At 55.0% G+C, this 178,970-nt stretch carries 168 protein-coding genes and 5 pseudogenes (1 of these 173 only partly in view); 91 read left to right on the top strand and 82 right to left on the bottom strand.

The genetic code is table 11. The features are described from left to right. Positions 1–222: 222 nt before the first annotated feature. Both purU and HP564_RS13565 read right to left on the bottom strand, forming a co-directional pair. Positions 223–1,071, bottom strand: a complete 849-nt coding sequence (gene purU / locus HP564_RS13570) for a formyltetrahydrofolate deformylase (RefSeq protein WP_371243838.1) — start codon at positions 1,069–1,071, stop codon at positions 223–225. Between the two features lie 54 nt (positions 1,072–1,125). Further along, positions 1,126–1,581 carry a YchJ family protein gene (locus tag HP564_RS13565; RefSeq protein ID WP_371243837.1) on the bottom strand — a complete coding sequence of 152 codons (456 nt, stop codon included), beginning with the start codon at positions 1,579–1,581 and terminating at the stop codon, positions 1,126–1,128. Between the two features lie 93 nt (positions 1,582–1,674). On the opposite strand from HP564_RS13565, the gene rssA reads away from it, so the two are divergent. From rssA to HP564_RS13540, 5 genes are all read left to right on the top strand, one after another. Beyond that, complete coding sequence (gene rssA / locus HP564_RS13560) at positions 1,675–2,580, top strand: patatin-like phospholipase RssA (protein ID WP_371243835.1); 906 nt, start codon at positions 1,675–1,677, stop codon at positions 2,578–2,580. Between the two features lie 99 nt (positions 2,581–2,679). Continuing rightward, positions 2,680–3,696 (top strand): two-component system response regulator RssB, encoded by a 1,017-nt coding sequence (rssB, locus tag HP564_RS13555; protein ID WP_371243833.1) that lies wholly within the window; start codon positions 2,680–2,682, stop codon positions 3,694–3,696. Between the two features lie 193 nt (positions 3,697–3,889). Next, complete coding sequence (gene galU, locus HP564_RS13550) at positions 3,890–4,798, top strand: UTP--glucose-1-phosphate uridylyltransferase GalU (RefSeq protein WP_033746712.1); 909 nt, start codon at positions 3,890–3,892, stop codon at positions 4,796–4,798. 22 nt (positions 4,799–4,820) lie between these two features. Further along, positions 4,821–6,161: a UDP-glucose/GDP-mannose dehydrogenase family protein gene (locus HP564_RS13545; protein WP_371243831.1), complete on the top strand. Its 1,341-nt coding sequence runs from the start codon at positions 4,821–4,823 to the stop codon at positions 6,159–6,161. A gap of 14 nt (positions 6,162–6,175) precedes the next feature. Then, positions 6,176–7,183 carry an NAD-dependent epimerase gene (locus tag HP564_RS13540; RefSeq protein WP_371243830.1) on the top strand — a complete coding sequence of 336 codons (1,008 nt, stop codon included), beginning with the start codon at positions 6,176–6,178 and terminating at the stop codon, positions 7,181–7,183. 83 nt (positions 7,184–7,266) lie between these two features. On the opposite strand, the gene hns is transcribed toward HP564_RS13540, so the two are convergent. Beyond that, positions 7,267–7,674 carry a histone-like nucleoid-structuring protein H-NS gene (hns, locus tag HP564_RS13535; RefSeq protein ID WP_371243828.1) on the bottom strand — a complete coding sequence of 136 codons (408 nt, stop codon included), beginning with the start codon at positions 7,672–7,674 and terminating at the stop codon, positions 7,267–7,269. 418 nt (positions 7,675–8,092) lie between these two features. Between hns and tdk the strand changes: the two genes are divergently transcribed. Continuing rightward, a complete protein-coding gene (tdk, locus tag HP564_RS13530; protein WP_371243826.1) occupies positions 8,093–8,710 on the top strand; it encodes a thymidine kinase in 618 nt (205 codons plus the stop codon). 61 nt (positions 8,711–8,771) lie between these two features. On the opposite strand, the gene adhE is transcribed toward tdk, so the two are convergent. Next, positions 8,772–11,459: a bifunctional acetaldehyde-CoA/alcohol dehydrogenase gene (gene adhE, locus HP564_RS13525; RefSeq protein ID WP_371243824.1), complete on the bottom strand. Its 2,688-nt coding sequence runs from the start codon at positions 11,457–11,459 to the stop codon at positions 8,772–8,774. A 437-nt stretch (positions 11,460–11,896) separates the two neighbouring features. Here adhE and HP564_RS13520 point away from each other — a divergent pair, with 437 nt between their 5' ends. The 7 genes from HP564_RS13520 to oppF all read left to right on the top strand — a co-directional run bounded on the left by HP564_RS13520 (position 11,897) and on the right by oppF (position 20,479). After that, positions 11,897–12,544 (top strand): YchE family NAAT transporter, encoded by a 648-nt coding sequence (locus tag HP564_RS13520; protein WP_371243822.1) that lies wholly within the window; start codon positions 11,897–11,899, stop codon positions 12,542–12,544. 569 nt (positions 12,545–13,113) lie between these two features. After that, a complete protein-coding gene (locus HP564_RS13515) occupies positions 13,114–14,730 on the top strand; it encodes an ABC transporter substrate-binding protein (protein WP_371243851.1) in 1,617 nt (538 codons plus the stop codon). Between the two features lie 151 nt (positions 14,731–14,881). Next, positions 14,882–16,519: an oligopeptide ABC transporter substrate-binding protein OppA gene (gene oppA / locus HP564_RS13510; protein ID WP_371243821.1), complete on the top strand. Its 1,638-nt coding sequence runs from the start codon at positions 14,882–14,884 to the stop codon at positions 16,517–16,519. A 93-nt stretch (positions 16,520–16,612) separates the two neighbouring features. Further along, positions 16,613–17,533, top strand: coding sequence for an oligopeptide ABC transporter permease OppB (gene oppB, locus HP564_RS13505; RefSeq protein WP_371243820.1), 921 nt, complete (start codon positions 16,613–16,615; stop codon positions 17,531–17,533). Between the two features lie 14 nt (positions 17,534–17,547). After that, complete coding sequence (oppC, locus tag HP564_RS13500; RefSeq protein WP_371243818.1) at positions 17,548–18,456, top strand: oligopeptide ABC transporter permease OppC; 909 nt, start codon at positions 17,548–17,550, stop codon at positions 18,454–18,456. Between the two features lie 11 nt (positions 18,457–18,467). Further along, positions 18,468–19,481: an ABC transporter ATP-binding protein gene (locus HP564_RS13495; protein WP_371243816.1), complete on the top strand. Its 1,014-nt coding sequence runs from the start codon at positions 18,468–18,470 to the stop codon at positions 19,479–19,481. Then, a complete protein-coding gene (oppF, locus tag HP564_RS13490; RefSeq protein ID WP_371243814.1) occupies positions 19,478–20,479 on the top strand; it encodes a murein tripeptide/oligopeptide ABC transporter ATP binding protein OppF in 1,002 nt (333 codons plus the stop codon). The genes HP564_RS13495 and oppF overlap by 4 nt, the downstream gene beginning before the upstream one ends. A gap of 45 nt (positions 20,480–20,524) precedes the next feature. Here oppF and HP564_RS13485 read toward each other — a convergent pair whose 3' ends face one another. Then, entirely contained in the window at positions 20,525–20,848 is a 324-nt protein-coding gene (locus HP564_RS13485; protein ID WP_123800206.1) for an HI1450 family dsDNA-mimic protein, read from the bottom strand. A gap of 45 nt (positions 20,849–20,893) precedes the next feature. Beyond that, positions 20,894–22,354 carry a cardiolipin synthase gene (gene cls / locus HP564_RS13480; RefSeq protein WP_371243811.1) on the bottom strand — a complete coding sequence of 487 codons (1,461 nt, stop codon included), beginning with the start codon at positions 22,352–22,354 and terminating at the stop codon, positions 20,894–20,896. A gap of 160 nt (positions 22,355–22,514) precedes the next feature. Here cls and HP564_RS13475 point away from each other — a divergent pair, with 160 nt between their 5' ends. Further along, positions 22,515–22,688, top strand: a complete 174-nt coding sequence (locus tag HP564_RS13475; RefSeq protein WP_371243809.1) for a YciY family protein — start codon at positions 22,515–22,517, stop codon at positions 22,686–22,688. 247 nt (positions 22,689–22,935) lie between these two features. On the opposite strand, the gene HP564_RS13470 is transcribed toward HP564_RS13475, so the two are convergent. Further along, entirely contained in the window at positions 22,936–23,133 is a 198-nt protein-coding gene (locus tag HP564_RS13470; protein WP_371243807.1) for a hypothetical protein, read from the bottom strand. A gap of 53 nt (positions 23,134–23,186) precedes the next feature. After that, positions 23,187–23,483 (bottom strand): YciI family protein, encoded by a 297-nt coding sequence (locus HP564_RS13465; RefSeq protein WP_371243805.1) that lies wholly within the window; start codon positions 23,481–23,483, stop codon positions 23,187–23,189. Positions 23,484–23,684: 201 nt separating this feature from the next. Between HP564_RS13465 and tonB the strand changes: the two genes are divergently transcribed. Next, entirely contained in the window at positions 23,685–24,461 is a 777-nt protein-coding gene (gene tonB, locus HP564_RS13460) for a TonB system transport protein TonB (protein WP_371243803.1), read from the top strand. Positions 24,462–24,487: 26 nt separating this feature from the next. Here tonB and yciA read toward each other — a convergent pair whose 3' ends face one another. The 4 genes from yciA to HP564_RS13440 form a co-directional block, all read right to left on the bottom strand. After that, on the bottom strand, positions 24,488–24,910 hold the full coding sequence (gene yciA / locus HP564_RS13455) for an acyl-CoA thioester hydrolase YciA (protein WP_371243801.1): 423 nt from the start codon (positions 24,908–24,910) through the stop codon (positions 24,488–24,490). Between the two features lie 67 nt (positions 24,911–24,977). Further along, positions 24,978–25,517 (bottom strand): septation protein A, encoded by a 540-nt coding sequence (locus HP564_RS13450; RefSeq protein ID WP_371243799.1) that lies wholly within the window; start codon positions 25,515–25,517, stop codon positions 24,978–24,980. A 60-nt stretch (positions 25,518–25,577) separates the two neighbouring features. After that, positions 25,578–26,312 carry a YciC family protein gene (locus HP564_RS13445; RefSeq protein WP_371243797.1) on the bottom strand — a complete coding sequence of 245 codons (735 nt, stop codon included), beginning with the start codon at positions 26,310–26,312 and terminating at the stop codon, positions 25,578–25,580. 297 nt (positions 26,313–26,609) lie between these two features. Continuing rightward, positions 26,610–27,014 carry a YkgJ family cysteine cluster protein gene (locus HP564_RS13440; RefSeq protein WP_371243795.1) on the bottom strand — a complete coding sequence of 135 codons (405 nt, stop codon included), beginning with the start codon at positions 27,012–27,014 and terminating at the stop codon, positions 26,610–26,612. Between the two features lie 256 nt (positions 27,015–27,270). Between HP564_RS13440 and ompW the strand changes: the two genes are divergently transcribed. Then, positions 27,271–27,903, top strand: a complete 633-nt coding sequence (gene ompW / locus HP564_RS13435; protein ID WP_371243793.1) for an outer membrane protein OmpW — start codon at positions 27,271–27,273, stop codon at positions 27,901–27,903. Positions 27,904–27,947: 44 nt separating this feature from the next. Here the strand turns inward: ompW and HP564_RS13430 are convergent, their stop codons facing one another. From HP564_RS13430 to HP564_RS13405, 6 genes and pseudogenes are all read right to left on the bottom strand, one after another. Further along, positions 27,948–28,262, bottom strand: a complete 315-nt coding sequence (locus HP564_RS13430) for a BON domain-containing protein (protein ID WP_371243791.1) — start codon at positions 28,260–28,262, stop codon at positions 27,948–27,950. Between the two features lie 143 nt (positions 28,263–28,405). Further along, positions 28,406–29,212, bottom strand: coding sequence for a tryptophan synthase subunit alpha (gene trpA / locus HP564_RS13425; protein ID WP_371243789.1), 807 nt, complete (start codon positions 29,210–29,212; stop codon positions 28,406–28,408). After that, entirely contained in the window at positions 29,212–30,405 is a 1,194-nt protein-coding gene (gene trpB, locus HP564_RS13420; protein WP_371243850.1) for a tryptophan synthase subunit beta, read from the bottom strand. Before trpB ends, trpA begins: the two co-directional genes overlap by 1 nt. 41 nt (positions 30,406–30,446) lie before the next feature. Continuing rightward, positions 30,447–31,808: a bifunctional indole-3-glycerol-phosphate synthase TrpC/phosphoribosylanthranilate isomerase TrpF gene (gene trpCF, locus HP564_RS13415; protein WP_371243787.1), complete on the bottom strand. Its 1,362-nt coding sequence runs from the start codon at positions 31,806–31,808 to the stop codon at positions 30,447–30,449. A gap of 2 nt (positions 31,809–31,810) precedes the next feature. After that, a pseudogene (gene trpD / locus HP564_RS13410) lies at positions 31,811–33,405 on the bottom strand (bifunctional anthranilate synthase glutamate amidotransferase component TrpG/anthranilate phosphoribosyltransferase TrpD). Then, positions 33,405–34,967: an anthranilate synthase component 1 gene (locus HP564_RS13405; protein ID WP_371243786.1), complete on the bottom strand. Its 1,563-nt coding sequence runs from the start codon at positions 34,965–34,967 to the stop codon at positions 33,405–33,407. Before HP564_RS13405 ends, trpD begins: the two are co-directional and overlap by 1 nt. A 281-nt stretch (positions 34,968–35,248) precedes the next feature. Between HP564_RS13405 and HP564_RS13400 the strand changes: the two genes are divergently transcribed. Both HP564_RS13400 and HP564_RS13395 read left to right on the top strand, forming a co-directional pair. Further along, positions 35,249–36,133: a PHP domain-containing protein gene (locus HP564_RS13400; protein WP_371243784.1), complete on the top strand. Its 885-nt coding sequence runs from the start codon at positions 35,249–35,251 to the stop codon at positions 36,131–36,133. Between the two features lie 12 nt (positions 36,134–36,145). After that, a complete protein-coding gene (locus HP564_RS13395; RefSeq protein ID WP_371243783.1) occupies positions 36,146–36,766 on the top strand; it encodes an L-threonylcarbamoyladenylate synthase in 621 nt (206 codons plus the stop codon). An 8-nt stretch (positions 36,767–36,774) separates the two neighbouring features. Here the strand turns inward: HP564_RS13395 and HP564_RS13390 are convergent, their stop codons facing one another. After that, the gene (locus HP564_RS13390; RefSeq protein WP_371243782.1) at positions 36,775–37,422 is read right to left on the bottom strand and encodes a serine protease; all 648 of its coding nucleotides are present in this window, start codon (positions 37,420–37,422) and stop codon (positions 36,775–36,777) included. A gap of 938 nt (positions 37,423–38,360) precedes the next feature. On the opposite strand from HP564_RS13390, the gene rluB reads away from it, so the two are divergent. Continuing rightward, on the top strand, positions 38,361–39,239 hold the full coding sequence (rluB, locus tag HP564_RS13385; RefSeq protein ID WP_371243780.1) for a 23S rRNA pseudouridine(2605) synthase RluB: 879 nt from the start codon (positions 38,361–38,363) through the stop codon (positions 39,237–39,239). Between the two features lie 37 nt (positions 39,240–39,276). On the opposite strand, the gene cobO is transcribed toward rluB, so the two are convergent. Both cobO and HP564_RS13375 read right to left on the bottom strand, forming a co-directional pair. Beyond that, a complete protein-coding gene (gene cobO, locus HP564_RS13380; protein ID WP_371243779.1) occupies positions 39,277–39,867 on the bottom strand; it encodes a cob(I)yrinic acid a,c-diamide adenosyltransferase in 591 nt (196 codons plus the stop codon). Further along, positions 39,867–40,628, bottom strand: a complete 762-nt coding sequence (locus HP564_RS13375; RefSeq protein WP_371243778.1) for a YciK family oxidoreductase — start codon at positions 40,626–40,628, stop codon at positions 39,867–39,869. The genes cobO and HP564_RS13375 overlap by 1 nt, the downstream gene beginning before the upstream one ends. Before the next feature lie 173 nt (positions 40,629–40,801). On the opposite strand from HP564_RS13375, the gene sohB reads away from it, so the two are divergent. Continuing rightward, positions 40,802–41,851 carry a protease SohB gene (sohB, locus tag HP564_RS13370; protein ID WP_371243777.1) on the top strand — a complete coding sequence of 350 codons (1,050 nt, stop codon included), beginning with the start codon at positions 40,802–40,804 and terminating at the stop codon, positions 41,849–41,851. 64 nt (positions 41,852–41,915) lie between these two features. Here sohB and HP564_RS13365 read toward each other — a convergent pair whose 3' ends face one another. After that, positions 41,916–42,164 carry a DUF2498 family protein gene (locus tag HP564_RS13365; protein ID WP_371243775.1) on the bottom strand — a complete coding sequence of 83 codons (249 nt, stop codon included), beginning with the start codon at positions 42,162–42,164 and terminating at the stop codon, positions 41,916–41,918. Between the two features lie 371 nt (positions 42,165–42,535). Between HP564_RS13365 and topA the strand changes: the two genes are divergently transcribed. The 5 genes from topA (at position 42,536) to acnA (ending at position 50,253) form a co-directional block, all read left to right on the top strand. Next, the gene (gene topA / locus HP564_RS13360) at positions 42,536–45,133 is read left to right on the top strand and encodes a type I DNA topoisomerase (protein ID WP_371243774.1); all 2,598 of its coding nucleotides are present in this window, start codon (positions 42,536–42,538) and stop codon (positions 45,131–45,133) included. A 200-nt stretch (positions 45,134–45,333) separates the two neighbouring features. Continuing rightward, on the top strand, positions 45,334–46,308 hold the full coding sequence (gene cysB / locus HP564_RS13355; RefSeq protein ID WP_371243773.1) for an HTH-type transcriptional regulator CysB: 975 nt from the start codon (positions 45,334–45,336) through the stop codon (positions 46,306–46,308). 494 nt (positions 46,309–46,802) lie between these two features. Then, complete coding sequence (locus HP564_RS13350; RefSeq protein WP_371243771.1) at positions 46,803–46,961, top strand: YmiA family putative membrane protein; 159 nt, start codon at positions 46,803–46,805, stop codon at positions 46,959–46,961. Positions 46,962–46,964: 3 nt separating this feature from the next. Continuing rightward, the gene (locus HP564_RS13345; protein WP_371243770.1) at positions 46,965–47,144 is read left to right on the top strand and encodes a hypothetical protein; all 180 of its coding nucleotides are present in this window, start codon (positions 46,965–46,967) and stop codon (positions 47,142–47,144) included. Between the two features lie 427 nt (positions 47,145–47,571). Further along, complete coding sequence (gene acnA, locus HP564_RS13340; protein WP_371243769.1) at positions 47,572–50,253, top strand: aconitate hydratase AcnA; 2,682 nt, start codon at positions 47,572–47,574, stop codon at positions 50,251–50,253. A gap of 55 nt (positions 50,254–50,308) precedes the next feature. Here the strand turns inward: acnA and ribA are convergent, their stop codons facing one another. Beyond that, complete coding sequence (gene ribA / locus HP564_RS13335) at positions 50,309–50,905, bottom strand: GTP cyclohydrolase II (RefSeq protein ID WP_371243767.1); 597 nt, start codon at positions 50,903–50,905, stop codon at positions 50,309–50,311. A gap of 229 nt (positions 50,906–51,134) precedes the next feature. On the opposite strand from ribA, the gene pgpB reads away from it, so the two are divergent. The 5 genes from pgpB to yciH all read left to right on the top strand — a co-directional run bounded on the left by pgpB (position 51,135) and on the right by yciH (position 54,757). Beyond that, positions 51,135–51,899 carry a phosphatidylglycerophosphatase B gene (gene pgpB, locus HP564_RS13330; RefSeq protein ID WP_371243766.1) on the top strand — a complete coding sequence of 255 codons (765 nt, stop codon included), beginning with the start codon at positions 51,135–51,137 and terminating at the stop codon, positions 51,897–51,899. A gap of 128 nt (positions 51,900–52,027) precedes the next feature. Continuing rightward, entirely contained in the window at positions 52,028–52,336 is a 309-nt protein-coding gene (locus HP564_RS13325; protein WP_371243765.1) for a LapA family protein, read from the top strand. A 6-nt stretch (positions 52,337–52,342) separates the two neighbouring features. Beyond that, positions 52,343–53,512 carry a lipopolysaccharide assembly protein LapB gene (gene lapB / locus HP564_RS13320; RefSeq protein ID WP_371243763.1) on the top strand — a complete coding sequence of 390 codons (1,170 nt, stop codon included), beginning with the start codon at positions 52,343–52,345 and terminating at the stop codon, positions 53,510–53,512. A gap of 202 nt (positions 53,513–53,714) precedes the next feature. Next, the gene (gene pyrF, locus HP564_RS13315) at positions 53,715–54,437 is read left to right on the top strand and encodes an orotidine-5'-phosphate decarboxylase (protein ID WP_371243762.1); all 723 of its coding nucleotides are present in this window, start codon (positions 53,715–53,717) and stop codon (positions 54,435–54,437) included. After that, positions 54,434–54,757: a stress response translation initiation inhibitor YciH gene (gene yciH / locus HP564_RS13310; protein WP_371243761.1), complete on the top strand. Its 324-nt coding sequence runs from the start codon at positions 54,434–54,436 to the stop codon at positions 54,755–54,757. The genes pyrF and yciH overlap by 4 nt, the downstream gene beginning before the upstream one ends. Positions 54,758–54,831: 74 nt before the next feature. On the opposite strand, the gene osmB is transcribed toward yciH, so the two are convergent. Next, on the bottom strand, positions 54,832–55,047 hold the full coding sequence (gene osmB / locus HP564_RS13305; protein ID WP_371243760.1) for an osmotically-inducible lipoprotein OsmB: 216 nt from the start codon (positions 55,045–55,047) through the stop codon (positions 54,832–54,834). A gap of 350 nt (positions 55,048–55,397) precedes the next feature. On the opposite strand from osmB, the gene araD reads away from it, so the two are divergent. From araD to HP564_RS13290, 3 genes are all read left to right on the top strand, one after another. After that, positions 55,398–56,099 carry an L-ribulose-5-phosphate 4-epimerase gene (gene araD / locus HP564_RS13300; protein WP_371243758.1) on the top strand — a complete coding sequence of 234 codons (702 nt, stop codon included), beginning with the start codon at positions 55,398–55,400 and terminating at the stop codon, positions 56,097–56,099. Between the two features lie 343 nt (positions 56,100–56,442). Further along, a complete protein-coding gene (gene kdgT / locus HP564_RS13295) occupies positions 56,443–57,426 on the top strand; it encodes a 2-keto-3-deoxygluconate transporter (RefSeq protein WP_371243757.1) in 984 nt (327 codons plus the stop codon). Between the two features lie 141 nt (positions 57,427–57,567). After that, positions 57,568–58,434 carry a crotonase/enoyl-CoA hydratase family protein gene (locus HP564_RS13290; protein WP_371243756.1) on the top strand — a complete coding sequence of 289 codons (867 nt, stop codon included), beginning with the start codon at positions 57,568–57,570 and terminating at the stop codon, positions 58,432–58,434. 12 nt (positions 58,435–58,446) lie between these two features. On the opposite strand, the gene pdeR is transcribed toward HP564_RS13290, so the two are convergent. The 5 genes from pdeR to HP564_RS13265 all read right to left on the bottom strand — a co-directional run bounded on the left by pdeR (position 58,447) and on the right by HP564_RS13265 (position 67,481). Beyond that, positions 58,447–60,432 carry a cyclic di-GMP phosphodiesterase gene (gene pdeR / locus HP564_RS13285; RefSeq protein ID WP_371243754.1) on the bottom strand — a complete coding sequence of 662 codons (1,986 nt, stop codon included), beginning with the start codon at positions 60,430–60,432 and terminating at the stop codon, positions 58,447–58,449. Positions 60,433–60,591: 159 nt separating this feature from the next. Further along, on the bottom strand, positions 60,592–60,879 hold the full coding sequence (locus HP564_RS13280; protein WP_371243753.1) for a YbdD/YjiX family protein: 288 nt from the start codon (positions 60,877–60,879) through the stop codon (positions 60,592–60,594). After that, the gene (locus HP564_RS13275; protein WP_371243751.1) at positions 60,872–62,938 is read right to left on the bottom strand and encodes a carbon starvation CstA family protein; all 2,067 of its coding nucleotides are present in this window, start codon (positions 62,936–62,938) and stop codon (positions 60,872–60,874) included. The genes HP564_RS13280 and HP564_RS13275 overlap by 8 nt, the downstream gene beginning before the upstream one ends. Before the next feature lie 182 nt (positions 62,939–63,120). Further along, entirely contained in the window at positions 63,121–65,055 is a 1,935-nt protein-coding gene (locus HP564_RS13270) for an exoribonuclease II (protein WP_371243750.1), read from the bottom strand. Between the two features lie 122 nt (positions 65,056–65,177). Beyond that, positions 65,178–67,481 (bottom strand): FdhF/YdeP family oxidoreductase, encoded by a 2,304-nt coding sequence (locus HP564_RS13265; RefSeq protein ID WP_371243748.1) that lies wholly within the window; start codon positions 67,479–67,481, stop codon positions 65,178–65,180. Between the two features lie 249 nt (positions 67,482–67,730). Here HP564_RS13265 and HP564_RS13260 point away from each other — a divergent pair, with 249 nt between their 5' ends. Both HP564_RS13260 and HP564_RS13255 read left to right on the top strand, forming a co-directional pair. Then, positions 67,731–69,317 (top strand): PTS transporter subunit EIIC, encoded by a 1,587-nt coding sequence (locus HP564_RS13260; RefSeq protein ID WP_371243747.1) that lies wholly within the window; start codon positions 67,731–67,733, stop codon positions 69,315–69,317. Positions 69,318–69,367: 50 nt separating this feature from the next. Then, the gene (locus tag HP564_RS13255; protein WP_371243746.1) at positions 69,368–69,577 is read left to right on the top strand and encodes a hypothetical protein; all 210 of its coding nucleotides are present in this window, start codon (positions 69,368–69,370) and stop codon (positions 69,575–69,577) included. Between the two features lie 53 nt (positions 69,578–69,630). Here HP564_RS13255 and HP564_RS13250 read toward each other — a convergent pair whose 3' ends face one another. Beyond that, complete coding sequence (locus tag HP564_RS13250) at positions 69,631–69,843, bottom strand: hypothetical protein (RefSeq protein WP_371243744.1); 213 nt, start codon at positions 69,841–69,843, stop codon at positions 69,631–69,633. Positions 69,844–70,449: 606 nt separating this feature from the next. Here HP564_RS13250 and HP564_RS13245 point away from each other — a divergent pair. Continuing rightward, positions 70,450–70,803, top strand: coding sequence for a DUF4156 domain-containing protein (locus tag HP564_RS13245; protein ID WP_371243742.1), 354 nt, complete (start codon positions 70,450–70,452; stop codon positions 70,801–70,803). Positions 70,804–70,935: 132 nt separating this feature from the next. Next, on the top strand, positions 70,936–71,241 hold the full coding sequence (locus HP564_RS13240) for a hypothetical protein (RefSeq protein WP_371243740.1): 306 nt from the start codon (positions 70,936–70,938) through the stop codon (positions 71,239–71,241). A gap of 155 nt (positions 71,242–71,396) precedes the next feature. On the opposite strand, the gene HP564_RS13235 is transcribed toward HP564_RS13240, so the two are convergent. After that, positions 71,397–71,702 (bottom strand): hypothetical protein, encoded by a 306-nt coding sequence (locus tag HP564_RS13235; RefSeq protein WP_371243738.1) that lies wholly within the window; start codon positions 71,700–71,702, stop codon positions 71,397–71,399. Positions 71,703–71,921: 219 nt separating this feature from the next. Here HP564_RS13235 and HP564_RS13230 point away from each other — a divergent pair, with 219 nt between their 5' ends. The 6 genes from HP564_RS13230 (at position 71,922) to HP564_RS13205 (ending at position 75,581) form a co-directional block, all read left to right on the top strand. Next, positions 71,922–72,014 (top strand): hypothetical protein, encoded by a 93-nt coding sequence (locus HP564_RS13230; RefSeq protein WP_371243848.1) that lies wholly within the window; start codon positions 71,922–71,924, stop codon positions 72,012–72,014. Positions 72,015–72,517: 503 nt separating this feature from the next. Continuing rightward, complete coding sequence (locus HP564_RS13225) at positions 72,518–73,420, top strand: GGDEF domain-containing protein (RefSeq protein WP_371243737.1); 903 nt, start codon at positions 72,518–72,520, stop codon at positions 73,418–73,420. A gap of 99 nt (positions 73,421–73,519) precedes the next feature. Continuing rightward, a complete protein-coding gene (locus HP564_RS13220; RefSeq protein ID WP_371243735.1) occupies positions 73,520–73,945 on the top strand; it encodes a hypothetical protein in 426 nt (141 codons plus the stop codon). Positions 73,946–74,020: 75 nt separating this feature from the next. Further along, positions 74,021–74,317, top strand: a complete 297-nt coding sequence (locus HP564_RS13215) for a hypothetical protein (protein ID WP_371243733.1) — start codon at positions 74,021–74,023, stop codon at positions 74,315–74,317. 59 nt (positions 74,318–74,376) lie between these two features. Then, positions 74,377–74,502 (top strand): hypothetical protein, encoded by a 126-nt coding sequence (locus HP564_RS13210; RefSeq protein ID WP_371243731.1) that lies wholly within the window; start codon positions 74,377–74,379, stop codon positions 74,500–74,502. A gap of 161 nt (positions 74,503–74,663) precedes the next feature. Next, a complete protein-coding gene (locus HP564_RS13205) occupies positions 74,664–75,581 on the top strand; it encodes a LysR family transcriptional regulator (RefSeq protein ID WP_371243846.1) in 918 nt (305 codons plus the stop codon). Here HP564_RS13205 and HP564_RS13200 read toward each other — a convergent pair. From HP564_RS13200 to sapC, 5 genes are all read right to left on the bottom strand, one after another. Further along, positions 75,545–76,684: a CMD domain-containing protein gene (locus HP564_RS13200; protein ID WP_371243729.1), complete on the bottom strand. Its 1,140-nt coding sequence runs from the start codon at positions 76,682–76,684 to the stop codon at positions 75,545–75,547. The genes HP564_RS13205 and HP564_RS13200 overlap by 37 nt on opposite strands. 197 nt (positions 76,685–76,881) lie before the next feature. Continuing rightward, the gene (gene fabI, locus HP564_RS13195) at positions 76,882–77,670 is read right to left on the bottom strand and encodes an enoyl-ACP reductase FabI (protein WP_103795930.1); all 789 of its coding nucleotides are present in this window, start codon (positions 77,668–77,670) and stop codon (positions 76,882–76,884) included. Positions 77,671–77,789: 119 nt separating this feature from the next. Then, the gene (gene sapF, locus HP564_RS13190; protein ID WP_371243726.1) at positions 77,790–78,593 is read right to left on the bottom strand and encodes a putrescine export ABC transporter ATP-binding protein SapF; all 804 of its coding nucleotides are present in this window, start codon (positions 78,591–78,593) and stop codon (positions 77,790–77,792) included. Then, a complete protein-coding gene (gene sapD / locus HP564_RS13185) occupies positions 78,593–79,588 on the bottom strand; it encodes a putrescine export ABC transporter ATP-binding protein SapD (protein ID WP_371243725.1) in 996 nt (331 codons plus the stop codon). The genes sapF and sapD overlap by 1 nt, the downstream gene beginning before the upstream one ends. Further along, positions 79,588–80,478 (bottom strand): putrescine export ABC transporter permease SapC, encoded by an 891-nt coding sequence (sapC, locus tag HP564_RS13180; protein ID WP_371243724.1) that lies wholly within the window; start codon positions 80,476–80,478, stop codon positions 79,588–79,590. Before sapC ends, sapD begins: the two co-directional genes overlap by 1 nt. 371 nt (positions 80,479–80,849) lie before the next feature. Here sapC and HP564_RS13175 point away from each other — a divergent pair, with 371 nt between their 5' ends. Next, complete coding sequence (locus tag HP564_RS13175; protein WP_371243722.1) at positions 80,850–81,242, top strand: cupin domain-containing protein; 393 nt, start codon at positions 80,850–80,852, stop codon at positions 81,240–81,242. Between the two features lie 105 nt (positions 81,243–81,347). On the opposite strand, the gene sapB is transcribed toward HP564_RS13175, so the two are convergent. Together sapB and sapA are read right to left on the bottom strand one after the other, a co-directional pair. After that, complete coding sequence (gene sapB / locus HP564_RS13170) at positions 81,348–82,313, bottom strand: putrescine export ABC transporter permease SapB (protein ID WP_371243720.1); 966 nt, start codon at positions 82,311–82,313, stop codon at positions 81,348–81,350. Continuing rightward, on the bottom strand, positions 82,314–83,936 hold the full coding sequence (sapA, locus tag HP564_RS13165; RefSeq protein WP_371243718.1) for an ABC transporter substrate-binding protein SapA: 1,623 nt from the start codon (positions 83,934–83,936) through the stop codon (positions 82,314–82,316). 169 nt (positions 83,937–84,105) lie between these two features. Here sapA and HP564_RS13160 point away from each other — a divergent pair, with 169 nt between their 5' ends. Both HP564_RS13160 and HP564_RS13155 read left to right on the top strand, forming a co-directional pair. Next, positions 84,106–84,258 carry a hypothetical protein gene (locus HP564_RS13160; protein ID WP_371243716.1) on the top strand — a complete coding sequence of 51 codons (153 nt, stop codon included), beginning with the start codon at positions 84,106–84,108 and terminating at the stop codon, positions 84,256–84,258. A gap of 280 nt (positions 84,259–84,538) precedes the next feature. After that, positions 84,539–84,814, top strand: coding sequence for a hypothetical protein (locus HP564_RS13155; protein WP_371243714.1), 276 nt, complete (start codon positions 84,539–84,541; stop codon positions 84,812–84,814). 426 nt (positions 84,815–85,240) lie between these two features. Here HP564_RS13155 and HP564_RS13150 read toward each other — a convergent pair whose 3' ends face one another. Both HP564_RS13150 and HP564_RS13145 read right to left on the bottom strand, forming a co-directional pair. Then, complete coding sequence (locus HP564_RS13150; protein WP_371243712.1) at positions 85,241–85,687, bottom strand: arginine repressor; 447 nt, start codon at positions 85,685–85,687, stop codon at positions 85,241–85,243. Positions 85,688–86,058: 371 nt separating this feature from the next. Then, positions 86,059–86,373 carry a hypothetical protein gene (locus tag HP564_RS13145; protein ID WP_371243710.1) on the bottom strand — a complete coding sequence of 105 codons (315 nt, stop codon included), beginning with the start codon at positions 86,371–86,373 and terminating at the stop codon, positions 86,059–86,061. 817 nt (positions 86,374–87,190) lie between these two features. Between HP564_RS13145 and HP564_RS13140 the strand changes: the two are divergent. Further along, a pseudogene (locus HP564_RS13140) lies at positions 87,191–88,173 on the top strand (site-specific DNA-methyltransferase). Here HP564_RS13140 and HP564_RS13135 read toward each other — a convergent pair. Continuing rightward, positions 88,167–88,325 (bottom strand): annotated as a pseudogene (locus HP564_RS13135) (integrase); the annotation flags it as partial. The pseudogenes HP564_RS13140 and HP564_RS13135 sit on opposite strands and share 7 nt — an antisense overlap. A gap of 1,021 nt (positions 88,326–89,346) precedes the next feature. On the opposite strand from HP564_RS13135, the gene HP564_RS13130 reads away from it, so the two are divergent. Beyond that, on the top strand, positions 89,347–89,688 hold the full coding sequence (locus HP564_RS13130) for a putative holin (RefSeq protein ID WP_371243708.1): 342 nt from the start codon (positions 89,347–89,349) through the stop codon (positions 89,686–89,688). Positions 89,689–89,880: 192 nt separating this feature from the next. Next, the gene (locus HP564_RS13125) at positions 89,881–90,138 is read left to right on the top strand and encodes a hypothetical protein (protein ID WP_371243706.1); all 258 of its coding nucleotides are present in this window, start codon (positions 89,881–89,883) and stop codon (positions 90,136–90,138) included. Positions 90,139–90,280: 142 nt separating this feature from the next. On the opposite strand, the gene pspF is transcribed toward HP564_RS13125, so the two are convergent. Further along, complete coding sequence (gene pspF, locus HP564_RS13120; protein WP_371243704.1) at positions 90,281–91,270, bottom strand: phage shock protein operon transcriptional activator; 990 nt, start codon at positions 91,268–91,270, stop codon at positions 90,281–90,283. Between the two features lie 164 nt (positions 91,271–91,434). On the opposite strand from pspF, the gene pspA reads away from it, so the two are divergent. The 7 genes from pspA (at position 91,435) to tyrR (ending at position 97,171) form a co-directional block, all read left to right on the top strand. Beyond that, entirely contained in the window at positions 91,435–92,100 is a 666-nt protein-coding gene (pspA, locus tag HP564_RS13115; protein ID WP_371243702.1) for a phage shock protein PspA, read from the top strand. A gap of 37 nt (positions 92,101–92,137) precedes the next feature. After that, complete coding sequence (pspB, locus tag HP564_RS13110; protein ID WP_371243701.1) at positions 92,138–92,362, top strand: envelope stress response membrane protein PspB; 225 nt, start codon at positions 92,138–92,140, stop codon at positions 92,360–92,362. Further along, the gene (gene pspC, locus HP564_RS13105; RefSeq protein WP_371243699.1) at positions 92,359–92,703 is read left to right on the top strand and encodes an envelope stress response membrane protein PspC; all 345 of its coding nucleotides are present in this window, start codon (positions 92,359–92,361) and stop codon (positions 92,701–92,703) included. The genes pspB and pspC overlap by 4 nt, the downstream gene beginning before the upstream one ends. Before the next feature lie 56 nt (positions 92,704–92,759). Continuing rightward, positions 92,760–93,005: a phage shock protein PspD gene (gene pspD, locus HP564_RS13100; RefSeq protein ID WP_371243697.1), complete on the top strand. Its 246-nt coding sequence runs from the start codon at positions 92,760–92,762 to the stop codon at positions 93,003–93,005. Continuing rightward, positions 92,989–94,383, top strand: coding sequence for a YcjX family protein (locus HP564_RS13095; protein ID WP_371243695.1), 1,395 nt, complete (start codon positions 92,989–92,991; stop codon positions 94,381–94,383). Before pspD ends, HP564_RS13095 begins: the two co-directional genes overlap by 17 nt. After that, complete coding sequence (locus HP564_RS13090) at positions 94,380–95,447, top strand: TIGR01620 family protein (RefSeq protein ID WP_371243693.1); 1,068 nt, start codon at positions 94,380–94,382, stop codon at positions 95,445–95,447. Before HP564_RS13095 ends, HP564_RS13090 begins: the two co-directional genes overlap by 4 nt. A gap of 143 nt (positions 95,448–95,590) precedes the next feature. Continuing rightward, a complete protein-coding gene (gene tyrR, locus HP564_RS13085; protein ID WP_371243691.1) occupies positions 95,591–97,171 on the top strand; it encodes a transcriptional regulator TyrR in 1,581 nt (526 codons plus the stop codon). 18 nt (positions 97,172–97,189) lie between these two features. Here the strand turns inward: tyrR and tpx are convergent, their stop codons facing one another. After that, complete coding sequence (gene tpx, locus HP564_RS13080; protein WP_371243689.1) at positions 97,190–97,693, bottom strand: thiol peroxidase; 504 nt, start codon at positions 97,691–97,693, stop codon at positions 97,190–97,192. A 151-nt stretch (positions 97,694–97,844) separates the two neighbouring features. Here tpx and ycjG point away from each other — a divergent pair, with 151 nt between their 5' ends. Continuing rightward, positions 97,845–98,828 carry an L-Ala-D/L-Glu epimerase gene (ycjG, locus tag HP564_RS13075; protein ID WP_371243687.1) on the top strand — a complete coding sequence of 328 codons (984 nt, stop codon included), beginning with the start codon at positions 97,845–97,847 and terminating at the stop codon, positions 98,826–98,828. Here ycjG and mpaA read toward each other — a convergent pair. Continuing rightward, positions 98,803–99,510, bottom strand: coding sequence for a murein tripeptide amidase MpaA (gene mpaA, locus HP564_RS13070; RefSeq protein WP_371243685.1), 708 nt, complete (start codon positions 99,508–99,510; stop codon positions 98,803–98,805). The genes ycjG and mpaA overlap by 26 nt on opposite strands. A gap of 155 nt (positions 99,511–99,665) precedes the next feature. Here mpaA and HP564_RS13065 point away from each other — a divergent pair, with 155 nt between their 5' ends. The 3 genes from HP564_RS13065 to HP564_RS13055 all read left to right on the top strand — a co-directional run bounded on the left by HP564_RS13065 (position 99,666) and on the right by HP564_RS13055 (position 102,817). Then, entirely contained in the window at positions 99,666–101,285 is a 1,620-nt protein-coding gene (locus HP564_RS13065; protein WP_371243683.1) for an ABC transporter substrate-binding protein, read from the top strand. 119 nt (positions 101,286–101,404) lie between these two features. Then, complete coding sequence (gene zntB / locus HP564_RS13060) at positions 101,405–102,388, top strand: zinc transporter ZntB (protein WP_371243681.1); 984 nt, start codon at positions 101,405–101,407, stop codon at positions 102,386–102,388. Between the two features lie 282 nt (positions 102,389–102,670). Then, positions 102,671–102,817 carry a hypothetical protein gene (locus HP564_RS13055; RefSeq protein WP_371243679.1) on the top strand — a complete coding sequence of 49 codons (147 nt, stop codon included), beginning with the start codon at positions 102,671–102,673 and terminating at the stop codon, positions 102,815–102,817. 46 nt (positions 102,818–102,863) lie between these two features. Here HP564_RS13055 and ttcA read toward each other — a convergent pair whose 3' ends face one another. From ttcA to HP564_RS13040, 3 genes and pseudogenes are all read right to left on the bottom strand, one after another. Then, positions 102,864–103,796: a tRNA 2-thiocytidine(32) synthetase TtcA gene (gene ttcA / locus HP564_RS13050; protein WP_371243677.1), complete on the bottom strand. Its 933-nt coding sequence runs from the start codon at positions 103,794–103,796 to the stop codon at positions 102,864–102,866. Between the two features lie 49 nt (positions 103,797–103,845). Beyond that, positions 103,846–104,097: pseudogene (locus tag HP564_RS13045) on the bottom strand (tyrosine-type recombinase/integrase); the annotation flags it as partial. 133 nt (positions 104,098–104,230) lie between these two features. Continuing rightward, positions 104,231–105,127: a LysR substrate-binding domain-containing protein gene (locus HP564_RS13040; protein WP_371243675.1), complete on the bottom strand. Its 897-nt coding sequence runs from the start codon at positions 105,125–105,127 to the stop codon at positions 104,231–104,233. A gap of 100 nt (positions 105,128–105,227) precedes the next feature. Here HP564_RS13040 and HP564_RS13035 point away from each other — a divergent pair, with 100 nt between their 5' ends. After that, positions 105,228–106,058 (top strand): SDR family oxidoreductase, encoded by an 831-nt coding sequence (locus HP564_RS13035; protein WP_371243673.1) that lies wholly within the window; start codon positions 105,228–105,230, stop codon positions 106,056–106,058. A 121-nt stretch (positions 106,059–106,179) separates the two neighbouring features. On the opposite strand, the gene HP564_RS13030 is transcribed toward HP564_RS13035, so the two are convergent. The 7 genes from HP564_RS13030 to HP564_RS13000 form a co-directional block, all read right to left on the bottom strand. Further along, a complete protein-coding gene (locus tag HP564_RS13030) occupies positions 106,180–106,707 on the bottom strand; it encodes an anti-virulence regulator CigR family protein (protein ID WP_371243671.1) in 528 nt (175 codons plus the stop codon). A 205-nt stretch (positions 106,708–106,912) separates the two neighbouring features. Further along, positions 106,913–107,521: an SIS domain-containing protein gene (locus tag HP564_RS13025; protein ID WP_371243670.1), complete on the bottom strand. Its 609-nt coding sequence runs from the start codon at positions 107,519–107,521 to the stop codon at positions 106,913–106,915. Further along, a complete protein-coding gene (locus HP564_RS13020; RefSeq protein ID WP_371243669.1) occupies positions 107,518–109,158 on the bottom strand; it encodes an FGGY-family carbohydrate kinase in 1,641 nt (546 codons plus the stop codon). Before HP564_RS13020 ends, HP564_RS13025 begins: the two co-directional genes overlap by 4 nt. A 28-nt stretch (positions 109,159–109,186) precedes the next feature. Then, positions 109,187–110,140: an ABC transporter permease gene (locus tag HP564_RS13015; RefSeq protein WP_371243667.1), complete on the bottom strand. Its 954-nt coding sequence runs from the start codon at positions 110,138–110,140 to the stop codon at positions 109,187–109,189. Between the two features lies 1 nt (position 110,141). Continuing rightward, positions 110,142–111,131 carry an ABC transporter permease gene (locus HP564_RS13010; RefSeq protein WP_371243665.1) on the bottom strand — a complete coding sequence of 330 codons (990 nt, stop codon included), beginning with the start codon at positions 111,129–111,131 and terminating at the stop codon, positions 110,142–110,144. Further along, positions 111,124–112,644: a sugar ABC transporter ATP-binding protein gene (locus tag HP564_RS13005; RefSeq protein WP_371243663.1), complete on the bottom strand. Its 1,521-nt coding sequence runs from the start codon at positions 112,642–112,644 to the stop codon at positions 111,124–111,126. The genes HP564_RS13010 and HP564_RS13005 overlap by 8 nt, the downstream gene beginning before the upstream one ends. A 246-nt stretch (positions 112,645–112,890) precedes the next feature. Continuing rightward, the gene (locus HP564_RS13000; protein WP_371243661.1) at positions 112,891–113,877 is read right to left on the bottom strand and encodes an autoinducer 2 ABC transporter substrate-binding protein; all 987 of its coding nucleotides are present in this window, start codon (positions 113,875–113,877) and stop codon (positions 112,891–112,893) included. Between the two features lie 738 nt (positions 113,878–114,615). Here HP564_RS13000 and HP564_RS12995 point away from each other — a divergent pair. Beyond that, positions 114,616–114,753, top strand: coding sequence for a hypothetical protein (locus tag HP564_RS12995; RefSeq protein WP_371243659.1), 138 nt, complete (start codon positions 114,616–114,618; stop codon positions 114,751–114,753). Positions 114,754–115,777: 1,024 nt separating this feature from the next. Here HP564_RS12995 and gabP read toward each other — a convergent pair. Next, on the bottom strand, positions 115,778–117,193 hold the full coding sequence (gabP, locus tag HP564_RS12990; protein WP_371243657.1) for a GABA permease: 1,416 nt from the start codon (positions 117,191–117,193) through the stop codon (positions 115,778–115,780). Between the two features lie 82 nt (positions 117,194–117,275). Continuing rightward, positions 117,276–118,562, bottom strand: a complete 1,287-nt coding sequence (gabT, locus tag HP564_RS12985) for a 4-aminobutyrate--2-oxoglutarate transaminase (RefSeq protein WP_371243655.1) — start codon at positions 118,560–118,562, stop codon at positions 117,276–117,278. A gap of 111 nt (positions 118,563–118,673) precedes the next feature. Here gabT and HP564_RS12980 point away from each other — a divergent pair, with 111 nt between their 5' ends. Next, positions 118,674–120,161, top strand: a complete 1,488-nt coding sequence (locus HP564_RS12980; RefSeq protein WP_371243653.1) for a PLP-dependent aminotransferase family protein — start codon at positions 118,674–118,676, stop codon at positions 120,159–120,161. A gap of 76 nt (positions 120,162–120,237) precedes the next feature. Here HP564_RS12980 and HP564_RS12975 read toward each other — a convergent pair whose 3' ends face one another. Beyond that, a complete protein-coding gene (locus HP564_RS12975; protein ID WP_371243651.1) occupies positions 120,238–120,831 on the bottom strand; it encodes a TetR/AcrR family transcriptional regulator in 594 nt (197 codons plus the stop codon). Between the two features lie 138 nt (positions 120,832–120,969). Between HP564_RS12975 and HP564_RS12970 the strand changes: the two genes are divergently transcribed. Then, on the top strand, positions 120,970–121,371 hold the full coding sequence (locus tag HP564_RS12970; RefSeq protein WP_371243649.1) for a RidA family protein: 402 nt from the start codon (positions 120,970–120,972) through the stop codon (positions 121,369–121,371). Positions 121,372–121,631: 260 nt separating this feature from the next. Then, a complete protein-coding gene (locus tag HP564_RS12965; RefSeq protein WP_371243647.1) occupies positions 121,632–121,856 on the top strand; it encodes a YgdI/YgdR family lipoprotein in 225 nt (74 codons plus the stop codon). Between the two features lie 72 nt (positions 121,857–121,928). On the opposite strand, the gene HP564_RS12960 is transcribed toward HP564_RS12965, so the two are convergent. Then, positions 121,929–122,819 (bottom strand): oxidoreductase, encoded by an 891-nt coding sequence (locus HP564_RS12960; protein WP_371243646.1) that lies wholly within the window; start codon positions 122,817–122,819, stop codon positions 121,929–121,931. A gap of 86 nt (positions 122,820–122,905) precedes the next feature. Further along, a pseudogene (locus HP564_RS12955) lies at positions 122,906–123,151 on the bottom strand (LysR family transcriptional regulator); the annotation flags it as partial. A 187-nt stretch (positions 123,152–123,338) separates the two neighbouring features. Here HP564_RS12955 and HP564_RS12950 point away from each other — a divergent pair. Continuing rightward, entirely contained in the window at positions 123,339–124,037 is a 699-nt protein-coding gene (locus HP564_RS12950) for an RluA family pseudouridine synthase (protein ID WP_371243644.1), read from the top strand. Positions 124,038–124,041: 4 nt separating this feature from the next. Here HP564_RS12950 and HP564_RS12945 read toward each other — a convergent pair whose 3' ends face one another. After that, complete coding sequence (locus HP564_RS12945) at positions 124,042–124,581, bottom strand: DUF2058 domain-containing protein (RefSeq protein ID WP_371243642.1); 540 nt, start codon at positions 124,579–124,581, stop codon at positions 124,042–124,044. 476 nt (positions 124,582–125,057) lie between these two features. Here HP564_RS12945 and HP564_RS12940 point away from each other — a divergent pair, with 476 nt between their 5' ends. Both HP564_RS12940 and feoB read left to right on the top strand, forming a co-directional pair. Further along, a complete protein-coding gene (locus HP564_RS12940; protein ID WP_371243640.1) occupies positions 125,058–125,297 on the top strand; it encodes a FeoA domain-containing protein in 240 nt (79 codons plus the stop codon). Next, positions 125,294–127,420 (top strand): Fe(2+) transporter permease subunit FeoB, encoded by a 2,127-nt coding sequence (gene feoB, locus HP564_RS12935; RefSeq protein ID WP_371243638.1) that lies wholly within the window; start codon positions 125,294–125,296, stop codon positions 127,418–127,420. Before HP564_RS12940 ends, feoB begins: the two co-directional genes overlap by 4 nt. Positions 127,421–127,612: 192 nt before the next feature. Here the strand turns inward: feoB and HP564_RS12930 are convergent, their stop codons facing one another. Further along, positions 127,613–128,269, bottom strand: coding sequence for an MgtC/SapB family protein (locus HP564_RS12930; protein WP_371243844.1), 657 nt, complete (start codon positions 128,267–128,269; stop codon positions 127,613–127,615). Positions 128,270–128,452: 183 nt separating this feature from the next. On the opposite strand from HP564_RS12930, the gene HP564_RS12925 reads away from it, so the two are divergent. Beyond that, positions 128,453–128,725, top strand: coding sequence for a DUF333 domain-containing protein (locus tag HP564_RS12925; RefSeq protein WP_371243636.1), 273 nt, complete (start codon positions 128,453–128,455; stop codon positions 128,723–128,725). Here HP564_RS12925 and HP564_RS12920 read toward each other — a convergent pair. Continuing rightward, complete coding sequence (locus tag HP564_RS12920) at positions 128,722–129,717, bottom strand: 2-hydroxyacid dehydrogenase (protein ID WP_371243634.1); 996 nt, start codon at positions 129,715–129,717, stop codon at positions 128,722–128,724. The two genes, HP564_RS12925 and HP564_RS12920, sit on opposite strands and share 4 nt — an antisense overlap. 143 nt (positions 129,718–129,860) lie before the next feature. Here HP564_RS12920 and HP564_RS12915 point away from each other — a divergent pair, with 143 nt between their 5' ends. From HP564_RS12915 to HP564_RS12905, 3 genes are read left to right on the top strand one after another with little or no spacing between them, the layout of a single operon-like run. After that, a complete protein-coding gene (locus tag HP564_RS12915) occupies positions 129,861–132,473 on the top strand; it encodes a YdbH family protein (protein WP_371243632.1) in 2,613 nt (870 codons plus the stop codon). Next, positions 132,470–132,658, top strand: coding sequence for a YnbE family lipoprotein (locus HP564_RS12910; protein WP_371243630.1), 189 nt, complete (start codon positions 132,470–132,472; stop codon positions 132,656–132,658). The genes HP564_RS12915 and HP564_RS12910 overlap by 4 nt, the downstream gene beginning before the upstream one ends. An 8-nt stretch (positions 132,659–132,666) precedes the next feature. After that, positions 132,667–132,987 (top strand): YdbL family protein, encoded by a 321-nt coding sequence (locus tag HP564_RS12905; protein ID WP_371243628.1) that lies wholly within the window; start codon positions 132,667–132,669, stop codon positions 132,985–132,987. A gap of 54 nt (positions 132,988–133,041) precedes the next feature. On the opposite strand, the gene HP564_RS12900 is transcribed toward HP564_RS12905, so the two are convergent. Beyond that, positions 133,042–133,641 carry an FMN-dependent NADH-azoreductase gene (locus HP564_RS12900; protein WP_371243626.1) on the bottom strand — a complete coding sequence of 200 codons (600 nt, stop codon included), beginning with the start codon at positions 133,639–133,641 and terminating at the stop codon, positions 133,042–133,044. A 257-nt stretch (positions 133,642–133,898) separates the two neighbouring features. On the opposite strand from HP564_RS12900, the gene hrpA reads away from it, so the two are divergent. Both hrpA and HP564_RS12890 read left to right on the top strand, forming a co-directional pair. Beyond that, positions 133,899–137,801: an ATP-dependent RNA helicase HrpA gene (gene hrpA, locus HP564_RS12895; protein WP_371243624.1), complete on the top strand. Its 3,903-nt coding sequence runs from the start codon at positions 133,899–133,901 to the stop codon at positions 137,799–137,801. Between the two features lie 205 nt (positions 137,802–138,006). Continuing rightward, positions 138,007–138,585 (top strand): Ail/Lom family outer membrane beta-barrel protein, encoded by a 579-nt coding sequence (locus tag HP564_RS12890; protein ID WP_371243622.1) that lies wholly within the window; start codon positions 138,007–138,009, stop codon positions 138,583–138,585. A 66-nt stretch (positions 138,586–138,651) separates the two neighbouring features. On the opposite strand, the gene HP564_RS12885 is transcribed toward HP564_RS12890, so the two are convergent. From HP564_RS12885 to rstA, 5 genes are all read right to left on the bottom strand, one after another. After that, complete coding sequence (locus tag HP564_RS12885) at positions 138,652–139,461, bottom strand: serine protease (RefSeq protein WP_371243620.1); 810 nt, start codon at positions 139,459–139,461, stop codon at positions 138,652–138,654. Positions 139,462–139,745: 284 nt separating this feature from the next. After that, complete coding sequence (gene asr, locus HP564_RS12880; RefSeq protein ID WP_371243618.1) at positions 139,746–140,189, bottom strand: acid resistance repetitive basic protein Asr; 444 nt, start codon at positions 140,187–140,189, stop codon at positions 139,746–139,748. Positions 140,190–140,343: 154 nt separating this feature from the next. Then, positions 140,344–141,831, bottom strand: a complete 1,488-nt coding sequence (locus tag HP564_RS12875; RefSeq protein WP_371243616.1) for a carboxypeptidase M32 — start codon at positions 141,829–141,831, stop codon at positions 140,344–140,346. Between the two features lie 20 nt (positions 141,832–141,851). Further along, positions 141,852–143,153: a two-component system sensor histidine kinase RstB gene (rstB, locus tag HP564_RS12870; protein ID WP_371243614.1), complete on the bottom strand. Its 1,302-nt coding sequence runs from the start codon at positions 143,151–143,153 to the stop codon at positions 141,852–141,854. Beyond that, a complete protein-coding gene (rstA, locus tag HP564_RS12865) occupies positions 143,150–143,878 on the bottom strand; it encodes a two-component system response regulator RstA (protein ID WP_371243612.1) in 729 nt (242 codons plus the stop codon). Before rstA ends, rstB begins: the two co-directional genes overlap by 4 nt. 175 nt (positions 143,879–144,053) lie before the next feature. On the opposite strand from rstA, the gene HP564_RS12860 reads away from it, so the two are divergent. Continuing rightward, positions 144,054–144,470 (top strand): hypothetical protein, encoded by a 417-nt coding sequence (locus HP564_RS12860; RefSeq protein WP_371243610.1) that lies wholly within the window; start codon positions 144,054–144,056, stop codon positions 144,468–144,470. Here HP564_RS12860 and HP564_RS12855 read toward each other — a convergent pair. Together HP564_RS12855 and ydgH are read right to left on the bottom strand one after the other, a co-directional pair. Next, a complete protein-coding gene (locus HP564_RS12855) occupies positions 144,467–145,858 on the bottom strand; it encodes a basic amino acid/polyamine antiporter (RefSeq protein WP_371243608.1) in 1,392 nt (463 codons plus the stop codon). The genes HP564_RS12860 and HP564_RS12855 overlap by 4 nt on opposite strands. A gap of 202 nt (positions 145,859–146,060) precedes the next feature. Further along, positions 146,061–147,014, bottom strand: a complete 954-nt coding sequence (gene ydgH, locus HP564_RS12850) for a DUF1471 family protein YdgH (protein ID WP_371243605.1) — start codon at positions 147,012–147,014, stop codon at positions 146,061–146,063. 535 nt (positions 147,015–147,549) lie between these two features. On the opposite strand from ydgH, the gene pntA reads away from it, so the two are divergent. Together pntA and pntB are read left to right on the top strand one after the other, a co-directional pair. Then, positions 147,550–149,079, top strand: coding sequence for a Re/Si-specific NAD(P)(+) transhydrogenase subunit alpha (gene pntA, locus HP564_RS12845; protein ID WP_371243603.1), 1,530 nt, complete (start codon positions 147,550–147,552; stop codon positions 149,077–149,079). Positions 149,080–149,086: 7 nt separating this feature from the next. Beyond that, the gene (gene pntB, locus HP564_RS12840; protein WP_371243601.1) at positions 149,087–150,475 is read left to right on the top strand and encodes a Re/Si-specific NAD(P)(+) transhydrogenase subunit beta; all 1,389 of its coding nucleotides are present in this window, start codon (positions 149,087–149,089) and stop codon (positions 150,473–150,475) included. 31 nt (positions 150,476–150,506) lie between these two features. On the opposite strand, the gene uspE is transcribed toward pntB, so the two are convergent. Beyond that, positions 150,507–151,466, bottom strand: a complete 960-nt coding sequence (uspE, locus tag HP564_RS12835) for a universal stress protein UspE (RefSeq protein ID WP_371243599.1) — start codon at positions 151,464–151,466, stop codon at positions 150,507–150,509. Between the two features lie 174 nt (positions 151,467–151,640). After that, a complete protein-coding gene (locus tag HP564_RS12830; RefSeq protein WP_371243597.1) occupies positions 151,641–152,393 on the bottom strand; it encodes an FNR family transcription factor in 753 nt (250 codons plus the stop codon). 308 nt (positions 152,394–152,701) lie between these two features. On the opposite strand from HP564_RS12830, the gene smrA reads away from it, so the two are divergent. Continuing rightward, complete coding sequence (gene smrA, locus HP564_RS12825; RefSeq protein ID WP_371243595.1) at positions 152,702–153,268, top strand: DNA endonuclease SmrA; 567 nt, start codon at positions 152,702–152,704, stop codon at positions 153,266–153,268. Here the strand turns inward: smrA and HP564_RS12820 are convergent. Continuing rightward, positions 153,265–154,185 carry a LysR substrate-binding domain-containing protein gene (locus tag HP564_RS12820; protein ID WP_371243593.1) on the bottom strand — a complete coding sequence of 307 codons (921 nt, stop codon included), beginning with the start codon at positions 154,183–154,185 and terminating at the stop codon, positions 153,265–153,267. The two genes, smrA and HP564_RS12820, sit on opposite strands and share 4 nt — an antisense overlap. A 324-nt stretch (positions 154,186–154,509) precedes the next feature. Here HP564_RS12820 and HP564_RS12815 point away from each other — a divergent pair, with 324 nt between their 5' ends. The 4 genes from HP564_RS12815 to HP564_RS12800 all read left to right on the top strand — a co-directional run bounded on the left by HP564_RS12815 (position 154,510) and on the right by HP564_RS12800 (position 160,716). Further along, the gene (locus tag HP564_RS12815) at positions 154,510–155,844 is read left to right on the top strand and encodes an MFS transporter (RefSeq protein WP_371243591.1); all 1,335 of its coding nucleotides are present in this window, start codon (positions 154,510–154,512) and stop codon (positions 155,842–155,844) included. 69 nt (positions 155,845–155,913) lie between these two features. Further along, a complete protein-coding gene (locus HP564_RS12810) occupies positions 155,914–157,257 on the top strand; it encodes a VOC family protein (protein ID WP_371243589.1) in 1,344 nt (447 codons plus the stop codon). A 98-nt stretch (positions 157,258–157,355) separates the two neighbouring features. Beyond that, positions 157,356–158,873, top strand: a complete 1,518-nt coding sequence (locus HP564_RS12805; RefSeq protein WP_371243587.1) for a carboxylesterase/lipase family protein — start codon at positions 157,356–157,358, stop codon at positions 158,871–158,873. 196 nt (positions 158,874–159,069) lie between these two features. Further along, entirely contained in the window at positions 159,070–160,716 is a 1,647-nt protein-coding gene (locus tag HP564_RS12800; protein ID WP_371243585.1) for a methyl-accepting chemotaxis protein, read from the top strand. Here the strand turns inward: HP564_RS12800 and HP564_RS12795 are convergent. After that, positions 160,713–161,552, bottom strand: coding sequence for a LysR substrate-binding domain-containing protein (locus HP564_RS12795; protein WP_371243584.1), 840 nt, complete (start codon positions 161,550–161,552; stop codon positions 160,713–160,715). The genes HP564_RS12800 and HP564_RS12795 overlap by 4 nt on opposite strands. Before the next feature lie 130 nt (positions 161,553–161,682). Between HP564_RS12795 and HP564_RS12790 the strand changes: the two genes are divergently transcribed. Together HP564_RS12790 and HP564_RS12785 are read left to right on the top strand one after the other, a co-directional pair. Next, positions 161,683–162,843, top strand: coding sequence for a methionine aminotransferase (locus HP564_RS12790; protein ID WP_371243582.1), 1,161 nt, complete (start codon positions 161,683–161,685; stop codon positions 162,841–162,843). A gap of 17 nt (positions 162,844–162,860) precedes the next feature. Further along, on the top strand, positions 162,861–163,640 hold the full coding sequence (locus HP564_RS12785; RefSeq protein ID WP_371243580.1) for a transporter substrate-binding domain-containing protein: 780 nt from the start codon (positions 162,861–162,863) through the stop codon (positions 163,638–163,640). 81 nt (positions 163,641–163,721) lie between these two features. Here the strand turns inward: HP564_RS12785 and pepT are convergent, their stop codons facing one another. Further along, positions 163,722–164,948 carry a peptidase T gene (gene pepT / locus HP564_RS12780; RefSeq protein WP_371243578.1) on the bottom strand — a complete coding sequence of 409 codons (1,227 nt, stop codon included), beginning with the start codon at positions 164,946–164,948 and terminating at the stop codon, positions 163,722–163,724. A 120-nt stretch (positions 164,949–165,068) separates the two neighbouring features. On the opposite strand from pepT, the gene HP564_RS12775 reads away from it, so the two are divergent. Continuing rightward, complete coding sequence (locus HP564_RS12775) at positions 165,069–166,658, top strand: ABC transporter substrate-binding protein (RefSeq protein WP_371243842.1); 1,590 nt, start codon at positions 165,069–165,071, stop codon at positions 166,656–166,658. On the opposite strand, the gene HP564_RS12770 is transcribed toward HP564_RS12775, so the two are convergent. Continuing rightward, the gene (locus tag HP564_RS12770; protein WP_371243576.1) at positions 166,659–167,564 is read right to left on the bottom strand and encodes a LysR family transcriptional regulator; all 906 of its coding nucleotides are present in this window, start codon (positions 167,562–167,564) and stop codon (positions 166,659–166,661) included. It abuts the gene before it with no gap. Between the two features lie 154 nt (positions 167,565–167,718). On the opposite strand from HP564_RS12770, the gene HP564_RS12765 reads away from it, so the two are divergent. After that, positions 167,719–169,140 carry a M20 family metallopeptidase gene (locus HP564_RS12765; protein WP_371243575.1) on the top strand — a complete coding sequence of 474 codons (1,422 nt, stop codon included), beginning with the start codon at positions 167,719–167,721 and terminating at the stop codon, positions 169,138–169,140. Beyond that, the gene (locus HP564_RS12760) at positions 169,137–170,411 is read left to right on the top strand and encodes an MFS transporter (RefSeq protein ID WP_371243573.1); all 1,275 of its coding nucleotides are present in this window, start codon (positions 169,137–169,139) and stop codon (positions 170,409–170,411) included. Before HP564_RS12765 ends, HP564_RS12760 begins: the two co-directional genes overlap by 4 nt. Positions 170,412–170,569: 158 nt before the next feature. On the opposite strand, the gene aldA is transcribed toward HP564_RS12760, so the two are convergent. Next, a complete protein-coding gene (gene aldA / locus HP564_RS12755) occupies positions 170,570–172,009 on the bottom strand; it encodes an aldehyde dehydrogenase (RefSeq protein WP_371243571.1) in 1,440 nt (479 codons plus the stop codon). 242 nt (positions 172,010–172,251) lie between these two features. Here aldA and HP564_RS12750 point away from each other — a divergent pair, with 242 nt between their 5' ends. Next, complete coding sequence (locus HP564_RS12750; protein WP_371243569.1) at positions 172,252–172,518, top strand: DksA/TraR family C4-type zinc finger protein; 267 nt, start codon at positions 172,252–172,254, stop codon at positions 172,516–172,518. 1 nt (position 172,519) lies between these two features. Here HP564_RS12750 and HP564_RS12745 read toward each other — a convergent pair whose 3' ends face one another. From HP564_RS12745 to HP564_RS12735, 3 genes are all read right to left on the bottom strand, one after another. Continuing rightward, on the bottom strand, positions 172,520–172,618 hold the full coding sequence (locus HP564_RS12745) for a YoaK family small membrane protein (RefSeq protein ID WP_371243567.1): 99 nt from the start codon (positions 172,616–172,618) through the stop codon (positions 172,520–172,522). A 21-nt stretch (positions 172,619–172,639) separates the two neighbouring features. Then, positions 172,640–172,963 (bottom strand): hypothetical protein, encoded by a 324-nt coding sequence (locus HP564_RS12740; RefSeq protein WP_371243565.1) that lies wholly within the window; start codon positions 172,961–172,963, stop codon positions 172,640–172,642. 71 nt (positions 172,964–173,034) lie between these two features. After that, positions 173,035–173,256, bottom strand: a complete 222-nt coding sequence (locus HP564_RS12735) for a hypothetical protein (protein WP_371243563.1) — start codon at positions 173,254–173,256, stop codon at positions 173,035–173,037. A 64-nt stretch (positions 173,257–173,320) separates the two neighbouring features. On the opposite strand from HP564_RS12735, the gene rhaT reads away from it, so the two are divergent. Then, positions 173,321–174,355, top strand: coding sequence for an L-rhamnose/proton symporter RhaT (rhaT, locus tag HP564_RS12730; RefSeq protein WP_371243561.1), 1,035 nt, complete (start codon positions 173,321–173,323; stop codon positions 174,353–174,355). Between the two features lie 79 nt (positions 174,356–174,434). Here rhaT and rhaR read toward each other — a convergent pair whose 3' ends face one another. Both rhaR and rhaS read right to left on the bottom strand, forming a co-directional pair. After that, positions 174,435–175,307, bottom strand: a complete 873-nt coding sequence (gene rhaR, locus HP564_RS12725; protein WP_371243840.1) for an HTH-type transcriptional activator RhaR — start codon at positions 175,305–175,307, stop codon at positions 174,435–174,437. A gap of 12 nt (positions 175,308–175,319) precedes the next feature. Further along, complete coding sequence (gene rhaS / locus HP564_RS12720) at positions 175,320–176,141, bottom strand: HTH-type transcriptional activator RhaS (RefSeq protein ID WP_371243559.1); 822 nt, start codon at positions 176,139–176,141, stop codon at positions 175,320–175,322. A gap of 290 nt (positions 176,142–176,431) precedes the next feature. Between rhaS and rhaB the strand changes: the two genes are divergently transcribed. Together rhaB and HP564_RS12710 are read left to right on the top strand one after the other, a co-directional pair. Further along, positions 176,432–177,913, top strand: coding sequence for a rhamnulokinase (rhaB, locus tag HP564_RS12715; protein ID WP_371243557.1), 1,482 nt, complete (start codon positions 176,432–176,434; stop codon positions 177,911–177,913). Next, positions 177,897–178,970 carry the 5' portion of an L-rhamnose isomerase gene (locus HP564_RS12710; RefSeq protein WP_371243555.1) on the top strand. Its footprint extends 183 nt past the window's final position, so 1,074 of the gene's 1,257 nt are visible here — the first part of the coding sequence; its start codon is at positions 177,897–177,899; the stop codon falls past the right edge of the window. Before rhaB ends, HP564_RS12710 begins: the two co-directional genes overlap by 17 nt.

The raw sequence follows: 178,970 nt of genomic DNA, 5'->3' as shown, positions 1-178,970 counted from the left end.
GGAGAAGGATTCGAACCTTCGAAGTCTGTGACGGCAGATTTACAGTCTGCTCCCTTTGGCCGCTCGGGAATCCCACCACTGGCCTGAATCATTGTGCCTTGAAGCGGGGCGCATCATACCAAATGCGTTCCAGGTGTAAAGCGCCCAAAAGAAAAATGTGAACCGTTTGCCCACTTTTTGCCCGCGACGCTGAATTCACACGCAATTCAGCGTCACTCCCGCTTAAAGAATAATCGTGCGGTTGCCATAAACAAACACGCGCTGACCCAGCACCTTGTACAGTGCGCGGCTCAACACATTTTTTTCTACGTCGCGTCCGGCACGCATCATCTCTTCAGCGGTATAGCTGTGATCAACGTTAATCACGTCCTGCATGATGATGGGGCCTTCATCCAGATTATCATTTACGTAGTGTGCCGTCGCACCAATGATCTTCACGCCACGCTCGTAGGCCTGGTGATAAGGACGAGCGCCAATAAACGCCGGCAGGAACGAGTGGTGAATATTGATAATCTGGTTTGGATAGCGCTGAACAAAAGCAGGGGTGAGGACGCGCATATATTTTGCCAGCACAACATAGTCAGGCTGATAGCGATCGATCTCATCTGCCATGCGGTTGTCGTGCTCTTCGCGCGACAAACCTTCGTGACTGACCAGTACAAAAGGAATATCAAAACGTTCAACCAGCGAGCGCAGCGTTTCGTGGTTACCAATGACGGCGGCAATTTCCATGTCCAGCCCACCAAACGCGCTTTTCATAAGCAGGTCGCCCAGGCAGTGCGCCTCTTTAGTCACGAGGATAACCACGCGACGGCGGCCCGCGCTGTTCAGTTCACGCGAAGAGCCTGCTGGCAGAGCGCTGTCGAGATCGGCCAGCAGCGTGTTGTCATTAAAAATGCCTTCAAGTTCGGTGCGCATGAAAAAGCGGCCGGTACGATGGTCAACAAATTCATTGTTTTGCACGATGTTCAGCTCGTGCTTGTAGCAAATATTCGTGATTTTAGCGATCAGACCTTTCGCATCAGGGCAAATGGTACGTAAAACTTTTCGTTGCATAGTTTGCGCTTGCATCTCGATCAGAGTCCTGTCAAAGCGAATGGGTAAAACAGTTGAGCTGTATCTCTTTCAGCCACAACACTTCTTGTATTTTTTATCGGAGCCGCACGGGCAGCGATCGTTACGTCCAACCTGTGGTGCGATTCCGTCCACATAGTACCAGCGTTGATCCTCGCGAAGAAAGCGAGAACGCTCGTGAATAGCGTTTATCTGTGAATTCTCGCGGTAACGCGCAAAAAAAGTCACGAAAGCTTCATTCTCATGGCTTCCATGATTACAACAGGTTACATTCAGACTTAGCCAATCGGTGCTGGCGAAACTTTCAGATAATCGCTGCGCCATATCAGGTATACGCTGGCTGGGATGCCAGCTGTCAATCAGCCAGCTGACATTCTGCATCGCATAAGCGGTGTAGCGTGAGCGCATTAACTGCTCGGCTGATTCAGGTAATTGCTCACCCGTCAGAAAGGGACCGCAACATAAGCTATACTGCTTCCCGCTGCAGCAAGGACAGGTTTCAGACACGAAGACTCCTGTGAGCGATAAAAAGGGATAACGCCATATGGTAGCCGAGCTGGCGCAGTGAATCTATCCACAGATGCCAGCAGCAGAGGGTAAATGAGACAGGTTAAAATTGGACTGGCGTTAGGTTCGGGCGCGGCCAAAGGATGGGCACATATTGGTGTTATCAACGCGCTGACACGAGCAGGTATTGAGATAGACGTGGTGGCAGGATGTTCAGTCGGCGCGCTGGTGGGCGCCGCCTATGTTAACAACCGCCTGCCGCAGATGGAAAAATGGGTCAGCGCCTTTCGCTACTGGGATGTGATTCGGCTAATGGACCTCTCCTGGCAGCGCGGCGGCCTGCTTCGCGGTGAGCGCGTATTTAATCATGTTCGCCAGATTATCACTCATGATACCCTGGAGGGCTGCGCCAGACCTTTTGGCGTCATTGCAACGAATTTGAGCACCGGTCGAGAATTATGGTTAACCGAGGGCGATCTGCACCAGGCAGTACGAGCGTCTTGTAGTATGCCAGGCTTATTACCCCCGGTCGGCTACAATGGTTATTGGCTGGTAGATGGAGCCGTTGTTAACCCTGTTCCGGTCTCGCTAACGCGAGCGTTGGGTGCAGATATTGTTATTGCCGTCGATCTACAGCATGACGCGCATTTGATGCAGCAGGACCTGCTCTCCGTCACACCGCAAAACGGCGACGAAGAGGTCTCTGCTGCCGCCCTTAGCTGGGCTAAAAAAATACGACAGCGGCTGGTGGGATTTACCCACCGTCGCGTAACGCAAACGCCGGGTGCGATGGAGATTATGTCGACATCCATCCAGGTGCTGGAAAATCGCCTGAAACGCAATCGTATGGCAGGCGATCCGCCCGATGTGCTGATACAGCCGTTTTGTCCGCAGATTTCAACGCTGGACTTTCACCGGGCTGCAGAAGCTATCGAGGCAGGCAAGGCCGCCGTTGAGAAGAAAATGGATGAACTATTACCGCTGGTGCGTAACAGATAATCAGGTTGTTCATTCACAGGTGTTACTTCGGCTAATTCTGAAAGGCGCAACTGCGTTTTATGAACCACTATTGATTGATCTGGTACGCAGGGGGAAAGAATGGAGAAACCACTAATCGGCAAAAAGATTCTCATTGTCGAAGATGAGGTCGTTTTCCGTTCTATGGTAAACAACTTCTTGCTGGCGCTTGGTGCCAGCACGTATGAAGCCGGTGACGGTATTGATGGAATTGGCCACCTGCAGCAGCATGATGTGGATTTGGTGATATGCGATCTGGAAATGCCGCGTATGAACGGTATTCAGTTTGTTGAGCATATCCGCACGCGCGGCAACAGCGTGCCCATTTTGATTATTTCAGCAACGGAAAATATGGCGGATATCGCACATGTGCTGCGCCTTGGCGTGCAGGACGTATTGCTTAAACCGTTAAAGAATTTTGAACGCCTCCGCGAAGCGGTCTTCGAGTGTCTCTATCCATCAATGTTTACTTCAAAGGTGGAAGAAGACGAACAGCTATTCCAGGACTGGGATGCGCTGGTGCGTGACCCTGCCGCTGCCGCCAAACTACTTAAACAGCTTCAGCCGCCGGTGCAGCAGACCGTTGCCAGCTGCCGCGTCAACTATCGGCAGTTAACCATGGCTGAACAGCCGGGGCTGGTGCTGGATATCGCAGCGTTGTCCGATAAAGATCTTGCTTTTTACTGCCTTGACGTCACCCGTGCTGGCGACAATGGGGTACTGGCTGCGCTGCTCCTTCGCGCCTTGTTCAACGGCTTGTTGCAGGAGCAGCTGTCAGGGCAGAAGCAGCGGCTGCCGGAATTAAATGGCCTGCTGCGTCAGGTAAACCTACTGTTACGTCAGGCCAACCTGAGCGGGCAGTTTCCGCTACTGGTTGGTTACTACAATCGGGTGCAGAGAAATCTCATTCTGGTTTCAGCAGGCTTAAACGCCACGCTTCATGTTCACGCCCATCAAATTCAACTCAGTAATGGTGTTCCTCTTGGCACTATGGGAAGCACCCATCTTAACCAGATCAGCCAGCATGCCGACAGCTGGCAATGCCACGTATGGGGTGCTGGTGGCAGGATCCGCCTGATGTTATCGGCTGAAGTGTAAATGAAAAATTTTAAATTCAGCCGTTGTTGAAGACAGGTCCAGAAGTGAGCTTTACACTTGGGTAATAGTCTTAAATTCTGCGGATTGACTCCTTCCAGGATAAATCCGTTCGATGGTAACTGATATACTCATTCCCGAATTTCAACCGACATATCAAGTATTAACTTGAACGGCCTATAAGAGAGGTATCTTGATGTCTGCCTATAAGTCAAAAGTAAAAAAAGCGGTAATCCCTGTTGCAGGTTTGGGCACCCGTATGCTCCCTGCGACCAAAGCTATTCCAAAAGAAATGTTGCCGCTGGTTGATAAGCCGTTAATTCAGTATGTCGTTAACGAGTGCATCGCAGCAGGAATTAATGAAATTGTGCTGGTTACGCACTCTTCTAAAAACTCCATTGAAAACCATTTCGATACCAGCTTTGAGCTGGAAGCCATGCTGGAAAAACGCGTTAAGCGCCAGCTGCTGGATGAAATCCAGTCTATCTGCCCGCCGCACGTCACCATCATGCAGGTTCGTCAGGGTATCGCGAAAGGCCTTGGTCACGCTGTCATGTGTGCCCATCCGCTGATTGGCGATGAGCCTGTAGCCGTTATTCTGCCAGACGTCATCATCGACGAGTATGAATCCAACCCAACCAAAGACAACCTGGCGGAAATGCTGAGCCGTTTCGACGAGTCTGGCCGCAGCCAGATCATGGTTGAGCCAGTGGCTGACGTGACGGCTTACGGCGTTGTTGACTGCCAGGGTGCAGAACTGCAGCCGGGCGACAGCGCACCCATGGTTGGCGTGGTTGAGAAACCGAAAGCAACCGAAGCACCGTCTAACCTTGCCGTTGTAGGCCGCTATGTTCTGTCTGCGGATATCTGGCCTCTGCTGGCGAAAACGCCTCCGGGAGCAGGTGGCGAAGTACAGCTGACCGACTCCATCGCCATGCTGATGGAGAAAGAGACAGTAGAAGCTTACCACCTGAAAGGTGTGAGCCATGACTGCGGTAACAAGCTGGGTTACATGCAGGCATTCGTTGAGTATGGTGTTCGCCATCCAGTGCTGGGCAAAGACTTTTCTCAGTGGCTTGATAGCGCAGTGGGCAATAAAAAGTAATTCATAAACACAGGATAACTCGATGAAAGTCACTGTATTTGGTATCGGCTATGTCGGTCTGGTTCAGGCTGCGGTGTTGGCCGAAGTCGGACATGACGTTCTCTGCATTGATGTCGACGCACAAAAAGTCGAAAACCTGAAAAAAGGCATCATTCCCATTTTCGAACCCGGCCTGACGCCGCTGGTGATGTCGAACTATGAGGCAGGGCGCCTTAAGTTCAGTACCGATGCGAAAGAGGGCGTTAACCATGGCATTATGCAGTTTATTGCTGTGGGCACGCCGCCCGATGAGGACGGTTCGGCTGACCTTAAATATGTGACCGCCGTTGCTCGTACCATTGCGCAGCACATGCAGGATCATAAGGTTGTGCTTGATAAATCCACGGTTCCCGTTGGAACGGCGGATAAAGTGCGTAGCGTAATGGAAGAGACCCTGCGCGATCGCGGCGTCAACCTCACTTTTGACGTGGTTTCTAACCCGGAATTCCTCAAGGAAGGTGCAGCGGTCAACGACTGCATGCGTCCTGAGCGTATTGTCGTGGGGACAGACAACGATAACGTCGAAGAGCTGCTGCGCGAGCTTTATGAGCCGTTTAACCGCAACCACGATCGCATGATCGTGATGGATATTCGCAGCGCGGAGCTGACCAAGTACGCGGCAAACTGCATGCTGGCGACCAAAATCAGCTTCATGAACGAGATCTCCAACCTTGCAGAGTTACTGGGTGCAGATGTTGAGAAAGTGCGTCAGGGCATTGGTTCTGACTCCCGTATCGGCTATCACTTTATCTATCCCGGCTGCGGCTACGGTGGCTCCTGCTTCCCGAAAGATGTTCAGGCGCTGATCCGCACAGCAGAATCGATTGGCTATAAGCCACGCCTGCTGCAGGCGGTGGAAGATGTTAACGACAGCCAGAAAACCAAGCTTCCCGCTTTTATCAAACGCCACTTTGGTGACGATTTGAGCGGAAAAACCTTTGCGCTCTGGGGCCTGTCGTTTAAGCCTAACACTGACGATATGCGTGAAGCCTCTAGCCGCGTGCTGATGGAAGCACTGTGGGAAGCGGGTGCAAGCGTTCAGGCGTTCGATCCGGAAGCCATGGATGAAGCACAGCGTATCTACGGTCACCGCAGCGATCTGAAGCTGATGGGAACCAAAGAAGCGGCGCTTCAAGGCGCAGATGGCCTGGTCATCTGTACCGAGTGGCAAAATTTCCGCGCCCCGGACTTTGACATTATTAAAAATTCTCTCAAGCAACCCGTGATTTTTGATGGTCGCAACCTGTATGATCCAGAGCGTATCAGCAAGCGCGGTTTCGTTTATTATGCAATCGGCCGCGGCGCGTCTATTCAAATTGCGTAATTAACGAGGGATTTATGAACATTCTGGTGACCGGTGCCGCAGGCTTTATTGGATTTTATGTCACTCAACGCCTGTTGGCGGCCGGTCATCAGATTGTCGGCATCGATAATCTTAACGATTATTATGATGTCGGCCTGAAACAATCCCGACTCGATTTAATTTCTCAACATCCCGGTTTTACTTTTATCAAAATGGATCTGGCGGATCGCACTGCGATGGCCTCCCTTTTTGAAAAATATGCTTTTCAGCGCGTGATTCACCTCGGCGCGCAGGCAGGTGTACGCTATTCAATCGATAACCCTCACGCCTATGCAGATGCAAACCTGACTGGTCATTTAAATATTCTGGAAGGGTGTCGTCATCATAAAATTGAGCATTTGCTGTATGCATCATCCAGTTCTGTTTATGGACTGAACCGCAAAATGCCATTCTCCACTGATGACAGCGTCGATCATCCGGTTTCACTCTATGCTGCGACCAAAAAAGCCAATGAGCTTATGTCGCATACCTATTCACACCTTTATCAGCTGCCAACCACCGGACTGCGTTTTTTTACCGTTTATGGCCCGTGGGGTCGTCCCGATATGGCGCTGTTCAAATTTACGCGTGCCATGATTGCTGGCGAAGCGATTGACGTCTATAACCGCGGCGAAATGAAGCGCGACTTTACCTACATTGATGACATTGCTGAAGCTATTGTGCGCCTGCAGGATGTCATTCCACAAAAAAACGACCAGTGGACAGTGGAAGAGGGCTCGCCTGCCACCAGTTCTGCGCCTTATCGCGTCTATAACATCGGAAACAGTCAGCCACTTAGCCTGATTAAATATATTGAAGCGATTGAAAAGGCGCTGGGCGTCACGGCGAAGAAAAACCTGTTACCAATGCAGCCAGGTGATGTGCTGGAAACAAGCGCAGATACTGAAGCACTTTATCAGGCTATCGGTTTTAGACCTGAAACGGACGTAGAAGAAGGCGTTAAGCGCTTCGTTGACTGGTATCGTGAATTTTATAAGGTGTAAAAAGGAAGCCTGAGCTTCCTTTTCAGAGCCATCAGCGGGCCACATAACGAATGTGGCCTCAATGGCAAAAGCACTAGCCGTTATTAAAGCAAAAAGTCGTCCAGCTGTTTACCTTCTTCATCAATCGCTTTTTTGATCAGCGCGGGTGTGCGGCCCTGACCTGTCCAGGTCCGGGTTTCGCCGTTTTCATCGACATATTGATATTTAGCCGGGCGCGTAGCTCGCTTACTTTTTCCCGATGTTTTACTTTCAGACATGGCGCTTAAAAGTTCATTGGGATCGATTCCATCGGCCAGCAGCATTTCTCTGTATTGTTCAAGTTTACGCGTACGCTCTTCACTTTCGGCTTTTGCATGTGTCTCTTCTTCGCGGCGCTCATTAACCACGACCTCGAGTTTTTCCAGCATTTCTTCCAGCGTTTCCAGTGAACACTCTCGAGCCTGCGCGCGTAATGTACGGATATTATTAAGAATTTTTAGTGCTTCGCTCATTGTCCTGATCTCTGAATATATTAATGAAGAGGTGTTCTGCCAGCTCATAATAGTGGCGGCAAAAAATTACTGCAATAGTAAAATAAGAGAAGCAGTCAATAATAAAATTTAAAATTACCGCTTTGTTTTAATCTGCGGTGGCTTTAAAACGATTGATATTTATGCATTAGCTTTTATGAAAAATCCGAAACGTTTAAGTTGAGATGCGGGTGTCAAACTAAAGCGAAGCGCAAAGCACCGCAGTCGCAGCAGAAGCCTTCTTTAAAATTGCCGCCCTGATGAATAAGTCGCAGGGGAAACGCAGATGAGCAATGGCGAAGTTGTAAGCAGTTTGTTCGAATTAATCACCGCCATAATTTGTGTTTACCTGTGATAGAATTCTGCTCATTCTGTTCGTGACAGTTCGAGATAAAGATTAATGGCGCAACTCTATTTTTATTATTCCGCAATGAACGCAGGGAAATCTACCGCACTTTTACAGTCCTCCTACAATTATCAGGAGCGCGGAATGAGAACGTTAGTTTATACCGCCGAAATTGATGATCGGTTTGGCGCGGGCAAGGTCAGTTCCCGTATTGGCCTCTCATCGCCTGCGGCGCTGTTCAATGCGCAAACGCAACTGGAGGAGGAAATTGCTGCGGAACATGCGAAACAGCCTGTCCACTGCGTGCTGGTCGATGAATGTCAGTTCCTGACCCGCGAGCAGGTTAAGGCACTCTCTGACGTCGTGGATAATCTGGGGATACCGGTGCTTTGCTATGGGCTGCGGACCGATTTTCGCGGCGAACTCTTCGGGGGTAGCCAGTATTTGCTCGCCTGGGCGGACAAGCTGGTGGAGTTAAAAACGGTCTGCCACTGTGGACGTAAAGCGGGTATGGTATTGCGCCTCGATGCTGAGGGGCGGCCCTTCAGCGAAGGCGAACAGGTGGTAATTGGCGGCAACGAGCGTTACATCTCCGTGTGCCGTAAGCACTATAAACAGGCGATAGAGCAGGGGTCGCTGGAGGCCATATATGGCCAGCAAAAACCGGCCTGAGCACAAAGATATCGCAAAGCTAAAAAAACCCGCCGAAGCGGGTTTTTTTTAGCGATAGTCGTCAGACTTTTTTCGCTTTCTTGTCAGCTTTAGTGCCTTTTACTGATTGCGCAGCCGTTGCCTGTGCGGCATCGGCAAAGGGTTCAACGTATTCGCGACCATAGAAAGTATCCAGCATAATCTGCTTCAGTTCGGCGATCAGCGGATAGCGTGGGTTAGCGCCAGTGCACTGGTCGTCAAAGGCGTCATCGGCCAGTTTGTCAACCTTAGCCAGGAAGTCGGCTTCCTGCACACCTGCCTCACGAATCGAGGTTGGAATGCCCAGCTGCGTTTTCATTTCATCCAGCCACGCCAGCAGTTTCTCAATTTTCTGCGCGGTGCGGTCGCCGTGTGCAGTCAGGCCGAGGTGGTCGGCGATCTCTGCATAGCGACGACGTGCCTGCGGGCGATCGTACTGGCTAAACGCGGTCTGTTTTGTCGGGTTATCGTTCGCATTGTAGCGAATCACGTTGCAAATCAGCAGCGCGTTTGCCAGACCATGTGGGATATGAAATTCAGAGCCCAGCTTATGCGCCATAGAGTGACACACGCCAAGGAAGGCGTTGGCGAAGGCAATCCCGGCAATCGTGGCGGCATTATGAACACGCTCGCGTGCAACCGGGTTCTTCGCGCCTTCCTGATAGCTTGCCGGCAGGTTTTCCTTCAGCAGTTTCAGCGCCTGGAGGGCCTGGCCATCAGAGTACTCATTTGCCAGCACAGATACATAGGCTTCCAGCGCATGCGTAACCGCGTCAAGACCACCGAAAGCACAGAGCGAACGCGGCATATCCATCACCAGATTAGCGTCCACGATAGCCATGTCAGGAGTTAAAGCATAATCTGCCAGCGGATATTTCTGACCGGTTGCGTCATCAGTCACCACGGCGAACGGCGTGACTTCTGAACCGGTCCCTGAGGTGGTGGTGATAGCGATCATGCGCGCCTTAACGCCCATTTTCGGGAATTTGTAGATACGTTTACGGATGTCCATAAAGCGTAGCGCCAACTCTTCAAAATGGGTTTCTGGATGTTCGTACATTACCCACATGATTTTTGCTGCATCCATCGGCGAACCGCCGCCGAGGGCAATAATGACGTCCGGCTTAAAGCTGTTCATCTGTTCCGCCCCTTTACGCACAATGCTCAGGGTTGGATCAGCTTCCACTTCAAAAAAGACTTCGGTTTCGATGCCGTGTGACTTCAGTACGCGGGTCACCTGATCCGCATAGCCATTGTTAAACAGGAAGCGGTCAGTCACGATAAATGCGCGTTTAGCACCGTCGGTGGCAACTTCTTCCAGCGCAATCGGCAGCGAACCGCGGCGGAAGTAAATCGATTTGGGAAGTTTATGCCACAACATGTTTTCAGCTCGCTTAGCCACGGTTTTCTTATTGATGAGATGTTTCGGTCCCACGTTTTCAGAGATTGAGTTACCCCCCCACGATCCGCAGCCCAGCGTTAATGACGGTGCCAGTTTAAAGTTGTACAGATCACCGATGCCCCCCTGAGACGCAGGGGTGTTAATCAAAATGCGCGCCGTTTTCATGCGGTCACCAAAATAGTTCACACGCTCTTTTTGATTATCCTGGTCAGTATAGAGACAGGAGGTGTGACCGATACCGCCCATGGCGACCAGCTTCTCGGCTTTAGCCACCGCATTCTGGTAATCTTTTGCACGGTACATGGCCAGTGTCGGCGACAGTTTTTCATGGGCAAAAGGTTCAGATTCATCCACCAGTTTCACTTCACCGATAAGAATCTTTGTGCTGGCTGGTACGCTAAGACCGGCCATTTCGGCAATTTTACAGGCGGGCTGGCCCACGATTGCCGCGTTCAGACCGCCGTTTTTCAGAATCACGCCCTGAACCGCCTTGAGCTCATCACCCTGAAGCAGATAACCACCGTGGCTGGCGAAACGTTCGCGAACCGCATCATAAACAGCGTCCACCACGATGACAGACTGTTCAGATGCGCAAATCACACCGTTATCAAAGGTTTTTGACATCAGGATAGAGGCAACGGCGCGTTTAATATCGGCTGTTTCATCAATAACGACCGGTGTGTTACCCGCACCGACGCCAATGGCGGGTTTGCCTGAGCTGTAAGCCGCTTTCACCATGCCTGGACCCCCTGTTGCCAGGATCAGGTTAATATCCGGGTGATGCATCAGCTGATTTGAAAGCTCAACGGAAGGGGCATCGATCCAGCCAATAATATCTTTAGGTGCACCCGCTGCAATCGCAGCCTGCAAAACGATATCAGCCGCTTTATTGGTGGCTTCTTTGGCACGCGGATGAGGCGAGAAAATAATACCGTTACGCGTTTTCAGGCTAATTAATGCCTTGAAGATAGCGGTGGATGTAGGGTTAGTGGTAGGAACGATACCGCAGATCAGACCGATAGGTTCAGCAATCGTGATGGTGCCGAAGGTATCGTCGGTCTCCAGCACACCGCAGGTCTTCTCATCTTTATAAGCGTTGTAAATATATTCAGAGGCAAAGTGGTTTTTGATCACTTTATCTTCGACGATACCCATTCCGGATTCAGCAACGGCCATTTTGGCCAGAGGAATTCGGGCATCTGCAGCGGCGAGGGCAGCAGCACGAAAAATTGCGTCGACCTGTTCTTGAGTGAAGTTGGCATACTCACGCTGTGCTTGTTTTACACGTTCAACCAGTGCATTGAGTTCAGCGACATTTGTAACGGCCATGGTGCTCTCCTGAAGGAAGTTAAACTCTATTAGTAAACCTGCCCGGAGTCCTGATTATAGTTCCGTCGCTTTTTTATGTCGGACTAAGGCCTGGCCTCAGCATTTTGTTGGTTTACTGAAAGAGTTTCTGCACCCTTTAAACCCAGTTACTGGCGATTTACGATAGAAAAAGATTACCTGGAATGAGGTAGGATAATCTTGATCAGGATCAATTTAACCCTAAGCTGACACCATTCAGCAGCGGTTATTTCCTGAAAGGCTGAAGAGCCGCAGCGGGCCTGATCGACGCCTTGCACCGCATCTTTGCTACACTCTGGCGCAGGCGGCTTTCTCTCTGGATGCTGAAAAAGCAACAGAATTTTGTGCTTCAGTGACTGGTTAAGCCACATCTTTTTCCGTAAATTAAGCGCGTTTTCATCACCTCGACGGAGCGAACCGTGAACCCTGCATTGCTCGATCTTTCCGGCTATATCAAATTTTTTGTGGGTTTGTTCGCACTGGTCAATCCGGTAGGCATTATTCCTGTCTTTATCAGCATGACCCGCTATCAGGCTGCCGCTGAACGTAATAAAACCAACATGACTGCTAACCTGGCGGTGGCCATTATTCTCTGGACCTCCTTGTTTTTGGGAGATGCCATTCTGCATGTGTTTGGCATCTCCATTGATTCGTTTCGAATCGCGGGCGGCATCCTGGTGGTGACAATTGCGATGTCGATGATCAGCGGCAAGCTGGGCGAGGATAAGCAGAATAAGCAGGAAAAAACAGAAACGGCGATCCGGGAGAGTATTGGCGTTGTGCCCCTTGCGCTACCGCTGATGGCGGGGCCCGGTGCTATCAGTTCTACTATCGTCTGGAGCACCCGTTATCACAGCTGGCAAAATTTACTTGGCTTCAGCGTAGCCGTAGCGCTGTTTGCTTTTTGCTGCTGGCTCCTGTTTCGTGCAGCACCGTTAATGGTGCGCGTGCTGGGTCAGACAGGTATTAACGTTGTTACGCGTATTATGGGCTTGCTGTTGATGGCTCTGGGGATTGAGTTTGTGGTTACCGGCATCAAAGCGCTGTTTCCCGGTTTGGTAAACTGACACCCGCTTAATTTTTATCGCGAAATGTTAATCTGCCATTTAATGGTGCAATTGCGCCGGCATTTGCACCATTTTAATGCAATTATCTGTTTCGCTTAATGCCATCCAAATACTATTAGCAAAATTACTAAGCTATCTGACTGCTAAAAAGCAGGGGATATTCTTTGTGATTTTTTTCACATCATAATGTTTCAACTCTCCCGGAAATGACGCCATAAACCCACCTAAAATGGGCATTTAGTTACATTTTATCCCTACAATGAGACGAAAGTCAGAAGGGATGCGCATCACAAAAAAATTTACCTGTGAATGGGCTTGTTTACCCAAATAAATCAGTAAAATCCAGTGTAAACAGGAGGATAAGGGTTATTTCTGTGCAAAAATTAACGCTGTTATCCGCTCAGAGAACGTGATAAAAGAGAATCAGTTAACATTTTTGTTATTTTTACTTTGTTGTCAGGCCTGGCGTTCTGTTAGCTTTCGACGCAATAGTTTTTCATTTGGTCTCAAAGTGAGAACGTTTCTTGCTTATGAGCTAAAGCGCTTATTAACAAGGGTCAACGTTTTTGATGAAATGGAAAATTACGCCGCTCGCTGGATGGCTCCTGATAACAGGCAGCGGCGCGCATGCCGCCATCGTCCCACAAGGCACTGAGCTTGCCGCCACGCAAAATATCGTTATTAACAACGGTACGGAAGTTTCTTCACTGGATCCGCAGAAAGTTGAAGGCGTTCCAGAGTCACGCATTATCTCTAATCTGCTTGAGGGGCTTGTTACTACCGACAATAACGGCAAGATTGTGCCAGGCGTGGCGCAGAGCTGGCAAAACGCCAGTGGTAAAATCTGGACCTTTACTCTGCGCGATAACGCAACGTGGAGCGACGGTACGCCGGTTACCGCACAAGATTTTGTGTATAGCTGGCGACGCCTTGCCGATCCTAAAACCGCTTCGCCCTATGCCAGTTACCTTCAGGCCGCTCACCTTGAGCAGATTGATGAAATTCTGTCTGGAAAAGCCGCACCTGATACCTTAGGGGTCAAGGCGCTGGACGCGCGCCATTTACAGGTTTCGCTGAGCGAACCGATGCCTTATTTTGTCTCCATGCTGGCAAATGCCGCGCTGGCTCCGGTCCATGCGGCAACGGTAGAAAAATGGGGTGATGCCTGGACGCGTCCAGAGCACTACGTGGGTAACGGGGCTTATCTGCTGAGCGACTGGGTGATCAATGAAAAGATTGTGCTGAAACGCAACCCCCGCTACTGGGATAATGCGCATTCGGTGATCGAGCAGGGGACGTTCCTGCCGATTGAATCGGATCATAACGACGTTAATCGCTATCGCAGCGGCAACACTGACATGACTAACAGCGTGGTGCCGCCTGAGCTGTTCCATAAATTGCAGGGCGAACTGGGCGATCAGGTGAAAGTCAGTCCGCTGCTCTGTACCTTCTACTACGAAATCAACAACAAAAAACCGCCGTTTGATGATGCGCGCGTTCGTACCGCCATCAAGCTAACGCTGGATCGCGATATCATTACCCAGAAAATCATGGGGCAGGGTCAGATCCCCGCCTATAGCCTGACACCACCTTCCACCGCAGGCATCAGCTTAACGCCGCCGGCGTGGTTTACCTGGAGCCAGGCAGAACGTAACGCGGCGGCAAAAAAACTGCTGGCCGAGGCAGGTTATAACGCCCAGCATCCGCTGCGCTTTACGCTGCTCTATAACACCTCAGATCAAAATAAAAAGCAGGCCATAGCGGCCGCCTCGATGTGGCAGAAAAATCTTGGTGCGCAGGTGAGCCTGCAAAATCAGGAGTGGAAGACCCTGCTGGAAACGCGCCATCAGGCGCAGTATGACGTGGTTCGCGCGACCTGGTGTGCCGATTACAACGAGCCGTCAACCTTTCTGAATATGCTGATCGGCAACGCCTCGGTTAATACCGCGTTTTATCACAGTGAAAAATATGACCGCTTGATGACCCAGACACTCTCTGCTGGCAGTCAGGCAGAACGTGCCCGCCTGTACCAGCAGGCTGAAGCACAGCTCGACAACGACTCGGCGATTGTGCCAGTTTATTACCGCGTCAGCGTGCGGCTGGTGAAACCCTGGACAGGGGGATTCACCGGAAAAGATCCGCTCGATATGACCGACCTGAAGTACTACTACATCAAAAAGCACTGAGGCTTACCCGGCAATAATAAGTCGGGAAGCCTGCACAGCGCTGAAGCCTTTCGGGGCGAATGACTATCCTCAGCCAAAATGAGGAACCCGCTAACGGGGGACGCTGAAACAGCGTGCTGTTTCGGTGAAGATAAAAAACTGGAGTGTAATAATGAACCACATCACGAAAAAAAGCCTGATTGCTGCAGGCGTTCTGGCAGCAATGGGCGCACTGGCAGGGAATGCGCTGGCAGCCAATGTTCCGGCAGGGGTTGAGCTGGCAGCAAAACAGGAGCTGGTGCGCGGCAACGGCGATGAAGTCCAGTCGCTGGATCCGCATAAAATTGAGGGCGTGCCGGAAGATAACGTCACGCGCGACCTGTACGAAGGCCTGCTGGTCAGCGACGACGACGGCCATCCGGTGCCGGGCGTGGCAGAAAAGTGGGAAAACAAAGATTTTAAAGTCTGGACCTTCCACCTGCGCAACAATGCAAAATGGTCAAACGGTGAGCCTGTTACCGCGCAAGACTTCGTTTACAGCTGGCAGCGCCTGGCCGATCCGAAAACGGCCTCTCCCTATGCCAGCTACCTGCAATATGGCCATATTGAAAACGTTGATGACATTATTGCCGGTAAAAAACCGACTTCTGAGCTGGGCGTGAAAGCGCTGGATGACCATACTCTGCAGGTGACCTTAAGCGAGCCAGTTCCCTATTTTTATAAGCTGCTGATCAACTCCGTGATGTCACCAGTCTATAAACCAGCGATTGAAAAATTTGGCGATCAGTGGACCCAGGCCCAGAACTGGGTAGGTAACGGCGCGTTCAAGCTGGAAGCTCACGTGATCAATGAACGTATCACTCTGGTGCGTAACCCGCAGTACTGGGATAATGAACATACCGTGCTCAACAAGGTGACCTTCCTGCCGATTAATTCAGAAGTCAGCGACGTGAACCGCTACTTCTCAGAAAACGGCAGCGACATGACCTATAACAATATGCCGATCGAGCTGTTCAAAAAATTACAGCGTGAAAACCCGAAAGAGCTGCATGTTGATCCTTATCTCTGCACCTACTACTACGAAATCAATAACCAGAAAGCACCCTTTACCGATCCGCGCGTGCGCGCCGCGCTCAAGCTCGGTCTGGATCGCGACATTATCGTGAACAAAGTGCTGGCACAGGGTCAGCTGCCAGCCTATAGCTATACGCCGCCCGCCACTGACGGTATGGATATTCTGCCGCCAGACTGGTTCAAGTGGTCACAGGATAAACGTAATGCAGAAGCGAAAAAGCTGCTGGCGGAAGCGGGCTATACCGCAGACAAGCCGCTGACCTTTAATCTGCTTTATAACACCTCCGATCTGCATAAAAAGCTGGCAATCGCGGCTTCTTCTATCTGGAAGAAAAACATTGGCGTGAACATTAAGCTGGAAAACCAGGAGTGGAAAACCTTCCTGGACACGCGTCATCAGGGCAACTTCGACGTGGCGCGCGCCGCCTGGTGTGCTGACTACAACGAGCCGACGTCCTTCCTGAATACCATGCTCTCAGACAGCAGTAACAACACGTCGCACTATAAGAGCGCTGAGTATGACAAAGTGATCCACGATGCGATCAAGGCGGCAGACGACAAGGCGCGCGCGGCGGATTATGCCAAAGCTGAGCAGATTATGGATAAGGACAGCACCATTGTGCCGGTTTACTACTATGTGAACGCACGCCTGGTGAAACCTTATGTTGGCGGTTATACCGGCAAAGATCCGCTGGATAAAACCCTTAGCAAGAACTTTTATATTATCAAACACTAATAGCAAACAGGCTATCGGCAAAGGCGGCGCACTGCGCGCCGCCTTTATGTACTTTGTACGCTTTATGAAGCAATAAGCCTGGTAGGTACGGCAATGTTAAAATTTATCCTGCGTCGACTGCTCGAAGCGATCCCAACGCTCTTCGTGCTCATCACCATCTCCTTTTTTATGATGCGCCTCGCACCCGGCAGCCCGTTTACGGGTGAACGTACCCTGGCTCCTGAGGTCATGGCGAATATCGAAGCCAAATACCATTTGAACGATCCCATTGGCAAGCAGTATCTGGACTACCTGATCCAGCTGGCGCACGGTGATTTCGGCCCGTCGTTCAAATATAAAGATTATTCGGTTAACTATCTGGTCGGCCATGCGTTTCCGGTTTCAGCCAAACTCGGTCTGGCGGCCTTTGTGCTGGCATTGATCCTTGGCGTGACGGCGGGCGTCATTGCGGCGCTCAAACAGAACAGCCTGTGGGATTATGCCGTAATGGGCGTGGCCATGACGGGCGTGGTGATCCCCAGCTTCGTGGTGGCACCACTGCTGGTATTACTTTTTGCCATTACCCTGAAATGGTTGCCTGGCGGCGGCTGGAATGGCGGGCAGTTACGCTTTATGCTGCTGCCGATGGTGGCCCTGTCGCTGGCCTACATCGCCAGCATCGCGCGTATTACCCGTGGATCGATGATTGAAGTCATGCACTCCAACTTTATTCGTACCGCGCGGGCGAAAGGGCTGCCGCTTCACCGCATCGTACTGCGCCATGCGCTTAAACCGGCGCTGCTGCCCGTGCTCTCCTATCTCGGTCCGGCCTTTGTCGGCATCATTACCGGCTCTATGGTCATCGAGTCCATTTACGGTCTGCCGGGCATCGGCCAGCTGTTTGTAAACGGCGCGCTGAACCGCGACTATTCGCTGGTGATGAGCCTGACCATTCTGGTTGGCGTACTGACCATTATTTTTAACGCGATTGTTGACGTGCTCTACGCCGTAATCGATCCAAAAATTCGCTACTGATTCTGGAGTTCGCAATGATGTTGAGTAAGAAGAACAGCGAAGCTCTTGATGCCTTCAGCGAAAAGCTGGAAGTAGAAGGGCGCAGCCTGTGGCAGGATGCGCGTCGCCGTTTTATTCATAACCGCGCGGCGCTGATCAGCCTGATGGTGCTGCTGCTGATTACCCTGTTTGTGATCTTTGCCCCGATGCTCGCACAGTTCCGCTATGACGACACCGACTGGGGCATGATGTCTGCTGCGCCAGATACCACGTCCGGCCACTGGTTCGGCACCGACTCGTCGGGACGCGATCTGCTGGTACGCGTTGCGATTGGCGGGCGTATCTCGCTGATGGTAGGGATTGCCTCGGCGTTGATTGCGGTTATCGTGGGCACGCTCTACGGCTCGATTGCGGGCTATCTGGGTGGCAAAACAGACTCGGTGATGATGCGTATTCTGGAAATCCTGAACTCCTTTCCGTTTATGTTCTTTGTGATCCTGCTGGTGACCTTTTTTGGTCGAAATATCCTGCTGATCTTTGCCGCTATTGGCATGGTCTCGTGGCTGGATATGGCGCGTATTGTGCGCGGCCAGACGCTGGGCCTGAAGCGCAAAGAGTTTATTGAAGCGGCGCACGTTGGCGGCGTCTCTACCGCCAGCATCGTGCTGCGCCATATCGTCCCGAACGTACTGGGTGTGGTGGTGGTTTACGCGTCGCTGCTGGTGCCGAGCATGATCCTGTTTGAATCCTTCCTGAGCTTCCTCGGCCTGGGCACTCAGGAGCCTCTCAGCAGCTGGGGCGCGCTACTCAGCGATGGGGCTAACTCGATGGAGGTTTCACCCTGGCTGCTGCTGTTTCCGGCGGGCTTCCTCGTGGTCACGCTGTTCTGTTTCAACTTTATCGGCGATGGCCTGCGTGACGCCCTCGACCCGAAAGATCGTTAAGGAGTTTCCCGATGACCATTCATGAATTTCAGCCAGCAATGGCTGCCCGCACGGGAAGCGACCTGTTACTGGAGGTCAGGGATCTACGCGTGACCTTCCAGACCCATGACGGCGACGTCACGGCGGTGAATGATCTGAACTTCTCGCTGCGCGCAGGGGAAACGCTGGGCATCGTTGGCGAGTCTGGCTCTGGCAAATCACAGACGGCGTTTGCGCTAATGGGGCTGCTGGCAAAAAACGGCCGCATCGGCGGCTCCGCGCGTTTTAACGGTAGTGAAATCCTGAATTTGCCGGAGAAAACCCTTAACAAACTGCGCGCCGAGCAGATTGCGATGATTTTTCAGGATCCGATGACGTCACTGAATCCCTATATGCGCGTTGGCGATCAGCTAATGGAAGTCCTTAAGCTGCATAAAGGCATGAACAGTGCGCAGGCGTTTGAAGAGTCGGTGCGCATGCTTGACGCGGTGAAAATGCCGGAAGCGCGCAAGCGTATGAAGATGTTTCCGCATGAGTTTTCGGGTGGGATGCGTCAGCGCGTGATGATTGCGATGGCGCTGCTCTGTCGGCCTAAGCTGCTGATCGCCGACGAGCCGACTACGGCGCTGGATGTGACCGTCCAGGCGCAGATTATGACGCTGCTCAACGAGCTGAAGCGCGAATTCAACACGGCGATCATCATGATCACCCATGATTTAGGCGTGGTGGCAGGCATTTGTGACAAGGTGCTGGTGATGTATGCCGGACGGACCATGGAGTATGGCCGCGCGCGCGACGTGTTCTATCAGCCCGCCCATCCTTATTCAATTGGTCTGCTCAGCGCTGTCCCGCGTCTTGATGCGGAGGGTGAGAGCCTGACCACCATTCCTGGCAATCCACCGAACCTGCTGCGTCTGCCGCAGGGCTGTCCGTTCCAGCCGCGCTGCCCGCACGCGATGGATATCTGTACCCAGTCGCCGCCGCTGCTGCCGTTTGGCGAAGGGCGTCTGCGCGCCTGCTTTAAGCCGGTGGAGGAGCTAGTATGAGCACCGTTGCTGAGAAAAAAGTCTTGCTGGAAATTGCCGATCTCAAGGTGCATTTCGATATCAAAGAGGGTCGCCAGTGGTTCTGGCAGCCAGCCAAAACGCTGAAGGCCGTAGACGGCGTCAGCCTGCGTCTCTACGAGGGTGAAACCCTGGGCGTCGTGGGCGAGTCCGGCTGCGGCAAATCGACGCTGGCGCGCGCAATTATCGGTCTGGTCAAGGCGACTGACGGTCGCGTCGCCTGGCTGGGACGCGATCTGCTTGGCCAGAGTGAAGAGGAGTGGCGCAAGGCGCGCAGCGACATTCAAATGATTTTCCAGGATCCGCTGGCGTCGCTGAACCCGCGCATGACCATCGGCGATATTATCGCCGAGCCGCTGCGTACCTATCATCCCGGCATGCCGCGCCAGGAAGTAAAAGAGCGCGTCAAAACCATGATGATGAAGGTGGGGCTACTGCCAAACCTGATCAACCGTTATCCGCATGAGTTCTCAGGCGGTCAGTGCCAGCGCATCGGTATCGCGCGCGCGCTGATTCTGGAGCCGAAGCTCATTATCTGTGATGAACCGGTTTCGGCACTCGACGTGTCGATTCAGGCGCAGGTGGTCAATCTGCTGCAACAGCTGCAGCGCGAAATGGGTCTGTCGCTGATCTTTATCGCTCATGACCTGGCGGTTGTGAAACATATTTCCGATCGCGTACTGGTTATGTATCTTGGCCACGCGGTTGAGCTGGGTACATATGATGCGGTTTATGGTAATCCGCAGCATCCGTATACGCGTGCGCTGATGTCAGCGGTGCCGATCCCCGATCCCGATCTGGAGAAGAACAAACAGATTCAGCTACTGGAAGGGGAGCTACCGTCGCCGATCAATCCGCCGTCGGGCTGCGTGTTCCGCACGCGTTGTCCTATTGCCGGACCCGAGTGCGCCAAAACGCGCCCGTTGCTGGAAGGCAGCTTCCGCCATGCGGTCTCTTGTCTCAAGGTCGATCCGCTTTAAATAAAAACGCCGGGCTGTTGCCCGGCGTTTTTTCTCTGCGGTTGCTTATTCTCGCCAGAGAATATGGCACAGTTTGTGATCTTTCTCGCGACACAGCAGTACGCGAGCGAAGACGTCTGTAATCGGCTCGCCGTCTGCCTCGCCCAGGCCTATCACCACTTCAGCGAAAAAGTCCGGGTTCAGATCGAAATCAACATGCTCTTTCCAGTCTTCTGAAGGATCGAACAGCTCCGCGCCGCCGCGCTCTTCAAACTGCAGGTTAAAAAGAATGATATCCGCTGGATCGAGGTTATCGCCTGCCAGTTCCAGAAAAATGTCGTAAGCCTGTTCCAGCGTTTCGTCTTCGGTAAGGCGATTATTTAAATCCATGATCGATCCTGTCGGCCCGTAGGCGCGTTGCAATTTCCGCTCGTTTTACAGTAAAGGGCTAAAGAAGTAAAACAGTCGTTCTACAATACGCTGCCACCACGCACGTTTTGACCAGCGCCTGCCATCCAGCAGGCGCGATCGGGCGATATAGTCATCCTGCACGCAGGCTAAATCACTGCCGAATCCTGCGTCATCCACGACCAGCGTGATTTCAAAGTTGAGCCACAGGCTGCGCATGTCAAGATTAACGGTGCCGACCAGGCTAAGTTGCCCGTCTACCAGCACGCTTTTAGTGTGCAGCAAGCCGTCTTCAAACTGATAAATTTTCACGCCCGCGTCGAGCAGTTCGCTGAAGAAAGCGCGGCTCGCCCAGCCGACCAGCAGCGAATCATTATGGCGCGGTACGATAATGCTGACTTCAACACCGCGCAGCGCCGCGGTGCAGATAGCATGCAGCAAATCGTCGCTTGGCACGAAGTAGGGTGTTGTCATGATCAACTGCTCACGTGCCGAATAGACAGCGGTCAGCAACGCCTGGTGGATCATATCCTCCGGAAAACCTGGTCCGGAAGCGATGACCTGCACCGTATGGCCGCTTTCGCGCTCGAACGGCATGATATTGCCGTCGGGCGGCGGCGGCAGGATACGCTTGCCGGTTTCAATCTCCCAGTCGCAGCTGTAAACGATGCCCATCGTCGTCGCAACAGGTCCTTCCATGCGCGCCATCAGGTCAACCCACTGACCGACGCCTGCGTCCTGTTTGAAATAACGAGGGTCCACTAGGTTCATGCTGCCGGTATAGGCAATATAGTTATCAATCAGCACCACTTTGCGGTGCTGGCGCAAATCCATCCGTCGCAGAAACACGCGCAGCAAACTGACCTGAAGCGCCTCTACAACATCGATGCCGGCATTACGCATCATGCCCACCCACGGGCTGCGGAAAAAAGTCACGCTGCCTGCGGAATCGAGCATCAAACGACAGTGGACACCGCGCCGCGACGCCGCCATCAGCGATTCGGCGACCTCATCCGCCAGCCCGCCAGGGTGCCAGATATAAAACACCATCTCAATATTGTGGCGCGCCAGCTGAATATCGCGGATCAGGGCGTGCATCACATCATCCGAACTGGTGAGCAGCTGAAGCTGGTTACCTTTCACTCCGGCGATGCCCTGACGGTTCTCACACAGCTGAAACAGCGAGCTGGCGACATCGCTGTGTTCGGTAGCAAAGATATGGCTGCGCTGTTTAAGATCGTTGAGCCATTTGGCCGTCGCGGGCCACATGGTGCGCGCGCGCTCCGCGCGCCGTTTTCCCAGATGCAGTTCGCCAAAAGAGAGGTAGGCAATAATGCCCACCAGCGGAATGATGTAAATAATCAACAGCCAGGCCATCGCGGAAGTCACTGTACGACGCTTCATCAGAATGCGTAGCGTGACGCCGGCAATCAGCAACCAGTAACCAAACAGCAGCAACCAGCTGATTAATGTATAAAAGGTGGTCATTAAGTGGACGTCCCGTTCGCGCTTGGTCAGAGAAGTTTACGTGCTGACAGGCATCAGCGAAACCCTAAATCTCAGCCCGGTTCGATAAGAGATCCGAGTTGGCATTGGCGTGAAGATCTTTATAATGCGGCCGCGTGATGGTGAAGCAGGAGAGGAAGTGATGAGAAAAAGCAGAAATGAAGTAGCCCGCTGGAGAATGTTGCGTCAGGTACATCGTCGTCGCGCTCGCTGGCTGGAAGGTCAGTCGCGTCGTTACAGCCGGATCCATGCTATCCGTCACCAGCTGGCGCAGCAGCAGCGCCGCTCAATCCTGTTCATCACGCAAAATGCCTGATGAAAAGCCGCCAGAGGGCGGCTTTTTTATGCCGTTTTTACCGTGCCGGAACGGACCGCAAAAAGGCGGTAGCCCAGTGGCTCAGTGAAACGTAATGACAACGATGCCGCCACCAGCGACAGCGCCTGCATCAGGAAATGATACAGTGAAGAGGTGACAAGGGTAAACGCGCAAAAGCGCGCGCCGCGCTAGCGGAAGAGCCTTTAACTGTGCGGTGACCTTCCTGACGCAAAGGCGCCAGTCAAACTCAGTGTGGTCGGGAGACCAGCACCACATTGACTATCTGCACCGCAGCGGCCATGACTATCAGCATCACGATAAAATGCTTTTTCTGTTTCCAGCCATGGCGTCGCCACAGCAGTAGCGCCCTTGCAACCAGGCTGATAGCCAGCACCAGCAGCACAATAATCAGCCATTGCATCGCCGTGACTCCCTGAATGGCCATAAAAATGGCTTCGGCGCGAACGCAGAAGCCATCGGATATCGTCTGGTGACGGATCAGAAGACGCGTTTAAAGGGTTTTACCGCCACGTTTTTATACACGCCAGCCGCAATATAGGGATCGGCTTCTGCCCATGACTGTGCGGCTTCCAGCGAGCTAAACTCAGCGACGATGGCTGAACCGGTAAAACCTGCAACCCCTGGATCGTTGCTGTCAACGGCAGGCATAGGTCCGGCAATCATTAACCGGCCTTCATCCTGCAACAGTTGCAGGCGCGCCAGATGGGCAGGGCGGACTGAGGTGCGTTTTTCCAGAGAATCAGCGTTGTCTTCCGCGTAGATGATGTACAGCACTTGAAAGCTCCCATTGGCTTATCATAATTTTGCAACACGGTAAGGGATCGTAAATAAGAGTGCAAACGAAAGATAGCGACGAGTCCGGTACGCCGCAGGCTGAGCTAAAATCTCCCTGTTTACAGCCATTTTTCGTCGCTTATTGAAACTGATTGCTATTTGCATTTAAAATCGCAGCTTCATTCTTTTACTGCGACTGCTATGACTACGTTGACAATGCCTTATTCAAAACGAACGTCCGTTTCTGTGCTGCTGTCCGTTGCGTTACACGGCTCAGTGATTGCCGCTATTCTCTATGCTTCGTTTCATCAAAGCGTCAACGCACCTAAAACATCGCAACCCATCAGTATCAGTCTGGTCGCACCGGAAGTTCAGCCTGAACCCGCGCCTGTAGTTGAGCAGCCGCAGCCTGAACCGCAGCCGCAGCCTGAACCGCAGCCGCAGCCTGAACCGGAACCCACACCTGAGCCGCAGCCGGTACCCGAACCACCAAAAGCCGAGCCGGTACCTGTCCCCGTGCCGCCCAGGCCTAAGCCAAAGGCAGAGCCGAAACCCAGGCCGAAGCCCAAAGTCGAGCACAAGCGTGAGGTGAAACCACGCCAGGAGGCAAAACCGCAGGCGAACCCGTTTAAGCAGGATGCGCCTGCAACGCAAACCAAACCGACCACTGCGCCGAAATCGAGCCCAGCACCCGCACAAACCGTTTCTCAGGGGCCAAAAGCGCTGAGCGTGACCAAGCCGGGATATCCGCCGCGTGCTCAGGCGCTGCGTATTGAAGGGCGCGTACGGGTACAGTTTGATGTTGGCAGCGATGGCCGCGTGGAAAATGTCGTTATTCTGTCGGCGCAGCCGCGCAATATGTTTGAGCGTGCGGTGAAAGAGGCGATGAGGCAGTGGCGTTACCAGCCAGGGAATCCGGGTAAAAACCAGACAATGAACATTGTATTTCGCATGAACGGTGGTTCCAGCATCGAGTAAAAAAGCGGCCCGGGGGGCCGCTTTTATCACTCGGCCGTCACGATATTGGCACGGCCTGGCGGCAGCGGGCGGGATTTGCCTTCGTTATCAACGGCAACGTAGATAAATACCGCTTCTGTCGCACAGTAAGTCTGACCAATCGGCTCAGAAGAGACTTTTTTAATCCACACTTCCACATTAATAGTCATCGAACTGTTGCCGGTGCGCATACAGCGTGCGTGACAGCTCACGACATCACCAACCGCAACCGGCTTAAGAAACGACATACCATCGACACGTACCGTCACAACACGCCCTTCGGCGATCTCTTTCGCCAAAATCGCGCCGCCCATATCCATCTGCGACATTAGCCAGCCGCCAAATATATCGCCATTGGCATTAGTGTCTGCGGGCATCGCCAGAGTACGCAACACCATCTCGCCTTGCGGCAACTTATGCTTTTCGTCCATTGCTTCGCTTCTTGTATGCAGGTGAAGGCGCTCTGCGCCCGCAATGCCCGGACTGACCGGGCGTTAGCTATTTTTCTTCTTGTTGCGGCATCTGCCGCCAGATGTAAAGCCCACTCAGCAGGGTAAACAGCAGGGTAAGCGCGGTCAGACCGAACACCTTAAAGTTAACCCAAAAGGATTCGGGCAACCAAAATGCCACATAAATGTTTGCCAGACCGCAGGCGAGGAAAAACAGGGACCATGCCACATTAAGGCGGCGCCAGCTGGTTTCAGGTAGCTGAATCTCTTTACCCAGCAGGCTTTTGATCAGCGGCTGAGCCATGAAAAACTGGCTGTAGAGCAGTGCCAGTGCAAACAGGCTATAGATAACGGTGACTTTCCACTTAATAAATTCATCGTTATGGAAAACCAGCGTCAGGGTGCCGAAAACCGCCACCAGCACGAAGGTGAAAATAGTCATTTTCTCCAGCTTGCGGTAGAGCACCCAGCTCACTACCAGCGCCAGACCGGTTGCAACGATCAGCGCGCCAGAAGCAACGAAAATGTCGTAAAGCTTATAAAAAATAAAGAAGACCACTAAAGGAAGGAAATCGAGTAACTGCTTCATAGTCATTCCACTTCTGAAATAGGTAAAAGCCGCGCGCCCGCGCCCGCGGGCGCGGCGGGCTTAGCGGACCAGCATGTAAAGCCTGTAAAGATAAATGATTAACAGGGCAGAAATCAGGTTGCCTGCCGCCGTGACGGCTACAGCCAGTACATTATCAGGCACGGCCGTAAGCGAGGAGGACATAAACAGCAGCGCCATCTTCGCCAGCAGCCACAGAAGAATGGCCGGGGCAATCAGCCGGACGTTTTTCCATGCCAGACGGCAGCTGGCGCGCATAGAGGCAATAATGCCCGCTTTCTCACTGGTCAGGATCACCGGTGAAAGTGACAGCAAAATTGCCAGAATAATGCCCGGCACCATCAGCACCATAAAGCCCAGCTGTACCACCAGCGTAATCAGAAAGGTTTGCAGCAGCAACTTCGGCAACTGCGGCGCAGCTGCCCCAATCGCACGCAGCGCGCTGACGCGATGGCCAGCAGAGACCAGGGGGATCAGAGAGAGCATGCCGCCCAGCAACAGCGTGTTACCGATTAGCGCAGAGAACGTGCCGGCTGCCGAAAGGCGCAGCAGAATGCGCTGCTGCTCAGGCGACATATTTTGTATTACTTCAAACAGTGACGAGGCGCTGTTATCGCCCTGCTGAAGCTGGGCAAGCTGCTCGCCGCCCGGGGTGAAAGCGTGCACCAGAATAACCGTGATAAAAGCCGTCAGTAACGACATCAGCACAATGGTCAGCAGCTGGTGGCGGAAAAAATTTCCTGTGTCACGGTATAACGAGCTTGCCGTGATAGACATGTACACTCCTTGGTAGAACCGGGTTAGTTAACCCGGCGATTGTACATGGTCTGGCCCGATGCTGGCACCCGCAGTAAGATAACTTTCTGTCATGGAAGGTAAAGATAGCATTGTGACGTGCTATTCCCACCACGAATAGCTTATCAGGCTCTCAAAGCGGGTGACGCATAAACCCAAAACAGACAGGGCCCGATACGCCATATCGCTTAAGTGACAGAGGAATAGCGATAAAGCCGATTAGTAACCCGTGCAGCCCTGAAGGGTACACCTGCCACGACAGGGTTAATGGTCGCCACATCAGGCGGTGCATGGCGTGTCACCCGAGCTGTTATCCCGTGCTCCCTCTGTTATGGCCGGGAGGGCGGGGTGAAAAAGCGGCGGCAGGCCATAGCGCGCCCGGGCACGGTCGCAGGCTTCGTTGTAAACGCCATTTTCGCCAGAAAGCGAAAACTCACGGCAGGGTGACGGCCGCTGCGCATAAATACCGCAGGATACGCAGCTGCCCGGCTCGCCCTGTAGGGCAATGCAGCGCGGTTCACGCGCGTTAGTGCCACGCATATTACGCATCATCAGGCTCAGGGGTTCAGTCAGTTCGACTGGCACTGAACCGCCAGCATCATCCGCCTCGGCCCAGTAAAAGGAAACTCTAAAGTGGGCGCAGCATGCACCGCAGGTCATACAGGGATTGAAATTATCGCTCATTTGATCGCCCGCCACTCCTGAGGCATCGAACCAAAATCAACACGGTGAAAAAGCAAAGTAATCACACCCGTTAATTTCTTCAAGAGAAATTTCACGTCCCCACGCCGCAGCAAAATTGATCTGAATCAATTCATTGTTTTATAAGCGCTTTTCCATAGTTGATTTAGATGATTTTTAGGTTAAATCGCGCTAGAAAGTTGCCACAACATCACGTCACACCCCTTAAAAATTTTTCTTTTTGTGCAAAGGAGCGATCATGAAACTGACAAAATGCGCGTTACTACTGGCAATGGTGTTACCGCAGCTGGCGCTGGCTCATGAAGCGGGCGATCTCTTTATGCGTGCGGGCAGCGCAACGGTGCGTCCTTCTGAAGGGTCCGACAACGTACTGGGCATGGGCAGCTTTGACGTCAGTAACAATACTCAGCTGGGACTGACCTTTACCTATATGGCCACTGACAATATCGGTGTTGAACTGCTGGCCGCCACACCCTTCCGCCACAAAGTAGGGCTGGCGGCAACGGGAACGCTGGCAACGGTGCGTCAACTTCCCCCCACGCTGATGGCGCAGTACTACTTTTTTGACAGCCAAAGCAAGGTTCGTCCATATGTTGGCGTAGGCATTAATTACACAACATTTTACGATGCCGATTTCAATCAGACCGGGCGTGATGCGGGCTTAAGCGACCTCAGCGTGAAAAATTCCTGGGGCGTAGCAGGCCAGGTGGGGCTCGACTACCAGATCAACCGCGACTGGATGCTGAACGCCTCGCTGTGGTACATGGACATCGATACGGAAGTGAAATTCAAGGCGGGTGGCGAGCAGCAAAACATCAATACGCGCATCGACCCGTGGGTTTTCTTCTTTGGCGCAGGCTATCGCTTCTGACAGAAAAAAGGCCGCGAATATGTCGCGGCCTGTTCGTATCAGCGTTATTTAATCTGCATATTGTTTACCACAGACTTCACGCCTTTAACGGTGCGTGTGACTTCTACCGCACGGCTGGCCATCTGCGGCGAGCTGACGAAACCGCTCAGCTGTACACGGCCCTTAAAGGTTTCAACGTTGATCTCACGCGATTTGAGTTCATCATCGTTTAGTAGCTGTGCTTTTACTTTGGTTGTAATCACCGTATCGTCGATATAACCGCCGGTCCCTTCTTCTTTGGAAGTCGGGGCACAGGCACTCAGCGTCAGTGCAACAACAACGGCGACCAGTGCGCCTGCAAGGACTTTAAACAGTTTCATTGCTTCTCTCCCTGTCTCAAACAAGATGCGCCGTTACCATAACGACGCAAAATAAGTGTGGGCGGGAAAAGCGAAAGCGGCAATGTGATGATGTAAAAAAGTATAATAAATCATGCCTTATCAGCAAATAAGGCATGAAAGGATCAACGCGTTGCGGCCTTCAGGCTGCTGACGAAAGCGGTCAGTTTTGCCAGCATCTCTTCGGGCTGGGCATGATGTTGCTCAATGATTTTCACAATGGCTGAGCCTGAGATCGCGCCAGCCGCGCCAGCGCGAATCGCCTCTTTCACCTGCGACGGTTCAGAAATCCCAAATCCCTGTAGCGCGGGCGCCGCGTTATATTCACTCAGCGTAGTGATCAGATGCTGTAGCGGCAGACTGCTGGCACGCTTCTCTGCACCGGTTACGCCCGCGCGCGACAGCAGATAGGTGTAACCGCGGCCATGCGACGCGATCTCGCGCAGGAGATCGTCGCTGGCGTTCGGCGGGCAGATAAAGATGGGTGCGATACCGTGACGCAGCGCGGCCTGGCGGAAGGGGGCCGATTCTTCAACCGGCACATCGGCGACCAGCACCGAGTCAACGCCCACCTCTGCACAGCGTGCGTAAAAAGCATCTACCCCGTTAGCGAACACCAGATTGGCATACATCAGCAGGCCAACAGGCAGCGCCGGGTATTTTTGGCGCACGGTAGCAAGGATCTCAAAGCACTGCGCGGTGGTAGTACCGGCGGCAAAGGCACGCAGCGTGGCATTCTGGATAGTCGGGCCGTCCGCCAGCGGATCGGAAAAGGGAATGCCCAGTTCCAGCGCGTCTGCACCGCCCGCCACCAGTGCATCAATAATCTTCAGCGACAGCTCCGGCGTGGGATCGCCCAGGGTGACAAAAGGAACAAACGCGCCTTCTTTATTCGCCTGCAGACGTTTAAACAGCTGTTGATAACGCTCCATCAGATCTCTCCCTGGGCAGTCAGAATATCGTGAACGGTGAAAATATCTTTGTCGCCGCGGCCTGACAGATTAACCACCAGCAGTTGCTCTTTTTCCGGGTTCTCGCGGATCATCTTCAGCGCATGGGCAAGGGCGTGGGAAGACTCCAGCGCCGGAATAATGCCTTCTGCACGGCAAAGCTCTTTAAATGCTGCCAGCGCTTCGTTATCCGTAATGGAGACATAGTCCGCGCGGCCGGTGCTGTTAAGATGCGCATGCTGGGGACCCACAGACGGGAAATCGAGACCGGCAGAGATCGAGTAAGACTCTTCAATCTGTCCCTCTTCGGTTTGCATCATCGGCGCTTTCATGCCGAAGTAGATGCCAACGCGGCCATGTTTTAGCGGCGCACCGTGCTCGCCCGTTTCAATACCGTGACCGGCAGGTTCAACGCCAATCAGGCGCACGCTTTCATCGTTAATAAAATCGGCAAACATACCAATGGCATTGGAGCCACCTCCGACACAGGCGATAACGGCATCGGGCAGGCGTCCTTCTCTTTCCAGAATCTGCGCTTTGGTCTCTTCGCCGATCATGCGCTGAAACTCACGCACGATGGTCGGGAAGGGATGTGGGCCAGCGGCTGTGCCCAGCATATAGTGAGCGGTTTCGTAGCTGCCAGACCAGTCACGCAGCGCCTCGTTGCAGGCATCCTTGAGCGTAGCGGATCCGCTGTGTACCGGGATCACCTCTGCGCCCATCAGACGCATACGAAATACGTTAGGCGACTGGCGCTCTACGTCTTTTGCACCCATATAGATGCGACACTTCATCCCCAGCAGCGCACAGGCCAGCGCAGACGCAACGCCATGCTGTCCCGCGCCGGTTTCAGCAATGATCTCATTTTTGCCCATGCGTTTTGCCAGCAGCGCCTGGCCCAGCACCTGGTTGGTTTTGTGCGCACCGCCGTGCAGCAGATCTTCACGCTTGAGGTAGAGGCGAGTGTTGCTGCCTTTGGTCAGGTTGCTGCAAAGCGTCAGGGCAGTAGGGCGTCCCGCATAGTTTTTCAGCAGGCTGGTAAATTCAGCCTGAAATGCAGGATCCTTTTGCGCGTCAACAAAAGCGGCTTCCAGCTGGCGAAGCGCAGGCATCAGGATCTGCGGCACATACATACCGCCAAAGTCGCCAAAATAGGGATTCAGTAATGTCATGATTTCATCTTCCTTCTAGGGACCGCCGCAGCGGACCTGCTCAATCAGTAAGCGCGTAGCGTGCGGAAAACCGCCGCAATCTTGCTGGCATCTTTAAGGCCAGGCGCACTTTCCACGCCGGAGTTGAAGTCGAGTCCGGCACAGCCGAGACGCGCGGCTTCCACACAGTTATCTGCACCAAGGCCACCGGCGAGTAGCACGTTGCTCAACTCCTGGTCTTGCAGCAGCGACCAGTCGAAACGCTGGCCACTGCCGCCGTTGCCGTTGTCAAAGACGTAGCGATCGACATGCGGCCAGTCACGCGCAGGTAAAGCATCTTTGATACTGAGTGCTTTCCAGATAGCGATGTCGACGGGCAGGGCAGCGCGTAGCTCAGCCACACAGGCGGGGTCTTCATCACCGTGCAGCTGCACCGCCGCCAGCTTCAGCGCGACCGCTTTAGTGACAATGTCACTTATGGTTGCATTACGGAATACCCCGACGTAATGCAGCGGCGCGCCGGCGATTATCTGATGGGCCTGCGCTTCGCTGACATATCGTGGGGAGCCTTCAGCAAAAATCAGACCGCCATAAAGGGCACCCGCTTCCCACACGGCGCGGGCATCTTCTGCACGCGTTAAACCACATACTTTATTGTCGCCCAGCAGAACACGGCGCACCGCTCCCGCCAGATCCGCTTCTTCCATCAGCGCCGAGCCAATCAAAAAGCCATTGGCAAAGTGGCTAAGTTCGCGCACCTGCGCATAGTTATGGATACCAGATTCGCTAATCACCGTGACGCCGTGCGATAGGCGCGGTGCCAGCTGGCGCGTGCGGTTCAGATCGATTGACATATCACGCAGATCGCGGTTGTTGATACCCACGACTTTCGCCTCAAGCGCAATGGCACGTTCCAGCTCCGCCTCATTGCTGACTTCGGTCAGCACGCCCATTTTCAGGCTGTGCGCAACCGCGGCCAGCTGGCGATATTGCTCATCATCCAGCACCGACAGCATCAGCAGGATCGCATCGGCCTGATAGTGGCGCGCCAGGTAGATCTGGTAGGGATCGATAATAAAGTCTTTGCACAGCACCGGCTGAGTCAGTGCTGCGCTGACGATGGGCAGGAAATCAAAGCTGCCCTGAAAATATTTCTCATCCGTCAGCACCGATACGGCAGACGCGTGGTGGCGGTAGATGCCAGCGATGGCTGCCGGATCGAAATCTTCGCGGATCAGCCCCTTTGACGGCGACGCCTTTTTGCATTCAAGAATAAACACGGTGCGCGCGCCCTGCAGCGCATGATAAAAGCTGCGTCCGGCAGGCTGGACCTGATCCTGAAAGGTAGCCAGCGGCTGCTGCGCTTTACGCGCCTCAACCCACTGCGCTTTATCCTGAACAATTTTGTCTAAAATCGTGCCTTGCATGGTTATCCTCTTGCTGCCAGAGCGACAACGCGCTCGTAGGCTTGTCCGCTGCGGATAGCCTGGAGCGCACGCTGCGCATTTTCACGCAAATCTTCATGGCCAAATACTTTCAGCAGCATCGCCACGTTGACGGCGACGGCCTCCTCGTGAGCCTGCTCGCCATTACCCTGAAGTAAACGCGTAAGAATGTCACGATTTTCTTCCGGCGTGCCGCCCGCCAGCGCATCCTCTGGATGAAAGCCAAAACCAAAGTCTTCTGGCGTCAGCTGATAGCGGGTAATTTCACCATCACGCAGCTCGGCGATATGGGTCTCACTGTGCAGTGCGACCTCATCCATGCCGCCGCCGTGCACAACTGCGGCGCGCTGGTAGCCCAACACCTTCAGCGTCTGGGCGATCGGCAGCACCAGATCGGCACTGTAGACGCCAATTACCGCCAGCGGCGGACGCGCCGGGTTGATCAGCGGGCCAAGCACGTTAAACAGCGTGCGGGTTTTAAGCTGCTGGCGCACCGGCATCGCGTGACGGAAACCGGTGTGATATTGCGGGGCGAACAGGAAACAGACGTTAAGATCGTCCAGCGCCGCGCGTGCCTGTGCGGCAGGCATATCGAGATTGATGCCGAACGCCGCCAGCAGATCGGAAGATCCAGACTTACTGGAGACGCTACGGTTGCCGTGCTTGGCTACTTTCAGCCCGCAGGTGGCAGCCACAAAAGCACTGGCGGTTGAGATATTAATGCTGTTACTGCCGTCGCCGCCGGTGCCAACGATATCGGCAAAGGCGTAATCGGGGCGCGGAAAAGGCTTCGCATCTGCCAGCAGCGCGCTGGCTGCACCGGCAATCTCCTGCGGTGACTCGCCACGCACCTTCATGGCAATCAGTGCGGCGGCGAGCTGCGTCGGTTCCAGCTGGCCGGTAATAATGGCGCTGAATAACTGGTGGCTTTCGCCCTGCGTCAGCGTCTGCGCCTGATAAAGTTTTTCCAGAATGGCGTGCATGATCATTCTCCCTCTGATGTCGCCAGTGCCCAGGCTAGCGTCTGTTCCAGCAGACGTGCGCCCTGAGTGGTCAGGATAGATTCAGGATGGAACTGGAAGCCGCAGACGCGGTCGGCGTCGTGACGTACCGCCATAACCATGCCGTTAAAGCTGGCGTTAATCGTCAGCTCTGCAGGCGTATTGCTACCCACCAGCGAGTGGTAGCGTGCCACCGGCAGCGGATTACTTAATCCGGCAAACATCGCCTCACCATCGTGACTCACGGCGGAGGCTTTGCCGTGCAGAATTTCACCCGCCTGACCCACGTGGCCGCCATAGGCTTCAACAATCGCCTGATGACCAAGGCAGATGCCGATAATGGGCAGCCGCCCGCGCAAAGTACGCAGCAGCTCCGGCATACAGCCAGCGTCTTTTGGCGCGCCTGGCCCCGGCGAGAGCATCAGCACCGGCTTTTCCATGCGCTGGAGCTGTTCGAGCAGCAGCGACGCGGGTACGCTGTTGCGATAAATCACCACGTTGTGGCCAAAGGCACGCAGCTGATCAACGAGGTTGTAGGTAAAGGAGTCAATGTTATCGAGCAGCAGAATGTCGGCCATCAGAAAATCTCCTTGCAGTGATGGGCGGTGGCGATAGCGCGCAGCACAGCGCGTGCTTTGTTACGGCTTTCGTCGGCTTCAGCCTGCGGACTGGAGTCGAGCACAACGCCTGCGCCCGCCTGTACCGTGGCGACACCGTCTTCCACCCAGGCCGAGCGGATAACGATACAGGTATCGAGATCGCCACTGGCGGTAAAATATCCTACTGCGCCGCCGTAGCTGCCGCGACGGGTGCCTTCAGCGGCAGCAATGAGCTGCATCGCGCGTACCTTTGGCGCGCCGCTCAGCGTGCCCATGTTCATACAGGCGCGATAGGCGTGCAGCACATCGAGATCTTCTCGCAGCGTACCGACCACGCGTGATACCAGGTGCATCACAAAGGAGTAGCGGTCAACCTTGGTGAGATCGGCAACGTAGCGGCTGCCCGGCACACAGATACGCGCCAGATCGTTGCGGGCCAGATCGACCAGCATCAGGTGTTCGGCCAGCTCTTTATGATCGGTGCGCATTTCCAGCTCAATGCGGCTGTCGAGATCGCGGTCCAGCGAGCCATCTGCGTGGCGGCCACGTGGCCGCGTACCGGCAATGGGGTAGATCTCGATCTGGCGTGAGGTGGCGTCATATTTCAGTGAGCTTTCCGGCGACGCACCAAACAGGGAAAAGTCCTGATCCTGCATGAAGAACATGTACGGGCTGGGGTTACTGTTCTTCAGGGTGTCATAGGCGGCAAGCGGTGACGGACAGGGCAGCGAGAAACGGCGTGATGGCACGACCTGAAAAATTTCACCGATGCGAATCGCTTCCTGCATCTGGCGTACGGTCTCGCAATAGGCGTCATCGCTCTGGCTGACGCTCAGCGTCATCTGATCGACGGCCTGCACCGGCAGCGCGGGTGCAGGCTGGAGCATCTGGCCGTGCAGTTGTTCAATACGGCTTTGCAGGCGCTGAAACTCACCGGTAGAAGGAGAGAACAGGCTCGCCTGGAGCGTGGCGCTGCGCGCCTGGTGATCCAGCACCAGCAGGGTCTCAGCCAGGTAAAAACAGTAATCGGGACACCGCTGTTCATTCTTCAGTGCGGGCAGGTCTTCAAATCCCGCGACCAGGTCGTAGGCAAACAGACCGCCCATCAGCACCGCTTCGCGCTCATCGGCAGGCGCATTAACCAGCTGCGGGATGAGGCGCAGCGCATCAAATACTGACAGCGCCTGGAGACGAGAATCTTCATCCTGTACCGCATTCACGGCAGGGAAATGCAGCTCGCGACCGTCAGGACGCGCCTCGATTCTCACGCTGGCGGGCAGTGCCGCATCCAGCAGCGGCAGCAGGGCTCGACCATTCTCTGACAACGACTGGATGGTGACGCAGCTGCCCAGTGCACTGACGCGCAGCGCGCTGTCGACAATCAGCAGGCTCTTCAGGTTCTTTTTGCTGTCGATGTCCGCTGACTCAAGCAGCAGGGTAGCCGGACGTGCGCCGCATAACTGATGAAACACTGCGGCCGGATCTTCGCGATAGGGCGCGGTGCCGGTAATCAACTTCACTGTAGGTTTCGCATTTGACATGATGGATTCTCTGAAATTCGCCTAAAAAAAAAGCCCGCATCCAGGCGGGCTCGGGTCTCTGCACAGCGTTACGCAAGAGGTGCTCGACGTTGCCCGTTTGGGGAAACATCACGCCACCAGCCTGCAAAAGAGATCATCATCGTCGCCATGAGAAGTTACCCGTTTAGTTGTGAACTTGTGTACTAGTTAACGGGTTCGGGGCGAAAAAGTCAATACGCTTTTTCACCGACGGGTAAAATCGTTATCATGCTGGCCGCTTCAACATGCAGCAGGAGTGACATTTGAACGAGATCGCCCGTTTTCCACTTTATGATTTACACAGCCATACGCGCGCGTCGGACGGGCTGCTGACGCCTGAAGAGCTGGTCGCGCGCGCCGTCAGCATGCGCGTCGGCGTACTGGCCATTACCGATCACGACAGCGTCGCAGGCGTAGAAGCGGCGCAGCATGCTGTCGCTGAGCAAGCATTACCTTTGAAGGTGCTTGCAGGCGTTGAGGCCTCAACGCTGTGGGAGAACCATGAAATTCATATTGTCGGGCTGAATATTGATATTCATCATCCGGCGATGGTCACCTTCCTGGCAGAGCAACACCGCTGTCGAGAAACGCGAGCCGAACGGATTGCTGAGCGGCTGGATAAAGCGCGCATTCCCGGTGCTCTGGCGGGGGCGGCGCGTCTGGCTGACGGCGGCGTGATTACGCGCGGGCATTTTGCCCGCTTCCTGATTGAGCAGGGCAAGGCCGATACCATCGCGCAGGTTTTCAAAAGCTACCTGGCACGGGGTAAAACCGGCTATGTTCCTCCGCAATGGTGTACAATTAAACAAGCTATTGATGCGATTCACCATTCTGGTGGCTGTGCGGTGCTGGCGCACCCTGGCCGCTATGGTCTGTCGGCAAAGTGGCTTAAGCGGCTAATCGCCCATTTTCGCGAGGCGGGTGGCGATGCGATGGAGGTCGCACAGTGTCAGCAGGCGCCCGGCGAGCGTACTCAACTGGCGCAATATGCTCGCGACGCCCATCTGGCTGCATCACAAGGTTCCGATTTTCATCAACCCTGTCCGTGGATTGAGCTGGGCCGCAAACTCTGGCTGCCGGCTGGCGTTGAACCCGTGTGGGAGCGTTTCCCGGCACTGGCACCGGCAGGTTCTGACACGGAAAGGTGATACGAGGTTTTTATGAGTCAACTGTTTCATATTCATCCAGATAACCCGCAGCCACGCCTGATTTCCCAGGCGGTGGACTATCTCAACAAGGGTGGCGTAATTGTCTATCCGACAGATTCTGGCTACGCGCTGGGCTGTCGACTGGAAGAGAAAAACGCGTTAGAGCGCATCTGCCGTATTCGTCAGCTGGACGGCAACCACAATTTCACGCTGATGTGTCGCGATCTGTCAGAAATTTCTAACTACTCACAGGTCGATAACAGCGCGTTTCGCCTGCTGAAAAATAATACGCCGGGCAGCTATACCTTTATTTTGAAGGCGACCAAAGAAGTGCCACGTCGTCTGATGAATGACAAACGAAAAACCATCGGGCTGCGCGTGCCGTCCAGTCCTATCGCGCTGGCGCTGCTGGAGGCGCTGAATGAGCCGATGATGTCAACGTCGCTGATCTTGCCGGGCAATGATTTCACCGAGTCAGATCCGGACGATATCCAGCACAGCATTGGCAAGCTGGTGGATCTGATTATTGACGGCGGTACGCTGGGACAACAGCCGACCACGGTCGTCGACCTTACCAGCGATGCACCCGTTATTATGCGTGAAGGGTCAGGCGATACCCGACCTTTCCTTTAGCAAAACGGTCAGGCACCGCGCTGCGCTGCCTGACCAATATTCTGTTTCAGCCAGTTCTGAAAGTCAGAATAGGGAATATAGAGCGACACGTCTTTCAGGACGATATTGCCGCGTCGGCTGCTTTTGATTTCATTGCTGAAGCCCACAATCACGCCGCCCAGTGTATTATCCGCATTATAAACTGCACCGCCCGACATTCCTTTCACTACACCAGCATTAGAGGCCATTGCCATACACGGCTTTTTATTCCAGCTGTTGCGAATAGCGGTTCGGGCTAAATTAATGCCGGAAGATTCAACCGGCATGGCAGAAATAAAACTGTAGCCATACATTTTAACAGGATCGCCAATTGCGCTGCTGCGGAATGTTGCCAGCGTCGCGGCATCATTCTTGTGATAAATAATCGCCAGATCGCAATAGGGGTGATAAGCCTTAACGCGCTGTACGGCAAATTTCGCGACGTGTGCGGCAGTCAGACTATATTCAGGCGTAACAGGAATGCTGCTGCCCAGTGTGCCCAGACCGAGTATTGTCGGAATGCCGGTGAAACTCATGTCCACATGCTGCATCGCCGCACGGCTGTACTCAGTATGGCCCACAGAGCAACCGCTCAGCGCCAGCGCAGCAAACGCCGGCCACAAGAACCGATTTCTCATGGTGTTTATCTTCAGGCTGGCATGTCGGAAAAATCCCTGGTGAAGACTTTTTGACATGCAATTTCAGGCTCATCAGTGAGCCGTATTAACGCCGCATTTCCAGCAACGCCGGTTTATTTATAAAGAAATAGCAAACATTTGGTAAATTATTTGTTAATGGAAATCAGGGATATTAATTTAAGATTAATGATGCGAAAGTAACTTTTTGCGTTTCTGGCTCTGATTCTACGCAGAAAATTTTTAATGACAATCGATTAAGATTAATCTTAAGAAGAAAAGCGCTAAATAAGGTTTTAATTCAATCTGTGGATTAAAAAATTAAATGTCCACGGGATGTGCATTGTGGATGAGCTGGATTAACCGCAACGAGCAGTATGTTATGCTACGGCGTTTCTGTTTGATGGATGAAAAAATGCTGCATTGAACCTCATTAATCTTAATGTTTGTTTAATTATTCTTTCTGCCTTATCAATCTCTCCCTTTGCAAATATATAAGCGTTATAAACCAGAACATGCAGGAAAAAAAAGTGCTGAAACGTCATAGGGTTGACTAAATGGTGTCCCGTTAGCGTCACACGCATAAATCTATTATTGCTGCTGCATAATGCTGACAAAAATAAAAAGGATCCTGCCGCATACCCTGTCTTCCACTCAGGGCAGGCTTATCACTCGACATTAACGCTGCCTGCGCCTGCTGCTTGCCCACACGCTGCACAAGTAAAAAGCCTGTCAGAAAAGCAGGGAGCGGCCTCGCACGTTACCTACGTAGTGCTATCTTCATCAAAGCGCCTGCCCCTGCCTTCATTTACCGCATCCTGATAAAGCAGGTTACATTTCAGTAAATTAAGGGTATAATGAGCGGAACATCATAACTTAAGTTATTGATTTTAAAGCACTTTAATCTGCATGACGCCTGGGAAGGCGACAACGAGGCCGCTATGAGCGAAAAGTTACAGAAAGTCCTGGCACGCGCAGGCCACGGTTCACGCCGTGAAATTGAAGCAAAAATCGCCGCCGGACGCGTCAGCGTTGACGGTAAACTCGCCACGCTGGGCGACCGCATTGAAAATGACAAGTCTCTGAAAATCCGCATTGACGGCCACCTGGTTTCTATTGCTGAATCCGCTACTGAAGTGTGCCGCGTCCTTGCCTATTACAAACCCGAAGGCGAGCTCTGCACCCGCAGCGATCCCGAAGGCCGCCCGACGGTTTTTGATCGCCTGCCGCGTATGCGCGGTTCGCGCTGGATTGCGGTCGGACGTCTTGACGTCAATACCTGTGGTTTGCTGCTGTTCACCACCGATGGTGAACTGGCGAACCGCCTTATGCATCCGAGCCGCGAAGTGGAGCGCGAATATGCCGTACGCGTGTTTGGTCAGGTAGATGACGACAAAATTCGTCAGCTAAGCAAAGGCGTTCAGCTGGAAGATGGCCCTGCGGCCTTCAAAACGCTGCGTTTTGCCGGCGGTGAAGGGGTTAACCAGTGGTACAACGTCACGCTGACAGAAGGACGTAACCGCGAGGTGCGTCGCCTGTGGGAAGCGGTTGGCGTGCAGGTAAGCCGTCTGATGCGCGTGCGCTATGGCGACATCACCCTGCCAAAAGGCTTACCGCGCGGTGGCTGGATGGAGATGGATCTGGCTGCGGTTAACTATCTGCGCTCGCTGGTGGGAATGGATGACGAAACGGTCACCAAACTGGCGGTCGAAAAAGATCGCCGCCGCACCAAAGCAAATCAGATCCGTCGTGCTGTTAAGCGTCATACCCAGGTCAGCGGCAACGGCCGACGCAGCAGCAGCGGCGGCAAACGCAGCTAATAAAAAACGCAGCTTTCGGGCTGCGTTTTTTTTTTGCTTACCAGTCTATGCCTTGCTGCGCCTGAATACCGGCGTCGAAAGCGTGCTTGACCGGCCGCATTTCGGTGACGGTATCGGCCATTTCAATCAGCACACGGTGACAGCCGCGCCCGGTGAGAATCACGCTCTGGTGTGCGGGTCGCTCACGCAGTGCCTGTTCCAGCTCGGCCAGCGGCAGATAATTCATGCTCACCATATAGGTGATCTCATCCAGCAGCACCAGGTCCAGCGTGGCATCCGCCAGCATCCGTCTGGCGTGCTGCCATACGGCCAGACAGGCAGCGGTATCGGTCGCGCGATTTTGCGTCTCCCAGGTGAAGCCCGTGGCCATCACCTGAAACTCCACACCATGCTGTGACAGCAGGTTGCGCTCGCCGTTAGGCCATTCACCTTTAATAAACTGAACGACCGCGGCTTTTTTATTGTGCCCGACCGCACGCAGCGCGGTGCCGAAAGCGGCGGTGGTCTTTCCCTTGCCGTTACCGGTGAAGACCATCAGGATACCCCGGGTCTGCGTCGCGGCGGCGATCCGCGCATCGACCTGTTCTTTCAGCCGCTGCTGCCGCTGCTGGTGGCGATCGTCGCGCATTACTCTGCCGCTCCCGGCTTGCGGCCAGGCTGCGCGTCGAAGCTGATACCGGTTTTGCGACGGCTGTCGTCACCCATAACATAAAGGTAGAGCGGCATCAGATCGGCGGGTGTCTTGAGTTTGTTGGCATCTTCCTGCGGAAAGGCTGACGCGCGCATTTTCGTTCGGGTGCCGCCGGGATTAATACAGTTAACGCGTAACGACTGATTTTTGTACTCATCCGCCAGTACCTGCATCATGCCTTCGGTCGCAAATTTCGAGACGGCGTAGGCTCCCCAGCCCGCGCGGCCGGTACGTCCTACGCTGGAGGTGGTAAAGACCAGCGAACCGGCACTGGATTTCAGCAGCAGCGGCAGCAGGGCCTGGGTCAGGAAAAACGTGGCATCCAGGTTAATTTTCATTACCTGCTGCCAGACCTGTGGGTCCAGCTCGGCCAGCGGAGCAATTTCACCGAGGATACCGGCATTATGCAGCACGCCATCCAGACGCGGGAACTGTCGGGTGAGCTGATCGGCCAGCTGCTGACATGATTCAGGCGTCGCCTCAGCCAGGTCAAAGACCAGGCTGTGTGCCGGACGTTGCCCGAGCTGGGCAATCGCCTGCTGAGTCTGCTCTAGCCGCGCCAGATTGCGACCCATCAGAATGACTTCTGCGCCATAGCGCGCATAGGTGATGGCGGCTTCGCGGCCAATGCCGTCAGAAGCGCCGGTAACGAGAATAATGCGATTTTGCAGCAGGTCGCTTTTCGGTTGATAGTGCACGACAATGTCCTTGAGCGCTAAACGGGTTTTTGGTTTTATGCCTCAATTTGCCGGAGGGTGCAATCATCCACAAGGGCTTTCTGTGCCAGCCGCTGGCATTTCAGGCGACGCGCGGCACTAAACCCGGTAAACTCTCAAATCAGTGCTAATTCTCTGTTTAATAAGGCGGCAGAATGGATTTACTCTCCAGTTATGGATTATTTCTGGCTAAAACGATCACGGTAGTCGTGGCCATTGCGGCGATAGTGGCAATTATTCTGAATGCGGCGCTGCGCAAGCGTAGCCAGGCGAGCGGCCAGCTTCGTCTGACGCATCTGGGCGATGACTATCAGCAAATGAAAGAAGATTTGCAGCTGGCTAAAATGAAGCCGCAGGTGCAAAAAGTCTGGCAGAAGCAGCATAAAAAAGAGGAAAAGCAGAAGGTAAAAGCAGAGAAGCGTGCGGCAAAGCAGGGCATAAAAGAGGCCGTCAAACCGACGCTGTATGTTGTCGACTTCAAAGGCAGCATGGACGCCAGTGAAGTCACGGCGCTGCGTGAAGAGATCTCCGCAGTGCTGGCGGTAGCAGAGCAGGGGGATGAAGTTCTACTGCGGCTGGAGAGCCCAGGCGGAGTGGTGCACGGCTACGGTCTGGCTGCTTCACAGCTTCAGCGTCTGCGCGATCGCGGCCTGCGCCTGACGGCGGCCGTGGATAAAGTGGCTGCCAGCGGCGGTTACATGATGGCTTGTGTAGCGGATCGCATTGTCGCCGCACCTTTTGCCATTATTGGTTCAATCGGTGTGGTCGCGCAAATTCCTAACTTTAATCGCCTGCTGAAGCGCAACGACATTGATGTGGAACTGCACACGGCCGGTCAGTACAAACGTACCCTGACATTATTCGGTGAAAACACCGATGAGGGGCGCGAAAAATTTCAGGAAGATCTGAACGAAACACATCTGCTGTTCAAAGACTTTGTGCACCAGATGCGTCCATCGCTGGATATCGATAAAGTGGCGACCGGTGAGCACTGGTATGGCCGTCAGGCACTGGATTTAAACCTGATTGACGCTATCAGCACCAGCGATGAACTGATCATCAGCCAGATGGATCGCTTCACTGTGCTGGGCGTGCATTATGCCCGTCGGCGTAAAATGATCGATCGCGTTACCCACAGCGCAGGTTCCGTTGCGGAGCGCCTGCTGATGAAATGGTGGCAGCGCGGTGAGAAGCCGCTGCTCTAGCAGGCACGCCGGGATTTTACCGACCCCGCCCATACGTCACAAGACCCGGCACTGGCCGGGTTTTTTACGCCAGGTGATAGCGTGACGACAGCGTCAGAGCGAGATGTTTAAATGCGTTAAATACCGCTGTGGTTTTGGGTGTGGGCAGGCCTTCCTCATCAAGAAAAAAGGGCCCGCGAAAAACCAGTACATCACCCTGCTGAATCACGTCGCTGGCTTCCATTCCGGCAAAATAATCATCATGTTCTTTAAGCAGCATATTGGCTTTTTCCAGTAACGCCTGGTGTGAAATGGCCTGCGTTGTTTTCTGCATTGAATATCTCCTTTTTGACATGTACCAAATCCTTTCTATATTACTTGCCAAAACGGCTGTGCGGCAAATCAGCAAAATGGCGTAAAAGCTGGCATAAAATTAAACAGAGTGCTAATTAAGTTGCGTAACGAATTTTATCAGGTAGAGTGTGGGCGATTCAGATTTCAGGGAGATCGCACCGGGATGTGTGATTGTGTCAGATGAAAAAACCGCACTTATTCATAACGTTGCATCATCATATGCAATCTGACCTGAGATTGACCCCGCAGCCTTGAAAAGCAGATAAGGCGTAGCAATATTGAACCCAATGGGTTTAAGGGTATCTAATCCTCTCCCGTTTATCAGGACGTTTTCATTAGGTAAAGGTACATATGGGTAAAGCACTCGTAATCGTTGAGTCCCCGGCAAAGGCCAAAACAATCAATAAATACCTCGGTAGTGACTACGTGGTGAAATCCAGCGTCGGTCATATCCGTGATTTGCCGACCAGTGGTTCAACCGCAAAAAAGAGTGCTGACGGGGCAGGCGATAAAAAAACCAAAAAGGTTAAAAAAGACGAAAAAGCCGCGCTGGTTAGCCGCATGGGTGTTGACCCGTATCATGGCTGGAAAGCGGATTATCAGATCCTGCCGGGTAAAGAGAAAGTTGTCTCTGAGCTTAAAGCGCTGGCAGCCAATGCTGACCATATTTATCTCGCAACCGACCTTGACCGCGAAGGGGAGGCCATTGCCTGGCACCTGCGGGAAGTCATTGGCGGCGACGACAAGCGCTTTAGCCGCGTGGTGTTCAACGAAATCACCAAAAATGCCATTCGTCAGGCGTTTGAGACGCCGGGCGAGCTTAATATCGATCGCGTTAACGCTCAGCAGGCGCGCCGTTTCATGGACCGCGTAGTGGGTTACATGGTATCGCCGCTGCTGTGGAAGAAAATCGCGCGTGGTTTATCCGCCGGCCGCGTTCAGTCTGTTGCCGTGCGCCTGGTGGTCGAACGTGAACGCGAAATTAAGGCCTTTGTACCGGAAGAGTACTGGGAGCTTAATGCCGATCTGCATACGGCAAAAGGCGATCTGCTGGCGATGTCGGTGACACACCAGAATGACGCTCCGTTTCGTCCAATCAATGGTGAGCAGACGCAGGCCGCAGTAGCCCTGCTGGAACAGGCGCGCTACGAAGTTGTCGATCGTGAAGATAAGCCCACCAGCAGTAAACCGGGCGCACCTTTTATTACCTCGACGCTACAGCAGGCGGCCAGCACGCGCCTTGGCTTTGGCGTGAAGAAAACCATGATGATGGCGCAGCGCCTGTATGAAGCGGGTCACATCACCTATATGCGTACCGACTCGACTAACCTGAGTCAGGATGCGTTGACAATGGCGCGCGGCTATATAGAAGAAAGCTTCGGCAAAAAATATCTGCCAGAAACGGCTAACGCCTATGCCAGTAAAGAAAACTCACAGGAAGCGCACGAAGCTATTCGCCCCTCTGACGTTAACGTTGTGGCTGAGAAACTCAAAGATATGGAAGCCGATGCGCAGAAGCTTTATCAGCTGATCTGGCGACAGTTTGTTGCCTGTCAGATGGTGCCTGCGCAGTATGACTCCACAACGCTGACCGTTGCCGCCGCAGGTTTTAAACTGAAGGCAAAAGGCCGTACGCTGCGCTTTGACGGCTGGACGCGCGTTATGCCTGCGCTGAGAAAAAATGATGAAGACCGCACGCTGCCGCCGGTAGAGAAAGGCGAAACGCTGGACCTTCAGCAGCTGATCCCCAGCCAGCACTTTACGAAACCGCCAGCACGCTTTAGCGAAGCCTCGCTGGTGCGTGAACTGGAGAAGCGTGGCATCGGCCGTCCGTCGACCTACGCTGCGATTATTTCGACTATTCAGGATCGCGGCTACGTGCGGGTTGAAAACCGCCGCTTCTATGCAGAAAAAATGGGTGAAATAGTGACCGATCGACTGGAGGAAAACTTCCGCGATCTGATGAACTATGACTTTACCGCCACCATGGAAAACAGCCTCGATCAGGTTGCCAATAATCAGGCGGAGTGGAAAGGCGTGCTGGACAACTTCTTTAGCGACTTTACTCAGCAGCTGGATAAGGCTGAGAAGGATCCTGAAGAGGGGGGTATGCAGCCGAACCAGATGGTGCTTACCTCTATCGATTGCCCGACCTGTGGACGCAAAATGGGGATTCGCACCGCCAGTACCGGTGTGTTCCTGGGCTGTTCAGGCTATGCGCTACCGCCTAAAGAGCGCTGCAAGCAGACCATTAACCTGATCCCTGAAAATGAAGTGCTGAACGTGCTGGAGGGCGATGACGCCGAAACCAATGCGTTGCGCGCGCGTCGGCGCTGCCAGAAGTGTGGCACCGCGATGGACAGTTATCTGATCGATCCTCAGCGTAAGCTGCATGTCTGCGGGAATAACCCGGAGTGCGACGGCTATGAGATTGAGCAGGGAGAGTTCCGCATCAAGGGTTATGACGGCCCGATTGTTGAGTGCGAAAAATGTGGCTCTGAGATGCACCTGAAGATGGGGCGCTTCGGTAAGTACATGGCCTGTACCAATGATGAGTGCAAGAATACGCGCAAAATCCTGCGGAATGGTGAGGTCGCGCCGCCAAAAGAAGATCCGGTACCGTTGCCGGAGCTTCCGTGTGAGAAATCAGACGCTTATTTTGTCCTGCGCGACGGTGCAGCAGGCGTTTTCCTCGCGGCCAACACCTTCCCGAAATCGCGTGAAACCCGTGCCCCCCTGGTGGAGGAGCTTCAGCGTTTCAAAGATCGTCTGCCGGAAAAACTGCGTTATCTGGCTGAGGCGCCGGCAAGCGATCCCGAGGGTAACAAAACGATGGTTCGCTTCAGCCGTAAGACAAAGCAGCAATATGTTGCTTCTGAGAAAGAGGGCAAAGCAACCGGCTGGTCGGCCTTCTTTATTGACGGCAAATGGCAGGAAGCAAAAAAATAGTTTTCACCCCCTCTCTGTAAGGCCAGCACTGCTGGCCTTTTTCTTAGCCTTATATCAAATCGTTCTACATTCCTTCTCACGATGATATAGTGGTTATAGCATTTCCGACATGTTCCGATACTTCACTTTACTTTTCACCGATCCGGCTAACAAAGGTCAATCGGGGATGCCGCTCTGTAGCTTACTGGGATGGAACAGATATGAAATTGCAGCAATTGCGCTATATCGTCGAAGTGGTTAACCATAATCTCAATGTCTCTTCGACAGCAGAAGGACTCTATACTTCTCAGCCAGGCATCAGCAAGCAGGTGCGTATGCTGGAGGATGAACTGGGCGTGCAGATCTTTGCGCGCAGCGGCAAACATTTAACACAGGTCACGCCTGCGGGCGAAGAGATTATCCGGATCGCTCGCGAGGTCTTGTCTAAAGTTGATGCGATTAAATCCGTGGCGGGTGAACATACCTGGCCGGATAAAGGTTCACTTTATGTCGCAACTACGCACACCCAGGCGCGTTACGCTTTACCTGGCGTCATTAAAGGCTTCATTGAACGCTATCCGCGCGTCTCGCTGCATATGCATCAAGGCTCGCCCACGCAAATTGCTGAGGCCGTCTCTAAAGGTAACGCGGATTTTGCTATTGCGACTGAAGCGTTACATCTTTATGACGACCTGATTATGCTGCCGTGCTATCACTGGAACCGTGCGATTGTTGTCACTCCTGACCACCCGCTGGCAGGAAAAGGCCGGGTTTCCATTGAAGAGCTGGCAGAATATCCTCTGGTGACCTACACCTTCGGCTTTACTGGACGCTCAGAGCTGGATACGGCCTTCAATCGTGCAGGCCTGACGCCGCGCATTGTTTTTACAGCCACCGACGCTGACGTAATCAAAACTTATGTCAGGCTGGGGCTGGGAGTAGGGGTTATCGCCAGCATGGCGGTTGATCCTGTCGCCGATCCTGACCTGGTACGCATTGAAGCCGCAGAGATTTTCACCAACAGTACCACCAAAATCGGCTTTAGGCGCAGTACGTTCCTGCGAAGCTATATGTATGATTTTATTCAGCGTTTTGCGCCTCATCTTACTCGTGACGTGGTCGACGCAGCGGTGGCGCTGCGCTCAAATGAAGATATCGAGGCCATGTTCAAAGATATCAAGCTGCCGTTTAAGTAACGGCGCTGACGCGTAAGCATTGTTAAAGGCTGCCTGGGCAGCCTTTTTTGTGCGTAGCGGTTAGCGCCACCTCATTGTTGAAAAAATTAATTATTTTTTTGTAAATAAAACATTGATCACATGTTTTTCTCTTCAGCTTCCTTAAATGCGAAACAGTACACAAATTTAACTCTGCCGCTTTGCGTGCTGCCAGGATTATTCCCATACTCCAGTTAAGGCAGCGCGGTAAGCCTGTTTAAATAAGGCTTCTCTTACAGGGCTTTAATTTAATTTGGCACTAATATCAATTTAACTCAAATTTGCAATGCAATAATTTAATTAAGAAAATGGGCGGGTGTTCATTATTACTTAAGTGATTTACGTGTTTTGATAAATAGCATTAATCGTTGTGCTCAATAAAAATAACTGGATTTTCGGCCTTAATGAGTTTAGGATTCGTCCTAAATCTTAATCGATGTTATCAATCGTTTTATTGAGAGTGATTATCTAAAACTATGGCTACGAGACTGACTGTACAACCCGACTTTCGGGCAAAGAGCACCAAGGTTGCGCGTTCTGGTAACATCCGTCGCAAAGCCTGGTTAACCGTGATAGCGGCTTCTGCGCTGTTCTGGGTAGTTGTCGTATTGATGATCTGGCGTATATGGGGATAAACCATGTGGGCAAACACCCTCAGCCGTAAACAACTGTTATCCGCTCCGCAGATCAAAGCTCCTGCCTGTAAGGGTAAAGAGAGCAGCGTGACGGAACAAAAAGTGTCAATCCCGGACAGCTGGGAATTGAGCGACAATCAGCGTCGCTTCATCGAGTCTTTCATGGACCCGAAAGCAAAATAAGGTATCGCCGCGCAACGGCGGAATCCTTGCTACTCTTCTTTCCGGTTTTCCGGCGGGCAAATTAAAAGCCCACTCTTAACACTCAGCAGTATTAAAAGGGTGTCATCACACTGATGGCAGCAGGACTTTTTACGCCCGTTTTAGGGAGGAGTGAATGATGAATACCATTAAGATGTCCTGGTTCAGCGCCTGTGCCTTCTCTCTTGCATTCTGGGCTGCTGCAGTATGGATCGCCGTTTAACCTGACTCTGTTTCCCTGTTCTTATCGCTAACGCCCCGTCCTCTCCACGGGGCGTTTTTGTTTGGCCATCGCCAGGGTGTGGCAATTCGTGTTGTAATCAAAACGTTAAGGAAAATGTAGTCTATCTTTAACATAAACCTTGTTCTCTCTGAGGTTAACGCGATCACGATAAGAAAAGGAGGAGCTATGTCGGACACCCTACGCCAACAGAGTCAGGACCGGCTACAGGTCGACGATCGGCAATATCATATTTTCAGTCTTCCCCGCGCTGCCCAACACCTTGGCAATATCGATCGTCTTCCCAAATCACTCAAAGTTCTCCTGGAGAACCTCCTGCGCTGGCAGGATGGCGATTCTGTTACGGAAGAGGATATCCGGGCGCTGGTGGCCTGGCAGAAGGACGCTCACGCCGATCGAGAAATCGCCTACCGACCCGCACGCGTTCTTATGCAGGACTTTACCGGCGTTCCCGCCGTGGTGGATCTGGCAGCAATGCGTGAGGCTGTGAAACGACTGGGGGGCGATGTCGCCAGGGTGAACCCACTGTCACCGGTTGACCTGGTCATTGACCATTCGGTCACCGTCGACCGCTTCGGCGATGACAGCGCATTTGAAGAAAACGTCCAGCTGGAGATGGAGCGCAACCATGAACGCTACGTTTTTTTGCGCTGGGGTCAGAAGGCCTTTAACAAGTTCCGTGTGGTGCCGCCGGGCACCGGTATCTGTCATCAGGTCAACCTGGAGTATTTAGGTAAGTCCGTCTGGCATGAACAGATTGATGGCAAGCAGTTTGCCTGGCCAGATACGCTGGTCGGTACCGATTCCCACACTACCATGATCAATGCGCTTGGCGTACTGGGCTGGGGGGTCGGCGGTATTGAAGCTGAAGCCGCGATGCTGGGGCAGCCCGTCTCTATGCTGATCCCCGATGTGGTCGGGTTCAAGCTGACCGGCAAACTTCGTCCTGGCATTACCGCAACCGATCTGGTACTGACCGTCACCCAGATGCTGCGCAAACATGGTGTGGTGGGCAAGTTTGTCGAGTTTTATGGCGACGGGCTGGCCGATCTGCCGCTTGCAGATCGTGCGACCATCGCGAATATGGCACCCGAATATGGGGCAACCTGCGGATTCTTCCCGGTTGACGATGTGACTCTGGGCTATCTCACGCTGACCGGCCGCGATGCCGGGCAGGTCGCCCTGGTAGAGGCCTATGCGAAAACCCAGGGCCTGTGGCGCAATCCTGGCGATGAACCTGTTTTCACCAGCTCGCTGGCACTGGATATGAATGATGTGGAATCCAGCATAGCCGGACCAAAACGTCCGCAGGATCGCGTTTCGCTGGGCGACGTGCCTGCGGCATTTAACGCCAGTAACGAGCTGGATGTGAATCATACCCAGCTGCCGCATAAAACGGTCTCTTACACTGACAGCAACACCGGCCTGAGTCACACGCTGGAAGACGGCGCTGTAGTGATCGGCGCCATCACCTCCTGTACCAACACGTCTAACCCAAGCGTGCTGATGGCGGCGGGGCTGCTGGCAAAAAAAGCGGTTGAGCGTGGCCTGAAACGCCAGCCCTGGGTGAAAGCCTCACTGGCTCCAGGCTCTAAAGTCGTATCTGACTATCTGGCGGCGGCACAGCTGACGCCTTACCTCGATAAGCTCGGTTTCAATCTGGTGGGATATGGTTGTACCACCTGTATTGGCAACTCCGGGCCGCTACCCGATGAGATCGAGACTGCGATTAAAGCTGGCGACATCACTGTGGGTGCCGTTCTGTCCGGTAACCGGAACTTTGAAGGGCGCATTCATCCGCTGGTTAAAACGAACTGGCTGGCCTCGCCGCCGCTGGTGGTTGCCTATGCACTGGCAGGCAACATGAAGATTAATCTGCAAACCGAGCCGCTGGGGCAGGATCGGCAGGGTAAAGATGTTTACCTGAAAGACATCTGGCCATCGCCAGAAGAGATCGCCACGGCGGTTCAGCAGGTTACCAGCGACATGTTCCATAAGGAGTATGCGGAGGTCTTTTATGGCACCCGGGAGTGGCAGCAGATCAAAGTGAGCGAAGCTGCGACCTATGCCTGGGATGAGGGATCAACCTATATTCGTCTGTCGCCCTTCTTTGATGATATGGAACGCGAGCCGAAGCCCGTGCAGGATATCAGAGGCGCGCGCGTGCTGGCGATGCTGGGTGACTCCGTGACGACCGACCATATTTCTCCGGCAGGCAGTATTAAAGCGGACAGCCCGGCCGGGCGTTACCTTCAGTCACACGGTGTCGATCGCGCTGATTTTAACTCCTATGGCTCCCGACGCGGTAATCACGAAGTGATGATGCGCGGTACCTTTGCCAACATTCGTATTCGCAACGAGATGGTGCCAGGCGTAGAAGGCGGTTATACCCGCCATATTCCCAGCGGTGAACAGCTGGCAATCTACGATGCGGCGATGAAGTATCAGGAGGAGGGAACGCCGCTGGCGGTGATCGCGGGTAAAGAGTATGGCTCTGGCTCCAGCCGCGACTGGGCAGCGAAAGGGCCACGGTTACAGGGCGTGCGCGTAGTGATTGCCGAATCCTTTGAGCGCATCCACCGATCTAACCTGATCGGTATGGGGATTCTGCCGCTGGAGTTTGCGCCAGGCGTGACGCGCAAAACCTTGCAGCTCACGGGCGAAGAGCGGTTCGATATTGAAAACCTCTCACGACTGCAGCCAGGCTGCACCGTCAGCGTGACAATGACGCGGCCGGACGGCACGCAGGAGACGCTGGAGACGCGTTGTCGTATCGATACAGGCAATGAGCTGACCTACTACCGCAACGACGGCATTCTGCACTATGTGATACGCAATATGCTGAACTAAAAAAACGCCGGGGAAACCCGGCGTTTTTTCGTCCAGCACTGACTGGACGTTGAGGCTATTCAGATTTGGGCAGCAAATGGCCCATCTTTTCCGCCTTGGTGTCGAGGTAATGCGCATTTTTAGGGTTGCGGCCCACGATGAGCGGCACGCGCTCAACAATATTGATGCCCGCCTCGCTCAGAATCTCCACCTTACGCGGGTTATTAGTCAGCAGACGTACTTCGTTGACGCCAAGCAATTTGAACATATCGGCACAGAGTGTGAAATCGCGCTCGTCAGCGGCAAAACCGAGCTGATGGTTGGCTTCAACGGTATCATAGCCTTTATCCTGCAGCGCATAGGCGCGGATCTTGTTCAGCAAGCCAATATTACGACCTTCCTGACGATGATAGAGCAGCACGCCACGGCCTTCTTCGGCAATAGCGTTTAGCGCCGCTTCCAGCTGAAAACCACAATCGCAGCGTAAACTGAACAACGCGTCACCGGTCAGGCATTCCGAATGAACGCGCGCCAGTACGGGCGTATTATCGCTGATGTCGCCGTAAACAAGCGCGACGTGATCGTGACCGGTTGCCAGTTCTTCAAAACCAACCATGAGGAAATCGCCCCAGGGCGTGGGCAGTTTGGCTTCTGCCACCCGTTTAAGCTGCATGTGACTCTCCAGAACCTTCAGAGGATGCGCTATTCTAAAACAGCGCACAGGCCAGTATGGCCTGAAAAAATTGACAATATTGTGCCACAACGTGAAGTTGGGCTGGTAATTTGTCAGAGCGATTGTAGTGATAAAGCACAATTGTCCAATGCGCAACAGGTTATGTTATTATTTTTTAACATAAAGTTACTGGCCAGCGGCGCATATGTGTCGGAACGAGGAAGAAAGGATGCTGGAAATTTTACGTCGCACGACGGCAGGGATGTTTCTGCTGATGATCATCCCGGTTGCGGTCTGGCTTTCCGGCTGGCAATGGCAACCTGATGAAAGCAATACGCTGCTGCGATTTCTGTTCTGGATGACGGAAACCGTCACGCGTCCCTGGGGAATTATCACCAGCACTCTGTTAAGCCTCTGGGTACTCTGGTGCCTGCGATTTCGCCTGAAGCCGGCATTGTTGCTATTGCTGATTATGAATGCCACCGTTCTGACTGGTCAGTATACGAAATCTTATATCAAGGATCAGGTGCAGGAGCCGCGGCCCTATGTCGTCTGGCTCGAGCATAACCACGGCCTGGACGAGCGTGAGTTTTATAGCATGACGCGTAAAGAGCGCAGCCAGCGTGTCGATCAACTTCTTGCCAGCGATCGGCTTTTGCCTGGCTGGTTAAAACGGCACTGGGCGTTTGAAACGGGATTTGCCTTTCCGTCTGGTCATACGCTGTTTGCGGCCAGCTGGGCACTGCTGGCCATTGGGCTGCTCTGGCCACGCCGACGCTACGTTACCATTGCGGTAATCGGCGTCTGGGCGGGTGGGGTGATGGCCAGCCGCCTGCTGCTCGGTATGCACTGGCCGGGCGATCTGGCAATGGCGGTGATCCTCTCCTGGCTATTGGTTTCGCTGGCAACCTGGCTGGCGCAGCGTTTCTGCGGGCCGCTGACGTTACCGCCAGAAGAGCGAAAAGAAGTGGCACAGCGGGAAAGCGGATTGTAATTCGGCTGTTTATCCCCATATTATTGATTGCGCTTGTGTAAAAGCCATTCGCTTGGCGCTGCATGGAGCAGCATTGTTGCCGCTTTTTTGGCATACTTCTCCCGAATAACCTCACAACAGGATGCACTGTGAAATATTTGCTGATTTTCTTAGTGGTATTGGTCATTTTCATTATTTCCGTCACATTAGGCGCGCACAACGACCAGGTCATCACCTTTAACTATCTGCTGGCGCAGGGCGAATTCCGCATTTCTACGCTGCTTGCCGCGCTGTTCGGTGCAGGCTTTGTGCTGGGCTGGGCGATCTGTGGCCTTTTCTGGCTTCGCGTGCGCGTTTCTCTGGCACATGCCCAGCGCAAAATCAAACGTATGCAGACCCAGCTGGATAAAAGCACTCAGCCTGTCACGACCTCAACTGCCGTATCGAGTCAGGAATAATATTCCATGCTCGAATTGCTGTTTCTGTTACTGCCTGTGGCGGCGGCTTATGGCTGGTACATGGGGCGACGTAGCGCGCAGCAGGATAAGCAACAGGAAGCAAGTCGCCTGTCGCGGGACTACGTTGCGGGCGTTAACTTCCTGCTGTCAAACCAGCAGGACAAAGCGGTCGATCTCTTCCTTGATATGCTGAAAGAGGACAGCGGTACGGTTGAGGCGCACCTGACGCTAGGCAATCTGTTTCGCTCGCGCGGCGAAGTCGATCGCGCCATACGTATCCACCAGTCGCTGATGGAGAGTGCGTCGCTAACCTACGATCAACGCCTGCTGGCTGTTCAGCAGCTGGGCCGCGACTACATGGCCGCCGGACTTTACGATCGCGCTGAAGATATGTTCAAACAGCTGACCGACGAAACTGATTTTCGCATCAGCGCACTGCAACAGCTGCTGTTGATCCATCAGGCAACCAGCGACTGGCAACAGGCGATAGAGGTGGCGGAGCGACTGGTGAAACTGGGTAAAGATAAGCAGAAGAGCGAAATTGCCCATTTCTATTGCGAGCTGGCGCTGCAGGCAATGAGCAGCGACGATCTTGATCGTGCAATGAGCCTGTTGAAAAAAGGCGAAGCCGCCGATCGTCAGAGCGCGCGCATTTCCATCATGATGGGGCGTATTCTGATAGAGAAGGGCGATTATACCCGTGCTATTGAGCATCTTCAGCGCGTGCTGGATCAGGATAAAGAGCTGGTGAGTGAAACCCTGCCGATGCTGGAGACCTGCTACCAGCGGCTCGGCCAGCACGAGGCCTGGGCGGCTTTTCTTCAGCGTTGCGTCGAAGAGAACACCGGCGCGGCGGCAGAGCTTTATATGTCCGATATTCTGGAGCATCAGGAAGGACCTGAAGCTGCCCAGCTCTATATTAATCGTCAGCTGCAACGTCATCCCACCATGCGGGTTTTTCATCGCCTGATGGATTTTCACCTGCATGATGCAGAAGATGGACGCGCCAAAGAGAGCCTGATGGTGCTGCGCGACATGGTAGGTGAGCAGATACGTACCAAGCCGCGCTATCGCTGTCAGAAATGTGGTTTCACCGCCCATGCGCTGTACTGGCATTGCCCCTCCTGCCGGACCTGGTCCTCAGTAAAACCCATCCGCGGACTCGACGGCCAGTAGCTGGCCGTTGTGCGCGGCTCGCTTTCTGTCTTTATAGTTACAACATACCATTAGTTGCCTGCAATCATATTTTCCGGCAACGTGCAACGAATGGTCAGGCAGAGAACAAAGGTGCCGCAAACGTTGTCGCTGCTCTGGCGTATGCGTAGAATGCTTGCCGTTTGTCTTACCTGCCAGATGCCGTCAACCAGGAGGAAATTTCATGCCTTTATTGCCAGCCGTAACCCCTTCACCCATTCTCGTGGCGCTGGATTACCACGATCTCAACAGCGCGATGCGCTTTGTCGACCAGATTGATCCGCAGAGCTGCCGACTGAAAGTGGGCAAAGAGATGTTTACGCTGTTTGGCCCATCGCTGGTGAAGGATTTGCAGCAGCGCGGTTTTGAGGTGTTCCTCGACCTTAAGTTTCACGATATTCCGAACACCACTGCCCATGCGGTAGCGGCGGCGGCCGATCTTGGCGTCTGGATGGTCAACGTGCACGCCAGCGGTGGGGCGCGCATGATGAATGCCGCGCGTGAAGCACTGGTTTCTTACGGTAAAGATGCGCCACTGCTGATTGCCGTAACGGTATTGACCAGCATGGACGCCGACGATCTGCGCGGTCTGGGCATCAGTTTATCGCCCGCTGAGCAGGCGGAACGTCTGGCAAAACTGACTCATGAGTGCGGTCTGGATGGGGTGGTTTGTTCAGCACATGAAGCGACGCGTTTCAAAACGGTTATTGGCAACGATTTTAAACTTGTTACGCCTGGCATCCGTCCGGCAGGCAGCGACGCCGGTGACCAGCGTCGCATTATGACGCCGCAGCAGGCAAAACAGGCGGGCGTAGACTATATGGTGATTGGGCGTCCTGTTACCCAGTCCGCCGATCCCGCCGCCGCGCTTTCCGCTATTATTACCAGCCTTGAGGAGTCCTTATGAGCCGCGATAATCCGCTGGTCTACTCCACCGACTCTGGCCGCATTGAGCAGCCGAAAGAAAAAGTCGAACGCCCTAAAGGCGACGGCATCGTCCGCATTCATCGGCAGACCAGCGGTCGAAAGGGCAAAGGGGTTTGCCTGATCACGGGACTGGACCTGGACGATGACGCGCTGAACAAACTGGGTGCAGAACTGAAAAAAAAATGCGGCTGTGGCGGGTCAGTGAAAGAGGGGGTGATTGAAATTCAGGGCGACAAGCGCGACCTTCTCAAACAACTACTGGAAGCAAAAGGCCTGAAGGTCAAGCTGGCCGGTGGGTAAAAAAATCGGGCTACAGATGTAGCCCGATGTCTTAGTAGATGCGCTGCGTAGCCTTATTATAAAATCTGCTGCTGTTAATCGACCTGGTGGCCGATAACACCGCCGACCGCCGCGCCGCCCAGCGTACCCAGTGCGCTGCCGTGCGTTAACACTGAGCCACCAATTGCGCCTGCACCTGCGCCGATAGCGGTGTTGCGATCGCGTTTTGACCAGTTTGAGCAGCCGCTCAGGGCGACAACTAAAGTGGCAGCCAAAACCGTTGCGGTAATACGTTTCATATTTTTTGTCATAACTTCTCCTTGGTTGTGCTCACAGAGGCAACATCCTAAGTATAGGTGGTTTTTCCTCTGGTTTATTATCTACCCGCATTACGCCATCGCTTCTTCCGTGAAGATGCCGCTATGCCTTTCGCTATGGACAATGTTGTCTCGGGCAGATAAACGCGGGCTGGAAACAGATCCGCCCATTGCGTGAGGGAATTCTAAGCCTTATGCAAATTTTCCGAAGAGGGAAGATTCCTAATTCGTGCCACATTTTTCACTTCTCAGCCGTTTCTGCCTGCTTTTCCAGCTATTCACTCCATAACGTTTTTATCGCAGCCCTGCACAATTCCAGCAATGAATCAGAGCAGGAGAAGGCAATGCTGGAACAACTTAAACAGCAGGTTCTGGAAGCGAACCTGGATTTACCGCGTTATCACCTGGTGACCTTCACCTGGGGCAACGTGAGCGCTATCGATCGTGAGCAGGGCTTGCTGGTCATCAAGCCTTCCGGCGTGAGCTATGACCGCATGAAGCTTGACGATATGGTGGTCGTCGATCTTGCCAGCGGTGAGGTTATTGAGGGGGCCAGGCGTCCCTCGTCAGATACGGCAACGCACCGCGCGCTCTATCTGGCCTGGCCGGAGGTAGGCGGTATCGTGCATACCCACTCGCGCCATGCCACTATCTGGGCGCAGGCTGGCCGGGCGATCCCGGCATGGGGAACAACCCACGCAGATGATTTTTATGGTGAAATCCCCTGCACCCGCGCAATGCGCGAGGCTGAAATTCAGCATGACTACGAATGGAACACTGGCAGCGTGATTATTGAAACCTTTGCCCAGCGTGAGCTTTCACCTGGCACCATTCCAGCGGTGCTGGTGAATTCACACGGGCCTTTTGCCTGGGGACGCGACGCGCACGCCGCCGTGCATAGCGCCGTGGTATTAGAGGAGGTCGCTTACATGGGACTTTTCAGCCAGCAGCTGCGCGCCGATCTGCCGCCGATTAATCAGACGCTGCTTGACCTGCATTACCTGCGCAAGCATGGCCAGAATGCCTGGTATGGACAAAAAGAGTAAATGTGCCGTCGTCTCCTGTCAGGCGTAACAGCCTGACTTCCCGCGCCTGTCTGCCTTCTGAAATCCCCATGCTATCGCGGTGAACTCGCCTGATATCGTACAGCCACCGTCTGACAATCAAGCCACTGGTGCCGCATTGCGGCCCGTCTCAACGTACTGCCAGTCACAGCGAAAATGCTGGTATGGCGACAGCGATCAATGTTCTGAAACAAAACGCCAACAAAAAATAAAACAGCGTTTCATTTTAATGGTGCGATCACTGTTTTGCTTCCTGGCTCACCGTATGTTGCTGCCAGCGCCTTCCGGCCTGACACTCCTTCTGGACAGCAAAGGTGATCTTCTTATGCATATCAAACGTGCTATCGACAAAATTCCGGGCGGGATGATGCTTGTTCCGCTTTTTTTGGGTGCCCTTTGTCATACGTTGTCGCCCGGTGCCGGGAAATATCTGGGTTCATTCTCTAATGGTCTGATGTCCGGTACGGTGCCGATCCTCGCCGTATGGTTCTTTTGCATGGGGGCGTCAATCAGGCTCAGCGCGACCGGCACCGTGCTGCGCAAGTCGGGTACGCTGGTGATCACCAAAATCGCCGTTGCCTGGGTCGTCGCTGCTATTGCATCGCGTGTGGTGCCGGAGAATGGCATTGAGGCAGGGATGTTTGCCGGGCTGTCCACGCTGGCGCTGGTGGCGGCGATGGATATGACCAATGGCGGGCTCTATGCCTCTGTGATGCAGCAGTATGGCAGCAAAGAAGAGGCGGGCGCATTTGTGCTGATGTCGCTGGAGTCAGGTCCCCTGATGACCATGGTGATCCTCGGCACGGCCGGTATCGCCTCATTTGAGCCGCACGTTTTTATCGGTGCCGTTCTGCCGTTCCTGGTCGGTTTTGCGCTGGGCAATCTGGACCCCGAACTGCGAGATTTTTTTGGTAAAGCCGTGCATACCCTGATTCCTTTCTTCGCTTTCGCGCTGGGTAACACCATCGATCTCAGGGTTATCGCTCAGACCGGGCTGCTGGGCATTATGCTGGGCGTCGCGGTGATTATCGTTACGGGCATTCCGCTGATTATTGCCGATCGCCTGACAGGGGGGGGTGACGGTACCGCAGGTATCGCCGCCTCCAGCACTGCAGGCGCAGCGGTGGCGACGCCCGTGCTGATTGCCGAAATGCTTCCACAGTTTAAGCCGGTCGCACCAGCGGCAACTGCGCTGGTTGCAACCTCGGTCATTGTTACGTCAGTTTTGGTGCCAGTCATTACTGCTGTTTATTCAAAGCGCGTTAAGCGTTCCCGCGTTGCCGTGGGCCAGTGTGCGGCGATCAAGTAACCCTGCTTAAGCTTCCCCGACCTCGCTGTCGGGGAAATCTCTGGATTTTACTTTACAAATCAATATCTCATTTGGTCTGGCCTCTGTCTGCATTACGCTGGTATGGCGTTTAACGCATCAAAATAAACAGAGGATGAGACAATGACAGTAATTAACCAACCAACTTGCAGACTGTTCACCGAAGTGGGCCAGACCACTCAGCTTGCCGCCTATTACGAAGAAGGGCGACGCACCATGTGGATGATGTTGCGCTCGCAACCGCGTCCCAGTTTCAACCACGAGTTAATTGAGGAGATTATGAATCTGAGCTATGCCGCTCAGCGCTCAGGTCTGCCAATCGACTTCTGGGTCACGGGCTCGCTGGTACCTCAGATGTTCAACGCCGGCGGCGATTTACGCTTCTTCGTAGAGTGCATTCGCAACAATCGCCGCGAGGCGCTGCGTGCCTATGCGCGTGCCTGCGTTGACTGCATCCACTCTGCCGCACGCGGTTTCGATACCGGTGCGGTGACGCTGGCCATGATTGAAGGCAGTGCGCTGGGGGGCGGTTTTGAGGCCGCACTGGCTCACCACTTTATCCTGGCGCAGAACAATGCGCGTCTGGGCTTTCCGGAAATTGCCTTCAACCTGTTCCCCGGCATGGGCGGCTACTCGCTGGTGGCACGCCGCGCCGGAATGAAGCTGGCGGAAGAGCTGATCTGTGAAGGGGAGTCGCACAGCGCCGAGTGGTATGAGACGCGCGGTCTGGTGGATAAGGTTTTCCAGCCGGGCGACAGCTACCGCTGCACACGTACATTTATTGATACGCTGCGGCCAAAGCTGAATGGCGTGCGCGCCATGCTGAAGGCGCGCCAGCGCGTACTGCAGCTGTCGCGCGCTGAGCTGATGGATATCACTGAGGACTGGGTTGACTTTGCTTTCACGCTGGAACCGAAGGACATTGCCTATATGGAACGTCTGGTGCAGTTACAAAACCGTCACAGCGCATCACTGCGTAAAGCCGGATAGTAAACCAGAACGTTAAATGCGGGCAGGATGCTTAGCCAGCCAATGCCCGAACTGTTCTGCGGGCATTGGTTTTGCATAATAATAACCCTGACGCCCATCCACGCCGTTGTGGAGGACAAACTCTTCTTCCGCTTTGGTCTCGATGCCCTCGGCGATAACCTGCAACGCCAGCGCTTTGGCAACGGCGACGATGGCACGCACCAGTGATTGAGAAACCGGCTGCTCGTTGATGTCGCGTATAAAACTTTGATCGAGCTTGATGGCATTGATAGGCACGCGCGCCAGCTGTGACAGCGAGGAGTAGCCCGTGCCGAAATCATCCAGGTGCACCTGCGCGCCCAGCTCCTGAAACTGCTTCATCAGGGTCAGCGCCTGCGCTTCGTTTTCAATCAGGCAGCTTTCCGTTAGTTCGATATCAATAGGGCATTCCGTCAACCCGCTGTCGATAAGCGCCAGTTTCAGATCGCTGTAAATACTCTGGTCGATCAGCTGGCGTGCAGAAACGTTCACGGCCACGCGCAGATTGATGCCCTGTTCACGCCAGACCAGGATTTGCCTCAGTACCGTCAGCATCACCCAGCGGCCAAGGGGCACAATCAGGCCCGACTCCTCGGCATAGGGGATGAAATCTGCCGGTGAGACCATGCCGCGCTCGGGTGAGTTCCAGCGTACCAGTGCTTCCGCGCTGCGCACCTGACCGTCGCTGTCGATTTTAGGCTGGTAGAACACCGTCAGGTGATCCTGCTCCAGCGCCTTGCGCAGGTTGGTATCGAGCCAGAGATATTCAAAGACACGCTGATTCATTTCCGCTGCGAAAACGCAGAATTTCCCGCGCCCGTTCTCTTTAGCGTGGTACATCGCGGTATCAGCATTGCGAATCAGACTTTCACGATCGTCACCGTGCAGCGGCGAGAGTGCAATACCGACGGAGCAGCCGCTGTAAACTTCAATCAGGCCGATACGGAAGGGCTGACGAAGACGCTCCAGAATGCGCGACGCCATCGCCTCCAGCTCAGCCTGACTGGTATGCTCGGCCAGTACCAGGAATTCGTCGCCGCCGAGGCGGGCCAGCGTCTGGTCCTTGCTCAGACAGCTGAGGATAGCCAGCGATACGGCCTGAAGCAGCTGATCGCCAAACATATGGCCGTAGGCATCGTTAACTTTTTTGAAATTATCGAGATCGAGGTAGACCACCCCGGTTTCATCGCCTTTTGCCAGCTCCAGCGCCAGGCTAATTTGCTGATGAATTGAGTTACGATTAGGCAAACCGGTCACGGTATCGGTGTTTGCCATCACCCGCAGGCGCTCCTGCGCACGTCGCTCCTCGGTTATGTCCGTTCCTGAACAGATGAGGAAAATTTCATTTTTCCCGCTGCCACTGTGAACGAACTTATTACGAAACAGAAAGAGTCGCTGGCCCTTACGCGTTTTTACCCAGCGTTCAACCTCGTAAGAATTACCGTCGCGAAAAAAACCCGCAATGTTACGTCGCGACGCCGCCGCTTCCTGTTTCGTCATAAAGAGCTGGAAAACGTTGCGGCCGATCACTTCATGTTCGTTCAGCCCGGTATACTCCTCGCTCAACCGGTTGAACCGCTGGATATTGCCGCGCTGGTCAAGAATAACGATGACAGAGTTGGCTTCAGATACGACCTGCTCGGCGAAAGAGAGGCCCTGTGTCAGATCGCGCGCCACTGCGGAGGTATCCCCCCACGCGGAGGCGGTTCCCGCCCAGCTGAGCTGATTGACCTTGCGGCCGACAAAGTGCATCGGCACTGGCGTGCCGTGCAGTGACAGCGTCAGATTAACGCTGGAGGTAATAACTGGCATGGCGCGCAGCATACTGGCCTGCGCGGGCGTAAGCGCAACGGCAATATTGGTATGCGCGTTTTCATCTTCGGCAAAATGCAAAGCATCGCTATCCGTAGTCAGCCGCCAATGAGGGCTGGTAGTGCCAAACAAGGTATACAGCAACGTTTGCCCTTGTTCATCGGTCATGGAAGGGTCCTCCGGGAAATGCTTTGCGTTAGTTATCTCATTATTTTATCAACAGTATTCGGCATCTGACCTCAGTACAAGATGCCAGCCAAATATATTTTTCGGTCAGGCTAAGAATGGCACAAAAAAAGCCCCGCATTACGGGGCTGATTTACAGCGTTAACAAGGACATTTACCCAGTTTACCCGCCTGGCTGGGGAACCGGGCATCAAGACAATAACGGTGGAATTCCCGCTCGCTCATTGGTGCTAAATCGGGGTGATGATGCCGCATATGCTGAAGATAATTTTGATAATCCTGGACCCCGACCATCAGGCGGAAACTCTGCTGCAGACCGCGCCACAGCCGTCGCCAGCTAAATCCGGTGGCGGGAGCAGCAAGCTGCTGACAGCAGATAATCTTGCCCAGTGACGCCGGGCGCGACACACGTCGAATCGCATCAGACATTTTGAGGCTCCTTACGCAGAGAGGGCTCAGCTTCGTGCGTGGTCGGCACGCTGCTCTGCAACGCCCGGCGAATCACAAAGACGGCGGCAATCAGCATTGTGACGGCGACCAGCATAAAAAAGCCGCACAGGATGGCGTTAATCTGATTGCTGAATACGATGGTCTGCATATCGGCCACCGATTTTGCCGGGGCGATAATGACGCCTTCGTCGATACCCTTACGGAAACGGTTAGCCTGCGCAAGAAACCCGATTGCGGGTTTCTCATGGAAGATCTTCTGCCAGCCTGCCGTCATAGAGGTAATGAACAGCCAGACCGTTGGCAGAATCGTTACCCATGCATAGCGCTGTTTCTTCATCTTGAACAGCACAACGGTACCAAGGATAAGCGCCATTGATGCAAGCATCTGGTTGCCAATACCAAACAGCGGCCACAGCGTATTAATGCCGCCCAGCGGATCGACCACACCCTGATAAACAAAAAAGCCCCAGCCCGCGACGGCAACCGCTGTGCCTGCCATATTCCCCATCCAGGAGCGGTTATTTGCCAGCGATGGAATCACGGTGCCAGCCAGATCCTGCACCATAAACCGGCAGGCGCGCGTACCGGCGTCCACGGCGGTCAAAATAAACAGCGCCTCAAACAGAATGGCGAAGTGATACCAGAAGGCCATCATTGCGCGGCTGTTAAACACGTCGGTGATAATGTGCGCCATCCCGACGGCAAAAGTTGGAGCACCACCTGCGCGGGAGAGTACGGACGCTTCGCCTACGTCACGCGCGATGCCGCTCAGCATCTCTGGCGTGACCACAAAGCCCCAGCCGTTGATCACCTGCGAAGCATTTTCCACCGTCGTGCCAATCAGCGCGGCGGGGGAATTCATGGCGAAGTAAACACCAGGATCGATAACTGAAGCGCAGATCAGCGCCATGATGGCGACAAAGGACTCCATCAGCATGGCGCCATAACCGATAAAGCGGATATGACTTTCGCGCTCCACCAGCTTCGGCGTGGTGCCGCTGGAGACCAACGCATGGAAGCCGGAGATCGCGCCGCAGGCAATGGTAATAAACAGGAACGGAAAGAGCTGGCCGGAAAAGACCGGGCCGCTGCCGTCAATAAAGCGCGTGACCGCAGGCATCTTCATCTCCGGCATCGCGAACACAATACCGACTGCCAGCCCGACAATGACGCCGATTTTCAGAAAGGTTGAGAGATAGTCACGCGGAGCCAGCAGTAGCCATACCGGCAGCACGGAGGCGACGAAGCCGTAGATCACCAGTACCCAGGTAAGCGAGGTGCCTTTCAGGGTAAAGAAGGGCCCCCAGTAGGGATCCTGCGCCACATTACCGCCGTAAATTATCGCGGCCATCATCAGCACAAAGCCAATCAGCGATACTTCCGCGATTTTACCGGGCCGGATATAGCGCATATAGACGCCCATCAGCAGCGCAATCGGAATCGTGGCGGCGATAGTAAACAGCCCCCATGGCGAATCCGCCAGCGCTTTCACCACGACCAGCGCCAGCGCCGACAGAATAATGATCATCACGCCCAGCGCACCAAGCATGGTAATCACGCCAGCAAAGGCACCCAGCTCCTGACGCGCCATTTCACCCAGCGATCGCCCGTCACGCCGGGTAGAGATAAACAGCACAAGGAAATCCTGCACCGCGCCCGCCAGCATCACGCCAACGAGGATCCAGATCGTCCCAGGCAGAAAGCCCATCTGCGCCGCCAGAATCGGGCCGACCAGCGGACCTGCGCCAGCAATGGCAGCAAAATGGTGGCCAAACAGCACCCATTTATTGGTGGGGACATAATCCAGCCCGTCGTTGTAGCGTTCAGCCGGCGTGCGACGCCGATCGTCAAGCTCAAAAATATTGCGTGCGATAAACAGGCTGTAGAAGCGGTAGGCGATGCTGTAGCAGGCAACGGCGGCCACTACCAGCCAGACGGCATTAACCTGTTCACCGCGATTCAACGCCAGCATGGCGAATGCGCCCGCGCCGATTAACGCCACCGCTAACCAGATAATACTGGTCTTGACGTTTTTCATGACCTCACTCCTTGTTATGAACCGAAAGGGACGTTCAAAGACAACGAGTTAAAGGTAATGTAATAGAATGTAAGTGGAAGTTAATCCGTTGAGAAGTGTGAAGCGGGGAACAAATTTAACAATTGAGTAAAGTACGGAACAAAAGTGCGGGATAACAGAGGTTATCCCGCCGTTTTTCATGCTCAGGCTGCCGGACGTGCGACAACGCTACGCGTTTCCATGCGCACTTCGGCGATGGTGACGTCGATCACGTCAGTCACGCGATAGGCGACTTCCCCCTTGATTTGCACGGTGCCATTCTCCTGGCTGCACACCAGTTCATCACGCACGGCGTGAATAAATGGCGCAGGAATAAAGGCCACCGCGCCGTTTTCGAGCAGGCGCACGCGCATTCCACCCCGCGACACGTCGATAATCTCTGCGCTGAACTTGCGATCGGTGCCAGCGTGCGGGCTCAGCCAGCGCGCATAGAGCCAGTCACCCACGTCGCGTTCCGCCATACGGTTCAGACGACGGCGCTCACCCATGATGGTCGTCAGCGCCTCGTCAGGACGTGAAGCCTGCTCGCCGCGAATGATGGCCTTCAGCAGACGATGGTTAATCATGTCGCCTGACTTGCGGATGGGAGAGGTCCAGGTCGCGTAAGCCTCCAGACCCAGGCCAAAGTGCGGGCCCGGTTCGGTGCTGATCTCAGCGAAAGACTGGAAACGACGAATGCGGCTGTCGAGGAACTGTGTCGGCTGGGCGTCCAGCTCGCGGCGCAGCTGACGGAAGCCTTCCAGCGTGGTAATGGCGTTAGCGTCTACGGTCACGCCGTGGTTCGCCAGCACAGCAGCGGCCTGCTCAGCGTTGGTCGCATCGAAACCGGTATGGACATTATAAACGCCAAAGCCCAGCTTCTCGCGCAGCACTTTACCGGCGCAGACGTTGGCGAGGATCATCGCCTCTTCGACCATGCGGTTGGCGATGCGGCGTGGTTCAGCGATGATGTCCAGCACTTCTCCCTTTTCACCCAGCACGAAGCGGTAATCCGGACGATCCTTAAACACCAGCGCATGGTTGTGACGCCATTCACTGCGTGCCTGGCAGATACGGTGCAGCAGGCGAATTTGTTGCGCAATGGCTTCGCTCTGCGGTTGCCATTCACCGGTGTTTTCCAGCCAGTCAGAGACCTCGTCGTACACCAGTTTGGCTTTCGACTCGATCCAGGCGGCGGAGAACTGCACTTCATCACTCAGCGAGCCTTCTGCCGAGACGTCAACCCGGCAGATCAGCGCAGGACGACGCACATTCGGACGCAGCGAACAGACGTCATCTGACAGCTCGCGCGGCAGCATAGGGATGTTAAAGCCCGGCAGATAGTTGGTAAACGCGCGCTGCGCTGCCAGCTTATCCAGCTCGCTGCCTTCTGGCACGTAGGCGGTGGGATCGGCGATGGCGATGATGAGGCGCAGCGTACCGTCAGCGTTCTCTTCAACATACAGCGCATCATCCATATCTTCAGTGCTGGCGCTGTCGATGGTGACGAAATTGAGCGCGGTCAAATCTTCACGCGTCAGCTGTTCGTCCTGCATCTCACCAAAGCTGACGTCCGGGGCTTCGCGCTCCAGGTTGTGGCGCGACAGTGTGACCCACCAGGGCGCCAGATGATCATCAGCTTTAACAATAAATTCGGTCAGTTCGGCATAGAAGCCGCGATCGCCTTTCAGCGGATGGCGACGCATTTCAGCCACGGCCCAGTCACCCGCCTGAAAATCATGGCTCAGGCCACGCACAGGACGGCAGGGGATGGCGTCTTTTAACAGCGGATGGTCCGGAACAATAGAAAGGCGGTCATCTTTCTTCTGTACGCGGCCGACAAAACGGCTGAGGAAGGGCTCGATCAGCGTTTCCGGCTCGGCGCTTTCGCGATCCTTGTCGCTGTGAATGATGGCGGAGACGCGATCGCCGTGCATCACTTTCTTCATCTGCGGCGGCGGAATGAAATAGCTTTTCTGCGCGTCGACTTCTAAAAAGCCGAAACCTTTTTCGGTGCCTTTAACAACACCTTCTGCGCGAGGCGTCTGCGCGTGGAGCTTCTCTTTAAGCTGCGCGAGCAGCGGATTATCCTGGAACATAGTTTGTTTAGTTTCGTGGCCTAAGAGCGGCTGCTAGTTTTACGCGAATCAGGGGCGCGCGGCAAGGCAAAAAGGGGGAAAAAAGCCGGGTTAACCGGCTTTCAGAGCGGTCACATCAGGCCCTATGCAATACGCTGGGTAGGCTGAGAAACGGACAGTTCCAGCTTAACCGGAACGGATTTCGAGGTTGGCGTGCCGCTGCCGTCGCCGAAGCTGTTGAGCGGAACCAGCGGATTGGTTTCCGGATAATAAGCCGCAAGGTTGCCACGCGGAATATTATAGGGAACCAGCTTGAAACCGCTGACGCGGCGCGTAATGCCGTCGTTCCAGAGGGTTTCAATATCCACCTGCTGTCCTTCTGTGAAGCCAAGCGCCTGCATGTCGTCCGGGTTAATGAAGACGACTTCGCGCTGGCCGTATACGCCGCGATAGCGGTCATCCAGCCCGTAAATGGTCGTATTGTATTGATCATGCGAACGCAGGCTCTGCAGCGTAAAGGGAGCATCAGCCACCTCCTGCGGGAAGAGCGATACCGGCAGCGCCGCGCTGCTGAACTCCGCTTTCTGCGTCGGGGTGTTGAAGCGCAGCTCTGCGGCTGCGTTACCCAGATAGAAACCGCCTGGCTCGTCGCATTTACGGTTGAAGTCAGCAAAGCCCGGAATCGTTGCGGCGATATGGTTACGGATCAGATTGTAGTCGCCCGCCAGATCCAGCCACTGCACTTTCTCGTCGCCCAGAACCGCATGGGCAATGCCCGCCACAATAGCCGTCTCAGAGCGCTGGGTATCCGCCAGCGGAACACCGATGCCTTCTGAGGCGTGCACCATGCTGAACGAATCTTCCACCGTAATGAACTGGTTGCCGGTCGCCTGGATGTCGCGCTCGGTACGGCCAAGCGTCGGCAGGATCAGACTCTCTGCACCCGGCACCAGATGGCTGCGGTTCAGCTTGGTGCTGATGTGAACCGTCAGGCCGCAGCGCTGAAGCGCTTCTTCGGTGCGAGGGGAATCCGGTGCCGCCGCCGCCAGGTTACCTCCCAGCGCAATCAGTACCTTAATCTCGTCGCGCAGCATCGCGTTCAGCGCTTCCACGGTGTTGTGGCCATGCGCACGCGGCGGCTCGAAGCTAAAGTGGCTGCCCAGCGCGTCCAGAAACGCCTTGCCTGGTTTCTCGTCGATACCCATAGTGCGGTTGCCCTGCACGTTGCTGTGGCCGCGCACCGGGCAGAGGCCGGCACCTTTTTTGCCAAGCTGACCAAACAGTAGCTGCAGGTTAACAATTTCCCGAACGGTATCAACAGAGTGCTTGTGCTGAGTGATCCCCATCGCCCAGGTAATGATGACGCGATCGGCACTCTGATAGATTGCGGCAGCCTCACGGATCTGGGCTTCGCTCAGACCAGACTGCTGCACGATCTGCATCCAGTCAGTGTGATCAACCGCCTCCAGATAGGATTCAACGCCGTGCGTGGTGGCATTAATAAAGGCTTCATCAAACAGGCCTCTCTCACCGGCAGCCAGGCGTGCGCGATGGTTTTCCAGCAGCGCTTTGACCATGCCGCGCACGGCCGCCATATCACCGCCGAGATTCGGCTGATAATAGGCGGAGCTGATAGTGCCAGCCATAGAGGTCACTACTTCCAGCGGTTTCTGTGGATCGGCGAAACGCTCCAGTCCACGCTCGCGCAGCGTATTGAACGAGACGATTTTCGCCCCGTGATCGGCCGCGTGGCGCAGACTGTGCAGCATACGCGGGTGGTTAGTGCCCGGGTTCTGGCCGAAAACAAAGATCGCGTCAGCGTGATCGAAATCGTCGAGGCGAATGGTGCCCTTACCAACACCGATGCTGCGCTTCAGCCCAGTGCCGCTCGCTTCGTGACACATGTTGGAGCAGTCAGGAAAGTTATTGGTGCCCACCAGGCGTCCAAACAGCTGGTAAAGCCAGGAGGCTTCATTGCTGGCACGGCCTGACGTGTAAAGCTCCATCTGATTCGGGTTATCCATTGCCTTAATATGCTGAGCGATCAGCGAAAAGGCGTCATCCCAGCTAATGGGCTCATAATGGTCGGTTTCGGCGTTATAGCGCAGCGGATGGGTCAGGCGACCCTGGTATTCAAGAAAATAGTCACTTTGCGCGTAGAGTCTGGCTACGCTGTGCTGAGCGAAGAAGTCAGTGTCAACGATGCGTCGCGTCGCTTCCCAGGTCACCGCTTTGGCGCCGTTTTCACAGAAACTGAAGGTGCTTTTATTATCGTCACCCCAGGCGCAGCCGGGGCAGTCAAAGCCGCGAGCTTTGTTCATACGCATCAGATTGCGCATGTTTTTCAGGGCTGCTTTGCTGTCAAGAACGAAACGCGTGGTGGCTTCCAGCGACCCCCATCCGCCCGCAGCGGCGCGGTAGGGCTTAATTTTACGTTTGAATTTCATGGTGAGTGCAGGCTTATGTTTTTGTAGTAAGTTTGTTATCAGGTTATATCCTGACGGTGATAGAAGTGTGCGACTGCAATCATAAGTTGTCTAATTGATTGACTTAATGGTGCGATAGCCCCCGTTTATCGTGACGATAGCAAAACTGTGATGCTGTTCAAATTTTACTCGCTATTAACCCGATGATAACGGGAGTAACGGGCGTATCGGGTCAATACTTGCTCATTCTTCCTGGAAAGGGCGCACACCATGAAACAGCTTACCAGTCAGATCCATGCATTCGGCAAAGCCCTGATGATGCCGATATCGGTCATTGCCGCGGCAGGCATTTTCCTTGGTCTGGCCGCCGCCATGCAGAATCCGGCGATTACCGGTGAGGCCTTTGCTCAGATGCAGGTGCCGCAGCTGATTATCGGCTTTATCCGCAAAGTAGCGGGCGCGCTGTTCGCGAACCTGCCGGTGTTTTTTGCCGTTGCCAGCGCGATTGGTCTGGCAAAAGCGGAGAAGCCCACCGCGGCCTTTGCAGCTGTGATTGGTTATATCGGCATGAATGTTGGGATCAGCGCGACGCTGGCGGCTAAAGGACTGACGGCCGCTACCACGACGCCAGAGGCACTACAGCAGGCGGGAATGGATCAGACCACCGCAATGATGACCTCAGCGGAATATATCGAGATGCTGGGCATCTTCACCTATAACATGAGCGTGCTGGGCGGCGTGATTGCCGGGTTACTGACGGTGCTGCTGCATAACCGCTTCTATACGCAACAGCTGCCAACAGCCATCAGTTTTTTTGGTGGTCGCCGCTTTGTGCCTATTGTCACCATTGTCTTTTTGCCGCTGGTGGGCGTGCTGCTGGCGCTGCTCTGGCCGACGCTCGGTGCGGGTATCGCCTGGGTAGGGCAGATGATTGGTAAAAGCGGACAGTATGGCGCTTTTCTGCTCGGTACTGCGGAGCGTATCCTTATCCCGACCGGGCTGCACCATATCCTCAATGAAACGGTCCGCTTTACGCCGATCGGTGGGATTGCCACGGTTGATGGACAGACGCTGGTGGGCGCGCTCAATATCTTCAACGCTTCACTGACCCATCCCGGTTCAGTGCCTGACAGTGTGCTGCGCAACGCCACCCAGTTTCTGGCGCAGGGCAAAATTCCAGTAATGATGTTCGGCCTGCCTGCCGCCGCGCTGGCGATCTATCACACCGCGCGACCAGAGCATAAACAGCGCGTCAAGGCGCTGATGATGGCGGGTGCGCTGACCTCGTTTACCACCGGCATCACCGAACCGCTGGAGTTCTGCTTTATCTTTGTCTCACCGGTGCTCTACCTGCTGCATGCGCTGCTGACCGGACTCTCTTTTATGCTGATGTCGATGCTACACCTGATGATTGGCAACGTGCAGGGGGGCGTCATCGACCTGGTGGTATTTGGCGTGCTGGGCGGCAGCAAAACACACTGGTGGTGGACGCTGGCGCTGGGAGCCGTGTATGCGCCGCTCTACTACTACGCGTTTCGCTTTATTATTACGCGCATGAGTGTAGAGACGCCGGGACGCGAATCGGAAGAGGAAAAACCGCAGCAGGTGGCGGCCGATGAGCGCACAAAGGTCATTATCAGCGGGCTGGGCGGACAGGCCAATATTGAGGATGTTGACTGCTGCTTTACCCGTTTGCGCGTGCGGGTGAAAGATATGAAAGAGGTTGTCGATCAGACGCTGCTAACAACCGGGGCTAACGGCGTTAACCGCGTGAGCGATCATGATATCCAGGTAATCTACGGCCCACAGGTGGAAAAAATTGCCAACGAGGTGAAAACCGCGCTCGGCGTAGCCTGAGAAATTTACGTCTACACTTAACAGGACCGGAAGCGAACAAGGAGACGGAAATGTTTAAGCATAAAACGAACGAAGAACGCAAGCAGGAAGGCGATGTATGTAAAAGTGCGCCGGAGAGCACCCCTCACGTCCACAATGCCTATGAAGAAGACGATCATCCGGCTGCCGATGCGCCCGCTGAACACGGTGAGATCCCTCGCACCCGGGATGACCATAACGATGACAAAAACGATCCTTATGAGGATCGTGAAAAGAAATAAGTTGCTCTGATCCCCACCTTGCAAACCCGGTGAGGTGGGCATCCCGCGCTCAATCACGACTGAAGTAAAAACTGGCAAGAGCCAATCCCCTTACGTTCCAGCACCATAATTCTCTCCTGGCCATCAATAACGACGAAATACTGCTCTTTTAACTTGAGTCGTCTGGGGAAATTTTCATTCCCTTCATAGCGAACCGTTATCTTATTGCCAAAAATTTCTACGTCGGCACTGATATCAAACTGTGGAAGATACATTTTATTTTTCACGTGATTCTCCTTCTCAATATCCGGTTCCTGCTGTTTACCGGGGCAGCTCACCGTATAAAGTGTAACAGTAAACCGGAATCGCTGGGGGAGATACGCCGTGTCAGATCTCGCCTGATGAGTTAATGACTTTCTCCCTGAAGCCTGTTGTTTCACCCCACTGAATGAATGCCCGTTTCGTTTCGCAACCCTGGCATTTTGCTCTTGCCCTTCTGCAGAAGCGTGAGGGTCCCGTTATTCATTGCAATTGCGGTGACCCCCAGTGAGTTACTCCTGATAATTATTCGCCTCAGATAGCGTAATTAGGCACTCTGATTTTCAGTGATGCCTTTCTTTAAACAGCAGCAAGATCCTGTAAATGCGCATTTCTGCTGGCAAAGCGAGTATCTGTAAAAGAGGGCACGGTGAAATTACGCATATCATAAAAACGCGCAGGTGTTGAACTGTCATTTACAGAATGGGCGTTATAAAGCTACCGCAGATGTCACATCTCCTTACTCAGAAGAGATTAAGCCGACGAAACAGAAAGGTTCCAGCGAGCGAATACACAACAGGGTTTTCAGGGCCCGCGGAACTTTATTGTTGTTGATTGAGTTTAAGAGGCAGCCCATGAAAAAGTTAATTTTTATTAGCGCATTAGCGCTTACCGCATGCAGTGCCAACCATCTTGATGCCGGCGCACAACGTGTCAGAGTGACCACCGCCGATCCTCAGGGTAACTGTACCTTTCTGGGCACGGTAACCGGTGAGCAGGGCAATTTTTTCACGGGTGGATGGACCTCTAATGCCAATCTGGAAACGGGCGCACTCAATTCCCTGCGAAATCAAACGGCAAAACTTGGCGGAAATACGGTGTCTCTTATTACTAACCGGGCAGGCAATACCGGAGCCTGGGATGGTACAGGCGGAGGATCGCAAGAAACTAACGTCGTTATTACCGGCAGCGCCTGGCGTTGTGAATAGTTGCAGATGCTTAACGCCTGTTTCTTCACACCGTATCTGACTATGGCTGTTTAGCCTGAAGCCTGTGCGTCGAATGCCTGTTGTCAGTTACCGGTTCAAACTTCACTTTAAATTTCTGACTCGAGAGTGATGATGGAAAGGAAGATTCTGATTGTACTGATGATGCTTAGCCTCACCGGCTGCGTTGAATATAAATGGGTAAAAGACGGGGCCGATCCGCATCAGGAAGAAATAGCTGAAACGCAGTGTCGGGCACAGGCGCTGAAAGATCTACCGCCCGATAATGAGATAACGGATAAGTACACCTCTAAAGACAAGAAGACCCGGACGGTGGATACCAGCTACTCGACAAGCGATGCTAACGAAAGTAACCGGGAAATCCTGGTGAAAGATTGTATGTTCCAGAAAGGGTGGTCGCAGATTGAGGTGCAGAACTAATTAACCGGCGGGTATAAATCCCCACGGATAAGCCAGCCTTTTTCGCGCCGTTAATAAAAAAGCCCTGCGGTTAACACCCTGGGCCTTTTTATTGCGGTCAATCACAGAAATTCAAAAATCAACGTATTGTGTTTCACGGTATCTATCGTGAAAAGTTATTTTTTGGCTGTGAATTTTTTAGTAATCACTGTGGTTCCTATTGTCAGAGCAATGCCTCCAATAGTTTTAGCCAGCGACCCGGCGTTTTCGGCTAAGGATTTTGTGCACCCCGGACACAGTTCTTCATCGTATGTTTTACTGCCCTTAGCATAATCATCACAACCTGGCGTTCTGCAGGCATAAAGGATCCCATTGCAGGCAGGGCACTGACATTTATCTCGACGAACACTATTTTCTTCGATAATTACAGGGTTAATGACTGTGCGGCAGTGACCGCAAATTCCTTCGTGTTTGGTGGCCATAGCTATTCCTCGCTGGGGTTGTATAGCGCAGTTATCGGCACGAAACGCATGTTGTTTAATCAAAATTATTTATGGTTTCGCTCTGGCGAGTTTTCTCTCTTTTCGTCCCTGCCAGTCACTGCATATCTCGGTTAAACGACCTGTGGCAGAGGTCGTTTTTTTCCATAAAAATCCGCACAGGGTCAATTCTTTAACCTCAGGCAGGCAAATGACACCCTTATCAGGCTTCAGACACGCCAGCTTGATGTTGCTGCGCTCGAGGCGAAATACACCAGGGGACTGACCGATGCTGAGGCAGCTGTCGATCGGTAACATGATAACGTTGCCTCTGATAAGCGCCGACAAGAGCTCAATACGACCTGTCCGAAGCAATCCTCTATCCGTGCCAGCAATGTGGTCTGATGTATGCAACCCATAACTCACAGCAGGTGTTAAGCAGAATTACTGGCGTATCAGAAATGGGATTTCGAACGTCACCGGGCTGGAAAGCTGTTTGCAAGACGGTATTAACCCAATGTGTCTGAAGCAGGAAATGCATTAATGGGTCGGGATAAACTGGAGAGGCTATAACGGCATGAAGCATCAGCCACTGGCATGGTTATTTAGTGTACCTCCTTATGATTTCAGGTATCCGATCAGACGAACGACCCTGCAAACCGCTATTGCAGCGGTTCTGAGACATTGCGCGTATTGGTCATTAAACGTCGTGCCTGTAAATGCAGCTGGTGAATAAATACACTGCAGCGCCTCACTCTTTAGTGCCATCTTTTATTGATAATATGTTAAAGTTGCCCCATCACCTGAGAGGCAACATAATGAAATTTGACAAACAAGATTCTCTGATAAGATTTAAAGGAAAACCCAACGCTGTATTAAATATTTCCTTCATTGCTTATGCGCTGATGATACTCTGCGGGGCTGTTCTGCTTGCTATTGCCGGTCAAAACCATGCGCGGGAGAAAGTGTATTTCTATGTGGATTTCTGCACCGCGGTAATGCTTGCGTATTTTTTAGTAAAATCGTTTCGCACTCAACCTATTGAAAAACATGTTACTGTTTTTCGGGCAGGTATTTTTCTCCTTTTTAATGCAGTATCAATGGTTTTATTGTTTGCATTAGAAATACTGTCTTTTGATTGTGCCATTCTGCTTTCTTCCTTGCTTTTCGTTCTGGGCATGACATCAATAATACTTTCCTTTAATCATTTCATCAAATATATCAACACCAGCTATAAGTCAGCCATAGATTTGGCTTTGAGCGATGAATTGACAGGCCTTCCAAACAGGAGGCATCTGAATCTCATAGTTAGAGAGTTTGATAAAAGACCTGGCCATGTTTGTATCATGGATATAGACCATTTTAAGCGTATAAACGATACGTTTGGTCATGAGCTGGGCGATAAGGTTTTAACATCAGTGGGTATTATCCTGAATGAATTCATTGATGAAAACGTGTTTATAGCACGTTCTGGTGGAGAAGAGTTTTGTATCGTTATGTCGGATTCTGTTGACAGAAAAAGAGTTGTTGAAGAAATCAAGCATGCCATCTCTTTCCGTTATAACAACGATGTCAGGATTACGGTAAGTGCCGGTGTGGCTACCAAACGCAGAAATGAAAACTTTACATCAGCGATGATTGATGCAGATGAGGCTCTGTATCAGGCCAAATCTTCAGGGCGTGATTGTGTCATTTTTGTCAGCGACAAGGAACGTTTCTGAGCAAAGTAATTAATTCAGGTTTGGGTGAATGAAAACTGAATCGCCACGGGTTTAACAGACACCTCAGAGTCATGTCAGATGGCCTGAAGAGAGGTGCCCATGAGTGGCAAGCGTTATCCCGAAGAATCCAAAATCGAAGCAGTCAAACAGGTTAAGGAAGTAATCGTGAGAAAAGTGAAAGTTGTTGCAAGCCATGTTGCGAATTCTTCTGAAGAGATGTGGTTCATCGTCGATTTTGATGACAACAATCATATCTTGACTGGAACCGATGAATTCGGCTTGGGCAGTGTCTGGTGGCAGCGGTGGGAAAATTTTAAATTAGATGAGTACTCAGATTCACAAGCGATGATGGTTTGGCATAAACCTGAGTATGCCAGGGACCGCGGCACACTGGATATTCTGAACAGACGACTGGCAACGGGTGAACTTATCCGATATGTGGATGGTGGTGAGCATTATATGTATCGAATAATCAGCATTGAACCCTTAAATACCGAAGTTGAATATACGAGTGAGATCGCTTGACTGCGGGTTTCTTGCTGCCTGTTGCGCTCCATCCCGGCCAGGATTTATCCCACTGTGACTTATGAGGACAGGGATATGAAAAAACTGATTTTGGGCGCAGTGGCTGCGGTATTGCCTGACGGCTGCGTTTATACCAGCACTAACTTTAGTGAGTCAAAACTGGCTAATGTGCAGAAGGGCGTTGCAGCCAAACAGAAGGTGATTTCCTGTTCTGGAAAGCCCTCGACGACAACCTTTGATTCTGATGGCAACGAGATGCTGATGTGGACCTGTAATACTGGCGGGGCTTTTGGTGTGGATGCCAGGGGGCTGACAGTTAACACACATGACGGAAAGGTTGAATCTTACGCCGTCAGCAAATCGAAAATTTAAATGCTCTACTGAGCGTACAACCTCGCTCAGGCGAGGTTTATTTATGCCAGGAGAAGTAGATGGCTGAGAAAGCAGGCGAGATTAATTACAATGTCAATCTCGACACCGCACAGAGGATTGCTGCACATCAGAAAGCCCGGCAGGAACTTGATAATCTTGGCAATCAACGCCTGAGTAAATACTGAAGAGGATCAGGGGTTATCATTTTTGTCTTCACGTTGACAAGATTATGGCGCTACCTGAAGATCACTACAGTAAGCAGCCATTTTTTATTTAGTACACTGGTTAGTACGTTTTTTTATTTTACACACAAAGAGTCACTTTAAGTTATTGACAGGTAAACAAAATAGACATCAAACAGCTCATCTACCTTTGCAATCTTGAACGCGAGCGTCACTTTGGCCGCGCGGCGGAAGCCAGTTTTGTCAGCCAGCCCACATTATCGATGCGCCTGAAAAATCTTGAGCGTGAACTCGGCCTGTCCCTGATCAACCGCAGCAATAACTTTGTCGGCTTTACGCCGGAAGGCGACCGCGTGCTGGCATGGGCGCGTGAGATCGTATCGGTATATCAGGGGTTAAAGCTGGAGGTCGAGTCGCTAAAGCACGGCGTCAACGGCACGCTGCGCATTGGCGTGATGCCACAGTGCAGCGTTGCGCTGCCACAGCTGTTAAAAAGGGTGCAAAGCCGCTATCCGCAACTTAATTACCGTATCGCTGCACTCAGTGCCGATCAGTTGCTGGAGGCCCTGAACAGCCACACGGTAGACGTCGGGATTGGATTTTTTGAGCTGGCGACGCTGCGTGAACTGCATTTTCAGACCGCGTTTCTGCCTGAGCGCGGCGTAGAGGCAATATTCGATCCTCTGCAGTTTCCTGAGCTGGTGAGTGATGAACCTTTTACGCTGCAACAGCTCGCCGCGCTTCCGCTCTGTTTGTCGGAGCCCACACGCTACTTCCGCCGCTATCTGGATATGGCCTTTCGCGAAGCAGCGCTGTCACCGCAGGTGATGGTAGAGAGTGCGGCCATTCTGGAGCTGGTGCAGAGCGCGCAGGCAGGACTGGGCGTACTGGTATCGCCCGTCGGCCACCTTGTACCTTCCATGCTGAAGGGGATGGCACAGCGGCGAATTGAGATTACCCCTATGGCGCGACAGGCGGCGCTGGTCATTGCCGAACCCGGCCGCGCCACGCCGCTGTCGCAGCACTTCTTTGACGAGGCGCGCAGTCACCTTGAAGGTGATGCCGCTTCCCCCAGGGCATAAAAGAGTCGGCTATTCCAGTTACCGATTGCTACAGCCTGAACCAACGCAAATACGGCTCCCGGCGTCCAGCCTTCAGTCACCAGCGGCTGCAAATGGGCGGCGCTGAAGCGCTCCGGTGAACGGGTCAGTTGTGCCGCCAGTGCGACGACCCGTGCTTCGACAGAGGCCTCAGCCGCAGCGTCATCTACCGATTGCAGCAGCCTGTCGCGCACCTCAGCCGGAAAAAAGTGAAATGCCCAGCGGCTTCCCAGTACGCGCGCGCAGGTCGCCTCGGCCAGCGGCAGTAAGGGCGCAGGGGTAATGCGCTGACGTAATGTTTGCCAGCCGTAAAGCGCAGAGGCATCGTGCGCCAGCAGCCATACTGCATCGGTCAGGTCAGGGCGCGGCTGACAAAAAGTAATGGCCGCCAGCTGCTCGGCGCTGGCGTAGCGCAGCTCCAGTGGACTGACGCCTGGCGTCCAGGCTGGCTTTCCCACAAAACCGTCGCAGCTGGCATCGGGCGGCGGAGTGATGCCCGGCAGCCAGCGTACCGGCAATGCCATCAGCGCCTGTAAGCCAGCCACAATGCGCGCCTGATAACTGACAAAGCCAACAATCTGGTTTAGCGTCACGATATCCGGCTCGGTAAGGCCGACCACATCGAGAGCCTTAAGTGCCGCGGCGTTGATCAGCTCCGGCTGCATCGCCAGCTGACGAGCATACTGCGTCAGCTGGGTCAGACGATTATTACTCTCACGCGACGAATCGGGGCCGGGCAGGGGATTGAGACGTGCCGAATAGTGATTGCACAGCCGCTGCACGCCAGCCACCTGGGCAACGGTAAGCGCGGTGCTGAGACGGTCATACAGCGTCAGCGTGTGGGTCAGCGTCGCCGTCACGCGATCGGGGAACAGCAGCTGACAGAGATCTCGCGATGCCAGCAGCAGCGGCTGGCTGGCCTGCAACAGCGGCTGTAGCGAAACAGCCTCCTGCTGAAGACCAAGCAGAAAACGGTCGTTGATAAGCGCAGCTTCGGGAACCAGCGGTTCAGCCTGTGTAGTATGCGGGCTGGTCTGGCTCTCGTAAAACCAGTGGTTATGGCCGGGATAGCGGCGTTGTTCCATGGTTATTCCTTTTGCAAATAACTGGCACGTCGCGCATGGCCTAAATCCGAAACCAGGACGCGCGCCCGGGGGCTGGCTTATCGTCGCCTGACTGCCGTGAAGAGCAAAAGACTGATCGGTGATAATTAATAGCGAGAAGCTATAAGGCGGGGAAAGTGAGCAGAAAAGGAAAGGGCGAGCCAGGCTCGCCCCTGTACTTATTTCAGTTCCAGTTCGTTCATGGCAGCGATGCTGAAGCCGCCGTCAACGTGAACGATCTCACCGGTGATACCACCTGCGAGGTCAGAACAGAGGAACGCGGCTGAGTTACCAACGTCTTCGATGGTAACGGTACGACGAATCGGGGTAACCGCTTCACAGTGCGCCAGCATCTTACGGAAATCTTTGATGCCTGACGCGGCCAGGGTACGGATCGGACCCGCTGAGACGGCGTTAACGCGTACGCCTTCCGGCCCCATTGCATTCGCCATGTAACGCACGTTTGCTTCCAGCGACGCTTTCGCCAGACCCATAACGTTGTAGTTCGGGATCGCGCGCTCTGCACCCAGATAGGAGAGCGTCAGCAGGGCAGAGTTCGGGTTCAGCATCTCGCGGCACTCTTTCGCCATCGCCACAAAGCTGTAGGCGCTGATGTCGTGCGCAATTTTGAAGCCTTCACGGGTAACGGCGTTCACATAGTCGCCATCCAGCTGGTCGCCCGGGGCAAAGCCGATGGAGTGAACAAAACCGTCAAATTTTGGCCAGGTTTTTGCCAGCTCAGTAAACAGCGATTTGATGCTCTCGTCTTCGGCCACATCACACGGCAGAACAATGTCTGAACCCAGTTCTTTAGCAAACTCTTCCACACGACCTTTCAGTTTGTCGTTCTGGTAGGTGAAAGCCAGTTCTGCGCCCTGCTTGTGCATCGCCTGCGCAATTCCGTAGGCAATAGAGAGTTTACTGGCAACGCCAGTAATCAGAATGCGCTTACCGGAAAGAAAACCCATAGCTGTAATCCTTATGGTCATTGTTGTTGGCGGTCGCGCTGGTTAAAAAAGAAGCGACCGACGTTAATCGACGTGCGGATTCTAGCACGTCTCAGGCAAATGAGGTAAACCAACCTGTTTTAGCGAGTACGCCGCCAGGCTTCAGCGGTCAGCGCCTCACCAAAATGGCTGGAAATCAGTCGCTTAGTCAGTTCATGCAGCGGTGAAGCGAGTACGTCCGCCGTACCGCCGCGCTCAACCACTTCACCCTGATGCATGACCAGCACCTGGTCGCTGATATGCTTCATCATGCCGAGATGCTGCGTCACGTAAATATAGGTGATGCCGTGCTGTTCCTGCAGTTCGAGCATCAGGTTGACCAGCTGAGAGCGCATGGTCATATCGAGCGAGGCAAGCGCTTCATCGGCAATAATCACTTTCGGTTGCAGGATCAGCGCGCGCGCCAGGCCCAGGCGCTGTTTCTGTCCCGGTGCCAGCATATGCGGATAGTAACCGGCGTGATCGCGCAGTAGCCCAACCTGGCGCAGGGTGGCAATAATTCGCTTTTCGCGCGCCTCGGCATCGAGATCGCTGTTCAGTCGCAGCGGCAGATCAAGAATCTGGCTAACGCGCTGACGTGGATTCAGGGAGGTCGACGGATCCTGAAAAATCATGCGGATACGCTGGCTGCGATAGCCATAGTCACCAAATTCCAGCGGATGATCGTTGATCAGAATCTCTCCTTCGCTCGGTGCCACCATGCCGCTCAGCATCTTGGCCAGCGTCGATTTGCCGGAGCCGTTTTCACCGATAATGGCCAGCGTCTGCTTTTCGCGCAGGGTAAAGCTCACTGACTTGACCGCCTCAACGTGCTGGCGGCGGAACAACCCGGTGCGATAGCGGAAGGTTTTGCTCAGATTGCGCACTTCAAGCAGCGTTTCCATTACTGCTCCTCCATATTAAGTGGAAAGTGGCAGGCGAAGAGGTGCGTTTTGCTGCCAGTAAGGCGCGGCGTTTCAACACATTTACGCTGTGCGTAGGGGCAACGAGGACCAAGCCGACAGCCGATGGGCAAACTCTCCAGCGACGGAATCGCGCCAGAGAGGGTGTTCAGACGGCTTTTATGCGGCAGTGAGCGGCCAAAATCGGGCATTGCGCGGATCAGCGCCTGGGTGTAGGGGTGGTGGGGCGTGGTCATCAGATCGTCGCTGCCCGCTGTTTCTACTGTCTGACCGCAGTACATCACGTTAATGCGATCGGCCCACTGGCTCATGGTGCGTAAATCGTGACTGATCAGCAAAATGGTGGTGTTGTTATTCTGGTTGAGGCGGCTCAGCAGGCGGAAAATCTGCGCCTGCGTAGTCGGCTCCATGGCATTGGTTGGCTCGTCGGCGATCAGCAGGCGCGGCTGATTCGCCAGCGCGATCGCGATCATCACTTTCTGGCATTCGCCTTCGGTCAGCTCATAGGGAAAGCTGCGCATAATATCTTTATGATCTTTGATGCCGACGCGGTGCAGCAGCTCAATAGCACGGGTCTTGCGCCAGAACCAGAAGCGGCCCATCCATGTGCCTTTATAGGTCCAGCGCGGAATTGCCTGCATGAGCTGGCGGCCGATGCGCTCTGACGGATCGAGACAGGATTGCGGCTCCTGAAAAATCATCGAAACGTTGCGTCCGATAATGCGGCGGCGCTCGCGTGGCGACAGGCGTAACAGGTCGATATCGTCGAACACCATACGATCGGCGGTGACGCGCCAGTTATCTTTGGTCACGCCGCAAATTGCTTTTGCCACCAGACTCTTGCCGGAACCGGATTCGCCAACCAGGCCACGCACCTCACCTTCCATCAGCGTCAGGTTTACGCGGTCAACCGCTTTGACCGGGCCATCGGCGGTCATAAATTCAATGGTCAGATTACGAATATCGAGTAAGGGCATTATTCCACTCCCGCTTCCACGGCACGGCGAATGCCGTCACCCAGCAGGTTAACAATGAGGACGCTGATCATCAGCGCTACGCCAGGCAGCATGACGGTCCAGGGCGCGACATAAACCAGCTCCAGAGAGTCGCCGAGCATCGCGCCCCATTCCGGCGAGGGAAGCTGCGCGCCAAGATCGAGAAAACCCAGTGCCGCAATGTCCAGAATCGCCATCGACAGCGAGCGGGTCACTTCGCTAATCAGCATCGGCAGCACATTGGGCAGAATAGCATGCCGCAAAATATCGACATTGCTGGCACCGTCAAGGCGTGCGGCCACCACGTACTCTTTTTCCAGTTCGTCGTGCACCGCACTGTAAATGGCGCGCACCAGGCGCGGTAACAGCGCCAGCCAGACCGCCAGTAACGCATGCTCCAGACGCGGGCCAAGAAACGCCACCACGATAATCGCCAGCAGCAGCGAGGGAATGGAGAGCAGCGTATCCAGAATATGGTTCATGATGGCTGACCGCAGGCCACGCGTAATACCCGCCAGCACGCCGAGCACCAGCCCACACAGGGTAGCAAACAGCGTGACCAGAATAGCGGATCCAACCGTAGGGGCCACGCCGCTCAGCAGGCGACTGAGCAGGTCGCGACCAAGATCGTCTGTCCCCAGGAAAAAAGAGACGTCGCCGTAGCGTGACCAGGAGGGCGGCAGTAGCTGGTAGCCCAGGAACTGTTGATCGATGCCGTAGGGAGCCAGTAATCCGCCAAACAGGCAGAGAAACAGCAGAGCGGCGAAACCATAAAGCCCAATCATGGCGGTGGTGTTGCGATAAAAATGGTGCCAGCTGCGGCGAAATGCACCGGGCAGCCGCTTTTCGGCATAGACATTATCGTAGGGCATGGGCAATCGCCTGGTAGTGGCTTAAGGGATAAATTAACGTACTGAAAAGTATAACCATAAACATGCATTGCCCTGAATTATGCTTTATCACGCTGGACGTGATAAGGGTGAATGGCATCAACCGCGCCAGACCCGGCGCCCAAAGCAGCGGCACAGCGTCAGGCCAGAGGTCAACTGCCGCAGGGGATTATCCGCCGATACGCCTGCTACAGGCAAGGGAACGGCCGCGCCAATTTCGCCGATCGTGAACAGAAGGTCAGGATTTATCCTGTCAACGCGTTTCCTGAGAATGAACACTGGACTGATGCTCGGCGTGCGGTCTGTATTTCGTCAGCTACACTCGAAGCAGACTCTAAACCCCAGGAGACGTGATGACGGAGCCAAAACAATCCCCTGAACAGACGGAACACAGTCTGGTGCTGCAAAGTGGAGCGGCCTGGAACGGTCAGCCCTATGAGCATTACCCCGCCGGGAAGCCGCTGATTTCCGTGATGCGTATGTCGCTGCCCGCGCACAGCGAGTTGCCCTGGCATACCCATCCGATGCCCAACACCGCCTATGTCCTCTCGGGACAGCTGACGATTGAGGACAAAGAGAGTGGCGAAAAGCATCAGGTCAGCGCCGGAGAAGCGCTTAATGAAACTCTCAACAGCGCACACCGCGGCTATACCACTGATGAGGCGACAGAGCTGGTGATCTTTTATGCGGGCGTGGAAGGCCAGCAACTCTCCGTCTCGTTGCCCGGCGAGGCGTCGGAATTCTGACGTATCCCTCTGCTAATTCGCCTGGCGAACCGGGCAGATGGCCGTCTGATCGGGCCTGCGCGGTGCAGGCCCGTCATAGCGTTCAGACAAGCGAGAGGCGGAATGTTAGCGTAATGCATACCACTCTTTATGCTTCAGCGGATTCATGGCCGCGCCGATAAGATCGGAAATCACGTTCACCAGAATGACCAGCCCGCCAACCACCATGACACCTGCAGAAATCGCCGCATAATCCTGCTGGCGGATCGCGTTAATAACCCAGCGGCCCAGTCCCGGCCAGTTAAACACCACTTCGGTGATCATCGCCAGCGTCAGCATGGTAGAAAACTGCAAACCGAGGCGCGGGATCACCGGCGGCAGCGCATTGTGCAGCACATGACGGCGGATAACGGTAAAGCGCGACAGACCGCGCGTGGCCGCAGCTTTCACATAGTTTTTATCCATTACCTCGCTGGTGCTGGCGCGCAGCAGGCGGATCACTTCAGTCGCTGGAGCGACAGCCAGCACGATCACCGGCAGGATCATATGCGTCAGCACGCTTACCAGCATTTCATGACGCCACGGCGACGGGCTGAGCCAGGCATCGACCAGCGCCACTCCCGTGATATTTTGTACCGGGTAGAGCAGATCAAAGCGTCCAGAGACCGGTAGCCAGCCGAGGGTCAGTGAGAAAAACAGGGTAAACAGCAGCGCCAGCCAGAACACCGGCATTGAGAATCCCAGCAGCGCCAGCGCGCTGATTAGCTTGTCCTGCCACTTGTGACGCATCACCCCTGCGCAGATGCCGAGTGGAATTCCGGTCAGCAATGCCAGCGTAAACGCCAGTACGCACAGCTCCAGCGTTGCAGGAAAGACCTCGCGCAGCTGCAAACCAATCTCCTGTCCATTGGTGCTGGAGACGCCAAAATCAAACTGCAGCATCCCGCTAAACCAGAACCACCAGGCGTCAAAAAGCGACGCGCCTTCCAGCGGGGCGTTAGGGGTAAAATAGCTCAGGCTAAAACCCACCAGCGAGAGCAGAAACAGCGTAATGATCAGCAACAGCAGACGGCGCAACATATAAATAATCACTCAGGGCTCCTCGCCTTCATCACGGTATACCCCGGCAAAAGAGGCATTGCCAAACGGACTTAATACCAGGCCTTTAATATCATGGCGGTAAGCCTGAAGCCGCAGTGATGACGCCAGCGGCAGCACGGGCAGATCGCGTGCCAGCATCTGCTGCGCCAGATGATAGTTCTCAATACGGCCCGCCAGCTGCTGCGACAGCAGCGCTTTTTGCAGGGCTTCGTCAAAACCGGGTGAACACCAGTGCGCATAGTTGGTCTGTGAGCGGATGGCGGCGCAGCTCAGCAGGGGACGAAAAAAACTGTCCGGATCGTTGCTGTCGGTCGCCCAGCCGGTCAGAGTTAAATCATGATTCATCGCCATAAGCTGCGCCTCCTGAAAGCGGCCTTCAACCGGTGCAATGCTTACCTGAACGCCAATCTGTGCCAGATCGGCCTGCAGCAGCTCGGCCATTTTCAGCGGGCTGGGATTCCAGGACTGGGACGCGGCAGGCACCACGAGGCGCAGGTGTAGATCGGTAATGCCCAGCGACGCCAGCAGCTCATGCGCTTTTTTCGGATCATACTCTGTCACGCGCGCTTCATTATCGTAGGCCCAGGAGGCGCGCGGCAGCACGGAGGCGGCAGTTTCAGCCGTGCCGTAATAGATAGACTCCATCAACCGCTCATTGTTGATCGCCAGTGCCAGTGCGTGACGCACTTCGGGTCGGTCGAGCGGCGGCTTACGGGTATTGAATGCCAGGTAGGCGATGTTCATGCCCGGGCGCAGCGTCATGCGTAAGCGAGGATCGTCGCGCAAAATGGAGATCTGGCTGGCAGCGGGATAGGCCAGCACGTCGCACTCGCCGGTCAGCAACTTGGAGAGGCGTCCTGTCCCGCCCGCGCCCAGGTCGATCACCGCCTGTTGCAGGCGCGGCACTCCTTTCCAGTAATTCGGGTTACGCGCCAGACGAATATATTGCCCGGCACGATACTCACTCAGCTGGAAGGGGCCAGTGCCAACCGGCTGACGGTCCATCTCTTCCTGATGACCGAGACGCGTTAGCTGTGCGGCATATTCGGCGGAGAGCACCGGGGCGTAATGGGTCGCCAGATGCCAGAGAAAGGAGGCGTCTGGACTGTTGAGACGAATTTCAACCGTGTTGTTGTCGAGTTTTTTTACGCTCTGCACCGAATCGGCGAACTGCAGGCTGTCGAAGTAGGGGTAGCTGCCGCCGTTTACGTTGTGCCACGGATGGTGACGGTCAAACATTCGGGCAAAGCTGAACACGACGTCATCCGCGTTCAGCTTGCGGGTAGGTTTGAACCAACCGGTGTGCTGGAATGAAACGTTATTGCGCAGATGAAAGCGATAAGTCGCACCGTTATCACGCACTTCCCAGCCCGAGGCAAGGTCGGGCACCAGACGATAGGTATAAGGATCGACATCCAGCAGGCGATCGTAAAGCTGCGCCGCCAGAGTATCGACGGCCAGGCCGCTACTCGCCATTTGAGGATTGAAGGTGTTCAGCGTGCCGTTAACGCAATAGACAAAGCCACTCTGACGAATATCACGCTCGTCGGCGGACCAGGCGAAGGCACTTAATGCACTGAGAGCAAGCAACAGCGACGAAATTAATTTTGACATAGAACTCAACGCGATTCGGGCAATAGGCTGAGTGTATCGCAAAGGCGGCAATGTCCCAAAATATGACGAGCAGGCTGCCTGATATTCATTCGCTGATGAAAATGAAGGCCTGACTTTAGTAGGGAAATGAGAAAAATTCTCAGTTATCGCTTTACAAGTGAGAACAAGAATGATTATTATTCCACTGCACTTCGACGGTGGCTCTACCGAAGAAGAGCACGACATTGCTCACATTGCTTCCAGTATTGTTGCCCGCACGCTGTGCGGGCTTTTTTTTTGCTCCGCGGCGGTCAGGCAGACAGCACCCGGCCCGGGGGGGTAACCAGGGCGTTTTCCATCAGGCCGACAGGAGATTTGACGGCGACGGGTCGGGCCCGTTTCGATAACAGACGGGACAGGGGAATATCCAGCCACATTCACGCTTTTAGCTGGGGGTGTGCAAAATCAGATTTGCCAGAAACCTGGCGATGAGTGACTGTCTGGCGGGTTTTATTGATTAACATCAAAAGAGCGTCAGGCTGTGGGCCATCGTGCTCCATGGTTGATATGAGATCTAGGTCCGTGAATTTAGTATTCGGGTGTACGTTCAACGGAGCTATAAAATGCAAATTAAACAGTTTTTTTCAGGTGTCATGCTGTGTGCTGCCGTGATCTCCCTCTCCGGATGTATCGTAGATGAGGAGGGGCAATCTCATCATCACCACCACCATCATCACCACGATGGATCGCCCACGACACCCGATAATGCCTCTCAGCACATCGGGCCGCCGCCGGCCTCGCAGCACGCTGGTCCGCCGCCGGCCTCGCAGCACGCCGGTCCGCCGCCTGCCTCTCAGCATTTTGGTCCGTCTTCGGATGAGGATATTCATCGCTGGTAACAACAGGGTTCGCTTCGGCGAACCTTTTTCAACGCTGTTCTGCTAATGCAAAAGCGACTGGATCGGGCACGGAGAAGTTCGTTGCGCCCTAATCAATGCCCGGAGGAATAAGGGCGGGTCACGACGCCAGAACGACCGGACCAGAATCTGACCGGGCTGAACCAGCGGCAGGTAACTGACACCACGGTAATGTTACTGATGGGCATTCAGGGGATCGACCAGGCCTTTCTTAATGACTCGCAACCGCCAGGACATCGGGTTTATGCGCCGCGCTTTTGTGTGGGTAAAAAGGGTCATGCGAGCAGGGTGCACATGCTGGGGGACAACTAGCGCCTGCACGCGTCAGTGAGTGCAGGCACAAACAGATGGGCCATCTCCCGTGACGCATGAGCAACATTTCTGAACAGGTTTTCTGTCCAGTGCGATTTATAAATATTCTTCCCTGAGTTTTTGCGATAGCCGTCGAATATCCGTTTCCCGGGTGGGGGTAACGAAAACGGTATCATCACCGGCAATGGTTCCCAGGATCCCGGCATGTTTTCCGTACGAATCGAGACTTCTGGCGACCAGATGAGCCGCGCCAGGTGCAGTATGAACCACAATAATATGTGCATTACACTCTATTGAAAGGATTTGGCTTTTAAGAGGGCTTGTGGCGGCAAGTGCGGAGAAGGTTGTCGGCAGGCAATACATCAGTTCACCGCTTGCGTTGCGGGTTTTTACCGCGCCAGTCTTTACAATCATCCGTGATATTTTGGACTGGTTGATATTGGGAAAGCCTCTTTTATGGAGTTCTTCTGCGATCTCAGTTTGAGATGAGCATTTTTTTTCCCGAATGATCTCTAAAAAAGTTGTCGTGAACGTTATATCCATACAATGTCCTTGTATTAATCAAAGTTGAACGCCTCGGTGCCACCTTATAAAGAAAAGCAGATTATGGGTTCAAACCTTTTTGCGATGTTTAAGGCGCTGCCTGAATAGCGTGCTGCATTTTGCCTTTCCGTTTTTCAACGGGGACTTAACCAGGGGCAAAACCAGACCGGAAGGTCATCTCGCGTAGCAAAAGGAATAAACAGGTCAGTCAGGGCCGATATAATTTAACAAAACAGCAATAACAGCGACATGGCAGGCACGTGCCAGTTTCAGGTAAACCCTACTCGCCCCTGCTCAGGGCAAAAGGGCGATAAATCCGCTGTAAAACAGAGCCCCGTGTGGCAGTTCAGGACGGGGCTACGACATATATCCTATGAGGTTGTGCGCTGCGTGGCGGCTTTCTCTAATTTACTGGTATCGCTTTTCGCTTTATTCCAGCCGTTGCTGATTTTGTGTTTGGTGTGCTTCCACTCTTTATGCGCGGTCTTTCTGGTCTGCTTTATATCTTTCTGCACATCCTGTTTCACTTTTTGCGTAACAGGGAGGGACGAGGCTGACGTACAGTGCCCGCCGAGATGGTGAGAGCCCACGCCGCCAGTGAGGTGGGTACCTTGCGGGCAGGCAACGGAAGAAAAAGCCATCAGGCCAGTTGATGCCAGAATGCAGACTGCTAAAATTTTTTTCATCGCTTATCTCAGGATTATTTCAGGTTAATCAGAACTTCTTTAATGAGCCATTATTTTAAACAGGCATTTATAAACACAATGACAACTCGTTACAGGCTGAGTCTCAGCAATAATCCTTGTTGCATGGAAGATACAAATTTTTAACGTTTTAATTTGCGCCAGAGCCAGCTTGCGATAAAAGGGGGGGCACTTTCAGGCGTGAAATAATGCATGTAAAAAGTGAAAACCCTGGCTTTCAGGCCATGCTTTGGACGCATTGCCAGCTTCGAACTATGAATAGTTGTGTTTTAAGAGCGATGGACACCCGATCGATAACCTTTATCACAAGGATAGTTACGCGGAACAACTTACAGACTTCTTTTCAAAAGTCGTAAGAGCTAAATTTTCCGTTGTCTTCAGTTTCTCCATGGCGTAGATATCCAGTATTAAATATCTTTTTTTAAAATTCGTTCGGTCTATATTAAATGCATGCTGAGCAATGTATTGAAAATCACCCATGTTAATAGCATTGATATCGCTGGGCTTCATTATAAATTTGCCTTTGTCGACCAGTTCTATTCCTGAAAAGAAATGTGGTGAGAGTGTGCTTTTCACCACAATTCTGTCAGGCGTTTAAACGAAATTTGACCACGTGTTTTTGTAGTGGTACAAAAAACGCAGCGCTGCTAACTCGATGGCATAAAGATTTCAGGAGATTTAATATGGAACTACTGATCAAAGCGCAGTGGGAAAGCGTTACAGGTGCTAATGGGGGGGTAACTATGAGTCTTTCAACAGCCCTAAAAATTAGAGTGATAGTTTGCAATATGTAAAAGAAATGCCCGATGATTCAGTAGATTTAATCGTTACCGGTCCGCCTTATTTCAAAGTCAAGCCGCTCGGCTGGGATAATCAGTGGAAAGGGGAGGAAGACTATTTGCGATGGCTGGATAACTGCTTAGCTGAATTCTGGTGGGTATTAAAACTTAATGGCAGCATATATTTGTTTGGCGGCCATAGGCTCGCGTCTGACATCGAAATCATGATGCGAAATCGGTTTAAAATTTTAAACCACATCGTCTGGGCTAAACCCGATGGTCGCTGGAAAGGGTGCAACAAAGAAAGCCTGCGCGCCTGTTTCCTATCCACTAAGCGCATTCTGTTTGCTGAGCACTATCAAGCCTATACAGACCTAAAAACGACAGTTACGCGCAGAAATGCCACGAGCTGAAGTGCGACGTGCTGTCGCCGCTGATTTCGTATTTCCGTGACGCACGCGCTGCGCTGTGAGTTAGCGCTAAGCAAATAACAGAGGCAACAGGTAAAGGGATGGCGTCGCACTGGTTCAGCGCCAGCCAGTGGCAACTGCCGAACGAAGCGGACTATCAGAAGCTGCAGGCGCTGTTTACTCACATCGCAATCGAGCGACACCAGGCTAACGAACTGACTAAACCTCATCACCAGCTTGTCGCAACCTGGCATTTGCTGAATCGTAAATATGGTGACCTGCTCGAAGAGTACAGAAGCCTCCGCCGTTCGTTCGACGTTACCGCTGCCGTGCCATATACCAACGTCTGGACGCATAAGCCTGTTCAGTATTACCCCGGCAAACACCCATGTGAAAAACCAGCTGGTATGCTGGAGCAGATAATCAATGCCAGTAGCAGGCCGGGTGATGTAGTTGCAGATTTTTTTATGGGGTCAGGTTCAACGATCAAAGCCGCACTGAGGCTGGGGCGGCGGGTAATCGGAGTAGAGCTGGAGGAGGATCGATTTAACAAGACAGCGGGCGAAATTCAGCGTCAAATCGGCAATCAGTAGGGCCTGACATACACCCACTCCCGCCCGTGGTTATCGTGATAGTGATCTGTCATTCTCTGAGATTTGTGGCCCAGCAATGTCAGTGTATCCACGCCCTGCGCCCGATATAGCCGCTCGGCTAAAGAACGCTGTTCGCGAAACGGCGGCGCAGTTCAGCCGGGCGGAATTGAAAGATCGCAGCACTCGCGACAAATTCTGAACCAGTGAGAAAGCGACCAGATGGGCATCCTTCGCATTGTTTAATACTGATGTTGGTGATGCATTTAATTAACTGTGAAAAATTAGCTATTTTTTTATATTCATTATTATTTATTTGAAATAATGTGATATGAATCTCGATTTTTTGGAGTTATTTGACTTTATTATTGCCCATTAAGCTTAATCAAAATTTATTAAGAACTACATCATGAAAATAACATTATATATCAATGTCATAATTAACGGTAACTGACGCATAATGTCTATTTGACCAATTAGTTTAATATTGGTACAAAAAACACGCAGCGCTGCTTACTTTTGGGATGAATGCTTCTTTGGAGATTTTGAATATGGATATATTGAAGAAAGAACAGTTAAAAAATGTTGCTGGTGCCAATGCTAACAGCGGTTATAGCCCCGACAACGCAGGTGGATCATCTAGGAGCAGTCATAGTAATGGCAATAGCAGCAATGGAGGCGGTAATTACAGCCAGTATGCGGGGACGGATGACTGTGTAAGAGCTATTGGGCTAGGGGCTTTGAGCGGTTTTTTTGGCGGCCCAGGGGCGGCACTGCTTGGCGTTGTATCAGGTGGATATAATGCATGTATAGGTAGCTCGAATAATGGCTCCGGTCGAGCCTCCAGCGGAGGTAGTGATTGCTCTAGTGGAATAGGAGGAGTATGCAGTTAGAGCGAAATAAATATTTCAGCAAAGCATTGCAACTCTTGGTTATAGGTTTAGGCCTTGTGCTTAATATATCTTTTCTCCATGGTGTAGGCTTGCTGAAATCTACTTATTTTGAAATCTCTAGAGAGATATCTGGGTTTGCGATTTATTTTACCAGCATTATTGGCACCTTAGTAATATGCAAATACCTGGTTAATCTTTTTCTTAGATTTTCTTCAAAAACCTAATTAAAAGCCCGCTTTAGCGGGCTTTTTTATACTCATATAAAATACCTGAGGGTTGTCTAATGGCTGAGCCATTGAGCACCAGCGCTACCGTGGGAACGGTGGCTGGCTGGGGCATTGTCACGTCTGCACTGGTGGGTTTTGTCACCTCCGTGGATTATTCAATCGCGTTTGGGGCGTTCGCCGGTTCTATATGTTTCGTTGTTACAGCCAAGGGGCTGACGGGGAAACAGATATTCGGCTACTTCATTTTTGGCTATGCCGCAGGGGTGTTTGGCGCGGGATTTGTTGCGGATAAAGCGGCTGCGTACCAGAGTGGGCCTTTAGAAACGCCATCAAGCGCGATGCTTACGGTCGTCGAATCGTCACTACTCTGGATTTTATTGATGAACTGGCACGCCTGAATTGGCAGTTGACAGCGAAAGAGGCTAACCGCTGGATTGAGAACTACACAATAACATTCAGGGACATATCCACAACAGAGGGTGAGGAGCGCACATTCCATCTTTTCAATCCTAACAGGGGGCTGTGAGATATGATTTCAATCGCCAGCGCAGGATTACATTCAGCGACGTCTCACAGTAAATGATATCGTCGTGCAGAACCCAGCCAATACGTTAATCACCGAGCGTGATCAGGGGCTGCTGATAGTCGACAGAGCTGCGCTAATTAAAAGCGGCGATAAAGTCGCACTCTTTCATGATGAGATGTCTGTAATAGCTCGGACTGACCATCGCTGCGTTATCACTGATGATGGACAAAAAATTACAGGTGAAGAGCTGGAGGGGGTAGTTGTGCTCGGCAAGATTACTTATGAAATTGTTAGTGTCTGGCATGATAGCCAGCCAATTTAACATCAGGAAATACCTTGCCAGGAGGCAAAAACTTTCCCCAAAACTATCTTAAAAAAGGAGTAAAAACAGGCCGTTAAATAATTAATAATTAAGTTCCAAAAGACACATTGATTTAAGTGTAAATTATTGATTTTATTATAAATTATTCTTTTTCTATTCCATGCTTTTTCAGCATGGCGCGAAGCTGATGATAAGTGACGCCCAGCAGATCGGCCGCGCGTCGCTGATTGTATCTGGCCTGTAGCAGACTCGCCTCTACCAGCGAGCGCTCCTGTTGGTGCTGCCACTGGCGCAGATCCAGCGGCAGGGCAGGCAGGGTACGGCTGCCCTCATCAGGCTCAGCGGTGACCGGCGACACGCGCGGCGCAAACGGATTGATGATAACGTTGCCCAGCGGTTCTTCACTGCTGTGGTGACGGTAAACCGATCGTTCTACAACATTCTTCAGTTCACGCACGTTGCCCGGCCACGGGTAGGCCAGCAGTGTGGCCTGCGCTTCAGGGGTAAAACCGGGAAAGAGCGGCAGGCCCAGCTCACGGCACATCTGAATGGCAAAATGCTCGGCCATAACCAGAATATCGCTGCGGCGCTCGCGCAGCGGCGGCAGCTGCACCACGTCAAAGGCGAGGCGGTCAAGCAGGTCGGCGCGGAACTTGCCTGCCGCCGCCAGCGCAGGTAAATCTTCATTGGTGGCGCATACCAGCCGCACGTTGACCTGCAACGCATGGTTGCCGCCGACGCGCTCCAGCTGGCCATATTCAATGACGCGCAACAGCTTCTCCTGAACCAGCATCGGGGCGGTTGCCAGCTCATCCAGAAACAGCGTGCCGCCGTCGGCACGCTCAAAGCGGCCCAGATGACGCTTCTGCGCGCCGGTAAACGCGCCCGCTTCATGTCCAAACAGCTCTGAGTCGAGCAGGTTCTCATTCAGCGCAGCGCAGTTAAGGGAAATGAACGGACCCTGCCAGCGGTCTGACAGATAGTGCAGGCGACTGGCGATTAGCTCTTTTCCGGTGCCGCGCTCGCCGACCACCAGTACCGGTTTCTCCAGCGGAGCCAGCATCGACACCTGCTCCAGCACCTCAAGAAAGTTGTTGGACTCTCCCAACAGATTATCGTTGCTGACTGACATGATGAAATTCGCCACCTGTTAATTAATTTCACTACCTTACGCGACCCTGTGGACGCTGTAAAATTTAAAAATCATTAAAAATCAGATATATAAAAACTGGCACGCTATTTGAATAACCCTCAACAGCGCCTGGCGCATCAACATAAACAAAGAGGAACATCATTATGGGTATTTTTTCTCGTTTCGCCGACATCGTTAACGCCAACATCAATTCGCTGCTGGAGCGTGCGGAAGATCCGCAGAAACTGGTACGCCTGATGATTCAGGAAATGGAAGATACGCTGATTGAAGTCCGTTCCACCTCTGCCCGTGCGCTGGCTGAGAAAAAACAGCTTAGTCGCCGCATTGAGCAGGCGGAAATTCAGCAGGCTGAATGGCAGGAGAAAGCGGAGCTGGCGCTGCGTAAAGAAAAAGACGATCTGGCACGTGCGGCGCTGATCGAAAAACAGAAGCTGACCGACCTGATTGCCTCTCTGCAGCAGGAAGTGGTGCATATCGACGAGACGCTGGCGCGCATGAAGGGCGAAATCGGCGAGCTGGAGAAGAAGCTGAGCGAAACCCGTGCCCGTCAGCAGGCGCTGACCTTGCGTCATCAGGCTGCCTCGACCTCGCGCGATGCCCGTCGCCAACTCGACAGCGGCAAGCTGGATGAGGCTATGGCGCGCTTTGAATCCTTTGAGCGCCGTATTGACCATATGGAAGCTGAAGCAGAAAGCCATCGTTTCGGTAAATCAACATCGCTCGACGCGCAGTTTGCCGATTTGCAGGCTGATGACGAAATCAGCCAGCAGCTGGAAGCGCTGAAAGCCAAAATGAACCGTGGTGAATAAGACCCAACCGAACTGCGAGACTGATTAAGGAGAGTCAATGAGCGCACTTTTTCTCGCTATACCGCTGACCATTTTCGTGCTGTTTGTGGCCCCTATCTGGTTGTGGCTGCATTACAGCAACCGCCGCAGCGGTAACTCGCTGTCAGCGGGCGATCTTCAGCGCCTGCAACAGCTGACGCAGGATGCCGAACGCATGCGCGATCGCATCCATGCGCTGGAGTCGATTCTTGATGCCGAGCATCCAAACTGGAGACAGCCATGATTCAACGTAAACTGTGGCGTAAACCGGATGAAGGGAAGCTGATGGGCGTCTGTGCGGGCGTGGCGGAGTACCTGGATATCCCGGTGCGCCTGCTGCGCGTGATTGTGGTGCTGTCAATGTTCTTTGGCCTGTTCGCCATCACCCTCTGCGCCTACTTTATCCTGGGCTTTGTGCTGGACGTTAAGCCGGCCGATGCCGAAAGCGTCGCCAGGCCTGACGCGGGCGAACTTCTGGATCGGCTGGAAAACGCGCTGCGACGCGATGAGCATAGCGTGCGTGACATCGAGCGCTATGTGACCTCTGAAACCTTTAGCGTGCGCAGCCGCTTTCGTCAGCTCTGACCTTTCCTGAGCGGAGCCATTCCGGCTCCGTTGCCCTGATCAACCGGAGGTATACTTTGTCATACACTCGTACGTCATCTTTTCGCCGTCGCGCGACCCCCGCGTTGAAGTCGGTCGGGAAATTTATCATTATCAATGCTGTGAGCTACGGGCCAGCCGGACTGACCGGCTGGGCGGTAAAATCTGTTGCGCGTCGTCCGCTGCGTATTCTGCTTTCCCTGGCGCTGGAGCCGTTGCTAAAGCGTCTGATGAAGCGGGCGTCGGCGCGCTTCATCAGGGAAAACGATGATAAACACCTCTGAACTACTTGCAGTGCTGAACCGCGGCGCAGATCGTCATCTGCGCCTGGCCGTAACCGGTCTGAGCCGCAGCGGCAAAACCGCCTTTATTACCTCTTTAGTCAATCAACTGCTTAACGTGCACAGCGGGGCGCGGCTACCCCTCTTTTCCGTGGTGCGTGATGAGCGGCTGCTCGGCGTAAAGCGCATTCCCCAGCGCGATATGGGCACCGCGCGCTTTACCTATGACGAAGGGCTGGCGCAGCTCTATGGCTCGCCACCTGCCTGGCCGACACCCACGCGGGGCGTAAGCGAAATGCGGCTGGCGCTGCGCTATCGCTCCCAGGATTCGCTGCTGCGCCACTTCAAAGAGAGCGCCACGCTCTATCTGGAGATTGTGGATTATCCCGGTGAATGGCTGCTCGATCTGCCGATGCTGGCACAGGATTATCTTGACTGGTCACGTCAGATGATCGGCCTGCTACAGGGCGATCGCGCGCAGTGGGCGCAGCCATGGCGCGCTCTTTGTGCCTCGCTCGATCCCCTGGCGCCCGCTGATGAGAACCGCCTGGCAGAGATTGCGGCCGCCTGGACCGATTATCTGCACCGTTGTAAAGCCGAAGGCCTGCATTTTATACAGCCCGGCCGCTTTGTCTTGCCCGGTGACATGTCAGGTGCACCGGCGCTGCAGTTTTTCCCCTGGCCTGTAGAGAACGAGGCGGCACGCAGTAAACTGGTGCAGGCGGATAAAGGCAGTAACTTTGCCATGTTGCAACAGCGTTACCGCTATTATTGCCAGCATGTGGTGAAAGATTTTTACCGCAATCACTTCCTGCGCTTTGACCGCCAGATTGTACTGGTGGACTGCCTCCAGCCGCTGAACAGCGGGCCTCAGGCGTTTAATGATATGCGCCTTGCGCTGACCCAGCTGATGCAAAGTTTTCACTATGGCCAGCGCACTCTGTTTCGCCGCCTGTTTGCACCGGTCATCGACAAGCTGCTGTTTGCTGCCACCAAAGCCGATCACATCACAGCCGATCAGCACGCCAGTATGGTGTCCCTGCTCCAGCAGCTGGTGCAGGATGCATGGCAGAATGCGGCTTTTGAAGGCATTAGCATGGAGTGCATCGGGCTGGCCTCGGTCCAGGCGACCCAGAGCGGTCTGGTGGATCATCGGGGGGAAAAGATCCCGGCGCTGCGCGGCAACCGGCTGTCGGATGGGGAAGCGCTGACTTTCTATCCCGGCGAAGTTCCGCCGCGTCTGCCCGGCCATGCGTTCTGGCAGCAGCAGGGCTTCCAGTTTGAACAATTCCGACCACAGCCGCTCGATATCGATCGTCCGCTGCCGCACATCCGCATGGATGCTGCCCTGGAGTTTTTATTAGGAGATAAGCTGCGATGAGCGAAGACAAACTGAAACCGCGCATTGATTTTGCGCGACCGCTGGAAGCGGCGCGCGAGCAAAGCCTGCGCCCGGCACAGGCCTTCGACGCTGAAGCCCATCAGGCATTTCATACCCTGGACGATGAGGCGCTGGATGTGGTGGAAGAGGGGGCCGGCGAGCGTGCGGTAGAGCAGGCGCTGCGGCCAAAGCGAAGTCTCTGGCGCAAGCTGGTGGGCGCAGGCGCTGCGCTCTTTGGCGTCAGCGTGGCGGCCCAGAGCGTGCAGTGGGCCTGGGACGCCTGGCTGACGCGCGACTGGTTTGCGCTCGGCAGCGGCGCAGCGGGCGGACTGATCGTGATTGCCGGCCTCGGCGCGCTCACCAGTGAATGGCGTCGCCTGTATAAATTGCGGGAGCGCGCCGAGGCGCGCGATACGGGGCGTGAACTGCTTCACAGCCACAGCGTAGGCAAAGGGCGCGCCTTTTGCGAAAAACTGGCGCAGCAGGCCGGTATTGATCAGGCTCACCCTGCACTGCAGCGCTGGCACGCCGCGCTGCATGAAAGCCAGAACGATCGTGAAATCGTCACCCTTTATGCGCAGCTGGTGCAGCCGGTGCTCGACCGTCAGGCGCGGCGGGAAATTGGTCGCCACGCGGCGGAATCCACGCTAATGATTGCCGTCAGCCCGCTGGCGCTGGTGGATATGGCGTTTATTGCCTGGCGCAACCTGCGGCTGGTTAACCGCATTGCGGCCATCTACGGTATCGAGCTGGGCTACTTTAGCCGCATCCGGCTGTTTCGTCTGGTGCTGCTGAACATGGCTTTTGCCGGCGCGTCCGAGCTGGTTCGTGAAGTGGGCATGGACTGGATGTCTCAGGATATTGCTGCCCGCCTGTCCGCCCGCGCGGCACAGGGCATCGGCGCAGGTTTACTGACCGCACGTCTTGGTATCAAGGCAATGGAGCTGTGCCGGCCGCTGCCGTGGCTGGAAAATGACAAGCCCCGGCTGGGCGACTTTCGCCGCGAGCTGGTTGTGCAGCTAAAAGAGACGCTGCAAAAGAGCAACGCCCGCGAAGAAAAGTAACGCCCGTCACGCTGGTGCGCTTCGTGCAAACGATGCGCACCGTTATCTGAACAGCCGTGTCAACTTTAGCTTCCACACCTCTTCAGACCCGCCGCAAGTTAGCGTATTATCAACCGATTCTTCACCTGACTAAGGCCATCGCAATGCGTCTGGAAGTCTTTTGCCAGGACCGTATCGGACTGGCGCGCGAGCTGCTCGATCTGTTAGTTGCCCGCAATATCGATTTACGCGGTATTGAAATTGCGGCTCTGGGCCGTATTTACCTTAACTTCGCTGCACTTGAGTTTGACCAGTTCAGTAGCCTGATGGCGGAAATTCGCCGCACGCCGGGTGTGACCGACGTGCGCACCGTGGCCTATATGCCCTCAGAGCGAGAGCACCGCGCCCTGAGCGCGCTGCTGGTTGCCATGCCGGAGCCGGTCTTTTCTGTCGATCTGAAAAGCAAAGTTGAGCTGGCTAACCCGGCGGCGCAGAATTTGTTTAACCTTGATGAGCAAAAAATTCGTAACTTCAGTGCGGGCAGCCTGATTACGGGATTTAACTTTCAGCGCTGGCTGGAGAGTGAACGCGTGGAGGCGCAGGCGCAGCACGTGGTGATTGATGGCCGTGATTTTTTGATGGAGGCTCGTCCAATCTATCTCACGGCAGACGAAGGTGCAGGCGATCAGCCGGTGGGTGCCATGGTGATGTTGAAGTCGACCGCCCGCATGGGACGCCAGCTGCAAAATCTGGTCGTCACCGATGAATCTGAGTTTGACCATATTATTGCGGTCACGCCGAAGATGCGTCAGGTGATCGATCAGGCCCGCAAACTGGCGATGCACGATGCCCCATTGCTCATTGTTGGCGATACCGGCACCGGCAAAGATATGCTGGCCCGCGCCTGCCATTTGCGTAGCGCCCGCGGCAAAAAACCTTTTCTCGCGCTCAACTGTGCGTCGCTGCCGGATGACGTCGCGGAAAGTGAACTTTTTGGTCACGCGGCGGGCGCTTATCCTAACGCGCTGGAAGGCAAAAAAGGCTTTTTCGAGCAGGCAAACGGCGGTTCAGTGCTGCTGGATGAGATTGGAGAAATGTCGCCGCGCATGCAGACCAAGCTGCTGCGTTTCCTGAACGACGGGACCTTTCGCCGTGTTGGCGAAGAGCATGAGGTTCATGTCGACGTACGCGTGATCTGCGCTACGCAGAAGAACCTGATTGAGCTGGTACAGCGCGGTGAATTCCGTGAAGATCTCTTTTATCGTCTTAATGTGCTGACGCTGCATCTTCCGCCGCTGCGCGAGCGCCCGCAGGACATTCTGCCGCTTACCGAAGTGTTCGTGGCGCGCTTTGCTGACGAGCAGGGGATTCCGCGTCCGCGCCTGTCCTCGCAGCTCAACAGCTTTTTGACCCGCTACAGCTGGCCAGGCAATGTGCGTCAGCTGAAAAATGCGCTCTATCGGGCGTTAACGCAGCTGGAAGGCAATGAGCTGCGGCCTCAGGATATTGTGCTGCCAGAACAGGCGCTTGATGCCACGCTGGGCGAAGACGCGATGGAGGGCACCCTCGATGACATTACCAGTCGTTTTGAGCGATCGGTATTGACGCGTCTTTATCTCTCCTATCCCAGCACACGCAAGCTGGCGAAGCGTCTCGGCGTCTCGCATACCGCTATCGCCAATAAGCTCCGTGAGTATGGGTTAGGCCATAAGCGCGGTGAACAGGAAGAGAAAAACGGCGGCTAAGGGCCGCCGTGAGTCTGATTACTTCAGTGCAGCCAGTGCCGCATCGTAATCTGGCTCGGTGGTGATCTCATCCACCAGCTGGCTGTACAGCACCTTGTCATTCTCATCAAGCACGACCACAGCACGCGCTGTCAGACCTGCCAGCGCGCCCGCAGCAATCTCAACGCCATAGGCCTTTTTGAACTCTGCACCGCGCAGCGTTGACAGCGTGATGACATTACTCAGGTTGTCTGCGCCGCAAAAGCGTGACTGGGCAAAAGGGAGATCGGCTGAGATGCAAAGCACGACAGCATTGTTCAGCTCGCTCGCGAGCTGATTGAAACGGCGTACAGACGCGGCACACACGCCGGTGTCGATGCTGGGAAAAATATTCAGAACCTTGCGTTTTCCTGCATACTCAGAGAGCGAGACGTCGGTGAGGTTTTTTGCCACCAGGGTAAAAGGTTGAGCCTGCTCGCCCGCCTGTGGGAAGTGACCTGCAACCTCTACCGGGTTGCCCTGAAAGTGAACAGTGTGAGACATAGCGATTCCTTAAATGTCTGAACAGATCTGACTGGTTACAGTTTTGTATCGTTTGAAAAACGATTTATGACATATCTATAAAAGACTTACGAGAAAAAAACGCAGTTATTCCGGAATAACCCACAGTAAACCGACATGACAGGGAGCAAATATGAGAACGGTAAAAAGCTATCCGGAATCCTGGCCGCTGCATACCCCTTTTGTGATTGCGCGGGGTAGCCGCACCGAGGCAAAAATCGTGGTGGTTGAAATTGAACAGGATGGCGTTAAAGGCACGGGTGAAGCAACACCCTACGCTCGTTACGGCGAAACAGAAGCGTCGGTGCTGGCGCAAATTGCCGATCTGTTGCCTGCACTACAGCAGGGAATGACGCGTGAGGCGCTGCAGCATGCGCTGCCGGCTGGCGCCGCGCGCAACGCTATCGACAGTGCCCTGTGGGATCTGGAGAGTCGTCAGCAGCGACAGGATCTCTGGATGCTGAGTCACACCCGGCCGCCCGATGCCGTCGTCACGGCGCAAACCGTCAGCATTGATACGCCCGCAGCCATGGCGAGCAGTGCCAGGGCGCTGTGGCAGCACGGGGCAACGCTGCTGAAAATCAAACTGGACGATACATTTATTACCGAACGCCTGATGGCGATTCGCACGGCGGTGCCGGAGGCAACGCTGATTGTTGATGCCAATGAATCCTGGCAGGCCGAGGGACTGGCGGCGCGCTGTCAGCTACTGGCCGACCTTGACGTGGCGATGCTGGAGCAGCCCCTGCCTGCCGGTCAGGATGCGGTGCTGGCAAACTTTATCCATCCGCTACCCATCTGCGCCGATGAAAGCTGCCACACGCGCGACAGCTTACCGCAGCTACAGGGGCGTTATGAGATGATCAATATCAAGCTGGATAAGGCGGGTGGACTGACAGAGGCGCTGGCGCTGGCCGCAGCAGCAAAATCACTGGGATTTGACCTTATGGTCGGCTGTATGATCTGCACCTCGCGCGCCATCCATGCTGCACTGCCGCTGGCGGGTGAGGCGCGTTTTGCCGATCTGGATGGCCCTACCTGGCTGGCGGTTGATGTGGAACCGGCTATCCAGATCCGTGCAGGCAAGGTCCTTATTGCTGCCAGCGCAGCAGGTTGATCATCGCCTGCAAATACTGCTCAGTGGCTTCATCAACCGATACAGCAGGCATCTCAGCGGTAATGCAGGGCAAACCCAGATCGTTGCACCAGCTGCCAAATGAGCCTGGCGTGTCATAACCGACGCTGCTGACCAGCGGCAGCCCGGTCTGCTGCGCCAGCCAGTGACCCAGCGTGCTGCTGTGGGGGTCATCGATACAGGCCAGCGGCTCATGCCACGAGACAACCCAGCGCGGCTTTAGCTGATGAACCAGCTCGCACAGTGCCAGCGTTTCCGGTTCGGATGCCGGTCGATCGCCGGTGGAAAGCAGCACGTCGCGCGCCTCAGCGGCGCTGTTCCAGCGATACACCGTTTCACCGCTTTGCCAGTTGGCTGCCGGAAAATTGCGGTTGAGATCGACGCCATTCGCATTGGCGCGCAGGCCAAGCTGGCAGCCGTCCGGGTTAACCGCCAGCACCACATGATGCCGCCGCAGTCTGTCCGGTAGTGTACGCATCGCGCCAGAGAGCGTGGCGACCGCCGCATTCTCATCGCCGTGCGTACCGGCCAGAATCAGCCCGCTGTCACCATCGGCGGCCGGTGCAGGAAACCACAGCAGCGGTGCGCCCAGCACGCTATCGCCATAGCGCTGAAACGGAATCTCAAGTTTTCCGCGCCGGGGGCGCGGGTGTAACGACGACATAGGCTCTCTCCTTATGCAGACTTCCTGACAAAGTAGCGGAAAAGCCGCGCGCGGAAAATCGCTATTTCTCCCTCAGCTATTTGCGCTACAGTGCCGGGGTCATGCTGCGTCCTGAACTGCGTTGCGCAGCGCTTCATCAGGCTAAGGGAGTAAAAATGAAAAGCACATTTTGCAAGACGCTGATAGCGCTCGGCTTCGCAGGTATCGCGTCGCCCGCGCTGGCGGCACAGCCGCCAGCGGGTGCACAGCTTGCCAGCCAGCAGGAGATTGTCCGCCATATTAAAGATGAGCCCGCCTCGCTCGACCCGCTGAAGGCAGTAGGGCTGCCGGAGATCCAGGTGATTCGCGATCTGTTCGAGGGCCTCACTAACCAGGATGCAAAGGGCAACATCGTGCCGGGCGTCGCAGAAAGCTGGAGCAGCAGCGACAACAAAACCTGGATATTTACGCTGCGCAGTAACGCGAAATGGTCGAACGGTGAGCCGGTAACGGCGCACGATTTTGTCTACAGCTGGCAGCGGCTCGTGGCGCCAAAAAACAGCTCGCCTTTTGCCTGGTTTGCCGCGCTGGCGGGCATCAGCAATGCCGCAGCAATAACCAAAGGCGAAATGCCCCCCAGTCAGCTGGGGGTCAGTGCGACAGATGCACAGCACCTGACGGTGACGCTCGATCGGCCGGTGCCCTGGTTCCCCAGCCTGGTGGCGAATGTGGCGCTGTTTCCCGTACCCCAGCAGGTTGTTGCGCGTGAGGGCGACGGCTGGACGGCGCCAGGCAAGCTCGTCGGCAACGGCGCTTACCAGCTACAGGATCGCGTGGTCAACGAAAAGATCGTGCTGGCGCGTAACCCCCACTACTGGGATGATGCCCATTCGGTCCTGACGAAGGTGACTTTTATCCCCCTCAATGAAGAGTCGAGCGCCACTAAACGCTATCGGGCGGGCGATATCGACATCACCGAATCTTTCCCCAAAAATATGTATGCGCAGCTGAAAAAAACGCTGCCGGGGGAGGTTTATACCCCTGAGCAACTGGGCACCTATTACTACGCGTTCAATACGCAGAAAGGCGCGACGGCGGATGCGCGCGTGCGCAAGGCGCTGTCGTGGAGTATCGATCGCCGCATTATCGCGGAAAAAGTGTTGGGCACCGGTGAAAAACCGGCGTGGCGTTTTACTCCTGACGTTACCGCAGGCTTTAAGCCGGGCAGCTCCTACCTTGAGCAGCACAGCCAGCAGGAGCTGAATATTCAGGCGAAAGCGCTGCTGACCGCCGCGGGCTATGGGCCAAACCGACCGCTGCACCTGACCCTGCTTTACAACACCTCAGAAAGCCACCAGAAAATTGCTATTGCCGTGGCGTCGATGTGGAAGAAAAACCTCGGCGCTGACGTCACGTTGCAAAATCAGGAGTGGAAAACCTACATCGACAGCCGCAACAGCGGGAATTTTGACGTGATCCGTGCCTCCTGGGTCGGGGACTACAACGAGGCATCGACCTTCCTTAGCCTGCTGACCAGCGGCAACAGCAGTAATATTTCGCGGTTCAGCAATGCTGACTATGACGCGGTGATCGCGCGGGCTAGCCGTGAAGTCCAGCCTGAGGCGCGCAATAATGACTACCAGAAAGCAGAACAGATTATCGCGGATCAGGTACCCATTGCCCCCATTTATCAGTACACCAATGGCCGCCTGATCAAGCCATGGGTCAAAGGGTATCCTGTGACCAATCCGGAAGATGTCGCCTACAGTCGTGAGCTGTGGATTGAGAAACACTAGGCCCGGCGCGGCCCGCCAGCCGGGCCGCAGGCAGACATCTTTGCTCACAGCCTGAAGATTGCAACTCATCACCGCCGCGCTAGACTGTATCGTATTGATTTTAGGGGTGAGGCAAGTGAGTGAACGTCATTGAAGGCAAAGCGTTGCAGGTATCCGACGCAATTATCGCCTGCCAGCTTGATGGCAAGGGCGGGTTGATCCCTATCGAAGATAAAGATGTGATCCACTGCGAGCGTCCCTGCTGGCTGCATCTTAACTATACCCATCGTCAGAGCGCAGAGTGGCTGCAGTCAACGCCGCTGATCCCCGATGCGGTGCGCGATGCGCTGGCGGGCGACAGTATGCGGCCACGCGTCAGTCGCCTTGGCGACGGCTTTATGATCGTCCTGCGCAGCGTTAACCATAATGCCGATTCGCGGCCCGATCAGCTGGTGGCTATGCGCGTCTTTATCAATGACAAGCTGATCGTCTCAACGCGCCGCCGCAAAGTTTATGCGGTAGATGCCGTGCTGACCGATCTGCAAAACGGTAACGGGCCGGAAGATGGCGGCGGCTGGCTGGTGGATATTTGCGATGCGCTCACCGACCACGCCAGTGAGTTTATTGAGGAGCTGCACGACAAAATTATCGAGCTGGAGGACGCGCTGCTGGATCAGCGGATCCCAGCACGCGGCGAGCTGGCACTGCTGCGTAAACAGCTCATCGTCATGCGGCGCTACATGGCTCCGCAGCGCGATGTCTATTCGCGGCTCGCCAGCGAAAAATTGCCGTGGATGGATGACAGCGATCGTCGTCGCATGCAGGAGGTCTCTGACCGGTTAGGGCGGGGCCTTGACGATCTGGATGCGGGTGTCGCACGCACCGCGGTGCTGGCGGACGAGGTCGCTTCGCTGATGGCGGAGGCGATGAACCGCCGCACCTACACTATGTCACTGCTGGCCATGATTTTTCTGCCCACTACCTTTCTTACCGGACTGTTTGGCGTCAACCTCGGCGGTATCCCCGGCGCAGAGTGGCGCATGGGCTTCCCGATGTTTTGCCTGCTGCTGCTGGTGCTGATTCTGGGTGTCGCCTGGTATCTGAAACAGCGAAAATGGCTGTGATAACAGGGTAATCAAAAGGTTGCAGAATAAGAGCGAGGCAAAAAAGCAAAAAAACCTGATCGAGGTCAATACCTGTCCAGGCCAACCACGGCAAACTCTGTTCCCGCAGGTGAATGCAACGTCAAGCGATGGGCGTTGCGCTCCATATTGTCTTACTTCCTTTTTAGAATTACTGCATAGCACATATTTAATTCGACACGCCGGCCTTATCCGCCGGCTTTTTTTTGCGTGTCGCTCAGTTATACCTATGCTTAAAAGACAATGACCACAAAGGAGAAAGGTATGATGTCCATTATCGCCAGCGACCCGATTCCTACCGATCCTGTCCCGATTCCCGAGCCGATACCGCAGCCACCCCCCAGTCCGCAACCGGATCCGCAGCCTGAACCGGGTTTTCCACCGATTCTCGATCCGCCGCCGCATCGGTAAAAAAAAGGGCACGCTTCAGCAGCGTGCCCTTTTTTATGTTTCTTTTTTACGGCAGCTGAAGCACGTTGAGGCGTTCGGCTGGGGCCGGCCCCTCGTCCTCCTCCTGCCAGCCTGCAGGTTGCATCGGCAGCGTTTCGCGGTCAAAAGCAAGATCGCCCCCATCAACCACCGCATCGCCGTGCTGAATGCCTTTAAAGTCGAACAGGTTAATGTCCGCCAGGTGGGAAGGCACGACGTTTTGCATTGCGCTGAACATCGTCTCAATACGACCTGGATAGCGTTTATCCCAGTCACGCAGCATATCGGCCACCACCTGACGCTGCAGGTTTGGCTGTGAACCACAGAGGTTGCACGGGATAATCGGGAATTTGCGCGCCTCAGAGAAGCGAATAATGTCTTTTTCGCGGCAGTAGGCCAGCGGGCGGATAACAATGTGTTTGCCGTCGTCGCTCATCAGCTTTGGCGGCATGCCTTTCATTTTTCCGCCGTAAAACATGTTAAGGAACAGGGTCTGCAAAATGTCGTCGCGATGATGGCCCAGCGCGATTTTAGTACAGCCCAGCTCGGTTGCTGTGCGGTACAGGATGCCACGGCGCAGGCGTGAACAGAGCGAGCAGGTGGTTTTGCCTTCCGGGATCTTCTCTTTGACGATGGAGTAGGTATCTTCTTCGACAATTTTGTACTCAACGCCCAGTGATTCCAGATATTGCGGCAGAATATGCCCGGGAAAGCCCGGCTGTTTCTGATCAAGATTGACCGCCACCAGCGAGAAATTCACCGGCGCGCTCTGTTGCAGATTGCGCAGGATCTCCAGCATGGTATAGCTGTCTTTACCCCCTGACAGGCAGACCATGATGCGGTCGCCTTCTTCAATCATGTTGTAGTCAGCAATCGCCTCGCCGACGTTGCGACGCAGGCGCTTCTGGAGTTTGTTGAGGTTGTACTGTTCTTTCTTGTCAACAGTTTGATTTTCTTGCATTTTTCTTTGTCTCAGGAATCAAAAGGGGCATGTAAGGGGCAACGTTCTTTCAGCGTGCCAGCTCGCCGTTGAGCATTTCAACCCGCTCGCCGTTCATCTCTTCAATCCAGGTCATACAGGTTTCACAGACCCTTTGCGCATTGTTGTGCCCCATCTGACTGGCTATAAAAGAGGGGGGTGCGCCGGCCGATAATAACCAGCAGGCAAAAGTATGCCGCGTATGGTACGGATTACAGCGGCGAATGCCAGCACGTTTTATTGCGTCTTGTCGCCTGCGCCCGACCGGAAAGCGGTAATGCGGGACTCTGTGTCTGTCGGGCAGCACAGCAGGCGAGCGTTAAACCCTGACCCGAGACGTTTCATCCTGATGCGTCAGGCCTGCATCACTTTTCACGCAGGCAATATCGCCTGCGTCCCGGCTGAAGAAACCGCGGTCAGACGCGCGTTGCCGCCTTGATAGTGTCAACGAACAGCCGTAATGCATAGGGCAGATGACGATGATGTGAAAAGTAGAGTGCGATTCCTTGCGAGGCGATGGCCCAGCTGTCCAGTACGGTGACCAGCCGCTCACATTCAAGACCCTGTCGGGCATAGCATTCCGGCACGTAGGCCAGCCCCAGGCCGGAGGCAGCCGCTTCCGCCATCAACGCACCGCTGTCAAGCGTCAGGCTGCCAGGCACATCCAGCGCGTAGCGCTGCTCGCGCTGCTGATATTCCCAGTGGTAACGTTTACCGCTGGGCAGGCGCTGTCGTATACAGCTGTGCTGCATAAGATCCTGCGGATGCCTGACCGGAGGACGCGATGCCAGGTAATCAGGGGATGCCACGGTCAAAAAGCGCAACGGACCGCTCAGCGCAACCGCCACCATATCCTTTGGTACATCCTCAAGCAGCCGTATGCCGGCGTCAAACCCTTGCTCAACAATATCCACCAGCTGACCCTGCGCGACTAACTCAATATCAATGTTGGGATAGTGCCGGATAAAGGTCGGTACGGTCTTTTCCAGCAGAAGGCTGATAGCCGCATCACTGGCGCTGATGCGCAGTGTGCCATAGGGGGAGTGGTCGCTGGCGGTCATCTCATTCAACAGGTCATCCATCTGAGCAAGCAGCGGTGCCATGCGCTCAACCAGCCTTTTTCCTGTTTCGGTCAACGATACGCTTCGCGTGGTGCGATGGAAAAGCCGCACGCCCAGCGCCGCCTCCAGCCCTTTAATGGTGTGGCTGAGGGTTGAACGTTTGAGGCCGAGCACGCCTGCAGCACGGCTAAAGCTGCGCTCATCGGCAACGGTTTTCACCGCCAGTAGTTCGTTCCAGGACGGACGTTTCATTGTTGGCTATTTCCCACCATCTCATACCGGATTGAGGAGATTATGGCATCAGTCATCTGTTTTAAGCTGTACCCCGGTTCACTGAATGGAGAGTAGACGAATGAAAAGCTGGCTTATTACTGGCGCATCCAGCGGTCTGGGTCGCCTGATGTGTGAAGCGCTGCTGGCCCGCGGCGATCGGGTTGTTGCCACTGTACGTCGTGAAGCCGCAGTAGAAGATTTGCGCGCGCGATACGGCGATCGTTTACAGATCAGGGTGCTCGATGTGAGCCAGACCGCCACGATTAAGCCGGTGGTTGAGGCTGCCTTTGCACAGGCGGGGCATATTGATGTTGTGGTAAGCAATGCAGCTTACGGTCTGTTTGGCGCAGCGGAAGAGCTGGATGATACGCAAATTGAACGCCAGATTGCCACCAATCTCACCGGTTCAGTTCAGCTGATCCGCACGGTGATCCCGTTTATGCGCCAGCAGGGCGGCGGGCGTATTGTGCAGCTCTCCTCCGAAGGCGGCCAGATTGCCTATCCTGGCTTCAGTCTCTATCACGCCACCAAGTGGGGAATAGAGGGATTTGTTGAGTCGGTTCGACAGGAAGTGGCGGCCTTTGGCATTGACTTTTTGCTGGTAGAGCCGGGGCCGACTGCCACCCGTTTTAGCGCAGGGCTGGACAGGGCGAATGCCTTGCCTGTTTATCGGGATACCGCTGCCGGAAAGATGCGTCACGCGCTGACCACCGGGGAGTTTGCTATCAGAGGCGATGCGCAAAAATGCGTGGCGGCGATGATTGCGGCGGCTGATGCTGACAGGGTACCACTGCGCTTACCGTTGGGCAGTACAGCGTGGGAGAACATGGAAGCGGCGCTCAGCGCGCGGCTGGAGGCACTGCGGGCAATGAAAGCGATAGCCTGTGGTGCAGACAGCCAGGCAGAGTAGGAGCAGGCACTGCCTGCCACCTCAGACGGGCTGGGGCTACTCAGCATCACCTTCGTCAGACGCGATCTCCGGCCGGTTATGCCGAGCCAGAGATCGCGCCGGCAACCCCTGGCCCTGTGCGTCAGTCAAATACGCCGTTAATCACGGCAGTTACCACCGCGGTGCTCAGTGCGATAAGCACTAGATCTTTACCCACGGCTCGCCACTCGTAGCCGGGATAATAGGGCAGGTCATTGATCATGGATGCAGGTAAGTTTTTCTTCGCAATACCCGGCGGCAAAGGTTTACCCCGCGCCACCTTTTTCGCTATGCCTGGCGGCAGGGAGGGATAGCCGACCAGACCATAGTTAACGGCAAGGCGACGCACATGGGAGACGTCGATGTCAGATTCCGCACGATCGGGTCGCCCGGCGCTGTGGCGATTTCCCTGTTTCTGTTTCGACTCGTTCGGGTGCTGGCCTTTATTTCCGTGCTCGTGGTGGTTACCGCTATTGCCGGGATGACCACCGTTACCGTGGTTGCCATTGCCATTGCCATTGCCATTGCCATTGCCATTGCCATTGCCAGGGTTAGCGTAAACCGGCGCAGCCAGAACAGCAAAAGAGAGAACCACCGCAATGACTGGCTTAAAGGGGTGTTGCTTAAGCATGATCTTTGTCCCATCTGTTTATCAGTTAATGCCTGAAATATAGGACGCAGCCGTCACCTCAACAATCTTCTCTTTTCTTAAAACAGATCCAGCACAAGCCTGGCGTGAGATCTGATTACCGGGCGCTGAGGGTGACAGGCTAACAGGGCGGTCGTGCCCCTGATCATGCGCCAGGCGGCGCCTGCCGCGCAGGCGATGGCCGAATTCACCTCTGCTGTTTACGCAGGGTTTTGCCGACATTCCCACCAGGATGCACCTTTAACAGGCGCTGCCGATCGAAGCCGTTACGCAGCATGATATTGCCACAGAGCGCATCGAATATTGCCAGTACCAGCACAATTGAGGTGGTAGCCAGCATATTAAGCGGATCGATTTCCCGCTGGATATGGGTTTTCACCACCAGCTTTGCGGCTCGGGCGATGGCCGAATCGAGATTCTCTGTCACGCTAACGATTGTGACGCCTTTGCTTTCCAGCGTCGGCAACAGGCGTGTCAGCTCTTCTGAGTTGCCGCCGCGTGAAATCAGGATCATCAGATCGCTGCGGCGCAGAAAACCCAAATCACCGTGGGCGGCATCGGTAGCGCTGAGGTAAACGGCTGGCTGCTCAACGCAGGCCAGCATGTGAGCGATTTTCCGCGCCGCGATGCCCGACGTCCCGACACCGGTCACGGCAATTTTGCCCTTGCAGCCGGTGATCAGCGTTAGCAGCTGCTGCCAGATCGTGGCGTCGAGATGATGCTGGAGCGCCAGCAATTCCTGACTGTAGGTCTGCCAGCCCTGACACGCCAGGGCAAACTCCTCTTCTGCATTCACTGGACTTCCCCTTGCATCAGCTGCCGGTATTTCATGCTGTCGTGATAGAGCTCATGAAAAACACGATATTTACGGTCGTAATAGGCTTTAATTTTGTTGGTCTGGGGAGTGATGGTTTTACCGATGCGGCTCATGGCGGCCATCGCTTCGGGCAGCGAATCGTATGCGCCCGCAGCAACCGTGCCCAGCATGGCGCTGCCCAGCAGCATGGCTTCACTCTCCTCCGGCAGCAGCATCGCGCAGCCTGTCGCGTTAGAGTGCTCCTGGACAAAAACCGGGTTTTTAGTGCCGCCCCCGCACGCCATCATGGTATCAATACAGTAGCCACTCAGATTCATGGTCTCAATGATGTGGCGCGTGCCCAGCGCCAGCGCCTGTATGGTGGCGAGATAGTGCAGCGCCATGTCTTCCGGCGTGCGTGACAGCTTCAGGCCGGTCAGCGTACCGGTCAGCGTTGGATTCGCGCGCGGTGAGCGGTTGCCGTGGAAATAGGGCAGCATATGGATATCTTTGGTCAGGAAGGCGATGTTTTCCGGTTCACCTGCCATTTTACGCAGCAGGGCATTAAGCACTTCGTAAATGGTTTTGCCACTCTCCTTGCCCTGTTTGAGCAGCTCCGGATAGCAGGGGTGTGACTGAATGACATGGTCAATCAGCGCGCCGGTGGTCGACTGACCGCCCTCATTTAGCCAGTAATCGGGCAGAATGGCCGAGTAATAGGGGCCCCAGATCCCGCCGATATAGCGTGCGCTGCGCGACATTGCCATGTGTGCCGTGGAGGTGCCGCCAATCAGTGCAATGCGGTTATCAAAATCTGCCGACTCACCCGATGCCCCGCTGGCACCGAGAATGCCCAGGCTGCCTGCGTGGGCATCAATGATCGAGACGCTGACTGCCGTGCCCGCAATTAATCCCATCTCTGCGGCGGCGCGCTGCGTCAACCCATGCCCCAGCGGCTCGCCCATGGTTTTCACTTCACTGCCTATTTTTGACGCGTTGTTTTCCAGCAGATCCGCCAGACCGATTTGGTGGAAATAGCTCGGATCCCAGCGATCTTCATGACCAATATAGGTCCATTTGCAGACGGTAGAGCATAACGAACGGGTAGGATCCTGCGTGGCGCGCCAGGTCAGAAAATCAGGCAGGTCAAACAGATGCCCGACATTGTTCCAGGTGGTGGGCATATGCTGCTTCAGCCAGAGTAGCTTCGGCGTCTGCATTTCCGGTGAAATAATGCCCCCCACAAACTCCAGCACGCGGTGCCCGGTGGCGTTAATGCGCTCTGCCTGTGTGATAGCACGGTGATCCATCCAGACAATGATATTCTGCTCACTGCGACCGGTCGGGCTGACGGTCAGAGGGTTACCCTCTTTATCCAGCACCACCAGCGAACAGGTGGCATCAAAGCCGATGCCTTTAACCTGTATCGGGTTGATATCTGCCTGACTCACCACGTCTTTGATCGCGTTACAAACGGACTGCCAGATCTCATCGGAGGATTGCTCAACAAAATCAGCCTTTGGGCGGTATAAGGTGATCTCCCGACTGGCCTGGCCAACCATACGACCAGTCATGTCAAACACGCCTGCGCGGGCGCTGCCGGTTCCGACGTCTACACCAATAAAATAACTCGCCATGTTCTTTCCTTTCTTGAAAAGTTTCCGCTTAAGATTTTCTGTTTTGCAGCGCGATAAACAGGATCAGCACGCAACCCCAGAGCGCCATGGTCAGGTAGCTACTGACGCCCATCAGGTTCAGGCCGCTCTCCAGCATTTGCAGGGCGATCAGCGCCAGTACCAGCCCAATAACCCGACCAAATCCGCCGTCGGGATTTATGCCGCCTAACACCGAGGCCAGGATGGTAACCAGCAGATAGGCGTCGCCGTAGCCCGCTTTTGCCGAGTTGAATTTGGACATCATCAGCAGGGCCGCGCCCCAGCCGAGCAGCGCAGAGAGCACGTACACGGCAATCGTCACCCTGGGGGTGTTAACCCCGCTGAACCGCGTGGCCTGCGCGTTTGACCCCATCAGATAGAGGCTACGACCGAGCGTGGTGTGTTCCAGCAGGATCCAGAGCAGCAGCGCCACCAGCAGAAATAACAGCAGCGCAACCGGAATGCCCGCCAGACTGCCGTTGCTCAGGTACTGGATCGCCGCTGGAAAGCCGGATATCACCGCGCCGTTGGTGAGCAGAATATTCAGTCCGGCAATCAGCGTCATCGTCCCGAGCGTCGCCAGAATCGGCGAAACACCGATCCAGGCGATAAGCGCGCCATTCAGCACGCCGATCCCTGTCGCCACGACCAGACCGGCAAGCATCGCCAGCGCAAACCAGACCGGCTGCCCCGGATGGGCCACCAGGATAGTGGCCATCACCAGCGAGCAGGCGTTGGCACCGGCAATCACGGAAAGATTGATGCCCCCGGTCAGCATGGTGATACCCATACCCAGCGCCAGCATGCCTAAAATCGGCAGTTGAGAAGAGATCGACTGGAAGTTGCCGAGGCTGTAAAAGCGGCTGCCTGCCGTGAGTGAGAAGAACACGGCCACCGCGATAATAATCAGCAACTGCAAACGGATAATGCGGTCGCCAGGGAGCAGGCGGGTTAAGGTGGTCATATCACATCCCCTTTGCCAGTTTACGTTTTTCATTCCATGCGGTGCTGCTGATGCTGACCAGAATGATTGCGCCGCTGAAAACCTGATGCCAGTAAGAGGAGATACTCAGCAAGGTCATGCCATTTTGCAGGAACGCCAGCAGCATCACCCCCAGAATGGTGCCGGTGAGTGACCCGCGTCCACCGGTCATGCTGGTGCCGCCTAACACTACCGCAGCCAGCACCGTCAGCTCATAGCCCAGCAGAGAGTTGGGGGCGACCGACTGGGTGATTTGCGCCTGAACCACGGCCGCAATACCCGCCAGCAAGCCCATAAAGCCATAAACGTAAAAATGCAGCCGCAAAATATTCAGGCCGAGACGTGATGCGGCGTCACGGTTACTGCCCATGGCGTAGATCTGGCGACCCACGCGGGTAAGGTTCATCAGCACGCCGGTAACGATCACTACCCCGAGCAGACAAAGCAGAGGCAGCGTCAGGCCGTAGTCGTAACCGTCGGCGGCGGTGAAGGAGAACCAGCTAATGCCATTCATAAACCAGTCAGGAAAGCCATAGAGCCAGGTGCCGTTGGTGAGATAAACCAGCAGGCCGTAGAAGAGGTTCAGCGTGGCGATAGTGATAATGATGGCCGGCACGCGCAGCCAGTAGACCAGGAAACCATTCACCAGCCCAAGCAGCAAACCCACCCCCATTGACATAGCAAACGCCAGCGGAAAGCTGCCGCCGTGATGAATGATGTAGCTTGCCATGACGTACTGACCAATAGAGGTGACGGCCGGGAAGGAGATATCGATCCCCCCGGCGATCAGCACCACAAACAGGCCACAGGCCAGAATACCCAGAATGGCGTAGCTGGTGGCGACGTCAGTGAGGTTACCCAGCGTCATAAACTCACTGCTGCTGACGCTCAGGCCGATCGCCAGCAGCAGCACCAGTAATCCGAGCCAGAACTCGTGCTGGCTGGTGAGTTTCGTAAGAGAGGCATTACCCATTAATCACCTCCGCAATCTGCGCTTCGCTGCTCTGGTGTGGGGCAAATTCCGCTACCAGCTCGCCTTTGCGCATCACCAGCACGCGATGGCTGTTGTAATACGCCTCTGGAATTTCATCGCAAATCATCAACACTGCCATACCCGATTCCGCCAGATCGCGCGCAATGCGGTAAATTCCCTCTTTATTGGCAATATCTACGCCCACGGTGGGCGAATCGAGGATCAAAATACGGGGGTGTGTGGCTACCCATTTAGCGATAGCGATACGCTGCGCATTGCCGCCGGAGAGGGTCTTCACGGGTAGGCGGCTGTCAGAAACTTTAATGTTCAGGTCACGAATCAACGCGTTGACGATCGACGCGGCTTTCGCGTGGTCCATGAGTCCGGTTCGGGTGTGCAGCCTGTCGAAGATGGAGACCAGCGTGTTGTCATAAATGGACTGATCCATAATCAGCCCCTGCGTCAGGCGATCTTCCGATACATAGGCAATACCGTTGCGAATCGCGTCGCGGTTAGAGCGCAACCGGACCGGCGCACCGTTGATGAGAATTTCTCCGCTGTCTGGCTGGCTCATACCAAACAGGCTCAGACAGAGTTCCGTTCGTCCCGAACCGAGCAGGCCAATGATTGACGTAATTTCACCCTGGCGCAGCGACAGGGAAATATTGTGATACTGTCCCGTGCGGCTCAACTGGCGCACCTCCAGCAGAGGCGTCACGTCGGCAGGCGCGCGATGCGGCAGATGGCTATAGGTGAAGCGCTGACCAGTCATTAAAAATGCCAGCTCATGGCTGTCGAGTTCACTGGCAGGCCAGGTGCCGACCAGTTTACCGTCGCGCATTACGCTGATACGGTCAGCCACCTCCATCACTTCATCAAGACGGTGGCTGACGAAGACGACGCAGATGCCGGCGGCTTTGAGTTCATTGACCACCCGCAGCAGGCCATTCACTTCGGTGCGGGTCAGCGACGCGGTGGGTTCATCCATAATTACCAGACTGGCGTCAGCGGCAATGGCACGGCAGATGGCAACCAGCTGCCGGTCGGCGATCGATAGCTTTTCAACTTTGCGATCCGGATCGAGAGAGACGCCCACCCGCTGCATCGCCGCCAGGGCTTTTTTGCGCATCGAGCCGCGACGTACCCAAATATCACCGCCCGGCAAATAACGGTGGATCACGATATTTTCGGCCACCGACAGATTGGGGAACAAAGATAAGTCCTGATAGATAACCTGAATACCGTAATAGGAAGAGAGCGGCGGCGTCAGGGTGTGAAAAAGTTTGCCATCCAGCGTAATGGTCGCGCCTTTTTCCGGTTGATAAACCCCGGAAATAACTTTAATGATGGTGCTTTTACCACAGCCGTTCTGACCAGCCAGGCAGTGCACTTCGCCCTTATTCAGGGTCAGGCTGACATTATCCAGGGCTAATACGCCGGGGAACTTTTTGCTGATCTTTTCGAGGCTAATAAAGGCCTCAGCAGGGGCAGGGCAAATGCTGAGCGTATTCATCACAGATCCTCAGGCATACCCGTTATATTTTCGACTGGGGCACTCGCTGCACTGGCTTACCCGATGCTGTCAATCCTTCTCGTCGGGCTTTGCGCACGCAGCGCCTGCCCCGGTTTAGATAACCGGGGTATAGGTGTTCGCTGTCTGATCAGAAATGCCGATACAGGGCAGCCTGTCACGCTGTATCGCTTTCTGCTTACCGGTGTGGCGCTGAAGAGACGTTCTCTTCGTTAAATAAAGACCCGATTAGAACCCGAGTGATTTCGCATTCTCTGGCGTGACTTCGAGAATTTTATTAAAGCGAATCACTTTCTTGTCCATATTGACATCAGCTTTGCCCAGGCCGTCGATGCTCAGATCCTGAGTAACGGCTTTGCCCTGAAGCAGCTGATCGGCAACCGTTACCAACGCATAGCCAGCGTCTTTTGGATCCCACAGCAGCACTTTCTTAATGTCGCCGCGCATCAGGTAGGGAGCTGCCTGAGCAGGCATCGCAATACCCACTACGGCAAGTTTGTTTTTTGCACGTTTCTGCTGAACGGCCTGGCCGGCGCCGACTGGCCCGAGCGAGCCGAAACCGATAATGCCTTTCAGATCGGGATAGGTTTTCATCAAGTCCAGCGTGGTGGAGTAGGACTTATCAATATTTTCTGCCACCGGCAGACGCGAAGTGACTTCATGCATCTCCGGGTATTTTTCTTTCTGATATTTGATTGCGGCGTCTGCCCACGCATTATGCAGCGGCACGGTCAGCGAGCCGACATAAATGGCATAACCGCCTTTACCACCGGTATCTTTTGCCAGCTCATCCATATTGGCTTCAGCATATTTCTGGCTATCGATGGTTTCGACATCCCACTGACCAATTTGCTGATCCGGCGACTCATGCGTTAATACCACAATGCCCTGGTCGCGCGCTTTTTTCAGGACCGGCTCCAGCACTTTGGCATCATTGGGCACCACAATAATGGCGTCGACTTTTTTGGCGATCAAATCTTCGATCACTTTGACCTGCTGCGCCGGGTCCGGGGTGGAGGCTCCCACCTGATAAGCGTTAACGTCCAGCTTCTGCGCCGCTTCTTTCACGCCGACCTCCATGCGGGTGAACCACGGAATGCCGGTCACTTTGGCAACGACGGCGATATCGTAGGGCCTGGCAGCAAAGGAGGGAGTGGTGAACAACATGCACGCTGAAACCACACATGTACTGACTAATGCGAGATTAAATTTCATTTCGATACCTTTCTTATGATGTTTTGGTAAAGGGAACAGAGGGTGGCTATCGCATTGACAAGCAGAGGTTACCTCAGGAAAAAAGCGGTTTTCGCCAGCCCGTGAGCAAAATGTGATAAATATCCTTTATTGTTAATATATATAATTTAATTTGTTATTTTATTGTTAAATTTAGCCAGATAAAGTGCATTTATGGATAAGAAAGGATAGTGATGCGTTTTCTATTAACTGTATTTTTACAATTTGACAATAAAAAATAAACATTGGCGGCGGGGTGGCCGACGTTTCACCGGTCTGAGCGATGTATGGCGGGGCAAATTTGCGCAGAATGTGAACAGGGTCACGACAGCAGGCCATGGGGCTAAGAGCCGTCCTGCGCCACTCTGGGCGCAGTCTCTGCAACAGCCTGAGGCGATTTGCCTGCCGCAGGAGAAAGGGACGGGCATTTTCAGGAGCGGAAATGCCGGTCATACCTGCCTGCCAGGGTGTACCGTTCTGAGCGTCTGACATCACGCCAGCATGAACGGTGTTAAGGGGGCATATATCGCCATCAGTCATTTTCTTTCACCAGACGCAGAGCGCGCGATCTCCCTGAACAGAAGGCCAGCATGATTCGCGCCGCAAATCATTAATAAGCCATACTTTATATTTCACAATGTGTTTTGCGCTTGCGCTTTACCGGTAACATCCTATTTTAGACAGTGAATGAGTAAACACTTATCTAAAGAAGGGATATTTATGGCTAAACATCACTTGATCAAATCTGTTGAAATAACGGTAATTATTCTGTTCACGCTGGTAATTGCCTGGCTGGCCGTGACAGGCATTCTGTCATCAATGGGCGTTGATCACGCCTGGCCCTATCCACACCAGTAACTGAATGCCACACCAGGGACATTTAGCAGCGCTTAAATATAAACAGAATAAAAGCGTCTTCCGATAACATCTGAATTCCTGTCAACGCCTGAACACAGGGTGCTGCCCCCACAGAATAAGTAGCTAAAACCGCCGCTGTATCGTTATCCGGAAGTGATAACAGTAAAGTTAATGGCCTCTGACGGCTGTGCTGAGCACATCAGGGATCGGATCCTCGCGCGTCGCCTCACTCTCACCTTACAGGATGGCCACCAAACAGGGCTGCCTGCCGCTGGCCTTAACGCGAACGTGACGTTTACGCTTAATCTGAGATTCCTGCACCCGTTTCCCCGCTTTTCATGACAGATGCCCGCCGAGCGCCTGACCTTTAACACCTGCGAGGGACGGTCAGAACGTTTCACGTGGCGCGCAAATCCCGCTTAACGGGATCCTCGCTTACCCGGCAGCAATAAAAAAACGCCATCGCTGGCAGGTCGCAAGCTGGACGGAGGCGGCGTATGCAGAATTGCTCATCCCTGTCAGGGCACCAGCAAGCTGACGTGCCTTTTATCGCCAGATGCCGGGGCAACAGCCGCAAAAAAGCACGAATAACCACCAGGGTGAGGGAAGGACCACAGCGGCTCAGTACAGGTCCACCAGCTGCGACCGGTTTATCAGGAAAGTCGCCGACGACCGCGCCGGGCGGACACATCAGGATAAAGGCACTTGAGGACAGGGCGCTACCAGACCGCGCGGTAAAGCGGCTGGGGGCCCTGCTGAAGCGCAGAAAATCGTCATTCTGCCCAGGCCGTCGCTGTCGGCGATCCCGTCGCCTGATGCCGGGCCCGGCGTGTTTAAGCACAGATCACGCTAACGCAGCAAAACGTTAAAGCTTAATCGGCAGGCGCGCCATGACCGACACAGAAAAGGACTGGCGACGATTCGGCTGGAGAAGTGACACGCACTGGCCATCACCTCGCCTGCGCACAAGAGGGGGAAGCGAGGCCGCACGTTGGCAAAGAGCGGCCTCTGTCTGCGCGTCGTATCAGGAGTTCTCAGACGAGCGAACGGCATAAAAGCGCGTTTGCTCCCGTGCTCTCTTTTTGCGTGGCACGACGAAACTGGCGACGACAATGGCCAGCGTCAGCCCGCCGGTCGCCAGCAGTTCGTTCTGATGTTGCGCATTGAACAACATGCAAACCAGTACGGTGACGATAAAAATGATGGCGGCCCAGGTCAGTCCGGGAAAAAGCCACATGCGGTAGGAGAGCGTTTCACCCGCCTTCTCGCGCCTGCGACGCAGCACCAGATGAGAGAAGGCAATCACCAGATAGACCAGCAGGGCAATCGCACCGGAGCTGGCCAGCAGGAACTCAAATACCGCGCTGGGTGCCACATAGTTAGCCACAACCGCCACGAAGGCCGCGCCCGTTGAGAGCAGTACGGCAACCCAGGGGGTACCATTGCGGGTGGTCCGTGATGCCGCTTGCGGCGCGTCCTTGCGGCAGGACAGCGAATAGAGCATGCGGGAAGAGGTGTAGAGCGCAGAATTAAGACAGCTACAGACGGCTATCAGTACCACGCTATCCACAATCAGTTTGGCATGGGGAATATTCATTGCCTGAAGCACGGTCTGATACGATCCATGTTCAACCAGTGAGGGTGAATTCCAGGGCACCAGCGCGACCACAAAGAAAATGGATAACAGATAAAAAAGCGCAATACGCCAGATCACAGAATTGGTTGCTTTGGTGATCTGTCGACCCGGATTCTTTGATTCAGCGGCAGCGATAGTGATTATTTCGGTGCCCATAAATGAAAACATCGTGGTCAGAATAGCGGCCATCACCTTACCGATGCCGTTTGGCATAAAGCCCTGTGTATCATAGAGGTGCTGAAGGCCGCTGGTGCTGCTGTCCGGCATCAGGCCCGTGACAGCCAGGGCGGCTGCACACAAAAAGGCGATGATGGCTCCCACCTTGAGCAGTGCAAACCAGAACTCAAACTCGCCATAGTTTTTTACGCTGAGCAGGTTGGTGCTGGTCAAAATAAGCGTAATGGCAAGCGTAAACTGCCAGATGGCAATCTGCGGAAACCAGGCATGCAAAATGGTACCTGCTGCATTCGCTTCCAGCGGGATCACCAGAACCCAAAACCACCAGTAGAGCCAGCCGATGGTGAAACCGGCCCAGCGCCCCAGCGCCCTGTCGGCATAGGTAGAGAAGGAGCCAGAATCGGGCAGCGCGACCGCCATTTCAGCCAGCATACGCATTATCAACACCACCAGCGCACCGGCTGCGGCATAGGCAATCAGCACTGCCGGGCCTGCTTCGGAAATAGCGTGGCCAGAGCCCACAAACAGGCCAGCACCAATTACACCCGCAATTGACAGCATGCGCACATGGCGCGGCTTCAGATTTTGTGCCAGGGCATCTTTATTCGCTGTCTGCATTGTCGTCATCAGTACGTCTCCAGAACGGGTCCCGGACTGTTATGCCCGGGACGAGCAGGGGAATAGGCTCGTCGCAGCGAGCCGAAGGGGGTCAGGCCGTTACGGCCCCGTGTTCGACCTCTGTGACGGTGGGATGCATGATCAACGTCAGGATCTCCAGCGCCTGACGAAACTGCGCGTCGGGGATGGTCAGTGGATAAAGAAAGCGTATGACGTTGCCTTTAGCACCGCAGGTCAGCAGCAGCAATCCCTGCTCCATGGCCTGTTTCTGGATCGCCTGCGCGATAGCCGCCTCACTGAATTCAACGGCGACCATTGAGCCCAGGGCGCGGATATCCGTGATGGCGCTACACTGCTGGCGCAGCGCCTGAAGAAATGCTTCAAGTTTGCTGCCCAGTTCGACAGCTCGCGCACAGAGTTCTTCTTCTTCGATAACGTCCAGCACCGCATGGGCCGCCGCAATCGCCAGCGGATTGCCTGCATAGGTGCCGCCAAGACCGCCCGGACCGGGCGCATCCATCACGGCGGCGCGACCGGACACGGCAGAGAGCGGCATACCGCCCGCCAGGCTTTTCGCCATGGTGATCAGATCCACTTTTACCGGATAGTGTTCCATTGCGAAGAGCTTACCGGTGCGGGCAAAACCGCTTTGCACCTCATCGGCGATCAGCAGAATGCCATGGCGGTCTGCCAGATCTCGCAGCCTGACCATAAATTCCACCGGCGCCTGGTGAAAACCCCCTTCGCCCTGAACCGGCTCCAGCACGATGGCTGCGACGTCCTGTGGGGCAATATCCTGCGTGAAAATGGCCTCAAGGCTGTCGAACGCGGCATCAATGGTGATGCCCTGAACCGTGCTGGGATATCGGGCATGAAACACAGAGGCCGGCATGGGGCCAAAATCACGCTTATAGGGCGCAACCTTGCCGGTCATGGCCATGGTCATCAGGGTGCGGCCGTGAAAGGCGTTGCCAAAGGCGATTACGCCATGGCGGCGGGTCGCGGCACGGGCGATTTTTACGGCATTTTCTACCGCCTCCGCACCGGTGGTGAAAAAGGCCGTTTTAGCCGGGCCAGCAACAGGCACCCGCTGATTGATCCGTTCAGCCAGTGACACATAGCTCTCATAGGGGGTGACCTGAAAGGCGGTATGGGTAAATTTTGTTAACTGACTGGCCACGGCCTGTTCAATCCGCGGATGGCGATGGCCGGTATTCAGTACCGCAATGCCACCGGCAAAGTCGATCCAGCTGTTTCCCTCGCTATCCCACAGGGTGGCGTTCTCGGCGCGTGCGACATACCAGTCGCACAGCGTGCCGGTACCACGCGGTAAGGCCTGGGCTTTACGCTGCTGCATCTGGCTACTTTGTTCACTCATCTCATTCACCCCGCTGATATGTTTTATTTACAATTCTCGACAAACGCTTTTATTTAGGCGTGTGAAGCGGTAAGTTGCGAGAGCCAATTTCAACGAGTGGGATGGAGCCAATTGCAGCAGCTTTACGCCGATCACCTGTTAGAACGATTGCAATTTTTGCAGAAGGGGTCGTTGCAGCAGCGCCTGCTGGCCTGCCTGCAGGCAGCGATTATTGAAGGGGTTTTTCCCCGGGGCGGTCGTCTGCCGCCAACGCGGGATATGGCCCGCGAACTGGGGGTGTCACGTAACACCGTACTGCATGTTTATGACGCGTTGATGGCACAGGGCTACGTGACGGCGCGCACCGGCAGCGGGACCTGGATTGCCGATACGCTGCCAGAAATTTGTCTGCAAAGTCAGGCTGTCGAACTGCTTGAGCCGGCAGCGACGCCGCTACCGGCGACCCTCTCAAAACGTGGCGCGATGCTGTTAGGGCATGCGACCGCCTCACCTTATCAATGGGGTGCCTTTGTCCCGGGCGCACCTGACGTCACAGAGTTTCCCCATAAACTTTTTAGTCAGATACAGGCGCGCCTTAACCGCGAGCCCGATGTGCATCGGCTGATTTACAGCAGCGGCGGGGGCTGTCCCGATCTGCGCCATGCGCTGGTGGAATATCTGCGCGTGGCGCGCTCGGTGAAAGCCGATGCCGATCAAATCCTGATCACAGAAGGCGTGCATCAGGCGGTGGATCTGGTGACCTGCGTGCTGAGCGATCCCGGCGATCTGGTCTGGATGGAGGAGCCGGGATACTGGGGAACGCGCAACCTGTTGCGTAAAAATGGCCTTAAGATCCAGGCGGTGCCGGTTGATGAAGAGGGCATAATACCGGCAGCAGGCTCCCCGCCTAAAATGGTATTCGTGACACCGTCACATCAATATCCTCTTGGTGCTCACCTCAGCATGGCCAGACGCAAAGCGCTGCTGGCCCTGGCGCGGCGTCATCAAAGCTGGATTATTGAGGATGATTATGACAGCGAATTTCGCTTCTCCGGCAAGCCCTGGCCCTCGTTACAGGGGCTGGAAGAGGATGCGCCAGTGATCTATATGGGCACATTCAGTAAGACGCTCTATCCGGCATTGCGCATTGGCTACATGGTGGTGCCCAAAAAGCTGGCCGAACCGCTGCGGATTGCCGCCACTGAGCTTTATCGCGGCGGACATCTGTTAATCCAGCGCGCGCTGGGCGAATTTATTCGCCAGGGGCACTATATGGATCATATTCGCCGCATGCGTCTGCTTTATGGCCAGCGACGCCAGTTTTTATGCAAACTGATTGAGCGCTATCTCGGCCCCTCGTTTTTACCCGCGATTAACCATGAAGCAGGATTACATCTGGTGCTGCGGCTGCCAGCGGGCTGTGACGACGTTGCGATAACCACCCAGGCGCTAAAGCGCGGCGTCAAAGTGCGGCCGCTGTCGCAATACTATATGCATCCACAAGGCGAGCGAGGATTGCTGCTCGGTTACGCCTGCGTTAACGAAAAGCAGTGCCAGGACGCCTTTGGCGTGCTCAAAGGCTGTCTGGTAGAGGCAGGTATTGTGATCGAGGCGTCGTGACAGAGCCCGCCCGGGGCATTCAGGCAGCGTGCGTCAGGGCGCCACTGCGTCAACACGGGCGGGACGCTTTACGGCGTCAGCGCTCAGGACGCAGGCTCTCGACCAGCAGGGTAAAGACCGCGATAACCCTGGGCAGTGCCTGCTGCGGATCTTCGCTGGCGGCTATCCACTGGGCAGCATTGAACGCAGCGCTGTTCAACAGAAAGGCGGTCGCAGCGGGATCGACCGCTTTGATTTCGCCACGTTCTGCCATGCTGGCCAGGCGTTTGCGCGTCGCGTCAAGGCAGCTGTTCTGACCCGGCCACTGGGCAGGATTGCCAAGAAAAGCGGGGCCATCAAGCAGAACAATGCGTCTGACCTCTTCATCCAGCGCGCTCCTGATATAGGCAACCCCTTCTGCGAGTAACTTTTCCCGGCCGTCTGTGACATCCGCAGCAGCCTGACTGGCATGCTGCGCCATTTCGCTGTCAATCTGGTTAACCACAGCAGCCAGTAACCCTTTTTTATCACCGAAATGATGATAGAGCGCACCGCGCGTTAAATTCACGCTGGCGGTCAGGTCATCCATTGAGGCAGCAGCAAACCCTTTTTCAGCAAAGGCCTTGCGCGCGGCGGCAATCAGCTTAACGCGGTTCTCTTCCATGGTGTCTGCGCGACGTTTACCTGTCATAACGGCTCCTGTTCACATACGCGCCGTATTTTTTTTTGACATACGCTGCGTATGTGTGATTAAAGTGATATACGGAGCGTATGTTAAATCTTTTGTGTCGACAGCGCATCCCTCTGTTCACCACTATCAGGAGAGACCATGAATCAGCCGACGCCCGTTTTCCCCGTTAACCGTCATACACTCTATGAGCAGCACGGCTATTCCGCCGCCATCCGGTCTGGCGACTTACTTTTTGTTTCAGGGCAGGTTGGCAGCCGCGCCGATGGAACGCCGGAGCCAGATTTTGCCGCACAGGTTGAGCTTGCCTTCAATAATCTGCAAGCGACGCTGGCCGCGGCCGGATGCACATTTAATGACCTGCTGGATGTGACGACTTTCCATACCGATCCAGAAAATCAGTTCCCGATTATTATGCAGGTGAAGCAATCGTTTTTCCCTCAGCCGCCGTATCCCAACTGGACGGCGGTGGGCGTAAACTGGCTGGCAGGATTTGATTTCGAAATCAAGGTTATGGCCAGGATCCCGTCACAGTCTGCCTGAGAAGAGCGGGATAGCCTGGGCAGCATAACACCCGGACGCGGCTCAGCCGGGGCGCATCCGGTTGTGCGTAAGGCCCCCTGCGCTCAGCGGCTGACCGTCCGCTGAGCAATAAGCAGGCAAGTAACCACGTTTCTTGACCCGGATTAGGGAATAGTCAGAAAGAGAGCGCGTGCCGGGCAGCGTTTATAAAGCATTGCGTTTTACCGGTTCATCTTACTGGCAGTGAACACTGAGATTCTGATCAATAAGGGAACAGCGTGATGTTTATGAAGAAAATAGCGGTAATGCTTATCATGGTCGCGACCGGATCAATGCTTTCAGCCTGTTCCGGGCATTATATTATTTCCACCAACGACGGCCATATGATCAATACCAACGGGAAGCCGATCATTGATAAAGAGACAGGCATGATCGCCTATCAAGATGCCGGTGGAAACATGCATCAGTTACAGAAAGCGGATGTTAAAGAGATCGTAGAAAAATAAGGGTTTATGCCATGAGGGCGGCAACGCAGCCCCTGCCGTTACCGCTCTCAGTAGCCCTGCGTCAGTCCCGGCTTATCCCGGTCCCTCACTTGCCGCTGCCAGCAGCGGCACCAGCACATCGCTGACGGGCGTCGCCATACCGTGCCTGCGCCCATAGCGCTGGATCACGCCGTTGCGACAGGCCCACTCCAGCGGACGATTAGCCTGCCGATCGGCAAGAATAGAGGTGCCTAAATCCGCCGGTGCCTGATGAAAGTTATCCAGGATCGCCTGCGGCACGTCATCCCCCAGTACGGCGCCTTCAGCCCGCGCAACGCTCAGGCATTCGCGCAGGTAGAGCAGCGCCAGTTCGCTGATGTCAGCACGGGAAAAGAGACCGGCGCGACGATTCGCCAGCACCATCAGGCCAGCCACCGCGTTTTGCAGCAGTTTACGCCAGGCGACAGAGAGAAAATCGGTTGAGAGCGCCACTGCACAACCCGTTCCGTTCAGCGCGTCGACCACGCGCTGTGCCTGCGGCACATCGGGCAGGGTCAGGCGTGGTGAGCCGCGCAGCCAGACGGAGGCGTCCGGTTCACGCTGGGCTGGAAACCACACCACCGACGGCAAGACGGTTGCCCCGTTTACAAAGGGTTCCAGCTGGATGCTCTGCTCGACGCCATTTTGCAGCGCACACACTACGCTATGCTTATCGCACAGGCTGGCCAGCCAGCCCGCGCTGTCGACAACCTGCGTGGTTTTTACCGCCACAAATACCAGACTGAAGGGGCTGCTCTGCGCCGGGGGGGTAGTCATGACCGGGCCGGGCACCACGATCTCACCCGCATCGTGACGCAGTATCAGCTGCGCATGGGCAGTACGCCCACAGAGAGACGGCGTGCGGCCCGCCTGATGCATCAGGGCGGCGATGGTGGTGCCAATTGCGCCTGGACCCAGCAGCGCGACGGTAGGGTGAGTGGACATAATTGCCTTCTCCTGACGGGATTAACTCATGATTACCATGCCTGTTGCGATAAGCACGCAGGCCACCATTTTCTTCGGTGTTAACGGCTCAGCGTGCTCTCCAGTTTGCTGGGGAATTCGCACACCACGGGCGCGAGCGCGGCACCGGCGGGGGGCAGTCGCAGGATTGTTCCCCTGAAACAGCATTACGCCCCATAACGCCTCAAGATGCCGTCGCTGGTGGCTGACCGCGCTTTGCGTGACGCACAGCCCGGTGGCAGCAAAGGTAAAGATACTGTGGCGGGTTGCAACGTCAAACGCGCGCAGGGTCGCCGCAGGGGCAGGTCACGCATCGTCAGGTTCCTGTTAATGAGCTTATGCTCATCACACCTTACGGCGAAAGTGACGCGAAAGACAAACGTAAAAGAATGGCGGGGCAGCAGCAGGTTTAGCCCTGAACGCAAACCCGCAGACCACCACTGGTCGTCAGCCGGGAGGAAATCCGCTACTATCCGCGCTCACTCCCCAGCAGGCTGCCTGATGTCTACGTTTATTGATACGTTTATTGCCCCACCATGCCATGAAGAGATAACCATTCTCTATCAGGACGAGCACCTGCTGCTGATCGACAAACCTGCCGGTCTGCTCAGCCTGTCAGGGAAAAATCCGCAAAACCTGGATTCGGTTCATCACCGGCTGGTGGCGCGTTTTCCCGGCTGTACTCTGGTTCACCGCCTCGATTTTGGCACCTCCGGCGTGATGGTGGTCGCCCGTAATAAAGCCATTAATGCCGCTCTGTGCAGACAATTCAGCGAACGCAGGGTCAGTAAGGTCTATACCGCGCTGCTGTGCGGGCATCTGCCTGAGGATGAAGGAACGATTGAGGCGGCGATTGCAAAAGATCCGGCGCGCTTCCCCAGAATGGCAATCTGTAACCTTCAGGGGAAGCCGGCGCGCTCTCGCTATCAGGTTGAGGCGCGCTTCAGCCGCCAGCAGGCTCAGGGCCGTGCACTGCCGCTAACGCGCGTCACCCTTATCCCGGAGACCGGACGTACGCATCAGCTGCGCATTCACTGCCAGCTGCTGGGCTTTCCAATTCTGGGCTGCGATCTTTATGGCGGAAAGCTGTTGCCGGGCACCGAAGAGACCTCCCGACTGATGCTGCATGCCAGTGAGCTACACTTTACCCACCCGGTAAGCGAAATGCCGTTTGTCATCCGCTCAGTCAGCTCGTTTTAACGGTTTACCACATCAAATCGTCAGGCACTTTGAAATCAGCGTAGGGATCGTCTTCATCCTGCGCCTCCTGGCTCAGGGCATGGTTAACCACGATGGCGTTCGCATCTCGCTGTGCTATTTTGTCTGCCACGCTGGCAGGGATGATGGCGTAGTGACTCTCGCCGTTGCTGCCCGTCGCCAGGCGCGCAATCGCCAGGCGACCGCTGATGAGTTGAGACTGGGTCGTCTTATCTACGGCTATCTTTTTAATGACGTTGTTATCCGTAAAGTTAAATTCGATAGGCCCTTTGCCGCTTTCAATGCGGTTCATCTCAATCAGTTGCTTTACCTGCGCTTTGTACTCTTTCGACAGCGTGGCCTGCTTCTGCTGTTCATTAAGCTGCTTATCCCGCTCCAGCTGCGCTTTTTTGTTCTCTTCAACCGCTAATCTGGCCTCGCGCGCCTGAACGCGTGATTTTTTAGCCGTCCGGTTGACCTTATCCACTTTTTTGCTGCTGACCAGACCGGCTTTGAGCATCTGCTCTTGTAAGGTGAGTTTTGTCATCTGTATACACTGATCCGTTGAGTGAGGCGGGAAGTATATCGCTGAATGCACGGCATGGGGAAAAAGTCCGTTGCCTGCCGGATCAGATTGTATCGTCATTCACCGGGTCAGCTGGACCGTCAGGCACGTTGCTCCAGGAGCAGTCAATCTCATCGTCATGGGAAGTGCACTCTGGCGGCGTGTCAGGGTTTTTGGCCTGATGAGCGTGAGAAACAGCGCAGCCCGTCAGGAGCAGGCAAAGCAGAAGCGAAAAAGATTTAAACATAGAGTGAACTCAACAGTCATCCGTTACGGCTATTTTCTCTCTCTTGCTTCAACCCCGTTTTAACCGCCGTCGTGTGCAACGGCTCTCACCTCAACCTGAGTTCAACCCACCGCGTTTCCTTTCGGTCATCAGGGCCAGATACGATCTAAATCAAGAACAATAATTGTTCGCAATAGCATAGTGACGCCACTGACACGCGGGAGGAGAAATCATGCTGATAAAACCAGGAAGCACATGGCACATTGAGGGCTATCAGGACGATATATCACCCCAGTTCAGCCGAAAACTTTTCTCGCTGGGGCTGGTGCCAGGCGCGCTGATCGAAGTCGTCAGGCTGGCCCCACTCGGCGATCCGGCGCAGGTTCGCGTTCGCCGCACCAGCTATGCGCTGCGCAAATCTGAACTGGCGATGCTGCGTCTTCGTGCAGTGAATGGAGGTGAAGGCGCATGAAAAGCATCGAAGCGGTATTGGTCGGCAACCCCAACGCCGGTAAAACCACGCTGTTTAACCTGCTGACAGGCATGCGCCAGCGGACCGGTAACTGGCCGGGCGTGACGGTGGAGCGCAAGCAGGGCGCATTCACCACGCTTCATCGCGGCGTGACGCTGATTGATTTACCCGGCATCTATTCTCTGGAGAGGGTTCACGCTGAAGATGGGCTGTCCGCCGACGAGCGCGTGACCTGTCATTATGTACTGAGCGGTCAGCCGGATGTGATTATCAATGTCGTTGATGCATCCAGTCTTGAAAAAGGCCTCTGGCTGACGCTCCAGCTGCGCGAGCTGAATCTGCCCATGATTGTGGTGCTCAATATGGCCGACGTCGCAAGAAAATGCGGCGTGAAGATACAGGCTGACAAGCTCAGCGACCAGCTGGGATGCCCGGTAATATTGATGTCCGCGTCAACCTCAGAAGGGGTGACTGAGCTGCTGACCGCGGTTGATAGCCAGGCGACAAAACCGGTAAACACGCTGTCGCTCAATCGGCCCGACACGACTCAGGAAGCGCGCCTTCAGCGCATCGATCGCCTCTGCCAGATTGCGTGCGAGCAGAGCATGCAAACTGCCCATCGTCTGACGGGAGTGCTGGACAGCCTGTTTCTTAACAAATGGCTCGGCTTCCCCCTGTTTTTAGGGGTGATGTACCTGATGTTCTACCTCTCAATCAATATCGGTGGTGCGCTACAGCCGATCTTTGAGAAGGGCGGAACGGCCCTCTTTGTCGACGGCACGGCGCACTACTGCAACGCCTTTCATTTCCCCGGCTGGTTAACCTCTTTTCTCGCGCAGGGCATTGGCGGCGGCATAGCGACCGTACTGCCGCTGGTTCCTCAGCTGACCCTGATGTTCTTGTTTTTGACGGTACTGGAGGAGTCTGGCTATATGGCACGCGCCGCCTTTGTCGTTGACAGAGTGATGCGCTGGCTTGGTCTGCCGGGAAAATCTTTTGTTCCACTGATTGTGGGCTTTGGCTGCAATGTGCCTGCAGTGATGGGCGCACGCACGCTGGAAACAGAGCGAGAACGAATTTTAACCATGCTAATGGCCCCCTTTATGTCCTGCGGCGCCAGGCTGGCTATCTTCGCCGTTTTCGCCACGGCTTTTTTTGGCCGCGCAGGGGCTTCCTTGACCTTTTCGCTCTATCTGCTGGGGATTGTCGTAGCGGTTTTCACCGGGCTGGTATTGAAGCACACCTTGCTTAAAGGGGAGGCGTCGCGCGCGATTATGGAGCTGCCGCTGTGGCACGTGCCGGTAATGCGCAGCCTGCTGCTGCAAACCTGGTTCAGGCTGCATGCCTTTATCATCCGTGCGGGCGTGGTGATCGTTTCTGCCTGTGTCATCATTAGTCTGCTGTCAGGGCTGACGGTACGAGGCGAGGTGGCGCAGCGCGTGGATGATTCAGTGCTGGCTTCGGCCAGTCGCCTCCTTACGCCGCTGTTCAGCCCAATGGGCGTGCACGCTGACAACTGGCAGGCAACGGTTGGGCTGGTCACGGGCGCAATGGCGAAAGAAAGCGTAGTGGGCACCCTGAACGCGCTCTATCTGGCAGAACCGCAAAACAAGGCGGATGGCGCGCCACCCCAAACGCTCTCCGCCGTGCTGACCTCCTCGCTCAGCGAGACCTGGCAAAATTTAGTGGACGCCGTCAGCCTGCAGGTACTGTTTCACCCCGTTGAGGCCAGTAAAGGCGAGGGGGAAATGAGTGAAGGGGCGCTCAGCGTGATGCAGGGTATGTTTGGCACGCCGCTGGCGGCCTATAGCTATCTGGTCTTTGTCCTGCTTTATATGCCCTGTGCGTCAGTGATGGGCGCACTGGCTAAAGAGGCGGGACGAAAATGGATGTGGTTTGCGCTGGTCTGGGGCACAGGGGTCGCTTATGCGACCGCAACCGTCGTATACCAGGCAGGCTCCTTTGCGCAACATCCAGGCTTCAGCACCGCCTGTCTGACAGGTGTTGCCGTAGCAGGTATCAGCGCCGTCGCGCTGCTGCGACGCATGCGCGATCGTCTCCAGCCGGGCACCGGGCAGAGCAGAACGCCAGGCTGTAGCGGATGCCATGGCTGCGGACACTGAAAATAAAAACGCTCCCGGTAAGGAGCGTTACCGCATAGAGCGGTGAAGCGAATCAAAAGCCGTACTTATTGTGGTGAGGAGTGTCCTCACTCGCCACATTAACGTTGCATCTCTTAACCGCGAATAAACAGTGTGGCACTGCTGGCGCAATTTTTTGATGAGGATCAAAGGATTACCCACTGAGCAAACGGGCTACAGCATTTCGAGCGAGGAGACGCCTTTAACGTCCATAATTTTTTCATACACCCGCTGGACAGGCGCTTTTCGTGACACTGTCACCTCTACGCTGAGCTCGCACAGTCCACTGTCAGGATCGCGATTGACCACCGCAATATGACCATAGCGAATGCCTTCGCGCTGAAGCACCAGCAGCACCAGTGGAACACTTTTGGGCTTAAGGTTGACCAGCAGCGTATGATGTTTACCAATCAGCAAATGGCTGATGCGGCGAAAAGTCTCGAGCACCATCAGCGCCAGCACGGTGCCATAGATGCCAATTTCATACATGCCGCTGCCGATAACCAGCCCAATTGCCGCCGTCACCCACAGGCCCGCAGCGGTGGTTAACCCTTTAACCACCTGCTTCTGAATAATGATGGTGCCTGCACCCAGAAAGCCCATGCCGCTTACTACCTGGGCGGCAACACGGCTGGGATCGAGGGCGACATGATCGTTATCCAGCATGTCGCCAAAGCCATATTTCGACACCACCATAAACATTGCGCTGCCAATACCCACAAGAATATGGGTGCGCAGTCCCGCCTCCTTGGCGCGCATCTGCCGCTCCAGACCGATGAGTCCGCCCAGAACTCCGGCCAGAACAATGCGGATCAGCAAATCTACCGTCATCATTTGACGCTCCTGCTACTTAGCTTGTGCATGATTAAAAAGGATAAACGCGCTAAACAGGATAATTCTGCTTGTAAAAGTCACAGGAAAATTTTGTAAAAAGCTGTGTCGCCTATCGACCACCTGCAGCGCCTGACTTATGCTTGAGCGGCCTCTAACCCTAACCCTTACGGAGTCCGACTGATGAAAGCAGCCACCTTTCTGCTGGCCGGTGCCGCCCTGTTGCTCTCAGCATGCAGTAGCAACAGCGATAACGAGCCTCCACAACAAGCCACCGCAGCCCATATTCAGCCGCATGTAGTGATGTCCTCTTTAGCAGAAAGCAACTGCGCAGGCGCAGGTGGCACGCTGGCGTTTTCTCACCAGCTGGACGGCACGCGCGTTGGCATGTGCCAGCTGGCGAATGGACGCCGCTGTGACGAGCAGGCGCTCATCGGCGGAAACTGCGCCCGCTAACTCTGTGCCAGCTGATTCGGGCAGGCTTCGCCCTGCGCAAGCTGGTTCAGATTAGAGAGTGTGGTTGCCGAGATTGCCGTCAGCGCCTCAGCGGTCAAAAAAGCCTGATGGCCGGTAAACAGGACGTTATGGCAGGCTGACAGACGACGAAACACGTCGTCCTGAATCACATCATTAGATTTGTCCTCAAAAAAGAGATCGCGCTCATTCTCATACACGTCCATGCCGAGTGAGCCTATTTTTTGCTGTTTTAACGCCTCTATCGCTGCCTGAGAGTCAATCAGTCCGCCGCGGCTGGTGTTAATAATCATTACGCCATCTTTCATCTGACTGAAGGCGCTGGCATTCAACAGATGGTGATTTTCTGGCGTCAGCGGGCAGTGAAGGGTGATCACGTCTGACTCGGCAAACAGGGTTTTCAAATCGACATATTCGGCGCCCAGCTCCAGCGCCTGCGCGCTCGGATAGGGGTCAAAAGCCAGCAGGCGCATACCAAACCCTTTCAGGATGCGCATCGTGGCCACGCCAATTTTACCGGTGCCGACCACCCCGGCCGTTTTGCCATGCATATTAAATCCGGTTAAACCGTCCAGAGAGAAGTTCGCGTCACGCGTGCGCTGGTAGGCACGGTGGATGCGACGATTAAGCGTCATCATCAGCCCAACCGCATGTTCCGCTACCGCCTCCGGTGAATAGGCGGGCACACGCACCACTTTCAGCCCCAACTCCTCTGCCGCCGCTAAATCCACATTGTTAAATCCGGCGCAGCGCAGCGCGATATATTTCACGCCCAGAGCGGCCAGCTCCTCCAGCACCGGACGGCTGCCGTCGTCATTAACGAAAATGCAGACGGCGTCGCAGTCAACGGCGTTTTTCGCCGTCGCTTCCGTCAGCAGGAAGTCGAAGTACACCAGATCGAAACGGTAGGCTTCATTAACGTGATCAAGATATTTCTGGTCATAGTGTTTCGTGCTGTAAACCGCGATTTTCATCGTTACGCTCCTGTATACGGGTATCTCAACAGCATAACGGTTTATTCGTGATTTTGCTGCCGATGGCGCGGCGCCTTCACCTCTTGCCGATTACGTGCCATCATCATCGTCAGGATCCTGTCAGGAAAAGGAAAATTGCTGCCATGCCGCGGAGCCTCCGCCGACTACTCGCTGCTTTACTGGCGCTGACGCTACTGATGCTCGGGCTGATGCTCACGCTGACCCAATGGCTGCCGCGCCTGGCTGGAATCTGGCTTCCGGCAGAGACGCGCATCGTACTGGATGGTTCACCGCGCTGGCGCAACGGCGGAGTGTGGTTTCCGGAACTTCGCTATCTGGCAGGCGATTGCGTGCTGGCGCGCGTAGAGCAGGCCACGCTCGGCTGGCATCATCAGCGCTGGCGGCTTAATGCACAGCAGCTTACGCTGGACAGCAACTGCCTGCAGAAACTGCCTCAGAGCGAGCAAAGCGGCGCGCCCACCTCGCTGGCCGCCTGGCAGCAGATGTTGCCGGGTGCCGATATTCATCTGGATAATCTCACCATTGCGCCCTGGCAAAACTATGCCGGCCGTTTTGATCTCAGTCTGACGCGCGATAAGCAGACGCTGCGCTATCAGGGGCACAACCTCTCCATTGCCGCCACGCTGCAGGGGCAACAACTTACCGTCGAGCGGCTCTTGCTGCGCCACAACGTGTTGCCGCAGCCGCTGACGCTCAACGGACAGTTTGAGTTACCTGAGTTTGCGAACGGTCTGCCAGTAAGCGGCAATCTGGAAGGCAACCTGCAATACGCCGGAGAACCACTGCGACTGACGCTGAACTGGCAACAGCAGCAGGGAGAGGTCACGCTCTACACCACCGGCGACGGCCAGCCGCTACTCGCGCTGCCGTGGCAGGTGGATGCGCAGCAAATCCGCGTCACCAGAGGTCGCTACCGCTGGCCAACCGGTGATCAAACCTTTTCTGGCTTTCTCGATCTGACGCTGGATAACTGGCAGCAGGGCCTGGAAGCGACGCGAATCGCCGGTCGGCTCAACGTACTGACGCAGGGGCGTGGTGGCAAAGGCAATGCGGTATTAAATATTGGCCCAGGCAGGCTCGGTATGAGTGACAGCGCGCTGCCGCTGCGCCTGACCGGAGAAAGCAAACTGGCGACGATGCAGCTCTATGCCTCGCTGCCTGGCGAACTCAGCGGACCGCTGCTCGATCCCCGCCTGACTTTCCAGCCCGGCGCGCTGCTGCGCCTGCGGGGGCGTTTGCTCTCAACGCTGGACGTTGATGAGGCACGCTGGCCGCTGGCTGGCGTGCGGCTAGCCTCACAGGGCGTTGATGGCCGCCTGCAGGCTATTCTCAAGGCGCACGATCCAAGCTTCGGTCAGTTCAGGCTGCACCTGGACGGTCGGGCAAATGATTTCTGGCCAGATAAAGGTAAATGGACGTGGCGCTACTGGGGCGAGGGCGACATGCTGCCGCTGAATGCCACCTGGACCATCAAGGGGACGGGAGGCTGGCAGGATACGCTAATTCATCTCGACAGGCTGCAGGCCGCTTTCAATCGTATGCAGTATGGTATGGCAGCGGTGACGTCACCGCGCCTGACGCTGAGTGCGCCAGTGAGATGGCAGCGAGACGTACAGCAGGCGGCCTTTAACGGCGGCTTCCGCATTGATGCCGGAGAGACGCGCTTCGACTATGGCGGCCGCTTGCCCGCTTCCTCGCTCAGCTTTGAGGCAAAGGGTAAGGATCCCAGCCACTTTCTCTGGCGTGGTCAGCTTCAGGCGCAGGCGATTGGGCCGCTACGCGTGCATGGGCGCTGGGATGGCGAGCGACTGCGCGGTGAGGCCTGGTGGCCTACGCAGTCACTGACGGTGTTTCAACCGTTACTGGCGCCCGATCTCAAAATGAAGATTCGCTCAGGTGAACTGCGGGCACAGGTTGCCTTTTCTGCTGCGGCAAAAGAGGGGTTCAGCGCGGGTGGGCACTGGACGGTAAAACAGGGCAGCCTCTGGACGGAGGATAATCAGATCAACGGCGTTGACTTCTCACTGCCGTTCCGTCTGAAAGAGCAGCAGTGGCAGCTTGGCGTGCAGGGGCCGGTGTCACTGCGTATCAGCGAAGTGACCAATCAGTTTGCGATGCAGAATATTCGTGCCGATCTGCAGGGCTATTATCCCTGGCATGAGTCGCAGCCGCTGACCCTGCAGGATGTCAGTCTGGATCTGCTGGGGGGACAGGTAACGCTGCCCGCGCTGCGGCTGCCGCAGCATGAGGCGGCAAAAATAACGCTGCGCGGCATCAGTCTCAGCAGGCTGGTCACCGCGCTGAAGCCCAGACAGTTCGCTATGTCAGGTGAGGTTAACGGCGAGCTGCCGCTGTGGGTTAACAACGCCCACTGGCTGGTGCAGAACGGCTGGATTGCTAACAGTGGCCCCCTGACTTTTCGCATGGATAAAGATATGGCCGATGCCATTACCGCAGGCAACATCGCGGCAGGAGCGGCAATGGACTGGCTTCGCTACATGGAGATCGCCCGCTCATGGGCGACGATCGATCTGGATAACCTGGGTAATCTTGATATGCAGGCTCAGGTGCAGGGAGCGAGCCGTTTCAGCAACCGCGTCCAGACGGTAAATCTTAACTATCACCATCAGCAAAACCTGTTTCAGCTCTGGCGCAGCCTGCGCTTTGGCGATAACTTGCAATCCTGGGTGGAACAAAATGCCACTCTGCCGACCAAGAGGGAACAACAACCATGAGCCTCAGGGCGTTACTGGTACTGGCAGTCGGACTGCCGCTAACGGGCTGCGTGCCGCGCATCGAAGTGGCAGCCCCCAGGGAACCGATTACTATCAATATGAACGTGAAGATCGAACATGAGATTCATATCAAGGTCGATAAAGATGTGGAGGCGCTGCTGAAAAATCAGAGCGATCTCTTTTGAGCCGCAGAATGAAAACGGGGTGGTTAGCGGTGCTGCTGCTGATCGGTGCGGCGCAACCGGCCATGGCGCTGACGCTGGATGAGGCACGCCAGCAGGGGCGGGTTGGCGAAACCTTTAGCGGCTACATCTCGGCGCGGCAACAGGACAGCGAGACGCTGGCGCTGGTGAAGCGCATTAACAACGGGCGCAGCGTGGAGTACCAGCGTATCGCCCGGCAGAACAATCTGACGACGGACGACGTGGCGCGCATTGCAGGCGGAAAGCTGGTTGAACGCGCGCGGCAAGGGGAGTATGTACGTGGCCTTAATGGCTTGTGGATGCAGAAATAAAAAAGCCAGGCTGAGTGCCTGGCAAGGGAAACATGCGAATAATAATAATGATGATTAGGCAGCAACGATCTGCTTGATCGCATTTTTCGCGTCGTCGGTGGCTTTAGTGGCCACTTCCGGACCGTAGGCAATGCCTTCGGCGAACACAAAGTTCACGTCGGTGATGCCGATAAAGCCCAGGAACAGCTTCACATACGGCGTCAGCAGGTCGCTCGGCGTATCTTTATGAATGCCGCCACGGCTGGAGAGGATCACCGCACGCTTGCCTTTTACCAGGCCTTCCGGACCGGCTTCGGTGTAGCGGAAGGTCACGCCAGCGCGGGCAACCAGGTCAAAATAGTTTTTCAGCTGCGTCGGGATGTTGAAGTTGTACATTGGTGCGGCAATGACCACTACGTCGTGCGCCTGTAACTCTTCAATCAGTGCATTGGAGAGATCCAGCGCTTCCTGCTGACGCGGAGAAAGTGGCGCGTCAGACGGACGCAGGGCGCCTACCAGCTCACCATCCAGCACTGGGATCGGATCGGCTGCCAGATCGCGAACGGTCACCTGATCGCCTTTCGCTTTTGCTTCTTCAACGTAGAAATCGGCCAGCTGACCTGACTGTGAGTAACCAGCCAGAATGCTGGACTTAAGAACTAATACTTTGCTCATTGCTGTTTCCTGTCTGTTACGCGGAAGGCTTCCCGCTCAATGGGTTACACTCTACGGTTATTAACGGCATGGTAAAAGCGCAATATTTCGAGAGCTATGTTCGAATTTCTTGAACAAGGATGGCATGGCGGGCGCAGCTGTGTGGGTCAAAATGTGTTATTCTTTCGCAATACAATTTTAGTTTCAGCCAGTTAACCTGGCTACCTACCGGACGCTGTAATGTGCAGCGGCTCCGTCTGAGAAGGTACTTCATTACTATGTCATCACCGGTTTCCTCTCCCTTAGCCTCGCTTTGGCCGCGCCTTGACAATCTGACGCTGCGCGATCGCCAGCGGCTACAGCGTCGTTTGCGCGGCGCAAGCAAAGTCAGCAGCGCAGCGGCGCAGCAGGGCATCGCTGACGAACTCAGTCAGGAGATTGCTGTTGCCGAGCAGCGTGTGGCTGCGCGTGCGGCCGCAACGCCGACCATTACGTTTCCCGATAATTTGCCCGTCAGCCAGAAACAGCAGCAGATTGCCGAAGCGATCCGCGACCATCAGGTGGTGATTGTTGCGGGCGAAACCGGCTCGGGTAAAACCACGCAGCTGCCGAAGATCTGTCTGGCGCTGGGGCGTGGGGTAAAAGGACTCATTGGTCATACCCAGCCGCGTCGTCTGGCTGCACGCACCGTGGCTAACCGCATTGCCGAAGAACTGGAGACATCACTCGGTGGCTGCATCGGCTACAAGGTGCGCTTCAACGATCAGGTCAGTGACAATACGCAAGTAAAGCTGATGACGGACGGGATCCTGCTGGCAGAGATCCAGCAGGATCGCCTGCTGCTGCAATATGACACCATCATCATTGATGAGGCGCATGAGCGCAGCCTGAACATCGATTTTCTGCTGGGCTACCTGCGTGAGTTGCTGCCGCGCCGCCCCGATTTGAAAATTATCATTACCTCAGCGACCATCGATCCGCAGCGCTTCTCACGCCACTTCCACAATGCGCCGGTTATTGAAGTCTCGGGCCGGACCTATCCGGTAGAGGTTCGCTACCGGCCCGTTGTTGAGGAGGCAGACGACAGCGAGCGTGACCAGCTACAGGCCATTTTTGACGCGGTGGATGAGCTGGGCGATGAAGGGCGCGGCGATATCCTGATTTTCATGAGCGGTGAGCGTGAAATTCGAGACACGGCAGACGCGCTGATGAAGCGCGATCTGCCCCATACTGAAATTTTGCCGCTCTATGCGCGACTCTCTAACGCGGAGCAAAACCGGGTTTTTCAGGCGCACAGCGGCCGTCGTATCGTACTGGCGACCAACGTGGCAGAAACCTCGCTTACCGTGCCCGGCATCAGGTATGTCATCGACCCCGGCACCGCGCGTATCAGCCGCTACAGCTATCGCACCAAGGTACAGCGCCTGCCCATTGAACCGATTTCGCAGGCGTCGGCTAACCAGCGTAAAGGCCGCTGTGGCCGCGTATCGGAAGGTATCTGTATACGCCTCTATTCAGAGGATGATTTCCTGAGCCGTCCGGCCTTTACCGATCCGGAAATCCTGCGTACCAATCTGGCGTCCGTTATTCTGCAAATGACCGCGCTGGGGCTGGGCGACATCGCCGCGTTTCCTTTCGTGGAAGCACCCGATAAGCGCAACATTCAGGATGGCGTGCGCCTGCTGGAAGAGCTGGGGGCCTTAACGCTTAACGAAGAGACGGGCCACTACCGGTTGACCGGCTCTGGCCGCCAGCTGGCGCAATTGCCGGTCGATCCGCGTCTGGCGCGCATGGTACTGGAGGCACAGAAGTTTGGCTGCGTACGCGAGGTGATGATCATCACCGCCGCGCTGTCGATCCAGGATCCGCGCGAGCGTCCGGTTGAAAAACAGCAGGCGGCTGACGAGAAGCACCGCCGCTTTGCAGATAAAGAGTCGGACTTCCTAAGCTTTGTTAACCTGTGGAACTATCTGGGTGAGCAGCAGAAGGCGCTGTCGGGCAATCAGTTCCGCCGCCAGTGCAAAAGCGATTTCCTCAACTACCTGCGGGTGCGCGAGTGGCAGGATATTTACACCCAGTTGCGTCAGGTGGTGCGGGAACTGGGGCTTCCGGTTAATAGCGAACCGGCGGGCTTTCGCGAGGTGCACTGTGCGCTGCTGACCGGGCTACTGTCGCATATCGGCATGAAAGATGCGGAGAAACAAGAGTTTACCGGCGCGCGTAACGCACGATTTGCTATTTTTCCTGGCTCCGCTCTGTTCAAAAAGCCGCCTAAATGGACCATGGTGGCGGAACTGGTCGAAACCAGTCGCCTGTGGGGCCGCATTGCGGCGCGTATCGATCCCGAGTGGATTGAACCCCTGGCACAACACCTGATTAAACGCAGCTACAGCGAGCCGCACTGGGAAAAAGGCCAGGGTGCGGTAATGGCGCAGGAAAAAGTTACGCTCTACGGGCTGCCGATTGTCGCCGCACGTAAGGTCAACTATGGCCGCATTGATCCTGCGCTGAGCCGCGAGCTGTTTATCCGTCACGCGCTGGTGGAGGGGGACTGGCAGACGCGTCATGCCTTCTTCCGCAGTAACCAGAAGCTGCGGAGTGAAGTCGAGGATCTGGAACATAAATCCCGCCGCCGCGACATTCTGGTAGACGATGAAACGTTGTTCAGCTTTTATGACCGACGCATTGGTCAGGAGGTTGTATCGGCGAAGCATTTTGACAGCTGGTGGAAACAGGCGAGCCGCGAAAATCCTGAACTGCTCAACTTTGATAAGCAAATGCTGATCAAAGAGGGGGCGGATAAGGTCAGTCAGCTCGACTATCCTGACGTCTGGCATCAGGGCAATCTGAAGCTGAAGCTCAGCTATCAGTTTGAACCAGGCGCAGACGCCGATGGCGTGACGTTACATATTCCTTTGCCGCTGCTGAACCAGGTTGAGGATCAGGGCTTTGAGTGGCAGATCCCTGGCGTGCGTCGCGAACTGATTATTGCCCTGATTAAGTCGCTGCCCAAGCCGCTGCGCCGCAATCTGGTGCCTGCACCCAACTATGCCGATGCCTTTCTCGGACGCGTCACCGCCATGGAGATGCCGCTGCTTGATGCGCTGGCAAAAGAGTTTCGCCGCATGACGGGCGTGACGCTGGAGCGCGAAAACTGGCAGTGGGAACAGGTGCCCGATCACCTGAAAATGACGTTCCGCATTGTGGACGAGCACAACCGCAAGCTGAAAGAGGGTAAAGATCTCACAGCACTGAAGGCAGAACTGAAAGGCAAGGTGCAGGAAACGCTGTCGAAAGTGGCGGATGACGGGCTGGAACAGCGCGGGCTGCATCTCTGGAGTTTTGGCGATTTACCACGCAGCTATGAGCAGAAGCGTGGTGGCTATCAGGTTAAAGCCTGGCCCGCGCTGGTAGATGAGAAGGAGAGTGTGGCGATACGCCTGTTCGACAGTGAGCAGGAGCAGCAGAAAATGATGTGGCGTGGCCAGCGCCGCCTGCTGCTGCTCAATATTCCTTCGCCAATAAAATATCTGCATGAAAAGTTGCCAAACAAAGCCAAGCTCGGGCTCTACTTCAACCCGTACGGCAAGGTGCTGGAGCTGATTGACGACTGTATTGCCTGCGGCGTGGATAAGCTGATGGCGGAAGCGGGGGGGCCGGCCTGGCAGCAGGAGAACTTCGAGCAGCTGCATGAGAAGGTGCGCGCCGAGCTGAACGATACTGTGGTGGAGATTGCAAAGCAGGTGGAGCAAATTCTGACGGCCGTTTTTAACATTAATAAGCGGCTCAAAGGACGCGTCGATATGACTATGGCGCTGGCGCTGTCAGATATCAAAGCGCAGATGAACGGCCTGGTTTATCGCGGTTTCGTCACTGGCAACGGCTGGAAGCACCTGGGAGACACGCTGCGCTATCTGCACGGCATCGAGCGTCGGCTGGAGAAACTGCCTGCCGATCCGCACAGCGATCGCGCTCGTATGCTTAAAGTGCAGGCGGTGGAGCAGGCCTGGCAGGCGTGGCGTAATAAACTTCCGCCGCAGCGTCAGGATGACGAAGAGGTGCGGAACATTCGCTGGATGATCGAAGAACTGCGCATCAGCTACTTCGCGCAGCAGCTTGGCACACCCTATCCCGTGTCAGATAAGCGTATCCTGCAGGCGATAGAGCAGATAGCTCTATAATCTGTGGCGGTCACACTTCAGCAAGCCGCAGCCATCAGGCTGCGGCTTTTTTATTGCCCCGGCGCTTAATGAGCTATTTACAATCATAACCAAATCGGATGCTAATTATTGTTTCAGGAAGATGTCATGGCGCTATTTCTCGATAAAATTAGCGCGGCGCAATAGGGTGCCAGAGAATTACAGATAATTAAGGATGATGATGATGGTGAAAAAGTTATCTCTGTGGGTCAGCCTGGCTCTAATTACTCTGGGAGTGAACGGCAGCACATTTGCCAGTAACCAGACAGCTAGTCTGGGGTATGCGCAGAGCCGCGTGGAGACGTTTAAAGATATACGTGGTGTTAACCTTAAATACCGCTACGAGTGGGACTCGCCGCTGAGCCTGATGAGCGCGTTTACCTGGATGAACGGCAGCGGCAGTTACTCGCCCGATGTCGGCGGCATGGATATTATCGATGGCCATGCGAAAGTGAAATATTATTCGCTCGCAGTGGGTCCAGCCTGGCGCTTTAGCGCTTATATTAGCGCCTATGGTTTACTCGGCGTTAATTATAATAAAGTTAACTATCGTGAAGGCTGGTATAACTACGAAGGGCGCTATGTTTTTATGGGCGAGCGTTCACTGAGTGAAAAGAAAGCTTCTCTGATGTATGCAGCGGGCATTCAAATTAATCCGGCCGATAATGTGGCGCTAGATATAGGTTATGAGGGATCGCGTCTTGAGGCGGGTGACAAAAAGCTCTCCATCAACGGCTTTAACCTGAACCTTGGCTATAGCTTCTGAGTGCTTTCGCTATAAAAAAGGCACAGCGGCCTCGCCGCTGCGCCTTTTTTAACAGGTTGCTGACCTCTACTGTGCTAACGCTTCCAGCCTGTCCCGGAAGGAGGTTACCGCAATGGCGCGGTTATCAGCCAGATAACGATCTTTCGCTGCGGGCGCAGAGCTTTGCACTGCGATCACCTGCCAGCCTTTCTCATTTTTGAGCAGCAGCGGCGAGCCGCTGTCGCCTGGTAACGTATCGCACTGGTGCGACAGCACGGCGCGTTGCGCCCAGCCGGTAATCAGACAGTCGCTGTGTGAATAGAGGGTATCAAGATGATCTTCCGGGTAGCCTGCCTGAGTCACCTTTCGGCCCGTTTCTTTTAGCGCCGAGGTTAAATCACTGCGTGAACCCTCAAACAACGGTATCGGATTAATTGCCGACGGCGGGTTACGCAGAATAATCAGACCGTAATCATAGGGGGCTGCATCGCTCGGCACAATCCAGCCTTCGCCATCAGCCTTAAGCCTGCGCGCCAGTGCCGGCTCAACACGTGCATCAATATCATGGATTTCATAGCGCCAGCCGTTGTCGCTGGCCATAAAACGCAGCGCCACAGGCTTATCAAACTTGCCCGGTGGTGTCAGCAGGCAATGACCCGCCGTAAGCGCCAGATGCTCAGAGATAAGGGTGGCGGTACACAGGTTGCCGCTTTCGGTTTCCAGCTGACCAATAGCATCCCAGGGCGTAGCTGTTACGTCGCTAATGGCCTTACGATGATCTTTACCAAAAAAAAGCGTTTTAATTTCATCAGGATCCGGTGCATCGTCATCATCATCGGCGTGGGCCAGATGGATAAAACAGAATAATCCAGTCAACAGCAAAATAGCCAGGCGCATAGGTCTCTCAACGGCGAGATTCAAGAAGAGGTTATAGTTATCACGCGTGCGCAATAACTATAGTCGGTGAGCGATGAAAAAGGGAGATTTATTGGATTAATCAGCACGCTACAACGACTAAATAAAGAAAAAAGCTGCGACAATGCCGCACAGGATCATCACCAGCAAAATGATTTCAAAACGATAGCGACGCACCATTTCCGCAACTCCGGTAACGAAACACCCGGCAGAACCGGGTGTTTTTATTAATCAACGCGTTTTAAGGCGCAGGTGCGCGACCTTAATTATTTAGCAGTGGCTTTTTTAGCTACTTTGTGATGTTTTTTAGCAGCCTGCGCTTTCTGCGGAGCAGCTTTTTTCACAACTTTGTGATGTTTTTTAGCCGCCTGCGCTTTCTGTGCAGTCTCTTTTTTGACTGCTTTATGGTGTTTTTTAGCCGCCTGTGCTTTCTGAGCTGCCTCTTTCTTCGCGACTTTGTGATGTTTTTTAGCCGCCTGCGCTTTCTGTGCAGTCTCTTTTTTCACTGCTTTATGGTGTTTTTTAGCAGCCTGAGCTTTCTGTGCCGCTTTATGTTTTTTGTGCATGGTTTTGTGCACGGTTTTAGCGGGTGCAGTTGTGGTAGTGGTAGCAGCCGGTGCAGTAGCTGGCGCAGCGGTGGTTTCAGCAGCGAAAGCAACAGAAGAGAGACCCATAGCAGCGGCGATGACCAGTGCAAACAATTTTTTCATTGCAAATTCCTCGAACATTTCTTCATGTGTAGCCCACTGCGGGGCCGGTGAAGAGACTATATGAGATGTGAGCAACGCTTTCCGTGGGTGTTTAGTATCGGCGTGTAACGGATTGTACAAACGTGGAAAAGGGCGGCCGCGAGGGCCGCACAGATTAGCGGGTCAGGTAGCGTTGTTCAAGGTGCTGGCGGAAGTAGTGCGGGTTTAGCGCCTCGCCGGTTGCATTTATCAGCAGCTGTTCGGTGGGGAAACGGCTGCCGTGCTGCCAGATATTCTGTTGCAGCCAGTCAAATACCGGCTGGAGGTCGCCATGCTGCAGGCGTTCACTCAGGTCTGGCAGGGCCTTTTTGACCGCCTGGAACAGCTGCGCGGCGTACATCGCGCCCAGCGTATAGGTCGGGAAATACCCAAAGGCACCATCGGTCCAGTGGATATCCTGCATACAGCCGTCGCGGTAGTTGCCACGCGTATCGAGGCCCAGCGACTGTTGCATCTTCTCATCCCACAGCGCCGGAATGTCGTCAACCTCAATGTCACCTTCAATCAGCGCGCGTTCAATCTCAAAGCGCAGGATCACGTGTGCCGGATAGCTGAGCTCATCGGCATCCACGCGGATAAAACCAGGCTTGACGCGCTGCGTCAGGCGCACAAAGTTTTCTGGGTTGAGCGCGGGCTGCGCGCCCAGCTTTTCTCGCACCTGCGGCAGAATACGTTGCAAAAATTCCCGGCTGCGGCCCAGCTGCATCTCCATGAACAGGCTTTGCGATTCGTGAATGGCGGTAGAGCGCGCCAGCCCAACGGGCTGACTACGCCACTGCTGGGGTAACCCCTGCTCATAGCGCGCATGACCAGTTTCATGAATAACGCCCATCAGCGCGCTGAGAAACGCATCCTGATCGTAGCGCGTGGTGATACGCACATCTTCCGGCACGCCGCCGCAGAAGGGGTGGGCGCTGACGTCTAACCGCCCGTGGCGGAAATCAAAGCCGAGCGTCGCCATCACGCTTAGCCCCAGCTCGCGCTGGGCAGCGATGGGAAAGGGGCCCTGAGGCGCAATCGGGGTTTCCTGCGCCTGTTTTTCCACCACCTGCTGAAGCAGACTGGGCAGCCAGCTTTTCAGATCGCCAAAGGTTTCATCCAGCTTTGCGCTGGTCATGCCCGGCTCGTAGAGGTCAAGCAGAGCGTCATAGCGCGAGGTGTTACTGGCATCGGCGCGCAGCTGCGCCTCTTCGCGGCTCAGGCGGACCACCTCTTTCAGATTAGCTGAGAAGCCCTGCCAGTCATTAGCCGGACGCTGTTCACGCCAGGCGTGCTCGCAGCGTGAACCCGCCAGCGATTTCGCCTCAACCAGTGAGGCGGGCAACAGAGAAGCCTGCTGCCATGCACGCTGCATCTCGCGCAGGTTTGCGCGTTCAACGTCATTAAGATCGGCCTGTTCGGCGGCTTTAATCAGCTCGCCCACCCGCGGATCGGTGAGGATTTCATGGCGCAGCACGCCCATTTCGGCCAGAGCCTCGCCGCGTGCCTGGCTACCGCCCGCCGGCATCATGGTTTGCATGTCCCAGCCCGCCACAGCCATCAGATGGCCGAAGCGTGAGAGACGCTGAAAAGTAGCGCTGAGTTGTTGATAAGCAGTAGTCACCTGATACTCCTTGTGAAAATCTATCGCGAGGACACTGCACGCAAGGGTAAATCAAGCGGCCAGCAAAAGCGAACGCTGGCACCGCCGAGCGGACTACTTTCGATGCTGACGTGACCGCCCAGTGCCTGGGCAATGGAGTGCACAATGGCGAGTCCCAGACCGCAGCCACCGGTGGCCCGATCGCGGCTTGGATCGAGACGAACAAAAGGCTCAAAGACGCGCTCGCGCTCTTCAGCCGGGATACCCGGACCGTCATCTTCAACCTGTAAACAGCCCAGTGCGCCATCAAACCACAGGCTGACGCGCAGTCGCTGACTGGCATAGCGCAGCGCATTGTTCACCAGATTATCCAGTACGCGCTCCATCAGGCGCGTATCTGCCACCCCCTGATTATCGCGCTGGGGCAGGTCGAGATCGATCTGCGTCTGGGGGTTTAGGGCGCGAACATCATTGATATGCTCGCGCAGCCAGCGTGCCATGTCGAGTGAGGTCAGATTGAGATCGACGCGTGGGCGATCGAGGCGCGCATAGGTCAGCAGCTCTTCGATCAGGCTCTCCAGCTGGCTAATATCGCGATTGATGGCAGCCGTTTCGCCTGCCGTCAGATTGTCACTCATCTCAAGCCGGTAGCGTAGCCGCACCAGCGGCGTGCGCAGTTCATGTGCAATGCCGTCAATAAGCTGCTTTTTGCTCGCCACCAGCGTGTTGATGTTTTCCGCCATCTGGTTAAAGGCGATACCTAAGCGAAACAAACTTGAGGTGTTATCAAAATGGGTACGAACATCCAGCTCGCCCCGGCCAAAACGCTGCGCGGCAATTTCCAGCCGCTGCATCTCTTTCCAGTGCGGACGCATCCAGATAAAGACCGGCAGCGCCAGCGACATGCCGATAAATACCAGCAGCGCAATATCCAGCAACCGCATCTGGTGCAGATAAAAGAGATAGGGAATAGGGCCAACGGAAAGCACATAGTGGCTGCGAGGAATATGCTGCAGGAAGGTGTACTGGTCGTCCAGCGCAACAATCTCTCCGGCGCGCAGGCGGCGCATATCTGGCTCATCAAGCTGATATTTATTTATTGGCTCGATATGCAGATCAAACGACAGGCCAAGATCCAGGCTTTTAATTGTCTTGTTCCAGTCACGCGGCGGGATCTCACGCAGCTCACTGCGAATTAAATAGAGTGAACTCGCCATCAGATCGTTCATTGACTGTCTTCCGGCCCGCTCCGCGGTGAATTTATAGACCAGACCGACCAGCAGCGCCATGACCAGAAAACAGACAAACAGCAGCAGATAGAACTGGATAAACAGCTTTCTCATGCCTGGGTATCCCATGCTTGCGGCGCGAACAGATAGCCTTTATTACGAATAGTTTTAATGCGAAACGGTTCAGTGGCACTGTCGTGTAGCTTTTTGCGCAGTCGCGAGATCGCCACGTCAATACTGCGATCCAGTCCGTCATAGCTGACGCCACGCAGAGTTTTTAGCAGGGCATCGCGGTTGAGGATCTGTCCGGCGTGGCTGGCCAGCTCCCACAGCAGATCGAAGTCAGCGGTGGAGAGGATAATCTGTTCGCCAAACAGCGTCACCTCACGATTCAGCGCATCAATAGCCAGCGAACCAAAACGCAGCATTTTCTGTTTTTGTATCGCCACAGGCGCAGGCGCTTCATCGCTATGGCCCTGTTGCGCCTGACGCAGGTGTAGCCGCAATCGCGCCAGCAGTACCGCTGGCGGGGTCGTTTTCAGGATATAGTCCTGCGCACCCATCTCCAGCGCCAGAATATGGTTCATGTCGCTATCGAGCGAGGTCAGCAGCACAATGGGACCTTGCCACTGTGCACGAAGATCGCGACAGAGCGTCATACCATCTTTGCCTGGCAACATAATATCCAGCATCACGAGGTCCGGCTGCTCGGCGGCAATAACCGCTTCGGCTCGGTCGCCGCGCATCTCAACAATCACGTTAATATCATGGCGGCCAAGGTAAGCGGCAATCAGCGAACCGACTTCGGGCTCATCCTCTACAAAAACAATTTTGTTCATAATCTATTGTGACAAATTAGCCAGGTGAGCAGCATAGCTTTTCCCGGTCCTGAGCACTATGTTATCGCACGAAATATCCTTTGCTCACTGGTATCTACACGGCAAAATGTGCCATCATTGACTCTGCGTTTAAGCAAGGTTTTGAACCGTAATAAAAAACAGGGGGAGTACGAGGGTGTCTGATAAAGAGCTGGCTTCAGCCGTATACAGTGACCGCATCTGCTTCAACTACAGCGATTTTCTCTCCGCCTCTTGCAAAAAACGCTGGAGTTTTGTTGACGCCATTTATGGCGTGATGCCAATTTTCGGTATGGTGACGCGCAAATCCTCGGTGCGCAGTGTGCAGGCGAGTGACGAGCATCTGAAAGAATTAGCGCTGCAAATCATTTCAACTCAGGTCAGCGACGAAATTAACATTGCGCGCCTGATTACGCTGGCTGAACAGCAGCATATTAGCCATTTTGACATCCAGCTCCCTTATCCGCTCTCTGCGCAGCAGCTGGATGCCATCCATCACGAGTACCGTAAGCCGCTTAATCTGACACAGCAGGATGACCTGCTGTGTATTGTGATCCCCGGTCAGCCGCACTAAATCATAAGCTGCCACATCGCGGGCAGCGATGCCGCCATCAGCAGGGCAATTGCGACGCGCTCCAGCTGCGTCAGCGAAACGTCAGCGCGTCCACCGCGTCGTGCAAACAGAAACAGCAGCAACCCTGGCGCATAAAGCACAACCGACAGCAGCAGATGCAACGGTCCCGAAGCGTAGAGTAGCCACAGCCCGTAGAGGCTGGCACCTGCGCCAACGGAGAGCGCAAGCGGCTGCTGCCTGCCGCGCGTCAGTTTCACCAGATAGAGTCCCACCAGCAGATAGGGCACCAGGATCATTTCAGAGGCAATGGTGAGCAGGGTATTGTAGTCAGCGTGTGTCAGCGCGATCAAAATCAGACAGATTTGCACGCTGCCGTTTGTCAGCCAGAGCGATGCTGCAGGCGCATTACGTGCATTCTGGCGCGCAATTATGCGTGGAAAAGCCCCCTGCTGTGCCGCGATAAAGGGGACCTCAGCGGCCATGATTGTCCAGCTCAGATAAGCCCCACAGACGGAGAGGATCAGGCCGCCTGCAATGACCGCATCGCCCCAGTGTCCAATCAGACGCGTCATCAGACCCGCCATAGACGGATTGCGCATTTGGGCCAGCTCAGCGCGAGGCACTACACCCAGCGACAGCAGCGTGACCAGCAAATAGACCAGCAGTGCCGCCAGAACCGCCAGCAGCGTAGCGCGGCCGACATCTTTTTTATGACGCGCCCGTGCGGAAACCACCACCGCCCCCTCAACGCCAATAAATACCCACAGCGTGATCAGCATGGTTTGCTTCACCTGCTCCCACATCGGCTGGCCGAGCGTCAGGCCGGAAAAGTCGACATGGAACCGATCATAGTTGAAGGCGGCGATCGCCAGCACCACAAACAGCAGCAGCGGCACCAGTTTACCCAGCGTCGCCAGCAAATTGATGCTGGCTGCGGTCTGGACGCCGCGCAGCACCAAAAAGTGTACCAGCCACAGCAACACCGATGCCCCCAGCATTGCCTGCCAGGTGTTTCCGTCGCCAAACACGACATGATCGGGGGTGTCGGTAAAGAAACTCAGCGCAGAGAAAACAATAACCAGATAGGAAACATTGGCAATAACCGCACAGAGCCAGTAGCCCCAGGCGGAGCAAAAACCGAGCAGTTCACCAAACCCGGCGCGGGCATAGGTAAAGATGCCGCCGTCCATGTCCGGTTTCAGTCGGGTCAGCAGCAGCATTGCCAGCGCCAGCAACAGGATGCCGACACCGGTAATCATCCAGCCGATGAGTAACGCTGCCGGTCCGGCCACGGCCGCCATATTTTGCGGTAAGCTGAACACCCCTGCACCCAGCATTGAGCTGAGTACCAGCGCAGTCAATGCGCTTAGGCCTAATTTTTTCTCCAAAATACCCTTCCTGCTAGCACAAGTGGCTGGATTATGTTCTGAGCGACGCATTTAACCGCGCTGTTTGGCTTTTATATGACGGATTCAGCTAAAAGCAGGGCGCAGATTCTACGGAGTGCGAAAAGGGATGGCAATGCGTGGTTATGCAAAATTGTGAAGGGATAATGCAAAAAAACAGGGCGGCGCGCGCCGCCCTGAGCGATTACTTAAAGAGATCTGCGGTTACGGTGAGATTACCGCCGCTCTGGTTCTGCCACTGACGCGTGATGTGATAATACTTGGCGCCTTTGTCAGCGGCGCGTTTTGCCACTTCCTCAGAGATTTCAGTAGGGGTGCCGAAGTGCCCGGTAAAGGTGACGCTGTCAAACGGCTGCATCTGCGCGGCGGTAATGGCGTTCACTTCCTGCACTGACTTGCCGTTGGGCAGATTAACGGTGTAGCGCTTGCCGGTTGAGCTCTGCGTTTCGAAGAAGCGACCGACGTTGCTGCTAGGCGTTTCAGACGACGCCACGCCTGGAATTTCAACGCGTTTTGCCGCTTCACCGCCCGCTGCCAGCGCCGCTTTACCCGCATCGGAATCTGCAGGGATCAGGTTAGGGCTCTGAACGGTACGAACTTTTGCGTCAGCTTTATAAACGTAGGCGGTCACGTACTGGTTGCCGCCATTGTTAGCGTCCACCTGACGCACAATATAGAAAGCGGCCGCGCCTTTTGCTTTTGCCGCTTTGCTGATGGCGTCATTGACTTCTGGCTGGCTGGCAAAGAAGCCGTTGGCGCTCACGGTATCGAAAGGCTCCAGACGGTAAGCTTCTGCTTTTGGCAGCTCTTTAACCCCGTTCATAACGCGATAAGTGGTGTCATCGCTGGCTTTTGGGGCATCTGCCTTATAGAGGTCAGCGGTCACGCGCCAGTTGCCGCTGTTTCCGTTGCTGTCGTTAATGCCCTGAATAAAGTAAGAGGCTGCGCCCATCTCATCCGCACGTTTCGAAACGGCGTCTGCCGCGTCGCCAATGGCATTGAAACGGCCGGTGATGTTAATACGTTCGAATGGTTTCAGCTCGGCCGCTTTTTCCGGCGTCAGTTCCTGCGCGGCAAACGCGTTGGCCGTCAGCAGGGATAACAAGGTTGACGCCAGAATGGTGTTCTTCAGCTTCATAAAAATGATCCTTCGCCTTACGCAAAAATGAGTACGAAAACGTGCTGGACTCTTGATGTATAACAGATTAGCCGTTGATTATTGCATGTTATAAACAGGCTGTCGCAGCCAATTTATGCGACAAACCGCGGGAAATTGACAGCGAATTTCATTATGACGTCATGCAAATTTGTTAAGGCCTCTGTTTGGCCCGTTTATCGCTTATTGTGGTAAGTCTTAGTGCTGAAACAGTTAATGTATTGTTAAATAAAGGTTTTTATTAACAAGATATGCGCCATGACACGATTCTGCTCAGCAGAATATATTTCAAACTTTCTGATTTGCAGTGGCATAGCGCAGCATTTCTCTTTCGACGCTGAATAATCGCGTGAATGTCATAAGCAGAGGCTCTGGCTGTGGATCGCTGTTCATCTTTTCAGTAGGTTATAAATACTTTGAAACATGAGCATTACGTTTATAAGCGCCTGAAAACACCTTCAGGCGCTGTATCGTTATGCAATCGACAGGCCATCATCAACCGACAAAAGGGATGAATATGTTAATTGGAATACCCAAAGAGCGGTTGCCCAACGAGGCGCGCGTCGCCGCAACGCCCAAAACCGTTGAGCAGCTTATCAAACTGGGTTTTAGCGTTGCCGTTGAACATGATGCGGGTAAGCGCGCCAGTTTCGATGACGAAAGTTTTGTCGCCGCTGGTGCCAGTATCAGTGACAGCCAGCAGATCTGGCAATCAGACATCATCATGAAGGTGAATGCGCCAGAGGATGAGGAGATCGCGCGGATGCGTGCAGGCAGCACGCTGGTGAGCTTTATCTGGCCTGCACAAAATGCAGCGTTGCTGGAGAAGCTGGCCGCTCGTCAGGTCACCGTTATGGCGATGGACGCGGTGCCGCGTATTTCCCGTGCACAGTCGCTGGATGCGCTGAGCTCTATGGCCAATATTGCCGGTTATCGCGCCATTGTAGAGGCGGCTCATGAATTTGGCCGCTTCTTTACTGGCCAGATTACCGCGGCGGGCAAAGTGCCGCCTGCCAAAGTCATGGTGATCGGTGCCGGGGTTGCGGGCCTGGCTGCGATTGGCGCAGCGGGCAGTCTCGGTGCCATCGTGCGTGCATTCGATACGCGTCCGGAAGTGAAAGAGCAGGTACAGAGTATGGGTGCCGAGTTTCTTGAACTCGATTTTGAGGAGGAGGCTGGAAGCGGCGACGGCTATGCAAAAGTGATGTCCGATGCCTTTATCAAGGCGGAGATGGCGCTGTTTGCTGCGCAGGCGAAAGAGGTCGACATTATCGTGACCACGGCGCTGATCCCCGGCAAACCAGCACCGAAACTGATCACGGCAGACATGGTCGCCAGCATGAAACCCGGCAGCGTCATTGTCGATCTGGCGGCGCAAACTGGCGGTAACTGTGAGCTGACCGTCGCCGATCGCGTGACTATCACTGACAATGGCGTGAAGATCATTGGCTACACCGATCTTCCCAGCCGTTTACCGACGCAGTCCTCACAGCTCTATGGCACCAACCTGGTGAACCTGATGAAGCTGTTGTGCAAAGAGAAGAACGGCGAAATTGCAGTCGATTTTGACGATGTCGTCGTGCGCGGCGTAACCGTGATTCGTGAAGGGGATGTCACCTGGCCTGCACCGCCAATTCAGGTTTCTGCTGCACCGAAAGCGGCGCCGGCCCCTCAGCCTGTAGCCAGAGAGGCGACGAAACCGGCACCGACGTGGCGCAAGTATCTGCTGATGGCGCTGGCAATTGTGCTGTTCGCCTGCCTGGCTAACGTTGCGCCTGCAGCATTCCTGTCGCACTTCACCGTCTTTGCGCTCGCCTGCGTAGTGGGTTACTACGTGGTATGGAACGTCAGCCATGCACTGCATACGCCACTGATGTCGGTCACCAATGCGATATCCGGCATTATCGTGGTCGGCGCGGTGTTGCAGATGGGGCACGGCGGCTGGGTCACCTTCCTCTCATTTATTGCGGTGCTGATCGCCAGCATCAATATTTTCGGTGGTTTCACCGTCACCCAGCGCATGCTGAAAATGTTTCGTAAGGGGTAACTAACTGATGTCTGGCGGATTAGTCACAGCAGCATACATTGTTGCCGCAATTCTTTTTATTTTCAGCCTGGCGGGACTCTCAAAGCATGAGACCTCGAAGCAGGGCAATTACTTTGGCATCGGCGGGATGGCGCTGGCGCTGCTGGCAACCATTTTTGGTCCAGACAGCGGTAACGTCGCCTGGATTTTACTGGCGATGGTCATAGGCGGAGGAATCGGTGTTCGTCTGGCGCAAAAGGTCGAAATGACAGAGATGCCAGAGCTGGTAGCGATTCTGCACAGCTTCGTTGGTCTGGCCGCGGTGCTGGTTGGGTTTAACAGCTATATCGATCACGCACCGGGCCTGCCTGCGGTGATGGAAAACATTCATCTGACCGAAGTCTTTCTGGGCATCTTCATTGGTGCGGTGACCTTCACCGGTTCGGTGGTGGCATTTGGCAAGCTTCGCGGCAAAATCTCATCGCGTCCGCTAATGCTGCCGCATCGCCACAAGCTCAACCTGCTGGCGCTGGTGGTCTCTTTCCTGCTGCTGTTATGGTTTGTACGCACCGGCAGTACGGCTGCACAGGTGTTTGCGCTACTGTTGATGACGCTGATTGCCCTGGCGTTTGGCTGGCATCTGGTGGCGTCAATTGGTGGCGCGGATATGCCGGTCGTGGTCTCCATGCTTAACTCCTACTCAGGATGGGCGGCCGCGGCTGCGGGCTTTATGCTGAGCAACGACCTGCTGATCGTGACGGGTGCGCTGGTTGGTTCTTCGGGTGCCATTCTCTCTTACATCATGTGTAAAGCAATGAACCGCTCGTTTATCAGCGTGATTGCCGGGGGATTTGGTACTGACAGCAGTGCAGGTGGCGAGAGCGAAGAGGCGGGTGAACACCGCGAAATCAGTGCGGAAGAGACAGCAGAGATGCTGAAGCACTCTTCCTCGGTGATTATCACGCCGGGCTACGGCATGGCCGTCGCGCAGGCACAGTATCCAGTGGCGGAAATCACTGAAAAACTGCGCGCGCGCGGCATCAAAGTACGCTTTGGGATCCATCCGGTTGCCGGACGTCTGCCAGGCCATATGAACGTGCTGCTGGCAGAGGCGAAAGTGCCTTACGATGTGGTGCTGGAGATGGATGAGATCAACGATGATTTCACCGATACCGACACGGTGCTGGTAATTGGCGCAAACGACACGGTTAACCCGGCGGCGCAGGACGACCCGCGCAGTCCTATCGCAGGCATGCCGGTGCTGGAAGTGTGGAAAGCGCAGAACGTTATCGTCTTTAAACGCTCAATGAATACGGGTTATGCAGGCGTGCAGAATCCGCTGTTCTTCAAAGAAAATACCCATATGCTGTTTGGCGACGCCAAAGCCAGCGTAGAGGGAATACTCAAAGCGCTGTAAAAAAAAGAGCGGCCCGGTGGCCGCTCTTTTTTCATTCGTCATCATCCTCTTCGTCATCGTCAAGCGTGACCGGAGAGGCAAAATCATCGGGCTTGATCGCCAGCAAATCGCAGCGCAAATGATCGATCACCTGTTCCGCCGTATTGCCCAGAAAAGCGGCCGACAGACCGGTACGTCCAATGGTGCCGAGTACCACAATCCCGGCACTCAGCTGGCCTGCGATATCCGGAATGACCTCTTCAGGCATACCTTTGGCAACGTGCGTGAACTCCTCGCGAATAGAAAACTTCTGGCGCAGCGCTTTCATGGCCACCAGATGCTGGCCGCGAATGGCGTCGTTATAGACGCTGGGATCAAAGTCGGGCAATTCGATAGCAATGTTAATAGGCGTGACGGGGTATGCACCCACCAGATGCACTTCGGTATGGTTGACCATCTCCGCCAGCAGCGTTGTTTCACGGATCAGTTTCTGGTTCAGCTCATCGTGGTGCGGTTCCTCACTGGCAAGGTTAACCGCCACCACGGCTTTGCCGCCCTCAGGCCAGGGCTGATCTTTCACCATCCAGACCGGGCAGGGGCATTTGCGCAGCAGGTGCCAGTCGGTAGGAGTAAAAATCACTGCCTCCAGCCGATCGTGCTGATGTGCCATCTTCAGCACCAGATCGTGCCCGTGCGCCAGTACCTCCTGAATAATTGCCTCATAAGGCCGGTTATGCCACACCACCTTAATCTCAATCTCGACGCCCGCTTCCAGATAGGCGCGCGCCTGCTCGCGGATCCACTCGGTGCGCTGGCTAATAACACCTTGTCGCATAGAGGCGCGTTCGTCAGGCGACAGCAGCGTCGTCATTTCATATGAAAAGTCATAAATCGGCAAAAAGGCCTTAATTTTGCCGCCAATACGCTGATTGAGGTAAACCGCGCGGCGTAGCGCAGGCTGATCGTCTTGCTGTGAGTCGATAGCAACCAGAATATTTTGGTAGCGAGACATAGGGAAGAACTCCTTAAACCAACGCGAACTGGTTTAAAGATAGCCTAAGTTAACGGCAGGAAGAAGCAGAAAAGTTACTGTGGGATCAATAAAATAACAAAAACCGGTCAGCGGTTGGCGTTGCAGGCACATGACGCCTGTACCTGCAACGCTAACCATTAGGCAGCCAATTATTTAAGCAGCCTGAACGCTCTGACCGGCCAGTTCAGAAAGCATGTCGTGATTTTCAATAGTGATATATTTGCCTTTTACCGCCAGCATGCCCGATTTTTGAAAACGGCCCAGCAGGCGGCTGATGGTTTCAACCGTGAGGCCGAGATAGTTACCGATATCGCCACGCGTCATGGTCAGACGGAATTCACGCTGTGAAAAACCGCGCTGGCCGAAACGACGGGAAAGATTCCAGATGAAAGCGGCTAACCGTTCTTCTGCATTTTTCTTCGACAGCAGCAGGATCATATCCTGATCGCCTTTGATTTCGCCGCTCATCAGACGCATCATCTGCTGACGCAGGGCAGGCATTTTGCCGGAGAGATCGTCCAGCGTTTCGAAAGGAATTTCGCAGACCATGGCCGTTTCCAGCGCCTGAGCAAAGCTGGGGTGATTACCGGTCATGATGGCATCAAAACCAACCAGATCGCCCGCCAGATGGAAGCCAGTGATCTGTTCATCGCCCTGCTCAGTGATGGTATAGCTTTTAATGGTGCCGGAGCGGATAGCATAAAGAGATTTGAGATCATCGCCGGCTTTAAACAGGGTCTGACCTTTCTGGATGGGTTTTTTTCGCTCGATAATATTGTCAAGCTGATCCAGCTCATGTTCGTTCAGGGTGAACGGAATACACAACTGACTGATGCTGCAGTCCTGACAGTGGATGGCGCAGCCACCTGACTGAATACGGCGAATGGTGCGTTTTTCAGTGATCATATTGTACGCTCGACGATTATTGACTGGGGTCAATTTTAACATTTTTTGGGCCGAAGGGAACTCGTCCGAGGAGTTTTAGGCTTACAAAGTGTAGGGACGTCAGGCATGGCGCAGAACCCAGCCGTATCAAGCCTTCCGCGTCACATTTTTTAAATCTGGCACGAAAACTTTCCATTTTTTTGATGCAGATACGCTTTTTGCGGGTGCAAAAAGTGACCGAGATCGAGACTGGCGCAGGCTTTTAGCCCTTTGCTACTATTGGAATGCAATGGCCCATTTGTTTCATTTATTCGGCGTGAGAAAATTCCATGAACCTTGACGATGAAGACCTGTTTCGGGATGCCATGGGAGATGTCACTCCTTTGAAAGATACCGCCAGTACGTTATGGCTGAAGTCGCCTTCTACCAAAGCGCCGCGTCGCATTGAAGAGGACGTGGCAGATGAAAACTTTCTGACACGCGGCTATCTCGACATCATCCCCCTCACCACACCACTGGAATACAAGGCTGATGGCATTCAGCAGGGCGTGCTGGACAAGCTGCGCAAAGGCGAATACAAGCTGGATGCCAGCCTGAACCTGCTGCGCCAGCCGGTCGAGACATGCCGTCAGGCGCTGTTTACCTTTATGCGTCAGGCGCGTAAGGATGGCCTGAGAAATCTGCTGATTATCCATGGCAAAGGGCGTGACAACGAATCCCATGCCAATATTGTGCGCAGCTATCTGGCGCGTTGGCTGCGCGAATTTGACGATGTCCAGACGTTTTGTATGTCGCAGCCGCATCACGGCGGCGCAGGCGCGATGTATGTCGGCCTGCGTAAAACTGAAAAAGCGCGTCTTGATAACCGCGAACGTCACGCCAAACGCAGTCGTTAATCAGGGGATTTACGGATGGTAGCCATAAGAATTTCTGCGCTCAGGCTAAGCGGAGCGCCGGTGCGGGTGATGATGCCAACCGGCTCGCCCGGTCCAGCTGAGCTGAGCGGCAGGGCGCACAGGGCATTATGCGCCAGATCTTCTTTAATCGCGCCAGACGGGACAAACCATACATAGTCATAACGCAGCGCCAGCTGGCGTGCCAGCGAGGTTGAAGAGGTTTCAACGCAGGTGCTGGGCAGTCGACACTCTTGTTCATCCAGCATCTGTTGCGCAATACGTCGGGGAGCCGTGCCTTCAGGAGAGATCACCACGGGCCACTGCATGGCGCGCGAAAGAGTGACGTTGTCACCTAAAAGCGGGTGCTCAGGGCGAACGACGAGTTTGAGGGATTCCAGAAACAGTAACTCATAGGTCAGCCCGGCCATCATTTCACTGTCAGCCATGCGACCGATTCCGAGATCAAATTCCCCGGCACGTAATCCAGCCAGCAGCACATTGTTATGCAGCGTAGCGACCTGAACCGTGGTATGCGGCTGCTGCTGGTGAAAGCGATCGAGAATCTGCGGCAGCATACCCATGGCCGCCGTGGTCAGGGCACCCAGGCGAATAATTGCCGGGCGCGTGGAAGCGGGCAGGCTGATGCTCTGGCCGGCATGATTCAGTGCGTCAAGCACCTTAACCGCATGGATCAGGAACTGTTCGCCCATGGTGGTCAGCTGCGCACCGAGTCGGCCGCGTTCAAACAGGCGCACGCCGGTCAGCTCCTCCAGCTCATTAAGGGTTTTTGACAGGGCTGGCTGACTCAGGCTCAGGGTTTCTGCGGCCCGACCCAGCGTGCCCTGTTGCGCGACCGCCACAAAGGTATGAAGATGACGCAAGCGAATGCGCTGATTGAAAAGGATATTTTTGTCCATTCCGCCAACTTAATGAGTTTTCAGTATCCACAGCAACTATTAAAGCTGGGATTTGTTAACTTTGTTGCAAAATAATATTAACAAAAGGTCTGAAAGTACATTGATGCTTGATTCGGCTGAAAATTTTTTAAGGTGCTTCAATCAGCGTTATAAAACGGGCTTGTTAACCCTGCAGTTATTTCAGTAACTTAGCGACATAATGTTGAATAGTTCTCAATATCATATAAAAATCAGACGCCTTATTGTTAACGATCGGCTATCATAGCAGCCGTTTTTTTTACCAAAACTGATGCCTTATCCAGTGAACGCAGTGAGGAGTTTGCAGTGACCAGCGTCGAGGCAGTGGATGTCCGCCAGTTAATCAATCAGTCAGAGCTGAGCCGTTGGCAAAAGCGTCTGATTGCGCTTTGCTTTATTGTCGTTGCTCTCGACGGCATGGATATTGCGCTGATGGGGTTTATCGCGCCGACGCTAAAGGCAAGCTGGGGCGTTACGAACCATCAGCTTGGTCTTGTCATTAGCGCTGCACTGGTGGGGCTGGCACTGGGGGCGATGCTGGCTGGACCGCTGGCTGACCGCTACGGTCGACGCATGATGATCATTCTCAGCGTCTTTTTCTTTGGGCTGTGGACGCTCGCAACCGCTATGGCCAGCACCATCGAACAGATGATGCTGTTTCGCTTTCTCACCGGACTGGGGCTTGGCGCAGCCATGCCTAATGTGGGCACGCTGGTCGCTGAGTATGCGCCCGAACGCCGCCGCGCTTTTATTATTACCGTGGTGTTCTGCGGCTTTACTTTCGGAGCGGCGAGCGGGGGCTTTGCGGCATCCTGGCTGTTGCCACGCTATAGCTGGCATGCGGTGATGCTGGTGGGCGGGATCCTGCCGCTTATGGTCCTGCCTTTTTTAGTGCGCGGGTTGCCGGAGTCGGTGCGGTTTTTAATTAGCCGCCGCGCGCCCGCGTCGCGCATTCACGCTATTCTGGAGCGCATGCTGCCGGGTGCTACCCATCCCGACAGTGCGTTTCATACGCAGGAAACCGCGTCAGCGACGCAGGGTGCCATTACCACCGTGGTCTCACGTCGTTACCTGTTCGGCAGCCTGATGTTATGGGGCAGCTACTTTATGGGGCTGTTTCTGGTTTATCTGATTGGTAGCTGGCTGCCGTCGCTGATTAATACGCTGGGCATGTCGGTTACCGAGGCGGCCATTATTACCGCCATGTATCAGGCGGGTGGCACGCTGGGCTCACTGTTTGCCGGCTGGCTGATGGACCGCTTCAACGCCAGCCTGTCGCTGGCGGCGATCTATTTCTGTGGGGGCGTAGCGATTGTTGCACTCGGCTTCTCACCGGCAGAAGCCGATATCATGAGCGGCATCGCCTTTTGTAGTGGCTTCTGCTTCAACGGCGCCAATACCGGTATGAACGCGCTGTCGGCCAGTTACTACCCAACCCATGCCCGTGCCACAGGCTCCAGCTGGATGCACGGTGTAGGACGCGTCGGTGCCATCCTGAGCGCGTTTGTGGGCGCTGAAATGCTCTCACTCGGCTGGTCCTTTAGTCTGATCTTTCTGCTGCTGGCAATCCCGGCGCTGTTGACGACGCTGATGCTGGTACTGAAAAATCGCTACGGCTTTAAGCCGATCACAAATCCATAACTTTTTCGCCTGCCGATGACGCGTTGCTTTACAGTAGCAGCAACGTCGATCAAGACAGGAGCAGGTAACATGGATCACTTCCTCAGCGCGGACGCCATCCGTACGCGCTTCTCCCAGGCGATGTCTGCTATGTATCAGCAGGAAGTGCCGCAGTACGGCACGCTGATGGCGCTGGTGCATCAGGTTAACCAGCAAAGCCTGACAGATAACCCCGCCCTCAAAGCCCGGTTAGACGCTACCGACGAGCTTGAGCGCCTCAGTCTGGAGCGTCACGGCGCGATCCGCGTTGGCACGCCGCAGGAGCTGGCGACATTGCGCCAGATGTTTGCCGTAATGGGAATGGAGCCAGTGGGCTATTACGATCTCTCTCAGGCGGGCGTGCCGGTTCACTCCACCGCATTCCGTCCCGTCAGTGATGCCGCGCTGCGTCGCAATCCTTTTCGCGTTTTTACCTCGTTGCTGCGCCTGGAGCTGATCGAAAATCCTCAGCTACGTGAAAAAGCCGCTGCCATTCTGGCGCAGCGCGACATCTTTACGCCGCGCTGTCGGGCACTGATTGCTCAGCATCAGCACCGGGGTGGACTGAATGAGGCGGACGCAGATATTTTTGTGAAAGAGGCACTGGAGACCTTCCGCTGGCACACGCTGAGCACCGTTGATAGCGTGACTTATCAGGCACTGAGTCAGCAGCATCGGCTGGTGGCCGATGTAGTCTGTTTCCCCGGCTGCCACATTAATCACCTCACGCCACGTACGCTGGACATCGATCGCGTCCAGGCGCTGATGCCGGAACATGGCATCACCCCGAAGACACTGATTGAAGGCCCGCCGCGCCGCGCCGTGCCGATTCTGCTTCGCCAGACCAGCTTCACAGCGCTTGAAGAGCCGGTCATCTTTCAGCAGGGTGAGACGGGTACGCACACCGCGCGCTTTGGTGAAGTTGAACAGCGCGGTGCTGCGCTGACGCCAGCTGGACGGGCACTCTACGATCGCCTGCTGGCTGAAGCGGGAACCGGCGCAGACAACCAGCAGCATCAGCAGCACCTGGCTGAGGTGTTTCGCGCTTTTCCTGATGATGAGCAGACCCTGCGTGAACAGCGGCTAGCCTGGTTTGACTACCGTCTCAGTGAGCAGGGAGAGGCGCAACCACCTCAGCCGGGGGAATCCCTGACGTCACTGATCGCGCAGGGACGGATTGTCGCCGATCCCATCGTCTATGAGGACTTTTTGCCGGTAAGCGCCGCCGGCATTTTCCAGTCGAACCTGGGGGATCGGGCGCAGGCACGCTCCGCTGGCCATGCCAGCAAACACGATTTTGAAGCTGCGCTTGGCGTAAAGGTTCAGGATGAAATGCAGCTCTACCAGGCGCGGCAGCAGCAGTCGCTGGCGCGCTGCGGCATTCGCGAGGCGTAACCGGTGCGATTCGGCATAATCTGCAAATGCACTAAGGACATAGACAATATCTTAACGGCCTGTAGATAATGCGGTAACGCTTTATCAGGGAACAGGTAATGAAAAACAGACAACCTCTGCGCCTAATGACAGCGGAAGGCGAGCTAAGAGGGGGTATGGATGATGATCTTTTTGTCTTTAAAGGCATCCCCTTTGCCGCTGCACCCACAGGCGCGCTGCGCTGGCGCGCGCCGCAGCCAGTCGCGCCCTGGCCGGGTGTGCGTGATGCCGTCACCTTTGGCGATGCCAGCTGGCAGAACCGCGAGCTCTGTCAGATCGCTGGCGGCGGCGATCCGGGACCGCTCAGCGAAGACTGCCTCTATCTCAATGTCTGGACGCCCGATGTCGCACCGTCGCGGCCACTTCCGGTAATGGTGTGGCTGCACGGCGGCGGTTTTGCAATGGGGTCTGGCGCGCTTCCCCCTTATGATGGCAAAAGGCTGGCGGCACGCGGTGCTGTGGTGGTGACAATAAACTACCGCCTCGGCCATCTGGGATTTTTTGCTCATCCCGCTCTGGATGCGGAGTATCGCAACGGCGGCGTGGTCAACAACTTTGCCTTGCTCGATCAGATTGCAGCCCTGCAGTGGGTGCAGCGGAATATCCCGGTATTTGGCGGTAATCGTGACAACGTCACTCTTTTTGGTGAATCCTCTGGGGCGCGAAGCATATTGTCACTTTGCTGTTCACCGCTGGCGGAAGGACTGTTTCACAAAGGTATCGTGCAGAGCGCCTACGGCCTGCCCGACCGGACACGCAGCGCGGCTCTGCAACAAGGCGAACAGATAGCCGCGCATTTCGGACTGAAAGATGCCACCGCAGAGCAGCTACGCGCCTTGCCGGCCCATGCCTTCTGGTCACTTCCGCCGCCGCTGGCTCAGGGTCCGGTACCGATTGCGGGCGACGCTGTGCTACCGCAGCCAATGCTGACAACCTTTATGACAGCCCGCCAGCATCGTATTCCCCTGATAGCGGGCAGTAACAGTGACGAAGCGAGCGTGCTGACCTACTTCAATGTTGATACCGCCGAGGTGATGCGGCAACTCCGGGCCAGCAGGCCACTCAGCTATCGGCTGCTGAAATGGCTGTACGATATTCACGACGATCGCCTGCTGGGACGGGCGGCAGCGCGCGATATGGCCTTTAGCGTCATGCCGTGGATTCTGATGCGCGCGCAGCACAACGTGGGGATGCCGGGCTGGCGCTACTGGTTCGACTATGTGTCGGAGCGTTCGCGCGACCTCTATCCGCATGGTGCCTGGCACGGCAATGAGGTGCCCTATGCGTTTAATACCCTGGCGGCAATGACTCCCGGCGACATCGGGCGCCCCTTTACGGAAACCGATCACCTTTTATCACAGCGTATGGCCGATTACTGGTTCACCTTTGCGCGAGACGTGGGGGAGTTTAGCCATCGTCTTGAAGGCGAGCTAAGCTGGCCCGCCTGGCATCCGGAGGAGGATCTGACGCTGTCGTTTGGCGAGAAAGGAAAAAATGCGCTGTCGCTGAAACGCAATTTCATGCGCGCTCGCCTGCGGCTGTTTCGCCTGATGATGAGAAGCATGGTGAAGCTCTGACGGCTAAGTTCAGGTCCGCTGCACAGACCACTGCTTTAGCTGATTAGCGAATTAAGCGCTTAGTCTCTAACCCCGCAGCGGCTTTTAGCGATTTTTTTGCTAACGAAAAGGCTATACCTTCCCCGAACCCTGCCGATAACGCCAGTATGCCCGAGATGATCGGGCCTTCCCGGTTCTCACCGTCAAGGAATTGGCTATGCGCATTTTAAAGAATTTCACTATTCGTACCGTCATGCTCTGGATCCTCGGTCTTTTTTGTCTCCTGTGGTGTGCGGTAGGCTGGTTCAGCGTGCACTCGCTTGGCGCGCTCAGTGAAGGCAATGAGATCGATCGTCATCTGGTGGATCAGATGACCACGCTGAGCAAAGGCAATGATCAGTATTTTCGCGTCATTACGCGCCTGTCGCGCGTGATGGGCAACAAGGCCAACGGCGCGCAGCCCGGCGAGGCAGAGTGGAAGCCGGTTCAGCAGGCGCTGGATAATATGACGCAGCAGCTGGCTCAGTTTAAGCAGATGGCTCCCGGCCCCATGGACGCACAGCTTGTCGATCAGGTCATTAGCAACTGGCAGAAACTGCTGGATGAAGGGGTGACGCCGCAGCTGGAGAAGGCGCGGCAGGAGACGCCGGAAGCCTATCGACAGCAGGCCAATGAGATCACCCCCGCCCTGAGTCGAGCATTTGGGGCCAGCGCTGACGGCTTTAATAAGGCGGCAGCGGTCAAGCTCGATCAAACCCGCATTATGGTTGATCATCTGATGGCGCTGACCAAAATCACGCTGATGAGCGCCGTCGTTATCGGGCTGCTGATCCTGTTATTCACCGATCGCTACCTGGTCACAATGCTGGTCAAGCCGCTGGAGCGCATTCGCGACCATTTTGCACTGATTGCCAACGGCGATCTCAGCCAGTCGATGGCACCGTTTGGCCGCAACTGCGTAGGCAAGCTGGTGCCGTTACTCAGCGCGATGCAGGATAGCCTGCGCGAGGCTGTCAGCGCCATTCGCGGTGGCACGGAGAATATTGCCCGTGGGGCTGCGGAGATCTCTGCGGGCAATAACGATCTCTCATCACGCACCGAAGAACAGGCGGCGGCGCTGGAGCAGACCGCAGCCAGCATGGAGCAGCTCACCGCCACGGTAAAATCCAATGCCGACAACGCCCGTCAGGCCAGCCTGCTGGCTGCAACCGCGTCGACAACGGCGCAGCAGGGCGGCCAGCTGGTCAGTGAGGTCGTAACCACTATGAACGGTATCTCCGGCAGTTCAAAAAAGATTGCAGAGATTACCAGCGTGATAAACGGCATCGCCTTCCAGACCAATATACTGGCGCTAAACGCGGCCGTTGAGGCGGCGCGCGCCGGGGAGCAGGGGCGTGGCTTTGCGGTTGTTGCCAGCGAGGTGCGCAATCTGGCGCAGCGCAGCGCGGCCGCGGCAAAAGAGATTGCTGCGCTGATTGAAGACTCTGTCCAGCGCGTGGACAAAGGCGCGACGCTGGTCAGTCATACCGGGGCCACGATGCATAATATTCTGAAGTCGGTGCAGGACGTTGATGCCATCATGAAACAGATTGCCGCTGCGTCGGAAGAGCAGAGCAAAGGTATTTCGCAGGTTGGCGTTGCGGTGACAGAGATGGACAGCGTTACGCAGCAGAATGCCTCGCTGGTGGAGGAGGTCTCTTCTGCCGCCGCTGCGCTGGCACGACAGACCGAATCGCTGGAGGCCTCGGTTGCCCGGTTCCGTCTGTCAACGCAGGATCGCGCGATCAGCCCGCCAGCGCGTGCCGCCTCAGCCGCGGCTCCGCGCCCGATGGCAGAGAGCAACGGCGACTGGGTGACCTTCTAGTGCCCTGACAGCCACGCCGCCAGTTCAGAGAGAAAGGGCGGCGCATGGTGGGGCGAGCGTTGCAACAGACTATAGGCCGCCCCGGTTTTCACCCGACTGGCAAATGGCGCAATCAGACGGCCGTTTGCCAGATCGCTCTCAACCAGATTAATATCCGCAACCGTTACGCCAAATCCCTGAATCGCCGCGCTGATAGCCAGATCCATGGTGCTGAAGTGCTGATTACGCGCCATTGTCAGCGTGATGTTTTGTGCGGTCAGCCACAGTTGCCAGTCGCGGGTATCGCAAGTGGGATGCAAAAAGGTCATCGCGGCCAGTGCGTCAGGCGTGGCTGGCACCCTCATATTTGCCGCCATCACGGGCGTTATCGCCTCATCAAACAGATGTATCGCGCCTGACGGCGTTGAACCGTAAACAATGGCTGCGTCAAAACCCTCCAGCTGGCTGTGGTGATCCAGCGTGGTGGTCAGGGCAACGTGCAGGTCAGGCTGCTGCTGCTCCAGCGTCACCAGCCGCGGCACCAGCCAGCGCATGGCGCAGGTTGGCGCTTTTAGCCGAATAACGCCGTTATGGCGCATGGCCTTAGTGGTGGCGTTGACCATCTGCTCAAAACCCTGCTGCAGCTCCGGCAGCAGCGCGGCGCCCTGAACAGTCAGCCGCAGTCCGCGTGCATGACGTTCAAACAGCGCAAAGCCAAGGTAGTGCTCAAGCGTCGCAATTTTACGGCTCACCGCGCCCTGAGTGACGCAAAGCTCACCGGCTGCGCGGGTGAGGTTGAGGTGGCGCGCCGTTACCAGGAATGCGTGAATGGCGTTGAGGGGCAAAGGATGCGACACAGAGGCTCCAGCTATGCATTTTAGTCATAGCTATTATGACAACAATTCGCTTGTCGGCTCAAGCGCTGCGCCGTTGAATAGAAATAAGATAAGTTCACATTTTTATGCAGGTTAGCCAGGAGTTGTTGCCATGAAAAGCAGCGTTAATTTCTCTTCAAAACTGCCCGATGTGGGTACCACGATATTTAGTGTCATTGGGCAGCTCTCTGCGCGCCACCACGCTATTAACCTGTCGCAGGGCGCGCCTAACTTTCCCTGCGATCCGATACTGGTTGAAGAGGTAAGTCGCGCGATGCGCGAAGGACATAATCAGTATGCACCGATGACCGGCTGGCCTGCGCTAAAGGAGGCGCTGGCGGCTAAGGTGGCGACGCTATACGGTCAGCATTACGATCCTGCGACAGAAGTGTTGATCAGCGGCAGCGCCAGCCAGGGCATCTATATGGCCATTACGGCGCTGGTGAATCAGGGGGATGAAGTCATCTTTTTTGAGCCTGCGTTTGATAGCTATGCGCCGGTCGTGCGTCTGCAGGGCGGCACGCCGGTGGGCCTGAAGCTGCAGTTTCCTGATTACGCCATTAACTGGAGTGAACTGCGCGCGGCTTTAACGCCGCGTACCCGCATGATAATTATTAATACGCCGCATAATCCGAGCGCACAGGTGCTGACGCCTGCGGATCTTGAGCAGCTGGCGGCGCTGACGCGCGGCACCGATATCGTGGTGCTCTCAGATGAGGTCTATGAGCATATTGTGTTTGACGGTCGCCCCCACTGCGGCATGGCGACGCATCCGGAGCTGGCACAGCGCAGCGTGATTGTCTCCTCCTTTGGCAAAACCTTTCACGTGACGGGATGGCGCGTGGGCTACTGCCTGGCACCCGCAGAACTGATGGAGGAGCTGGTGAAGGTACACCAGTTCATGATGTATTCCGCTGATACGCCGATGCAGATAGGTTTTGCCCACTATTTGCAGCATGCAGAGAACTATCTGTCACTCTCCGATTTTTATCAGCAGAAGCGCGATCGCCTGGTGGCGCTGCTGCAGGATTCACCCTTTAATCTGCTGCCGTGTGCCGGTTCTTTTTTTGTTTTAGCCAGCTACGGACATTTCAGTGACGAACCGGATAGCGAGATGGTAAAACGTCTTATCGTTGAACACGGTGTGGCAACCATTCCGCTTTCAGCGTTTTATATGGACGGCACCGACAACAACGTGATTCGTCTCTCTTTTGCTAAAGACGATCTTACCCTGCAGCGTGGTGCAGAAGCGCTCTGCCGGCTCAAGGGTTAATCTCAGGGGAAAACAACATGAAAAAAATGAATGCACTTTTTCTTGCGCTGGGCCTGATGAGTTCAGCGCACGTGCTGGCGGCGGAAACGCTGCGCTATGGCGTGGAGTCACAGTATGCGCCGTTTGAAAGCCGCAACGCGAAGGGTGAGCTGGAAGGGTTTGATATCGATCTGGGCAATGCCATCTGCGCCACGGCCAAATTAGAGTGCCACTGGGTAGAAAGCAGCTTTGACGCGCTGATCCCGGCGTTGCAGGCGAAGAAGTTCGACGCCATTAACTCGGCAATGAATATTACCGAAGCGCGGGCGAAAAGCATCGATTTCACCAACCCGATTTACCGCATTCCCAGCATGCTGATTGTTAAAGAGGGTGAGAAGCTGCAACCGACCGCGGATGCGCTGAAGGGCAAAAATATTGGCGTGTTGCAGGGCTCTATTCAGGAAACCTATGCCAAAAAACACTGGGAGTCTCAGGGCGTAACGGTGACCTCCTACCAGGATCAGAACCAGGTTTATAACGATATGGTTGCGGGCCGCCTCGACGGCACGCTGGTGATGTCTGCTGCGGGTCAGTCAGGCTTCCTCGATAAACCGCAGGGCAAGGGCTTTACCTTCGCCGGTAAAGCCGTGGAAGATGACGCGATTCTGGGAACCGGCATCGGTTTCGGCCTGCGCAAGGGTGATGCGAAGCTGAAACAGACGCTGGATGCGGCCATCGTCAAAATTCAGGATGACGGCACGGTGAAAAAGCTGGCCGAGAAATATTTTCCTGGCATTGATGTCAGCGTGAAGAAGTAAGCATAAAAGGGCGGCTGCAAGGCCGCTTTTTTAGGGGGATTGCGAGGGCAGGGCTAAGGCAGACTGCGTAAACCCGAGCCGTTAGCGTTTCGCCGCCAGCAGGCATAGCTTTTCTGCCACCTGATACGACTTCACAAACGATTCAATGGGCAAAAACTCAAAGCGCGAATGGAAATTATGCGCGCCGGTAAAAAAGTTCGGCGTCAGTAATCCCTTTGCCGACAGCGCCGCTCCGTCAGTGCCGCCGCGCATTGGGATGACTTTGGGCTCAATGTCCAGCGCTTTTAGCGCCGTGAATATCAGGTCGATGGCACGACGATCCTCACCGACGGCGTTGCTGATGTTGCTGTAAATATCACTGATGGCGATTGTCACGTTCCCCGTGGGATAGCGCTGCGCAATCTCCGCTACCGCCTGGTTTAGCTGTGCTTTGCGCGCGGTAAAGGCCTCGAGATCAAAATCACGAACAGAGGCTTTCAGCGTTGCCTGACTGGCCCCCGCCTGCATCTCGTTAAACCAGATATAGCCTTCGCGCCCCTCGGTATGCTCCGGCGTCTCCAGACGATCGAACAGGCTGATAAAATCGTGAGCCATCAGCAGCGGGTTAACCAGTACTCCTTTTGCTGACATCGGATGGGCCGGCACGCCGGTGAAAACAATCTCTGCGGAGGCCGCATTAAAATTTTCATAGACCACTTCGCCCAGTTCGCAGCAGTCAATGGTCCAGGCAAAATCGACGTTAAAGCGGGTTTCCAGATCGAGCGCTTTGGCACCGCGCAGACCAATCTCTTCATCTGGCACAAAAGCCACCACGATATCGCCGTGATCGCCTTGCAAATTTTCCATCAGTGTCATCACTACCGTCACCGCCGCCTTATTATCCGCGCCAAGCACGCTGGTGCCGTCGCTGAAAATAATCTCCTGACCGAGATAGGGCGCAATTTCTGGATGCTCATTACGACGCAGCCAGATATTTTCCTGCGCGTTGAGCAACAGATCCTCGCCTTGCCAGGTCAGAATTTGCGGATGAATATGGGGCGAAAGGCCGACGTCAACGGTATCAATATGGGTGATAAAGCCAATGCGCGGCGCCTCACGGCGCGTGCCGCGCTTAACCGCCGTTACCGTGGCAAACGCGTCAATCACGACCTCATCCAGACCAAGCGCGGTCAGCTCCTGCGCCAGCAGCGCTGCCATAGCGTGCTGGTTTGCTGTGCTGGGCAGAGTAGTGGACTTGGCGTCGCTCTGACTGCTCACCGCCAGATAGCGGAAAAAACGTTGAGTTAACTGATTAGCAAGGGCTGTCATCACTGATCCTTATTTGTCTGCCAGGCAGGATTCGTTATGTTAAGAAAACGTGGTATCCATAAAGCGCAGCGATCATTTAGGGAATCTGACCAACGGAAGTCAATAAAAAGTGAGGAAATGATGAAAGTGAAGATAGCAATGCTGGCGTTGCTGACGGCGGCGCTGGCGCACCCTGCCAGCGCAAAGACGCTGGTTTACTGTGCAGAGGGCTCACCGGAAAATTTTAACCCACAGCTCTACACCTCGGGAACCAGCGTGGATGCCAGCGCCGTGCCGGTATTCAACCGGCTGGTGGATTTCAAATATGGCACCACTGAGCTGGTGCCAGGCCTGGCTGAAAGCTGGGAGATCAGTCCGGACGGGAAAACCTACACCTTTCACTTGCGTAAAAACGTTAAGTTTCAGAGCAATAAAGCCTTTACCCCCAGCCGCGATTTTAACGCGGATGACGTCATTTTCTCATTTATGCGCCAGATGGATGTGAAAAACCCCTATCACAACGTCTCTGGCGGCACCTATGCCAACTTTGACAGCCTGGAGCTGAGCACGCTGATCACCCGCATTGACCGCGTAGACGATCATACCGTGCGGTTTAACCTGAGCCATGCCGAATCACCCTTTCTCGCCGATCTCGGCTGGTATTTCGCATCGATCCATTCCGCCGAATATGCCGACCAGATGCTGAAAGCGGGCACGCCGGAAAAGGTCGATATGGAACCGATCGGCACCGGCCCGTTCCAGCTGGTGCAGTACCAGAAAGACTCGCGCATTCTCTATAAGGCGTTCCCGGACTACTGGGCAGGCAGGGCAAAACTGGACCGTATCGTCTTCAGCATTACCCCCGATGCCTCGGTGCGGCTGGCTAAACTGGAAAAGGGCGAGTGCCAGGTGATGCCGTTTCCCAATCCCGCTGACCTGGAGAAAATGCGCAGCAACAGTGCGATTAACCTGATGCAGAAGGCGGGTCTGAATACCGGCTTCCTGGCTTTCAACACCACCAGACCGCCGATGGATAATGTGCAGGTGCGTCAGGCGCTGGCGATGGCCATTAACAAACCTGCCATTATTGATGCGATTTTTAAAGGCACCGGCACCGCAGCGAAAAATATCCTGCCACCCGCCATCTGGAGCGCAAACAACGATCTGAAAGATTACGACTACGATCCGGAAAAGGCGAAGTCGCTGCTGCAACAGGCAGGTATTAAGCCGGGCACTGAGATTTCACTGTGGGCGATGCCGGTTTCACGGCCCTATAATCCGAATGCGCGCCGGATGGCGGAGATGATTCAGGCGGACTGGGCAAAGGTAGGGATCAAAGCCACCATCGTCACCTATGAATGGGGCGAATACCTGAAGCGCGTGCGCAGCGGGGAGCATCAGGCGGCGCTGATGGGCTGGACTACCGCAACCGGCGATCCCGATAACTTCTTTGGCCCGCTCTACAGCTGCAAATCTACCCAGGGTGGCTCTAACGCTTCAAAATGGTGCTATCAGCCGTTTGAAACGTTAATCACCGAGGCGCGCGCGGAGCCGGACAAAGGCAAGCGTACCGCGCTCTATCTTCAGGCGCAGCAGATAATGCATGACCAGATGCCGGCGGTCATGATTGCGCACTCGACTATCTTCGAGCCGGTGCGCAAAGAGGTGAGCGGCTACGATATCGATCCCTTTGGCAAACACATTTTCTATCCGGTTGATATCAAAAAGTAATCACGGCAGCGATGAGGCAATCTGATTCAGGCGCAGCTGAAGAAAGGTCAGGAAGGGCGACAGCGCTGCGTTGCGCTGTCGGCCCGATACCCGCTGAAGTTGCAGCGTGCGCTGGCTGAGCTGGTCAACGCCTGTTTCGCGCAGTACCAGATCCTGTCGGGCAGCGTTAAGCAGGGTAAAGGCACTGCTGATGGTAATGGCGTCTGGGGTATTGCGCAGGAACTGATAAAGCGAGGCAAAATAGTCGCAGGTCAGCACCGGCTCAATCACGCAGCCGCGCATCTGACAGGCGAGATCGAACAGCTGACGCACCGTGGTGTTCTGCTCCGGCAGCGCCATCGGGTAGTGGCTGAGCGCCTCCAGCGTCACCGGCTGTCGGGCCAGCGGATGATCTTTATGCATGACCAGCAGCACCGGCGCGGGCCAGGACCCCATCACTTCAACCCCGCGCTCAGGGTGCAGGCTGAACTGCAACGCCACATCACATTCTCCGGCCCGAACCTGTTCGGCCACGGCCTGCGATCCCGCTACGTTCACGGCGAAATAGACGCCGGGATTAAGGGCGCGAAACGCCGCCAGCAGTTCAGGCAGCAGGCTGAACGCCATGCCATCGGTGCAGGCGATGCGGATTAGTGTCCGGCGAATCGCCTTGAGTCCTTTGATCTCCGCCAGTGCGTGATCCATATCCAGCTGGCTCTGGCGTACCTGACGAGCAAAAATTTCGCCCGCTTCGTTCAGCACCATGCCGCGAGCATGACGTTCAAACAGCGGCGCGCCAACCTGTGCCTCCAGACGCTGGATCTGACGGCTGATGGCGGAGACCGCAACAAACAGCTGTTCACTGGCCGCACTCAGCGAGCCGCTGTTCGCCACGGCAAGAAAATAGCGAATTTCACTGCTCAGCATCGTCTCTCCTCTGCACTGCATCAGTGCGTGCTTCTTTTTCGGGCATAGTAGCTTTGCTTTTTAAGCAAGGCTATCTCGATAAATTGATTATTGTGGCAACGCCTGACTTTTGGCAAAGATAGCCCGACAACAGTATAAAAACGACAGGGCAAACATGACTGAACAACAGGCCGTTCAACAGGCGATGCGCTATTTCGACAGTGGGGAATTTCAGCAGCTTCTGGCGCGCCGCGTGGCGTGTGTTACTGAAAGTCAGCGCGAGGATCGCGACCGCGAGCTGCACCACTATCTGCACGGTGAGATTGGTCCTCAGCTGGCGGCGCTTGGCTTTACGCTGCACTTTATCGACAATCCGGTCGCTGATAATCGCCCCTTTTTGATTGCAACCCGTATCGAAGCGTCGGCGCTGCCTACGCTACTGATGTACGGGCACGGCGACGTGGTGTTTGGCGATGATGAAAACTGGCGCGACGGGCTGAACCCGTGGCAGCTGACGGAAGAGGACGATCGCTGGTACGGTCGCGGCAGCGCAGACAATAAAGGGCAACACTGCGTTAATCTTGCCGCGCTGGAGCAGGTGTTTCATGCGCGCGGTGGCCGTCTTGGGTTTAACTGCAAAATCCTGTTTGAGATGGGCGAAGAGATCAGCTCACCGGGTCTGGCGGCGCTCTGCCAGCAGCAGCAGGCTCTGCTGCGTGCCGATCTTTTTATCGCCTCTGACGGCCCACGCGTCAGTGCGCCGCGGCCGACGCTGTTCCTTGGCTCACGCGGCGCGGTTAATTTTCGCCTGACCATCCACGCCCGTGACAACGCTTACCACTCTGGCAACTGGGGCGGGCTGCTGAGTAACCCCGGCACCCAGCTGGCAAATGCCATTGCCTCTCTGGTTAATGCCCACGGCGTATTGCAGGTTGAGGCGCTGAAGCCGGACTCGCTGAGCGCGGCAGTACGCGCCATCCTCAGCGACATTGAAGTGGGGGGAATGCCAGGCGATCCGGCGCTGGCGGTTCACTGGGGGGAACCGGGTCTGACGGCGGCTGAGCGGCTCTATGGCTGGAACACGCTGGAGGTGCTGACGTTTGAGGCCGGCAACCCGGCGCGGCCGATGAACGCTATACCCGCCACCGCCACCGCGGTATGCCAGCTGCGTTTTGTAGTGGGAACCGACTGGCAAAATCTGGTTTCGCACGTCGATGCGCACCTGCGTGCGAGCGGGTTCAACAACGTACAGGTCGATTTTCTGCGCGGGTCACCTGCAACGCGTCTTGACCCGCAGAGCCCGCTGGTGGCCTGGGCACTGGAGAGCCTCGCCGCCAGCAGCGGCAAAAAACCGGCGTTGTTGCCTAACCTGGGTGGCTCACTGCCCAATGAGGTCTTTTCCGACATACTGGGACTGCCAACGCTGTGGGTGCCGCACTCCTATCCCGCCTGCGGCCAGCATGGCGTCAATGAGCATATGCTGAAGTCTGTGGCTCGCGAAGGCCTGCAGATCATGACGCGGCTGTTCTGGACGCTGGGCGAGGAGGGGGAAGCACTGCTGGCGCGTCAGCACGCCTGGCAGGGAGATCGTGCATGAGCAGCCTGACGCAAACGGCATCCGTTGTCCAGGCTAAGCCGGGCCTGTATAAAACCCTGTTCGCCACCTGCATCGGCAACGCGCTTGAGTGGTTCGATATTGCGGTATACGGCTTCTTCGCCAGCTATATCGCCCACGCATTTTTTCCCACCAGTGACGCGTCGGTTTCGCTGCTGCTGACCTTTGGCAGCTTTGGTATCTCTTTTCTGATCCGGCCGCTTGGTGCGGTGGTGCTGGGCAACTATGCCGATCGCCACGGACGTAAAAAGGCGCTGCTGCTCTCTATCAACCTGATGATGCTGGGCGGTGCGATGATCACCTTTATGCCGGGGTATGGCACCCTGGGTCTGGCTGCGCCGCTGCTGATTATGCTGGCGCGACTGATTCAGGGCTTCTCTGCAGGCGGAGAGTTCGGTAGTTCAACCGCGTTTCTGGTGGAGCACTATCCCGAACGCAAAGCCTTTATCGCCAGCTGGCAGTTTGCCACTCAGGGGGCCAGCACGCTGATGGCGTCAGCTTTTGGCCTGGGCCTGACGCAGATACTCAGCGAGACGCAGATCCAGGCGTGGGGCTGGCGTATTCCGTTCGCCTTCGGCCTGCTGATCGGCCCGCTGGGGATCTATATTCGTCGTCACGTCCATGAAGCTGCCAGCTTTGTACAGGCCGAACGAACGGAAGCGCCGTTGAACAAGCTGTTTGGTGATCAGAAGGCGCTGATACTGCTGGCGGTGGGCCTGATGGTGATATCAACCGCGGTGAACTACATGCTGAACTACGTACCGACCTATGCGACGAAAACGTTGCATCTGCCGGGAAGCGTTGCGTTCAGCGCGACGCTGCTGGCCGGCGTGATTCTGACGGTGGTGACACCGCTCATGGGATTATGGGCCGAGCGCGTAGGGCGCGTGCCCCTGATGTGGGGATCGCTGCTGCTGTTACTGGTTACGATCTGTCCGGCCTTCAGCTATATGGTAAACCACACCTCGCCGCTGACGCTGATGCTGCTGGTAGGCTGGATGGCGCTGCTGAAATCGATCTACTTTTCAGCCGTACCCTCAGTGATGGCAGATCTCTTTCCGCTCAGCACCCGTGCCAGCGGAATGGCTATCAGCTATAACGTTGCGGTGACGGTGTTTGGTGGTTTTGCACCGTTGATCTGTACGCTGCTGATCGACGCCACTGGCACCAGTCTGGCGCCAGGTTATTACCTGATGACGGTGTCGCTGCTGAGCGCCGTGGCGCTGCTGCGCAGCCGCTCGCGCCTCTGCTAGAAAAAACCGCCCGAAAGGGCGGTCATCGGTGAAACCTCGGTGGCGGCAGGCAGCCACACCCGGCAGCCCAAAAACCTGTGGCCCCCTGGCGTAAGCCGGGGCGCAAAGCGCAAGGTTTTTCCGTTTCTGTCGGGCTCTTTTGCCTGCGCGCCCTCTGATCACAGCGAAAACTGCAGGTAGGCCACGTGGGTTTGAAGATACTCTTCCAGCCCGTGACGTCCGTCTGCTCCACCAATACCCGACTTGCGCCAGCCAGCATGGAAGCCCTGCATCGCCTCAAAGTTCTCGCGGTTGACGTAAGTTTCGCCAAACTTTAGCTTACGCAGCGCGACCAGCGTGGTATTCAGGTTTTGTGTGTAAAGCGATGAGGTCAGGCCATATTCACAGTCGTTTGCCAGTGCAATGGCTTCGTCCAGCGTGCTGAAGGTCATTACGGGCAGCACAGGCCCAAAAATCTCTTCGCGCATGATCGCCATATCCTGGCGGACGTTCGTAATGATGGTCGGCTCGAAAAAGAAGCCTTTATTCCCGGCGCGTTTGCCGCCCAGCACCACGTTAGCGCCCGCGGCAATCGCCTCTGCCACTTTTTTTTCCACGCGCGCCAGCGCCGCGGCCGTAATCAGCGGCCCCATATCAAGATCGCGCTGTTCGGCAGGGTCGCCAAATTTTACCGCTTTGAACGCCGCTGTTAAGGCACTCATAAAGCGATCATAAATGCTTTCCTGCACATAAACCCGCTCCGCGCAGTTGCACACCTGTCCGCTATTGATCACGCGTGAGCTAACGATCGCTTTTACCGCTAAATCGATGTCAGCATCCTCCATAACGATAGCGGGCGCTTTGCCACCCAGCTCCAGCGAGACGTTGGTAACGTTTCTGGCGGCGGCCTGCATGGTGGCTACACCCGCGCCAACGCTGCCGGTCAGGCTCACCAGACCGACTTTAGGACTGGACGCCAGCTCCTGGCCAATCTCTGGGCCATAGCCATAAACGATGTTGATCACTCCTTTGGGCAGGCCGACCTGCTGCACGATCTCGGCAAAGATAGCGGCATTCAGCGGCGTCAGCTCGCTCGGCTTAATCACAATCGTATTGCCTGTGACCAGGGCAGGGGCCGCTTTGCGCGCAATCAGAAAGAAGGGGAAGTTCCATGGCAGAATGCCGGTGGTGACGCCAATCGCTTTCCTGAATACCAGAATATTTTCGTCAGGGCGATCGCTGTTCAGGATCTCGCCCTCATAGCGACGCGCCCATTCGGCCATATACTCCATATAATCGGCCGTGAAGCGCACTTCGGTCTGCGCCAGCCCGTGCGTTTTACCACCTTCTGCAACGATCGTAGCAGTCAGTTCAGCCTCGCGCTGACGCACAGCGGCTGCCAGCTTGCGCAGCCAGCACCCGCGTTCAACGGCAGGCAGCGCCTCCCAGGCAGGCTGTGCCGCCTCGGCCGCGTCGATTGCGCGGCTCGCTTCCTGAGCGCTGCCTTCAGGTATGCGTGCCAGCAGCGCTTCAGTGGCCGGATTTATTACGTCAATCCACCTGTCACTCTGGTGCGCAATAAACTCGCCGTTGATGAAGTGTTTAAGTTCTGTTGTCATTTGCTGAACCTCTGATGCAGGGAGTGTTAATAAGATGTTTTATAAATGCAGCGTGAAACAAAACCTCGCCTGACACCTTAACCTGAATGCCATCCGCTGGGCGCTGCTGGCAAATAAACAGAGACTGGAGGGGGGGAGTGACGAAAAACGGTTGTAATGTTCTGACTGAGGCCGCATATCTCCTCTGCATTGCGCAAAACGGATTTTGGGCCAACACTTTCAGTAAGCATGAGGAGGATGTTATGGCTAGCGGTTGGGCGTCAGACGGCGCCGTGCAGGAACAGATCGAAAGTACGGTTAACGATGAAATCGCCCGCGTGCGTGGCACGATGAGCAAGGGCGAGAGCGCTGAATTCTGCGAAGAGTGCGGGGAGCCGATCCCTCAGGCTCGTCGGGATGCAGTGCCTGGCGTGCGCTACTGTCTTGCCTGCCAGCAGGCGCACGATAAAGAAATGAAAGGCAGCACGCTGTTTAACCGACGCGGCAGTAAAGACAGCCAGCTGCGTTAGTTCAGGAACCTGGCATGGCGAGTCCGCTGCTGATAAACCATGCCAGAAAACCCACGCCAGCGACAATGATGGCAACTGGAAACGCCATTCCCCACTTCATAAACACCTCATATTAATAGCGTCAGGCGACCTGCATTACGGCACGGTGCGTCCTGAGCATGCTGAATAATTGAAACTGGCTGGCATCACTCACATCACGCATGACCTCTCCCTTTTTATAAATGATGGTGTGCACCTGTCCCAACTGACGCCAGACCACCATTGCAGAGGCAATCAGCGCACAATTCTCTTCCGCCTGCTGGCACTCCAGCGTCGCGTAGCGATCGTCTTCCAGCCCGTTAAGAAAAATTTTTAGCGCGTCGGAAGGCAGGATGGCACGCAGGTCGTCCAGCATAACGCGACTGACTGAGCGCGTTAAAAAAACGGTTAGCCATTTTGCCGTCATCTCACCCCCTGCATTAACAATTTTCTCCGTTTTATACGGCGTTAACGACGATTAGTGAAGCAATCTTTGCTTCACTGCCTTCCGCCTGCAAACAGTGACAACCCGCTTAAAAATGTGCTGCCTGCCTCGGCAATTTGCCAAAAAAACCTGAATAATAAGCAACTTAATAATTTTTTTTGTGCTGTCAGTCTGACAAAGTTAAAAATGTGATCCGAAAAAGGATTTTCTGGTGGATATTGCCATTTTGCTCTTGCCATCGGCAGCCATTCAAAGGCCTGGGTCTTCAGGCGCACTGTAGACTGCCTGCTAATCAGGAGACCTCTTCCTGTTAGCCTCCACCCTACGCAAGGAATAACAATGAACAGTGCCATTATCGCAGGTATCTTCTGGCATTTCGTCGGTGCTGCCAGTGCCGCGTGCTTCTACGCGCCATTCAAACAGGTTAAAAAGTGGTCATGGGAAACCATGTGGTCGGTAGGTGGGTTAATGTCGTGGCTGATTTTGCCGTGGGCCGTGAGTGCCTGTCTGCTGCCCGATTTCTGGGCCTATTATGGCCGTTTTAGTATCAGTCAGTTGCTGCCGGTATTTTTGTTTGGCGCCATGTGGGGCGTGGGTAATATCAATTATGGGCTGACGATGCGCTACCTCGGTATGTCGATGGGGATCGGTATTGCTATTGGCATCACGCTGGTGGTTGGAACGTTGATGACCCCGCTGATTCAGGGACGTTTTAGCGAACTGTTTGCCTCAACTGGCGGGCGGTTGACGCTTCTCGGCGTTGCGGTAGCGCTGGTCGGGGTGGCAATCGTTTCGCGTGCAGGTCTGTTGAAGGAGCGTGCGCTGGGGATTCACGCGGAAGAATTTAACCTGAAGAAAGGGCTGGTACTGGCCGTGCTGTGCGGCATTTTCTCGGCGGGTATGTCCTTTGCCATGGAGGCGGCAAAGCCGATGCATGAAGCAGCGGCGCAGATGGGTATCAATCCGCTTTACGTCGCGCTACCAAGCTACGTGGTAATCATGGGCGGGGGCGCCCTGGTGAACCTGGCGTTCTGTTTTATCCGTCTGGCGCTGAAGCCTGGCCTGTCACTGCGACAGGATCTTTCGGTGGCGAAGCCGCTGCTGCTGGCCAACCTGGCCTTTGCGGTACTGGGCGGTACCATGTGGTATCTGCAATTCTTTTTTTATGCCTGGGGCCATGCCAGTATTCCGCCGCAATATGACTATGTCAGCTGGATGCTGCATATGAGTCTTTATGTGTTGTGCGGTGGGCTGGTTGGGCTACTGATGAAAGAGTGGACGTCGGCGGGACGCCGTCCGGTGAGCGTGCTCTCTGTCGGCTGTGTAGTGATTATCATCGCAGCCAATATCGTGGGGCTTGGGCTGGCCGCATAGCGCCTTTCTCATCTCTGCGCGCGCTTTATCCGCCGAGACTGCTGAGCAAACATTTAAGAAGCCTGCATGCAGGCTTTTTTTATGACGATGCTTTATCCTGCGCCGTGCTTCCGGCCCGCTGTGGCACAAACCGCTGACGCCATGCGCTGGGCGTTATCCCGGTGTCGCGCGTAAACACCACAGAAAAATAATTGCTGTCGTCAAAGCCGCAGCGCGCTGCCACTTCGCTAATCAGGCAGTCCTGGGTACGCAGCAGATGTTTGGCCTGGCAGAGCTGCAGCTGACGTAAATAATGTCCCACCGTCATGCCGGTTTGCTGGCGAAAAAGCTGCTTCAGCGCGCGCTCGTTTAACGCATTCTGCTGGCAAAACGCTGCCAGATCGAAAGGACGCGCAATGGCACCCTGCAATGCGGACATCAGAAGATCGAGCTGTTCGCCTTCAGGCAGCGCCCAGGGACGATCTGATGCATAGCCATGGCGACGGAGAATAAGCGCCAGCTGCAAAAACAGCGCTTCAGAGAGCTGAACCGAAAGGGGATCGCTTTTGCGGCTTTCGCGCTCCAGCTGGCTGATAACACCACGCGCCAGCGCCATGCCGCGCGTGGTCAGCCGCCAGCCGCCTGGCGCGTTTTCACCCTGCGGAGGCAGTAGCTGAGCCCAGTCGAGGGCAAGACCAAAACGATCGCGGCAGTAGAGAATATTGTCGAGCACCAGGTCATTGACGCTGTCATAGCTGTGACAATCCCGATCGCGAATATAGAAAACATCACCGCAGGTAATCAGCCAGGGGCGCTCGTTAAGGAGATGCAGGCCATTACCGCGCCAGACAATGACAATCTCGCTGAAATCATGCTGGTGAGCAGGAAAAGAGGGTTGTGGCATGCGTTCCGCCACGGCTACCGGCAGACTGGGAGCGGGAAAATAATCCTCCCGGCGCAGGATCAGCGACATCATTAGCTCCTTTTACATCATTTGCTGGCGCTCCGCGCGTGGCGCGCAGCCAAATTCACGCCGGAACAGAGTAGAAAAGTGATTGCTGTCGCCAAAACCGCACTGGAACGCGATATCGGTAATGCGCATATCGCTGTGGCGTAGCAGATGTCGCGCGTGTAGTAAACGCAGTCGGTTCAGATAGCGCTGCGGCGTACTGCCCGTTTGCTGCTTCATCTGGCGGTGCAGCGTGCGCAGCGACAGCGAGAAGCGATCGGCCAGTGCCTCCCATACCACCTCTTCACTGTAGTGATCGTTAAGCCAGTCGAGCAGACGATGTAGCCGGGCTTCCTGATCCTGCGCATGTTCGTTGCGACACGCTTCGCGCAGCAACACCAGCAGCTGCAAAAAAAGTTGCTCCTGACGCGCCTGCTTTTCCAGCGACCAGCTTTCATCCTGACGCATCTTCGCCACTACATCCAGCGCCTGCGTCATCACTTTATTATTGATGCGCCAGTGCGACGCATAGTTTCCCTCTTCTTCACGGGGCAATAAGGCCTGTAAGCCGGAAAGGAAACGAAAAGCAGCAGGGCTGCGATACAGCACATTCGTCAGGCACAAATTTTCCGTCTGCTCATAGAGGTGACGATCGTGATCGCGCACAAAACAGACACAGCCCGCGCAAAGCGTTTGTGGCTGGCCATTAAAGACGTGAATTCCTGCTCCCTGTTCCACCAGAACGATCTCGTGAAAATCATGGTGATGTTCAGGAAAGGCCTGTTGCGGCACGCGCGGTTCAATGGCAATGGTGTAATCGCCCTCAGGGAAGAAATCGGCGCTGTGTAAGATCGTCATAGTAGCCTCGAGCGGTGAACAGTGGTCTGACCGAGTCTACCCAGCGTGCCGATGGGTGACCTTGAATTTTCAACTGCCAGCCGCAGGAAATTTGCTTTTTATTCAAGATATTCCCACCAGTTAACAGAATTGCGGCCACGCTCACAACTGCTGCCTTTCCACCTCTGTGATCTCTCTCACGAATATCTTTGTACACCTGCCAGCGACAAAGTCGCGTTGGCAGTAGCGGGAAGGTGGAGAGCGCGCAACGTTTTTAGGCTGTCTGCAACACACTGGAGGAAGAACGGGCCATGAGTAAGCGAAATATCGTTGCGGTTGATTTGGGGGCATCCAGCGGACGCGTGATGCTTGCCCGGTGGGACGCCGCATCGCAGCAAATTGACCTGCGTGAGGTGCGTCGTTTTGCCAACCACCGCGAACGGCGAGCAGGTTATGACTGCTGGGATCTTGATCACCTGGAGCGGGAAATCCGCGCCGGGCTGGCGCAGCTGGATGAAGAGAAGATTGTTCCAGACAGCATCGGCATCGATACCTGGGGCGTAGATATGGTACTGCTGGATAAAGCAGGGAATCGGGTCGGTGAAGCGGTGAGCTACCGTGATAAACGCACCCAGGGCCTGATGGAGCAGGCGCTGCGCGATCTGGGCCAGCAGTCAATTTATACCCGTACCGGCATCCAGTTTCTTCCTTTCAACACGCTCTACCAGTTTCGCGCCTTAAGTCAGCAGCAGCCCGACTGGAAGGCGCAGGTCGCTCATGCGCTCATGATCCCGGACTATTTGCACTATCGGCTGACCGGCAAGCTCAACTGGGAATACACCAACGCCACCACCACCCAGCTGCTGAATATGGACAGCGGGGAATGGGATGAGGCATTGCTCACATGGGCGGGCGCGTCTGCCTCCTGGTTTGGCAAGCCTACCTCGCCCGGCAACCTGATCGGCCACTGGCAAAATGCCAGCGGTGTCAACGTCCCGGTGATCGCCGTTACCACGCACGATACTGCCAGCGCGGTGCTCGCCACGCCGCTGATGCAGGAGAGTGCGGCTTACCTCAGTTCTGGCACCTGGTCGCTGATGGGGTTTGAAAGCCTGTTGCCTTATACTTCTGCTGATGCGCTTCGCGCCAACGTCACCAATGAGGGCGGCGCTGAAGGCTATCGCGTGTTAAAAAATATTATGGGGCTGTGGCTACTGCAGCGCATCTGCACGGAGTTACGCATTGATGATTTAGACACGCTCATTGCTGAGACCGTTAAAGAGCCCGCCTGCCGTGCGCTGATTAACCCCAACGCCGCGCGCTTTATCAATCCTGACAGCATGGTCAGTGAAATTCAGAACGCCTGCGCCGAACAGAACATGGCGATACCCCAGTCGGTCCCCTCGCTGGCACGCTGCATTTTCGACAGCCTTGCGCTGCTCTACCGTGAAGTCATCAACGAACTGGCTGCGCTACGCGGTAACCCTTTCCACCAGCTGCATGTCGTGGGCGGGGGCAGCCAGAATGCGTTCCTCAATCAGCTCTGTGCTGATGCCTGCGAAATGCCGGTGCTGGCGGGGCCGGTTGAAGCCTCAACCCTGGGCAACGTCGGCTGCCAGCTGATTGCGCTGGGAGAACTTGCTGACGTCGCGGATTTTCGCCGCTGCGTTGAAAACAACTTCCCTCTTAAAACTTTTGAACCTATGAACAACAGCGCTTTTCGCGCCTGCCGGGCGCGTTTTGCGGCGCTGAGTCAACCTGCTAAGGAACTCGCATATGACAAAGCTGATTGAGCAAGCCTTTGAGCTGGCTAAACAACGTTATGCCGACAGCGGCGTGGATGTTGAGCAGGCCATGACACAACTGGACAGCGTACCGGTTTCGATGCACTGCTGGCAGGGGGATGACGTGCGCGGCTTTGAGAATCCACAGGGCGCGCTGACAGGCGGCATTCAGGCAACCGGCAACTACCGAGGCAAAGCGCGTAATGCCACTGAACTGCGTGCCGATCTGGAAAAAGCGATGTCGCTCATTCCCGGACCTAAACGCCTGAATCTGCATGCGATCTATCTGGAGAGCGAGACGCCTGTGGAGCGTGATGCTATAGAGCCAAAACATTTTGCCAGCTGGGTAGCGTGGGCGAAACAGCACAAGCTGGGGCTGGATTTTAATCCGAGCTGTTTTTCCCATCCGCTGAGTGCGGACGGCTTTACGCTGTCGCACGCGGATAAGGCGATTCGGCAGTTCTGGATCGATCACTGCAAAGCAAGCCGTCGCATCTCGGCCTACTTTGGCGAGCAGCTGGGGACGCCCTCCGTTATGAATATCTGGGTGCCTGACGGCATGAAAGATATCACCGTTGACCGCTTTGCGCCGCGTCAGCGTCTGATGAGCGCGCTTGATGAGGTCATTTCGGAGACGTTTAGCCCCCAACACCATATTGACGCGGTGGAAAGCAAGCTGTTCGGTATCGGCGCGGAGAGCTATACCGTCGGCTCCAGTGAATTTTTTATGGGCTATGCCACCAGCCGACAGACCGCGCTGACGCTGGACGCCGGTCACTTTCATCCCACTGAGGTTATTTCCGACAAAATTTCCACGGTAATGCTTTATGTGCCGCGTCTGCTGCTGCACGTCAGTCGCCCGGTGCGCTGGGACAGCGACCACGTGGTGCTACTTGATGATGAAACACAGGCGATCGCCAGCGAAATCGTGCGTCACCAGTTGTTTGACAAAGTGCATATCGGGCTGGACTTCTTTGATGCCTCTATCAACCGCATCGCGGCCTGGGTTATCGGCACCCGTAATACCAAAAAAGCGCTGCTGCGCGCATTGCTGGAGCCGACCGCT

Source organism: Pantoea sp. KPR_PJ (genome assembly GCF_041386365.1).
Lineage (GTDB): Bacteria > Pseudomonadota > Gammaproteobacteria > Enterobacterales > Enterobacteriaceae > Pantoea.
The sequence above is the reverse complement of the archived record's forward strand: the minus strand, read 5'-3'. Positions and strand labels throughout refer to the sequence as shown.

Bases quoted from the DNA above. Each gene is read 5' to 3' on its own strand.
- pspF (WP_371243704.1), bottom strand. From the start codon at position 91,270: ATGTCAGTCAGCAACGATAATCTGTTGGGAGAGTCCAACAACTTTCTT.
- yciA (WP_371243801.1), bottom strand. From the start codon at position 24,910: ATGGACGAAAAGCATAAGTTGCCGCAAGGCGAGATGGTGTTGCGTACT.
- pepT (WP_371243578.1), bottom strand. From the start codon at position 164,948: ATGACAGCCCTTGCTAATCAGTTAACTCAACGTTTTTTCCGCTATCTG.
- HP564_RS12750 (WP_371243569.1), top strand. From the start codon at position 172,252: ATGGCTAGCGGTTGGGCGTCAGACGGCGCCGTGCAGGAACAGATCGAA.
- HP564_RS13065 (WP_371243683.1), top strand. From the start codon at position 99,666: ATGAAAAGCACATTTTGCAAGACGCTGATAGCGCTCGGCTTCGCAGGT.
- ycjG (WP_371243687.1), top strand. From the start codon at position 97,845: ATGAGAACGGTAAAAAGCTATCCGGAATCCTGGCCGCTGCATACCCCT.
- HP564_RS13545 (WP_371243831.1), top strand. From the start codon at position 4,821: ATGAAAGTCACTGTATTTGGTATCGGCTATGTCGGTCTGGTTCAGGCT.
- HP564_RS13130 (WP_371243708.1), top strand. From the start codon at position 89,347: ATGGCTGAGCCATTGAGCACCAGCGCTACCGTGGGAACGGTGGCTGGC.
- yciH (WP_371243761.1), top strand. From the start codon at position 54,434: ATGAGCCGCGATAATCCGCTGGTCTACTCCACCGACTCTGGCCGCATT.
- HP564_RS12995 (WP_371243659.1), top strand. From the start codon at position 114,616: ATGGCTAAACATCACTTGATCAAATCTGTTGAAATAACGGTAATTATT.
- topA (WP_371243774.1), top strand. From the start codon at position 42,536: ATGGGTAAAGCACTCGTAATCGTTGAGTCCCCGGCAAAGGCCAAAACA.
- rhaS (WP_371243559.1), bottom strand. From the start codon at position 176,141: ATGACGATCTTACACAGCGCCGATTTCTTCCCTGAGGGCGATTACACC.
- ydgH (WP_371243605.1), bottom strand. From the start codon at position 147,014: ATGAAGCTGAAGAACACCATTCTGGCGTCAACCTTGTTATCCCTGCTG.
- HP564_RS13440 (WP_371243795.1), bottom strand. From the start codon at position 27,014: ATGAGCGATAATTTCAATCCCTGTATGACCTGCGGTGCATGCTGCGCC.
- HP564_RS13495 (WP_371243816.1), top strand. From the start codon at position 18,468: ATGACCATTCATGAATTTCAGCCAGCAATGGCTGCCCGCACGGGAAGC.
- HP564_RS12810 (WP_371243589.1), top strand. From the start codon at position 155,914: ATGGATCACTTCCTCAGCGCGGACGCCATCCGTACGCGCTTCTCCCAG.
- pspA (WP_371243702.1), top strand. From the start codon at position 91,435: ATGGGTATTTTTTCTCGTTTCGCCGACATCGTTAACGCCAACATCAAT.
- ribA (WP_371243767.1), bottom strand. From the start codon at position 50,905: ATGCAGCTTAAACGGGTGGCAGAAGCCAAACTGCCCACGCCCTGGGGC.
- HP564_RS12910 (WP_371243630.1), top strand. From the start codon at position 132,470: ATGAGCCTCAGGGCGTTACTGGTACTGGCAGTCGGACTGCCGCTAACG.
- HP564_RS13395 (WP_371243783.1), top strand. From the start codon at position 36,146: ATGAGTCAACTGTTTCATATTCATCCAGATAACCCGCAGCCACGCCTG.
- HP564_RS13030 (WP_371243671.1), bottom strand. From the start codon at position 106,707: ATGCTTAAGCAACACCCCTTTAAGCCAGTCATTGCGGTGGTTCTCTCT.
- tyrR (WP_371243691.1), top strand. From the start codon at position 95,591: ATGCGTCTGGAAGTCTTTTGCCAGGACCGTATCGGACTGGCGCGCGAG.
- pyrF (WP_371243762.1), top strand. From the start codon at position 53,715: ATGCCTTTATTGCCAGCCGTAACCCCTTCACCCATTCTCGTGGCGCTG.
- oppF (WP_371243814.1), top strand. From the start codon at position 19,478: ATGAGCACCGTTGCTGAGAAAAAAGTCTTGCTGGAAATTGCCGATCTC.
- sapA (WP_371243718.1), bottom strand. From the start codon at position 83,936: ATGTCAAAATTAATTTCGTCGCTGTTGCTTGCTCTCAGTGCATTAAGT.
- tdk (WP_371243826.1), top strand. From the start codon at position 8,093: ATGGCGCAACTCTATTTTTATTATTCCGCAATGAACGCAGGGAAATCT.
- sohB (WP_371243777.1), top strand. From the start codon at position 40,802: ATGGATTTACTCTCCAGTTATGGATTATTTCTGGCTAAAACGATCACG.
- purU (WP_371243838.1), bottom strand. From the start codon at position 1,071: ATGCAAGCGCAAACTATGCAACGAAAAGTTTTACGTACCATTTGCCCT.
- HP564_RS13005 (WP_371243663.1), bottom strand. From the start codon at position 112,644: ATGAATACGCTCAGCATTTGCCCTGCCCCTGCTGAGGCCTTTATTAGC.
- HP564_RS13445 (WP_371243797.1), bottom strand. From the start codon at position 26,312: ATGTCTATCACGGCAAGCTCGTTATACCGTGACACAGGAAATTTTTTC.
- HP564_RS12740 (WP_371243565.1), bottom strand. From the start codon at position 172,963: ATGACGGCAAAATGGCTAACCGTTTTTTTAACGCGCTCAGTCAGTCGC.
- HP564_RS13280 (WP_371243753.1), bottom strand. From the start codon at position 60,879: ATGTCTGATGCGATTCGACGTGTGTCGCGCCCGGCGTCACTGGGCAAG.
- HP564_RS13010 (WP_371243665.1), bottom strand. From the start codon at position 111,131: ATGGGTAATGCCTCTCTTACGAAACTCACCAGCCAGCACGAGTTCTGG.
- rssA (WP_371243835.1), top strand. From the start codon at position 1,675: ATGAGACAGGTTAAAATTGGACTGGCGTTAGGTTCGGGCGCGGCCAAA.
- pdeR (WP_371243754.1), bottom strand. From the start codon at position 60,432: ATGACCGATGAACAAGGGCAAACGTTGCTGTATACCTTGTTTGGCACT.
- HP564_RS13245 (WP_371243742.1), top strand. From the start codon at position 70,450: ATGAAAAAGTTAATTTTTATTAGCGCATTAGCGCTTACCGCATGCAGT.
- HP564_RS13350 (WP_371243771.1), top strand. From the start codon at position 46,803: ATGGCTACGAGACTGACTGTACAACCCGACTTTCGGGCAAAGAGCACC.
- feoB (WP_371243638.1), top strand. From the start codon at position 125,294: ATGAAAAGCATCGAAGCGGTATTGGTCGGCAACCCCAACGCCGGTAAA.
- kdgT (WP_371243757.1), top strand. From the start codon at position 56,443: ATGCATATCAAACGTGCTATCGACAAAATTCCGGGCGGGATGATGCTT.
- HP564_RS12960 (WP_371243646.1), bottom strand. From the start codon at position 122,819: ATGTCCACTCACCCTACCGTCGCGCTGCTGGGTCCAGGCGCAATTGGC.
- HP564_RS13290 (WP_371243756.1), top strand. From the start codon at position 57,568: ATGACAGTAATTAACCAACCAACTTGCAGACTGTTCACCGAAGTGGGC.
- fabI (WP_103795930.1), bottom strand. From the start codon at position 77,670: ATGGGTTTTCTTTCCGGTAAGCGCATTCTGATTACTGGCGTTGCCAGT.
- HP564_RS13160 (WP_371243716.1), top strand. From the start codon at position 84,106: ATGATTATTATTCCACTGCACTTCGACGGTGGCTCTACCGAAGAAGAG.
- HP564_RS13095 (WP_371243695.1), top strand. From the start codon at position 92,989: ATGATAAACACCTCTGAACTACTTGCAGTGCTGAACCGCGGCGCAGAT.
- HP564_RS12920 (WP_371243634.1), bottom strand. From the start codon at position 129,717: ATGAAAATCGCGGTTTACAGCACGAAACACTATGACCAGAAATATCTT.
- HP564_RS12805 (WP_371243587.1), top strand. From the start codon at position 157,356: ATGAAAAACAGACAACCTCTGCGCCTAATGACAGCGGAAGGCGAGCTA.
- smrA (WP_371243595.1), top strand. From the start codon at position 152,702: ATGAACCTTGACGATGAAGACCTGTTTCGGGATGCCATGGGAGATGTC.
- HP564_RS13015 (WP_371243667.1), bottom strand. From the start codon at position 110,140: ATGACCACCTTAACCCGCCTGCTCCCTGGCGACCGCATTATCCGTTTG.
- HP564_RS13040 (WP_371243675.1), bottom strand. From the start codon at position 105,127: ATGAAACGTCCGTCCTGGAACGAACTACTGGCGGTGAAAACCGTTGCC.
- HP564_RS13470 (WP_371243807.1), bottom strand. From the start codon at position 23,133: ATGGCCATTCAGGGAGTCACGGCGATGCAATGGCTGATTATTGTGCTG.
- HP564_RS12925 (WP_371243636.1), top strand. From the start codon at position 128,453: ATGAAAGCAGCCACCTTTCTGCTGGCCGGTGCCGCCCTGTTGCTCTCA.
- gabP (WP_371243657.1), bottom strand. From the start codon at position 117,193: ATGACGACAATGCAGACAGCGAATAAAGATGCCCTGGCACAAAATCTG.
- oppB (WP_371243820.1), top strand. From the start codon at position 16,613: ATGTTAAAATTTATCCTGCGTCGACTGCTCGAAGCGATCCCAACGCTC.
- HP564_RS13260 (WP_371243747.1), top strand. From the start codon at position 67,731: ATGAAACAGCTTACCAGTCAGATCCATGCATTCGGCAAAGCCCTGATG.
- araD (WP_371243758.1), top strand. From the start codon at position 55,398: ATGCTGGAACAACTTAAACAGCAGGTTCTGGAAGCGAACCTGGATTTA.
- HP564_RS13215 (WP_371243733.1), top strand. From the start codon at position 74,021: ATGAAAAAACTGATTTTGGGCGCAGTGGCTGCGGTATTGCCTGACGGC.
- HP564_RS13235 (WP_371243738.1), bottom strand. From the start codon at position 71,702: ATGGCCACCAAACACGAAGGAATTTGCGGTCACTGCCGCACAGTCATT.
- oppC (WP_371243818.1), top strand. From the start codon at position 17,548: ATGATGTTGAGTAAGAAGAACAGCGAAGCTCTTGATGCCTTCAGCGAA.
- HP564_RS13275 (WP_371243751.1), bottom strand. From the start codon at position 62,938: ATGAAAAACGTCAAGACCAGTATTATCTGGTTAGCGGTGGCGTTAATC.
- HP564_RS13475 (WP_371243809.1), top strand. From the start codon at position 22,515: ATGAGAAAAAGCAGAAATGAAGTAGCCCGCTGGAGAATGTTGCGTCAG.
- HP564_RS13240 (WP_371243740.1), top strand. From the start codon at position 70,936: ATGGAAAGGAAGATTCTGATTGTACTGATGATGCTTAGCCTCACCGGC.
- HP564_RS13450 (WP_371243799.1), bottom strand. From the start codon at position 25,517: ATGAAGCAGTTACTCGATTTCCTTCCTTTAGTGGTCTTCTTTATTTTT.
- pntA (WP_371243603.1), top strand. From the start codon at position 147,550: ATGTTAATTGGAATACCCAAAGAGCGGTTGCCCAACGAGGCGCGCGTC.
- HP564_RS12905 (WP_371243628.1), top strand. From the start codon at position 132,667: ATGAAAACGGGGTGGTTAGCGGTGCTGCTGCTGATCGGTGCGGCGCAA.
- rssB (WP_371243833.1), top strand. From the start codon at position 2,680: ATGGAGAAACCACTAATCGGCAAAAAGATTCTCATTGTCGAAGATGAG.
- HP564_RS12915 (WP_371243632.1), top strand. From the start codon at position 129,861: ATGCCGCGGAGCCTCCGCCGACTACTCGCTGCTTTACTGGCGCTGACG.
- HP564_RS13265 (WP_371243748.1), bottom strand. From the start codon at position 67,481: ATGAAATTCAAACGTAAAATTAAGCCCTACCGCGCCGCTGCGGGCGGA.
- asr (WP_371243618.1), bottom strand. From the start codon at position 140,189: ATGAAAAAATTGTTTGCACTGGTCATCGCCGCTGCTATGGGTCTCTCT.
- HP564_RS12790 (WP_371243582.1), top strand. From the start codon at position 161,683: ATGAAAAGCAGCGTTAATTTCTCTTCAAAACTGCCCGATGTGGGTACC.
- HP564_RS12950 (WP_371243644.1), top strand. From the start codon at position 123,339: ATGTCTACGTTTATTGATACGTTTATTGCCCCACCATGCCATGAAGAG.
- HP564_RS12830 (WP_371243597.1), bottom strand. From the start codon at position 152,393: ATGATCACTGAAAAACGCACCATTCGCCGTATTCAGTCAGGTGGCTGC.
- lapB (WP_371243763.1), top strand. From the start codon at position 52,343: ATGCTCGAATTGCTGTTTCTGTTACTGCCTGTGGCGGCGGCTTATGGC.
- HP564_RS13090 (WP_371243693.1), top strand. From the start codon at position 94,380: ATGAGCGAAGACAAACTGAAACCGCGCATTGATTTTGCGCGACCGCTG.
- aldA (WP_371243571.1), bottom strand. From the start codon at position 172,009: ATGACAACAGAACTTAAACACTTCATCAACGGCGAGTTTATTGCGCAC.
- pspC (WP_371243699.1), top strand. From the start codon at position 92,359: ATGATTCAACGTAAACTGTGGCGTAAACCGGATGAAGGGAAGCTGATG.
- HP564_RS12775 (WP_371243842.1), top strand. From the start codon at position 165,069: ATGAAAGTGAAGATAGCAATGCTGGCGTTGCTGACGGCGGCGCTGGCG.
- HP564_RS13255 (WP_371243746.1), top strand. From the start codon at position 69,368: ATGTTTAAGCATAAAACGAACGAAGAACGCAAGCAGGAAGGCGATGTA.
- HP564_RS13405 (WP_371243786.1), bottom strand. From the start codon at position 34,967: ATGTCAAATGCGAAACCTACAGTGAAGTTGATTACCGGCACCGCGCCC.
- HP564_RS13225 (WP_371243737.1), top strand. From the start codon at position 72,518: ATGAAATTTGACAAACAAGATTCTCTGATAAGATTTAAAGGAAAACCC.
- trpA (WP_371243789.1), bottom strand. From the start codon at position 29,212: ATGGAGCGTTATCAACAGCTGTTTAAACGTCTGCAGGCGAATAAAGAA.
- HP564_RS13175 (WP_371243722.1), top strand. From the start codon at position 80,850: ATGACGGAGCCAAAACAATCCCCTGAACAGACGGAACACAGTCTGGTG.
- adhE (WP_371243824.1), bottom strand. From the start codon at position 11,459: ATGGCCGTTACAAATGTCGCTGAACTCAATGCACTGGTTGAACGTGTA.
- pgpB (WP_371243766.1), top strand. From the start codon at position 51,135: ATGCTGGAAATTTTACGTCGCACGACGGCAGGGATGTTTCTGCTGATG.
- HP564_RS13365 (WP_371243775.1), bottom strand. From the start codon at position 42,164: ATGCAGAAAACAACGCAGGCCATTTCACACCAGGCGTTACTGGAAAAA.
- rhaB (WP_371243557.1), top strand. From the start codon at position 176,432: ATGAGTAAGCGAAATATCGTTGCGGTTGATTTGGGGGCATCCAGCGGA.
- hns (WP_371243828.1), bottom strand. From the start codon at position 7,674: ATGAGCGAAGCACTAAAAATTCTTAATAATATCCGTACATTACGCGCG.
- HP564_RS12800 (WP_371243585.1), top strand. From the start codon at position 159,070: ATGCGCATTTTAAAGAATTTCACTATTCGTACCGTCATGCTCTGGATC.
- HP564_RS12885 (WP_371243620.1), bottom strand. From the start codon at position 139,461: ATGCGCCTGGCTATTTTGCTGTTGACTGGATTATTCTGTTTTATCCAT.
- HP564_RS12965 (WP_371243647.1), top strand. From the start codon at position 121,632: ATGTTTATGAAGAAAATAGCGGTAATGCTTATCATGGTCGCGACCGGA.
- mpaA (WP_371243685.1), bottom strand. From the start codon at position 99,510: ATGTCGTCGTTACACCCGCGCCCCCGGCGCGGAAAACTTGAGATTCCG.
- cls (WP_371243811.1), bottom strand. From the start codon at position 22,354: ATGACCACCTTTTATACATTAATCAGCTGGTTGCTGCTGTTTGGTTAC.
- sapF (WP_371243726.1), bottom strand. From the start codon at position 78,593: ATGGAAACGCTGCTTGAAGTGCGCAATCTGAGCAAAACCTTCCGCTAT.
- HP564_RS13200 (WP_371243729.1), bottom strand. From the start codon at position 76,684: ATGGAACAACGCCGCTATCCCGGCCATAACCACTGGTTTTACGAGAGC.
- oppA (WP_371243821.1), top strand. From the start codon at position 14,882: ATGAACCACATCACGAAAAAAAGCCTGATTGCTGCAGGCGTTCTGGCA.
- uspE (WP_371243599.1), bottom strand. From the start codon at position 151,466: ATGTCTCGCTACCAAAATATTCTGGTTGCTATCGACTCACAGCAAGAC.
- cysB (WP_371243773.1), top strand. From the start codon at position 45,334: ATGAAATTGCAGCAATTGCGCTATATCGTCGAAGTGGTTAACCATAAT.
- HP564_RS13020 (WP_371243669.1), bottom strand. From the start codon at position 109,158: ATGGCGAGTTATTTTATTGGTGTAGACGTCGGAACCGGCAGCGCCCGC.
- rhaT (WP_371243561.1), top strand. From the start codon at position 173,321: ATGAACAGTGCCATTATCGCAGGTATCTTCTGGCATTTCGTCGGTGCT.
- HP564_RS12945 (WP_371243642.1), bottom strand. From the start codon at position 124,581: ATGACAAAACTCACCTTACAAGAGCAGATGCTCAAAGCCGGTCTGGTC.
- HP564_RS13055 (WP_371243679.1), top strand. From the start codon at position 102,671: ATGATGTCCATTATCGCCAGCGACCCGATTCCTACCGATCCTGTCCCG.
- HP564_RS13345 (WP_371243770.1), top strand. From the start codon at position 46,965: ATGTGGGCAAACACCCTCAGCCGTAAACAACTGTTATCCGCTCCGCAG.
- pntB (WP_371243601.1), top strand. From the start codon at position 149,087: ATGTCTGGCGGATTAGTCACAGCAGCATACATTGTTGCCGCAATTCTT.
- galU (WP_033746712.1), top strand. From the start codon at position 3,890: ATGTCTGCCTATAAGTCAAAAGTAAAAAAAGCGGTAATCCCTGTTGCA.
- HP564_RS13430 (WP_371243791.1), bottom strand. From the start codon at position 28,262: ATGAAACTGTTTAAAGTCCTTGCAGGCGCACTGGTCGCCGTTGTTGTT.
- ompW (WP_371243793.1), top strand. From the start codon at position 27,271: ATGAAACTGACAAAATGCGCGTTACTACTGGCAATGGTGTTACCGCAG.
- rstB (WP_371243614.1), bottom strand. From the start codon at position 143,153: ATGAGAAAGCTGTTTATCCAGTTCTATCTGCTGCTGTTTGTCTGTTTT.
- acnA (WP_371243769.1), top strand. From the start codon at position 47,572: ATGTCGGACACCCTACGCCAACAGAGTCAGGACCGGCTACAGGTCGAC.
- HP564_RS12765 (WP_371243575.1), top strand. From the start codon at position 167,719: ATGACTGAACAACAGGCCGTTCAACAGGCGATGCGCTATTTCGACAGT.
- HP564_RS13515 (WP_371243851.1), top strand. From the start codon at position 13,114: ATGAAATGGAAAATTACGCCGCTCGCTGGATGGCTCCTGATAACAGGC.
- ttcA (WP_371243677.1), bottom strand. From the start codon at position 103,796: ATGCAAGAAAATCAAACTGTTGACAAGAAAGAACAGTACAACCTCAAC.
- trpCF (WP_371243787.1), bottom strand. From the start codon at position 31,808: ATGCAAGGCACGATTTTAGACAAAATTGTTCAGGATAAAGCGCAGTGG.
- HP564_RS12785 (WP_371243580.1), top strand. From the start codon at position 162,861: ATGAAAAAAATGAATGCACTTTTTCTTGCGCTGGGCCTGATGAGTTCA.
- rstA (WP_371243612.1), bottom strand. From the start codon at position 143,878: ATGAACAAAATTGTTTTTGTAGAGGATGAGCCCGAAGTCGGTTCGCTG.
- HP564_RS13150 (WP_371243712.1), bottom strand. From the start codon at position 85,687: ATGGATATAACGTTCACGACAACTTTTTTAGAGATCATTCGGGAAAAA.
- HP564_RS13035 (WP_371243673.1), top strand. From the start codon at position 105,228: ATGAAAAGCTGGCTTATTACTGGCGCATCCAGCGGTCTGGGTCGCCTG.
- HP564_RS13155 (WP_371243714.1), top strand. From the start codon at position 84,539: ATGCAAATTAAACAGTTTTTTTCAGGTGTCATGCTGTGTGCTGCCGTG.
- HP564_RS12975 (WP_371243651.1), bottom strand. From the start codon at position 120,831: ATGACAGGTAAACGTCGCGCAGACACCATGGAAGAGAACCGCGTTAAG.
- HP564_RS12745 (WP_371243567.1), bottom strand. From the start codon at position 172,618: ATGAAGTGGGGAATGGCGTTTCCAGTTGCCATCATTGTCGCTGGCGTG.
- HP564_RS13270 (WP_371243750.1), bottom strand. From the start codon at position 65,055: ATGTTCCAGGATAATCCGCTGCTCGCGCAGCTTAAAGAGAAGCTCCAC.
- HP564_RS13145 (WP_371243710.1), bottom strand. From the start codon at position 86,373: ATGAAAAAAATTTTAGCAGTCTGCATTCTGGCATCAACTGGCCTGATG.
- HP564_RS13210 (WP_371243731.1), top strand. From the start codon at position 74,377: ATGGCTGAGAAAGCAGGCGAGATTAATTACAATGTCAATCTCGACACC.
- pspB (WP_371243701.1), top strand. From the start codon at position 92,138: ATGAGCGCACTTTTTCTCGCTATACCGCTGACCATTTTCGTGCTGTTT.
- HP564_RS13390 (WP_371243782.1), bottom strand. From the start codon at position 37,422: ATGAGAAATCGGTTCTTGTGGCCGGCGTTTGCTGCGCTGGCGCTGAGC.
- sapC (WP_371243724.1), bottom strand. From the start codon at position 80,478: ATGCCCTACGATAATGTCTATGCCGAAAAGCGGCTGCCCGGTGCATTT.
- rluB (WP_371243780.1), top strand. From the start codon at position 38,361: ATGAGCGAAAAGTTACAGAAAGTCCTGGCACGCGCAGGCCACGGTTCA.
- HP564_RS12770 (WP_371243576.1), bottom strand. From the start codon at position 167,564: ATGCTGAGCAGTGAAATTCGCTATTTTCTTGCCGTGGCGAACAGCGGC.
- HP564_RS12900 (WP_371243626.1), bottom strand. From the start codon at position 133,641: ATGAGCAAAGTATTAGTTCTTAAGTCCAGCATTCTGGCTGGTTACTCA.
- hrpA (WP_371243624.1), top strand. From the start codon at position 133,899: ATGTCATCACCGGTTTCCTCTCCCTTAGCCTCGCTTTGGCCGCGCCTT.
- HP564_RS12940 (WP_371243640.1), top strand. From the start codon at position 125,058: ATGCTGATAAAACCAGGAAGCACATGGCACATTGAGGGCTATCAGGAC.
- HP564_RS12820 (WP_371243593.1), bottom strand. From the start codon at position 154,185: ATGGACAAAAATATCCTTTTCAATCAGCGCATTCGCTTGCGTCATCTT.
- sapD (WP_371243725.1), bottom strand. From the start codon at position 79,588: ATGCCCTTACTCGATATTCGTAATCTGACCATTGAATTTATGACCGCC.
- tonB (WP_371243803.1), top strand. From the start codon at position 23,685: ATGACTACGTTGACAATGCCTTATTCAAAACGAACGTCCGTTTCTGTG.
- HP564_RS12970 (WP_371243649.1), top strand. From the start codon at position 120,970: ATGAATCAGCCGACGCCCGTTTTCCCCGTTAACCGTCATACACTCTAT.
- tpx (WP_371243689.1), bottom strand. From the start codon at position 97,693: ATGTCTCACACTGTTCACTTTCAGGGCAACCCGGTAGAGGTTGCAGGT.
- HP564_RS13000 (WP_371243661.1), bottom strand. From the start codon at position 113,877: ATGAAATTTAATCTCGCATTAGTCAGTACATGTGTGGTTTCAGCGTGC.
- HP564_RS13485 (WP_123800206.1), bottom strand. From the start codon at position 20,848: ATGGATTTAAATAATCGCCTTACCGAAGACGAAACGCTGGAACAGGCT.
- gabT (WP_371243655.1), bottom strand. From the start codon at position 118,562: ATGAGTGAACAAAGTAGCCAGATGCAGCAGCGTAAAGCCCAGGCCTTA.
- osmB (WP_371243760.1), bottom strand. From the start codon at position 55,047: ATGACAAAAAATATGAAACGTATTACCGCAACGGTTTTGGCTGCCACT.
- HP564_RS12930 (WP_371243844.1), bottom strand. From the start codon at position 128,269: ATGACGGTAGATTTGCTGATCCGCATTGTTCTGGCCGGAGTTCTGGGC.
- rhaR (WP_371243840.1), bottom strand. From the start codon at position 175,307: ATGTCGCTGATCCTGCGCCGGGAGGATTATTTTCCCGCTCCCAGTCTG.
- HP564_RS13220 (WP_371243735.1), top strand. From the start codon at position 73,520: ATGAGTGGCAAGCGTTATCCCGAAGAATCCAAAATCGAAGCAGTCAAA.
- cobO (WP_371243779.1), bottom strand. From the start codon at position 39,867: ATGCGCGACGATCGCCACCAGCAGCGGCAGCAGCGGCTGAAAGAACAG.
- HP564_RS12760 (WP_371243573.1), top strand. From the start codon at position 169,137: ATGAGCAGCCTGACGCAAACGGCATCCGTTGTCCAGGCTAAGCCGGGC.
- HP564_RS13540 (WP_371243830.1), top strand. From the start codon at position 6,176: ATGAACATTCTGGTGACCGGTGCCGCAGGCTTTATTGGATTTTATGTC.